General features: G+C 64.2%; 202 protein-coding genes, 6 tRNA genes, 3 rRNA genes, 1 other RNA gene and 2 pseudogenes (2 of these 214 running past the window's edge). 112 read left to right on the forward strand and 102 right to left on the reverse strand.

Going from position 1 to position 225648, the window contains the following annotated elements; all coding sequences use genetic code 11:
• Positions 1-1444: the 5' portion of a maltose alpha-D-glucosyltransferase gene (gene treS / locus AAE021_RS13665; RefSeq protein ID WP_342022880.1), read on the reverse strand. It extends 326 nt beyond the left edge of the window; 1444 of the gene's 1770 nt are visible here — the first part of the coding sequence; it begins with the start codon at positions 1442-1444; its stop codon lies off the left edge, out of view.
• Positions 1444-3477, reverse strand: a complete 2034-nt coding sequence (locus AAE021_RS13670; protein ID WP_342025416.1) for an alpha-1,4-glucan--maltose-1-phosphate maltosyltransferase — start codon at positions 3475-3477, stop codon at positions 1444-1446. The genes treS and AAE021_RS13670 overlap by 1 nt, the downstream gene beginning before the upstream one ends.
• Positions 3478-3686: 209 nt before the next feature.
• On the opposite strand from AAE021_RS13670, the gene glgP reads away from it, so the two are divergent.
• A complete protein-coding gene (gene glgP, locus AAE021_RS13675; protein ID WP_342022881.1) occupies positions 3687-6311 on the forward strand; it encodes an alpha-glucan family phosphorylase in 2625 nt (874 codons plus the stop codon).
• A gap of 38 nt (positions 6312-6349) precedes the next feature.
• Here the strand turns inward: glgP and glgX are convergent, their stop codons facing one another.
• From glgX to AAE021_RS13705, 6 genes are all read right to left on the reverse strand, one after another.
• A complete protein-coding gene (glgX, locus tag AAE021_RS13680; protein WP_342022882.1) occupies positions 6350-8461 on the reverse strand; it encodes a glycogen debranching protein GlgX in 2112 nt (703 codons plus the stop codon).
• A gap of 25 nt (positions 8462-8486) precedes the next feature.
• Entirely contained in the window at positions 8487-9482 is a 996-nt protein-coding gene (rlmB, locus tag AAE021_RS13685; protein ID WP_342022883.1) for a 23S rRNA (guanosine(2251)-2'-O)-methyltransferase RlmB, read from the reverse strand.
• A gap of 134 nt (positions 9483-9616) precedes the next feature.
• The gene (cysS, locus tag AAE021_RS13690; RefSeq protein ID WP_342022884.1) at positions 9617-11071 is read right to left on the reverse strand and encodes a cysteine--tRNA ligase; all 1455 of its coding nucleotides are present in this window, start codon (positions 11069-11071) and stop codon (positions 9617-9619) included.
• A 34-nt stretch (positions 11072-11105) separates the two neighbouring features.
• Positions 11106-11621, reverse strand: coding sequence for a 2-C-methyl-D-erythritol 2,4-cyclodiphosphate synthase (gene ispF, locus AAE021_RS13695; protein ID WP_342022885.1), 516 nt, complete (start codon positions 11619-11621; stop codon positions 11106-11108).
• Positions 11622-11624: 3 nt separating this feature from the next.
• Entirely contained in the window at positions 11625-12389 is a 765-nt protein-coding gene (ispD, locus tag AAE021_RS13700) for a 2-C-methyl-D-erythritol 4-phosphate cytidylyltransferase (RefSeq protein ID WP_342022886.1), read from the reverse strand.
• A gap of 123 nt (positions 12390-12512) precedes the next feature.
• Entirely contained in the window at positions 12513-12995 is a 483-nt protein-coding gene (locus AAE021_RS13705; protein ID WP_104055910.1) for a CarD family transcriptional regulator, read from the reverse strand.
• A 267-nt stretch (positions 12996-13262) separates the two neighbouring features.
• Between AAE021_RS13705 and AAE021_RS13710 the strand changes: the two genes are divergently transcribed.
• The 4 genes from AAE021_RS13710 to AAE021_RS13715 all read left to right on the forward strand — a co-directional run bounded on the left by AAE021_RS13710 (position 13263) and on the right by AAE021_RS13715 (position 15317).
• Positions 13263-13856, forward strand: a complete 594-nt coding sequence (locus AAE021_RS13710) for a hypothetical protein (protein ID WP_342022887.1) — start codon at positions 13263-13265, stop codon at positions 13854-13856.
• A 122-nt stretch (positions 13857-13978) separates the two neighbouring features.
• On the forward strand, positions 13979-14263 hold the full coding sequence (locus AAE021_RS18125; protein WP_425362403.1) for a helix-turn-helix domain-containing protein: 285 nt from the start codon (positions 13979-13981) through the stop codon (positions 14261-14263).
• The gene (locus AAE021_RS18130) at positions 14245-14466 is read left to right on the forward strand and encodes a helix-turn-helix domain-containing protein (protein WP_425362483.1); all 222 of its coding nucleotides are present in this window, start codon (positions 14245-14247) and stop codon (positions 14464-14466) included. Before AAE021_RS18125 ends, AAE021_RS18130 begins: the two co-directional genes overlap by 19 nt.
• A gap of 44 nt (positions 14467-14510) precedes the next feature.
• The gene (locus tag AAE021_RS13715) at positions 14511-15317 is read left to right on the forward strand and encodes an IS3 family transposase (protein WP_342025417.1); all 807 of its coding nucleotides are present in this window, start codon (positions 14511-14513) and stop codon (positions 15315-15317) included.
• A gap of 106 nt (positions 15318-15423) precedes the next feature.
• Here AAE021_RS13715 and AAE021_RS13720 read toward each other — a convergent pair whose 3' ends face one another.
• Together AAE021_RS13720 and AAE021_RS13725 are read right to left on the reverse strand one after the other, a co-directional pair.
• Positions 15424-16107 (reverse strand): response regulator transcription factor, encoded by a 684-nt coding sequence (locus AAE021_RS13720; protein ID WP_342022888.1) that lies wholly within the window; start codon positions 16105-16107, stop codon positions 15424-15426.
• The gene (locus tag AAE021_RS13725) at positions 16104-17279 is read right to left on the reverse strand and encodes a sensor histidine kinase (protein WP_342022889.1); all 1176 of its coding nucleotides are present in this window, start codon (positions 17277-17279) and stop codon (positions 16104-16106) included. Before AAE021_RS13725 ends, AAE021_RS13720 begins: the two co-directional genes overlap by 4 nt.
• A 183-nt stretch (positions 17280-17462) precedes the next feature.
• Between AAE021_RS13725 and phoU the strand changes: the two genes are divergently transcribed.
• Positions 17463-18125, forward strand: coding sequence for a phosphate signaling complex protein PhoU (phoU, locus tag AAE021_RS13730; RefSeq protein ID WP_342022890.1), 663 nt, complete (start codon positions 17463-17465; stop codon positions 18123-18125).
• 75 nt (positions 18126-18200) lie between these two features.
• On the opposite strand, the gene AAE021_RS13735 is transcribed toward phoU, so the two are convergent.
• Positions 18201-18950 carry a phosphoglyceromutase gene (locus tag AAE021_RS13735; RefSeq protein ID WP_152222462.1) on the reverse strand — a complete coding sequence of 250 codons (750 nt, stop codon included), beginning with the start codon at positions 18948-18950 and terminating at the stop codon, positions 18201-18203.
• Between the two features lie 179 nt (positions 18951-19129).
• On the opposite strand from AAE021_RS13735, the gene AAE021_RS13740 reads away from it, so the two are divergent.
• On the forward strand, positions 19130-19852 hold the full coding sequence (locus AAE021_RS13740) for a class I SAM-dependent methyltransferase (protein ID WP_342022891.1): 723 nt from the start codon (positions 19130-19132) through the stop codon (positions 19850-19852).
• A 28-nt stretch (positions 19853-19880) separates the two neighbouring features.
• Here the strand turns inward: AAE021_RS13740 and AAE021_RS13745 are convergent, their stop codons facing one another.
• Both AAE021_RS13745 and AAE021_RS13750 read right to left on the reverse strand, forming a co-directional pair.
• The gene (locus AAE021_RS13745) at positions 19881-20201 is read right to left on the reverse strand and encodes a DUF2516 family protein (protein WP_342022892.1); all 321 of its coding nucleotides are present in this window, start codon (positions 20199-20201) and stop codon (positions 19881-19883) included.
• Positions 20202-20210: 9 nt separating this feature from the next.
• Positions 20211-21395 carry a trans-sulfuration enzyme family protein gene (locus tag AAE021_RS13750; RefSeq protein ID WP_342022893.1) on the reverse strand — a complete coding sequence of 395 codons (1185 nt, stop codon included), beginning with the start codon at positions 21393-21395 and terminating at the stop codon, positions 20211-20213.
• 147 nt (positions 21396-21542) lie between these two features.
• On the opposite strand from AAE021_RS13750, the gene tmk reads away from it, so the two are divergent.
• From tmk to AAE021_RS13780, 6 genes are all read left to right on the forward strand, one after another.
• Positions 21543-22193 carry a dTMP kinase gene (tmk, locus tag AAE021_RS13755; RefSeq protein ID WP_342022894.1) on the forward strand — a complete coding sequence of 217 codons (651 nt, stop codon included), beginning with the start codon at positions 21543-21545 and terminating at the stop codon, positions 22191-22193.
• Entirely contained in the window at positions 22190-23332 is a 1143-nt protein-coding gene (locus AAE021_RS13760) for a DNA polymerase III subunit delta' (protein ID WP_342022895.1), read from the forward strand. Before tmk ends, AAE021_RS13760 begins: the two co-directional genes overlap by 4 nt.
• Before the next feature lie 61 nt (positions 23333-23393).
• Entirely contained in the window at positions 23394-24971 is a 1578-nt protein-coding gene (locus AAE021_RS13765) for an alpha/beta hydrolase (RefSeq protein ID WP_342022896.1), read from the forward strand.
• A 59-nt stretch (positions 24972-25030) separates the two neighbouring features.
• Entirely contained in the window at positions 25031-25627 is a 597-nt protein-coding gene (locus tag AAE021_RS13770) for a TetR/AcrR family transcriptional regulator (protein WP_342022897.1), read from the forward strand.
• A 14-nt stretch (positions 25628-25641) separates the two neighbouring features.
• On the forward strand, positions 25642-26340 hold the full coding sequence (locus AAE021_RS13775; protein ID WP_342022898.1) for a VC0807 family protein: 699 nt from the start codon (positions 25642-25644) through the stop codon (positions 26338-26340).
• A gap of 67 nt (positions 26341-26407) precedes the next feature.
• Positions 26408-26483 (forward strand) — tRNA-Thr (locus AAE021_RS13780).
• A 262-nt stretch (positions 26484-26745) separates the two neighbouring features.
• Here the strand turns inward: AAE021_RS13780 and AAE021_RS13785 are convergent.
• From AAE021_RS13785 to AAE021_RS13815, 7 genes are all read right to left on the reverse strand, one after another.
• Positions 26746-27582: an aldo/keto reductase gene (locus tag AAE021_RS13785; protein ID WP_342022899.1), complete on the reverse strand. Its 837-nt coding sequence runs from the start codon at positions 27580-27582 to the stop codon at positions 26746-26748.
• Positions 27583-27689: 107 nt separating this feature from the next.
• A complete protein-coding gene (locus AAE021_RS13790; protein WP_342022900.1) occupies positions 27690-28157 on the reverse strand; it encodes a hypothetical protein in 468 nt (155 codons plus the stop codon).
• 5 nt (positions 28158-28162) lie between these two features.
• Complete coding sequence (locus AAE021_RS13795; RefSeq protein WP_342022901.1) at positions 28163-28897, reverse strand: bacterial proteasome activator family protein; 735 nt, start codon at positions 28895-28897, stop codon at positions 28163-28165.
• A gap of 43 nt (positions 28898-28940) precedes the next feature.
• Positions 28941-29204: a hypothetical protein gene (locus tag AAE021_RS13800; protein ID WP_342022902.1), complete on the reverse strand. Its 264-nt coding sequence runs from the start codon at positions 29202-29204 to the stop codon at positions 28941-28943.
• Positions 29205-29369: 165 nt separating this feature from the next.
• Positions 29370-29567 carry a YbdD/YjiX family protein gene (locus AAE021_RS13805; RefSeq protein ID WP_342022903.1) on the reverse strand — a complete coding sequence of 66 codons (198 nt, stop codon included), beginning with the start codon at positions 29565-29567 and terminating at the stop codon, positions 29370-29372.
• Positions 29564-31855 (reverse strand): carbon starvation CstA family protein, encoded by a 2292-nt coding sequence (locus tag AAE021_RS13810; RefSeq protein ID WP_342022904.1) that lies wholly within the window; start codon positions 31853-31855, stop codon positions 29564-29566. Before AAE021_RS13810 ends, AAE021_RS13805 begins: the two co-directional genes overlap by 4 nt.
• A 126-nt stretch (positions 31856-31981) precedes the next feature.
• Positions 31982-32959 carry an NAD(P)H-quinone oxidoreductase gene (locus AAE021_RS13815; protein ID WP_342022905.1) on the reverse strand — a complete coding sequence of 326 codons (978 nt, stop codon included), beginning with the start codon at positions 32957-32959 and terminating at the stop codon, positions 31982-31984.
• 64 nt (positions 32960-33023) lie between these two features.
• Here AAE021_RS13815 and AAE021_RS13820 point away from each other — a divergent pair.
• A tRNA-Ser gene (locus AAE021_RS13820) sits at positions 33024-33111 on the forward strand.
• A 413-nt stretch (positions 33112-33524) separates the two neighbouring features.
• Entirely contained in the window at positions 33525-38027 is a 4503-nt protein-coding gene (locus AAE021_RS13825; protein WP_342022906.1) for an ExeM/NucH family extracellular endonuclease, read from the forward strand.
• A gap of 141 nt (positions 38028-38168) precedes the next feature.
• Here the strand turns inward: AAE021_RS13825 and AAE021_RS13830 are convergent, their stop codons facing one another.
• From AAE021_RS13830 to AAE021_RS13850, 5 genes are all read right to left on the reverse strand, one after another.
• Positions 38169-39656, reverse strand: coding sequence for an aminobutyraldehyde dehydrogenase (locus AAE021_RS13830; protein WP_342022907.1), 1488 nt, complete (start codon positions 39654-39656; stop codon positions 38169-38171).
• Positions 39656-40087, reverse strand: a complete 432-nt coding sequence (locus AAE021_RS13835; RefSeq protein WP_342022908.1) for a cupin — start codon at positions 40085-40087, stop codon at positions 39656-39658. The genes AAE021_RS13830 and AAE021_RS13835 overlap by 1 nt, the downstream gene beginning before the upstream one ends.
• Positions 40084-41517 (reverse strand): FAD-dependent oxidoreductase, encoded by a 1434-nt coding sequence (locus AAE021_RS13840; protein ID WP_342022909.1) that lies wholly within the window; start codon positions 41515-41517, stop codon positions 40084-40086. Before AAE021_RS13840 ends, AAE021_RS13835 begins: the two co-directional genes overlap by 4 nt.
• Before the next feature lie 69 nt (positions 41518-41586).
• The gene (locus AAE021_RS13845) at positions 41587-41958 is read right to left on the reverse strand and encodes a multidrug efflux SMR transporter (RefSeq protein WP_342022910.1); all 372 of its coding nucleotides are present in this window, start codon (positions 41956-41958) and stop codon (positions 41587-41589) included.
• Between the two features lie 12 nt (positions 41959-41970).
• On the reverse strand, positions 41971-43392 hold the full coding sequence (locus AAE021_RS13850; protein ID WP_342022911.1) for an APC family permease: 1422 nt from the start codon (positions 43390-43392) through the stop codon (positions 41971-41973).
• 194 nt (positions 43393-43586) lie between these two features.
• Here AAE021_RS13850 and AAE021_RS13855 point away from each other — a divergent pair, with 194 nt between their 5' ends.
• Together AAE021_RS13855 and AAE021_RS13860 are read left to right on the forward strand one after the other, a co-directional pair.
• Complete coding sequence (locus tag AAE021_RS13855; protein WP_342022912.1) at positions 43587-45044, forward strand: aldehyde dehydrogenase family protein; 1458 nt, start codon at positions 43587-43589, stop codon at positions 45042-45044.
• A gap of 135 nt (positions 45045-45179) precedes the next feature.
• Positions 45180-45677 carry an Lrp/AsnC family transcriptional regulator gene (locus tag AAE021_RS13860; RefSeq protein ID WP_342022913.1) on the forward strand — a complete coding sequence of 166 codons (498 nt, stop codon included), beginning with the start codon at positions 45180-45182 and terminating at the stop codon, positions 45675-45677.
• A 34-nt stretch (positions 45678-45711) separates the two neighbouring features.
• On the opposite strand, the gene ctaD is transcribed toward AAE021_RS13860, so the two are convergent.
• Positions 45712-47466, reverse strand: a complete 1755-nt coding sequence (gene ctaD, locus AAE021_RS13865) for a cytochrome c oxidase subunit I (RefSeq protein WP_342022914.1) — start codon at positions 47464-47466, stop codon at positions 45712-45714.
• Between the two features lie 228 nt (positions 47467-47694).
• On the opposite strand from ctaD, the gene AAE021_RS13870 reads away from it, so the two are divergent.
• The 3 genes from AAE021_RS13870 to AAE021_RS13880 all read left to right on the forward strand — a co-directional run bounded on the left by AAE021_RS13870 (position 47695) and on the right by AAE021_RS13880 (position 50552).
• Positions 47695-49188 carry an aldehyde dehydrogenase family protein gene (locus AAE021_RS13870; protein WP_342022915.1) on the forward strand — a complete coding sequence of 498 codons (1494 nt, stop codon included), beginning with the start codon at positions 47695-47697 and terminating at the stop codon, positions 49186-49188.
• Between the two features lie 201 nt (positions 49189-49389).
• On the forward strand, positions 49390-50328 hold the full coding sequence (locus AAE021_RS13875; protein WP_342022916.1) for an alpha/beta fold hydrolase: 939 nt from the start codon (positions 49390-49392) through the stop codon (positions 50326-50328).
• A 32-nt stretch (positions 50329-50360) separates the two neighbouring features.
• Positions 50361-50552, forward strand: coding sequence for a hypothetical protein (locus AAE021_RS13880; protein WP_342022917.1), 192 nt, complete (start codon positions 50361-50363; stop codon positions 50550-50552).
• Here the strand turns inward: AAE021_RS13880 and AAE021_RS13885 are convergent.
• Positions 50549-52576: an FAD/NAD(P)-binding protein gene (locus tag AAE021_RS13885; protein WP_342022918.1), complete on the reverse strand. Its 2028-nt coding sequence runs from the start codon at positions 52574-52576 to the stop codon at positions 50549-50551. The genes AAE021_RS13880 and AAE021_RS13885 overlap by 4 nt on opposite strands.
• A 186-nt stretch (positions 52577-52762) precedes the next feature.
• Between AAE021_RS13885 and AAE021_RS13890 the strand changes: the two genes are divergently transcribed.
• The 5 genes from AAE021_RS13890 to AAE021_RS13910 all read left to right on the forward strand — a co-directional run bounded on the left by AAE021_RS13890 (position 52763) and on the right by AAE021_RS13910 (position 57339).
• Complete coding sequence (locus AAE021_RS13890) at positions 52763-53113, forward strand: hypothetical protein (protein WP_342022919.1); 351 nt, start codon at positions 52763-52765, stop codon at positions 53111-53113.
• Positions 53114-53193: 80 nt separating this feature from the next.
• Positions 53194-55314 carry a prolyl oligopeptidase family serine peptidase gene (locus tag AAE021_RS13895; protein ID WP_342022920.1) on the forward strand — a complete coding sequence of 707 codons (2121 nt, stop codon included), beginning with the start codon at positions 53194-53196 and terminating at the stop codon, positions 55312-55314.
• 96 nt (positions 55315-55410) lie between these two features.
• Positions 55411-55986: a winged helix-turn-helix domain-containing protein gene (locus AAE021_RS13900; protein WP_342022921.1), complete on the forward strand. Its 576-nt coding sequence runs from the start codon at positions 55411-55413 to the stop codon at positions 55984-55986.
• Between the two features lie 98 nt (positions 55987-56084).
• Positions 56085-56172: transfer RNA gene (locus tag AAE021_RS13905), tRNA-Ser, on the forward strand.
• A 144-nt stretch (positions 56173-56316) separates the two neighbouring features.
• A complete protein-coding gene (locus AAE021_RS13910; RefSeq protein ID WP_342022922.1) occupies positions 56317-57339 on the forward strand; it encodes an aldo/keto reductase in 1023 nt (340 codons plus the stop codon).
• A gap of 42 nt (positions 57340-57381) precedes the next feature.
• On the opposite strand, the gene AAE021_RS13915 is transcribed toward AAE021_RS13910, so the two are convergent.
• The gene (locus AAE021_RS13915) at positions 57382-58143 is read right to left on the reverse strand and encodes a hypothetical protein (RefSeq protein WP_342022923.1); all 762 of its coding nucleotides are present in this window, start codon (positions 58141-58143) and stop codon (positions 57382-57384) included.
• A 138-nt stretch (positions 58144-58281) separates the two neighbouring features.
• On the opposite strand from AAE021_RS13915, the gene AAE021_RS13920 reads away from it, so the two are divergent.
• On the forward strand, positions 58282-59106 hold the full coding sequence (locus tag AAE021_RS13920; protein WP_342022924.1) for a crotonase/enoyl-CoA hydratase family protein: 825 nt from the start codon (positions 58282-58284) through the stop codon (positions 59104-59106).
• Between the two features lie 86 nt (positions 59107-59192).
• The gene (locus AAE021_RS13925) at positions 59193-60434 is read left to right on the forward strand and encodes a FadR/GntR family transcriptional regulator (RefSeq protein ID WP_342022925.1); all 1242 of its coding nucleotides are present in this window, start codon (positions 59193-59195) and stop codon (positions 60432-60434) included.
• Here AAE021_RS13925 and AAE021_RS13930 read toward each other — a convergent pair.
• Positions 60379-62505 carry a RecQ family ATP-dependent DNA helicase gene (locus AAE021_RS13930; protein WP_342025418.1) on the reverse strand — a complete coding sequence of 709 codons (2127 nt, stop codon included), beginning with the start codon at positions 62503-62505 and terminating at the stop codon, positions 60379-60381. The genes AAE021_RS13925 and AAE021_RS13930 overlap by 56 nt on opposite strands.
• Positions 62506-62757: 252 nt before the next feature.
• Here AAE021_RS13930 and AAE021_RS13935 point away from each other — a divergent pair, with 252 nt between their 5' ends.
• Entirely contained in the window at positions 62758-64164 is a 1407-nt protein-coding gene (locus tag AAE021_RS13935; RefSeq protein ID WP_342022926.1) for a phosphomannomutase/phosphoglucomutase, read from the forward strand.
• Positions 64165-64169: 5 nt separating this feature from the next.
• Entirely contained in the window at positions 64170-64640 is a 471-nt protein-coding gene (locus AAE021_RS13940) for a hypothetical protein (RefSeq protein ID WP_342022927.1), read from the forward strand.
• Between the two features lie 189 nt (positions 64641-64829).
• On the opposite strand, the gene AAE021_RS13945 is transcribed toward AAE021_RS13940, so the two are convergent.
• Entirely contained in the window at positions 64830-66722 is a 1893-nt protein-coding gene (locus AAE021_RS13945; protein ID WP_342022928.1) for a phosphoenolpyruvate carboxykinase (GTP), read from the reverse strand.
• Positions 66723-67028: 306 nt separating this feature from the next.
• On the opposite strand from AAE021_RS13945, the gene AAE021_RS13950 reads away from it, so the two are divergent.
• A tRNA-Arg gene (locus AAE021_RS13950) sits at positions 67029-67104 on the forward strand.
• A 74-nt stretch (positions 67105-67178) separates the two neighbouring features.
• Here the strand turns inward: AAE021_RS13950 and AAE021_RS13955 are convergent.
• Complete coding sequence (locus tag AAE021_RS13955) at positions 67179-68390, reverse strand: NAD(P)/FAD-dependent oxidoreductase (protein ID WP_342022929.1); 1212 nt, start codon at positions 68388-68390, stop codon at positions 67179-67181.
• A gap of 149 nt (positions 68391-68539) precedes the next feature.
• On the opposite strand from AAE021_RS13955, the gene AAE021_RS13960 reads away from it, so the two are divergent.
• Positions 68540-70012 carry an NAD(P)/FAD-dependent oxidoreductase gene (locus AAE021_RS13960; RefSeq protein ID WP_342022930.1) on the forward strand — a complete coding sequence of 491 codons (1473 nt, stop codon included), beginning with the start codon at positions 68540-68542 and terminating at the stop codon, positions 70010-70012.
• 30 nt (positions 70013-70042) lie between these two features.
• On the opposite strand, the gene AAE021_RS13965 is transcribed toward AAE021_RS13960, so the two are convergent.
• The 3 genes from AAE021_RS13965 to upp form a co-directional block, all read right to left on the reverse strand.
• Positions 70043-70567: a histidine phosphatase family protein gene (locus AAE021_RS13965; protein ID WP_342022931.1), complete on the reverse strand. Its 525-nt coding sequence runs from the start codon at positions 70565-70567 to the stop codon at positions 70043-70045.
• Positions 70568-70626: 59 nt separating this feature from the next.
• Complete coding sequence (locus AAE021_RS13970; RefSeq protein WP_342022932.1) at positions 70627-71484, reverse strand: winged helix-turn-helix domain-containing protein; 858 nt, start codon at positions 71482-71484, stop codon at positions 70627-70629.
• A gap of 503 nt (positions 71485-71987) precedes the next feature.
• Entirely contained in the window at positions 71988-72623 is a 636-nt protein-coding gene (gene upp / locus AAE021_RS13975) for a uracil phosphoribosyltransferase (RefSeq protein ID WP_342022933.1), read from the reverse strand.
• Positions 72624-72725: 102 nt separating this feature from the next.
• On the opposite strand from upp, the gene tadA reads away from it, so the two are divergent.
• From tadA to AAE021_RS13990, 3 genes are all read left to right on the forward strand, one after another.
• Positions 72726-73196, forward strand: a complete 471-nt coding sequence (tadA, locus tag AAE021_RS13980; RefSeq protein ID WP_425362404.1) for a tRNA adenosine(34) deaminase TadA — start codon at positions 72726-72728, stop codon at positions 73194-73196.
• Positions 73197-73258: 62 nt separating this feature from the next.
• The gene (locus AAE021_RS13985; protein WP_342022934.1) at positions 73259-73744 is read left to right on the forward strand and encodes a pyridoxamine 5'-phosphate oxidase family protein; all 486 of its coding nucleotides are present in this window, start codon (positions 73259-73261) and stop codon (positions 73742-73744) included.
• A gap of 81 nt (positions 73745-73825) precedes the next feature.
• Positions 73826-73913, forward strand: a tRNA-Ser gene (locus tag AAE021_RS13990).
• Between the two features lie 76 nt (positions 73914-73989).
• On the opposite strand, the gene AAE021_RS13995 is transcribed toward AAE021_RS13990, so the two are convergent.
• The 4 genes from AAE021_RS13995 to AAE021_RS14010 all read right to left on the reverse strand — a co-directional run bounded on the left by AAE021_RS13995 (position 73990) and on the right by AAE021_RS14010 (position 77373).
• Entirely contained in the window at positions 73990-74901 is a 912-nt protein-coding gene (locus tag AAE021_RS13995; protein WP_342022935.1) for a macrolide 2'-phosphotransferase, read from the reverse strand.
• 62 nt (positions 74902-74963) lie between these two features.
• On the reverse strand, positions 74964-75956 hold the full coding sequence (locus AAE021_RS14000; RefSeq protein ID WP_342022936.1) for a phosphatidate cytidylyltransferase: 993 nt from the start codon (positions 75954-75956) through the stop codon (positions 74964-74966).
• Positions 75953-76681, reverse strand: a complete 729-nt coding sequence (locus tag AAE021_RS14005) for a lysophospholipid acyltransferase family protein (protein WP_342022937.1) — start codon at positions 76679-76681, stop codon at positions 75953-75955. The genes AAE021_RS14000 and AAE021_RS14005 overlap by 4 nt, the downstream gene beginning before the upstream one ends.
• Complete coding sequence (locus tag AAE021_RS14010; RefSeq protein WP_342022938.1) at positions 76678-77373, reverse strand: CDP-alcohol phosphatidyltransferase family protein; 696 nt, start codon at positions 77371-77373, stop codon at positions 76678-76680. Before AAE021_RS14010 ends, AAE021_RS14005 begins: the two co-directional genes overlap by 4 nt.
• Before the next feature lie 123 nt (positions 77374-77496).
• On the opposite strand from AAE021_RS14010, the gene AAE021_RS14015 reads away from it, so the two are divergent.
• From AAE021_RS14015 to AAE021_RS14035, 5 genes are all read left to right on the forward strand, one after another.
• On the forward strand, positions 77497-78120 hold the full coding sequence (locus AAE021_RS14015; protein WP_342022939.1) for a hypothetical protein: 624 nt from the start codon (positions 77497-77499) through the stop codon (positions 78118-78120).
• Positions 78121-78228: 108 nt separating this feature from the next.
• Positions 78229-78684 (forward strand): DUF6507 family protein, encoded by a 456-nt coding sequence (locus tag AAE021_RS14020; protein ID WP_342022940.1) that lies wholly within the window; start codon positions 78229-78231, stop codon positions 78682-78684.
• Positions 78684-80387 carry a hypothetical protein gene (locus AAE021_RS14025; protein WP_342022941.1) on the forward strand — a complete coding sequence of 568 codons (1704 nt, stop codon included), beginning with the start codon at positions 78684-78686 and terminating at the stop codon, positions 80385-80387. The genes AAE021_RS14020 and AAE021_RS14025 overlap by 1 nt, the downstream gene beginning before the upstream one ends.
• 36 nt (positions 80388-80423) lie before the next feature.
• Entirely contained in the window at positions 80424-81170 is a 747-nt protein-coding gene (locus tag AAE021_RS14030) for a hypothetical protein (protein ID WP_342022942.1), read from the forward strand.
• A gap of 134 nt (positions 81171-81304) precedes the next feature.
• On the forward strand, positions 81305-81580 hold the full coding sequence (locus AAE021_RS14035; protein ID WP_342022943.1) for a hypothetical protein: 276 nt from the start codon (positions 81305-81307) through the stop codon (positions 81578-81580).
• A gap of 58 nt (positions 81581-81638) precedes the next feature.
• Here AAE021_RS14035 and AAE021_RS14040 read toward each other — a convergent pair whose 3' ends face one another.
• The gene (locus AAE021_RS14040; RefSeq protein WP_342022944.1) at positions 81639-82448 is read right to left on the reverse strand and encodes a GAF and ANTAR domain-containing protein; all 810 of its coding nucleotides are present in this window, start codon (positions 82446-82448) and stop codon (positions 81639-81641) included.
• Positions 82449-82607: 159 nt separating this feature from the next.
• Complete coding sequence (locus AAE021_RS14045) at positions 82608-83486, reverse strand: patatin-like phospholipase family protein (RefSeq protein ID WP_342022945.1); 879 nt, start codon at positions 83484-83486, stop codon at positions 82608-82610.
• A 78-nt stretch (positions 83487-83564) separates the two neighbouring features.
• On the opposite strand from AAE021_RS14045, the gene AAE021_RS14050 reads away from it, so the two are divergent.
• From AAE021_RS14050 to AAE021_RS14095, 10 genes are all read left to right on the forward strand, one after another.
• The gene (locus AAE021_RS14050) at positions 83565-84020 is read left to right on the forward strand and encodes a 23S rRNA (pseudouridine(1915)-N(3))-methyltransferase RlmH (protein WP_342022946.1); all 456 of its coding nucleotides are present in this window, start codon (positions 83565-83567) and stop codon (positions 84018-84020) included.
• A 156-nt stretch (positions 84021-84176) separates the two neighbouring features.
• The gene (locus AAE021_RS14055; protein WP_342022947.1) at positions 84177-84917 is read left to right on the forward strand and encodes a YcnI family protein; all 741 of its coding nucleotides are present in this window, start codon (positions 84177-84179) and stop codon (positions 84915-84917) included.
• 81 nt (positions 84918-84998) lie between these two features.
• Positions 84999-85664, forward strand: a complete 666-nt coding sequence (locus AAE021_RS14060) for a DUF4232 domain-containing protein (protein WP_342025420.1) — start codon at positions 84999-85001, stop codon at positions 85662-85664.
• A gap of 192 nt (positions 85665-85856) precedes the next feature.
• Positions 85857-87476: an HNH endonuclease signature motif containing protein gene (locus tag AAE021_RS14065; protein WP_342022948.1), complete on the forward strand. Its 1620-nt coding sequence runs from the start codon at positions 85857-85859 to the stop codon at positions 87474-87476.
• Positions 87477-87647: 171 nt separating this feature from the next.
• Positions 87648-92657 (forward strand): Lhr family ATP-dependent helicase, encoded by a 5010-nt coding sequence (locus AAE021_RS14070; RefSeq protein WP_342022949.1) that lies wholly within the window; start codon positions 87648-87650, stop codon positions 92655-92657.
• A 122-nt stretch (positions 92658-92779) separates the two neighbouring features.
• Entirely contained in the window at positions 92780-93574 is a 795-nt protein-coding gene (locus AAE021_RS14075; protein WP_342022950.1) for an Fpg/Nei family DNA glycosylase, read from the forward strand.
• A 94-nt stretch (positions 93575-93668) separates the two neighbouring features.
• Positions 93669-94205, forward strand: a complete 537-nt coding sequence (locus AAE021_RS14080) for a MarR family winged helix-turn-helix transcriptional regulator (protein ID WP_342022951.1) — start codon at positions 93669-93671, stop codon at positions 94203-94205.
• 79 nt (positions 94206-94284) lie between these two features.
• Positions 94285-95184, forward strand: a complete 900-nt coding sequence (locus AAE021_RS14085; protein ID WP_342025421.1) for an RluA family pseudouridine synthase — start codon at positions 94285-94287, stop codon at positions 95182-95184.
• 672 nt (positions 95185-95856) lie between these two features.
• The gene (locus AAE021_RS14090; protein ID WP_342022952.1) at positions 95857-96753 is read left to right on the forward strand and encodes a hypothetical protein; all 897 of its coding nucleotides are present in this window, start codon (positions 95857-95859) and stop codon (positions 96751-96753) included.
• 102 nt (positions 96754-96855) lie between these two features.
• Positions 96856-97785, forward strand: a complete 930-nt coding sequence (locus tag AAE021_RS14095) for an NADP-dependent oxidoreductase (RefSeq protein WP_342022953.1) — start codon at positions 96856-96858, stop codon at positions 97783-97785.
• Here AAE021_RS14095 and AAE021_RS14100 read toward each other — a convergent pair.
• Both AAE021_RS14100 and AAE021_RS14105 read right to left on the reverse strand, forming a co-directional pair.
• Positions 97782-98087 (reverse strand): hypothetical protein, encoded by a 306-nt coding sequence (locus AAE021_RS14100; RefSeq protein ID WP_342022954.1) that lies wholly within the window; start codon positions 98085-98087, stop codon positions 97782-97784. The genes AAE021_RS14095 and AAE021_RS14100 overlap by 4 nt on opposite strands.
• Positions 98088-98346: 259 nt before the next feature.
• On the reverse strand, positions 98347-98820 hold the full coding sequence (locus tag AAE021_RS14105; RefSeq protein WP_342022955.1) for a hypothetical protein: 474 nt from the start codon (positions 98818-98820) through the stop codon (positions 98347-98349).
• 327 nt (positions 98821-99147) lie between these two features.
• Here AAE021_RS14105 and AAE021_RS14110 point away from each other — a divergent pair, with 327 nt between their 5' ends.
• Genes AAE021_RS14110 through AAE021_RS14125 form a run of 4 tightly spaced genes read left to right on the forward strand, consistent with a single transcriptional unit; the run spans position 99148 to position 104547 of the window.
• Positions 99148-100626 carry an aspartate aminotransferase family protein gene (locus tag AAE021_RS14110; protein ID WP_342025422.1) on the forward strand — a complete coding sequence of 493 codons (1479 nt, stop codon included), beginning with the start codon at positions 99148-99150 and terminating at the stop codon, positions 100624-100626.
• On the forward strand, positions 100623-102077 hold the full coding sequence (locus AAE021_RS14115) for a lysine N(6)-hydroxylase/L-ornithine N(5)-oxygenase family protein (RefSeq protein WP_342022956.1): 1455 nt from the start codon (positions 100623-100625) through the stop codon (positions 102075-102077). Before AAE021_RS14110 ends, AAE021_RS14115 begins: the two co-directional genes overlap by 4 nt.
• A complete protein-coding gene (locus AAE021_RS14120) occupies positions 102074-102652 on the forward strand; it encodes a GNAT family N-acetyltransferase (RefSeq protein WP_342022957.1) in 579 nt (192 codons plus the stop codon). Before AAE021_RS14115 ends, AAE021_RS14120 begins: the two co-directional genes overlap by 4 nt.
• A gap of 2 nt (positions 102653-102654) precedes the next feature.
• A complete protein-coding gene (locus AAE021_RS14125; protein ID WP_425362484.1) occupies positions 102655-104547 on the forward strand; it encodes an IucA/IucC family protein in 1893 nt (630 codons plus the stop codon).
• A gap of 81 nt (positions 104548-104628) precedes the next feature.
• Here AAE021_RS14125 and AAE021_RS14130 read toward each other — a convergent pair whose 3' ends face one another.
• Both AAE021_RS14130 and AAE021_RS14135 read right to left on the reverse strand, forming a co-directional pair.
• Positions 104629-105843, reverse strand: coding sequence for an acyl-CoA dehydrogenase family protein (locus AAE021_RS14130; protein ID WP_342022958.1), 1215 nt, complete (start codon positions 105841-105843; stop codon positions 104629-104631).
• A 1-nt stretch (position 105844) separates the two neighbouring features.
• The gene (locus AAE021_RS14135; RefSeq protein WP_342022959.1) at positions 105845-106618 is read right to left on the reverse strand and encodes a 3-hydroxyacyl-CoA dehydrogenase; all 774 of its coding nucleotides are present in this window, start codon (positions 106616-106618) and stop codon (positions 105845-105847) included.
• Between the two features lie 188 nt (positions 106619-106806).
• On the opposite strand from AAE021_RS14135, the gene AAE021_RS14140 reads away from it, so the two are divergent.
• Complete coding sequence (locus AAE021_RS14140; protein WP_342022960.1) at positions 106807-107928, forward strand: glycoside hydrolase family 76 protein; 1122 nt, start codon at positions 106807-106809, stop codon at positions 107926-107928.
• Between the two features lie 73 nt (positions 107929-108001).
• Here AAE021_RS14140 and AAE021_RS14145 read toward each other — a convergent pair whose 3' ends face one another.
• Positions 108002-108883: a class II glutamine amidotransferase gene (locus AAE021_RS14145; RefSeq protein ID WP_342022961.1), complete on the reverse strand. Its 882-nt coding sequence runs from the start codon at positions 108881-108883 to the stop codon at positions 108002-108004.
• A gap of 177 nt (positions 108884-109060) precedes the next feature.
• Positions 109061-109669, reverse strand: a complete 609-nt coding sequence (locus tag AAE021_RS14150) for a YdeI/OmpD-associated family protein (RefSeq protein WP_342022962.1) — start codon at positions 109667-109669, stop codon at positions 109061-109063.
• 115 nt (positions 109670-109784) lie between these two features.
• Here AAE021_RS14150 and AAE021_RS14155 point away from each other — a divergent pair, with 115 nt between their 5' ends.
• Together AAE021_RS14155 and AAE021_RS14160 are read left to right on the forward strand one after the other, a co-directional pair.
• A complete protein-coding gene (locus AAE021_RS14155; protein ID WP_342022963.1) occupies positions 109785-110324 on the forward strand; it encodes an NUDIX hydrolase family protein in 540 nt (179 codons plus the stop codon).
• 60 nt (positions 110325-110384) lie between these two features.
• Entirely contained in the window at positions 110385-111257 is an 873-nt protein-coding gene (locus tag AAE021_RS14160; RefSeq protein WP_342022964.1) for a DUF6707 family protein, read from the forward strand.
• A gap of 150 nt (positions 111258-111407) precedes the next feature.
• Here AAE021_RS14160 and AAE021_RS14165 read toward each other — a convergent pair whose 3' ends face one another.
• On the reverse strand, positions 111408-112424 hold the full coding sequence (locus AAE021_RS14165) for an FUSC family protein (protein WP_342022965.1): 1017 nt from the start codon (positions 112422-112424) through the stop codon (positions 111408-111410).
• Positions 112425-112530: 106 nt separating this feature from the next.
• Here AAE021_RS14165 and tgt point away from each other — a divergent pair, with 106 nt between their 5' ends.
• Positions 112531-113895 (forward strand): tRNA guanosine(34) transglycosylase Tgt, encoded by a 1365-nt coding sequence (gene tgt / locus AAE021_RS14170; RefSeq protein ID WP_425362405.1) that lies wholly within the window; start codon positions 112531-112533, stop codon positions 113893-113895.
• 69 nt (positions 113896-113964) lie between these two features.
• Here tgt and AAE021_RS14175 read toward each other — a convergent pair whose 3' ends face one another.
• Positions 113965-114267 carry a hypothetical protein gene (locus AAE021_RS14175; protein ID WP_342022967.1) on the reverse strand — a complete coding sequence of 101 codons (303 nt, stop codon included), beginning with the start codon at positions 114265-114267 and terminating at the stop codon, positions 113965-113967.
• 225 nt (positions 114268-114492) lie between these two features.
• A complete protein-coding gene (locus AAE021_RS14180; protein ID WP_342022968.1) occupies positions 114493-115230 on the reverse strand; it encodes a queuosine precursor transporter in 738 nt (245 codons plus the stop codon).
• 261 nt (positions 115231-115491) lie between these two features.
• Here AAE021_RS14180 and AAE021_RS14185 point away from each other — a divergent pair, with 261 nt between their 5' ends.
• The 3 genes from AAE021_RS14185 (at position 115492) to thiD (ending at position 117614) form a co-directional block, all read left to right on the forward strand.
• On the forward strand, positions 115492-116172 hold the full coding sequence (locus tag AAE021_RS14185; RefSeq protein WP_342022969.1) for a TetR/AcrR family transcriptional regulator: 681 nt from the start codon (positions 115492-115494) through the stop codon (positions 116170-116172).
• Entirely contained in the window at positions 116165-116629 is a 465-nt protein-coding gene (locus AAE021_RS14190; RefSeq protein WP_342022970.1) for a hypothetical protein, read from the forward strand. The genes AAE021_RS14185 and AAE021_RS14190 overlap by 8 nt, the downstream gene beginning before the upstream one ends.
• Before the next feature lie 139 nt (positions 116630-116768).
• Positions 116769-117614 (forward strand): bifunctional hydroxymethylpyrimidine kinase/phosphomethylpyrimidine kinase, encoded by an 846-nt coding sequence (gene thiD, locus AAE021_RS14195; protein WP_342022971.1) that lies wholly within the window; start codon positions 116769-116771, stop codon positions 117612-117614.
• Positions 117615-117692: 78 nt separating this feature from the next.
• On the opposite strand, the gene AAE021_RS14200 is transcribed toward thiD, so the two are convergent.
• Together AAE021_RS14200 and AAE021_RS14205 are read right to left on the reverse strand one after the other, a co-directional pair.
• Positions 117693-119180 (reverse strand): polysaccharide pyruvyl transferase family protein, encoded by a 1488-nt coding sequence (locus AAE021_RS14200; RefSeq protein WP_342022972.1) that lies wholly within the window; start codon positions 119178-119180, stop codon positions 117693-117695.
• Positions 119177-120202, reverse strand: a complete 1026-nt coding sequence (locus AAE021_RS14205) for a glycosyltransferase family A protein (RefSeq protein ID WP_342022973.1) — start codon at positions 120200-120202, stop codon at positions 119177-119179. The genes AAE021_RS14200 and AAE021_RS14205 overlap by 4 nt, the downstream gene beginning before the upstream one ends.
• A 261-nt stretch (positions 120203-120463) precedes the next feature.
• Between AAE021_RS14205 and AAE021_RS14210 the strand changes: the two genes are divergently transcribed.
• Positions 120464-124357 (forward strand): S8 family serine peptidase, encoded by a 3894-nt coding sequence (locus tag AAE021_RS14210; RefSeq protein WP_342022974.1) that lies wholly within the window; start codon positions 120464-120466, stop codon positions 124355-124357.
• Positions 124358-124474: 117 nt separating this feature from the next.
• Here AAE021_RS14210 and AAE021_RS14215 read toward each other — a convergent pair whose 3' ends face one another.
• Together AAE021_RS14215 and AAE021_RS14220 are read right to left on the reverse strand one after the other, a co-directional pair.
• Entirely contained in the window at positions 124475-125374 is a 900-nt protein-coding gene (locus tag AAE021_RS14215) for a DNA-formamidopyrimidine glycosylase family protein (protein WP_342022975.1), read from the reverse strand.
• A gap of 68 nt (positions 125375-125442) precedes the next feature.
• Positions 125443-126942 carry a helix-turn-helix domain-containing protein gene (locus tag AAE021_RS14220; protein ID WP_342022976.1) on the reverse strand — a complete coding sequence of 500 codons (1500 nt, stop codon included), beginning with the start codon at positions 126940-126942 and terminating at the stop codon, positions 125443-125445.
• 147 nt (positions 126943-127089) lie between these two features.
• On the opposite strand from AAE021_RS14220, the gene aceA reads away from it, so the two are divergent.
• The 4 genes from aceA (at position 127090) to AAE021_RS14240 (ending at position 132617) form a co-directional block, all read left to right on the forward strand.
• On the forward strand, positions 127090-128388 hold the full coding sequence (aceA, locus tag AAE021_RS14225) for an isocitrate lyase (protein WP_342022977.1): 1299 nt from the start codon (positions 127090-127092) through the stop codon (positions 128386-128388).
• A 160-nt stretch (positions 128389-128548) separates the two neighbouring features.
• On the forward strand, positions 128549-130180 hold the full coding sequence (aceB, locus tag AAE021_RS14230; protein ID WP_342022978.1) for a malate synthase A: 1632 nt from the start codon (positions 128549-128551) through the stop codon (positions 130178-130180).
• A gap of 310 nt (positions 130181-130490) precedes the next feature.
• The gene (locus AAE021_RS14235) at positions 130491-131888 is read left to right on the forward strand and encodes an amino acid permease (RefSeq protein ID WP_342025424.1); all 1398 of its coding nucleotides are present in this window, start codon (positions 130491-130493) and stop codon (positions 131886-131888) included.
• A 12-nt stretch (positions 131889-131900) separates the two neighbouring features.
• Positions 131901-132617: a DsbA family oxidoreductase gene (locus AAE021_RS14240; protein WP_342022979.1), complete on the forward strand. Its 717-nt coding sequence runs from the start codon at positions 131901-131903 to the stop codon at positions 132615-132617.
• Positions 132618-132702: 85 nt separating this feature from the next.
• Here AAE021_RS14240 and AAE021_RS14245 read toward each other — a convergent pair whose 3' ends face one another.
• Entirely contained in the window at positions 132703-133935 is a 1233-nt protein-coding gene (locus AAE021_RS14245) for an ROK family protein (RefSeq protein WP_342022980.1), read from the reverse strand.
• 224 nt (positions 133936-134159) lie between these two features.
• Here AAE021_RS14245 and AAE021_RS14250 point away from each other — a divergent pair, with 224 nt between their 5' ends.
• The 3 genes from AAE021_RS14250 (at position 134160) to AAE021_RS14260 (ending at position 137288) form a co-directional block, all read left to right on the forward strand.
• Complete coding sequence (locus AAE021_RS14250) at positions 134160-134906, forward strand: sugar phosphate isomerase/epimerase (protein WP_342022981.1); 747 nt, start codon at positions 134160-134162, stop codon at positions 134904-134906.
• A complete protein-coding gene (locus tag AAE021_RS14255; RefSeq protein ID WP_342022982.1) occupies positions 134903-136012 on the forward strand; it encodes a Gfo/Idh/MocA family oxidoreductase in 1110 nt (369 codons plus the stop codon). The genes AAE021_RS14250 and AAE021_RS14255 overlap by 4 nt, the downstream gene beginning before the upstream one ends.
• Before the next feature lie 64 nt (positions 136013-136076).
• The gene (locus AAE021_RS14260; RefSeq protein ID WP_342022983.1) at positions 136077-137288 is read left to right on the forward strand and encodes a Gfo/Idh/MocA family oxidoreductase; all 1212 of its coding nucleotides are present in this window, start codon (positions 136077-136079) and stop codon (positions 137286-137288) included.
• A gap of 25 nt (positions 137289-137313) precedes the next feature.
• Here AAE021_RS14260 and AAE021_RS14265 read toward each other — a convergent pair whose 3' ends face one another.
• Together AAE021_RS14265 and AAE021_RS14270 are read right to left on the reverse strand one after the other, a co-directional pair.
• Positions 137314-138000, reverse strand: coding sequence for a LytR C-terminal domain-containing protein (locus AAE021_RS14265; protein WP_342022984.1), 687 nt, complete (start codon positions 137998-138000; stop codon positions 137314-137316).
• On the reverse strand, positions 137993-138292 hold the full coding sequence (locus AAE021_RS14270; protein WP_152222701.1) for a type II toxin-antitoxin system VapB family antitoxin: 300 nt from the start codon (positions 138290-138292) through the stop codon (positions 137993-137995). Before AAE021_RS14270 ends, AAE021_RS14265 begins: the two co-directional genes overlap by 8 nt.
• Positions 138293-138479: 187 nt before the next feature.
• Between AAE021_RS14270 and AAE021_RS14275 the strand changes: the two genes are divergently transcribed.
• Positions 138480-139373: a hypothetical protein gene (locus tag AAE021_RS14275; protein WP_342022985.1), complete on the forward strand. Its 894-nt coding sequence runs from the start codon at positions 138480-138482 to the stop codon at positions 139371-139373.
• On the opposite strand, the gene AAE021_RS14280 is transcribed toward AAE021_RS14275, so the two are convergent.
• Entirely contained in the window at positions 139370-140239 is an 870-nt protein-coding gene (locus AAE021_RS14280) for a LysR family transcriptional regulator ArgP (protein WP_342022986.1), read from the reverse strand. The genes AAE021_RS14275 and AAE021_RS14280 overlap by 4 nt on opposite strands.
• A 71-nt stretch (positions 140240-140310) precedes the next feature.
• Between AAE021_RS14280 and AAE021_RS14285 the strand changes: the two genes are divergently transcribed.
• Together AAE021_RS14285 and AAE021_RS14290 are read left to right on the forward strand one after the other, a co-directional pair.
• Entirely contained in the window at positions 140311-140907 is a 597-nt protein-coding gene (locus AAE021_RS14285) for a LysE/ArgO family amino acid transporter (RefSeq protein WP_342022987.1), read from the forward strand.
• Between the two features lie 167 nt (positions 140908-141074).
• Positions 141075-142106: an isopenicillin N synthase family dioxygenase gene (locus AAE021_RS14290; RefSeq protein WP_342022988.1), complete on the forward strand. Its 1032-nt coding sequence runs from the start codon at positions 141075-141077 to the stop codon at positions 142104-142106.
• Between the two features lie 69 nt (positions 142107-142175).
• Here the strand turns inward: AAE021_RS14290 and AAE021_RS14295 are convergent, their stop codons facing one another.
• The gene (locus AAE021_RS14295) at positions 142176-142793 is read right to left on the reverse strand and encodes a hypothetical protein (protein ID WP_342022989.1); all 618 of its coding nucleotides are present in this window, start codon (positions 142791-142793) and stop codon (positions 142176-142178) included.
• Positions 142794-142848: 55 nt separating this feature from the next.
• Positions 142849-143022, reverse strand: a complete 174-nt coding sequence (locus AAE021_RS14300) for a hypothetical protein (protein WP_342022990.1) — start codon at positions 143020-143022, stop codon at positions 142849-142851.
• Positions 143023-143278: 256 nt separating this feature from the next.
• Here AAE021_RS14300 and AAE021_RS14305 point away from each other — a divergent pair, with 256 nt between their 5' ends.
• Positions 143279-144211, forward strand: coding sequence for a nucleoside hydrolase (locus AAE021_RS14305; RefSeq protein ID WP_342022991.1), 933 nt, complete (start codon positions 143279-143281; stop codon positions 144209-144211).
• Here AAE021_RS14305 and AAE021_RS14310 read toward each other — a convergent pair.
• The gene (locus AAE021_RS14310; protein WP_342022992.1) at positions 144208-145260 is read right to left on the reverse strand and encodes a LacI family DNA-binding transcriptional regulator; all 1053 of its coding nucleotides are present in this window, start codon (positions 145258-145260) and stop codon (positions 144208-144210) included. The two genes, AAE021_RS14305 and AAE021_RS14310, sit on opposite strands and share 4 nt — an antisense overlap.
• An 87-nt stretch (positions 145261-145347) precedes the next feature.
• On the opposite strand from AAE021_RS14310, the gene AAE021_RS14315 reads away from it, so the two are divergent.
• Both AAE021_RS14315 and AAE021_RS14320 read left to right on the forward strand, forming a co-directional pair.
• Complete coding sequence (locus AAE021_RS14315) at positions 145348-146847, forward strand: MFS transporter (RefSeq protein WP_342022993.1); 1500 nt, start codon at positions 145348-145350, stop codon at positions 146845-146847.
• A gap of 112 nt (positions 146848-146959) precedes the next feature.
• Positions 146960-148015: a DNA polymerase IV gene (locus AAE021_RS14320; protein WP_342025425.1), complete on the forward strand. Its 1056-nt coding sequence runs from the start codon at positions 146960-146962 to the stop codon at positions 148013-148015.
• A 36-nt stretch (positions 148016-148051) separates the two neighbouring features.
• Here AAE021_RS14320 and AAE021_RS14325 read toward each other — a convergent pair whose 3' ends face one another.
• From AAE021_RS14325 to AAE021_RS14340, 4 genes are all read right to left on the reverse strand, one after another.
• Positions 148052-148486: a hypothetical protein gene (locus tag AAE021_RS14325; RefSeq protein ID WP_342022994.1), complete on the reverse strand. Its 435-nt coding sequence runs from the start codon at positions 148484-148486 to the stop codon at positions 148052-148054.
• On the reverse strand, positions 148479-148826 hold the full coding sequence (locus tag AAE021_RS14330; protein WP_342022995.1) for a PadR family transcriptional regulator: 348 nt from the start codon (positions 148824-148826) through the stop codon (positions 148479-148481). The genes AAE021_RS14325 and AAE021_RS14330 overlap by 8 nt, the downstream gene beginning before the upstream one ends.
• 36 nt (positions 148827-148862) lie before the next feature.
• Positions 148863-149018: a hypothetical protein gene (locus AAE021_RS14335; protein WP_342022996.1), complete on the reverse strand. Its 156-nt coding sequence runs from the start codon at positions 149016-149018 to the stop codon at positions 148863-148865.
• A 102-nt stretch (positions 149019-149120) separates the two neighbouring features.
• Entirely contained in the window at positions 149121-150140 is a 1020-nt protein-coding gene (locus AAE021_RS14340; RefSeq protein ID WP_342022997.1) for an NADPH:quinone reductase, read from the reverse strand.
• Between the two features lie 172 nt (positions 150141-150312).
• Here AAE021_RS14340 and AAE021_RS14345 point away from each other — a divergent pair, with 172 nt between their 5' ends.
• Positions 150313-150441, forward strand: a complete 129-nt coding sequence (locus AAE021_RS14345; protein ID WP_342022998.1) for a hypothetical protein — start codon at positions 150313-150315, stop codon at positions 150439-150441.
• A 110-nt stretch (positions 150442-150551) separates the two neighbouring features.
• Here the strand turns inward: AAE021_RS14345 and AAE021_RS14350 are convergent, their stop codons facing one another.
• The 4 genes from AAE021_RS14350 to AAE021_RS14365 all read right to left on the reverse strand — a co-directional run bounded on the left by AAE021_RS14350 (position 150552) and on the right by AAE021_RS14365 (position 154355).
• On the reverse strand, positions 150552-151979 hold the full coding sequence (locus AAE021_RS14350; protein ID WP_342022999.1) for a DUF2252 domain-containing protein: 1428 nt from the start codon (positions 151977-151979) through the stop codon (positions 150552-150554).
• A 163-nt stretch (positions 151980-152142) separates the two neighbouring features.
• Positions 152143-152667, reverse strand: a complete 525-nt coding sequence (locus AAE021_RS14355) for a CGNR zinc finger domain-containing protein (RefSeq protein WP_342023000.1) — start codon at positions 152665-152667, stop codon at positions 152143-152145.
• A 233-nt stretch (positions 152668-152900) separates the two neighbouring features.
• Positions 152901-153506, reverse strand: a complete 606-nt coding sequence (locus tag AAE021_RS14360) for a class I SAM-dependent methyltransferase (protein ID WP_342023001.1) — start codon at positions 153504-153506, stop codon at positions 152901-152903.
• A 69-nt stretch (positions 153507-153575) separates the two neighbouring features.
• Positions 153576-154355 (reverse strand): DUF3592 domain-containing protein, encoded by a 780-nt coding sequence (locus AAE021_RS14365; RefSeq protein ID WP_342023002.1) that lies wholly within the window; start codon positions 154353-154355, stop codon positions 153576-153578.
• A gap of 272 nt (positions 154356-154627) precedes the next feature.
• Between AAE021_RS14365 and AAE021_RS14370 the strand changes: the two genes are divergently transcribed.
• Entirely contained in the window at positions 154628-155086 is a 459-nt protein-coding gene (locus AAE021_RS14370) for a universal stress protein (protein ID WP_342023003.1), read from the forward strand.
• A gap of 4 nt (positions 155087-155090) precedes the next feature.
• Here AAE021_RS14370 and AAE021_RS14375 read toward each other — a convergent pair whose 3' ends face one another.
• Positions 155091-155615, reverse strand: a complete 525-nt coding sequence (locus AAE021_RS14375; protein ID WP_342023004.1) for a DinB family protein — start codon at positions 155613-155615, stop codon at positions 155091-155093.
• 113 nt (positions 155616-155728) lie between these two features.
• Between AAE021_RS14375 and AAE021_RS14380 the strand changes: the two genes are divergently transcribed.
• A complete protein-coding gene (locus tag AAE021_RS14380; RefSeq protein WP_342023005.1) occupies positions 155729-157114 on the forward strand; it encodes an acetamidase/formamidase family protein in 1386 nt (461 codons plus the stop codon).
• 15 nt (positions 157115-157129) lie between these two features.
• Here the strand turns inward: AAE021_RS14380 and bsh are convergent, their stop codons facing one another.
• On the reverse strand, positions 157130-158077 hold the full coding sequence (gene bsh / locus AAE021_RS14385) for a choloylglycine hydrolase (RefSeq protein WP_342023006.1): 948 nt from the start codon (positions 158075-158077) through the stop codon (positions 157130-157132).
• 160 nt (positions 158078-158237) lie between these two features.
• Positions 158238-158702 carry a VOC family protein gene (locus AAE021_RS14390; RefSeq protein WP_342023007.1) on the reverse strand — a complete coding sequence of 155 codons (465 nt, stop codon included), beginning with the start codon at positions 158700-158702 and terminating at the stop codon, positions 158238-158240.
• 104 nt (positions 158703-158806) lie between these two features.
• Between AAE021_RS14390 and AAE021_RS14395 the strand changes: the two genes are divergently transcribed.
• Entirely contained in the window at positions 158807-159769 is a 963-nt protein-coding gene (locus tag AAE021_RS14395) for a helix-turn-helix transcriptional regulator (RefSeq protein ID WP_342023008.1), read from the forward strand.
• A gap of 37 nt (positions 159770-159806) precedes the next feature.
• On the opposite strand, the gene AAE021_RS14400 is transcribed toward AAE021_RS14395, so the two are convergent.
• Together AAE021_RS14400 and AAE021_RS14405 are read right to left on the reverse strand one after the other, a co-directional pair.
• Positions 159807-160523: an EAL domain-containing protein gene (locus AAE021_RS14400; RefSeq protein WP_342023009.1), complete on the reverse strand. Its 717-nt coding sequence runs from the start codon at positions 160521-160523 to the stop codon at positions 159807-159809.
• A gap of 96 nt (positions 160524-160619) precedes the next feature.
• A complete protein-coding gene (locus tag AAE021_RS14405; RefSeq protein WP_342023010.1) occupies positions 160620-161411 on the reverse strand; it encodes an SDR family oxidoreductase in 792 nt (263 codons plus the stop codon).
• A gap of 130 nt (positions 161412-161541) precedes the next feature.
• Between AAE021_RS14405 and AAE021_RS14410 the strand changes: the two genes are divergently transcribed.
• On the forward strand, positions 161542-163422 hold the full coding sequence (locus AAE021_RS14410; RefSeq protein ID WP_342023011.1) for an AfsR/SARP family transcriptional regulator: 1881 nt from the start codon (positions 161542-161544) through the stop codon (positions 163420-163422).
• 238 nt (positions 163423-163660) lie between these two features.
• Complete coding sequence (locus AAE021_RS14415; protein ID WP_342023012.1) at positions 163661-164173, forward strand: PaaI family thioesterase; 513 nt, start codon at positions 163661-163663, stop codon at positions 164171-164173.
• 18 nt (positions 164174-164191) lie between these two features.
• On the opposite strand, the gene AAE021_RS14420 is transcribed toward AAE021_RS14415, so the two are convergent.
• Positions 164192-164767, reverse strand: coding sequence for a chloramphenicol phosphotransferase CPT family protein (locus AAE021_RS14420; protein WP_342023013.1), 576 nt, complete (start codon positions 164765-164767; stop codon positions 164192-164194).
• A gap of 107 nt (positions 164768-164874) precedes the next feature.
• Here AAE021_RS14420 and AAE021_RS14425 point away from each other — a divergent pair, with 107 nt between their 5' ends.
• Entirely contained in the window at positions 164875-166200 is a 1326-nt protein-coding gene (locus AAE021_RS14425) for an MFS transporter (protein WP_342023014.1), read from the forward strand.
• A 51-nt stretch (positions 166201-166251) separates the two neighbouring features.
• On the opposite strand, the gene AAE021_RS14430 is transcribed toward AAE021_RS14425, so the two are convergent.
• From AAE021_RS14430 to AAE021_RS14440, 3 genes are read right to left on the reverse strand one after another with little or no spacing between them, the layout of a single operon-like run.
• Positions 166252-167757, reverse strand: a complete 1506-nt coding sequence (locus tag AAE021_RS14430) for a tripartite tricarboxylate transporter permease (RefSeq protein WP_342023015.1) — start codon at positions 167755-167757, stop codon at positions 166252-166254.
• Position 167758: 1 nt separating this feature from the next.
• Positions 167759-168331, reverse strand: coding sequence for a tripartite tricarboxylate transporter TctB family protein (locus AAE021_RS14435; protein WP_342023016.1), 573 nt, complete (start codon positions 168329-168331; stop codon positions 167759-167761).
• Positions 168331-169287 carry a Bug family tripartite tricarboxylate transporter substrate binding protein gene (locus AAE021_RS14440; protein ID WP_342025426.1) on the reverse strand — a complete coding sequence of 319 codons (957 nt, stop codon included), beginning with the start codon at positions 169285-169287 and terminating at the stop codon, positions 168331-168333. The genes AAE021_RS14435 and AAE021_RS14440 overlap by 1 nt, the downstream gene beginning before the upstream one ends.
• A 302-nt stretch (positions 169288-169589) precedes the next feature.
• Between AAE021_RS14440 and AAE021_RS14445 the strand changes: the two genes are divergently transcribed.
• Entirely contained in the window at positions 169590-169949 is a 360-nt protein-coding gene (locus tag AAE021_RS14445) for a universal stress protein (protein ID WP_342025427.1), read from the forward strand.
• A 53-nt stretch (positions 169950-170002) separates the two neighbouring features.
• On the opposite strand, the gene AAE021_RS14450 is transcribed toward AAE021_RS14445, so the two are convergent.
• A complete protein-coding gene (locus AAE021_RS14450; protein ID WP_342023017.1) occupies positions 170003-170578 on the reverse strand; it encodes a GNAT family N-acetyltransferase in 576 nt (191 codons plus the stop codon).
• Between the two features lie 183 nt (positions 170579-170761).
• Here AAE021_RS14450 and AAE021_RS14455 point away from each other — a divergent pair, with 183 nt between their 5' ends.
• Entirely contained in the window at positions 170762-171181 is a 420-nt protein-coding gene (locus AAE021_RS14455) for a MarR family winged helix-turn-helix transcriptional regulator (protein ID WP_342023018.1), read from the forward strand.
• A gap of 12 nt (positions 171182-171193) precedes the next feature.
• Here the strand turns inward: AAE021_RS14455 and AAE021_RS14460 are convergent, their stop codons facing one another.
• From AAE021_RS14460 to AAE021_RS14470, 3 genes are read right to left on the reverse strand one after another with little or no spacing between them, the layout of a single operon-like run.
• A complete protein-coding gene (locus AAE021_RS14460; protein ID WP_342023019.1) occupies positions 171194-172030 on the reverse strand; it encodes a PhzF family phenazine biosynthesis protein in 837 nt (278 codons plus the stop codon).
• Positions 172031-172047: 17 nt separating this feature from the next.
• A complete protein-coding gene (locus tag AAE021_RS14465; protein ID WP_342023020.1) occupies positions 172048-172263 on the reverse strand; it encodes a hypothetical protein in 216 nt (71 codons plus the stop codon).
• A complete protein-coding gene (locus AAE021_RS14470; protein WP_342023021.1) occupies positions 172260-172877 on the reverse strand; it encodes an ArsR/SmtB family transcription factor in 618 nt (205 codons plus the stop codon). Before AAE021_RS14470 ends, AAE021_RS14465 begins: the two co-directional genes overlap by 4 nt.
• A 219-nt stretch (positions 172878-173096) precedes the next feature.
• On the opposite strand from AAE021_RS14470, the gene AAE021_RS14475 reads away from it, so the two are divergent.
• The gene (locus AAE021_RS14475) at positions 173097-173495 is read left to right on the forward strand and encodes a VOC family protein (RefSeq protein WP_342023022.1); all 399 of its coding nucleotides are present in this window, start codon (positions 173097-173099) and stop codon (positions 173493-173495) included.
• Here the strand turns inward: AAE021_RS14475 and AAE021_RS18135 are convergent.
• The 5 genes from AAE021_RS18135 to AAE021_RS14495 all read right to left on the reverse strand — a co-directional run bounded on the left by AAE021_RS18135 (position 173471) and on the right by AAE021_RS14495 (position 178636).
• A complete protein-coding gene (locus tag AAE021_RS18135; protein WP_425362485.1) occupies positions 173471-174136 on the reverse strand; it encodes a helix-turn-helix domain-containing protein in 666 nt (221 codons plus the stop codon). The two genes, AAE021_RS14475 and AAE021_RS18135, sit on opposite strands and share 25 nt — an antisense overlap.
• 334 nt (positions 174137-174470) lie before the next feature.
• Positions 174471-175154 (reverse strand): HpcH/HpaI aldolase family protein, encoded by a 684-nt coding sequence (locus AAE021_RS14480; protein ID WP_342023023.1) that lies wholly within the window; start codon positions 175152-175154, stop codon positions 174471-174473.
• A gap of 97 nt (positions 175155-175251) precedes the next feature.
• Complete coding sequence (locus tag AAE021_RS14485; protein ID WP_342023024.1) at positions 175252-176229, reverse strand: aldo/keto reductase; 978 nt, start codon at positions 176227-176229, stop codon at positions 175252-175254.
• 12 nt (positions 176230-176241) lie between these two features.
• Complete coding sequence (locus tag AAE021_RS14490; protein WP_342023025.1) at positions 176242-177192, reverse strand: phosphoglycerate dehydrogenase; 951 nt, start codon at positions 177190-177192, stop codon at positions 176242-176244.
• A gap of 25 nt (positions 177193-177217) precedes the next feature.
• The gene (locus AAE021_RS14495; RefSeq protein ID WP_342023026.1) at positions 177218-178636 is read right to left on the reverse strand and encodes an Nramp family divalent metal transporter; all 1419 of its coding nucleotides are present in this window, start codon (positions 178634-178636) and stop codon (positions 177218-177220) included.
• Between the two features lie 160 nt (positions 178637-178796).
• Between AAE021_RS14495 and AAE021_RS14500 the strand changes: the two genes are divergently transcribed.
• The 5 genes and pseudogenes from AAE021_RS14500 to AAE021_RS14515 all read left to right on the forward strand — a co-directional run bounded on the left by AAE021_RS14500 (position 178797) and on the right by AAE021_RS14515 (position 182892).
• Positions 178797-179999: a four-carbon acid sugar kinase family protein gene (locus tag AAE021_RS14500; protein WP_342023027.1), complete on the forward strand. Its 1203-nt coding sequence runs from the start codon at positions 178797-178799 to the stop codon at positions 179997-179999.
• The gene (gene pdxA, locus AAE021_RS14505; RefSeq protein WP_342023028.1) at positions 179996-180985 is read left to right on the forward strand and encodes a 4-hydroxythreonine-4-phosphate dehydrogenase PdxA; all 990 of its coding nucleotides are present in this window, start codon (positions 179996-179998) and stop codon (positions 180983-180985) included. Before AAE021_RS14500 ends, pdxA begins: the two co-directional genes overlap by 4 nt.
• A gap of 27 nt (positions 180986-181012) precedes the next feature.
• Positions 181013-181138: pseudogene (locus AAE021_RS18140) on the forward strand (DeoR family transcriptional regulator); the annotation flags it as partial.
• A gap of 48 nt (positions 181139-181186) precedes the next feature.
• A complete protein-coding gene (locus AAE021_RS14510; protein ID WP_425362486.1) occupies positions 181187-181837 on the forward strand; it encodes a DeoR/GlpR family DNA-binding transcription regulator in 651 nt (216 codons plus the stop codon).
• A 158-nt stretch (positions 181838-181995) separates the two neighbouring features.
• Positions 181996-182892: a dihydrodipicolinate synthase family protein gene (locus AAE021_RS14515; RefSeq protein WP_342023030.1), complete on the forward strand. Its 897-nt coding sequence runs from the start codon at positions 181996-181998 to the stop codon at positions 182890-182892.
• A gap of 177 nt (positions 182893-183069) precedes the next feature.
• On the opposite strand, the gene AAE021_RS14520 is transcribed toward AAE021_RS14515, so the two are convergent.
• Together AAE021_RS14520 and AAE021_RS14525 are read right to left on the reverse strand one after the other, a co-directional pair.
• Positions 183070-184401 carry an NtaA/DmoA family FMN-dependent monooxygenase gene (locus AAE021_RS14520; RefSeq protein ID WP_342023031.1) on the reverse strand — a complete coding sequence of 444 codons (1332 nt, stop codon included), beginning with the start codon at positions 184399-184401 and terminating at the stop codon, positions 183070-183072.
• A complete protein-coding gene (locus AAE021_RS14525) occupies positions 184398-184538 on the reverse strand; it encodes a hypothetical protein (RefSeq protein ID WP_342023032.1) in 141 nt (46 codons plus the stop codon). The genes AAE021_RS14520 and AAE021_RS14525 overlap by 4 nt, the downstream gene beginning before the upstream one ends.
• Before the next feature lie 54 nt (positions 184539-184592).
• On the opposite strand from AAE021_RS14525, the gene AAE021_RS14530 reads away from it, so the two are divergent.
• Positions 184593-184985, forward strand: coding sequence for a MerR family transcriptional regulator (locus tag AAE021_RS14530; RefSeq protein WP_342023033.1), 393 nt, complete (start codon positions 184593-184595; stop codon positions 184983-184985).
• A gap of 123 nt (positions 184986-185108) precedes the next feature.
• Here AAE021_RS14530 and AAE021_RS14535 read toward each other — a convergent pair whose 3' ends face one another.
• Entirely contained in the window at positions 185109-186602 is a 1494-nt protein-coding gene (locus tag AAE021_RS14535) for a DHA2 family efflux MFS transporter permease subunit (RefSeq protein WP_342023034.1), read from the reverse strand.
• A 263-nt stretch (positions 186603-186865) separates the two neighbouring features.
• On the opposite strand from AAE021_RS14535, the gene AAE021_RS14540 reads away from it, so the two are divergent.
• Genes AAE021_RS14540 through AAE021_RS14550 form a run of 3 tightly spaced genes read left to right on the forward strand, consistent with a single transcriptional unit; the run spans position 186866 to position 189248 of the window.
• A complete protein-coding gene (locus tag AAE021_RS14540) occupies positions 186866-187609 on the forward strand; it encodes an NADPH-dependent F420 reductase (protein WP_342023035.1) in 744 nt (247 codons plus the stop codon).
• Between the two features lie 51 nt (positions 187610-187660).
• A complete protein-coding gene (locus AAE021_RS14545; RefSeq protein WP_342023036.1) occupies positions 187661-188416 on the forward strand; it encodes a hypothetical protein in 756 nt (251 codons plus the stop codon).
• Between the two features lies 1 nt (position 188417).
• Entirely contained in the window at positions 188418-189248 is an 831-nt protein-coding gene (locus AAE021_RS14550) for an SDR family oxidoreductase (RefSeq protein ID WP_342023037.1), read from the forward strand.
• 114 nt (positions 189249-189362) lie between these two features.
• On the opposite strand, the gene AAE021_RS14555 is transcribed toward AAE021_RS14550, so the two are convergent.
• Positions 189363-189518 carry a hypothetical protein gene (locus AAE021_RS14555; protein WP_342025470.1) on the reverse strand — a complete coding sequence of 52 codons (156 nt, stop codon included), beginning with the start codon at positions 189516-189518 and terminating at the stop codon, positions 189363-189365.
• Here AAE021_RS14555 and AAE021_RS14560 point away from each other — a divergent pair.
• Together AAE021_RS14560 and AAE021_RS14565 are read left to right on the forward strand one after the other, a co-directional pair.
• Positions 189451-190203 (forward strand): annotated as a pseudogene (locus AAE021_RS14560) (SCO1664 family protein). The gene AAE021_RS14555 and the pseudogene AAE021_RS14560 sit on opposite strands and share 68 nt — an antisense overlap.
• A gap of 198 nt (positions 190204-190401) precedes the next feature.
• A complete protein-coding gene (locus tag AAE021_RS14565) occupies positions 190402-191718 on the forward strand; it encodes a hypothetical protein (protein ID WP_342023038.1) in 1317 nt (438 codons plus the stop codon).
• 117 nt (positions 191719-191835) lie between these two features.
• Here the strand turns inward: AAE021_RS14565 and AAE021_RS14570 are convergent, their stop codons facing one another.
• Positions 191836-192123, reverse strand: a complete 288-nt coding sequence (locus AAE021_RS14570; protein WP_425362406.1) for a thiamine pyrophosphate-binding protein — start codon at positions 192121-192123, stop codon at positions 191836-191838.
• A gap of 251 nt (positions 192124-192374) precedes the next feature.
• Here AAE021_RS14570 and AAE021_RS14575 point away from each other — a divergent pair, with 251 nt between their 5' ends.
• The 6 genes from AAE021_RS14575 to AAE021_RS14595 all read left to right on the forward strand — a co-directional run bounded on the left by AAE021_RS14575 (position 192375) and on the right by AAE021_RS14595 (position 200266).
• Positions 192375-192905: a hypothetical protein gene (locus AAE021_RS14575; RefSeq protein ID WP_342023039.1), complete on the forward strand. Its 531-nt coding sequence runs from the start codon at positions 192375-192377 to the stop codon at positions 192903-192905.
• A 151-nt stretch (positions 192906-193056) separates the two neighbouring features.
• A complete protein-coding gene (locus AAE021_RS18145; protein ID WP_425362487.1) occupies positions 193057-193434 on the forward strand; it encodes a hypothetical protein in 378 nt (125 codons plus the stop codon).
• Positions 193431-193865, forward strand: a complete 435-nt coding sequence (locus AAE021_RS14580) for a hypothetical protein (protein WP_342023040.1) — start codon at positions 193431-193433, stop codon at positions 193863-193865. The genes AAE021_RS18145 and AAE021_RS14580 overlap by 4 nt, the downstream gene beginning before the upstream one ends.
• A gap of 755 nt (positions 193866-194620) precedes the next feature.
• The gene (locus AAE021_RS14585) at positions 194621-196123 is read left to right on the forward strand and encodes a DUF3375 domain-containing protein (protein WP_342023041.1); all 1503 of its coding nucleotides are present in this window, start codon (positions 194621-194623) and stop codon (positions 196121-196123) included.
• Positions 196116-196916: a DUF4194 domain-containing protein gene (locus tag AAE021_RS14590; protein WP_342023042.1), complete on the forward strand. Its 801-nt coding sequence runs from the start codon at positions 196116-196118 to the stop codon at positions 196914-196916. Before AAE021_RS14585 ends, AAE021_RS14590 begins: the two co-directional genes overlap by 8 nt.
• Entirely contained in the window at positions 196913-200266 is a 3354-nt protein-coding gene (locus tag AAE021_RS14595) for an ATP-binding protein (RefSeq protein WP_342023043.1), read from the forward strand. Before AAE021_RS14590 ends, AAE021_RS14595 begins: the two co-directional genes overlap by 4 nt.
• A 4-nt stretch (positions 200267-200270) precedes the next feature.
• Here the strand turns inward: AAE021_RS14595 and AAE021_RS14600 are convergent, their stop codons facing one another.
• Positions 200271-201143 carry an oxidoreductase gene (locus tag AAE021_RS14600; RefSeq protein ID WP_342023044.1) on the reverse strand — a complete coding sequence of 291 codons (873 nt, stop codon included), beginning with the start codon at positions 201141-201143 and terminating at the stop codon, positions 200271-200273.
• Between the two features lie 155 nt (positions 201144-201298).
• Here AAE021_RS14600 and AAE021_RS14605 point away from each other — a divergent pair, with 155 nt between their 5' ends.
• The 4 genes from AAE021_RS14605 (at position 201299) to AAE021_RS14620 (ending at position 204220) form a co-directional block, all read left to right on the forward strand.
• Positions 201299-201724 (forward strand): helix-turn-helix domain-containing protein, encoded by a 426-nt coding sequence (locus AAE021_RS14605; RefSeq protein ID WP_342023045.1) that lies wholly within the window; start codon positions 201299-201301, stop codon positions 201722-201724.
• Positions 201725-201777: 53 nt separating this feature from the next.
• A complete protein-coding gene (locus AAE021_RS14610; protein WP_342023046.1) occupies positions 201778-202683 on the forward strand; it encodes an oxygenase MpaB family protein in 906 nt (301 codons plus the stop codon).
• Between the two features lie 174 nt (positions 202684-202857).
• The gene (locus AAE021_RS14615) at positions 202858-203535 is read left to right on the forward strand and encodes a DsbA family protein (protein ID WP_342023047.1); all 678 of its coding nucleotides are present in this window, start codon (positions 202858-202860) and stop codon (positions 203533-203535) included.
• Positions 203536-203638: 103 nt separating this feature from the next.
• Positions 203639-204220 (forward strand): GNAT family N-acetyltransferase, encoded by a 582-nt coding sequence (locus tag AAE021_RS14620; RefSeq protein ID WP_342023048.1) that lies wholly within the window; start codon positions 203639-203641, stop codon positions 204218-204220.
• A gap of 44 nt (positions 204221-204264) precedes the next feature.
• Here AAE021_RS14620 and AAE021_RS14625 read toward each other — a convergent pair whose 3' ends face one another.
• From AAE021_RS14625 to AAE021_RS14635, 3 genes are read right to left on the reverse strand one after another with little or no spacing between them, the layout of a single operon-like run.
• Positions 204265-204948, reverse strand: a complete 684-nt coding sequence (locus tag AAE021_RS14625) for a GntR family transcriptional regulator (protein ID WP_342023049.1) — start codon at positions 204946-204948, stop codon at positions 204265-204267.
• A gap of 10 nt (positions 204949-204958) precedes the next feature.
• Positions 204959-205930 carry a hydroxymethylglutaryl-CoA lyase gene (locus tag AAE021_RS14630; RefSeq protein WP_342023050.1) on the reverse strand — a complete coding sequence of 324 codons (972 nt, stop codon included), beginning with the start codon at positions 205928-205930 and terminating at the stop codon, positions 204959-204961.
• Positions 205927-207135 carry a CoA transferase gene (locus tag AAE021_RS14635; RefSeq protein ID WP_342023051.1) on the reverse strand — a complete coding sequence of 403 codons (1209 nt, stop codon included), beginning with the start codon at positions 207133-207135 and terminating at the stop codon, positions 205927-205929. Before AAE021_RS14635 ends, AAE021_RS14630 begins: the two co-directional genes overlap by 4 nt.
• Before the next feature lie 286 nt (positions 207136-207421).
• Here AAE021_RS14635 and AAE021_RS14640 point away from each other — a divergent pair, with 286 nt between their 5' ends.
• Genes AAE021_RS14640 through AAE021_RS14650 form a run of 3 tightly spaced genes read left to right on the forward strand, consistent with a single transcriptional unit; the run spans position 207422 to position 212008 of the window.
• Positions 207422-209524, forward strand: a complete 2103-nt coding sequence (locus AAE021_RS14640) for a hydantoinase/oxoprolinase family protein (RefSeq protein WP_342023052.1) — start codon at positions 207422-207424, stop codon at positions 209522-209524.
• 4 nt (positions 209525-209528) lie between these two features.
• Positions 209529-211403 carry a hydantoinase B/oxoprolinase family protein gene (locus tag AAE021_RS14645; RefSeq protein WP_342023053.1) on the forward strand — a complete coding sequence of 625 codons (1875 nt, stop codon included), beginning with the start codon at positions 209529-209531 and terminating at the stop codon, positions 211401-211403.
• Positions 211400-212008: an isochorismatase family protein gene (locus tag AAE021_RS14650; RefSeq protein ID WP_342023054.1), complete on the forward strand. Its 609-nt coding sequence runs from the start codon at positions 211400-211402 to the stop codon at positions 212006-212008. The genes AAE021_RS14645 and AAE021_RS14650 overlap by 4 nt, the downstream gene beginning before the upstream one ends.
• 71 nt (positions 212009-212079) lie before the next feature.
• Here the strand turns inward: AAE021_RS14650 and AAE021_RS14655 are convergent.
• The 5 genes from AAE021_RS14655 to AAE021_RS14675 form a co-directional block, all read right to left on the reverse strand.
• Positions 212080-212164, reverse strand: a tRNA-Ser gene (locus tag AAE021_RS14655).
• A 46-nt stretch (positions 212165-212210) separates the two neighbouring features.
• A complete protein-coding gene (locus AAE021_RS14660) occupies positions 212211-212879 on the reverse strand; it encodes a TMEM175 family protein (protein WP_342023055.1) in 669 nt (222 codons plus the stop codon).
• Between the two features lie 127 nt (positions 212880-213006).
• Positions 213007-213123: ribosomal RNA gene (gene rrf, locus AAE021_RS14665) — 5S ribosomal RNA — on the reverse strand.
• Between the two features lie 290 nt (positions 213124-213413).
• Positions 213414-216578: ribosomal RNA gene (locus tag AAE021_RS14670) — 23S ribosomal RNA — on the reverse strand.
• A gap of 539 nt (positions 216579-217117) precedes the next feature.
• A 16S ribosomal RNA gene (locus AAE021_RS14675) occupies positions 217118-218645 on the reverse strand.
• Together the 16S, 23S and 5S rRNA genes form the textbook arrangement of a ribosomal RNA operon.
• 811 nt (positions 218646-219456) lie before the next feature.
• On the opposite strand from AAE021_RS14675, the gene AAE021_RS14680 reads away from it, so the two are divergent.
• The 4 genes from AAE021_RS14680 (at position 219457) to recR (ending at position 224064) form a co-directional block, all read left to right on the forward strand.
• The gene (locus AAE021_RS14680; RefSeq protein WP_342023056.1) at positions 219457-220074 is read left to right on the forward strand and encodes a GNAT family protein; all 618 of its coding nucleotides are present in this window, start codon (positions 219457-219459) and stop codon (positions 220072-220074) included.
• Between the two features lie 7 nt (positions 220075-220081).
• An RNA gene (ffs, locus tag AAE021_RS14685) (signal recognition particle sRNA small type) lies at positions 220082-220177 on the forward strand.
• Positions 220178-220255: 78 nt separating this feature from the next.
• Positions 220256-223378, forward strand: a complete 3123-nt coding sequence (locus AAE021_RS14690) for a DNA polymerase III subunit gamma and tau (RefSeq protein ID WP_342023057.1) — start codon at positions 220256-220258, stop codon at positions 223376-223378.
• Between the two features lie 89 nt (positions 223379-223467).
• Positions 223468-224064 (forward strand): recombination mediator RecR, encoded by a 597-nt coding sequence (gene recR, locus AAE021_RS14695; protein ID WP_152220441.1) that lies wholly within the window; start codon positions 223468-223470, stop codon positions 224062-224064.
• Between the two features lie 70 nt (positions 224065-224134).
• On the opposite strand, the gene AAE021_RS14700 is transcribed toward recR, so the two are convergent.
• Entirely contained in the window at positions 224135-225220 is a 1086-nt protein-coding gene (locus AAE021_RS14700) for an ABC transporter permease (protein WP_342023058.1), read from the reverse strand.
• A protein-coding gene (locus AAE021_RS14705) for an ABC transporter ATP-binding protein (RefSeq protein ID WP_342023059.1) crosses the window boundary here: on the reverse strand, positions 225217-225648 show its 3' end. 555 nt of this gene lie beyond the right edge of the window; the window shows 432 of its 987 coding nt (coding positions 556-987); its start codon lies off the right edge, out of view — the gene reads right to left on this strand; its stop codon occupies positions 225217-225219. Before AAE021_RS14705 ends, AAE021_RS14700 begins: the two co-directional genes overlap by 4 nt.

Raw genomic sequence — 225648 nt, forward strand, 5'->3', positions numbered from 1 at the left:
CGGTGGGCACGTTCCGGTAGGAACCCAGGCCAAAGGCTGGGTGCGTCCGGCGGACCATGATCATTTGCCGGATCCAGTGCAGCAGCGAACTGGAGCTCGCCAGCTGCGCCTCAACGTTCACATGGTTGAAGTGGTAAACCAGCGACTGCACCACCGGCAGGTACAGCTTGCCGGGATCGGCGGTGGAGAAACCGGCGTTGCGGTCCGGGTTCCACTGCATGGGCGTCCGCGAGGAATCCCGGTCCTCCAGCCAGATGTTGTCGCCCATGCCCAGCTCATCACCGTAGTAGAGGAAGGGGCTTCCCGGCAGTGACAGCAGCAGCGCATGGATGAGCTCGATTTCCGAGCGCGAGTTGTCCAGCAGCGGCGCCAGCCGGCGGCGGATGCCGATGTTGGCGCGCATGCGGGAATCGGGGGCATACCAGCCGAGCATCGCCTGGCGTTCCTCGTTGGTCACCATTTCCAGCGTCAGCTCATCATGGTTGCGCAGGAAGGTTCCCCACTGGGCGCCGGACGGAATATCCGGGGTTTCCTCCATGGTCTGGATGATGGGCGCCGCCTTCTGGTCGCGCAGGGCGTAGAAGAGCCGGGGCATGATGGGGAAGTGGAAAGCCATGTGGCATTCCGCTCCGGTTTCGTCACCGAAGTACTCCACAACCTCATGCGGCATCTGGTTGGCCTCTGCCACGATCACGCGGCCGGGGTAGTTTTCATCCACCATGGTGCGCAGGTCCTTGAGGAACCGGTGCGTCGCCGGCAGGTTTTCGCAGTTGGTTCCATCCTCTTCGAAGAGGTACGGGATGGCATCCGCGCGGAAACCGTCGATGCCCTGGTCCAGCCAGAAACGGACGACGTCGAAGATGGCCTCGACAACTTTGGGGTTCTCAAAGTTGAGGTCCGGCTGGTGGCTGAAGAACCGGTGCCAGTAGAACTGGCGGCGCACCGGGTCAAAGGCCCAGTTCGACTCTTCGGTGTCCACAAAGATGATCCGCGCATCTTCGTACTTCTGATCCGTGTCGGACCATACATAGAAGTCGCCGTAGGGGCCGTCCGGATCGCTGCGGGATTCTTCGAACCACGGGTGTTTGTCGGAGGTGTGGTTCAGCGGCAGGTCAATGATGACGCGGACGCCGCGGGCATGGGCCTCGGCGACCAGACGCTTGAAGTCACTGATGGTCCCGAACTCATCCAAGACGTCGTAGTAGTCGGAAATATCGTAGCCGCCGTCGCGCAGCGGGGATTTGAAGAACGGCGGGAGCCAGAGGCAGTCCACGCCCAGCCACTGCAGGTAGTCAAGCTTGTCGATCAATCCCGTAAAGTCACCGGATCCGTCCCCGTTGGCATCGGCAAAACCGCGGACAAGCACCTCATAAAAGACGGCCTTGCGGTACCAGTGGGGATCATTGGTTAGCCCGGGAGCGTGCAGCTGAAACGGGTTGGGCACTAGGAGTTCCTCCGAACTGACAGAATGTGGGCGGGTTCGACATGGGCGTCCAGACGGACGTAGTTGTGAGCACCCCAGCGCCAGCTTTGGCCGCTGATGAGGTCATCCACCCAATAGGTCCCATCCTCGTTGAAGTCCTGCAGGTCCAGATGCAGGGCCTCGAGATCCAGGGAGACCGTGCACTCGCGCGCACTGTGCGGATCCGTATTCACCACAATGATCAGGGTGTCCCTGCTCGAGGGGTCCCCGGGCCGGACCTGCTTGTGTTTGGAGTACACGATGGTTGCTTCGTCCGTGCTCGAATGCACGGTGAGGTTCTGCAGGTCGCCCAGGGCCGGGTGGGACCGCCGGATTTCGTTCAGGCGCGTGATGTAGGGCGCCAGGCTTCGGCCTTCAGCCTCAGCTGCGGCGAAGTTCCGCTGCTTGTATTCGAATTTCTCGTTGTCGATGTATTCCTCGGCACCGGGCCGGGCCACATGCTCATACAGTTCATACCCGGAGTAAACGCCCCACAGCGGGCTGGCCGTGGAAGCCAGCGCTGCGCGGATCTTGAAGGCCCCGGGGCCGCCGTACTGCAGGAACTCAGTGAGGATGTCCGGGGTGTTAACGAAGAAGTTGGGACGGAAGAAGGCCGCCGTTTCGGACGAGACCTCGGTGAAGTACTCCTCCAGTTCCCGGCGGGTATTGCGCCAGGTGAAGTAGGTGTAGGACTGCTGGAATCCGGCCATGCCCAGGGCGTGCATCACGGCCGGACGGGTGAATGCCTCGGCCAGGAAAATCACTTCGGGGTGCTTATCGTTGACTGTTTTGATCAGCCATTCCCAGAACTTCAGCGGCTTGGTGTGCGGATTATCCACGCGGAAAATCTTCACCCCGTGCCCGATCCACATCAGGACGATGCGCAGTATCTCCTCCGACAGACCGGTGTAGTCATTGTCGAAGTTCAGCGGATATATGTCCTGGTATTTTTTGGGCGGGTTTTCGGCGTAAGCGATTGATCCGTCCACCCGGGTGGTGAACCATTCCGGATGGCTGCTCACCCAGGGGTGATCCGGCGATGCCTGCAGCGCAAGGTCAATCGCAACCTCCAGGTTCAGTTCGCGGGCGGTGTCAACGAAGGCGTCAAAGTCCTCGAACGTGCCAAGGTCCGGGTGGATGGCGTCGTGTCCGCCCTCCGCTGATCCGATTGCCCACGGCGATCCGGGATCCCCGGGTCCGGCCACGAGAGTGTTGTTGGGGCCCTTCCGGTGCGTCGTTCCAATCGGATGGACCGGCGGCAGATAGATCACGTCGAAGCCCATGCGTGCCACCCGCTCCAAGCTGCGGGCGGCCGTGCGGAACGTCCCCGAGGTCCATTCACGGGTTGTGGGATCCAGGACCGCGCCTTCGGACCGGGGAAAGAACTCGTACCAGGAACCGCGCCCGGCCAGTTCCCGCTCCACCCGGAGGGGGAACCGGGCGCTGCTGGTTACCAGGTCCCGGATCGGATCCCGGTCGATGATGTCGAGCACCGCATCGGAGCTTCCGGCCGCAAACCGGTCCTCCACGGGGAGCCCGGAATCGGCGAGCGTGTCCGCGGCCGCGGTGAATACCGCGGCGTCCTCTGCGCTGCGCCCGGCGGCGGCGGACCTGAAGAGGGCTACACCCTCAGCGAGCATGAGCTCCACATCGACACAGGCGGCGATCTTCACCTCGGCGTTGTGGTGCCAGGTTCCGTAGACGTCGGCCCAGCCCTCAACGGCGAAAGTCCAGTTTCCGGTGGCTTCAGGCCGGAGCAGCGCTCCCCAGCGGTCCAGCCCAATGCCGACGGGGTGCATGCGGACCCGCTGCACCTCAACACCCTCGGGGTCATACAGGACAGCGCTGACACCCACGAGGTCATGGCCTTCGCGGAACACCGTGGCCCCAATGACGAGGTCTTCACCGGGAATGGCTTTGGCCGGGATGCGGCCGCATTCCACCACCGGTGTCACATTGTTGATGGGAATCCGGCCGAACCGGAGTTCCTCGGCGGGCAGGTCTTTGGATGGCATCGCACTGGAACTGGTCACAGACTAGACGTTAGCGACATTCCGGGCAGAATGCTAAGGCAACGTACTTTCCGGTGTTTTCCCGCAGGTGGCAGCCTGTATTACGACATTTCCGGGGCTCCCGCCGGAGCGGACCAAAACTGGCAGTCATTTGCCGGATTCTTTGGTTCATCCATCCCCTTTGGTGCCGGGTTTGCGCTAGCGTAACCGGGGTGAAGGCAATTCGAAGGTTTACCGTCCGAACAGTCCTCCCCGACAGCATCGCCCCGCTGAGTAAGCTGGCCTCGAACCTGAGGTGGTCGTGGCACGAGCCCACCACGCGGCTTTTTGCTGACCTTGATCCGGCAGCATGGGTTGCCAGCGGCCATGACCCGGTCAAGTTCCTTGGGTCGGTCAGCCGCGCCAGCCTTGAGCGGATGGCGCAGGATGCGGGCCTTGTTGAACGTATCCAGGATCTGGGCGCCGACTTGGACACGTACCTCGACGCTCCGCGCTGGTACCAGACCCTGGGTGAGGATGCGCCCCGGTCCGTGGCGTACTTTTCCCCCGAGTACGGGATCAGTGCGGTGCTGCCGCAGTATTCCGGCGGCCTTGGCATCCTCGCCGGCGACCACCTCAAAGCAGCGTCCGATCTGGGCGTTCCGCTGATCGCCGTCGGTCTGCTGTACCAGGCCGGCTACTTTAAGCAGGCACTCTCCCGCGACGGATGGCAGCTGGAGACATACCCGGTCCTGGACCCCAACGGCCTGCCGCTGACCCTGCTGCGGGAGGACGACGGAACGCCGGCCCGCGTGAGCCTGCCGCTGCCGAACAACCGCCGGCTCTCCGCACAGATCTGGCGCGCCGACGTCGGACGCGTGCCTTTGCTGCTGCTGGATTCCGATGTCATGGGCAACGACGACGCCGCCCGCGGCATCACGGACCGGCTGTACGGCGGCGGTGGTGATCATCGCCTGCAGCAGGAGCTGTTGCTGGGTATGGGCGGCATCAAGGCGCTGCGCGTTTATGAGCGGCTGACCGGTGCTGCCGGCCCCGAGGTTTTCCACACCAACGAAGGCCACGCCGGCTTCCTGGGCGTTGAGCGGATCCGCGAGCTGATGGACACCGGCATGGGGTGGGAAGAAGCCCTCACGGTCAGCCGTTCCAATACCGTGTTCACCACGCACACGCCGGTTCCCGCCGGCATCGACCGCTTTGACCAGGCCCAGATACGGCATTTCTTTAACGCCGGACTGGCCCAGTCGGTCCCCACTGACAAGGTGCTCGGTTTGGGCGCCGAGAGCTATGAGGGCGGGGATCCCGGGAAATTCAACATGGCGGTCATGGGGCTGCGCCTGGCGCAGCGCGCCAATGGGGTGGCCAAGCTCCACGGTGAGGTTTCGCGTGAGATGTTCTCGGGCCTGTGGCCGGGGTTCGACGTCTCCGAGGTTCCGATCACCTCCGTCACCAACGGTGTGCACGTTCCGTCGTGGGTGGATCCGGAACTGACAAAGCTCGCCAGCGAGAAGTTCGGCGTAGCCACGGTCCATGACCGTGACTGGGGGCGGGCCTACGAGATCAGTGACCAGGACCTGTGGGACCTGCGGCGGCGCCTTCGCTCGAACCTGATCACCGACGTCCGGCGGCGGGTCCGTTCCGCCTGGCGCAAGCGCGGAGCCACGGATCCCGAGCTGGCCTGGACCGAGAATGTCCTGGACCCGGATGTGCTGACCATTGGATTCGCACGCCGCGTGCCTACGTACAAGCGCCTTACCCTGATGCTGCGCGACCCCGCCCGGCTCAAGGCGCTGCTGCTGCACCCCACTCATCCGATCCAGGTGGTGGTGGCCGGAAAGTCCCATCCCGCTGACGAGCAGGGCAAGCGCATGATCCAGGATCTCGTCCGCTTTACTGACGATCCCGAGGTCCGGCACCGCATCGTGTTCCTGCCCAACTACGACATTGCGATGGCCCGCACCCTGTTCCCCGGCTGCGACGTGTGGCTGAACAATCCGCTGCGTCCGCTGGAGGCCTCAGGCACCTCCGGGATGAAGTCCGCCATCAACGGCGGGCTGAACCTCTCGGTGCTGGACGGCTGGTGGGACGAGATGTTCGACGGCGACAACGGCTGGGCGATCCCCTCGGCGAATCCCACCAAGGGCGCCTACACCCGGGAGGTCTACAACCCGGACCAGCGCGATGATCTGGAAGCCGCGGCGCTTTACGATCTGCTGGAGAACGCCGTCACTCCCCTGTTCTACGGGAAGGAACCGCCCGCTGACGCCGGCGCCGCCGGCCCTTCGGATGCTCCGTCTAATGCGCTGCCGAGCGAGTGGCTGGAAATGGTCAAGCACACGCTGGCAGACCTTGGCCCCGCCGTCTCTGCGAACCGCATGCTGCGCGAATATGTGAACCGCTTGTACCGGCCCGCGGGGCAGTCCGGGCGGGCTGCGTCAGCCGACGGTTACGCAGCTGCCAAGGAGCTTGCCGCCTGGATCACCCGCATCCGTGACGGCTGGTCAGGAGTTTCGGTGGAGCATGTGGATTCCATCGGCATCAGCGATGATCCGCAGATCGGCGACCGGCTGACCGTGCAGGCGTACGTTTCGCTGGGCTCCCTGCGCCCGGAGGATGTCAGCGTGGAGGTGGCTTACGGCAAGGCCCTGGAAAACGACCAGCTCAGCGATCCCCGGACGGAGGAACTGGAGCAGGCGGAGGACCTGGGCTCCGGGCGGCACCTTTTCTCCGGCACCATCGGCATTGAGCAGGCGGGACCGTTCGGCTACACCGTGCGCGTGCTTCCGGTGCATTCCGGGCTGGCGTCCAAGGCCGAACTGGGCCTGGTCGCCAACGCCTAGGCCCTGGTCGGCAACGCCTAAACCCCGGGCGGCAACGCCTAGGCCCGGTACAGGCTGATGGAGTTGGCGGGAAGAATATCCCTCCCGCCACCGCGGTGCTGTCCGCCGATGCGTTCCCGGGCATCCGCCGCGGTGCTCAGGAGCAGCTCATAAGAATGGTCTTCGTCGCGGACGGCGCCGGAGCGGCTGAGCGCTTCAGCGTCCGGCAGGACAATCTCCGTGTCCTGGAGCGATCCGTTGAGGACAAAGAGGCCGTTCAGCTCTCCGGCGGAGGATCCCACCAGCAGCTGGACCACGCGGGTGGAGGGATCCTGCCACTTGTCCTGGGCCATTGGCTGGCCCTCGGCATCAAACCACAGCAGGGAGGATCCGCGTGCATCCGCCGGAAACCGGTATGGCTGCGAAGCCAGGAAGTACCGGCGCAGGCGCAGCAGCGTGCGGGTGAAGTCCAGCATCCGCTCTGCGTCGGCATCCAGGTCCCAGTGCGTCCAGGCCATTGGGTTGTCCTGGCAGTATGCGTTGTTGTTGCCGTGCTGGGTCCTTCCCAGCTCATCCCCTGCGGTAATCATGGGGACCCCCAGGGACATCAGCAGCGTGGCCATGACGTTTCGGGCGCTCTGGGCGCGGCGGGCATTGATCCGCTCGTCGTCCGTGGGGCCTTCGACGCCGTGGTTATAGCTGCGGTTGTCGTTGCTGCCGTCCCGGTTGTCTTCCCCGTTGGCCTCATTGTGCTTGCGTTCATACGAGGTCAGGTCCGCCAGCGTAAAGCCGTCGTGAGCCGTGACCAGGTTGATGGAGGACAGGGCCGTTCGGCCGGAGCCGGCAAACAGGTCGGCTGAGCCGGCCAGCGAACCGGCAATCCGGCCCACCGAGCCGCCGGTGCCACCGGCAGCCAGCGCGGCCTGGTCCTGCAGCCAAAAGTCGCGGACTGAGTCCCGGAACCGGTCGTTCCAGTCCGCCCAGCCGGGAGGAAAGTTTCCGGTCTGCCATCCGTCCGGTCCGATGTCCCAGGGTTCGGCAATCAGCTTGATGCCGTTGAGGACCGGATCGGCGGCCAGCGCAATGAGGAAAGGATGGCGGCGGTCAAAACGTCCGTCCGCCCCGCGGCACAGCGCCGGAGCCAGATCGAAGCGGAAGCCGTCCACCCGGTATTCCTGCACCCAGTAGCGCAGCGAATCCAGGGCCATTTGAATGACCCGCGGTTCGCTGAAGTCCAGCGTGTTTCCGCAGCCGGTGGTGTCGAAGTAGCGGCCCTCGGCGTCGTAGCGGTAATACCGTTCATCGCCGAGTCCGCGCCAGCTCAGAGCCGGCTGGTCCTTTTTCCCCTCGGCCGTGTGGTTGTACACCACGTCCAGGATGACTTCGAGGCCGCCCTCGTGCAGTGACCGGATCATTCCCTTGACCTCGTCCTGCACCGCCTTGGGCCCGGCAGCCTGGGCTGCCCGCGTGGCGTACTCCGAATGCGGGGCGAAAAAGCCAAGGGTGTTGTAGCCCCAATAATTGGTCAGGCCCAGCATCCGCAGGTGTTCTTCATCAGTGTGGAAGTGGATCGGCAGGAGCTCGACGGCGGTCACCCCCAGCTGCTTGAGGTAATCCACCATGACGGGGTGGCCGAAACCTGCGTAGGTGCCGCGGAGCTCGTCGGGGATTTCGGGGTGGAGCATGGTTTGCCCGCGTACGTGTGCTTCGTAAATGACGGTGTCCCGCCACGGGGTGTGCGGCTGGCGCGATGAGCCCCAGTCAAAAGCCGAGTCAACGTGCACGGAAAAGAACAGCGGCATGTCGTCCCGGCCCGGCTGTTGGTCGATCCCGCGCCCGTAGGGATCCAGCAGCAGCTGGAAGCTGCCCGGCTCGCCGGGCAGCTCCTGTCCCCGGGGCCAAAACCCGTAGCGGGCACCGTAGGAGAGTCCGCTGACCCGCCCGTGGTGGATGCCGGCTACGGACTCACCGAGGGGTTCAGAAACCCAGACGCCCGGAGCTTTCTCGAAGTGGATGTCCACTGCGGACAGGCCCGGGGCGTAAATGGACACGTTGGCGGTTCCCGGCACCTCTTCGATGCCGGGAACCGAGTTCTTTACACCAAGCGGGAAGGGCCTGGATACCCGCCGTGCGGCGGCCTGGCCCTGTGGATCACCAATCAGGTCTGCCATGCTGCCTCTCGGACTCCGCCGTGGATTAGGCGGAACGCTGCCGTGATATTTCGTACAGGCTAATGCCTACGGCCATGGACGCGTTCAGTGATTCCATGGCTGAATCGATGGGGATGGACACAATCTGGTCGCAGTTCTCGCGGACCAGGCGGGACAAGCCCTTGCCTTCGGAGCCCACCACGATGCAGATCGGGTCTTTGGCCAGGACAATGTTCGGCAGCGACACGTCGCCGTCGCCGTCCAGGCCCAGAACGAAGATGCCCATTTTCTTGAACGCTTTCAGGGCGCTGTTCAGGTTTCCGGCGCGGGCCACCGGCACGCGGACGGCGGCACCGGCGCTGGTCTTCCAGGCCGAGGCGGTCATGCCCACGGCGCGGCGTTCGGGCACGATGACGCCGTGCGCACTGAACGCCGAGGCGGAGCGGATGATCGCGCCGAGGTTACGCGGGTCGGTGATGCCGTCCAGCGCAACGAACAGCGGAGCGTTGCGGACGTGGCCCTTTTTCCATGCTTCGAGGGTTTCCTGGGCCAGATCCATCGGGTCCGCGTACTCGTAGGGCGGGATCTGCAGGACCAGGCCCTGGTGCACGGCCTCGTTGGTCATGCGGTCCAGCTCGGGCTTGTGCGTTTCCATGACGGGCAGGCCGCGGTCGGCCGCCATCTTCAGGGATTCGCGGACGCGGTCGTCCATGTCGATGCGGACGGCCACGTGCAGCGCCTTGGCGGGGATGCCGGCGCGCAGGGCTTCGACCACCGAGTTGCGGCCGGTCACCACTTCTTCAGCCACCTTGCCGCGGACGTTGGTGCCGCTGCGTCCACCGGCGGCGCGGGTGTCTCCGCCGCGCTTGGCTGCGGAGCGCTCAGCCAGCTGCTTGTTCTTGTACGCCTTGTGATAGGGGCGTTCTTCAGCCTTGGGCGTGGGTCCTTTACCCTCAAGAGCCTTGCGGCCCAATCCACCTGTGCCCCCGCTGGGGCCCTTTTTGGCTTTACGCATTGCGCCGGGACGTCCGTTGTTGGCCATCGATTACACCTTAAACCTAGAAGAAAGCATTACTTCTAGTTTACGCAGGCTCCCGGGCAGCCGGTGTCCATGCTGCTGGGGTGTACTCCAACAGCCAAAATCCGCGGCAGAAAGGCCCCTGTTTTCGGGCGGGTTCAGCCCTGTGCCAGGCTCCAGCGTGCGCCGTCCGGGGTGTCCTCGACCGCGATGCCCGCTGCGGCCAGGGAATCCCGAATCGCATCGGCCCTCGCCCAGTCCTTCGCGGCACGGGCGTCGAGCCGCTGCTGCAGCTGATCCTGGATCAGGGCGTCCAGGGCGTTGTGCTCCGGCCCTTCCGTGCGTGCCGGCTGCTGCACCGCATCCAGCCCCAGGGCCATGGTCATGGTCAGCACGGCGTGCAGTGCGTCCCGGACGTCATCCGTCCGTCCCGCAGCAAGGGCGGTGTTGCCTGACCGGACGGTGTCATGCAGGACCGCCAGTGCCTGCGGCACGTTGAGGTCATCGTCCATGGCTTCGGCGAAGGCCGCCGGCATGGACCTTGTGTCCAGGACAAAGCCGTGGTCTCCGGTGCTGTAGACCTTCGCCCGTGCCTTGTCGATGAATCCATCAATTCGTTCAACGGCGGCCGCAGCTTCCTGCAGCGACGTTGGCCGGTAGTCCAGCACCGAACGGTAGTGCGCCTGCCCCAGGTAATAGCGGACCACCCGGGGGGAGGCTTCGGCCAGCATCTCCGAGGGGCTCACCGTGTTGCCGATGGACTTGGACATCTTCTCGCCCTCGAAGGTGACCATGCCGTTGTGCATCCAGAAATTGGCGAAACCGTCACCGGCGGCCTGCGACTGGGCCATTTCGTTTTCGTGGTGCGGGAAGCGCAAATCCAGGCCGCCGCCGTGGATGTCGAACTGCGGGCCGAGGTACTTGGTCACCATCGCCGAGCATTCCAGGTGCCAGCCCGGCCGGCCCTTGCCCCAGGGGCTGTCCCAGGCGGCTGTTTCGGGCTCGCCGTCCTTATGGCCCTTCCACAGCGCGAAGTCCCGGGGGTCACGCTTGCCGCGCGGACCGGCGTCGGGCGCTGCCTGCATGTCGTCGATATTCTGCCGGGTCAGGGATCCGTACTTGTCCCAGGACCGGACGTCGAAGTACACGTCGCCGGAGTTATCCAGCGCCGGGTAGGCGTGGCCGGCGTCGATGAGGCGGGAAATGAGCGCGTGCATTTCCGGAATGTGCCCGGTGGCCCGCGGCTCGTAGGTGGGCCGCTGCACCCCCAGGGTGTCGTAGGCCTTGGCGAATTCCTGCTCGAAGCGGTAGGCCAGCGCCCACCAGGGCTCGTCCGGCACGACGTCGGCGGAGGGCTCGGCGCCCACCGAGTCAGCGGCCTTGGCCAGGATCTTGTCATCGATGTCGGTGACGTTGCGGACGGTGGTGACGCGGAACCCGCGGAACTGGAGCCAGCGCGTGAGCTGATCAAAAACGATGGCTGAGCGGATGTGGCCCACATGCGGTTTCCCCTGCACGGTGGCGCCGCAGTAATACAGGCTTACCTCGCCCTTTTTCAGGGGTACGAAGTCGCGGATCTGCGCGGTTGCGGTGTCATAGAATCTCAGGCTCACCGCTCTAGGCTATCGCCTGCGGGCCGCAGCGGGCTTATCTGCCGGGCAACGGTGGGTTCTGCACCTGGACGACGACGGCGGTGGCCACTGCGGCTATGCCCTCACCGCGTCCGGTAAAGCCGAGGCCGTCGGTGGTGGTGGCGGAGACGCTGACCGGGGCGCCTGCCGCACCGCTGAGGATGGCTTCGGCCTCGGCCCGGCGCGGTGCGAACTTGGGCCGGTTACCGATCAGCTGGACTGCGACATTGCCGATTTCGAATCCGGCGCCGCGCACGATCCGGGCCGCTTCCTCCAGCAGGGACAGCCCGGAGGCGCCGGCGTACTCGGGCCGGTCCGTTCCGAAATGCGTCCCAAGGTCGCCCAAGCCGGCAGCGGAGAAGAGGGCATCAGCTGCGGCGTGGGCCACCGGGTCGCCGTCGGAATGTCCGGCCAATCCGCGTTCTCCATCCCACAGGAGCCCGGCAACCCACAGCGGCCGCGGAGCGTCATCGGGCGCGAAGGCGTGCACGTCCACGCCGATTCCGGTGCGGGGAAGGTTAACGGCAGGCATGGATCAGTCCTCTTTGTCGGTAGGGGTGCGGGCCAGAACCGCTTCGGCCAGCAGCAGGTCCAGCGGGGTGGTGATTTTCAGCGACAGCTCCGAGCCCTCGACAACGTACACCGGCGTGCCCAGGGATTCCGCCAGCATTGCATCGTCGGTCACCGCGGCGGCCTGCTCCGCGGTGAAACCGCGGGCTGCTGCATGGGCACGGCGCAGCAGGCCGGCTTCGAAACCCTGGGGTGTCTGGACCGCGCGCAGCGTGGAGCGGTCGGGGGTTCCGGTGACCACCCGGGGCGCGATGCCCGCCTGCCCGGCAGCGGTGTCCGCCGTCGTCTTAACGGTGTCGGTGACCGGCACTGCCGGAATCACTGCGGCCGCCCCGGCGGCCAGCGCGTCAGCGACCCGGCCGAAGACCTCCGGCGGCGTCAGTGCGCGGGCAGCATCGTGGACCATCACTGCGTCGAGGTCAGCGGGGAGCGCCTGCAGCGCGGCCCGGACGGAGTCGGCCCGGGTGGCGCCGCCGTCAACCACGGTCAGGGACGCGCTGACCGCTGTCCCGCGGCACAGCGACCGCATGACCGTGTCACCGGCCGGGACTGCAACGCTGATGGCCGAGGCTATTCCGGACGCTTCGATCCCCCGCAGGGCATGGACGAGCAGTGCGACGCCGAACAACGGCACCTGGGCCTTGGGGATGCCGTAGCCCAGCCGCTGCCCCGAACCGCCTGCTACGACAATGACACCGATCCGCTGCTGGCGGGAAACTGTTGAAGACACCCCTTCAGCCTAGTGCCCGCCGGAGGACGCCGCTTCAGGACCGCGAGGGCGGGACCTGTCCTTAAAGACAAAATGCCGGTCCGTGAGGACCGGCAGCGTGCCGTGTGCTGTAAATCAGTGCTGCTAGCTTGCCAGAACCTTGTCCAGGACAACTGCGGCCTGATCTTCGTCTGTCTTTTCAGCCAGTGCCAGCTCTGAAATCAGAATCTGGCGGGCTTTTGCAAGCATCCGCTTTTCGCCTGCAGAGAGTCCGCGGTCGTGGTCGCGGCGCCACAGGTCGCGAACGACCTCAGCCACCTTTACCACGTCACCGGACGCAAGCTTCTCCAGGTTTGCCTTGTAACGGCGCGACCAGTTGGTGGGCTCTTCGGTAAGTTCGGCCCGCAGCACATCAAACACGTGCTCCAAGCCTTCCTTGCCCACCACATCGCGAACCCCAACGAGGTCAACGTTCTCAGCCGGTACTTCTATGGTCAGATCACCCTGTGCCACCTTAAGCTTGAGATACATCTTCTCTTCGCCCTTGATGGTTCGCATCTTGATCTCTTCGATCTTCGCGGCACCGTGGTGAGGGTAAACAACTGTTTCGCCAACCTCAAAAACCATGTGGACTTTCCCCTTTCCCAGCCTCAAGTTTACCATGGGTGCGACACGCCGAGAAGAGTTTTCGCAGGTCAGGTACCTGATCGTGACCCGCGTAGGTATTATCCGGCCTGCCTCCCGCGTTCCCACCTGCGGCGATGGCTGTGCGGAGGTCCATTTTGAGTCCCGGGCCAGGGGCCGAAAATCCAACATTTAGGCCGTTTGCCGATAGGCTAGGCACAAAAGATAGCCGCAGGTCGCAAGACCGCAATACCCCAGGAGTTTTGTGCTGTGAGATTCACACCCAAGAACCGGGCGCAGCGCGCAGCTGCCGCCGGTGTAATTGCGCTGGCAGTACTGGGAGTCTCCAGCTGCAGTGCAGTGAACGAGCAGGCAACGGTGCGCGAATACTCACCGTCGGACGGCATCGTCGAAAACGTCGGCGAAGTTGAACTGCGCAACCTCCTGGTGGTCAGCAACGGCGACGGCGAAGCCGGCCGTCTGCTGGGCACCGTGGTCAATGCGTCCCCCGACAATGTGGACTTTTCCCTGGCCATGGGCGGAACCACGCTGTCCTGGTCCATTGAGTCCGGCGACAAGATCATCTTCGAGGACGCCACCGCCTCTGACGTGACGGTACCGAATGTCGACACGCTGCCGGGCACCGGCCTCCGCGCGGATGCCAGCAACGGCACCGAAACGGTGGAGCTGAACGTCCCCGTTGTCGACGGCACCCTGGTGGATTACCGCGAGTACCTGCCGACGCCGTCCCCCACCCCGATCGAAGGTGCCACCATGGTGCCCTCCGACGAGGCCACGGATGTCCAGCAGGACACCGGAGCGGACACCGGCACCGCCACCTCGGAGCCGACTGAATCGCAGTAGGCTAGCCGCCGCGGTTCCGCCGCGGGACAGCTTAAAAGAACGAAGAAGGGACCCGGCCGGCGCTGAACTGCTCCCCGAAAGTTGGACTGAGAAATCAGTTCTAACTTTCGGGGAGCAGTTTTATGCTTGCGCAGAGTTCATTGTCCGAGGACCAACGCCAGAGCGCGGTAGCGTTGTTCGAAATCGGCTGGGGCGACAGAGCCGTGTCAACGAAGCTTGGAGTGAGACGCTCCACGATTCGCCGGTTACATGACCGATGGCTAGTTCGTGGAGGTACGACGCTGGTGGCCAAGCCAACCAAGAGGGTGTTCTCGTTTGATTTCAAGCTGACTGCGGGCAGCGTTATCTCTCCGGCGAAACGAGGGCAGACCTGGCCAAGGAACTCCAGCTGTCCTCTCCGCAGCTGATCGATAAGTGGACGCGGCAGTACCGGACAGCGGGTGAAGACGGACTGCGACCGAAGCCGAAAGGCCGGCCGAAAAATGACTCTGGTGCGGTTAGACAGCCTGAGTCGGAGCTGCAGCGGCTGCGCCGGGAAAACGAACGGCTGCGGGCAGAAGTCGCGTTCCTGGGAAAAGTACGGGCCTTGGGGGACGGGAAACGGCCGTAAAGGTACGCGCCGTTATCGCTCTCAAGGCCGAACACCGGCTGGAACTGCTGCTGAACATAGCGGGCCTGGCCCGTTCAACGTTCTTCTACCATCAGGCCCGTTTCCAGGACCCGGACCCGCAGGCGGAGCTCAAGGCCGCGGTCAGAGAAATCTTCGAGAAGAACCATGCCCGCTACGGGCACCGCCGCATCCACACTGTACTGGCCAAGCAGGGGTGGACCGTGGCGAAAAAGACCGTGTTGAAGCTGATGCGCTCACTGCGGCTGGTCTGCAAGGTGCGGCGAAAGAAGCGCTACGCCTCCTACCGCGGTGAACAGGGAGTGGTGGCACCGAACCTGTTGAACCGGGAGTTCGAAGCTGCTGCACCGAACCAAAAATGGGTGACCGACGTGACCGAGTTCAGCGTCGGTGACCGCAAGCTCTATCTCTCCCCGGTGATGGGCCTCTTCAACCGGCAAATCATCTCGTACTCGATGGGGTTATCCCCGAATCTGGAGCTCACTAACTCCTCGCTGCGCAGAGCCCTCAACATCCTTGAACCTGGGGCGCAGCCGCTCGTGCATTCGGATCAGGGATTCCAGTATCAGCACGTCTCGTGGCGGACGCTGCTGAAGAACGCCGGCGCGGTCCAATCGATGTCCCGCAAAGGCAACTGTTATGACAACGCGGTGATGGAGAACTTCTTTGGACACCTCAAGGAGGAACTCTTCCACCGGGTCCGGTTCCTGAATACCGATGCCCTGACAGCACAGCTGGATGAGTACATCCGCTGGTACAACACTGAACGCATCTCGACAAAGCTCGAGGGCCTGAGCCCGGTGCAATACCGTGCTCAGGCCCTCGCGGCCTAGACTTTTATTTGGCCAGTCCAACTTTCGGGGACCAGTTCACGGCGCCGGGTCCCTTCTGTTTATGCCCACCTGCCCGGCCGGTTTCCACTGGGCACAGGCTTCGGGATCAGGTCTCGAATTTGTATCCCAGTCCGCGTACTGTCACAAGGTGCCGCGGCAGGGACGGATCCGGCTCGATCTTGCTCCGGAGCCGCTTGACGTGCACATCCAGGGTTTTCGTGTCCCCGACGTAGTCGGCACCCCAGATCCGCTCGATCAGCTGTCCCCGGGTCAGCACCCGGCCGGAGTTCCGCAGCAGCATTTCGAGCAGCTCGAACTCTTTGAGGGGCAGCGGAATATCGGATCCGTTGACACTGACAACATGTCGGTCCAGGTCCATGCGCACCGGCCCGGCCTCCACTGTGGGACCTGACAGGTCACCGCCGTCGCCGCCCCGCCGCCGCAGGACGGCCCTGATGCGGGCCAACAGTTCCCGGGAGCTGTACGGCTTGGTGACGTAGTCGTCGGCGCCAATCTCCAGGCCCACGACCTTATCGATTTCCCCGTCCAGTGCGGTAAGCATGATGACCGGAACATCGGACCGCTGGCGAATCTGCCGGCACACTTCGGTGCCGGGCTGGCCCGGCAGCATCAGGTCCAGCAGGATCAGGTCTGCTCCGCGCCGGTCAAACTCGGTGACGGCGTCGTTGCCGTTGTCCACCACGCACACGTCGAATCCCTCCCGCCCCAGCAGGTAGGAAAGAGGATCGCTGAACGACTCCTCGTCTTCGACTATCAGGATCCTGCTCAAGCACTGACTCCTTGTTCGTGGCTGCCGCCCGCGGGCGGGGCCGATTCGGCGGATTCCATTTCCGGCAGCCGGACCGTGAAGGTCGACCCCTGTCCGGGCTGGGACCACAGACTGATTTCGCCGCCGTGGTTGGTCACCACGTGCTTGACGATGCTGAGGCCCAGGCCGGTTCCGCCCGTATGCCGCGAGCGGGCACTGTCGATGCGGTAAAACCTTTCGAACACCCGTTCCTGGTCATCGGGATGGATGCCCGGCCCCTGGTCGGTGACGGCAACCTGCGCCATGCCGTCGCGCGAACGCAGCCCCACGCCAACCCGGCTTCCGGGCGGCGCATAGCGGATCGCGTTGTCGATCAGGTTGCGGAAGGCGGTGGTCAGCATTTTCGCGTCCCCGTAGACGGAACCCTGCACTGACCCTCCGACGACGACGGTCGTGTTCCTGTTCTCCGCCGGCAGCCGGTTGGCCTCCACCGCGTCGGCGACCAGTTGGTTGATGTCCACCTCACGCGCCCGGTCCACCATGTCGGTGCTCTGCAGGCGGGACAGTTCGATGATGTCCTGCACCAGTGCGGTCAGCCGGGACGATTCCTTGCTCATTCTTGCGGCGAACCGGCGCACCGCTTCTTCGTCTCCCGCGGCGTCGTCCAGGGCTTCGGCGAGCAGCGAGATGGCCCCGACCGGGGTTTTCAGCTCATGCGATACGTTGGCGACGAAGTCGTTGCGCACCTCCTCGGTGCGGGCGATTTCCGTGTGGTCGTCCGCCAGGATGAGAATGTACTCTTCACCGACGGTCGCAACCCGGACCTGCAGAATGACGTTTCCCTGGCCCAGCGGGCCCCGCTGCAGTTCCAGCTGCCGTTCCTCGATAACCCCGTCACGGCGCACCCGCGCCGTGAGGGCCAGGAGCTCGGGCGGAACGAGCGTATGCCCGCGGACGAGGCCGAAGGCGTAGGCGCCCGGGCTGGCACGGACCACGCCGTCGACGGCGTCCACCACGATGTAGGCGCGTCCGATCGCTGCCAGCACGTCAGCGGCTCCGTCCGGGATGGCCGGCTCGTCGCCGGCGGCCAGTTCCCGGCGCTGGCGGCGGCTGGCACCATAGGCGAGCACGCCGGACACTCCCACGGCCAGGCCGAGGATTCCGGCAATCAGGCCCAGCAATACAGGATTCACTCTCCTAGCTTAGGCTGAGCGCCGGTACCCCGGAGGACCCGCGGTGGCATAAGTCCCTCCGTTAAACTAACGTTCATCTGAAGATGCCCAACGGTTAACCCCGTGCTGAAATCCTGCCAATACGGCTGTGACAAGGCAGCACGGGAACGTTGGACGAGTGCTGCACAAGTGAAAGGACCCGAAGTGCGTAAGGTTTTTCAGGCCGAGCTTCATCAGATTGGCGAAGAGCTGACCCAGATTTCCGAGCTCGTCACCGAAGCGATGCAGAAAGCCACCCTCGCCTTCGAAGGTGCGGACACGGAGTTGGCGCAGGATGTCATCGCTGCCGACGCGCGGATTGACTTCCTCCAGAATGACCTCGACGAGCGTGCCATCGACATCCTTGCCCTGCAGGGTCCGGTTGCCTCCGACCTTCGGATGATCGTGGGATCGCTGCGGATGAGCGCCTCGCTGGAGCGGATGGGGGACCTGGCCCGGCACATCGCCCAGCTCGCTCGACTGCGCTACCCGGAGCAGGTGGTTCCCGAACCGATGGTGGAAACGTTCAGCGAGATGGCCCGCCTGGACATCCGCATCTCAGAGCTGCTCACGGAGCTCCTGGAGACCCGGAACCTGGACCTGAGCACGGAGATTTACGCCTGCAACTCACGCATTAATGAGCTGCACGCCGGAGTGTTCAAGGCCGTGGCCTCCCCGGACTGGCAGGTTTCGGCGGTCAGCACAGTGGACCTGACCCTGGCGAGCCGCTACTTTGAACGCTTTGCCGACCACGGCGTGTCCGTGACCCGGAAGGTCAACTACCTCGTCACCGGTGAATGGCAGCCGCTCTCGGAGTCCGGCCGCTAAGGTCACCACAGACACCTGCAGCAAACAGTAAAGGGCGGCCCCGCGGGGCCGCCCTTTAGCGTTGCGGGACTGGTGCTACTTCTTGCCCTGATTGGCCACGGCCTTGATCGATGCCGCGGCCGCCTCCGGATCCAGGTAGGTGCCGCCGGCCTTGACCGGCTTGAGGTCCTCGTCCAGTTCGTACACCAGCGGAATACCGGTGGGGATGTTCACGGCCGCAATGTCGGCGTCGCTGATCCCGTCCAGGTGCTTCACCAGGGCGCGCAGCGAGTTGCCGTGAGCGGCGATCATGACCGTCTTGCCGGTCTTGATGTCAGCGGAGATGTCCGATTCCCAGTACGGAAGGAACCGCTCAAGAACGTCCTTGAGGCACTCAGTGCGGGGCAGTTCGTCCTGGGACAGATCGGCATACCGGGGGTCGTGCGCCTGCGAAAAGTCGCTGTCATCGGGCAGGGGCGGCGGCGGGGTGTCGTAGGAACGGCGCCACAGCATGAACTGCTCTTCGCCGTACTCGGCGAGGGTCTGCGCCTTGTCCTTGCCCTGCAGGGCTCCGTAGTGGCGCTCGTTCAGGCGCCAGCTGCGCTTCACATCAATCCAGATGCGGTCGGCGGCGCCGAGGGCAATGTTGGCGGTGTTAATGGCCCGCTGCAGGCGGGAGGTGTAAAGAATATCCGGCAGCAGATCATTCTCCACCAGCAGCTCTCCGCCGCGGAGGGCTTCGGCCCGGCCGAGGTCCGTCAGATCCACGTCCACCCAGCCGGTGAACAGGTTCTTTTCATTCCATTCGCTCTGGCCGTGGCGCAGAAGGATCAGTTTGTAAGTCATATATGTCATGGTAACGGAGGACCCGAGGCGCGGGGCAGGCCGGAAGCGCGCTAAGCACCGCGCACAACACCATGTCATGGGGCACTTCCGCTGACCAGTAACATTGTTTGGTGCAAAAGCCGCAAAAACCCGTAGGAAATGTGACCAGGGGCACTACAAATCCCAATAGATTGCGGCGGGTGGACCGCTGGCTGGCCGGGCCGCAGGGCTGGCGGCTGAGACGGGCCGCGGATCCGCTCATCGTTGACCTTGGCTACGGCGCCGCCCCCACCACCGCCGTCGAACTCCACACCCGGCTTGGCCGCATCCGCCCTGACGTCGACGTCGTGGGCATAGAGATCGATCCGGCGCGGGTGCGCTCAGCCAAATCCCTGGAACGGGATGGCCTGACGTTTCGGCAGGGCGGCTTCGAACTGCCCGTCGACGGACGGCGCCCGGTGATGGTCCGCGCCTTTAACGTCCTGCGGCAGTACTCCGAAGACGAGTACGGCGCGCACTGGGACATGGTCCAGTCCCGGCTTGCGGCCGGGGGCATCTTCGTTGATGGAACGTGCGATGAAATTGGCAGGCGCTCCACGTGGGTGGAGCTGGACTCCACCGGTCCGGTGTCGCTCAGTATTTCGCTGCGTTTCGGTGCCTTCGTGCTGCCCTCGGATGTGGCCGAGCGGCTGCCGAAGGCCTTAATCCACCGCAACGTTCCGGGCGAGAAAGTCCACGCCCTGCTGCAGGCCATGGACAAGGCATGGCTCCAGGCGGCCCCCCAGGCTTCCTACGGCAACCGCCAGCGCTGGCTGGCCATGTGCAGGGATCTCCGGGCATCGGGCTGGCCGTTGTTGACGGGCCCGGCCCGGTGGCGGCTGGGGGAAATCACCGTCGCGTGGGACGCTGTTGCACCGGCGTGAAACGAGCCGGGGTGAATCGGGCCTTCGGCTACCAGCGCCCGTAGGGACCTGAGGACCCCCGGCCGGAACCGCTGACGGACGGCTTCACATCCGCCAGATACACACAGGCGGCCACGAGCCCCGCCAGGGTAAAGGGCAGCAGGGAGCCGGGGCTCAGGGTGCCCAGGACGCCCACGGCCGTGGCCGCTCCGGTCATGCCCAGCCAGAACCCCTTGGTCCGCTTGCCGGTGGCCTCGAAAACCGCGGGCTTGCGACGCACCGCATCGGAAAACGCCCAGAGCGCAATGACCAGCGTGGCCAGGCCCAGGGCCTGGTAAAACAGCGGCTCGATGAGGAAGACGTAAATCACTGTTTCAGCCTACCGTGCCAGCGCCTGGGCGAGATCGTCCCAGAGGTCTTCGGCGTCCTCGATGCCCACCGACAGCCGCAGCAGGTTTTCGGGCACGGACTGGGGCTCGGCGGGCTGGCGGCGGCGCCGCTCGATCAGCGACTCAACTCCCCCCAGCGAGGTGGCCGGAAGCCACAGGCGCACCTTCTCGGCCACTGCTTCCGCCGCCGCGGCGCCGCCGGCCACTTCGATGCAGAGGATGGATCCAAATCCGTCCATCTGCTTGGCGGCCCGCTCGTGCCCCGCGTCCCCGGGCAGGCCCGGGTAGCGGACCGCCTCCACGCCGGGATGGTCCACCAGCCGCTGCGCCAGCAGCCCGGCGGTGGCCTGCGAGCGTTGAACCCGGAGCGCCAGCGTCCGCAGCCCCCGCAGCGCCAGCCACACCTCAAAGGGACCGCCGATGGAGCCGTGCAGCGAACGGTAGCTGTGCAGGCGTGTCCGCAGCTCCCCGCTGGAGGTGGCCAGCGCTCCCAGCACCACGTCGGAGTGCCCGGCGAGATACTTCGTCACGGAGTGGAGCACGACGTCGGCGCCCAGCTCGAGCGGACGGGTCACCAGGGGTGTGGAAAAGGTGTTGTCGGCAACCACCAGGGCACCGGCTTCGTGCGCTGCCCGCGTGAGGACCTCGATTTCCGCCACCTCGAGCATCGGGTTGGTGGGACTTTCGATCCACAGCATGCTGGCCGGTCCGAAGCCGTCCGCTGTCCACGCTGCGGAACCGCGCAGGGCCGCCACCACATCCTCAGTGTCGGCAACGTCGACCGTGCGGACGGTGAACCGGCCGTTGGCCGCTTCCTCTGCCGCCAGGAGCAGCGAACCCTGATAGCTGTGCCGCGGCATCACCAGGACACCGCCAACGGGAACCAGGGACAGGGCCGCCGCCACCGCCGCGAGGCCGGAGGCAAAGACCAGCGCCGGAAGTTCCGCTCCCTCGAGTTCGGAAAGCGCCTCTTCAAACGGATCCCAGGTGGGGTTGGAAAAGCGGCCGTAGACGCGTTCTCCGGGGACCGGTGTTCCCGTTCCGTGGAAAGTGGAGGAAAGCACGATGGGCGGATTGACCGGGGCATCCGGCTCCCGTGCCGGACGGCCCGCGGTAACGGCAACGGTCTCCCGGGACAGGTTCGCGGGGGAAGGAAAGATCGACTCGGAGCTCATCCGTTCAGCCTAGTGCGCTGCCATCCCCGGTGCGCGGCCGCAACACAGTCCCGGCGCAATGTGTCCGGCAGTTACGGGACCCGCCGGGGGCAGCACGTGCGAGTGAATTCGAACCGGGCTCCCAGCGGAACTGGGTAGGCTAGGCGGGTGAGTATTTCTAGTTCCTCCACGCGCCCGGCTGGCTTGTTCGTTGCCTTTGAGGGCGGTGACGGAGCCGGCAAGTCAACTCAGGCCGAAAAGCTCACTGCGGCGCTGGAAGCGGCGGGCCGGACGGTGGTCCGCACCCGCGAGCCCGGCGGAACCCCGGTGGGTGAGCAGCTCCGCTCGCTGGTGCTGGAGCACGGCAACGGGGAAATCGATGCGCGCACCGAGGCCCTGATCTTCGCGGCATCCCGGGCCGCCCACGTGGCCCAGGTGATCCGGCCGGCCGTGGAGCGCGGCGAAGTTGTGGTGTGTGACCGCTTTATCGACAGCTCGGTGGCGTATCAGGGCTCCGGGCGTGCCCTGGGCACCGAGGAGGTCCGCCAGCTCAACATCTGGGCAACCGAGGGCTTTTCACCGGATCTGACCGTGCTCCTCGATGTGGATCCTGAACAGGGCAGGCTGCGGCGCACGGCCAATGATGCCGAGGAGGACAGGATGGAGTCCGAGCCCGACGCTTTCCACCTGCGCATCCGCCGCACCTTCCTGGAGCAGGCCCGGAATAATCCCGAACGCTATCTGGTGCTCGACGCCGGACGGCCGGTGGACGAGTTGGCCGGCACCATCCTGGCCCGGGTCAGGGAGCTGCTGCCGTGAGCGTCTGGGATGATCTGCAGGGCCAGGCCCCTGTGGTGGAACAGCTGCGGCGGGGCGCGGCGCAGGCAACCCCCAACCACGCCTGGCTGTTCACCGGCCCGCCGGGCTCCGGACGGTCCAATGCCGCCCGGGCCTTCGCTGCCGCGTTGCTCTGTGATGCACCTGATCCCGCGCTGCGCGGCTGCGGCGAATGCAAGGCATGCCGCACTGCGTTGGCCGGCTCCCACGCCGACGTCACATCCGTCACCACGGAAAAAGTGACCATCAGCATTGTGGAGGCGCGCGAACTGGTGCGCAAAGCCCAGGACAAGCCCTCGACAGGCCGCTGGCGCGTCATCATCGTCGAAGACGCCGACCGGATGCAGGAACGCAGCACCAACGTGCTGCTCAAGGCGATTGAAGAACCGCCGCCCCGCACCATTTGGCTGCTGTGCGCCCCGAGTCCCGGCGACGTCCTGGTCACCATTCGCTCGCGCTGCCGCGCCGTCAGTCTCCGCCTGCCTCCCGTGGAGGATGTGGCCGATCTCCTGGTGTGCAGGGACGGCATCGACCCCGAGGTTGCACAAAATGCGGCACGGGCGGCTCAAAGCCACATTGGCATCGCCAAACGGCTGGCCACCGATGAGGGCGCCCGCACCAGGAGGGAGTCCATCGTCCGGCTGCCGCTGTCCCTGCGGAACGTCTCCGGTGCCATGAAGGCCGCCGCTGATCTCGTGGCGCTGGCCGAGGCCGAAGCCACCAGCTCCTTCGAGCAACGTGACGCCGCAGAACGGCAGGCGCTGCTGGCCTCGCTCGGCGCCTCGGAAACCGGGGCGGTCCCGCCGTCGATCCGCAGCCAGGTGAAGCGGTTGGAGGAGGACCAGGTCCGCCGCGCCAAACGCTCCAAGAATGACTACTTTGACCGCGCCCTCACCGATTTGCTGTCCTTTTACCGGGACGTCCTGATGCTCCAGCTTGGCAGCGGGGACAGCCTGGTCAACGAGAACCTGCGCCGGGAGCTTACCGAGTACGCATCCCACGGTTCGCCGGAGCAGACGCTGCTGCGGATGGAGGAAATTAATCTGGTCCGGCGGCGTCTGGTCTCCACCAACGTGGCCCCGCTGCTGGCCATCGAGGCGATGGCGGTTAGCCTGTTATGACAGCGTTGGACTGACCAAAGCCCGACCCTTCCCCGCCAACTCCCCGTCCCCAGGAGCATCGATGACCCCGGCCAGCCGCTATTCCCGACTCGCGCTGGCTGCAGCGTCCGCCGTCATCGTCCTCGCCGGCATGACGGCCTGCACCGGTGAGAATCAGGCGGAGGAAACCAGCACTGCCCCGCAGCCGGGCACCACGTCCTCCGCCGGCGCCGAAGTGATAGGGGACGTGCCTGAGGACCTGCTGCCCTATTACGGCCAGGAAGTCAGCTGGGGCGGGTGCGAAGCCGGTGCCGGGGACGGGCTGCGGTGCGCCACCGTCGAGGTGCCGATGAATTACGCGGATCCCGCCGGGGAGAGCATCGAACTGGCCGTCATCCTGGCCGGGTCAGAGGGCAGCGCGCGGGGAACCATCCTCGTGAATCCCGGCGGTCCGGGCGGCTCGGGTTATGACGCCGTTGGCGAGAATCTCCAGGGAATCACCACCGAGCGGCTCCGGGAGAACTTCAATTTCCTTGGCTTCGACCCCCGCGGAGTTGCCCGTTCCACTCCCGTCGAGTGCCTCACCGACGAAGAGCTGGATGAGGAGCGCGCTAAGTACTGGGATCCCTCCACTCCGTCCGGGCTGGCGGCATCCCGGGAAAGTGCCCGGGAGCTGGCGGACAAGTGCGCCACAAACTCGGGATCGGTCCTGGGTTTTGTGGATACCGTGAGCGCGGCCCGGGATATGGACATCCTGCGCGCTGTTGCCGGCGACGAGAAGCTGAATTATCTGGGCTTCTCCTACGGGACGTTCCTCGGAGCAACCTATGCCGAACTGTTTCCGGAGAACGTGGGGCGCATGGTCCTCGACGGTGGGCTGGACCCGGCAGCGAGCAACGAGGAAATCACTTTGGGGCAGGCGGAAGGCTTCGAAAAGGCCATCCGGGCGTATGTGGAGGATTGCCTGTCCTCCAGCAGCTGCCCCCTGTCCGGCACACCGGAGCAGGCCATCGAGACCATCCGCACCCTGATCGCTTCAGTGGAAGCCAGCCCGGTGACCGCGAAGGACGGCCGCACGGTAACGGTCTCCACCTTTGTCAGCGGCTTCATCCTGCCCCTGTACAACGACCAGAACTGGCCGGTGCTGACCCAGGCCCTCGATGCCGCCCTGCAGGGGGATCCGTCCCTCATGCTCCGGCTTGCCGACCTCAGCGCCGAGCGGGAGCCTGACGGAACCTACGCGTCCAACAGCACCGTGGTGTTCAGCGCCATCAACTGCCTGGATTACCCGATGACCGCCGATGATCAGCAGATGCGCCGCGACGCCGAGGAGCTGGAGCAGGCGTCCCCGACCATCGGCAAGTACCTCGCCTATGGCGGCATCACCTGCGAGGCATGGCCGTACGACGCCGTCAATGAACCGCATGAAATCAAGGCTTCCGGCGCCGATGACCTGCTGGTGATTGGCACCACCGGGGATCCGGCAACGCCTTATGAGTGGTCAGTGTCGCTGGCTGAGCAGATGGAATCAGCCACCCTCGTCACCTGGGAAGGTGAAGGACACACGGCCTACGGCCGCGGCGACGAGTGCATTGCCGACATTGTGGACGACTACTTCATTGACGGTACGGTTCCCGCCGAGGACACCGTCTGCTCCTAAGCGTTTCTTTTTTGGGGCAGCCCCTTGCCGCCCTTACTCACCCGACGTAGCTTTTACTCATGCAGGTAAAACCGGTGTCGGTCACCGGGGCCGCCCGGCGGTCCCAGATCATCGGCGCAACAGTGGCGGTAATCGCCGATCAGGGATATGACCGCGCGTCCTTTGCGCGGATTGCGGAGCGGGCCGGAATTTCCAGCACCCGGCTCATCTCCTATCACTTTGCCGGGAAGGCTGAGCTGATGGCCGCCGTGGCCGCCGAGGTCATTTCCTCCATCGGTTCCTGGACGGGACGCGCCGTGCACGCCCAGCCCTCAGCAACCGGACAGCTGCGCGCTTACATCGAAGCCACGGTGGAGTTCATAGACCACCACCGGGACGAAATGGCCGCACTGACCGGAATTCTGCTCGCCGGCGCCCTGAATTACTCAGCGGACGACGACGGCGCGGCGGGCGCTCCGCTGGAGGACATCCTGCGCCGCGGGCAGGAGGCGGGCGAATTCCGGTCCTTTGATCCCCTGGTGATGTCGGCCGCCGTCCAGCGCTGCGTCGACGGACTGCCATTCCTGCTCCAGCGCGAACCGAATCTGGACTGCACCCGGTACGCGGCCGAACTGGTCACGCTCTTCGAGCTGGGCACCGCGGCGGACCAGCGGTGAAAGGAATCCGAGCGGTGTCCCGGAGCCTAGGCGCTTCCGGCACCACTCGTGCGGGCCGGCGCCGGATGTTCGGCGCCCTGCGCCTGCTGGCAGGGTTCCTGCTGCCCCTGGCCGTATTTTACGGATTGCGGGCCGCCGGGGCAAGTGCCTACACCGCGCTGCTGGCCGGCACGGCGGCTTCCCTGGTGGACACGGCTGTCGATCTGGCACGCAAGCACAGCATGAATCCGGTGACTCTTTTTGTGATTACTTTGATGGTCTTCAGCACGGCAGTGTCCCTGCTGGCCGGCGACCTGCGTTTCCTGCTGGCGCGCGGAGCATGGGCCACGGGGCTGTCCGGTTCGTGGTTCCTGGCCAGCTCCTTCACCCGCAGGCCGCTGGCTTACCTGTTGAGCCGGCCGCTCCTGGAAGGCCGTTTTGGCTGGCCGGCGGACTGGGACACCCTCTGGGAACGGCTGCCGCGGTTCCGCCGGGTCTGGCGGGTCACGGGTGTCATGGTGGGCGTGTCGCTGCTGCTCGACTGCGGACTGCGGATCCTGATGGCTTACACCCTGCCCGTGGACAGCGTTCCGCTCCTGTCCACCGCACTGTCGGCCGCCACTAGCGCGGTGCTGATCATTGCCGTCAACATCTACTATCAGGTGACCGGCGCCGCCCGTAAATGGTCCAGCTTCTACGCCGGCGCCCAGACCGGACCCAACCCCTCGTTTTGACCAGCCGCCCTGCGGCATATAAAGTTGTTCCTTGTGGATTCTGGCCGTTAGCGGACCGATGAAGCCCGCCTCCTTAGCTCAGTTGGTAGAGCGTCTCACTCGTAATGAGAAGGTCGCCAGTTCGATTCTGGCAGGAGGCTCCACCACAGGAAACGAAAATCCCCTGAGAACCCGCAAGAGTTCTCAGGGGATTTTTTGTTGCGTGGATCAGCAGGTGGCCACCCGGGCCACTGGTATGACTCACAGCGAGACACGCGCCCAGCACGGCCAGCGCGGTAGCCCGGGTTGTTGCCTGCCGTTTCCGGCCACCTGCGGTCCTCCCAGCGTATTCCGCTGCCCTCACCACAAAAAGGTGCCCGTCCCGCATGAGCGGAACGGACACCTTATGCGCACAGACTGAAGGTCTTAGGCGAAGTCGGCCGTCGCCGGGTCCGCGCCGTAGCGGGTGCCGTTGTCGAGGGCGTTGATGGCCTCAATGTCCTCGTCGGAGAGCTTGACGTTCAGCGCCTCCCAGTTTTCCTTGATCCGGGATTCCGTGACCGACTTAGGGATCACGATGCTGCCCAGGGCCAGGTGCCAGGCGATAACGACCTGGGCCGGGGTGGCGCCGTCGTACTTGTCCGCAATCTCGGCCAGCTTCGGGTCCTCGAGCAGGCCCTTGCCGGAGCCCAGCGGGGACCAGGACTCGTGCAGGATGTTGTGCTTGGCTTCGAAGGCGCGCAGCTCGGCCTGGTTCAGGTACGGGTGCGTCTCGACCTGGTTCAGCACGGGTACAACGCCGGTGGCGTCGATGATTTCCTGCAGTGCCTCAACGGTGAAGTTGCAGACACCGATGGATTTGACCCGGCCCTGCTTCTGCAGCTCGATCAGGGCCTTCCAGGTGTCCACGTACTTGTTCTGCTTGGGCTGCAGCCAGTGGATCAGGTACAGGTCCAGGGTTTCCAGGCCCAGGCGCTCCATCGAAGCGTCGAATGCCTTGAGGGTCTCTTCGTAGCCCTGGTCCGCGTTCCAGACCTTGGTGGTGATGAACATGTCCTCGCGCGGGACGGACGTGGCGGCGATGGCACGGCCGACGCCGGCCTCGTTGCCGTAGATCTTGGCGGTGTCGATGTGGCGGTAGCCAACTTCGAAGGCCTGCCCAACAACCTTTTCGGCCACTGAGTCCTCTACCTGCCACACGCCGTAGCCAAGCTGGGGAATGGTGTTGCCATCATTAAAAGTCACAAGCGGTGATGTAGTCATTGGCCTATCCTTGCAAAGGACCGGCCCAAATCGGCTTTCCATGACGTCTCTATGCTGGACGCGAAATATCCGGTTGCCCTATTCCCGATTCGGAAAAGAATTTCGGGCTATTTGAGGGCGTCTGCAGCGGCTTTCATGGCCCGTTCGGCTTCAAGCACGTCTTCGGCCACCAGCTGGGCGCGCCGGTGGACGTTTTCCAGGCCGGCGGAAGCAAACCCCCACCGTTCACTGTCCAGCCGGGACATGGCTGCCGCCTCCGCTGTTGCCGCGAGGGAGTTGCCGCTGCGCGACAGCGCGCGGTGCACGGCAATGAGCGAGCCGGGAATGTCCTGCCCGTTGCTCGGCAGGCGCCGCTGCGCGTTGACGCACACCTCGCGGACCCGGGGCAGCAGCTCCGCCAATCCGTTGGCCACGGTCACCAGCTCGTTGTACACGGCGTCGTCCTCCACGCCCTCCAGCATCTGGTGGTAGCGGTCCAGGCCTCGGGTGAAGCGGTCATGGGCGCGCCGCCACACACCCTTCCCGAGCTGGGTGTCGTCCTTCCGCCCCTGCCGGGCGGCTGCAAAAAGTGCCATGGGTCCTACAGGTACTGGCCGGGGCCGGCGTGCGGCTCGGGCTGGGCGGAGGAACGGGATGGTCCGGAGGGATCGGCGCGCCGGGGCTCGCCGTTGTCACCGATAACGACGCCGGGTGCCAGCACTGTGCCGGGCGGCAGCTGCCGGAGCTGCAGCCGGGAGGCCATTTGCTGGTTGGCGGTCTGCTGCGCCGCTATGGCGGTTTGGATGCCGCGGAACAGCCCCTCAAGCCAGCCCACCATCTGGGCCTGGGCGATCCGCAGTTCAGCGTCAGTGGGCACGCTGTCATCCAGGAACGGAAGATTCACCCGGTGGAGTTCCTCCACCAGTTCCGGTGCGAGTCCGTCCTCCAGTTCGCGGAGCGAGCGTGCGTGGATCTCCGCCAGGCGGTTGCGGGCGGCGTCATCCAGCGGGGCGTTCCGGACTTCTTCGAGGAGCTGCTTGATCATGGTGCCGATCCGCATCACCTTGGCGGGTTCATCCACCAGGTCGCGGAGTTTCGCAGGACCGGAGCTGCCGTCGCCTCTGTGGCCGTGTTTTCCGGAGTCAGTGCCGCCGTCGTTGGGCACTGCAGGGGCGTTGGTATCCCCGGGGGCAGAGTCGCCGGCTGCCCGCGTGCTGACCGGCGGGTTGCTGGACGGCGTTTCACGTGTGCCGGGATTGGAGGAGGGTGATGCTGTGTCGGAACCGGGCGCAGGCGCTACATCCGGCCGGGCGGCGGATCCGTTCTCGTCAGTCATGCATTAATGCTCTCATGGTTGGGGTTCATAACCGGGTGCCGGGTCAGCTTTCCAGCTCCTCCGTCCGCATTTCGGCGTATTCTCCGTCCGGACTCAGTCCCGCCACCTGCTGTCCGGCGTTCAGTTGTCCGGCTGTGTAGTGCCGGTCATCGAATTCCGGTCCGCTCAGGCGTTCTTCTTCCGGCATGTTGATGTCGTCGGCCAGATGCTCGTCTTTGTTGTCCGGCTCCGGGGCCGGCAGGCTGATGTCTTCCCGCAGGTGCTCGTCCTCTGGCAGGTCACTGGAGTTTTTGTTGTGCTTTCCCATGCTTCACCGTAGGCACCGGGCCCGGCAGCGCTCAAGGCTTGGTCACGAAACAACACAAAACACCGCTGGCGGGTCCAACGACGACGACGGCGGCACCCAAGGCGGGTGCCGCCGTCGTCGTCACCGGTGGCTACTGATGCAGCGGACGCCGGCCCGGGAGCGGCCCTAGCAGCAGCGGCCCTCGGGGTTGGAGTCCTGCCGGTCCATCTTGTCCTTCCAGAACTCCCGCTCCGTCAGCGGCGCTGAAGTGCAGCCGGAGGACTGGTGAAAGGTGACGTACTTTTGGTACGCGTCCTCCCCCATGACGTCCCTGAAGAACCGCACAAATCCGCGCAGCCCGTCCTTCACGGTGCCCGTGCTCACGAGTGTGCCTTCCGGACAACCTTCCGGTCCGCGGGCAGCGCATCCCACTGGGCCTGGATGTCCTTTTCAGCCGGGGTTGCCAGGAACCCCGCAGGTGCGAACATCCGTGAAGCAACCGCCGGATCCTCGGCGCTGGGAGAACCGCCGGCACGGAACGAACGGATGCTGGCAATGACCGCGGTGATGATGACGATGATCGCCAGCGTCACAAACACAATGGACAGCGTGCCCTGGATGAAGGTGTTGCGGACCACGGCTTCCATGGCCTCCACGGTCTTGGCGGTGCCGAAGCTGGTTTCGCCGCGCTCCAGGGCGCCCTTGAAGGCGTTGTGCTGCGCCCAGTAGCCAACGGCAGGAACCGGGCTGAAGATCTTGTACATCGAGGCGGTGATGGTCACCACTGACGCGAAGGCCAGCGGGAGCGCCACGATCCAGATGTACTTGAAGACGTTCTTCTTGGCCAGGATCGCCAGGCAGATGGCAAGGGCGATGGCTGCCAGCAGCTGGTTGGCGATGCCGAAGAGCGGGAATAGGGTGTTGATCCCGCCGAGCGGGTCCGTGACCCCCATGATCAGGATCGAGCCCCAACCTCCCACCATGACGGCGGTACAGATCCAGGCTCCGGTTCGCCAGCCGGTGTCGCGGAACTTCGGAATGAAGTTGCCGATGGAGTCCTGCAGCATGAACCGGGCCACGCGGGTTCCGGCGTCGACGGCGGTGAGGATGAACAGGGCTTCGAACATGATGGCGAAGTGATACCAGAACGCCATCATCGAGGAGCCGCCAATCAGGCTCTGCATAATCTGGGCCAGGCCGACGGCGAGGGTTGGCGCGCCGCCGGTGCGCGAGACGATGGATTCCTCGCCCACGTTTGAAGCCATGTTGGTGAGCATGTCCGGAGTGAGGTTCACGCCGGCCAGGCCCAGGCTGTTCACGAAGGCGACGGCCCCTTCCACGGTGCCGCCGGTGGCGGCTGCGGAGGAGTTCATCGCGAAGTAGATGCCGCGGTCAATGGAGATGGCTGCAACCAGGGCCATGATGGCCACGAAGGACTCCATCAGCATGCCGCCGTAGCCAATGAAGCGGGTCTGGCGTTCCTTTTCGATCATCTTCGGCGTGGTGCCGGAGGCGATCAGGGCATGGAACCCGGACAGGGCGCCGCAGGCGATGGTGACAAACAGGAAGGGGAAGAGCGGGCCGGCCACCACCGGGCCATTGTCAGCGGAGGCGAATTCGCTGATGGCCGGGACGGTGATTTCGGGCCGCACGATGATGATGGCGACCGCCAGCATCACGATGGTGCCCACCTTCATGAAGGTGGAGAGGTAGTCGCGCGGTGCCAGCAGCAGCCACACCGGAAGCACAGCGGCGATGAAGCCGTAAATGATGATGCCCCAGGCGATGACGGTCTTGTCCAGGGTCAGGGCGTCGCCCAGTGCGGTGTCGGCGATCATGCCGCCGCCGATGATGGCCAGCAGCAGCAGGACAAAGCCGATGATGGACACTTCGGTGACCTTGCCCGGGCGCAGGAAGCGCAGGTAGACACCCATGAACAGGGCAATCGGAATGGTCATGCCCACGGAGAAGACGCCCCAGGGGCTTTCCGCGAGGGCGTTCACCACCACCAGCGCCAGGATGGCGACAATGATGATCATGATGGTCAGCGTGGCGATCAGGGCTGCGGTGCCGCCCACCCGGCCCAGCTCTTCGCGGGCCATCTGGCCCAGGGACCGTCCGCCGCGGCGCATGGAGAAGAACATGACCAGGTAATCCTGGACGGCGCCGGCCAGGACGACGCCGATGATGATCCAGATGGTGCCGGGAAGATAGCCCATCTGGGCGGCCAGGACCGGCCCCACCAGGGGTCCGGCTCCGGCGATGGCGGCGAAGTGGTGGCCGTACAGCACGCGGCGGTCCGTGGCGGCATAGTCCTTGCCGTCTGCCTTGTACTCCGCGGGAGTGGCCCGCCGGTCATTGGGCTGCAGCAGTTTGCGCTCAATGAACTTGGAGTAGAAGCGGTACGCGATGAAGTAGGTGCAGACAGCGGCGAAGACAAACCAGATGGCGTTGACGGTTTCGCCGCGGACCAGTGCCAGCATGTACCAGCTGACGCCGCCCAGGAGGGCGATGCCGGACCAGATGGCGATCTTCAGCGGTGTCCAGTGGCGGTCTTCGGCGTCCGCTGTTTCGGGGTCCACCGCAACCGGCGGAAGATCGGGATCCTGCACCAGGACGTCACTGTCCTCAGGCTGTCCGGGGGCGGCCCGGCGCCGGCGATTCTCACTCATGGGGGTTTCCCTTTGCTTGCGGTAATGACTCGGAGGGGCCGGCAGTGAAACCGGCCCGGGAGACGAAAAAGCCCGCCTCTTGCCACCGAGATTAGCAGTGCATCTGTGATGCACTCCACAGCATGCTCAGGTGGTCAGGAGGATCTTGCCGGTGTGCCGGCCGGAATCGAAGTACTCGTGGGCGGCAGCCGCGTCGGCCAGGGGAAACGTCCTGTCCACGAGCGGACGGATTTTGCCCGCTTCCACCAGCGGCCACACGTACTTGCGGACGGCCTGCATGATGGCGGCCTTCTCTTCCGGCGGCCTGGACCGCAGGGTGGTTCCGATGACCGCGAGCCGCTTGCGCATCACCAGGTTCAGGTCGATCTCAGCCTTGGTGCCGCCCTGCAGCCCAATGATGACCAGCCGCCCTGAGACCGCCAGTGCCTCCAGATTGCGCGGCAGATACTTGGCGCCCATGACGTCCAGGATGACGTCGGCGCCGCGGCCGTCCGTGGCTTCCCGCACCCGCTCGACGAAGTCCTCGTTTTTGTAGTTGATGAGCACCTGCGCGCCGAGGGACCGGGCCAGTTCCAGTTTTTCGTCCGAGCCTGCCGTCACCAGGGGCACGGCCCCGAACGCGGCCACCATTTGGATCGCCATGGTCCCGATGCCGCCGGCGCCGCCATGGATCAGGACGTGGTCCCCCTCAGCGACTCCGGCCGCCATGAACAGGTTGGAGAAAACCGTGGCCGCTGTTTCGGGCAGCGACGCCGCGGTGACGGGGTCGACGCCGGCGGGAACGGGAAGGACCTGGCCTGCGGGCACGTTGACCTGCTCGGCGTAGCCGCCTCCCGTCAGCAGCGCGACGACGTCGGCCCCCACGTCGAGGCCCTCCACTCCGGTGCCCACTGCGGCAATGCGGCCGGACACTTCCAGGCCCGGGTACTCCGAGGCGCCGGCGGGCACCGGGTAACGGCCCTGGCGCTGCAGGACATCCGCCCGGTTGAGGCCCGCTGCCGTCACATCGATGAGGACTTCCCCGGGTCCGGGCACCGGTGCCGGCACCTCCTGTACCTGCAGAGCTTCCGGGCCTCCGGGCGTAGTGATGACAACTGCTCTCATTCTGTCCTCCAGGGGGTTAGATCAGATTTTGGTGAATTGCACCTTTCTGCCAGACTACTAGTGGGGAAGGTTGTCCGAGCGGCCGATGGAGCTGGTCTTGAAAACCAGTGTGCGGTAACCCCGTACCAAGGGTTCGAATCCCTTACCTTCCGCACAGGAAATAATGCAGGGCGCGTTGCCACTCGAATCCGGGGGCGGCGCGCCCTTCGCTTTGCCTGCACATTCCTCCCATCTCCTGTGCCGAATCCCGTGTACCGAAACCCCGCTTTGTTCCGCAGGGGAAACAATTCACCCTTATCGGAATTTGCGGCCCAGGATGGGCGCGTCTTTGAGCCGTCGCACGAAAACGAAGTGCACGCAGCCATGGGGTTGCCGGCTCCCTTGTTCCCCGGAAGATTATTGGACCCTCGACGCCAGGCCTGCCAACCAGTCCACCTCCAGGTCACCCATTCGTAACCTTCGACACATACTATTACTCACGTCACTCGCGTTACCCCCCCCTCGCCGCCGGCTGCCCGGCGGCTTTTACCGTCGGCTGGTACCAGCTGACCAAGGAGCATGAGGCATGAGACCTTCAACCTGGAAGGCGGCCCTGGGAGCAACCCTCTCGGCCGGCTTGCTGGCGGCCCCGATGACGGCGCTTCCGGCCTACGCCCAGGACAGCACCGCAGCTGCCCCCGGCATCATCATCAACGAGGCTTATCTGAGCGGAGGCAGCGCCAACGCGCCCTTTGCCAGCAAATTTGTGGAACTGTACAACCCCACGGACGAAGAGGTGAGCTTGGACGGCTGGTCGCTGCAGTACCGGTCAGCGGGCTCGACGGCGGCACCCACCGGAATCGGAGCCCTCGCCGGCACCATTCCCGCCGGCGGTTATTACCTGGTGTCCGGAGCGTCCAACGGCGCGACGGGCGCACAGCTGCCCGACGCCGATGCGAGCATCGGAGCCAGTTTCAGCGGTTCGGGCGGCACCCTTATCCTCGCCAACCAGGCCACGCGGGTGGATCCGCTGCCCGCCGGTTCCGTCAGCGCCACCCCGGGCGTGGTGGACCTGCTCGGTTACGGAACATCCAACACCTTTGAAACCGCTGCAGCCGCTGCGCCGGCCGGAAACGCCGACCCGAAGTCCCTGAACCGGACCGGGTTCGCTGATTCGAACAACAACGCCGCGGACTTCACGCTCAGCGCCACCGTCACTCCCACCGGCACCGGCGGCTCGTCACCGGTCGAGCCCGATCCCACGCCGACCCCCACACCCACTCCCTCCCCGACCGAACCGGTCGACCCGCCTGCAGGTCCGGTAACCATTGCCGAAATCCAGGGCACAGCCGACGCCAGCCCGCTGGTTGGCCAGACGGTCACCACCCGCGGCAAGGTCACCGGCGTTTATCCCACCGGAGGCTTCAACGGGTACTACATCCAGACCCCCGGAACCGGCGGCGCACTGGACCCGGCCGGCCACACGGCGTCGGACGCCATTTTTGTCTTTTCCGCTGACACTGTCGGTTCCGTAACCGCAGGCGACTACGTGGAAGTCACCGGCACCGTCGGCGAGTACTACGGACTCACGCAGCTCACGGTCGCAGCCGGCAACATGTCCCGTCTCACCGAGCCGGCCGAGGAAATCAAGCCCGCCAGCGTGGCCTGGCCCGCCTCCGATGCGGAGCGCGAAACCCTCGAAGGCATGCTCCTGGCACCGCAGGGCAGCTTCACCGTCACTGACAACTACTCGCTCAATCAGTACGCCGAAATCGGCCTGGCCGCCGGTGACGCACCGCTGGTCCAGCCCACCGCGGTGGCGCCCGTGGGCACCCCCGAGCACGCCGCCGTCGTCGCCGACAACGCGGCACGGGCGGTAAAGCTCGACGACGGTGCGAGCACCAACTTCCTGAGCGCCGCAAACCAGGGCATCCCGCTGCCGTACCTGACCCTGGACAATCCGGTGCGGATCGGAGCCGCAGCCACCTTCTCCACCGCGGTCATCCTGGACTTCCGCAACAGCGCCTGGAAATTCCAGCCGCTGACCGCGCTCACCGCCGCCAACGCGCCGGAGGTAACTCCGGCCTCGTTCGAAGCCACCCGCACTGCGGCTCCCGCAAGTGTCGGCGGCAACCTGAAGCTGGCCTCCTTCAACGTCCTGAACTACTTCAGCACCACCGGGGATTCGATCGCCGGCTGCACCTTCTACCCCGACCGCGCCGGCGCACCCCTGACCGTGCGCGGCGGCTGCGACGCCCGCGGTGCCGCCAACGCGGAGAACTTCGAGCGCCAGCAGGCCAAGATCGTGGCCGCGATCAACGCCCTCGGCGCCGACGTCGTCTCCCTCATGGAGGTGGAAAACTCCGCGGTCTTCGGCAAGGACCGTGACGACGCGCTGGCCAACCTGACAGCTGCTCTGAACGAGCAGGCCCCCGGCACCTGGGACTACGTCCGCTCCCCCGCCGCATTGCCCGACAACGAAGACGTCATCCGTACCGCGTTCATCTTCCGCACCGCAACCGCCGAGCCCGTGGGCGACTCCGTCATCCTCAATGACGAAACGGTGTTCTCCAATGCCCGCGAGCCGCTGGCCCAGGCGTTCAAGCCCGCAGGTATCGAGGATGGCTCCACCATCCTGGCCATCAGCAACCACTTCAAGTCCAAGGGTTCGGCGCCTGCATCCGGTGAGAACGCCGATACCGGCCAGGGCGGTTGGAACGCCGACCGCGTCCGGCAGGCACAGGCGCTGGCTGCCTTCGCGGACACCGTGTCCGAATCCGCCGGCACCGAGAAGGTCTTCCTGCTGGGCGACTTCAACTCCTACGCAGCCGAGGATCCCCTGAAGGTGCTGGCAGACGCCGGCTATGTGAACCTGGGCAAGGCCACAGGCAAGCACTCCTACGCCTTCAGCGGCCTGGTTGGATCCCTCGACCACATTCTGGCCTCTCCGGAGGCGGCCGAGGCCGTCACCGGAGCCGACATCTGGAACATCAACTCCGTGGAATCGGTGGCTCTGGAATACAGCCGCTTCAACACCAACGTCACCAACTACTACGCTCCGGACGCCTACCGTTCCTCGGACCATGACCCGATCCTTATTGGACTGGATCTGAGCCCTGCCGGAGCGGAAACCGAAGAGCTGAACCTGCTGAACATCAACGACTTCCACGGCCGGATTGACGCGAACACCGTGAATTTCGCCGGCACTGTTGAACAGCTCAAAGCAGCTGCCCCCGAGGGCAGCTCGGTGTTCCTCTCAGCCGGCGATAACATCGGTGCCTCCCTGTTTGCCTCCTCAGTCCAGCAGGATGCACCCACCCTGGATGTCCTGAACGCGCTGGGTCTGCGGGCGTCAGCAGTGGGCAACCACGAATTCGACGCCGGCTTCGCGGATCTCACGGGGCGCGTTGATGCTGCTGCCGATTTCCCGTATCTCGGCGCAAACGTCTACCTCAAGGGCACCACCACACCGGCGCTGGATGAATACACCATCCTTGACGTCAACGGTGTTTCAGTGGCGGTCATTGGCGCCATCACCGAGGAGACAGCCACGCTGGTCAGCCCCGGCGGCATCGCCGAGCTGGAGTTCGGCGATCCGGTGGAAGCAGTGAACCGGGTGGCGGAGCAGCTTCAGGCTGAGGGTCTGGCGGACGTCATTATTGCCGAGTACCACGAGGGTGCCGGCGCCGGCACTCCCGACGGCGCGTCGCTGGAGCAGGAGCTCGCCGCCGGCGGCGCCTTCGCCGAAATCGTCAACGGCACCACCGCCCTGGTGGACGCCATCTACACCGGCCACACGCACAAGCAGTACGCCTGGGACGCACCCGTTCCCGGCGTCGAGGGCAAAACCCGTCCCGTGCTGCAGACCGGTTCCTACGGCGAGTTCATCGGCCAGATCAACCTGGACTACAACCCGGCCACTGACGCGGTCCTCTCCTACACGGCCACCAACGTTCCACGCACCACGGAAAGCGCCGCGTCGCTGGTTGCCGCCTACCCCGCGGTTGCCGAGGTCAAGTCCATTGTTGATGCTGCCCTGGCCTACTCCGCCGAGGTCGGCAACGAGCCCGTAGGGTCCGTCACCGCCGACATTACGACGGCGTTTACCGGAACCTCACGCGATGACCGCGGCTCGGAATCCGCCCTGGGCAACCTGGTGGCTGATTCCCTGCTCAGCACGCTGTCCTCGCCGGAGCGGGGCGGCGCCGAAATTGGCGTCACCAATCCCGGCGGGCTGCGGGCCGAGCTGTACTACGGCGACGACGGCGTGATCACGTACGCCGAAGCCAACGCAGTGCTGCCGTTCGTCAACAATCTCTGGACCACCACCCTCACCGGAGCCCAGGTGAAAATCATGCTGGAGCAGCAGTGGCAGCCGGAGGGCGGCTCGCGTCCGTTCCTGGCACTGGGTCTGTCGGACAACATCACCTACACCTACGACCCGGCGCAGGCTGCGGGGTCGCGGATCCAAACAGTCACCGTAAACGGTGAAGCCCTCGATCCGGCCCGGGCTTACCGGGTGGGTACGTTCAGCTTCCTGGCCCAGGGCGGCGACAACTTCAGTGTCTTCGCCGAGGGCACGGACACCCGAGATTCCGGGCTCGTGGACCGCGATGCCTGGATCAGCTACATCCAGGCCAACAGTCCGCTGTCACCGGACTTCGCCCGCCAGGGCGTTGTGGCGCAGGGTGCCCCGGCAACAGCGGCAGCCGGAGCAGCCGTTTCCTTCACGGTTTCCGGCCTGGACCTGACATCGCTGGGGAGCCCGGCCAACACGGCGCTGGCCGTGAACTGGGTCAATGCGGCGGGCACCGCCACCGCACTGGGCACCGCACCGGTCACTGCCGGTGCGGCCAATGTCAGCGTGACGGTTCCGGCGTCGGCGTCCGGCGCGGGAACGCTGGTGCTGACCGCAGCTCCCTCCGGGACCACGGTCACGCTTCCGGTGACCGTCGAGGCAGCACCGGTGGAGCCGCCGGCACCTGTCTGCAAGGCTCCGGTTCCGCCGAAACACTGGTGGGACGTCCGCGGCTGGCTCCGGTACACGCTGGAGTGGGCACGGTATCTGATCTGCCTCAGCGGCCGGTAACCCGGACCGCAGTGCGGATCTAATGCAAAAGACCGGCGGTGCCGGGAGTCCTGCTCCCCGCACCGCCGGTCTTTTTAGCTCCCTTTTTAGTTCCCTTTCAGTTCCCGGACCGGATCGGCTGCTGCTCCGCCGGCCGCAAGGTCACGGGCGCTGCCGAAAGACGGTGTCCTGCCAGTCTTTGTGCACCGCCGTGTCATGGGAGATCATCACGTGCTTGACGTTGGTGTATTCCTCGAAGGAGTAGGAGGACATGTCCTTGCCGAACCCCGATGCTTTGTACCCTCCGTGCGGCATCTCGGAGACGATCGGAATATGTTCGTTGATCCACACGCACCCCGCCTGGATTTCCGCCGCTGCCCGCATCGCCCGGTTGACGTCTTTCGTCCACGCCGAGGCCGCCAGCCCGAACGGTGAATCGTTGGCGAGCGCCAGCGCTTCGTCATCACTGTCAAAGGGAAGCGCCACGAGCACCGGTCCGAAAATCTCGTCCTGCACGATTTCGCTGTCCTGGGCTGCTCCGGTGATGAGAGTGGGACGGTAGAACGCCCCTGCCATGTCCGGCGCGAATCCGCCGGCCAGAATCCGTGCCCCGCTGTCGGCAGCACGGAGCACCATGGAAGCGACCTTTTCCCGGTGCGTTTCCGAGATGAGGGAACCCATGTCGGTGTCATCCTGCCGGGGATCTCCCACCACCATATTGTCCATCAGCTCTGCCACACGGGCCGTGAACGAATCGAACAGCGAGGAGTGGACGTAGGCGCGGGTTGCAGCCGTGCAGTCCTGGCCTGCGTTGATGGTTGCTCCGGCAACGGCGCCATGGGCTGCAGCTTCCACATCGGCATCATCGAACACAATCAGCGGCGCCTTGCCGCCAAGTTCCAGGTGCACGCGCTTACCGCCTTCAGCGGCCAGCTCCATGACGCGGCGTCCCACCGCGGTGGACCCGGTGAAGGAGACCATTCCCACCGAAGGGTTCCGGATCAGCGCCTCTCCCACTTCCCGTCCGTCACCCACCACCACGTTGATCACACCGGGAGAAATTCCCGCTTCGGTTGCTATCTGGGCGAACAACAGGGAAGTGCCGGGCGTCAGTTCACTGGGCTTGAGGACAATGGTGTTTCCCGCCGCTATTGCCGGAAGAATTTTCCAGGCCGCCATTTGCAGCGGGTAATTCCACGGCGAAATCGAGGCAACAACGCCGATGGCTTCACGGCGGATCATGGAGGTCGATTTTCCGGCATAGTCACCTGCGGCGAGTCCTTGCAGGTGGCGTGCGGCTCCGGCGAAAAAGTTGGTGTTATCGATGGTGCCCGGAACGTCGAACTGCGTGGACATGCGCAGGGTTTTACCGGTTTGCGCGGTTTCCAGCTCCGCCAGTTCCTGCGCCTGGGCCTCCAGACCCGAGGCGAAGGAACGCAGCAGATCCGACCGTTCGCCGGGGGTGCGGGCTGACCAGGCGGGAAACGCCGCAGCCGCCGCCTTCACCGCGTCGTCGGCGTCCCGGCTTGTTGCGTACTCGATACGCTCAGCCTCCCGGCCAGTGGCCGGATTCACCCGGGCAACGGTGGCCCCGGTCCCCCTTCGGTAGCCGCCGCCGATGTGCTGGTGTCCTGATGGAAAGGAAATCATTAGTGTGCCCCTGGGTTTTCGGTGGTGACCCGCGGTGCACGGGGAAGGACATAGAACTTGCGCAGCGCTTCGGTGATGATCCATGTTGTCCGCACCCCCTCGCTCAGACGCACGACGACGCCGGGGTACAGGTCGGTTCTTTGTTCCGGCAGATCCCCGCGCGGTTCGATGATCAGGAGGCCCCTGCCCGCCGTCACCACAAAGACTTCGTCTACTTCGACGTCGTACATGGTACCGGCGCTCAGCTCCCAAACACCAAGTTCGGAGTCCGCCAGCCGTCCGAGCGGCTGCACCCCGGTGGTGGGTGTTCCGCCTCCGTCCTGGGCCGGGGCAACCGGCTGGTGGTCCAGCAGTATCGAGGCGATATCCAGCGCTTGTCCCGCCTCCAGTCCTGTTCGTGGGTGGACCGCTGCGCTTTCTGCCGCGCTCACGAGTCGAACCCCATCCCGAGCGAGTCCATCGTCTTCAGGAAGAGTCCGCGTTTGCCCTGGTTGCGGTCAGCCCGGGCCAGTTCGTGGGTCATCAGCTTCACCCCAACCCAGGCAACAGGTTCCGGCGGGAAGGGAAGGGGCTTTTTCTTGACCATCTCCAATTCGGTGCGCTGTGTTGTGTCGCCGGAGAGCAAATCGAGCATGACGTTGGCGGCGAATCGGGTTGCTCCAACGCCCAGGCCGGTGAAGCCGGCGGTGTAGGCCACTCTGCCCTTGAAGGCTGTATCAAAGAACGCGAAGAACCTGCTGCAGGAATCGACCGGCCCTCCCCATGCGTGGGAAAACCTCACACCCTCAAGCTGGGGAAAGGTGAAGTAGAAGTGGGCTGCCAGTTTGCGGAACGTCTCGGAATTCTGGTCGTATTCCGGTTTCACCCGGCCGCCAAAGTAATACTCGGCGTCGTAACCGCCGAAGAGAATGCGCGTGGCGCCCGTGGCATCCACTGTCTTGCGGTAGTAGTGGAAGCGGTTGTTCAGATCTGCAATTCCCTGGTCATCGTTCCAACCCAGCGCCGCAAGCTGGTCTTCGGTGAGCGGTTCCGTCATCAGCGCGTAGTCATAAACCGGGATCGTGTGGAGCCGGTGGCGTTTAAGCAGGGACGGGAAAACGTTAGTCGCCAACGCGACCCGGTTGGCCACCACCCCGCCGGCCCTGGTGCTGACGAGCATTTTCCCGTCTGCGTCCTGGATCTCAGTGGCGTGGGTGTTCTCATGGATGATCACGCCCTTCTCCAGGCAAACCCGGCGCAGGCCCCACGCCAGTTTTGCCGGGTTCAGTGTTGCGGCCCCTTCCCGGTCCCACAGTCCCGCGCAGTAGACGGGCGATTGGACGCTGGCCCGCACTTGGCTCCGGTCCAGGAATTCCAGTTCGGGATGGAGCGTGACTTCGTCCCGCAGCCATTGGACCTGGTGTTCCTCGGTGGCTACCTTCAGGACACCGGAATAGATGAAGTCGCAGTCAATGCCATAGCGGTCGATGGTCTCCGCGAGCTCACGCAGGTTCTCCAGCCCGAGGGTCCGCAGCAGATCGTTTTCCTGGGGCAGGTGCTGCCGTCCGTTGGAATCACCGTGCACCAGGGTCGCTTCGCAGAACCCGCCGTTGCGCCCTGACGCGGCCCATCCCACGGTTTGGCTCTCCAGCAGCATGACCGGCCGCTCAGGATCTCTCTCCTTGGCCATCAAGGCTGTCCACAGGCCCGAGTAGCCCCCGCCCACCACCAATAGATCGGTGTCAGCAGTGCCTTCCAGCGACGGAAGCGCAGCCGGACGCTCCGGGTCGTCCAGCCAGTACGGGATGTTGCTTGCACCTTTCAGGGATGCATCGATGACCGAGGGGTCGAAGGTGTCGGACGTGCTTTCGTAAATACTCATTGATTTTCTTTCATTTTGTATCACCGCGCCGGGACCGGCATGCGAAACGTCCGGTCCCGTTTGCGCGGATTAGTGATGCAGGTGGTGCCCGACGCCGCTGCCCGCCTCAGGGGCAGCGGATCCGGAGCCTGCGCCGAGGTTGATCAGGGCCACGCCGGCAGCGGTCAGCAGGATGCCGGTCAACTGCAGGGCGGTGAGCCGTTCCTGGAACCAGACCACGCCAATCAGCGCTATGGCGATGGTGCCCGCTGCGGACCAGATCGCATACGCCATGCTGAGCGGAACGTATTTGAGAACCAGGCTGAGGAGATAAAACGAGAGCACGTATCCCAGGACCGTCCCGATACTGGCGGCAGGCTTGGAAAACCCGGCGGATACCTTCAGGAGGGTTGTGGCCGCTATCTCGGCGGCGATGGCCGCAGCCAGGAGAAACCAGTGCACGTCGTTTCCTTTCTAGCGGGTGGGGGACTCGGATTCCTGTGCTTTCCGGGCATCGCTCTTTTGCACGAAGAACCACATCACCACTCCCGTGGCCAGGACGCCCAGGGCGATGGCCAGCTCCTTGTATCCCCCGTACCCGGTGACGGAGAAGCCGGTGGCGCCTACGACAAGGATGAGGACCATGAACGCCGTGAGGAAAAGCGAGAGCGGCACGAACCACCGGGCGAGCTTGATCGGCCGGACCGCATTGGGCCTGTCCTTCCGCAGCATGAAGAAGCCCGATACCGCGAAGATGTGGGTAAGGATGTAGCCGAGGTTTCCCGTGACGATGATCGCCAGGGGCGATTGGAGCACCACCAGAACAACGATGTTGAGAACGAGCATGACGTTCAGTGCCCGGATCGGAACGCCCCTGCGGTTCAGCTTCCCCACCGAGCGGACCGTGATGCCGGTTTTGCCCATCATGAAGAGGACACGCGATGCATCTGCCACCGACGTGGTCATGATCAGCAGCAGCGATGCGATCAGGCACAGGACCATGACATCCGCGGCGCCGCCGATGAGCGAGGCGAAGCTGTCGACAAAGAACGTCGCGGGGTCTGCTTGGATGGCGGCCTCGCCGGCGTAACCGCCCAGGGTGATCGGGATCAGGAAAAAGACCCCAAGGCAGAACAGGACCGCAGCCTTGATGGCCTTGGTGGTGTCCTTGACCGAATCCCGGTATTCAGGAGCAAAGGTGGCGCAGACCTCGATGCCGAAGGTCGTCCAGGCCATGATGTAGAGCCAGACCAGGGCCTTATGCAGCCCTTCCATTCCGTGCAGGTTCCAGGTCAGCTCCGCCGGACGCCATTCGCCGCTGAAGAGCGGCAGGACGATAAAGGCAAAGAGCGGAATCATCAGGATGCCTGCCGTGATGTACACGAAGGCCATCGTGAACCGGACACCGATGACGTTCACCAGGTACATGAACAGGATGACGGCGATGCCAATGGCGATCGGCAGGTTCAGCGTGATGGGTCCTAAGTCCATCGTCCACGTGGACTCGGGAAACCACTGCGCCTGCACCAGGGCTCCAGTCACTGCACCGTAGGTTGCCAGGTTGGTGCCCCAGGGCAGCCAGTACCCCACGCTGGCCAGCGGGGCCACCCATGGGGCGCGCTTTTTCCACGCTTCGGCCGCGTAGTGGCTGATGCCCCCGGAAGACTCCGGAAACATGGTGGCGAGCTCGGTGTAAATCCAGTTGACGCCCATGGCAATGAGCATGGAAATGGCCCACAGGACCGCCGCTCCCCACCCGCCCAGGTCCGCGACGGAAGCACCCAGCGTGGCGATCAGTGCCGCCGGCATGGTCATGGACATTGCAAAGCCGTCGAACCAACGCATTTTTTTCGGTAGCTGCTCTGTCTGCTCAGGCAGCGCCACTTGTTCAGCCATCGTGCTTCTCCATCTCGGTCACCACCAGTAGGACAGGTAGAAGCATTGCAAAACTGCTGTAAAAGTCAAGAGATACCCAATTTATTGTTTTTGTAACAAGAAATTAACGTTCACTTGCTCTTGACGTTAGGGGCCTCCGGGCTAGAGTGATCTACGACACCAAGCTCCAGACCTCTCGAAAGGGCCCTGAGATCATGACCGCTGTATCTGCCCCCACCCGCACACAGTTGTTCATCGGCGGTGAATACTCCGATGGCAGCGGCGACGCGCGTTACGACGTCGTCAGCCCCTCCACCGGAGAGTTCATAGCCTCCATTCCGGTCCCCACCGAGGCGGACCTGGATCTGGCGGTCGAAAAGGCTCATGCGGCGAAGGAAGCCTGGCAGAAGATCGGCGTCTTCAAGCGCGCGGAGATTTGCCACGGGATCGGTTATGCGCTGGAACGCCGGGTGGACGAACTGGCCCGGCTGCAGACGCTGGAACAGGGCAAGCCGCTGGCTGAATCGATCGCCGACGTCAAGGAAGCCGCCCAGCTCTTCCACCTTCACGCAGAAGACGCGATCCGCCTCAACGGTGAAACGATTCCTTCCTCGGACACCAGCAAGCGCATGTTCACCTTCCGTGCTGCTGTTGGCGTGTGGGCCATCATCACGCCGTGGAACTTTCCGCTGCTGATGTTCGCCGAGTTCGTCGCTCCGGGCCTGGCCACCGGCAACGCCCATGTGGTCAAGCCGCCGCAGAACACCGCGCTCACCGTGCTTGCTGCGATGGAATGCCTCATCGAGGCCGGTGTTCCGGAGGGTCTGGTATCAATCCTTCCCGGTGACGGTGCTTTTGGCGCCCAGCTGGTGTCCCATACCGGGATCGATGCGATTGGCTTCATCGGATCCTCGGCAACGGCAGCCAAGATCCAGCAGACCGCCGGCCTGAAGCGGTCCATCATGGAATGCTCCGGAAACGGCCCCGTCGTCGTTCTCGCTGACGCCAACCTGGAGCGGGCAGCGAAGGCTGCCGTTGACGGCGCGTTCTTCTGCGCCGGACAGGTCTGCTGCGCCACGGAACGCGTAATCGTGCACCAGGATGTCCATGAAGAATTTGTGCGGGAAGTCCTCAAATACGCAAAAGCGACGGTGAAACTTGGCGATCCCCTCGCTGACGGCACAAACCTCGGCCCGCTGAACAACCAGCTCGTGGCGGAAAAGATGGACGCCCATATGGCCGATGCGCGGGAACGGGGCTTCGATATCCTCATGGGCGGTCAGCGCAGCACCGACTTCCCGACCGACCTGTACTACGAATTCACCGTCGTGGACGGAGTCAGCGAAGACAGCCTGCTCAGCAAGGAAGAGTCTTTCGGTCCGGTGCTGCCCATCATTGTTGGACAGGATGATGATGACATCCTCCGCATCGCCAACTCCGACGCACTGGGCCTGCAGTCGGCCGTGTTCACGCAGAACATGACGAGTGCCTTCCGCTTCATGGAAGAGCTGCAGACCGGCCAGGTGGTCGTGAACGATTCGAACGGCTGGTGGGACATCAACATGCCGTTCGGCGGTGCCGGCGGAAAAGGCACCGGCTGGGGCCGCATCGGCGGTGTCCACACCCTGCTGGACATGACCGACCTTCGCACCGGCGTCATCCACCTCGACTAAGGTGAAACCAGTACGGCTGTGGTGGTGCGGAGGCATCACCACAGCCGTCCCGGTTTGTCCGCCAGCTTGCAGCAGGCGGTTTTCCCCGTAAACCCGGGAGGCGCCTGCCTCCATTCATGTGCCAAAGGGAGCCTGATGACCGAACTGGACGACATTGACCGTCAGCTCATCGCCGCACTTCAACTGAACGGGCGAAAGTCCTTCAAGGAAATTGCCGAGGAAACCGGGATACCCGCTTCCTCGGTGCGGTACCGCGTGCAGCGGCTTGAAGACTCAGGCACCTTGCAGATTGTGGGAATCGCCAATCCGCTGTCCATCGGCTTCGACCGCCTTGCCCTCATCGGTGTTCGCTGCCTGCCGGGCAAGGCCCGTCAGGTGTGCCAGGAACTGGCTGGACTCACCGAGTCCAGCTACGTGGTCCTGACAACGGGCACCTACGACGTAATGGTTGAGGTTGTCTGCCGTGACCTGGAGCATTACACCGAGCTTCTGTATGACCGGCTCCAGCTCATAGACGGGGTCTCAGCAACTGAAACCTTTTTTGTCCTGGAGGCCCACAAGCTTGCCTACGGCTGGGGTGTCGGCACTCCCCCCGGCGCCCGCCCTCCGCATGTGGGAATGGCCGCGGAGTAACACTGCACCCGCTCCGGGTGTCCGTGCCGGTGACCTAGTTCCGGGGATCCGCGTCGTTAGGTGATTGGCTGCCCATGTCAGCGGCACCAAACATCTTTACGGCCGGGTTGTCGGTATCCTCATTGGGCCTGGGCTGCAGTTCCGGATGGTGCAGGTCCAAAGCCGGACGCTCGGAGCGGATCCGCGGCAGGGACGTGAAGTTGTGGCGCGGGGGCGGGCAGGAGGTTGCCCATTCCAGCGAACAGCCAAAGCCCCAGGGATCGTCCACTTCCACCTTGCGTCCGCGCCGCCAAGTGACAAACACATTCCAGAAGAACGGAATCAGGGACGCGCCCAGAAGCATCGAGGAAACAGTGGACAGCTGGTTCATCGCGGTGAAGCGGTCCTCGGGGAGGTAGTCCGCGTACCGCCGGGGCATGCCGGAGACTCCCAGCCAGTGCTGGATCATAAAGGTGCCGTGGAAGCCCAGGAACAGCATCCAGAAGTGGATCTTGCCCAGGCGTTCATTGAGCATTTTGCCCGTGAACTTGGGCCACCAGAAGTAGAAGCCCGCGAACATCGCAAACACCACGGTTCCAAAGACCACGTAGTGGAAGTGCGCCACCACGAAGTAGGTGTCGGAGACCTGGTAGTCCAGCGGCGGCGAGGCCAGGATAATGCCGGTGAGGCCGCCGAAAAGGAACGTGATCAGGAACCCGATGCTCCACAGCATGGGGGTTTCAAACGTGATGGATCCCCGCCACATGGTGCCAATCCAGTTAAAGAACTTCACCCCGGTGGGCACGGCGATCAGCATGGTCATGAGCGCGAAGAAGGACTGCATGACAGCGCCCGTGACGTACATGTGGTGTGCCCACACCGTCACCGACAGGGCCGCGATGGCCAGCGTGGCGAACACCAGTCCCTTGTACCCGAAGATGGGCTTGCGGCTGAAGACGGGCAGCACCTCGGAGATGATGCCGAAGAACGGCAGCGCAATGATGTAGACCTCCGGATGCCCGAAGAACCAGAACAGGTGCTGCCACAGGATGGACCCTCCGCGCTCGGGATCGAAGATCTGCGCGCCAAACCTTCGGTCAGCTCCCAGCGCGAACAGCGCCGCGGCGAGCGGCGGGAAGGCCATCAGGATCAGGATGGCGGTCACGAGCGTGTTCCAGGTGAAGATCGGCATCCGCCACATCGTCATTCCCGGCGCCCGCAGGCAAATGATGGTCGTGACAAAGTTGACCGCGCCAAGGATCGTTCCGAATCCGGACAGCGCCAGGCCGAAAACCCACAGGTCCCCGCCGATACCGGGCGAGAAGGTGGTGTTGGACAGCGGCGCATACGCCGTCCAGCCGAAGGACGCCGCCCCCTGGGGCGTGATGAACCCGGCGACGGCGATGCTGCTGCCAAAAAGAAAGAACCAGAAGGCCAGGGCGTTCAGCCTGGCGAACGCGACGTCAGGCGCACCGATCTGCAGCGGCATGATGACGTTGGCGAAGCCGGCGAACAGCGGGGTCGCGAACATGAGCAGCATGATGGTGCCGTGCATGGTGAACAGTTGGTTGTACTGCTCCTTGGTCTGCAGGATCTGCATTCCCGGCTCGAAGAGCTCGGCGCGGATGATCAGCGCCATGACGCCGCCCACGCAGAAGAAGACAAAGGAGGCGATCAGGTACATGTAGCCGATCGTCTTGTGGTCGGTGGAGGTGATCCAGTTGACGACAATCCGGCCCTTGGACAAGGGGACGACGCGCGGAGGTACAAACGTTCCGGAGTCATCGGTGGTGTATTTGAGCGTCGACATCGGATGCCATCCCTTGGGTACATCGGCCAGAACATCGTGCTTCAGGCGATCCCTCGGGAATCCGCCGTGGCTTGTATCGTAGGTCTCCTCTTTCCCCGCCGTCCAGAGACTCCGGGAGATGCATCCCCCAATCGTTGGCCATAGTGCGCCGCCTCTTGCGGGAATGAAACGGCGCAGCGGCCGGTTGGACCCGGGACAGACGTCGAGATTTCATCAAGGAGAAAGCTCATGACAACACAGGTTGAATCGTCCGCCCCTGCCCTTACCGGCTGGATTCCCGCGCAGCAGTTCATCGCCGGGACGTGGCGGGACGGCAGATCCGAGCGGATCCTCTCCGACACCAGCCCTTTCGACGGAAGTGAGCTGATGAGCATCCGGCAGGCTTCCCGCGAAGACCTGGACGAGGCTTACACCGCTGCAGCCAAGGCCCAGCAGGAGTGGGCAGCCCTGACCCCTTCCACCCGGCGCGAGGTCATGGAACGTGCGGCCGGGATTTTCGATGAGCGCCGTGACGAGATCATCGCCTGGCTCGCCGCAGAGGCCGGCAGCACCGTCGTCAAGGCCACCCTCGAGGTGGATTCGGCCCGCTCCATCACCAAGGAAGCGGCCACCTTCCCGCACCGTGTCTCGGGCAGGATCCTGGAGTCGGACACTCCGGGCAAGGAATCCCGGGTGTACCGCGGACCGCTGGGCGTCGTCGGGGTCATCAGTCCCTGGAACTTCCCGCTGCACCTGTCCCAGCGTTCAGTCGCACCGGCACTGGCGCTGGGCAACGCCGTCGTACTCAAGCCCGCCTCGGATACTCCGGTGACCGGCGGACTGATGCTCGCCAAGATTTTCGAAGAAGCGGGCCTGCCCGCGGGGGTTCTCAGCGTGGTCATCGGTGCCGGTTCCGAAATCGGAGACGCATTTGTTGAGCACCCGGTTCCGGGATTCATTTCCTTCACCGGATCCACACCCGTGGGCAAGAACCTCGGTGCGCTGGCGGCGAGCGGCCCCACCCTGAAGCATGTGGCACTGGAACTCGGCGGCAACAGCCCGTTTGTGGTCCTGGCCGATGCTGATGTGGACCAGGCGGTCAAGGCGGCCATCATGGGCAAGTTCCTGCACCAGGGCCAGATCTGCATGGCGGTGAACCGGATCATCGTCGAAGACGCCGTGTACGACGAATTTGTCGAAAAGTTCGCCGCTCACGCGAAGACGCTGAAGTCCGGGGATCCCCGGGACCCGCAGAACACCGTGGGTCCGATCATCAACGCCAAGCAGCTCGAAGGCCTGCAGAAGAAGATCGAGCTCGCCAAGGAGCAGGGCGCGCGGCTGGTGGTGGAGGGCGAATCCAACGGACAGGTCCTCTCCCCCTACGTTTTCGCAGACGTCACCAAGGACATGGAACTCTTCCAGGAAGAGATTTTCGGCCCCATCGCCGGCATCACCCGCGCCGCCGATGCCGAAGACGCCCTGACACTGGCCAACGCCACTGATTTGGGGCTCGCCAGCTCGGTCTTCACCTCCAACCTGGATGCGGGGGTCCTGTTTGCCCGCCGCGTCCAGGCAGGCATGACACACGTCAACGACATCCCCGTCCAGGACGAAGCCCACGTTGCTTTCGGCGGTGAGAAGAACTCCGGCCTGGGCCGTTTCAACGGCGAGTGGGCCATCGGGGAATTCACCACCGACCACACGGTCACTCTGCAGCGCGAACCCCGGCAGTACCCGTTCTAACCGTGGAAGTTCGCCCGCGGCGGCGGAGAAACCGGTAAGGCACGACGGCGGCCCGCACCTCACAGGTGCGGGCCGCCGTCGTCGTCAGTATCGTGGTGCCGGTACCGTGTTGCCGTCTCTGCCGGCGGACCCTGGCGCACCCGTTCTCATCTGCCGCCGGATCTGAGAGGATGCTGGACCAGCGCACAAGAGGAGATCCGGATGCGGGCGAACAGGCAACATACGGTGGAGAACGACGGCGCCCGGCTGGCGGTCTTCGAATACGGGCTGCCGGCGGAGCCGGGCACTCCCACGGTCCTGCTGGTCCATGGCTATCCGGATGACCACGCCATCTTCCGCAGCGTCATCGGGGACCTGGCTGCCGACCATCGGGTGATCGCCTACGACACCCGCAACGCCGGAGCTTCCCGTTTGACCGAAGGCAATGACGTGCCAGACACCGAGGTTCCGCCGGAGAACGCCGGCAGCCCGCTGGCGCCGTACCGGCTGCCGCTGCTGGTCAACGACCTGTACGCCGTGCTGGAGAGGGTTGGCGGACCGGTTCATCTGGTCGGCCATGATTGGGGATCCATTCAGTGCTGGGCCGCGGTTCGGGATGCCCGGGCTGTCGGCAGGATCCTGAGTTTCACCAGCATTTCCGGGCCGGACATCGGCCATCTAAACCGCTGGTTTTCACAGTGCCTCCGCGATCCGCGCCGGTGGCTTCTTGCCGCAGGGCAGGCGGTGCGGAGCACCTATGTCGGTTTCTTCCAGCTCCCGGTCCTGCCGGAAGCCCTGTGGCGTTTGCTGGGTCCGCGCTATGCGGAACGGACAGGGACCGCTGCCGAAACCGCCACCGACAATGCGGTCCGGGGCCTGCAGCTCTACCGCGCCAACCTGCTGGGATCGGGGATCTCCGCCCGGGCACCGCTGCCGCGCGTCGAGGTTCCCGTGCATGTGCTGGTGCCGCTACATGATCCGTTTCTCTCGCCCCGCCTGACGGATGGACTAGGTGCGGAAGTCCGGGACCTGCGGATCAGCCCGGTTGACGGCGGGCACTGGTGGCCCTCCGAAAACAGTGTGGCCTTCTGCCGGATGCTGAGGGGATTTGCCGGCAGCGGGGACGGGTCACCGGCGGCAGGCCCGGGCAGCAGCGCTTGACCCTGACGCTGCGTCAACCAGCACTGTGGGGGATGAGCGAAAACTTCAACTCCTTTGACATCGGATGCGTTGACGGTCCGCGCAACACCCCGTGGAACACCGCCGACCTCCAGATCGCGACACCGGAGAACACCTGCGTCATCTTCACGGCGGGCCGGGCCCTGGATCCCTTCGGCGGGCAGGCGGATGCCCTCCGGTCCATGGGCATAGACGTGCCGACCTAGCTCCCGGGTGCCAGGGGCAGGCTCGATGCCAGCTGCTGTTCGCCCGCCGTGCCGGCATCACTGCTGCCGCCGCCACGGGCGGCCGAAGCCAGCAGTGCAGCCGCAATGTCATCGGCATCCCGCACCGTGCGCGCCCCGGACCGGGCCGGAGATCCTGCCTCAGCAGCAATCGCCGTTCCCCACTGGACCGAAGACAGCTGCAGCCCCAGCACGTACAGGTCCTCCTGCGGCTCACCGCTGATGCCCACCGGCCGGTACGGCGGCAAGGTGACGTCCAGCCCGGGGGTGACCACCGCCGTGCCGTCTCCCGCCATCATGACCTTGGGCCGGGCGAGTCCGTCACGGAGCATTCCGCCGAGCAGCGGAGAGATGTTCCGGTCCACCCGGTTTGCCGGCATCATTGCCTCCACCAGCGTTTTTGCCGCGTATTCGGTGCCGGACCACGGGGATGTTCCCGTGAACACTCCGCGCGCTTCGTCCACGTCAAAACGCGGATCCGGACCCACAAAGTGCACGACGCCGGCACGCACCAGGGCGGCCAGCTGTTCAATCCGTTCCGGCGGCGGTCCGCTGGCCAGGCCCTCCACCAGCGGTTCGAACCAGCCCCGCAGTTCCGTGAGCCAGGATGCCTCGGCGAGTCCGCCGTCGGCCACCACCGCTTTCAGCAGGGTGCGTCCCGCGTTCAGCGCACCGATGGCCATTTTCAACGGGTCATCCTCGCCGGCGGCGGATCCCGCGGCGTCAGCCTCAAGATAGGCGAGGACTGCGTCGTCGAGATCCTGTGCGCCGCGGTACGGCCGCCTGCCCAGCGGCTGGGCCAGCGCTTCAAGGTTGGTGCGCCGGTGTTCGGGGACAAAACGGGCCAGGACTCTTTCCTTGGCCGCGTCCCATTCCGGGCCTGGCAGGTCCAGGGCTGCGCGGAGTTCATCCAGGAACACATTGGCCGGCTCCGCCAGTTCATCAGCGGCGATCCTGGCCAGTGTCGAGTAGTAGGCCCACACGGCATCCCGGTGCAGGAGCGGCCACAGGTCATGGTCAAAGCCGGGCAGGATGCCCTGGTTCCGGAAGGCAGCAGCTGCCTCTTCCGTGAAATAGCGCAGCCGGACGCTGCGCGGCACGTAGGAGTCCAGCCGGGCTTTCGCCCGGTACGGTGTTCCACGGCGGGAGGCGGCAATGAGGACCGGCTCGCGGCCGCTCGGCTCGTACCGCAGTGCGCGTCCCGCGGCTTTCCCGCTGGAAACAAAGCGTCCCCCGCGCCCCAGAGTCACCTGAATCATGATGTCGAAAAAGTTGAGTCCCAGGCCGCGCACCAGCACCGGCTCGCCCGCCGGAAGCACCGAGAAGTCCACGTCCGAGGGTACGGCGGGCGGCAGGTAGCGCAGGTTGTGGCGGTCCGCGGCGTCGCGGAGGCGGTCCTGGTCCGCACTGAGCGCAGCCGGCAGGTGTCCCAGGGCCAGGACGACGGCGTCAGCGGCCAGGATGCCTTCCCCGGCCACCTCCAGCGACCAGCCGGTCCCGCTCTCCGGGCGGGTAATGCTCAGGACTTCGGCGCGCACGTGCTCCAAGCGCACGCCGGAAGCGGCGGCAGTTTCCTCAAGACGCGCGTAGGTCCACTCGAGGTACCGTCCGTAGATCGCTCGGCTGGGGAAGGCTCCGGGAGTCAGAGCCGCAAGCTCTTCCCGGTCCCCGGCGGTCAAATCGGCGTCCGAGTCCGGGGCCGTCATCAGGATCCGCCACTGGTCAAAGGACAGGCCGGTGGGAGACGCAGCCAGCTCTGCGGCCGTGGCTCCGGCCGGAACTACCGTGGGGAAAAGCGAGGGGGTGTTCATCAGGAACAGCCGGGACTGTCCGGTGCGCCACACATGGCCGGGGCCGGGGTTGAACGGATCAAGGATGGTGATGCCCAGAGCCGGCCGCTCGTCCGGAGCCAGCGCCAGATAGCCCGCCAGCACGCGCTCCACCACAGAGATTCCACGCGGACCCGCTCCTATCACGGCCACCTGAAAGCTCTGCGTATTCGTCATGCTTCAAGAGTATCCGGCCTCTTCGGCTGCGCCGTCACGCCGCCGCATCCGGGAAACGACCGCCAGCGCAGCCGGCGCCGGCACCGCCGGAGGCGCTGTTCTCCCGCCGGTCCACGGCGTAGCATCTGAGCACCTTCGCCGTCTGAGCGCCCTGGGCCGGAAGACCCGCTGGGAGGAATTGCCCTCATGTCAGCATCACGGGAACAGCAGGACCTGCTGCAGGAGATTGCCCAGGCCCTGCAGGATGACGGGCCGGTGGCGGTTGGGACGATGTTCCGGAGTCCGGCACTGCGGACCGGAAAGAAGGTTGTCGCGTTCCTTGGTTCAGGCCCTGGGGACACCCTGATCCTCAAACTCCCCCGCGCCCGCGCGGTTGCCCTGCTGGAGGAAGGTTCCGCTGAGCCGGTCACCATCGGAAGGCGGACAATGCGGGAGTGGATCGAGGTTCCCGCGCGGAGTGACTCCGCCGCGACACGCAAAGCATGGACCGGTTTCGCCCGCGAAGCGCTCCTGTATGTCCGCAGCATTCCGGCCTGACCGCGGCTGGGCCCGACCGTGCCCGGGCCGGCATGAAAAGGTCCGGGCAAACGGTCTCACGGGAGCCCTAGGATGGGCACATGACTTCATCGACTTCCGATCTGTCCGCCGTCCCCAACGCCGATGACGAGTTCCTGTGGCTGGAGGACATCTACGGAGACAAGCAGCTGGACTGGGTGCGCGCCGAAAATAAAGTCACCGAAGACCTGCTCGCCGCGACGGGATTCGAGCAGACGGAAAAGCGCCTGTTGGAAGTCCTCGACTCCACTGACCGCATTCCGATGGCCGCCAAACGGGGCGGGCACTACTACAATTTCTGGCGCGACGCCGAGCATCCCAAGGGCCTGTGGCGGCGCACCACCTGGGACAGCTATTGCACCGAGGATCCGCAGTGGGAAATCCTGCTGGACGTGGACGAGCTCAGCCGCACCGAGGGCATGGAGTGGGTCTGGGGCGGCTCCGCGTTCCTGCGCCCGGCCGACGGAACGTCCTACCGGCGTGCCCTGGTGGTCCTCTCCCCCGACGGCGGCGACGCCGCACGCTACCGCGAGTTCGACGTCGTCGACCGCGCCTTCGTGCCGGGCGGGTTCGACATTCCGGCGGCAAAGAACCGGATCAGCTGGGCCGGACCGGACGAGCTGTACGTGGGCACCGATTTCGGCCCCGGCTCCATGACATCCTCCTCCTATCCGCGCACCAGCCGGATCCTGCGCCGCGGCATGGACCTGGCGGACGCCGAACCGTATTTCGAGATCCCCGAGGACCACATGATGGCAGTGGTGGCCCACGACCAGACGCCCGGTTTTGAGCGGGATCTCGCCATCGACATCGTCGACTTCTACAACAGTTCCACCTTCCTTCGCCGCAACGGCTCCTGGGTGCGCCTGGATGTTCCCCTGGACGTCAATGTTGAGGTGCACCGGCAGTGGCTTGTGCTGCGTCCCCGCACGGACTGGGAGCTCGACGGCGCCGTGCATCCCGCCGGGTCCCTGCTGGCCGCGGATGTGGAAGGGTTCCTGGCCGGCAACCGTCAGCTGTCCACGCTCTTCATCCCCGATCCCGCCACCTCCCTGCAGTCATGGAGCTGGACCCGGGACCACCTGCTGCTGAACCTGCTGCGCGACGTTTCCTCCGAAATCTCGGTGCTGGATCCGGCCAACAGCTGGACCTCCACGGTCCTGGACGCATGCCCGCCACTGCACACCGTGGACGCGTATGCCGTGGACGATGAAGACGAGGAAGCCGGCAACGACTACTGGCTGGTCAGCACCGGCTTCCTGACACCCTCCACCCTGTCCCGCGGAACCCTCGGAAGCGCCGGCGGGGCCGCAGCCGTGGTGAAGGAGTCGCCGTCGTTCTTTGACGCCTCTTCCTGCACGGTGGAGCAGCACTTTGCGGTTTCGGCCGACGGCACCAAGGTGCCGTACTTCCAGGTGGGACCGAAGGACCTGGTGCTTGACGGCGGAAACCCGACGCTGCTGAACGGATACGGCGGGTTCGAGCAGGCGCTGACGCCCGCTTACAGCGGCGTGGTGGGACGCGGCTGGCTGGAGCGCCGTTTCACCGACGACGACGGCGTGCAGCGGTCCGGCGTTTACGTGCTGGCCAACATCCGCGGCGGCGGTGAATACGGGCCGGACTGGCACCGTGCCGCACTGCAGGAAAACCGTCACCGCGCGTATGAGGATTTCGCCGCCGTGGCCGAAGACCTCACAGCCCGCGGCGTCACGTCGCGCGAACATCTGGGCTGCACCGGGCGCAGCAACGGCGGACTGCTGGTGGGGAACATGCTCACCACCTATCCGCACCTTTTCGGCGCCGTGTCGTGCGGTGTGCCGCTGCTGGACATGCGCCGTTACACCAAGCTGTCCGCCGGCTACTCGTGGATTGCCGAATACGGGGATCCGGAAGACCCCGCACAGTGGGAGTTCGTGAAGACCTTCTCCCCCTATCACCTGCTGAAGGAAGACGCCGATTACCCTCCAACACTGATCTGGACGGCCACCAGCGATGACCGCGTCGGTCCGGTCCAGGCACGGAAGATGGCCGCGCGCATGAAGGCGATGGGGGTGCCGAACGTGTGGTTCCATGAGGCCCTCGAGGGCGGTCACGCCGGTGCAGCGGACAACCGCCAGGCTGCCCGCATGTACGCGATGTCCTACGAGTTCCTGTGGGAGGCATTGACCGGGCGGCTGGGCTAGCCCACACCGGGACCCCTGCATGCTGACGCCCGGCGAACCGGGGCCCGGGAAACCAGGCCCCGGTGTGCCGCAGGCAGGCAGCCTATACTCGGCACGGTGAACAGTGAAGCAGCCCCAAGACGCGAAGCAACGGCGGATGAGGCCAAAGCCGTGGCCCACCCGCTGCGGATTCGTATCCTTCAGGTCCTGCGCGGTGAGACCCTGACCAACAAGGAGATCGCCGAGCGGCTGGGCTCCACGCCCGGGGCAACCCTCCATCATCTGCAGCTGCTGACCGAACACGGTTTTGCGGCAGCGGAGCCGGTGCGCTCCGGTGCCCGGAACGCGCGGGAAATTCCCTACCGGGCGACGGGCAAAACGCTGGGGCTGACCTTCAATCCGGCGTTGCCTGAATCTGCGCTGGTGGGTCCGGCGATTCTGGACTCGGCGCTGGAGAACTACCGGCTGGCGCCCGAGGCGGGGCGGATGTCCGAGACCAGTGTGACGCTGTACCTCTCGGAGACCCAGCGGTCCGGCTTCCAGGGCAGGCTCGCAGCCCTGATCAGCGAGTATGCCGAAAACCAGCCCGGCGAGGACGTCCAGAAGTACGGGTTCTTCTCCGCCATGTACCGGGCGGATGCTCCTGCCCCTGATGGTCCGTCCCCCGCCGGCGGGACTCAGGCCGACGGGTAACTGCCGAACGCTCCTTGCCGTTCGGAGACGTTTTGCTCTTACCCTCCCCTTATGGGTAGTCTTGTCAGGCTGGCAGCGGAAGCTACCAGAGAGCATTTGGAGACGTGCCAGAGCGGCCGAATGGGCTTCACTGCTAATGAAGTGTGGGCCTAAAGCCCACCGGGAGTTCAAATCTCCCCGTCTCCGCGCTAAGACCCCCGGGCAACCGGGGGTTTTTTTGTGCCTGCAGACGGCCGCGGCGCTGTCCCCCGACCCGCATTCCGGACTATGTTAGGGGCCAGTCAGCAGGCAGCTTCCTTGCTCCTGCCCCGCCTAGTTGAGGGATCTTCCATGGAAATGCGCTTAATGGGCCGCAGCGGCACCGTCGTCAGCACCTTTGCCCTCGGGACAATGACGTTCGGCAATGAATCCGACCAGCGGGTGTCCCATGACCTGTTGAACTCGTATGTGGAGGCCGGCGGCAACTTCATTGACACCGCCGATGTCTACACCTCGGGAACATCCGAAGAAATCATCGGTCATTGGCTCCAGGCGCGGCCCGAGGCTGCGCGCAACGTTGTCCTGGCCACCAAGGGACGGTTTCCGATGGGCGCCAGCCCCAACGATCTCGGGAACTCCCGCCGGCACCTGCGTCAGGCTCTGGATGCTTCGCTGAAACGATTGGGTGTGGACCACATTGACCTGTATCAGCTGCATTCCTGGGATCCGCTGACCCCCCTCGAGGAGAGCCTGGGTTTCCTACAGGACGCGGTGACCGCCGGAAAAATCAGCTATTACGGACTCTCCAACTTCACCGGGTGGCAGTTGACCAAGGCTGTGTTCACTGCTCGGGCACACGGTTGGAATGAACCGGTGACCCTGCAGCCGCAGTACAACCTGCTGGAGCGCGAGATCGAGTCCGAAGTGGTTCCGGCAGCGCTCGACGCCGGACTGGGCCTGTTGCCCTGGTCACCCCTGGCCGGCGGCTGGCTCACCGGTAAGTACCGCCGCGAATCTGTCCCGGCGGGCAAAACCCGGGTGGGAGACAACCCCACCCGCCAGTTCCAGGGCTGGGACCTGCGCAGCAACAATGACCGCACCTGGCAGATTCTCGACGAGCTCAAGGCAACCGCCTCAGCGCATAAGGTCAGCTCCGCCCAGGTCGCCCTTGCCTGGCTTGCCGCCCAGCCGGGAGTGACTTCGGTGATTCTTGGCGCCCGCACCGTGGAGCAGCTGCGCGACAATCTCGGGGCCGCATCGCTTCGGCTCTCCGGGGCTGAACTGCAGCGGCTGACCGATCTGAGCATCCCGGCTGTCGGCAACTACCCCTATGGAGCTGACGGCCGCCAGCAGCGCTCACGGCAACTGGGCTAAGAGCCGCTTTAAGGAAACCCGCCTTCAAACCGCCGGATACTGCTAGAAGTCTTCGGGCCGCAGGTTTTTGACCCACTTGCTGATCTCGTCCTCTTCCGGAGTGGCCGGTTTCGGGCCTTCGGGGCCGCCCTGCGGACCTGAAGGTGCAGCGGAGCGTTCCGGTCCGGAAGCTCCGTCCGGGCCGCCACCGGCGGCTTTCGCTGAACCGGCGGCACTGGGACCTGCCTCCCTCTTTTCCGCGGACGGGGCCGGTCCACTGCCTGCCGCTCCGGCCGGATCGGAGGTATGTCCGTCAGTGCTGCCGCGGGATGTTTCTATGCTGTCGTTTCGGGGAGTGGGGGTGCCATGCTCCGGTGCGTCCGGCCGTGGTCCGGCGGAAGCGCTCGCTGCGGTTCCGGCCGGGCGCGGCGGCTGGAACGGCTGGGGATGCATGGCCAGGTTTTCCACCGCGGCAGCGGCGGCGCGAACCCCCACCCCGGTGAACTGAGCATAGAGTTTGACGGCCCCGATGGGGTGGCCCTGGGCGATGGCTGCATACACCTGCTGGTGCTGGGCGGCGTCGAGCCGGGCATTCGCTTCCTTCGCTGCTTCAGCCGAGGTCCGCGGTCCGGCCGGAGCTGCCTTAACGCCGGCTGTCTTACGGGCAGCCTTTTGGGGCTTAGCAGCGCGCTGCTGGTCCGGCTGCGCTCCCTCTGCCTGCGCAGCGTCGGGAGAAACGGAACCCTTCCGGCGCTGGGCGCGGGTCACCACAAAATTCACGACAACGATGGCCACGACAAACAGAACAATCACCAGAAACTCCATACCTTGATCCTAGCTTCGCTCGCGGCGCCCGCACCTGCCGCCCGGTATATTGACGTGCAGCCCCGCCCCCGGGCAAGCCCGGGCCACTAAGCAGTCCCATTTACTGAACCCCACCAACCATCGAAGAATGGAGCCACCATGAGCGAGACCACTTCCCTGCGTTCGCTGCGGGTGCACATAGCCGACGGCATTGCTGAGGTTGAACTCACCGGCCCGTCCAAGGGCAACGCCATGGGTCCGGACTTCTGGAAGGAACTCCCCCAGGTTTTTGATGCCCTCAGCGAGGACGTCAGCGTGCGTGCCGTCCTGCTATACGGCTCCGGTGGAAACTTCAGCTATGGCCTCGATCTGCCGGCCATGGCCCCTGTTTTTGCTCCCATGCTTGCTGCAGGCGGCATGGACGCCCGCCTGCGTGAAGGTTTCCGGCGCCAGATCAGGACCCTGCAGGAATCTGTCACCTCCTTGTCCAGATGCTCCAAACCGGTCATCGCCGCCGTGGACGGCTGGTGCATTGGCGGCGGGATCGACGTCATCACCGCCGCGGACATCCGCATCGCATCCCCAAGCGCCACTTTCAGCGTCCGAGAAGTGAGGGTCGGAATCGTGGCGGATTTGGGTTCCCTCCAGCGCCTGCCCGGCATCATCGGTGAAGGCCCGGCGCGCCATCTCGCGCTGACCGGAGAAGACTTTGGTGCAGACCGCGCCTGCAGCTTGGGCCTTATTACCGAGGTGGCCGACGACGTCGTTGGCCGGGGCCGCGAGCTGGCCGCCGCCGTTGCCGCGAACCCTCCGCTGGTTGCCCAGGGAGTCAAGCACGTCATGAACCACGCTCTGGATGCGTCCGTCCAGTCCGGCTTGGACTACGTCCAGCTGTGGAACACGGCGTTCCTGCCCAGCCGCGACTTCCATGAAGCGGCCACCGCGTTTGCCGAACGCCGTCCGGCTGTTTTCACCGGCAACTGAAGCCTCGCAGCGGCGCCGTTCCGGCCCGGAGCGATGCGCGCCCACACGCGTCTGAGGTTAGTGCCGCTGGCGCTTAAGATAGTCGGGTGGCTGTTACCGATGAAGCGATTACCAAGATCAAGGAAATGCTCATCAGCGGGCAGCTTAAGGCCGGGGACCGGCTTCCGCCGGAGAATGAGCTGAGCGACCATCTGGGCCTGTCCCGGAGCTCGCTCCGGGAAGCGGTCAAGGCACTGGAACTGATCCGTGTCCTTGATGTCCGCCGTGGCGACGGCACTTACGTCACCAGCCTGGAACCGGGGCTGCTGACCGAAACCATGGGCTTCATGGTGGAAATCCATCAGGAATCCTCAGCCCCCGAGCTCATGGAAGTGCGCCGCATTCTCGAACCCGGTGCCGCTGCCCACGCTGCCGCGCGCATCAATGCCCGGGGCCTGGCTGCGCTGCGGACCTGTCTGGACTCGATTCCCGCCCAGGCGACGGCAGCACAGCTGGCGGCGCATGACTTCACCTTCCACTCGCAGATTGCCCGTGCCTCCGGCAACCCCTACCTCGCCGGGATGCTGGATTCCCTCACCGGCAGCGCACTGCGGTTGCGAACGTGGCAACGGATTGTCGAGGCCGGGGCGGTGTCCGCCATCCTCAGTGAACACTCCGCTATTCTCGAGGCTTTGACACTGGGTGACGCGGATCTGGCCCGTTCCCTCATGACCGTCCACGTTGCCTCAGCGGAGCGGTGGCTGCGTCGGCCGGCGGCGGAAGCTGTTCCCCCGGCAGCTGCTCCGTTCGCGCAGCCGGCCTTCCCTTCTGCGCCGGTGAGGAGACTGGAACCGGAACCTGTTCCTGAGACGGAGCGCGGGTCTGAATGGGAGCGCGTGTCTGGACGGGATCCCGTTGCTCCGCGAACGACAACACCGGCCCCGGAACCGGCTCCCGTGCGGGCATCGCCACGGGCCAAAACGCGGAAACAGCCCACCGCGCCGCTGCCGGTCTCCCCGGCAGCACGTGGTGCCGAGCGGCAGCAACCGCAGTCCACCCCTGTGATGCGGTCCGCGCCGGCGCAGTCCTCCACGCAGTCTTCACCCGAAGGGCAGTCCTCCCCCGAGGAGCAGTCCAACCCCGCGCAATCCTCCCCCGAGGAGCAGTCCAACCCCGCGCAATCCTCCCCCGAGGAGCAGTCCAGCCCCACGCAGTCCGCCTCCGCGGCGCAGTCCAGGACCGCGCCGCAAATATCCCGAATCGCCCCCGAGCCGGCCCTCTACGAGTTGTTCGCTATGCCTTCAGCGCCAGTACAAAAGGCAGCACGGAAGCCGCGCCGGCCTGCCTGAGCACCCTGCCTGCTTCGGTAAGCGTCCAGCGGCTGTCAGCGAAGTCGTCCACCAGCAGCACCGGACCGGGATTGGCGGCGAACCAGGCCGCTCCCTCTTCAGGAACCGCAAACTGGTCCCAGACCGAGGCCAGACGGAAAGCACTGTTCCCTCCGGAGCCTCCCGCCGGCCCGCCGTGCGGGATCTGCAGTGCGCCCAGATACGGGATGCGGCCGAGTGTTGAGATGCCCTGCGCAAGGGAGCCGACCAGCTGCGGACGCGACCGCGACGGAATGCTGACCACTGCCACCGGCCGTTCCTCCCAGCCCCACTGGGCGAGCACCTGCACGCAGCCCTTGAGCAGTGCTTCATCCGCTGTTGTGTCTCCGGCGTCCGGGGCGAAAATCTCCCGCAGCCGTCCGCCCCAGCCGAGGTCCGTCAGACGCGCCAGCGCCCGACCGGTGGACAGGGCCGCTTCGGGCTTAATCTTTCCCTTGACGGGTATACCCAAGCGGTCCATGCCGGAGGGGTACATGCCGCGCGGATCAACATCCACGCCAACCCGGCTCAGCGCCTGGTCCGCATGATCGGTGGCTTCGGCGGCAACCTCGCCGGAGAACCACCGGCCGGCACAGTTGTCGCAGCGTCCGCACGGAGCTGCGGCCGGATCATCGAGCTGCAGGGACAGGAATTCCATCCGGCATGCCGTGGTGCTCTCGTAGTCGAGCATGGCCTGCTGTTCCTTGACCCGCGCCGCTGAAATACGCTCGTACCGCTCCCGGTCATAGCTCCAGGGCTGGCCGGTGCCGCGCCAGCCGCCGGACACCCGTTCCACGGCGCCGTCCACTGCGAGGACCTTCAGCAGTAGTTCCAGGGGCGAGCGTTTGAGGTTCACCCGGGTTTCCAGGGCCCCGGTGGACATAACCGATCCCGACGCCAGCTCCGCCAGTACGGCGCTGGCAGGCCCCTCCGCCGGCATGGACGAGGTGGCGAAGTACTCCCAGATGTCCTTATCTTCGGTCCCCGGCAGCAGCAGTACATCGGCGCTGGGGGTGCCGCGGCCGGCACGGCCCACCTGCTGGTAGTACGCCACCGGCGAGGAGGGTGCGCCAAGGTGGACCACAAATCCCAGGTCCGGCTTGTCGAAGCCCATGCCCAGTGCGCTGGTGGCCACCAGGGCTTTCACCTCGTTGTTTTTCAGCGCCGCTTCAGCCTGCTCCCGATCTGCAGGATCCGTGCGTCCGGTGTACGCCAACACCCGGTGCCCGGCTTTCTGCAGCAGCCTGGCGGTGTCTTCGGCGGCTGACACTGTCAGGGCGTAAATGATGCCCGACCCCGGAAGCTCGTCGATGTGCGTCAGGAGCCAGCCCAGCCGTGCCTTAGGTGTGGGCAGCCGCAGCACGCCCAGGCGCAGGGAGCGGCGTGCCAGTGCTCCGCGAATCGTGAAAACGTCTTCGCCGCCGGATGCCAGCTGCTCCTCAACGTCCTTGACGACCCGCGAATTGGCAGTGGCAGTGGTGGCCAGCACCGGCACGGAGGCCGGCAGCTGTTCGATCAGGCTGCGGATGCGCCGGTAGTCCGGCCGGAAGTCATGGCCCCAGTCGGAGATGCAGTGTGCTTCGTCGATCACCAGCAGCCCGGAGCGGCGGATCAGTTCCGGCAAATGGGTTTCCCGGAAACCGGGATTATTCAGGCGCTCCGGCGAGACCAGCAGCACGTCCACTTCATCTGCCTGGAGCTTGGCTGAAATGTCCTGCCATTCCAGCTGGTTGGCGGAGTTAATCGCCACGGCACGGACTCCGGCGCGGGCCGCGGCGGCCACCTGGTCGCGCATGAGCGCCAGCAGCGGCGATACGATCAGCGTTGGTCCGGCCCCGCGGGCACGCAGCAGCAGGCTCGCCACAAAGTACACCGCCGACTTGCCCCACCCGGTGCGCTGGACCACCAGTGCCCGCCGGCCGCCCGAAACCAGCGCCTCGATGGCTTCGTACTGCCCCTCATGAAACTCAGCGGCGTCGTTGCCGACCAGCGCCCGCAGCAGTCCGGTTGCTTCGGCCCGAAGCGCCGGATCCCCGGTAGAACCTCCGTGCATGCCGCCGTCGGTGCGGGGCGCTGTTTCCTGTTCGGCGGACGGAGGATTTTGGGTGTCTTGCTGGGATTCCATACCTTCCACTATCCCAGCCATGGCTGACGATTTCCTCCAGCCCCGCACGCCCCTGTGGACGGCCGAGGACCTCGGGAGAATCACCGCCGCACCTGTGGACAGCGGAATCCGGCGGCAGCACACCGGACAGCGGCAGCGCCAAAAGCCGGATGATGGAAGGCGGGCCTATAGACTGTCGGGGTGACTAGTGCATTCGATCTTTCCGCGTCCTTTAAGGCCTACGATGTCCGCGGCGTCGTAGGAGAGACCATCACCCCGCAGATCGTCAAGGCAGTCGGCGCCGCTTTTGTGGACGTACTCGACCTTGCCGGTCAGACCGTGCTGGTGGGCGGCGACATGCGCCCCTCCTCCCCCGAATTCATTAAGGACTTCGCCGCCGGAGCCACCATGCGCGGTGCCGACGTGCTGCTGCTGGACCTCATCTCGACCGATGAGCTCTACTACGCCTGCGGGGCCCTCAATGCTGCGGGAGCCACCTTCACGGCCAGCCACAATCCCGCGCAGTACAACGGCATCAAGATGTCCAAGGCCGGAGCAGTGCCCATCTCGTCCGAAACCGGGCTCTACGAGATTCAGGCAAAAGCAGAGCAGTACCTGAACGAAGGCACCATTCCCGCCGTCGGGACACCGGGCCGGATCAGTGTCCAGGACATCCTGAAGGACTACTCCGAGTACCTCCGCAGCCTGGTGGACCTGAACGGTATCCGCCCGCTGAAGGTTGTGGTGGACGCCGGCAACGGCATGGCCGGCCTGACCACCCCTGCTGTCCTGGGCGACACCATGCTGTCCGCCCTTCCGCTGGAAATCGTCGACCTCTACTTTGAGCTGGACGGATCCTTCCCGAATCATCCGGCCAACCCGCTCGAGCCGGAAAACCTGCGCGACCTGCAGGCCGCCGTCGTCGAGCACGGCGCGGACCTGGGCCTGGCCTTCGACGGCGACGCCGACCGCTGCTTCGTGATCGACGAAAAGGGCGACCCGGTCAGCCCGTCGGCGATCACCGCGCTCGTCGCACGCCGTGAAATTGCACGGGCGCAGGCTGCCGGTGAAGCGACCCCGGTCATCATCCACAACCTCATTACCTCCCGTGCGGTTCCCGAACTGGTGGAGGCCGACGGCGGCCGTGCCGTCCGCACCCGCGTCGGCCATTCCTTCATCAAGGCGCAGATGGCCGAGGAAGGCGCCGTCTTCGGCGGCGAGCACTCCGCGCACTATTACTTCCGCGACTTCTACAATGCCGACACCGGCATGCTGGCCGCCATGCACGTGCTTGCCGCGCTGGGCGAACAGACTCTGCCGCTTTCGGATCTCGCCCGCGAATACGAGCCGTATTTCTCCTCCGGCGAGATCAACTCGGAGCTCTCGGACGTCCCGGCGGCGGTTGCGCGCGTCCGGAACGAATTCGAGCGCGACGGCGTCACCGTGGATGCCCTCGACGGATTGACTTTCACCTCAGATGACGGACAGTGGTGGTTCAACCTCCGCGCGTCGAACACCGAGCCCTTCCTTCGGCTGAACGCCGAAGCCGAAGACCTCCCCACCATGGTGCGGGTCCGCGACCGCGTACTTGAACTAGTTAGGAACTAAAACCAATGGCTGATGTTGAACTGAACGGCGAAGAGCCCTCCGCACAGGTCCAGGAGGACCTGAATTCCCTGCTCGGCACCGCGCTCGGCGTGGCCCAGGAGCAGCTCGAGGCCCAGGGTGCCTTCCTGCCCGCCGCACTGGTTGTGCAGAACGACGGCGAGCTGCGGATGATTGCCGTGGCTCCCGAGGAAAGCGACGAAGACCTCGACGCCGATGCCATGATCGATGACATCTACCAGGTGCTGACCGAGCAGAAGGCAGACAACCGAGCCGCTGCCGTCTTCTCCGACATCCACCTGCCGGACGAGGCAACGGACGCCATCCACGTAGTGGCTGAGCACTCCGAGGGCGTCTGCATCTCCGCGATCCAGACCTACTCCGAAACCGACGGCTCCTGGACCTTCAACGAACCGCAGTGGGAGTCGGGCGACCGGCTCGTCTGGGGAACCGACGGCGAAGCCCCGGCTGAGTCCTAAGCTCACCGGAGCGAACCATACGGGGAGGCCCCGCACCTGCAACTGCAGGTGCGGGGCCTCCCCTTTCTGCAGCCTCACCGGGTGTTTCCGTCGGAGGCCGTCAGGGCTGGTCCGGGCCGGCGCAACGGAGGGAGGCCCCGCACTCCGGCGTAACCGGAGCTCGGGGCCTCCCTTGGGCGTCAGCGAAGGCTAAGCAGCCGCGAAGCGCTCCTTGAGCGTCTCCAGCTCGGCAACCAGGTCCTCGGGGAGGGACTCGCCGAAGCGGGCGTACCACTCCTCGATACCGGCGAGTTCCTTCTTCCATTCCTCGGGGTCAACGCGGACGGCGGCCTCAACGTCTGCCGCGGTCATGTCCATGCCGCTCAGATCGAGCGATTCCCCGGTGGGAACGTACCCGATCGGGGTTTCCACGGCGTCGGCGGTGCCTTCGATCCGTTCGATGACCCACTTCAGGACGCGGGAGTTGTCGCCGAATCCGGGCCAGGCGAAGCCGCCGTCGGCAGTGCGACGGAACCAGTTGACCAGGAAGATCTTCGGCAGGGTTTCCTGGTTCGCCTTGCCGCTGAGGGTGATCCAGTGCCGCAGGTAGTCTCCGGCGTCGTAACCCATGAACGGCAGCATGGCCATCGGATCGCGGCGGACCACTCCGACCTGGCCTGCAGCGGCCGCAGTGGTTTCCGAGGAGAGCGTGGAACCCATGAAGATGCCGTTGGTCCAGTCGCGGGACTGCGTCACCAGGGGCACCGTGGTTTTGCGGCGGCCTCCGAAGAGGATGGCCGAAACCGGTACGCCGTTCGGGGAATGGTATTCCTCGGCCAGCATGTCGATCTGGTCGATCGGCGTGCAGAACCGGGAGTTCGGGTGCGCGGCGGGGTGGCCGGCTTCCGGCGTCCAGTCGTTTCCGAGCCAGTCGGTCAGGTGCGCAGGGGCCTCGTCCGTCATGCCCTCCCACCAGACGCCGCCGGTGTCGGTGAGCGCCACGTTGGTGAAGATGGAGTTTCCCTTGGCGATGGCGCGCATCGCGTTGGGGTTGGTGCTCCAGCCGGTGCCGGGAGCGACGCCGAACAGGCCGGCCTCCGGGTTGGTGGCGCGCAGTTCGCCGTTGTGCCCGAAACGCATCCACGTGATGTCATCGCCGAGGGTCTCGACTTTCCATCCCTCGATGGTCGGATCCAGCAGGGCGAGGTTGGTCTTGCCGCAGGCGGACGGGAACGCCGCCGCGACAAAGTAGTCCTTCTTTTCCGGGCTGGTGAGCTTCAGGATCAGCATGTGCTCGGCGAGCCAGCCCTCATCCCGGGCCATGATCGAGGCGATGCGCAGGGCATAGCATTTCTTCCCCAGCAGGGCGTTGCCGCCGTAGCCGGAGCCGTAGGACCAGATGGACCGGTCTTCGGGGAAGTGAACAATCCATTTTTCGTCGCTGCAGGGCCACGCCACGTCGGTGTCGCCCTCGGCCAGCGGAGCTCCGACGGAGTGCAGCGCCGGCACGAAGAACGCGTCCAGCTCTTCCATCTTGCGCAGGACGTCCGTGCCGATGCGGGCCATGATCCGCATCGAGGCAACCACGTAGGCGCTGTCGGTGATTTCGACGCCGAACTTGGGGTCCTCCGCCTCCAGGTGCCCCATAACGAAGGGAATGACGTACATGGTGCGTCCGCGCATGGATCCGGAGAACAGGCCGTCCAGCTTGGCCCGCATCTGTGACGGTTCCATCCAATTGTTGGTGAAGCCGGCGTCGTGCTTCTTTTCCGAGCAGATGAATGTCTGCTCCTCAACGCGTGCCACGTCCTTGGGGTCGGAGAATGCCGCGAAGGAGTTCGGGAATTCCTCCGGATTCAGCCGGACCAGGGTTCCGGCTTCCACCAGTTCGTCGGTCAGGCTCTTGTTTTCCGCCTCGGATCCGTCGACCCAGTACACGCGATCGGGCTGCGTCAGCTCGGCCACTTGCTGAACCCAGGCAAGCAGGGCCTCGTGGGTGGTGGGGGCTTCCGCGGAAGCCCCCGTGGTGTTGCTGTCCAAATGGCTCGGAGCAGCGTTTTTGCCGCTCTCATCGAGAACTAGCTGACGCGCGTCATCGCCCATGACTCTTCCCTTCGTTGGGTCAGTGGTGTGATTTTGATGCTAGTTGTCGGCGTGCCGACGGCCCCTGCGGAAAAGGTAGTACCTATAATGACGGTCATGCGGAGTTTGCCTAGAATTCAACAAACTTGTGGGGCCCAGCATACCCGGATGTGACGAAGGTCATATAGACCGGTCTAGTTGACCGACGTCACTCCCAGCGATTAGGCAGCTCTCAGAAACTGGGCTATAGTTGTTTACGGCCAAACAGCCACGGACAAACTTTGAAGGAAAAGCCCAACAGGGCCGGACATCAAAATAATCCTAAATGCGTGCGTAGCTCAACGGATAGAGCATCTGACTACGGATCAGAAGGTTGGGGGTTCGAATCCCTTCGCGCGCACCACTGAAACCCGGTCTGACCAGTAGAAATACTGCTCAGACCGGGTTTTTTTATTGCCCGGATTCCTGCCCCCGGCCTTAGCGGGCCAGCTTGCGCAGCTCAACCCCCGGGTCCGCCAGCTGGGCCGGATCCACCACAATGCGGCGGTCGATAATGCGCCGGGCGGCACGAACCGTCATTCCGCCGTCGACAGCGGCAACGCCTTCCATGCGGCCGGTGTCGTCCAACCGGAAGGAGGCCACAGGCTGGCCGTCCTTTTCCCTGGTCACGACGCGCCCATCCCCCACCATTGATCCCGCGCCCTCAACATGGACTCCATGGCGGTCGGACCAGAACCAGGGCGCTCCATGGACCGGCAGCGGCTGGCTGAGGAGGGCAGCGGCTGCGGTGCTGCCGGTGTTGCGCGCGTGTTCCCAGTGCTCGGCCCGGCGCAGCAGTGTTCCGTCGGGCAGGCGGGTGCGGGCCGCGTCGCCCACGGCGAAAACGTTCGGGTGGCTGGTCCGCTGGTGCTCGTCCACCAGGATGCCATTGTCAGTGTCCAGGCCCGCGGAGGCGGCAAGCCCCGTTTCCGGAACAACCCCAACCCCCACCAGCACCAGATCTGCGTGCACGTCCGGGTTGCCGGCGATGGTGATGCTGTGCTGCACCCCTGCCCTGGTGATGGCCGTGGGGAGCCCGGTGATGACACGGATGCCCCGCTCCTCATGCATGCGGTGCAGCCTGTGCGCCAGCTCCACACCCACGGCAGGGACGAGAGGCGGGTCGACCGGATCAATCAGGGTGACTTCGGCGCCGAGGGCCAGCGCCGAGGATGCGGTTTCGGCGCCAATCAGGCCTGCTCCGATGATGGCCAGCCGAACGCCGGGATGCAGCAGTTCCCGCAGGTTGTCGGCGTCGCCCCGGTTCCTTAGCTGAAGCACCGTGTCCAGATGCCCGCCGGGAATATCCAGCCTGCGGGCGGCGGCGCCGGTGGCCAGCACAATATTGCCGGCGGTCAGCTCCCTACCGTCTTCGAGCAGCACCACACCATCATCCGGCTTCAGGGCTGCCGCCTTGCCGGCCAGAAGCTCGATCCCCTGCTCCGTGAACCATTCCGTCCCCGCCAGCTGGATCTGTTCGCGGCTGCGGGTGCCGAGCAAATAGTCCTTACTCAGCGGCGGGCGGTCATAGGGCAGGCCTTCGGGATCGATGATGGTTACCTGCCCCCCGAAGCCCCGGGACCGCAGTTCGCGGGCCGTGGCGAATCCCGCCATGCCGCCGCCTGCAATGATGACGGATTCAAGGGCCATGTATTTTTTTCCTCGCTGAAGCGTTGAGCAGTCCTACCAGCCTAGGCGCACCCCTGCGTTTCCCCTGCGCGGCGGTTTGACTGCAACGGCCCAAACACTGCCCATGCAGGGACTTTCGCAGCACGGGGTTGGCATGCCAAGCTCTGTCCATGACTGAACAAAGCGGCCCAGACCAAACCGGCACAGCGGCACATCAGCGTGCGGAGCGCAGGGAAACCGACGTCGTCGTCCTCGGCGGTGGAGCGGTGGGGGAAAACGCGGCTGGGCGCGTGGTTCAGGGAGGACTCGATGTGGTCCTCGTGGAACCTGCCCTCATCGGCGGTGAGTGTTCCTACTGGGCCTGCATGCCGTCCAAAGCGCTGCTGCGGCCGGGAACCGCACTGCACGCCGCACGGTCCGTGGCGGGTTCCCGTGAAGCCGTCACGGGGAACCTGCAGGCGCAGGCGGTGCTGGACCGCCGCGACAGCTTCACGTCGCACTGGAATGATTCGAGCCAGGAGGAGTGGGTGGAGGGAGCCGGCATCGGCTTGGTGCGCGGCCGGGGCCGGCTGACCGGTCCGCGCGAGGTCACGGTGGAGTACGACGACGGCGGCACGCTCACGCTTTGGGCCCGCCAAGCCGTCGTCCTGGCCACCGGCTCGCATCCCGTCGAGCCGCCGGTGAAGGGATTGGACCAGGTCCAGTACTGGGGTACCCGGGAGGCAACGTCATCGCAGCATGTACCCGGCCGGCTGATCGTACTGGGCGGCGGAGTTGCGGGGACTGAACTCTCACAGGCCTGGGCCCGGCTCGGTTCCGATGTGACCATGGTGGTGCGGCACGACATCCTGGACATGTATCCGGAGCCGGCACGCGAACTGGTCCGGGCAGGGCTGGAGTCCGACGGCGTTGCCCTGCGGACGTTCACCACTCCCGACTTTGTCCGTGGCACTGCCGACGGCGGAGTGGAGATGGGGTTGGAGGACGGCACCGTCCTTGCGGCCGACCGGCTGCTCGTGGCCACCGGACGGACTCCGGCCCTGGCGCATCTGGGCCTGGAGGATCTCGGACTCGACGCCGTGCGCCTGGTTTCCGATGACACCGGGCTCGTGGACGGCACCGACTGGCTCTACGTGGTCGGTGATGCCGCGGGCAAAGTACTGCTGACGCATCAGGGCAAGTATGAAGCGCGTGCCACCGGCTCGGCCATCACGGCACGTGCCCGCGGCGACCTGTCCCCCACCGAAGCGCCGCAGGCATGGAGCCGTGAATCCTCAACGGCTAATCACGTTGCGGTGCCGCAGGTGGTGTTCACCGATCCGGAAATAGCCATGGTTGGCCGGACCGTCGAACAGGCACGGAAGGACGGCATCAACGCATCGGAAACCTCGCTGGAGCTGTCGGTCGCCGGTTCGTCTCTGTTCGCCGACGACTATCGCGGCTGGGCCCAGATGGTGGTGGATGAAGACCGCAACGTGCTCGTTGGCATGACTTTTGCCGGCCCCGGGGTCTCCGAGCTGCTCCATGCCGCCACCATCGCCATCACCGGGGAGGTGCCGTTGGAACGGTTATGGCATGCTGTCCCCTCGTACCCCACCATCAGCGAGGTATGGCTGCGGCTGCTGGAGAAGTACGGGCTGTAGGGAAGGTGCTGCCGGCGTCAGGTCCGCCTGTCAGGCCCGCCGGACAATGAAGTCGGAGATCCGGGCGTCGCGCCCGTCGAGCTCCGCCCACGGTTTGGCCGTCTGCATGACAGTCAGTCCCGAGGTGGGGTAATCGGTGGCCATTTCCATCACCGCGTCCTCGTTCGACTCCACGGACGCCAGACGCATGGCCAGATCCTGCACTCCGGGCAGGTGAGTGATGACGAGCAGGCTGGTCACCGTTTCCGGAACATTATTGATAACGCTGAGGATTTGAGCGGCTGTGGCGCTGTACAGACTGTCCTCGAGCTTGGGGGTTGGCCCCTTGTCGCCCAGTTCCTCGCAGATCCAGGTGCAGGTTTGCCGGGTGCGCAGCGCAGACGAGCACAGGATGAAATCCGGGATGAAGCCGTTTTCCACCATCCAGCGTCCGGCCAGCGGGGCGTCCCGGTGTCCGCGGCTGGACAGCGGCCGTTCATGGTCGGAAACGTCCCGGGGCCAAGCCGCCTTCGCGTGCCGCAGGAGCATCAGCTTTTTAAGGTGGTGGCCGCTCATGCGCTCAGTCTATCGGCGGTACCGGCACCGAAAATTCCGGTTCCGGCACCGCCGATCCATCAGATGCTGTATTCGGGTGCTGCCCAGACCACAACTTCAGGGTGCTCGTAGAAGCGGTAGCCCTGGCCGCGGACTGTCCGCACCGTGTTCGCCAACCGGCCGAGCTTTGAACGGAGACGGCGGATGTGCACGTCAATGGTCCGCTCGTTCGGCACTTCCTCGGCATTGCGCCACAGGCCTGCCAGGAGTTCCTCGCGGCCAACGGTCCGGGTGGCGTTCTCCACGAGGTAGTTGAGCAGTTCGAATTCCTTGAAGGTCAGGTTCAGGGTGTCGCCGTCCAAGTGCACTTCACGGCGGGAGAGATCGATCAGGACGCCGGAGGGACGCGGTGCCGTCTGCGCCTGGACCTGCGGGGCCTCCGGACGGTGCCGGCGCTGCGCCGTCGGGTCGCCCAGTGCCTGGCGCACGACGTCGATATCGGCGCCCGCCGCCTCGGCCGGGGCCAGCGCAACGGCGGCGTGGCTCTGCGCTCCGGGGCACAGCGTCTGGATGTAGGCGCGCACTTCCTGGGCAAGTTTGGTCAGGGATGTACCGTTGGCTGCTGCCGTGTCCTCGTCGAGACCCACATAGATCACGAAGCCGCGGGCCACGGTGTCATTGCTGACGGACTGGGGACCGGGGATTCCGTTGGGCGTGACGACTGGGGTCGGCGCCGTCATCGGTGATGCGTCGGAGGACCCGACTGACTGCAGGGGACGGGCGGGCTGGGGATTGAATCCCTGAACCCCATACTGGGATCCGTAGGCCGGTGCGCCGTATTGGCGGGGGAAATCCCCTGCTGCGCCCTGCCGGGCTGCACTGGCCCGGTTCTGCGCATTGCGCAGTGAAATGTGTACGTACCCTGATGCTACTGACATGTTGCAACCTCAATGTGAATGACCGTCATCACGCTCGAATGCTGGGGGTGTGCCCGGGTCGAGATGGCGCAGTTTTCGCCCGTCGTTGGGCCTGAGTGGTGCCTGAGAAATGGGGGTGGGTAACTCAGGCGTGCATTCGACAACAGCACGGCTTCTCGCCGGCGTGACCGGCGGGAAGGACTGCGACAGGTGCTGCCGTGTGGATGTTCACATTACGGATTATTGCATGTAACAAAGGAGGGTGCGCAAGTAATAATGCTCGCTTTGTCTCACGATGTGGACGGTTAGGGCATAAAAGTGACGCACTTCACAAAAAAGTCCGGCAAATCTCTCTTTTCGAGAAGGGTGCCAGTGCCCTATGCTGAGGCCGATTTTTGGCTCCGTTCCGCCTGTCCGGAACAAAAAAGCACCCACATGCAGGCAACGCCTACAAACGGATGCGAGTCAAGCACGATGAGCGGTGTCCACATACTGGACACCGCTCTTGTGTTCGTTGGAGCTTTCTAGTCGACGACGCCGTACAGGCGGTCTCCGGCATCCCCCAGGCCCGGAACAATGTAGGACTTCTCATCCAGGCGCTCGTCAATCGAGGCAAGCACGATGGTCACATTGGCGTCCGCCAGTTCGCTCTGCAGGATCTCCAGGCCTTCAGGAGCAGCCAGGAGGCAGATGCACGTGATATCAGCCGCGCCGCGCTTGAACAGGAACTTGATGGCTTCACGGAGGGTTCCGCCCGTGGCCAGCATGGGGTCCAGAACGAACACCTGGCGTCCGGTGAGGTCATCCGGAAGCCTTTCCGCGTAGGTGATCGCTTCGAGGGTCTCCTCGTTGCGGGCCATGCCCAGGAATCCGACCTCGGCGGTGGGGACCAGGCGGGTCATGCCTTCGAGCATGCCGAGGCCGGCACGCAGGATCGGAACCACCAGCGGGGTGGGCTTTACCAGTCCGGTGCCAACCGCTTTGGTGACGGGAGTCTCGATCTGGACGGGCTCAACGCGAACGTTGCGGGTGGCTTCATAGGCCAAAAGGGTGACGAGTTCTTCCGTGAGCTGACGAAACACCGGTGAAGGGGTGTTTTTATCGCGGAGAACGGTGAGTTTGTGGGCAACAAGGGGGTGATCCACTACAAGTACGCGCATGCTTCAAAACTACCATTCCGAGGGATGGGTGGACCTGCGCCGGGCTGCCCGCCGGACTGCGGTAAGCGCGGAAGAAACGCAGACCTGCGGGAAGATAGGAGCATGATGCCCCCTACAGCGCAGCATGAGGCGTGGATGGATCTTGCCCTTGCCGAGGCCCGCCGAGCGCTCTCGACCCAAGACGTGCCCATTGGCGCCGTCGTTATTGGTCCCGACGGGACCGTGATTGGCACCGGACGCAATGAGCGTGAGGCCAGCGGGGATCCCACGGCGCATGCTGAAGTGGTGGCCATACGCGAGGCCGCCGCCACCGTGGGTGAATGGCGACTGGAGGGATGCACCTTGGTGGTGACCCTTGAACCCTGCGCCATGTGTGCAGGGGCAATTGTGCTGGCCCGGATTCCCCGCGTGGTCTTCGGGGCCTGGGACGAGAAGGCCGGCGCCTCGGGATCGGTGTTCGACATCCTTCGGGAGCGGCGCCTGAATCACTGGGTGGAGGTGTTCCCGGAGGTTCGTGGGCAAGAGTGCGGCAAGCTGCTGACGGATTTTTTCGGCTCTCGGCGATCGGGCTGACAGGGGACGGTTTTCCTACGTAGGCTTACTAACTCAGAACCCGAAACCCAAGGAGTTCCTCAATGAGTGCAGATCAGGACGGACTGGATACAGTCGTCAAAATCCTCGAACACGCCAAAATTGCGCAGTTGACCACAATGAATGCCGGCGGGCACCTGGTGAGCCGGCCGCTGGAACTGCAGGAGACAGATTCCGACGGGAACCTTTGGTTCTTCACTCAGGATCCGTCCCCCAAGGCCGACGAGATCCGGACGAACCCCAATGTGAACGTCTCGGTCCATGATTCCAAGGGTTACCTCTCCATCAGCGGCACAGCTTCCATCACCAAGGACGAAGGCAAGATCGAGGAGCTGTGGAAGAACTCCGTTTCGGCCTGGTTTGATGAGGGCCGGGACGATCCATCCATTGCGCTGATCAAAGTGGATGCGGACACGGCCGAGTATTGGGCCTCCGATGAACCCCGGGTTGCCAGTATCTTCAAGATCGCCAAGAGCACGGTCACCGGGGATACGCCCGACATCGGCAAGAACGACGTCGTCGACCTCTAGGCGTGCCGCACCAGGACCGCGGTGAGCCGTGGAACCGGCCGTTTTGGGGCACAGCGTTTTAGCCGGTAAGGTTGACGCGTTGGTGACGTGTCCGAGCGGCCGAAGGTGCAACACTCGAAATGTTGTTTGGTGAAAGCCAACGTGGGTTCAAATCCCACCGTCACCGCCAGCTGAAAAAGACCCCGTTTCCCCTGTAAATCAAGGGAAACGGGGTCTTTTGCTTTGCACTGAACGAACGCGCTTCGCTATCCCCCGGGCTGGATGTCCGGGTGGAGCATGGCGGCAGCCGTGGCCCGGTCAGCCTCAGCGCCGGTCGTCAGCGCGTACAGCGCATACCCGAGAGGGGAGGCCTCCCACAGATGCCGGGCCTGGGCGGCCAGGCCCGGGTGCACGTGCCCACCGGCCTGCTCGTACGCGGCGAGGGTCGCCTGCAGCATCTCCTCCCCGCCGGCGCCGTACTGGGCGGCCAGGTCTCGGGCGGGGTCGTCCACGCGGGCCGTCGTCCAGTCCAGAACCCCGGTGATGGTGCCGTGCTCGCCGAACAGGACATGGGCAGGGTAGATCTCCCCGTGGGTCATCACGGTCTTCTGTGGCCAGCAGGTGTCGTCCTCGAGCCAGTTCTGCACCGCCTCGGACAAAGCCGGGGCCACGGTGAACTCCGCACTCACCCGCGCAACGTCGTCCCGCCATGCCTGGCGGACCTGCTCGGGGGATCGAACCTCCACCCCCGCTGCCTCGGCCTCCGCTTCGCCCAGAGAGTGCAGGCAGGCCAGCAGCCGTCCGAGACGGGCGGCGTAGTCCGGGCTGGCCGGATCCATGTGCCAGAGCACTTCCCCGGTCTCGGACAATGTCAGGCCCGGGGCACCGGGCAGAGCAGGGTATGCGATCAGGTCCGTGGTGCGGACCTGCCAATCCGGAACTGCTACCCCTTGGGCCGCGAGAACCGGTGCCACGAGGTCCAGGATGCGGACCTCGGCGGCCATGCCCTCGGACACGTCCGTACGGCGCGGAACCCGCAGCACCCAGCGGCGGCCGGTCTCGTCAGAGGCCATGATGACGCGGTAGTCCAGGCCCGCCTCATTGACGGTCGCACCCTCGGCGGAAACCTGCAGGCCGTTGGACACTGCCAGGGCGATGACGTCATCGGGCGTGTTCATGGAACCATCCTTTCATCCGTCCTCACACAACATCCGAACCAGTCCGATGGCTCCGCCCACCATCAGGTGTAGAAGAACCGCACGGCATGAAAGAAGACCGGCGCCGCAAAGCACAGCGAGTCCAGGCGGTCCATGATGCCGCCGTGACCGGGGATGGTGGAGCCGAAGTCCTTGATGCCGCGGTCGCGCTTGATGGCGGACATTACCAGCCCTCCCGCGAAACCCATCACGCAGGAGATGAACGCCAGGAGCGCGGCCATCAGCGGACTGAACGGTGTGACCCACCAAAGGGCAGCCCCCAGGGCGGTGGCCGAAAGCACTCCCCCGATGAACCCTTCCCATGTCTTGTTGGGACTCACGCTCGGTGCGATCGGGTGCTTCCCGAGCGTCTTGCCCCACACGTACTGCAGCACATCGGAGCCCTGCACCACGATCAGCAGGAACAACAGCAGATGCGCGCCGGTAGCCCCACCAGTTCCAGGCGCCGAGCCTTCGGCCGCATCCCGGCCTGCCTCCATGGCCAACGGAAGCTGCAGGAGCGCCGGGGCGTAACTGATGGCATAGACGCACACCATCAGCGCCCACTGAATGGCTGCGGTTCGCTGCAGGAACCCAGTGGTCTGCCCGGCGAGCGCATTGCGCGCCGGCAGGAAGAGGAAGGCGTACACCGGGATGAACACGCTGAACATGCCATACCAGTGCTCCCAGAGGAACCAGTAGTGCAGCGCGGGAATGATGAACACCAGCCACACGAGCACTTTGTGGTCTCCGCGGCCGGTCGGTGAGATGGTGATGAATTCCCGCAGTGCCAGAAGTGACAGCAGCAGGAACAGCAGGATCGTCACCGTCTCGCCGGCTGCCAGGACGCCGCCTATCAGTGCGACCATCAACCACCAGGCGTTGATGCGCTGCTTCAGGTTCACGATGGTGCCCGTGGTGCCCAAGCGGCGGCCCAGGAGCCACGCCACCACGGTGGCTAAAACCAGAACGACGACGACGCCGCCAAGGAGTTTCAGTGACGTTGAGTCCAACAACCCCAGTTCCCAGCCGGTCACAGGTTGTCCTGCCGGCCCTGATGACGCGGGTCCGGGCCGCCGTCGTCCTGTGTGGATTGCGCGCCTTGATGCTTAGCCAGGCCTTCCACGAGAACCTGCCGGGCGCGGGCCAGGAACGTCTCCCTGTCCTCATCGGGATCCAGGTGGAGGGGCTCGCAGAAGATGACAGTCGAGAGGTGAGGCACCGGGATCACCTCGCCTTTGGGGAGGATCCGTCCGAGGTTGGCCAGCGTCACGGGGACCACAGGCACCTCAGGGTGGAGACGGGCCAGTTTGTAGAGTCCGCCGTGGAACGCGGCGATCGTATCGCCGTCGCCGCGGGTGCCTTCCGGAAAGATGATCAGCGAATCTCCGGCGGCCAGCACCTCAGCCATGCCCTCCACCTGGCCCTTGGGGCTGACCCCCGAGTCCGACGTGCGCTGCCGGCGGCTGCTGGAGCCGTGGCGTTCGACCAAATAGGCATTGAAGATCTGTTCGGCAAAAGCCTTACGCACCCCAGAGCCCCAGTAGTCCTTGGCAGCCACCGGACGGGCGCGTTGCTGAAGCTCTGCCGGCAGTGCGGCCCAAATGGTGAGGAAGTCCAGATGGCTCGAATGGTTCGCGTAATAGATGGCCTGCCCGGGTAGATCCAGTTCAGATCCACCGGCTGCAGTCACCACTCGCGCACCGGCGAAGGCGCTGATAAGCCTCGCGAGGCTGCGCCGGGAGGCTCTGCCAACGTTCATGCTGGCAGGTCCTTACTGTGGGCACGCAGCGCAGCGCTGACACGGCGCAATCGGCGGGCACAGGTGAGCAGGGAGCCTACCGCGATGAGCGCCAGGGTACCGAACAGTGCCCACCCTTCCGGCCAGGGAAGCCATGGTTCGGCGATGGCCACCAGGACGCCGATCATCAGCAACCACATGCGGTGCGGTTTGGCCAAGGGCCCGTCGAAGAAATTTCCCGTGCCGAGGGCTGCTCCTAGGCAGCGGATGTAGGCGGTGAGTACGGCGAGTACCGCCGCAAGGAATCCCAGCGTCATCCCGACATCGACCCGGCCGGCGGTCACCAGCCCGGCGGTGGCGATGCCTGCTGCCGCCAGGAACAGCACATCGGAGATCCGGTCAGGCAGTTCATTGTAGATATCGCCCACCGGTGAGCTCATACCCTTTTCCACGGCCAGCATTCCGTCGAGCATGTTCAACAACAAACGCAGCGGAATGCAGGCAGCAGCCGCGGCCAGAAGCACGGCACGAATCATGGCGTCGCCGGTCTGTGCCGACCAGATCAGCGCAGCGGCACCTACGGCGGCGAACACCACTGAACCGACCGAGATCTGATTGGGGGTGAGGTTCGCCGCTGCAAGAATATCTGCAGATTTTGCCGCCCACCGGCTGCTGCGCTGCGGAATTTCCCGCCTGTCCGTTCCGTGGCTCATCTGTAGTTTCCGTTCATTTGGCCCTTTGCGTAGCTCATAGGCTAGTGCGGGCCGGTCGGCTGAACCGGCATCAACCCGCGGTCAATCCCGTGGTTCAACGTCACCGTTCATTACAGTGTGAGCATGAAAGCTCTGGGTACATCGCCCTTCAGGAACGCCCTGCGGGACCATGGAATCGCCGGAGCCTGGGGCTTCGCAGAAGCGACGTTCTTCTTTGTGGTCCCCGATGTGTGGACATCCTCGGTGGGGCTGCGCCGCCCGAAGCGCGCGCTTGGCACCACGGTCTCGGCCCTCGGCGGCGCAATGGCCGGAGGGGCAGCGACATATTGGTGGGGCCGCAAGGTAGCCGCCAACACCTCGCGTAGGGCGTTAGTGAAAGTTCCGGCGGTCACGGATGTCATGATCAGCGAGGTGGAGCAGGAGATCGCCGAGTCCGGGGCTGCTTCTTTGCTGCGGGGCCCCACCCGCGGAGTCCCCTACAAGCTCTACGCTCGGGCAGCCGGGCTGCAGCGGACCTCGCTCATGGCGTTTCTTGCCTGGAGTGTTCCCGGCCGGATGATCCGCTTCATAGTGGTGACAGCGGCGGTATCCGGCATTGCCGCTGTGGTTCGCAGCAGGTTCCCCGGAATCTCTGAACGGCGCATCACGGCCGTGTTCTGGATCTGCTGGGGTGCGTTCTACGCGGTCTTCATTCCGCTGAAATCCCGCCGTGGGTCGAACTCGACCCAGCAAAGCACCGGCAGCTGAATCTCCCGGCGGGTTTTCCACAGCCCCGACCAGCTCGCTTGTGGCCGGTTTCCGCTTCGCGTTGTATCTGGTCAGACACAGATACCAGCGGAGGAGAACGGGCCTGCCATGAAGTTCAACCTCACGGCGCATAGCACCCCCACAAACGGAACCGCTGCGCAGGCGGGAACGGCTGATGGAACCTTCGTCGTCATGCCCGAGGCCGTCATGGCCATCCTGAATGAGGCGCAGACAACGGCGGCTGAATTCAACCGGCTCTTTGCAGCCGCCGAGGCCAACATCATCAACCTGGCAGATGTTTGCAAGGCCCCTCCCATCACCACTGAACTCAGCACCTACTCCTCCTTCATGCTCAAGCGGACCATTCGTACCGCCGGTGGCCGGATCACCGTTGCGGTGGACGCTGTGGCCAATGCCGTCCTGGCCCTCATCCAGGGCGATGGACAAATGAGCGACACGGCGCGGGAAGCGGCGGCCCTCGCAGCCCAGGACCACGTTGATGAGGCTCCGGGCGCGGCTGGCCGGTCCAGGTACGCGGGCCGCGGTCCGGCGCAGGCTTTCTAATGGATTTCGGCTTAACCGAATTTGAACAGCGGCTCCCGGAAACCGACACGATCCGCGTCCTTTCCGCCGAGACCACGGATCTTGGCGACCGCGCCCGGGAAATCATGGACTCCGTCGCAGGAACCTGGCTCAAGCTCACGGCGCCGGAAACCTACCAAGTGCAGGGAAACGAGAAGGTGTTCACTGCCCTGGACACTTCCCGGGCCAAGATCGAGGCGCTGTCCACCTCCGCCCTTCAAATCGACACTCTGATGAAGGTATATGCGGAGTCCGTTGACTGGCTCAGAGTGCGGATGGAGGGCATCAAGGTTCGAATTTCGGACTTCAACCGTGAATACCCGGAATCGGAAAAGGACGAGTGGGACAACGACAGCGATGCTGTTGCCGCACGCAATACCCTCGCGTCCGACGTTGGGCATCTCCACTCGGACCTGGATAAAGCGCAGCGGGAAGCCGCTGCACGAATCACCCACATCACCGACTCCGACCGGACCTATGGCGAGACCGGTATCCGTCTCGATGCCGAGGCAACTGCCTACGGGTACCGCTACTCCGACTACGCCGGAGCGTTCTCCGGCGGGTACCTGTCAACGGATATGCCCTGGTGGCAGGACACCATCGACTTTGCGGCTGACACCCGTGAAGGCGTGCCGAAGGCTGCGTGGGAATTCGTCACTGACCTGGGCGTGCTCATCGGCTTCCAAGGTTGGGGGAACGCCGGTTCCGCGTGGACGGGCATGTACCGGACCGGCGAGAACATCGTCATCCTGGGAACCGGAATTGCCGCACCTCAGCGCCATCAGCAGGCGTTCGATGAAATGACCCTCCTCGGACAAGACCTGATCCGGATGGACCAGTGGCAGTCCGACCGCCCGGGCCTCGCATTGGGTGGGAACATCTTCGATGTCGGTTCCCTCTTTATCGGAGGGGCCGGTGTTGCCGGTGGCGCCGCCAAAGCCGGGGCCAAGGCAGGGGCAGGCGCGATAGCAGGGGCAGGTATCGGGGCAAAGACGGGGTCAGCGGCCAGGCACCTCGGCCCCAAATTCCTGCCTCTGGAACCTCCGCCTGCGGGTCTTCCCCACGTCCGGAAAATGGTTCCTTCCCTTATTGAAGGCGGCCCTCTCCCCGTTACTCCACAGCCGTTGCCCGAGAACACCGCCACGCGCCGGGAAGGCAAAGGATCCCCCGGAGGCAAGCCGTTTTCCAGCACCTACAGCCCCAACGGCCGGGACCCGGCACGCCAGCCTTCCGTGGGGGATGCTGACGGAGGCAATGGTTCCTTCCAGGATGTATCACCGCGCAGCATCAACGGGGCTCCGGAGCAGCAGTACATCACCGGCATTGACCGGGTGCACGATACCCAGGCCCGTGAGTACATCCTCTTGAAGAACGACGGAACCGAGGTTGCCTTCGATGGACACAGTTGGCGCGGGGACCCTCCGAAGGAGTACTTCACGGAGGTCAAAGGGCACCTCGATTTCCTGGACGCCATCAAGCCCGATCTGCTCGCCATTAGGCTGGAGGAAATGATCCACAAGGAACTGAGGGGGCAAGTCGAAGCCCTCCAACACGCGGCATCCCCGGGGTATGTCCACGAGTGGGTCTTCACGGAAAAAGTTGTCATGGACGCGTTCGAGCGGGTCATGCGCCGGTATCCGCAGTTCCACGGCAAAATCTCCGTCAGGTTTGAGTCCATGCCATGATCTCCACGACAAACCCCAACCAGATAGGTTGACGCCATGAAACAGATCGTTGCAGAGCTCTTCACCCCGGAAGACGGCTCCGTCTTTATCCCCCTCATGTGGGGCGGCCGCAAAGAGTCTCCGGCGGACGTTGCTGCCCGAGCTGCGGCGACCATGTCCGCCCTCGCCGGCGCCGTACCGGAGAATCCCGCCCAGGAGCTTTCGTGGATGCGCATTGCCGATGACGGCCTGGGCTATACCCCGGCACCGAGCACGGCGGCCGATCTCAAGAACCTGGCCGCTGAAGAAACAGACCGCTCCCCCGGGCCCACGACTCTCCAGCTTCTGCTTTTCGCCGGCAATCCGGAAACCGGCTTAATCGCTTCCTTTGGCTTGAGTGCCGGAGCCGAACAGACATACTTGGGCAACAGCTGTACCGTCACGCTCGAGCAGGCATACCCGGTGGGGACCGTGGGTGAGGCCAGAGATCTCTTCAAGGACATCGTCCGTATTTGGCAGCCGGAGTCGGCAATCCTGAGCACCGACCGGACCATCGCGGAGATCGACGGTCTCTACGACACCTACGCCGGATATACGAGTTGGATCTCGCTGGAGTCATTCGGTGTTCCTCCGCGCCTGCAATCCGCTGCCGCCGAGCGCTTCGGGGACGGCACCCTCCTCACTGCCGCCGAGTGGACCGTTGAAGGGGTCCGCCGCATGCACCAGGAGCTGCGCGCCCTGCGGGTCCCGTCCCTCACCGCGGCAGCCGAAGTCCAAGTCATCCCGCAGTTCCCGGCCCAGTAGCGCCTCTCTGCCGCAGCCGGTTCCGCCCTGTTTCGGGTCAGGGGACAAATCCTGTTCCCTGCACCGGTCAGGGGGCCTATTCTGGGCCGCAGACCGGCAACCCCGGATTGCCGGCGAAAGCGACGGAGGCCGTTATGTCGATACGTATCCTCAGAGCCGATGGACCCGCTGAAGAGCTTGAAGACACTGAGGAGCTGAAGTACTCCTACCAAGTAACCGGAGGAGGAGTCCTCGTGATCCTCGAAGCCGTGGATGAGGGACGCTGGCTGGTTCGAAAAGAAATCTCTGCTTCGCGCTGGAACGAGGTCTCCGGGCGGCGCTATATCGGCGATCCTTCAACCGTGGGCGGGGTTGAAGGCGGAAAGGCCGAGGGCCGGCCCAAAACCAAGCTTCCGCCGCAGCGGGTCTAGGACAAGGTCCAGGCCGGGGCCCGAGCCGCGGCGTTGCGCCCCGTGTTGTTCCACCGTGTTAGTCCACGAAGTGGGTTTTCGGCGCCTTCTCTCCAACGGATGCGACCACTGCAGCCGCCACATCACGCAGTTTCATGTTTCGTGCGCTGGATGCAGCTCTGAGAATTGCCACAGCAGCGTCCTGGCTGCAGCGGTTCTGCGCCATGATGATGCCCGCGGCAAGATCGATGGTGGTTCGGGAGCTCATGGCGGCCTTGAGGTTCTCGCGGCTCTCGGCCAGGTGCGCAATACGCACGGCAAGCCGAAGGGATTTCGAGGCGCCGCGGGCAAATTCCTCCGCCTCACGCACCATCTCGTCGCTGAACGCGTTCGCTTCCCGCGCATAGATATTCAGGCCGCACCGGGCATCCCCGTCGAGGGGGATCGGCACGCCAAGGATGGATTTCAGGCCAAACTCAGAAATTGCCCCGGTATATTCCTGCCACCGGGAATCCAGGCTGATGTCCGGAGTGAGAACCGTTTCGTTGGTTCGCGCCGCCTCGAGGCAGGGACCGTCGTCGAACTCATACTGGACCTCATCCATTTCCAGGGCTTCCGGACTGCTGCTGGCTACCGTGCCCATTCGTTTTGGCCGCAGCAATGTCACGCCGCAAAACACTTCTCTCCCCGACCTGGAAAGCGCATCGACAGTCAACCGGGTCAGGTCTGCCAAGAAGCTCTCAACATCGGAGGTTTCGAGGACCATGTCCTGGAGGAGGCCGGAATAGTCCCTGTCAGTGTCCCCCTTCGTGGCGGCTTGCACCTCCTCTATGTCCTCCACGTCTTCCACATCCGAAAGTTGCGCCGATTTGCTGTCGAAGTTCGTCATGACACCGTGTTCCGTTGAGGGATGGAATCGCAGGGGGTGATTACGCCCGTCCTGCGATTAAAGCACCGTAACGGGGCGTGCTGCCCAAGGTCCATAGAATGCACCAAGTACAGACCGCTCGGGCGCGGCCGCCGGGTGAACATCCGGGGCGTGAAATGGTCACTCACCCCAGAAGAGCTTCACCGCCTCCGCTGCCGCTTTCCCCTGCGCCAGTCCGGCTGCGGCCGAAGGCCGCCGCGAAGATTGGAGCAGCATGTTGGTTCCGAACGCAGCCAGGCTGGCTTCATTGGCCTCGATCAGCAACGTGTCAGCCTTCCCCGAGAGACTCGCCAACACCTGGGGCAGCGAGGGACCAAAGGGGCTCTCGGGAGCTTCCGGCCCACAGGACAGCACCAGAACCTTGTCATATCCGGCCGCCACGTCAGCGTTAGTCGCCGAACGCATACCGCCGTCCATGTAAGGCGAGCCGTTAATGGTCACCGGCGGCCATGCACCGGGAACGGTGCAGCTGGCTGCCACCGCCAGGGCGAGCTCGGCACCGGAGGCGGCGTCGAAAACCGTGAAAGCGCCGTCGTCGGCATTTACCGCCGTTACCTTCAGCGGTTTGGCGGGCCACGTCTGCGCCGGAAGCAGCGAGCGGATCGTGCTGACCCAGGCCTCCTCGGAAAGCCCCTTTCCCGCGTCCAGCGCGGCAACACCCAGCCGTGCCCTTGCCTCCTGTTCGCTGCCCGCACCCCGGGCGGCGTCGGCCATCATGCTCTGGAACCCGTCGGTGCTGAACTGCGTCAGCTCCTGTTGCTCGATCACCGTTTCGGCCGGGTCATCCGCTGTGAGCTGCGATTCCAGCACCTGGCGAACCACTCCAAACCGCAGGGCTGCGCCGACAACGGAGCCGGCGGATGTGCCCACCACCAGATCGGCGTCGTTCACGTCGATTCCGTGGTCAAGCAACGCAGCCAGGACTCCCATCTCCCAAGCGATTCCAGCCACTCCCCCGCCGCCGAGGACCACCGCGCGTTTTTGCTCCCTGTTAGTCATGCGGGCAGTCTAGACGCGGGCCGAGTGATGCCCACCACAACTTTTCCGTGTCGCGGTGCCGGGGTATTCAATGGAGGCATGGCATTGCGTGTATTGATGGTTGGCCGGAAACACGAAGACTGGGTTGTTGACGGTATCCGCCGCTACGAGAAAAGGCTGAAAAAGCCGTTTGACCTGACATGGGTCTCCATTCCGCACTCTGCGCGCGAAGGTGATGCAGCCCGTAAAGAGGAATCGGAACGCCTGCTGTCCAAGCTCGGCAGCGACTACGTCATCCTGCTCGATGAGCGGGGCAAGGCCATCACATCTCCTGCACTGGCGAAAACGCTGCAGAAACCCCTCGACAACTCCCGCAATGTCACGCTGATCATCGGCGGCGCCTACGGCGTGGATGACAGCGTTCACACCCGTGCGGATTTTGTCTGGTCCCTGTCGCCTCTGGTCTTTCCGCACCAGCTGGTGCGGCTCATTCTTGCCGAGCAGGTGTACCGCGCCCAGGAGATCGCCGGCGGCCGTCCCTACCACCACGAGTAGCCGGTCCGAACTCCGGATCCCGGTACAGTGGAAGCGCCCAAACACCACCGGCGCCCCTGCACGCCCATGCGGCCCCGTTGGCCGCACCCCGAATTACTTTGCACTGCCCCCGCACTTCCCTGCACACTTTTTGGTGCGCTTTTTGAAAGGTCATTCATGCGTTCGCTTCCTCTCCGTTCCCTGGCAGCTGCTGGAGCAACAGCTCTGCTCATGATTGCCGGAACAGGCGCTGCCTCGGCGCACGTCCATGCCCATCCGGATTCCACGGAGGCTGGAGAGTCTGCGCTGATTACCTTCGAGACCTCCCACGGCTGCTCCGGCTCGCCGACGACGGCGATCACCATCACGCTTCCGGAACAGATCACTGACGCCACTCCCACCGCGAAATCCGGGTGGACAATCAGCAAAACCACCGAGGATTTCGCTGAGCCCCGCGTACTCGACAACGGAACCTCGATCGGCTCCCGGACGAGCCAGGTCATCTTCACGGCCACCGAACCGCTGCCCGACGGCGTCCGCGACACCTTCCAGCTGAGCGCCAAGCTTCCCGATGCAGCCGGAGAGACTCTGGCGTTCCCCGTCCTGCAATCCTGTGCGGAGGGTGAAACCAATTGGGCCGAGCTCCCCGCGGATGGCCAGTCGGATGCCGACCTTGAGTCTCCCGCGCCGGCGTTCATCATCACCGACGAACCCGGTACTGGCGGCAGCGATTCCCACGGCAGCGGCTCCTCCGCCGACCGGGCAGCGGACGGCGGAGAAGCAGACGATGACCGGCATGATCCCGTGGACGAAGACGACGTGGAGGCTGCCGCCGTCGCCGGTTATGCGGGTCTTGGCGCTGGAGTGCTTGGGCTGATCCTCGGTGCCGCGGCGCTGTACCGGACGCGGAAAGCGTAACGTTTGCAGCGTCATTTACAGTGCCTCCAGCGCGCGTAATTGACGCTCCCCCGCTTCGGGGGACAGGGTAAGGCTATGAATATGCGGTTGTGGAAGTCTTCGTCGGTATCTGCTCTGGCCCTTGGTGCCGTTTTAGCCGTGGCCGGTTGTGGCGCAAGCGGAGGAGAGACTGCGTCGTCTGAGTCGCCGTCGTCGTCCTCTCCCGCGTCAGCGAGCGCGTCCGCGAGCGCTCCGTCCAGCGGGCCGGAGACTTCCGCGCCCGCCACTGCGGGTTCGACGGCGTCGCCCACTGCCGCTGCTCCGAATCCTTCCGCCGGGCCCGGCGCGTGTTCGACCGCCGATCTGGCGGGAACAGTGGAAGAGAACATTGGTGGCGGCGCTGCTGGCAGTGTGTACCGGACACTGGTCTTGACCAACATTTCTGCGGCGCCCTGCACCACTGCGGCAGGCTACCCGGGCGTTTCCTACATCAACGCCGCCGGTGATCCGCTGGGGGCTGCTGCTGTCCGTTCGGGCGGACCCGTTGTCGGAGAACCGCTTCTCCTGGAGCCAAACCAATCGGTGGTCGCTGAGCTGAGGGAAACCCGCGCGGAAAACTATGGCGCTGACTGTGTTGCCGAGACTTCGGCAAACCTGGTTGTTTACCCTCCCGACAACTTTGAGTCGCTGAACATCCCGCACGAGATGCTGGCCTGCGCCAATCCGAACGTTGAGCTGCTCAGCGTGGGTCCCGTCGAAAAACGGTAGCTGTTTCAGCGGTTCACCGCGATGGCTGTGCAGCAGCTGGGGCGATGACTGGTTTGCCTCCAGTGCATCCCGGCGTCCGCTCTCACCCTCGTGGTTCCTCCACAGGTGTTGCGCCTCAACTTGCCTTCGCGCTTTGTCCACAGAGGTAAGGTTCCTTCAGACACCGGCCCCCATTTCCTCAACAATTGATTCATGGACACAGCGGCTGGATTCTGCGGAGTTGGCGCCTTCATTGCTTCCGTCGGGGAAGTCAATGAGGCGGCGGCGCTCATTAGCGGACAAGCCCTCCACGCCACAGCGCTCATGAACCCATGGGAGGCTGCAACCCTCGCAGTGGACGTTGAAGCAATGTCACGGATCGTGGAACACCTTCAGTTGGTTTGTGCCCAGGCTTTGGAGACTCAGCGCGTTACTGAAGCCTTCGGCGCGGATGGTCCAGCATCTCCCCCGGCAGTTGCAGAAGCGCTTCAGGGGAACAACACGTGGAGCCGTTCCGTGGGCTCGGAGGGATCGGAGGATTTGCCGCCGCAGCCGGCTCAAAGAGTGCGCGCCGAATTCCGCACCACTGCTGACTACATGCGCTGCCGGCTCCGTATCAGCCGTGCCGAAGCTCAGCGTCGCCTGAGGTTAGCCGCTGTCCTGCTGCCCTCCAGCAGCACCAGCGGAGAGCCGGTCCCGGCAGGCCTGCCGGCACTCGCCGAGGCGTTCGCCGGCGCTCTGCTCTCCTCGGCGGCCGCAGCGGTAGTGGCCAATGCTGTGGATGAGATCCGGCATCGTACGGATGCCGCTACGGCTTCAACTGTTGAAGCCAACCTCACGTTCCTAGCCGTTCGCCGGGACGGAGATTTCCTGGTCCGGGCGGCCCGGCGGTGGGTGCTGTTGGTGAATCAGGACGGCGCCGAGCCCACGGAGGACGAGCTGCGCCGCTTTCAGGGAGTATTCCCAGGCCGCAAGAAGAACGGGCTGAATCATCTGAGCATCTACTGCACCGATGACCAGCACGAGACCCTGCTAACGGTGATGAACGCAGCCGCCGGACCACGGATCCAGGGAGCCACGGCAGTGGGAGAAAGCAGTGCCAATCCGGCGGTCGAGTGGAGGGACGGCACCGCGGCTGATCCGGCCACAGCTTCACGTCTGAAAAGTCGAACCCGCCCCCAGCGCCTCCTGGGAGGCCTCGTCGACGCGGCGAAAACCGCTCTGGCAACCGGCGGTGTTCCTGCTGCCGGAGGGCACCGTCCCCAGGTGCTGGTCACCATCGATTCGGCATCCCTGCTTCAGTCAATCAACTTTGGCTCCGCACTCAGGCCAATGGATGGACCGGAGAAGCCACCCGCCAGGAGCAAACCCGGCAGCTTTGCATTCTCAGGCCCCGTTGCGGCCGCGACCGTTGGGAAACTCGCCTGCGATGCCGACCTGTTGCCGGTTGTCCTCTCCGGTGAAGGTCGAGTCCTGGACGTTGGCAGGACCCAGCGGTTCTTCCCTCCCCACCTGAGAAAGGCTCTGCATGCCAGGGACGGAGGCTGCGCCTTTCCCGGGTGCACCATCCCCGGGCCATGGACTGAAGCCCACCACATTCGGTATTGGAACCAGGGCGGGCATACCTCAACCGACAACGGCGTGCTCCTGTGCTCGCACCACCACCATGAGGTGCATAAGGAAAACTGGGTCATCGAGGTGACGTCGGGTGTGCCGTGGTTCGTTCCTCCGGCATACGTCGATCCCAGCAGGATTCCCTTACGGAACACATACTTCCGCACTGATCTGGGCGACGGCTCCCGGCGTTCAACGGAAGCCGTCCACGTTTCCTGACAGTCCGCGTGACGTGGCTAGTCCGGGTGATTGACGAGTCCGCGTGACCTGGCGAGTCCACGTGTCTTCAGGAGCCCAGGGGCCTTGGGGACCGCACCCAGGATTCGGCCTCCAGCCAAACCTCACCGCCGAGGGTCAAAAGTGTCAGTGCAGTGCGGAACAATAGGTCGCATGACATCGGGAGCTTCGGTGCTGCAGAAGTTCACCCCCGCCACCAGGGACTGGTTCGAGGGTGCCTTTAATGCGCCAACACCTGCACAGACCGGAGCGTGGGAAGCCATCTCCGAAGGGTCAAACGCCTTGGTGGTTGCGCCCACCGGATCGGGTAAGACTCTGGCGGCTTTCCTTTGGGCCCTGGACAGTTTCATTGCCTCAGCCGCCGGCACGGCGCTTGAGGATTCCGCAACAGCACCGTCTCCTCCCGAAACAGCATCAACCGGACAGCCCGGCAAACCACCGGGACGCAAAAGAAACACCGAGCCCAAACGCAAAACCAAGGTTCTCTACATCTCGCCGCTGAAAGCGCTCGGCGTCGACGTCGAGCGGAACCTGCGCTCCCCTCTCATCGGTATTACCCAAACGGCCAAACGCCTGGGCCTGCCCGCGCCGAGCATCACCGTTGGCGTCCGATCCGGAGACACCCCTCAGAATGAGCGCCGGGCACTGCTGACCCGGCCGCCGGATATCCTCATCACCACGCCCGAATCACTGTTCCTGATGCTGACCTCGCGGGCACGCGAAACCCTCGCGGAGGTGGACACCGTGATCGTTGACGAGGTGCATGCCGTGGCCGGGACCAAACGGGGCGCTCATCTTGCCGTGACTCTCGCGCGCCTGGATGCAATGCTGCCCAAACCGGTCCAGCGCATTGGTTTGTCGGCGACTGTGGAACCCCATGAAACAGTCGCCCGGTTCCTGGGCGGAAATGCTCCGGTCAGGATAGTGGCACCCTCTTCCACGAAGTCCTGGAACCTCACGGTTACGGTTCCGGTCGAGGACATGTCCGATCTGGGCGGAACACCTCCGGCGGAGGACACGGTGGAGGGCGGGTATGCCCCACAAGCGAGCATTTGGCCCCACGTTGAGGAAAAAATCGTTGATCTCATCGAGGCCAACCGGTCCACCATAGTGTTCGCCAATTCCCGGCGGCTGGCCGAGCGGCTGACCGCCCGGCTGAATGAAATCCATGCCTATCGGAAAGAGGCTGCCGTCCTTTCGGAGGCCGCAGCGTCCGCCGCCACCGGAACCGACAGCATTACTGCTACGGCCGGTAACCCCGGAAATCCGTCAGTTCCCACGGCACGTCCTCCCGCGCAACTCATGGCCCAAGCCGGAGTGTCCCTCCGCTACCGGGAGCAGGAACCTCCGGCGGTTGACAGCGAGAATCCTTTGCTTGCCCGGGCACACCACGGCTCCGTCTCCAAAGACCAGCGCGCCCTGATCGAAGACGATCTCAAATCCGGAAGGCTTCGCTGTGTCGTGGCGACCAGCTCCCTCGAACTCGGCATCGACATGGGTGCGGTGGACCTGGTCATCCAGGTCGAGTCTCCGCCGTCCGTGGCCAGCGGGCTGCAGCGTGTTGGGCGGGCCGGCCACCAGGTGGGAGAGACGTCCCAGGGCGTTATGTTTCCCAAGCACCGCGGAGACCTGCTCAACTCCACGGTTGTTGCCGAGCGCATGCTCGCCGGCGAAATCGAGCCCCTGTACATCCCGGCCAATCCGTTGGACATTCTGGCCCAGCAAACAGTGGCGGCAGCAGCATTGGGTTCCATCGACGTGGAGGAATGGTTCGACGTCGTCCGCCGTTCCGCACCGTTTGCCGGGCTGCCCCGCTCAGCCTTTGACGCGACACTGGATCTTCTGGCCGGCCGCTACCCCTCCGACGAATTCGCAGAGCTGCGGCCGCGAATTGTTTGGGATCGCACGGACGGCACCATCACCGGACGCCCGGGGGCACAACGGCTTGCCGTGACCTCCGGAGGAACCATCCCCGACCGGGGCCTGTTCGGCGTCTACCTGGTGGGTGATTCCGAAGGCAAAAACAGCCGCCGCGTCGGCGAGCTTGACGAGGAAATGGTTTACGAATCCCGGGTGGGAGACGTGTTTGCCCTCGGCGCCACCAGCTGGCGGATCGAGGATATTACCCATGACCGGGTGCTGGTGTCCCCTGCCTTCGGACAGCCCGGGAAGCTGCCCTTCTGGCGCGGAGATTCCCTGGGCCGGCCGGTGGAGCTGGGCCGTGCCCTCGGAGCTTTTGTCCGGGAGATGGCCGGAAGCGACGATGTGAAGGCCCGGGAACGCCTGTCCGCCGTCGGACTCGATGAGTGGGCAGCCGGAAACCTCATCACGTATCTGCGCGACCAGCAGCAGGCAACGGAAGTGGTGCCAAACGACAAGTCGCTCGTGGTCGAACGGTTCCACGATGAACTCGGAGACTGGCGTGTTGTCCTGCACAGCCCGTACGGAATGCCGGTCCATGCCCCCTGGGCTCTGGCTGTCGGGGCGCGGCTGCACCAGCGATACGGGCTGGACGGTTCAGCGATGGCGTCCGACGACGGCATCGTGCTGCGGGTGCCGCTGATGGAGGATGAACCGCCCGGTGCCGAGCTTTTCCTTTTTGAGGAAGACGAGCTGGAGTCCATAGTTACGGCAGAGGTGGGCGGATCCGCCCTGTTCGCGTCCCGGTTCCGTGAATGTGCGGCACGGGCACTGCTTCTGCCGCGGCAAAACCCCGGAAAGCGCAGCCCGCTGTGGCAGCAGCGGCAAAGATCGGCTCAGCTGCTGGACGTCGCCAAAAAGTACCCCACCTTCCCGATTGTGCTCGAAACGGTGCGTGAGTGCCTTCAGGATGTCTACGATCTTCCGGCATTAAAGGAGATCGCAGCCGGAATTGAACGCCGTGAAATCCGTTTGGTGGAAACCACCACGCCCTCACCCTCACCCTTTGCACGGTCCCTGTTGTTCGGCTATGTCGGAGCGTTTCTGTATGAGGGCGATTCGCCCTTGGCCGAGCGCCGGGCTGCTGCCCTGTCGCTGGATCCGACGCTGCTCAATGAGCTTCTCGGCAGGGCGGAACTGCGTGAGCTCCTCGATGCACGCATCATTGCCCAGGTTGAACGTGAACTGCAGCGGCTCGCTTCGGACCGCCGGGTTCGGGGGGTTGAAGGAGTTGCTGACCTGCTCCGGCTGCTGGGCCCGCTCACAGTATCCGAAACGGCGGCACGGCTGCAGCCCGCGGACAGTTCTACAGCCCAAGATGCCGATGCTGCCCCGTCTGCGCCGGGCGCGGAGCACGCGCCGACCGCGGAGCACGCGCCGACCGCGCCGACGGCGCCGGCAGAGTCCGACCATGCATCGCAGGAGTACGCCACTGAACTCCTCGATGAGCTGGTCCGTTCAAACCGCGCACTCAAAGTCGGCGTCGCCGGGCTGACACGCTACGCGGCCATTGAAGATGCTGCCCGCCTCCGCGATGCCCTGGGCGTTCCCCTGCCCATGGGTGTGCCGCTGGCCTTCATCGAACCGGTTGCGGATCCGTTGGGCGACTTGGTTGGACGCTACGCCCGGACCCACGGACCCTTCACCGCAGCGGAAGCCGCAGCGAGGCTGGGTCTCGGTGTCGCCGTCGTTACCGGGACCCTGCAGCGGCTCGCCGGCGAGGGTCGGATTGTCGAGGGGGAATTCCGGCCCACGGAAACGGTGATGCTCGACGCCGCGGCAGGAGTCGATACGACACCCGGAGCGGTTATCACCCTTCCGGGCGCACCGGGAGGATCCGAATGGTGTGACGCCGACGTGCTGCGCCGCCTGCGCCGCCGTTCGCTGGCCGCGCTGCGGTCGGAGGTGGAGCCGGTGGATCCGGCGACCTACGCCCGGTTCCTGCCCGTTTGGCAGAACATTGGGTCCTCCCTGCGCGGACTCGACGGCGTGGTCACCGTTATTGATCAGCTGTCCGGTGTGCCCATTCCGGCGTCGGCCTGGGAACCGCTCATTTTGGGCTCCCGGGTCAGGAATTACGCTCCTTCGATGCTGGACGAATTAACTGCCACCGGAGAGGTCCTCTGGTCGGGAACCGGTTCCCTTCCCGGAAATGACGGCTGGATTTCCCTGCACCTGGCCGAAAATGCGCCTCTGACCCTGACTCCGGCGGATGATTTTGATCCCTCCGACTTGCAGGTGCAGTTGTTGGATCTGCTGTCCGGCGGAGGTGCCTACTTCTTCCGCCAACTCGTTGATGCCCTGGCGCAGGGCTCGCAGGGCCCGCAAGCCTCCGATGCCAACGTCATCACTGCGCTGTGGGACCTGGTCTGGTCCGGACGGATCAGCAACGACACCTTCACACCTGTCCGGTCGCTGCTGTCCGGCGGCAAAACAGCCCATAAGCAGCGGGCTGCAACTCCCCGTGCCCGCACCGCCCGGCTGAGCAGAGTGGGCCGCGCCCCGGGTGCGTCGCTCACCGGAGGCTCCATGCGCCTTCCCGCGGGAAACCAGCCCGCAGCCCTGCGCAACGCCCCGCAGCTGGTTGCCGGCCGATGGAGCATGCTTCCTCCGGTCGAAACCGATACCACCGTCCACGCCCATGCAACAGCAGAGCTTCTCATGGACCGATACGGAGTCCTCACCCGTGGATCCGTTGCCAGCGAGGGAACACCGGGCGGTTTTGGCCTGCTGTACCGGGTACTTGCACGGCTTGAGGAGATGGGACGGTGCCGCCGGGGGTACTTCATTGAGCAGCTTGGTGCTGCCCAGTTTGCCGTTCCCGCAACTGTTGACCGTTTACGCTCATTCTCGGAGGACGCACAGCTGCGGAAACCGGAGCCCAATGCGGTGGCGCTGGCTGCCACCGATCCGGCAAACCCTTACGGAGCTGCCCTGCCGTGGCCCGCGCTCGACGGCGGACACCGTCCCGGACGAAAGGCCGGTGCACTGGTGGTGCTGGTGGATGGCAACCTGGCGATCTATGCCGAACGCGGCGGAAAGACTCTGCTCGCCTTCACCGAAGACCCGGCAACACTCGAGCTTTCCGCCGAAGCGCTGGTGGGAATCATCCGCCGCGGTGCCGCCGAAAAAATGGCCATCGAGAAGGTCAATGGGCAGGATGTCCTGGACACCGAGGCTGCCAAAGCGCTCACACGCGCGGGTTTCTACACCACACCGAAGGGGCTGCGCTACCGTGTCTGATTCGATCCGAAGGTTTGGTATCCGGGCGGCTCTGCCTCCCCTCGTCCCCACTCCGCAGGCTCCCCCTCCCGAAAGACATGCACCTCTTGCTGGCCCCGGCGCCCGCAGCCAGGGAGGTTTCCGTGCCTGAAGGAGATACCGTCTGGCGCAGTGCGCGCGAGCTAAACGCCGCACTCGCCGGACAGACCCTCACCCGGTGCGACATCCGTGTTCCCAAATTCGCCACAACGGATTTTTCCGGCAGCACGGTTTCCGATGTTGTTTCCCGCGGCAAACACCTCCTGATCCGGCTGGGCGACGCGGACACCGGCTGGATGCTGCATTCCCATCTGAAGATGGAGGGACTTTGGCACGTTTACGGGCGGGGTGAGCGGTGGCGGAGGCCGTCGTTCAAGGCGCGGTGCGTCCTGGAAACGGCCCAAAGCCAGGTAGTGGGCTTCGACCTTGGGTTCCTGCGCGTTCTTCCACGCAGCGAAGAGGACGACGCCGTGGGGTACCTGGGCCCGGACCTGCTGGGGCCGGACTGGGATGCCGCCGAGGCGCTGCGTCGTTTACAGGCGACCCCTGAACGGCCCATTGGCTTGGCGCTTCTGGACCAGCGCAATTTGGCGGGAATCGGAAATGTTTACCGCTGTGAGATTTGTTTCCTGGCCGGGGTGCATCCGCTGACACCGGTGGGAGAAGTGCCGAACCTGCCGCGGATCATTGATCTCTCGAAGCGGCTGCTCGAAGCCAACAAGACGCGCAGCCGGCGGATCACCACCGGAAACAGAGGCCGCGATCCGCTGTGGGTGTACAACCGTGAAACACGGGGTTGCCTGCGCTGCGGAACGAAGGTTGCACATGAACTGGTCGGGGACAACGAGCTGGAACTGCGGGACTTGTATTACTGTCCGCACTGCCAACCGGCTCGATAGGTCCAGCAGAGTCCACGGCCCACAGCTAATCCGGCGGCGTCATGTCCGTGCAATTACCCGGGAGCGGTCGGGTCCACAACGTACTATGAGCGTTATGTGCCCTTCCAGCTCTGCAGGTGTGCCGGGCTTCTGGTATTCGGGAGACCCGGATCAGGAGTCGGGACGAACCGTGCTCAAAGCCCTGCGGGATTACCGCGCGGCCGAACAGGATATGCGGCGCCGCACTCGGGAAGCCCTGGGCATCAACGAAAAAGACATGCAGGCGCTGCGTCACCTCATGCGCGCCCAAGAGCAGGGAAACAGTCTCAGTCCCACTGATGTCAGCCGTCTGCTGGCCATCTCCACAGCATCCACCACTGCTTTAATCGATCGCCTCGTCAGCAGTGGACATGTCCGCAGGGAACTTCATCCGACGGACCGCCGGGCGCTGGAGCTGGTCCCGACGGAGAAGTCGAGCCGGGAAATGCGCGAGATTTTCGGGTCCATGCACCACCGGATGATGGCCGTTGCCAGGGCACTGTCGCCGGATGAAGCGGAAATCGTGGCCAGGTTCCTCCAACAGCTCACCGACATCGTTGATGAAAAACCGGCACCTGACCAAGAGCCCGGCGAAATTTCCGGACCCTCCTGACGGTTCCCGCCGACCGCCACAGCCGCGAGCCGCCGCCGTCGTCGGACGCATTTCCTGCACTCGGTAGTCTGGAAGGGTGATGCAATCTCCGCTTCCCGTGCGCAACGGTGTAAACGCCACTCGTTTGCGGCTGCCGGTTGAAGGCCCCTGGGATACTGCCATGGACTACGTGCTGTCGCGTTTCGGCCACGTCGATCCTGACGGCATTATCGACCGGTTTGCCCGTGGCGAGGTTGTCGGCCTGGGTGGAATACCCCTGACCCAGCGCACTCCCCTGAATGAGCACACCTTTATCTGGTACTACCGGGAGCTGCCTCCGGAGAAGCGGCTGCCGGTCGAAATCAGCATTCTGCACCAGGACGAGAATTTGCTGGTCGTCGACAAACCGCATTTCCTGCCCACTACGCCCGGAGGGATGTATGTGGCGGAATCTGCTCTCGTCCGGCTTCGTGTCCAGCTGGATATTCCGGACCTTATCCCCATGCACCGGCTGGACCGGATGACCGCTGGCGTCCTGCTGTTCTCCACCAATCCGGCGACCCGCGGACAATATCAGACACTGTTCGAAAAACGCCGGATCACCAAGGAATATGAGGCTGTCGCTTCCGTCCGCCCCGATCTTGACCTGCCGCGCATCGTTCGCAGCCGCATGATCAAGTCACGGACATACCTGCTGGCGCAGGAGGTGGATGGCGAACCGAATGCGGAAACGCGGGTGGAACTCCTGGAAGCGCGCGACGGCGTCGGCCGGTACCGCCTTCAGCCACACACCGGCAAGACGCATCAGCTGCGGGTGCATATGGCTTCGCTAGGAATTGGCATCCTGAACGATTCCTTCTATCCGGACCTCTTGCCGCAGGCAGCCGATGACTACACCCGCCCCCTGCAGCTGCTCGCCCGCTCGGTTGAGTTTGTCGATCCCTTGAGCGGACAACCCGTACAGTACCGAAGCGGACTCACGCTGGCCTTCGCGCCGTAAACTGTCTGGAAAAGTTTTTCTGCCCCTTCGTTTTGTCTATGGGTAGGGTGGGTGAAAACGTCCGGATCGGCAAATGCTGCCTCCGGCAGGGGAAGGATCCTGATGATTCCGCCGTCAAAGCCGACCGGACCGCAGCGCGGTCCGGGTAATCAGCACGCTCCGGAGACGCCGCGGGAGCCGAAGACGCCGCGAGATCCAAAGAACCAGCGGGAACCGGAGCGGCAGTCTTTTCCCGATCTGCAGGACGGTCCGGATCCGGCGCCACCGCGGCAGACGTCCCGGGTCGATTCGGTTCGGAAACGTGTTGTGAAGCCTTCGGCTCCAGAATATCGGCCCAACCCGCCCTCATCGACGGCCTCGTCGTCCAAGACAGCATCCCCGTCGCTGTCGAAGCCGGCTTCGCGGTTGGGCGGCCCATCCCCGGTTCGCGCTTCTCTGTCCGCTCCTGAGGTGCAGTCTCACTCGGCCTCAGCGCCGCTGCGGCAGGGGAAACCTGCCGGAATCACAACACCGGATACATCATCGCGGGACCCGGATGCTCCAGGCAGAAGTGCGGACAGCGGGCCCGGTGCCAGTACTGACGGTGGGCCCGGCGCCAGCGCTGACGGCGGACCAGGCACCAGTGCGGACAGGAAGGTGGCCGGCAGGCCGGACGCTCCAGGGCCAAGGCGCGTGGTTCCCGCAAGCGTGCCGATTGGACTCATCCGCAGGACGGCCGTTTCCGCAGCAACCGCGGTGGTTGTGGCCTGCACGGTCTACATGATCGCCACCAGGGATACCGGAACAGGATTGGCAGCGCTGGATCCGCAAGCGGTTCTTGGGTCAGCAGGATCTTTGATTGCACCCGCAGCCATGATGTGGTGGCTGTGGCTGCCAATCGCCGCCGGATGGCTGGCGTATGCGCTGTACCAGTGGCTTCCGCAGCAGCGCGAAAGCCCACGGCAGGACTGGGTCGGCTGGCTGGTTCTGGCAAGCGAAATCATGGCACTCTGCTGGCTGGTTGCCGCACAATCCGGAGCAGCAGCGGCAATGTTGACTGTGGGTGCCGTGCAAACCGCACTGGGCCTTTACTGGCTGCACCGCAGCAATGTCAGTCCCGCTGCTACGCGGGCTGAGGGATTCACCGCCGACGTTCCGCTCGGGATGTTCCTTGTGACTGGAGTCTTTTCGCTGACGACCTCGTTGGCCTTCCTCCTGACCCGTTCAGACGCGGATCTGGGTGGATGGGGCGCGGACGCCTGGGCGGTCATAGCGCTCGTCTCGGTGACCGTGGGAATCAACATCGTCTGCATGACTGACCGGGGGCACCTGTCCGTCGCGTTGGCCGCCGTGTGGGCCTTGGCATGCGTGGCCGGCGAACGGCTGGCCGGTGCACCGGAATCGACAGTGATCGGTGCAGCCGCCGCGGCAGCGGCCTTCTTGGTGCTGGTGTCCGCAGGATCCCGGAGACATCAGGTGGACCACGAAAGACGGAGAAATGAACGACGCATCCAAGCGTCAGGCAACCCCCAGATGCCCAGTAGTGCCATAGCCGCAGCGTCCGGTGATGCCCGGCTCGAGCAGGCATAGCCGTCCGGTGATGCCCGGCTCCGGCCGGCATAGCCGTCCGATGATCAGTGGGAATAGCTGCCCCGTGGAATACTCCGGCAACGGCTATGGTTGCCGCCGGACATGAAGATCATAGGTGTGGAAAAGTTCGGCGGCCCGGAGGCCATGGCCGTGATGGACGTTCCGGAACCGCATGCCGGACCCGGAGAAGTGCGGATCCGTGTGAAGGCGGCAGCAGTGAACCCGACGGATACCGTGCTTCGCTCGGGCCTGCAGGGGAAGGGCCATGTCGAGGTCCCTGCCATTCCCGGAATGGACGCCGCTGGAATTATCGACGAGGCGAATGACGCCCGCGGCTGGCAGGTTGGTGACGCGGTCATGACCATGGCCCTGCCCCTGGGCGTGCATCGCGGAGCCTACACGGAGTATCTGGTGGCGCCCGCCGATTCTCTGGCGCATATTCCCGAGGGTACTGACTTCGCTGATGCTTCTACTCTTCCCATGAATGGGCTGACTGCGGTGCAAACCCTGGAAAAGCTCAATCTGCAGCCAGGACAGTCACTTGCGGTGACGGGTGCGGCAGGAACTTTGGGTGGTTATTTGGTGCAGTTGGCAAAGCAAGCGGGCCTGGTGGTGGTGGCCGATGCCGCTGAAAAAGACCGGGCGCTGGTAGCCGGTCTGGGACCGGACTACATGGTGAGCCGGGGCGACGATGCCGCAGAGCACATCAGAGAATTCTTCCCCGACGGAGTCGATGCCGTAGCCGATGCCGCCGTCATGAACGAAAAGGCTGTCCCAGCAGTGAAGGACGGCGGCGGCTTCGCGACATTCCGATGGTGGCAGGAGGATCCAGGGCGCGGCATCACCGTGCATCCCATCGCGGTTCGGGATGAATACCATTCCGGGCAAAAGCTGGATGCCCTGCGGCGTCTCGTGGAGGACGGCATCCTTACCCTCCGGGTTGCCGACCGCCTGCCCGCCAACGACGCCGCCGAGGCACACCGCAGGCTCGAAGCGGGCGGCGTCAGGGGGCGCTTGGTGCTGCTCTTTTAGAGCGAGACCCATCGTCCCCGCTGACGCCGAAGGACGCGCAGGCGTTCCGCATCCGCGACGCCTTCCACCGCATGGCGCATGTTGGCGGCAGCCCGTTTCGCCTGAGAGTTTTCGAGGGACCATTCATTGTCCGGAACCATGAAGCGCAGGGTGATACGGGGTATGCCGCTCACGATATCGAGCTGATTGGCTTCAACATGGTGGCTGGCGGCCAGAGCGGCAACAGCAGCTTCCATGACGGCTTCCGGCGGAGTGCCGGGTTTTAGGCCGGTGATGTTCAGTTGGGCGCGGAAGGAAGGCATGAAAACAGGTTAGACGGTCACCGCGATCTTGCCGGCCGAACGCCCGCCCTTGCCGACCCCTGTTCTCCTGGAGGCATCTGCGGCCTCCGCATGCGCAAACCCAGCAGAGGGATCATGGGCCGCACAAGATGCGCTTCCCCATAATCGACCAGTGCGTCCAGAGCTGCCGCATCTGCACCCGATGCGGCAGCCGCCCGATACGCGGCACCCCCGAACCATTCAGGACCAGGACAGTGTCGTCGTCGCCGACCGCCGGCTGTTACAGCTCGCGCTCCTCCGGATTGAAATCAGCAAGCGGATCTCCGCCGAGGTGTGCCGGGTCGTCGCTGCCGTCTTCTTCGTCTGCGGAGACGGGATCGTCGAAGTCGACGTCGTTTGCCGCTTCTCCGATGGTCGGAACCTCCGGAGGAATCTGGGAGTCACCGTCTTCAAAGCGCTCTTCGGCGGTTTCATTCCTCAGGGTCTGGTCCGAGAGGACCCCGGGTTCGTTGAGCAGGGGCTCTTCATTCACCAGCGGGTCTTCCTGCCAGCGGTCAGGATTGTCCTCAGCGGCGCCGGGATAGCTCAGGTCTTCGGGGTCGATCAGCTCATCGGCGTTGCTCAGGTCATCTGCGTCCGTCAGGTCCTCCAATGGAATTTCGGCAACTTCGTCCGGAGTCACGACGTCGGCCATGTCATCGGCCAATGCGGGGTCGGTGCCCAGCTCGGGATCGGGAATGCTCTGCTCGTCCATCAACTCTGCCTTTCCGTCTGCTTTCGCCTGCCGGTTCCCTGCAAAATCAAGACCGGGATAACCGGCAGAACTTCCTTAGTAAGCCTACTGATATTCCCTTCGCTGCACCACCCGGCGGAAAAGCACCCCGCGCGGCGCGCGGAATTGTAGCGCGAATCCGCGGCATGTCGGGGCCAGACTCAATTACGTCACATAAGTTTGACGTAAAGGTAAGCCTAAGTAAGGGTTACCTGAGTTACCAATTTGAAATAAACCAAGGGAGTCGCAGTGACCTTGCTGCACCATACAGAAGAGCGGCCGGATCTGGCCTCACAAGCGGATCTCAAAATGGCTGCCGCCCGCCAATTGTTCAACACACGCACCACCAGCCGCTACCGCACGGATGTCCTGCAGGGGGTGAATCTGGTGGTCAAGACCGTTGCGGGCATCACCAAACCGTTCACGGGAATCTCCCCTGCCCAGCTGATGCCGGCAGTGGACAGCATCGACCTCGACATGCCGCTGCCGGACACTGCCGCAGCACTGCAGGAACTGGCCGGTGTTTATCTGCGTGATGCTGTGTACTTCCACGATACGAAGTACGCCGCCCATTTGAACTGCCCGGTGGTCATCCCGGCGCTGGTCGGAGAGGCAATCCTCTCAGCCGTAAATTCCTCCCTCGACACCTGGGACCAAAGCGCGGGTGCCACGCTGATCGAACGACGCCTCATCGCTTGGACCGCCGAACGCCTGGGGCTCGGGGATGACGCCGACGGTGTTTTCACCAGCGGCGGCTCCGCTTCCAACCTGCAGGGTCTGTTGATCGCCCGCAATGACGCTGTTTCAAAGCTGCAACTCGACCCACAGCATGAGGGACGGCGGCTTCCGGCGCTGCTCGACAGTCTCCGCATCTTCACCTCGGAGGCCAGCCACTTCAGCATTTCCAAGTCCGCGTCGCTTCTGGGACTGGGGTACGACGCCGTCGTGCCCATTGCCTGCGATTCCCACCGCAGGATGGATCCTGCCGCCCTTCGCGCAGCCCTTACGGCAAGCGCAGAAAGCGGCGAAACACCCATGGCCATCGTTGCCACCGCCGGGACCACCGACTTCGGGAGCATCGATCCGCTCGCCGACATAGCCGCCATGGCCCGCGAGCACGGGACGTGGCTCCACGTTGATGCCGCCTACGGCGGAGGGCTTATCACTTCGTTGCGGCACAGACATCTACTGGCGGGCATAGACACCGCTGATTCTGTCACCGTCGATTATCACAAGACCTTTTTCCAGCCGGTCTCGTCCAGCGCCCTGCTGGTCCGGAACGCAGCTTCACTCGGACACGTCACCCTGCACGCGGATTACCTCAACCCGGAAAGCGCAGTACGGGAACGGGTTCCGAACCAGGTCGACAAGAGCCTCCAGACCACCAGGCGGTTCGACGCACTCAAGCTCTGGCTCACCCTGCGGCTCATGGGTGCCGACGGCATCGGAGTCCTCCTCGACGCCGCCGTCGACCTCGCTGCCGAAGTTTCCGCCATACTCGACGACGATCCGCACTTTGACCTTGCCGCACCCGCTCAGCTCAGCACCCTGGTTTTCCGCTATCTTCCCCCAGGCGTCGAGCCCGACACATCCGACGCGCTCAACTGCCACATCCGGAAGGAAATCTTCGCGTCGGGAGAGGCAGTGATCGCGGGAACGACAGTTGCCGGCCGCCACTATCTCAAGTTCACCCTGCTCAACGCGGAAACCACTGCGGAAGATGTCCGGGAAATACTGACGCTGATCCGCACCGTCGGAGACGCCTACCTCGCAGGAGCCGCCGCATGAAGCACTCGCCCTTGAGCGGCCCCCGGCCCAAAGAAACCGGCGCCGCCAATGAGCACATTCACGACGCCGTGGGCATCGGTGTGGGGCCCTTCAATCTGGGCCTCGCCGCGCTGGCGGACCCCATCGACGAACTGGACCTGGTGTTCGTCGACCAGCGGCCCGGATTCGACTGGCACCCGGGCATGATGCTGGACACCGCACATCTTCAGGTCCCCTTCATGGCGGACTTGGTGACGCTGGCCGATCCCACGTCGCCATACTCGTTCCTGAACTTCCTGAAGGAAACCGGCCGGCTCTACCGCTTCTACATCCGGGAGAACTTCTACCCGCTGCGGGCGGAGTTCAATGCGTATTGCCAGTGGGTTGCCGACGCACTTCCGAACGTGCACTTCGGTGAGCGCGTCACGGAGGTGCGGTACGACGACGGCGTGTATTTCGTGTTTACCGATGGTCCCGGCGGCAAAGGGGTGCGATTGGGCCGCCGCTTGGTCCTGGGCACTGGAACCTCACCGCACGTGCCTGCCGCAGCCCGTGCAATCAGTGGGGCCGGCGGCCTGGTGCTGCACAACGCCGACTACTTGGGCCGCAAAGCTGAGCTGCAGTCCAGCCCCAGCATCACTGTGCTGGGCAGCGGCCAAAGCGCTGCAGAGATCTACCTGGATCTTCTGCAGGACCTGCCTTTACACGGGTATGAGCTGAACTGGGTCACGCGCTCCGGACGATTCTTTCCGCTGGAGTACACCAAGCTGACCCTCGAGATGACCTCACCGGAGTATGTGGACTACTTCCATGCCCTGCCTGAATCCACGCGGGACACTCTCGTGTCCACCCAGAAAAACCTGTACAAGGGCATCGATGCAGAGCTGATCAATGACATTTACGACACCTTGTACGCGCAGAGCCTGGACGGCGAACCCCGAACCCGATTGCTGACCCACATGGAGTTGCGGGGAGCCCGGTATGAACCGGAGACGGGCGGGCACACCCTGGAGCTGCACCATGACGAGCTGGACCGGACTCTGCTGCTGAAAACCGATGCCGTTGTCCTCGGTACCGGCTATGCCTATCGCGAGCCCGAGTTCCTGACCGGGATCCCCGGGCGCATCCGCCGCGACAGTGCTGGCCGGTTCGACGTGGATCGAAATTATGGGATTGGCACCACGCCCGGTGAGATCTTCGTCCAGAATGCAGAGCTGCACACGCACGGCTTCGTCAGCCCAGATCTGGGCATGGCTGCCTACCGCAATTCGGTGATCATTCGCGAAATGCTGGGCCACGAGCACTACCGCGTGGAACGCGCCATTGCGTTCCAAGAGTTTGGAGTTCCACAAGAATCCGCTTGGACTCCCGAGTCAACCGGGGCATCGGCGAGAACAGCTGGCCGCGGCGGGGCAAGCGCAAACGCCGTTTCGGCGTCCCGGCTGTCCAACAACGAACGGGTACCAGCATGAACTTCACCATCATTCCCGTGGATGCCGGCCGTGATGCTCCTCTGCTGCACGACTGGATGAGCCGCGACTACGCCCGTTTCTGGGGCATGCTCAACGCTTCCCCGTCCGATGTGGAGACCGAATATGCCCGCATAGCTGCCGATCCTTATCACCATGCCTGGCTCGGTTTGGAGGACGGCACACCAGCGTTCCTGGCCGAGTCCTACGCACCGCAGAATTCGCCTCTGGCGGCCCACTACGCAGTGAAGCCCTCAGACACCGGCATGCATCTGCTGGTGGGTCCTGCTGAGCAACCCCGGGCCGGGTTCACCACGGCTGTGTTCCGATCAGTCCTGGATTTCCTTTTCGCAGATGAGTACACCCAGCGGATCGTCGTGGAACCGGACGTCCGCAACACCAAAATCGCCGCGCTGAACGCCCGAATGGGTTTCGTGCCCGCCCGCATCATTTCCTTATCCGACAAAGACGCCCTGCTGAGTTTCTGCACCAGGGCGGACTTCAGGCGTACCAGCGGCATGACGGACGCTCCCGGTTCTGCGTCATCTCCCGCCACCATTTCAGGAGTAACCCCATGACCATGATTCTTACCGACGGTGCCGGCACAGGCAGTCCTCCTTCCGGCGCCCCAGCGACATCTTCAGCCGACGGTGCAATGACCGGCCATCTGACCCCCGCCCGGTGGGAAATCGCAAACCGGCATGTGATCCGCAAGGCGCTGGCGGAGTTCTCCCACGAACGCATTCTTGTTCCGGAACAGGTCAAGACTGCCACCGTTGTGCCTTTCGAGGGAACCTCCGAATACCGGCTGGTGTCCGACGACGGCGGAGCCGAGTACCGCTTCACGGCCCGGCTGTTCGAACTGGACCACTGGTCAATTCCCGCGAACAGTATTCAACGGTTTACCGCCGGATCCGAAACCCCGCTGGATGCCCTGGTGTTCATCACGGAGTTCTCTTCGACGCTGGGAATCAACGAGCAGATGCTTCCCGTCTATTTAGAGGAAATCAGCAGCACGCTGGCTTCGCATGCCTTCAAGAATGCACCCGACGCCCCGTCGTCCGCCTCCTTGGCCCGCGGCGTAACGAGCGGCATCGATCCGGCCGCAGACTTCCAGGCAGTGGAACGGTCCATGACCGAGGGGCATCCCTGCTTCGTCGCCAACAATGGACGCCTCGGATTCGGTTCGGATGATTACTTGGCCTACGCACCTGAAGCCGGAACTCCGGTACATCTGGAGTGGATCGCCGTCCGCTGCGATCGTGCCGTCTTTACCTCCCTGCCGGGACTGGATTACCGTGCCCATCTGGAAAGCGAGCTGGGTGCCGCTGTCCTCGCCGGCTTCGACACCGTGCTCGAACAGCGCGGAGCCAGCCCCGCCGCCTATCTGTACATGCCCGTGCATCCGTGGCAGTGGGCCAACAAGCTGACGGTCACATTCGCGGCGGAAATTGCGCAGGGGCATCTGATCCACCTGGGATCCGGATCTGATGCCTATCAGGCGCAGCAGTCCATCCGGACATTCTTTAACCGGGACCACATCAACCGCTGCTACGTGAAAACAGCCCTGTCCGTGGTGAATATGGGTTTCATGCGCGGCCTCTCCCCTGAGTACATGCTCGCAACCCCTGCCATCAACAACTGGCTGGACGGTCTGGTCCGCACCGACGAGACCCTGCAGGCAGCCGGGTTCAGCATCCTGCGGGAAAGCGCCGCCGTCGGTTACACGAACCGCTACTTTGAAGCTGGCGCACCCAAGGGGTCGCCGTACCGCAAGATGCTCTCGGCCCTGTGGAGGGAAAGTCCGCTCCCCCGGCTCCGCAGCGGTGAACAGCTGGCAACCATGGCGTCGCTGCTGCACACCGACGGAACCGGCCGGCCGCTGGTTTCCGCGCTCATTGAACGGTCCGGTCTCAGTGCACGGGCCTGGCTCGAACAGTATCTTCAGGCGTACCTCGTGCCGCTGCTGCACTGCTTTTACGCCTACGAGCTTGCCTACATGCCCCACGGGGAGAACCTCATTCTGGTACTCCGCGACGGAGCAGTGCAGCGGACCATCATGAAGGACATTGCCGAGGAAATAGTGGTGATGGGCGACCGCACCCCGCTGCCGGAGGATTGTGCACGGGTGCGGATTGAGATCCCGCAGAAGGACAAGGTCCTGTCCATTTTCACCGACGTGTTCGACTGCATCTTCCGGTTCCTGGCGGCTTTGCTTGAGGAAGACGGGCAGCTGGAAACCCGGCAGTTCTGGGAAACAGTGGCGGCGGTGGTGCACCGCTACCAGGGCGCGCATCCGGAACTTGCTGCCGAGTTCGCTGCCCATGACCTGTTCGCCGAGGATTTCGTCCTGTCCTGCCTGAACCGGCTGCAGCTGCGGAACAACCAGCAGATGCTGGACCTGAGCGACCCCTCAGGCGGGCTGCAGTTCTCCGGCCGCCTTGCCAACCCCCTGGCGCGGCACCGGCGTTGATCGGGTCCGGAGCCTTGCCGGTTGCGAATTGAGACCGCGGCAGCCCTCTCCGACCCGGGAGGGCTGCCGGAGGGCGCGGACCTAGCGCAGTGCCGAAATCCCGGTGATATCCCTGCCCACAATGAGGGTGTTGATCTCGTATGAACCCTCGTAGGTGTAGATGGCCTCGGCATCAGCGAAAATCTTGGCCATGCGGTAGTCAGTCACGATGCCGTTGCCGCCCAAAATGCTGCGGCCCAAAGCGACGGTTTCGCGCATTTTGCGGCTGGCGTACGACTTGGCGAGAGCGGCCTGAGCCATACCGTCCGCGGAACGCCGGCCGACCGCCGAGGGGTAACCGCCGCCTTCCAGCTCCGCCACTCTGGCCAGCATGCCGGTACTGGCCACCGTGTTGCCGAGCATCCTCACCAGCTGCTCCGTAACAAGTTGGAAGGACGCCAGCGGACGGCCAAACTGCTGCCGTTCCACGGCATATGCCCGGGCGACGTCGACGGCCGCCAGCTGGGTGCCGACAGCCTGCCAGCCCACCATGATCCGGGAGCCGCGGAGCAGATGCTTGATGTCCTCGAAACTGTCGATGCCGGCCAGCCTGTCCGTTTCCGCAACGCGGACGCCGGTCAGGGTGATGTCGGCATTCTGCACGGTGCGAAGCGCCGTCTTGTTTTCGATTTTGCTGCGGTGCACGCCTTGCAGTGATGCGTCCAGGAGGAACCCCCGGGTCTTGCCGGTGTCCGGCTCGCGGGCCCACAGCAGCATGTAGTCGCAGAATGTCCCGTTGCCGATCCACCGTTTGGTGCCGTTGAGAATCCAGGAATCCCCGTCCCGGACCGCTGTGGTTTCCATTCCTCCGGCGACGTCTGACCCATGCTCCGGTTCGGTCAGTGCGAAAGCTCCGGTAATCCGCAGCGACAGCGCATCGGACAGCAGGCGGTCCTTCTGGTCCTGCGAGCCGAACGCATGCAGGGCTTCAACAAAGAGGTCATGGTGAACCATGAAAAATGTCGCGATGGATGTGTCGGTCCGGGTCATTTCGGCAATGACCAGTCCGGCAAACAGGGGGCTGTATCCCTGTTGCACGGGGGTGGACAGCTCCAGAGCGGCGAGCTTGGGCAGAAGTTCAGCCGGGAAGTACGCATCCCGCCACCACTGCGCGGCATACGGGGCGACCTCCGCCGCAAGGAAGGCCCGAAGCTCTGCCAGCTTGTCTTGTTCGCGGGGGCTAAGCAGATCTTCAAAGGCGTAGAAGTCGGCGTCGGGCAGGTTCGAAAAAGGGACAGCAGATGGATCCGAAGTCACGTTAGCGCGGCCCCATCCGGATGGCGCCGTCAAGCCGGATGGTTTCACCGTTGAGCATCTGGTTTTCGATGATATGCGCAGCCAGGGCGGCATATTCGTCCGGCCGTCCCAGACGGGAGGGATGCGGCACCTGGCTGGCCAGCGAATCCTGCGCGTCCTGCGGAAGCCCCGCCATCATGGGCGTTTCAAAGATCCCGGGAGCGATCGTGACCACACGGATCAGATGCCGGGCCAGCTCACGGGCGAGTGGCAGCGTCATGGCAGCAACACCGCCCTTCGATGCGGCGTACGCGGGCTGTCCAATCTGCCCGTCGAAAGCGGCCACAGATGCGGTATTGATGATCACGCCGCGTTCGGATGTTCCGCCGGTTTCCACCGGTTCAGTCTCCGCCATGGCCTGCGCAGCCAGCCGGCTCACGTTGAAGGTTCCGATGAGGTTCACGTGGATAACCCGGGCGAAGTCTTCCAGCGGCAGCACACCGTTGCGCCCCAGTACCTTGCCGGGAGTGGCGATGCCGGCACAGTTCACTGCCACCCGCAGCGGGCCGGCGTTCATGGCAGCTTCAACCGCTGCAGCCATCTGCCCGGCGTCCGTGACATCTCCGGGAACGAAGTGGGCATTATCGCCAAGCTCGGCGGCGTAAGCCAGCCCGCCGGAGGACGGAAGGTCAACGAGGATTACTGATGCCCCGGCGTCGTACAGCCTGCGGGCAGTAGCCCGCCCCAGCCCGGAGGCACCCCCGGTGACGAGTGCCGATGCCCCTGAAATATCCACTGCATTCTCCTGCGAAAAGTTGCTGCCGCCCCTGCGGCGGCACTGCCGAGCCTACTGTGATCGGCCACACACTGCATCTCTACCGGCCTCCACCGGCCCTGCCGGCAGTCGAACGCTGTTCCCCGGCGCGGCCACGACTGGGGGCGCCCGGCTGTAACGACGGCGCGGACAGGTCTAGGGTGGTGCGCATGCTTCCCGAGGAACCGCTGCATGAAATCCAAGCCCGGGCCGACGACGCCGCTGCTTCCGTCACCGCAGCTTTCAGCCGCCCGCTGTTCGGCCTTCCGGGCACGACCCTGGCAGCAGTGAAGAGCCCACGAAGCCGAACCCTGCTGCCGGGGCCCTGGCATTACTGGTGGCAGGCGCACTACGTTGACGTCTTGGTGGACGCCGCACTGCGTGGTTCACCGCACGCCGTCCGGCAGGCCAGTCAATTGGTGCGCACCATTAGGCTGAGGAACTGGCTGCGGGCCACCAATTGGTATTTTGATGACATGGCGTGGCTGGCCCTGGCTGTCCGCCGGCTGGATGCCGTTATTCCTGCCCGGCCTGTGCGGAACCAGGGCCGCGACGGCGCCGTCCCCGCGGTGAACGTGCGGCCGCATCCGCGAATGCTGTCAGCGCTCGGCGACGCCCTGAAGTCCGCGCACACCCGGGACTTTGGCGGCGGGCTGTACTGGAACCGGCGGCGCACCTTCAAGAACACGCCCGCGACGGCACCTGCGGCCCTGCACTTCGCGCGCAGCGGTGACCGCGAGCGCGCCCAGTCGCTGGTTGACTGGCTCAACGACGTCCTCCTGGACAACAGCACCGGCCTGTACCTCGATGGAGTCAAGGCAGCCCAGTCAGGGGAACCGGTCTTGGAGCGTGCCGTCTTCACCTACAACCAGGGGCCAATCCTCGGTGCCCTGCTGGAGCTTGGCGGACCGGCAAACCTGACCCGGGCCGCAGACCTGGTGGGAGCCGTCCGGACCGGGCTGACCCATCCGGGAACCTCAGTACTCATCACGCACGGAACCGGAGACGCGGGGCTTTTCACCGGCATTCTTTGCCGCTACCTGGCGCTGGCCGCCGTGTCGCCGACCATTCCGCCGGCCCGCCGGGAAGAGGCGGCGGAGTTGGTGGCCTCCACCGCACAGGAACTGTGGGCTGGACGGACCAAACGGGGAGAGTGGAGCGTCTTTTCACCGCACCCCCTGGAACCGGCCGAACAGCATTATCCCGCGGGAACCGGCGTCGACCTTTCCACCCAGCTTTCAGCGTGGATGATCCTGGAAGCGGCAGCCCGCGTTCGCCGCGGGCTTGGCTGATTGCCGGCAGTCGGGGTGCCAATAATGCCGGGTGATTGGGCCCTATAAGTCCCGTACTTAAGGAGTGCTGTACCTAAGGAGTGCTGCCGGCTGTCTGCGGGCTTTGCGACGACGCGGCCTGGTCACTGAGATCAGCAAGAGTCAGGCGATGGCGGGGCGTTGAAGGCAACGGGTGGCTGCGGCGAACCTCCAGTGATGGTGCGATGTGCAGGATTTCTCCCGAATCCATCATGCGCCAGTTGGGGTTGTCATCGATCTTTTCGGTGCCCAGCAACACTGCGGGCCGCCTCTCGGCTTCCAGCTGCTCGCTCCGCATGCTGATGCGGTGGGTCTTCATGCCGCTTTTCCTGTCCTCGCCGGACAGCTCCAGGACGTAAAGCGGATGGGTGTCCGGGTACCGCACCGCCCAAACGTTGGCGGCATCGGTCAGGATGATGTTGAGGGCGAACAACCGACAGTTTTCGGCAATCCACCCCAGCGCTGAAGCGAGGGCGGCACCGACATCCCCGCCGTTGCTGCGAATTTCGGCAGTAATCAGGGCAAACACCCGCTCCGAGTCCGTGTCCCCCTTTACCAGGTCCATCACTCCCAGCTGCTGCAGCCGGGCGTCGAGCAGGTCCAGGTCCTCAACCACTCCGTTATGGGCCAGCAGGCGGTTGTCCTGCTCAAACGGGTGGGTGTTTGCCTTCACGTCGCCGCCGGTGCTGGCGTACCGTACGTGGGCAATGAACGTAAGGCTTTCCACGTCCCGGGCTTCTGCTGCGAATGCTTTGTCCTCATAGGCGGCAATGGGCGCCTTCACCACTGACGGCCTGCCCTCGCGGTCATAGACTCCGATGCCGAACCCGTCAGCTTCCCGCCGGCTCTGCTCCGCCAAGCTGTCCGGTGCGGTGAGGAGCCAGAAGGTGGCCTTCACCGGATGATCTCCCGCGTGCATACCGAAGAGCCGACACATGGTATTCCTCCCGGAACTTCCCGCAGCCCGCCGTTCCCCGGCGGATTTCGACTGACGTTGAGCTCTTCCTCCACTGACTTTGAGCTCCTCCTCCAGAGTCGCGCGGGGCTCAGGCAAAGACAAGGGCACGGCCAGGCTGCAGGCCTCGGGCAGTCTGTTCCGGGGCTGGCCCGGCAACTAAGGTGTGAGGTCCTCCGCCAGGTCCTGCACGATCGCCGCGATCCTTCGCTCCCGGGCTGCAGGCGTTTTGAGTGCATTGAGGCGGAAGTAGAGGGCGTACCGGGCCTGCGCATTGAGGCCGTCATACGCTGCCTGCGCGGCGGGCACTTCAGCGATGGCCGCCAGCAGTTCCTCAGGAACCTGTGCGGTGGCTGACCCCGCATAGGCGGCTTCCCACCGCCCGTCCGCCTTTGCTTTTTCGACGGCGGCGCGGCCGGCAGGACGCATCCTTCCCTCCGCTTCCAGCCGTTCCACAAAACCGACATTGCGCTGGCTCCAAATGCTGCGCGGGCGGCGCGGGGTAAACCGCTGGAGGTAGCTCTCGTCATCGCGGCGGTTGGCTTGTCCGTCAATCCAGCCAAAACACAGGGCTTCATGCAGCGCGTCCAGATAGATCAGCTTGGTGAGGGTTCCGCCCTTGCGGCCCAGGACCAGTAAAACCCCCGGAGACTGCGCATGGTTCGCTTCCAGCCACTTCCGCCAGGCCATGGCGTCCGGAAGCAGCAGTTCGGGCAGGGGCGCCTTGGGCTGTTTGGGTGCCGCAGTCTTCTTTTCGGTGCTGGCCATGTCCACGAGGTTATGCCGAAGCACGCACCGCTGAAAGGGGTTCATCAGTTCAGCCGAGGGCCAAAGCGCCGCGCGTCGGTTCAATGCACCCGGCGGATTGCGGTAGAACACTGCTATGAGTGTTCGTACCCCTGATCCCTATCCCGGCTGGCTCTCCGAAGAAGACCTGCATGAGGCGAGGCAGCGCCTTCCCATGGTTTACGTGGAAGCAGTACCGGTCCGATGCGACCCGCTGGGCTACGTCACCGAGGTGGGCCTGCTGCTCCAGGCCACCGAAGAGGGCAAGATGGTCCGGACCTTTGTCTCAGGACGCGTCATGTACCGCGAAACCATCCGGGCGGCGCTCCTGCGTCATCTGGAAAAGGACCTCGGCCCCATGGCCTTCCCCCAGCTGCCGCCGGCACTAACACCGTTTGCCGTTGCCGAATATTTCCCGTCGCCGTCCCAGTCCGGGCTGACGGATGAACGCCAGCACGCCGTCGCCTTGGCCTACCTCATTCCCGTCACCGGAGAGTGTGATCCCCGGCAGGATGCCCTGGAACTGTCCTGGCTGACACCCGAGGAGGCCCTGAGCCCTGAAATCTATGCCGAGTTTGCCGGCGGCCGGGGAGACCTCCTGCGGCAGGCCCTCGCCTCGGCCAGCTGGGGACGCTAAGCGTCCGTTACCGCTTCTTTATATACTGAGGGCCGATTGTCCGAAGAGAAGGAACCAGCCATGCCAGAGAGCCAACCGGAATCGTACACATTCCGGGTCAATGCCGAGCTGCTTGCACCCGGGCAGATTCCGGTGCATGAGAGCACCTCGCTGGCTCCGGTCCGGGACAGCTCAGTGGAGAACGACGACTTCGGCGTGCCCGCACTCGTCCATCTGGTGCTGGAGGATGGCATGACGCTGCGGCTGGCGCACGGTTCTTCGGTTCGGGTCCAGGCCCCCGCTCCATCCGGAGCACCGGCGGATGCCGTGCGGGTGGTTCCGGCCGAGGAGGAAAACTACGCCGCCGTGGTTGCCGCCGCGGCTGCCGCTCATCCGGACGACACCCGGGTCCAGGAGATTTCCGCCCGGCTGAGCCGTGGCTTGAACGTAAAATCGGGCAGCAACCTGCGTGATGTCCGGGATCTCGCGCACACTCTGTATGTGAACCTGGATGATGCGGAAAACGCACTGCAGGTCTGCAACATCATTACCGGGCTGCCGTTTGACGGGAACTTCGGCCGGTGGAACTGGATCCAGGCGGCACTGTCACTGGCCGCCCACATCACGCATGAATCCGGAGACGAGGAAACGTCGGCGGCATACGCGCAGGCGGTCCGGGCAGGCGACGCCGCGGAAAGCGATCCGCTGAAGGCCAAGCTTGCTGCCGAAATGCTGCAGCGCCAGCTGAATGAGCCCAATCTTTACGACCGCGAGATTCACCGTTCCGCAGAGGCCGGAGACGAGCACAGTGAACGGGACTGGCGTGTCCTGCGGCTTGACGCGCTCCTGTACCTGCGTGCCCATGGCGGGTCCCAAACGCTGTCGGAAAGTGAACTGGACCGGCGGATCCGCAACGAGCTCATAGCGGTGCGGGGCCTGAACCTGGATCTGTAGGAACCTAAACCTGCAGGAACGGGAACCCGGAACCTTCTGGAAGCCGTGGCCACCGGCCGGTTTCCGGGGCTAGTCCCCCAGAGGCAGACGGCGGGGCTACCTCCCAGCGCCGGTTTTCCGAGGCTGCTCCCCCAGCAGCGGTTTCCGGCGCTACTCCCCCAGCAGCGGACGGCGGGCGTTGCGCCGCTGGTACAGCTGGACTGTCAGCACCATGGCCATGCCCACCGCCGCTCCGATGACAGTTTCCAAGGCCCGATCCTGAATCAGCAGCAGCGGATCGCCCGGATGCGCCAGTTCGGTGCTCACCAAGGCCAGCGGGGTAACCACAACCTGCGCCAGGGCGTACTGCCGGGCAATGAGCATTTCCGCGCCAAACTGCAGCAGGGCTATGACCACCACCATTTGCCACGGCCGCAGGCCCGGCACCAGAATCAGCGCCGTGAGCAGCAGTCCGCCAAAGGTTCCCAGGATCCGCTGCAATCCGCGGTGCAGGCGGTTACGTACGGTCAGTCCGACCAGCGGCACCGTCGCGGCCACCATGGCCCAGTAGTTGTGCCCCACACCCAGGACCGTTGCTATGGATCCCGCGACTGCTGCCACCACGGCATACTGGGCGGAGTCAGCGTAGATGGCGCGCCTCTCGATGGAGGTGAACCGCCGTCGTTCCGGTTTTTCCCATGACGTGCGGTGCCGGCTCAGGAGCCACCCGGAGAGACCCAACAGCAGGGAAAAGACTACGGTCGCGGCAGCCACCAGCATCGCCTGCGGAATCGGCGGCTGGTGAGGCACTGAGGAAATGGCGGCGTAGGCAAAAATATGGAACAGGGATCCGGCTGGCCGAAGCCGCCAAAAACCGGTTGCCAGCGTTCCCAACCCGGCCACAGCCGTGGTTCCAATGACGATGTCCCACGCGCTGGGTTCCAGCCGGGATGTCAGCGTGCCGGCAAATATCACTGCCAGCATCAGGGCGCCGGCACGGAGCTGATGGCCAAAACGCTGCCGGTGAGGCTCATTGCGTCCATAGATGCCGGTGAAGGCACCGAAACTGGCGAAAATGGCAAGGTCTATCCGCCCCAGCACGAGCAGCAGGAGCAGGGGAACTCCAACACCAAGTCCGCATCGAACCGCCACATGGTGGTCATTGTGGGCGGGTCCGATCCGGAACATGTCGCGCAGGTGATTCAAGACGGTCGGCCCGGCCTTTCACATTCGATGGGAAGCGGCCATAACCGCACTTTCCACCGTACGCCCGCCCCTCACCCGCTCCGGAAAAATGTGGCGGGCGTCCCAGCCTTCCGGGAGAGTGGGCAGCCCCATCCCGCCGGCGCATCCATCACCGTGGAGGGTAAGGCAAAATGGAGGGGTGTCCTCCTCAACGTTCTCCTTTGCCCTCGGTAAGCGCCTGCGCGAAACCACTGCCCCAACAGCTGAGCAGACGCAGGCCAACGGCGGTGAGTTCCAGGGCCGCACCGGCACCATCACCACGCCGCACGGAGAAATCGCGACGCCGGCGTTCATCGCTGTAGGCACCAAAGCCACGGTCAAGGCGGTGCTGCCCGAGTCGATGGCGGATCTCGGCGCACAGGCGCTGCTCGCCAATGCCTACCACCTGTACCTGCAGCCCGGTCCCGACGTCCTGGATGCAGCCGGCGGCCTGGGCAAGTTCATGAACTGGTCCGGACCCACCTTCACCGATTCCGGCGGATTCCAGGTCATGAGTCTTGGTGCCGGCTTCAAGAAGGTCATTAACATGAACGCCGACGGCACCACGCACGCCACCGGGGCGGACGACGCCGTTGCGCCCGGCAAGGAGCGCCTGGCACACATTGACGACGACGGCGTGTGGTTCAAGTCCCACCTCAACGGCGACAAGCACCGCTTCACCCCCGAGGTCTCCATGCAGGTCCAGCACCAGATCGGCGCGGACATCATGTTCGCCTTTGATGAGCTGACAACCCTGATGAATTCCCGCGCCTACCAGGAGATGTCCCTGGAGCGGACCCGCCTGTGGGCGCAGCGCTGCATCACCGAACACGTCAGGCTCACCGAAGAACGTGCCGGCAAGCCGTACCAGGCGTTGTTCGGGGTGCTGCAGGGCGCACAGTACGAGGATCTGCGCCGCAAGGCATCCCGCGACCTGGGCGCGATGGACTTTGACGGCTTCGGCATCGGCGGAGCCCTGGAAAAGGAAAATCTCGGCACCATTGTGCGCTGGTGCACCGAGGAACTGCCCGAGGACAAGCCCCGCCACCTGCTGGGCATTTCCGAGCCCGACGACATCTTCACCGCCATTGAAAACGGTGCCGACACCTTCGACTGCGTGTCCCCCACCCGGGTGGCGCGCACCAGTGCGTTCTACACTCCGCACGGGCGGCTGAACCTGTCCAACGCCCGCTTCAAGAAGGACTTCACGCCGCTGGTGGAGGGCTGTGACTGCTATGCCTGCGCGCACTACACCAAGGCCTACATCCACCACCTGTTCCGCGCCAAGGAAATGGTGGCATCCACTTTGGTGTCGATCCACAACGAGCGCTTCACGGTAAAGCTGGTCGACGACGCGCGCCTGGCCATCGAGGACGGGTCCTTCTTTGATTTCAAGGCGGACACCCTCGGGAAGTACTACAGCGCAACACGCTAGGAAAGCACCACGCCCCGGCCCTGGCCATTAGCCCGGGGCGGGGTAACCGAACCGGCTGCCGGCAGGCCGTTAGTTCCAGGTTCGGGGCAGCGGCGGGTTCTGTTCAGGATCCTGCTCTCCGGAGGGACTCTGGTCCTCCTCGGGCGGGTCTTCCGGCCCGCCCGAAGACCCGCCCGACGATGATCCGCCGCCGGGCTCCGGCTCGTCGGACACCTGAGGACCGGAATGGAAGCCCTCGTTATCGGCGGCTTCCGATGCACCTGCCGTTTCGGTCTCCGCCGCATCGGCATCCTTATTACCGCGGGACAAACTGCCGGCGTCCCGCCCGCCACCGGGTTGTCCGTCTTCCGCTCTGCCGCTGCTCTGCACCATTATTGTTCCTCCTCAGCGTCGTTCCGCATCACCGGAACCGTCATGCCTCCGCCACCGGCGCCGTCGTGCTTAGCCACCGGCACCGTCGCAACCGTTACCGCCTTTGAACGGCGTTGGTTGCGACGCTAGAACAAAAACCCCGGGCACAAAAGAGCGCGGCGGGGATCCGCTCCATTGAATGCGGTTAGCCGCCGTGTCTACCGTGCGGTGTTTACCGTGCCGTGTTTACCGTGCGGAAGCGGAAACTGCGGCAGCGGCGTAGCTGGGCTCGCGCTTCTTGATCGCCTTGATGACGACGGCGGTCACCGGAACAAACAGGAACTCGATCAGGGTCTTATACACAAAGCCGAAGATGACGTAATTAACGAAGGCGCCGGCGTCGGTAATGCCAATGACGGGGGCGGCGATGGCGCAGAAGATCAGCGTGTCGGCAAACTCGCCCACGCCGGTGGAGGCCATGAGCCGGCCGATGAGAGCACGCTCGCGGAACCGCTCCTTCATTTTCACCAGCACCCAGGAGTTGAGGGTCTGTCCGGCCAGGAAACCCAGCAGGCTGGCGGCCACGATCTGCCAGACCGGGCCCAGTGCCACCTCCAAGGCTGCCTGCTTGGCCTGTCCGTAATCGTCATCGAACCCGGGCAGGGCAATGATGACCGCAAAACTCAGGGCAGCCGCCGCCGAAACCGCGAACCCGGTGAAGATGGCGCGGCGGGCGGCCTTGAAGCCGTAAACCTCGCTGATGACGTCGCCCAGGATGTACGCCAGCGGGAAAAGGAAAAACCCGCCGTCGGTCACGATGCTGAAGTCACCGAAAATCGGCCCCAGCACCACTCCCTTGGTGGCTCCGATGTTGGAAATGACGATGACCACGCACATGATCGTCAGGATGATGTCGTAGTGGGAGCTGCCGCGGGCTGCGAATGCCGGGGCTGGCGTCGGATCGACGCCGGTGGAGGTGGGCATGGGAGTTCCGTTTCCTAGTGGTTCGCCGAAGCTGTTTCCGGCTGTATTAGCACTGTGCCCGCTGCACCGGGCGGCCGTAGAAGGGCCGTCGTCAATTCTGCCACGTTCCCGCCGGCAACGGACGACGCCGGGAGGTGAACGGTGCGCGGCACCGGTGCTCTCGGTCCCGGCAACAGATTTTTGAACGCGTTCAATAATGTGATGTACTGGCGGGCGTGCCGGTCACCGTGCGGGCATATAACTGAACACAAGGGAGCGTTAATGGCCGCCACGGTCAAGAGTGAGCAGACCCGGCGGCAGCTGATCGATTCGGCGCTCGAGCTTTTTCAATCCCAGGGGTACGCCAAGACCACCATGCGGGGCATCGCGGAGCACGCAGGCGTGTCGGTGGGCAACGCCTACTACTACTTCCGGTCCAAGGACGAGCTCGTGGCCGAGCTGTACAGGCTCCTTCAGGATGAACACCGCAGCCGGACGCTGCCGCTGTTGCGCGAGGGACATAATCTGGGCGAACACCTGCGGCTGATCCTGCTCGCCCATCTGGACATCATGGGTCCGTACCACGACTTTGGGGCGCACTTTCTGCGGCTGGCCATGCCGCCGTCGCCCGTTCCCGCCCGCCGCGGCCGCCAGAACCCGGCGGACTCGAGCATTGGGCGGGCCAAATCGATAGCGCTGTTCCGGCAGGCCGTCACTGTGTCACGGCCCCAGCCGCCCCTTGCCATCCGTGATGACCTGCCCGAGCTGCTGTGGCTGGTGCATATGGGCGTAACCCTGTTTTGGATCTATGACCGTTCCCCCGGGCAGCGTCGCTCGCGCCGGCTTGCGGACAGCGTCGCGCCCCTGGCCGCGAAGCTCGTTATCCTCTCCCGCCTACCCGTGGTGCGCAATATCGTGGAAGATGTAGTTCACCTATTCCAGGGGGCCAGACGCGATGACTGACAAAGCCGACGACGACGTCGCGCTTCCTCCCCTGGCCGCGACCGACACCGTGTTCTCGGATTCGAAGGTGCTTCCAGGACCGCTGGCTTCTGCCCTCGGCTACGTTGTTGCGTGTTTTGTCCTGGCCTCGATCGCCACCGTGGTGGTGGGATGGGGCACTGCCCGGGATTTCTGGGGCTATGTGTGGACCGTCGTCGTCGCCGCTTTTTATGCCGCTGGCCTGGGTCTGTTCACCGCCCTGCCCGTAGCCCTGGTGCTGGGCTGGTCGCTGCGCCGCGTCTTGAACCAGGGCATCCACATTCTGGCGTTCTTCGTTGTCCCGACACTTCTTGCGTGGCTCATCATTGGCCTCAGCGTTCATTCCGTGGTGGTGCCGCTGCTGATGGCTGCGGCCATCGGGCTGTCCATGGCTGCGGGACGCGCCGTCATCTGGAGGCTTGCACGCCCCTACCCGTAGGCGGGTGTGCCGGCGTCACGCGCAAGGTTTTCAGCAGGGGGCTCATGGGGCACCCGCCTCCCGCTGTGCGGAATGCCCGGAAACGGCAGCATCGAGGGGCCGCTGGCACCGGTGAACCCTTTGGGTGGAAGATGGAGTCATGTCTGCTAACACACACTCCGCCGGAAACGCTGCTCCGGCTGTCACTCTGACCATTGCCGGTTCCGAAGCCACCGGCGGCGCCGGCGCCCAGGCCGACCTGAAAACGTTCCAGGAACTGGGAACCTACGGCATTGCCGCCCTGACGTGCATCGTCTCGTTCAACCCGAAAGACAACTGGAACCACCGTTTCGTGCCCGTTGAGGCACAGGTAATCAGCGACCAGCTCGAAGCGATCCAGACCGCTTATGACCTCGATACCGTAAAGATCGGCATGCTCGGTACGCCGGCAACGATCGACACCGTGGCCAAGGCCCTCCAGAGCCAGCAGTGGACCAACATCGTCCTGGACCCGGTCCTGATCTGCAAGGGCCAGGAACCGGGAGCTGCGCTGGACACGGACCAGGCGCTGAAGGCGCAGATCCTTCCGCTGGCAACCTTTGTCACCCCCAACCACTTCGAATCCATGTCGCTGGCCGGAATGGATGCCATCGAAAGCGTTGAGGACCTGCAGGAAGCAGCCCGCCGCATCCACGAAGCGTCGGGTGCGGTGGTCCTCGCCAAGGGCGGTGTGCGCCTCGACGGTGACGACGCCGTTGATGTCTTCTACGACGGTGAAACCATGGAGGTTCTTCGGGCACCGAAGGTTGGCGATGTCGCGGTCAGCGGCGCCGGATGCACGCTTGCGGCGGCGATTACCGCCGAGCTGGCCAAGGGCGCCACGCCCCTGGCCGCAGCGAAAACCGCCAAGGCATTCGTCACCGAAGGAATCCGAAACCGGGTCTCCTCCAACGCCCCGTTCGATGCCCTGTGGCAGGGCAACGCAGGCAACGGACCCGCGCTCTAGGTTCCTCGGATTGCCCGCCGCCGGCGGGTCAGACCGGCGGCGGGTCAGGCCGGCGCGAATGACGCCGGAGCGGGTGAGCTAGCGGCGAAAAAGCTTGGCGTAGGCGCGGTGCAGGGAAAGAGCGCCCTTAACCGTCCGCGATGACAGCAGCCGCTGGTGTTCCGCCTGCAGTTCCGCGTACTCCCGCCGCTGCTGCTCCAGATAGGACCGCATCCTGTCCTCTTCAACACCTGCCTGCGCCTCCATGCGCGACCGTCCGTAGAATTCCACCGCGATGTGCTGCGTTGGAGCCAGCCACGATCCGGTGGCGCCAAAGTACTGCGCCTCGGGAAGATCAGCAGTGTATCCGGCTGCCGGAGTACCGGCGTGGAATGCGGCGGCCACGGCGTCCCACCACGATTTGCTCCAGGCAGTCCGGGACGGAAGCGCTGCCCCCAGGTGGCGGGAAATCTCTGTACGGCGCTGCCAGGCCTCCGCGAGGGCGGGACCCAGCAGGCCTTCCCGCAGGGCGGGAACCGGAAGGACATAGTCGGCCAGTCCCCAGTTCCCCATGACTCCGGAAAGCCGGACCCCGCTGTAGTTGTCCGGTGCCAGGCCCAGGACGGGGACTCCGGCTGACAGCGCGAAGACCGCCGGATGGTACCGGGAGGTGAGCACCAGGCTGGCCCCAGCGGTTACCCCGGCCGCTTCCCGCGCCGGGAGGACGGGCAGCTGCAGGAACGGAGTGCTCATGGCATCGGTAATCCGGGCGTGCGCTTCCATGTCCCAGCCATGCTCCGCACCAACACCCATGTGGGGAATGAAAACCGCCGGCAAGCCGGTCTGTCCGTGCAGGATGTCCAGCTCAGCTCCGAGCTGGGCGAAGAAGTCCTCCGGCGCATCGCTCAGTGGAGACACCGTCACGGCGGTGTAGCCGCTCTCGGGCAGCCCTGTGGCCCCGCTTTCCGCCGATAGCCGGGGCCAGGAGAACGGCGCCGGCGCCAGGAATGAAGCATCATCCAGTCCTGCGGCGGACAGGATGCCCAGGCGGCGTGCCAGCTGCAGGGATGAAGGCTCCCGCATTGAGCACAGGTCCGCCGAGAGCAGCATGTCGGCCAGAACGATGGTGTCCGGAGCGGTCAGCTGCGGTCCGAGCGTCTGGCCGGAAACGACCAAGGGTTTGCCCAGTTCCCGCGCAATTGCCACCGCTGCGGCCCGCTCATACAGCAGCCATCCGTACCGCGAGTTCAGATTGCCGCCGCCGGCGATCAGGAGGCCGTCGCACTCCGACAGCACGTCGATCAGGGTCCGGGCCGGATCTTCCGGAGGCAGCTCCGAAGTGCCCGCCAAATGGGCACGGATGTCCCGCAGATAGGACTCCCGCTGTGCGGGGGGCCAGGGAAAAGGCAGCGTCGCGGCTGCAGGGGAACCAAACAGCCGCTCGGTCTGGGCCGGATCCCGGGACAGCAGCACCACCTGGAGTCCGCGGCTGCGGAGCTCATCCGCCGCCGCATGACCCATGGCTTCGTCGCCGGCGTGATACACGTCCTGGCCGAGGTCAGCCAGCACCGCAATGCGGGAGCTCATGGGCGGGACTTCCCCGGCAGCGCACTCCGGAGCGCGGCCACTGCCGCGCCTCCACGCCGCAGGAATCCGCTCAGGCTGGTCCTGTGCGTAACTGTTTCCTCGAGCCGGTGGATGGCCTCGTTCAGCTCCGCCTGCATCGCATCCATCCGCCGCTGGTTTTCCAGCAGCAGCTCCTTCTGATCGGCCATCAAACGGCTCACTTCAAGCAGGATGCCGAGACCGCCCTGGGTCAGATCCTTCCGCAGATACTCATCCCGGACCTGGCGGTCAAAACGCCGGTGGTCCTCCGCTTTATCGAAGATGCTGTTGGCATCAGCGCCGCTGGCGGCAGGCCGTTGACTCCAAAAAGCAAGAGGTTCCCCATCGAGGAACCCGATCGGCTGGCGCGACAGGACGCGGATGTTGAATTCCCAGTCACCGCAGACATCCATTTTCTCGTCGTAATATCCGAGTTCTTCATGCAGCGAGCGGCGGTACAGGAAGGAAATAGGCACGGCACGGTTAACCTGCAGCATCTCACCGAGGGATATCTGCTGAATATTTCCCCAGAAAGGTGCGGATCCCGTTTCTTTGATTTCGCCGCCGACGATTTCCTCATACAGTATGGTCGTCCGTACGACAACCCCTGCGTCGGAACAATTATCCAGATGGCGGACCGTCCGTTCGAGAAACTCCGGATGCCAGAGGTCATCATCATCATGAATGGCAATGTAGGTGGAGTCACAGCTGCGGATGCCGGAATTGGACGCTGCTTCCATCCCCCGGCTCGACTCGTGGTTCACCACCGCGACCAGCTCCCGGCCGGCCTCGGGAAAGCGCGCCAGCACCGCTTCGACCTGATCACGGTTGCCCCCGTCATTGACAATAACCACCCGGAATCCGCGGTATGTCTGGGAAAAAATGTTCTTGAGAGCCCGCTCCAGAAACTGTGGACGGTCCTTGGTCCTAACGATGACTGCTACGGACGACGGCACTGGCGCTGACACTTCGCTCCCGGGGTTTGGCTCCACTTCACCCTCCACGATACCGGCACCGGGCGGTGCCGCGGATATGGGTCGGCAGCCGGCCGCGGACAGCACCCCTGAAATGATCAGTCTTTACTGTTGACATCTGTTTATGGAGGAACAAAGGTACAGGTAGCGCCCCGATTTGTTCCTGACCAAAAAATCGCGGAACTACCCAGCTCGTCATTACTCAATACCTCATTGCCAAGTCTCGGTCGGTGGAATCGGAATCAAAAGTTCGGATCCCAGGCTCCGGCAGCCTCTTTTATAAGGAGAAGTATGAATAATCCAAATTATCGGAGATCGGGAAAGGCCACGCTGGCGACACTTGCCGGCCTGGCCTTGGTCTCCAGCATGTGGACCCCGGCTGCGGCCGTGGAGGGGAACACGCAGGGTGATCCGACCGCACAGGGCCTCGCCCGGGTGACGCCGGACCTCAAGGTCTCTGCCGACTTGTCCACGAAGCAGGGCCCGGTCTCAGTATTCGTTCAGTTCACGGGCAAGGGCGCTTTTGAGCAGACACAGCCGCAGGAAGTCCGTGATGGACTTGCGGCACCCCTCAATAAGGCCTCCGAGGTGCAGCAGATTCGCACGTCGATCGAGGCACAGGCTGAGGAGGTTGCCGCACAGGCTTCCTCCAGCATCATTTACACCACCACCAACACCATTCCGGGCGTCGCCATCAACGGTGACGCCGAAGCCATCAGGGCGCTGGCAGCCCGCGGCGACGTCGCCAAGATCACCGGCATCGTGCCCAAGACCCATGAGAACAAGGGCGGGGATATCGACGTCCGGGCCCTGGATTCATGGGTTCAGCGTGACCAGACCGGAGAGGGCGTCACCATAGCCGTCCTGGACACCGGACTGGATTACACCCACTCCGACTTCGGCGGCCCGGGCACAATGGAAGCCTTTGCCCAGGCGCAGGCATCCGACACACTGCCGGCTCCGGAATCAGGTCTGTACGATCCGGAGAAGTTCGCCGGCGGCTGGGACCTGGTGGGCGACGACTACAACGCCGATCCCTCCATCCCGGAGCTGTACAGCCCCGTCCCGAAGCCCGACGCGAACCCGCTGGACTGCCAGAGCCACGGCTCGCATGTAGCCGGCACCGCCGCGGGCTACGGCACCAACGCCGACGGCACCACTTTCGAGGGCGACTACTCAACCCTCACCGCCGACGATGTTAATGCCATGGGCATCGGCCCGGGCACGGCTCCCAAAGCCAAAATCGTCAGCGTCCGCGTTTTCGGCTGCGAAGGCTCCTCTGAGGTGGTCGGCCAGGCACTGGACTACGTCCTGGATCCGAACGGCGACGGGGACTTCAGCGACCGCGCCCAGGTGGTCAACATGTCCCTGGGCTCAACCTTCCCCGCGTACGACGATCCGGAAAACGACATCGTCAATGCACTGACCGCCCAGGGCATCCTGTCCGTGGTCTCCTCCGGTAACTCCGGCGACATCTACGACATCGGCGGTTCGCCGGGCAGCGCTGAAACAGCACTGACCGTAGCCAACAGCGTCGGCTCGCAGACCACGCTGGACGCGGCCAAGGTCCTTGCCCCCGAGGCAGGAACCGCAGCCGGCCAGTACACGGCGAGCTTTAACTACGCCACCGCTCCGGCGGACGCCCTCACCGGAACCGTCGTTATGGGTCCGGACGGGGACAATTCCGACGGATGTGCACCCCTTGACTCCGGCAGCAATGCCGGCAAGTGGGTATGGCTTTCCTGGGATGATGACTCCAGCACCCGCGAATGCGGATCCGCAGTCCGCTGGGACAACGCGGCCAAGGCCGGGTACGCCGGCGTCGTCGTCGACTCCACCCTCAACGGTTTTGATGCCGGAGTGGGCGGCAACGCGCTCATCCCGGGTATCCAGCTCACCGCGGATTCCTCCGAGGAACTGCGCCCCGCAGCCGAGGCCGGAACGCTGGAACTCCAGCTCGACCCCGCACTCGTGGGCTCGGTGACCGGGCAGTCCGGCGCACTGGACACCCTGAACTCCAGCTCCTCGCGCGGCGTCCACGGTTCCAACGGTGTCATCAAGCCTGACGTCGCTGCTCCGGGTACGCAGATCAAGTCCGCACAGGTGGGCACCGGAACCGGTGCCTCCATCAAGAGCGGAACATCCATGGCGGCTCCCAACGTTGCCGGCATCGCGGCCCTGGTGATTGCTGCGACCGACTACAACCCGTACGAGGTCAAGTCGATCATCATGAACACCGCCACCCATGATCTCCTGACGGCTGACGGCGTCGTCTACGCCCCGAACCGTGTTGGTTCGGGACGCGTTGACGCGCTTGACGCACTGGAGACCTCGGTTCTGGCCTACGATTCCGAGAACCCGCGCCTCACTTCGGTGAACTTCGGTGTCCTGGAACTCGGCGCCAAGCCGATCGAGCTCACCCGCTCGGTCACGGTGGAAAACAAGGGAGATTCCCCGCAGACGTTCACTGCTGAATACCTGACCGCAACGCAGGTTCCCGGCGTAGTCATCAGCACGGACACTGCAGCGTTCTCCGTGCCCGCCAACGGCAAGGCCACGGTCCCGGTCACGCTCAGCATCGCGGATCCCGCGGCGCTGGCCAAGACGATCGACCCGGCAGCCGAGAAGCTCCAGGGCGGCAACGCACGTCAGTACATTGCCGAAGCCTCCGGGCGGCTGCAGCTGACGAGTGAAACCTCCGAGACTCTGCGGGTACCGGTATATTCCGCTCCCAAGCCGACCTCCAACATGAAGGCCAGCTCCAAGATCACGTTCGCCGACGAGTCCGCGCTTTCCACGCTGACCACGTTCAGCGGCCGTGCACTGAACCAGGGCAAGGACAGCGAGGCCTACACCTCGCTGGTGACCCCGCTGGTCCTCGGTGCCGAAAGCGAGCGCAAGAGCGGCCTGGCCCTCGAGTCCCTGTACTCGCTGGACCTGCGGACCGTGGGAGCTTCCTCCAACGTTCCGGCACTTGCTGCAGCCAAGGCAGACATGAAGGATTCCTTCCTGAACATCGGTATCAGCACGTGGGAGAACTGGCCGTCGCTGAACAGCAACAGCCAGGTTGCGGTTGAACTCGACACCACCGGTGACGGGGCTGCCGATTTCCTGGCCGCCACGAGTTCAGCCTCCGGGCTGGATCAGCTGGTCTTCGCGGTGTACCCGGTCACGGGTGAAACCCTGGGCGATCCGCTGGGTGTTTTCCCGGTCAACGGCGCACTCGGAGATGTTGACACCAACAATTTCGACACCAATGTGCTGACGCTGCCGATCCCGGCTGCCGCCCTCGGCCTGGACCTGACCAAGTCCGCTCCGGTCCAGTACCGGGTGGCCACCTCCAACGCCCTGAGCGTCGATGAAAGCGGCCAGAACGTCCCGGTCGATTCCACTGACTGGATTGACTTCAACGTCACGGAACCGGCCATGTGGTTCCAGGGCGCCAAGGGCACCGAAAAGGCCAACGCCTTCGTGGAGGCCGACGCCGCCACGCTGGCGGTCAACCGGCAGGCCACCACCACCGAAGGCAAAGCACTGTTCCTGCACCACCACAACGCCGAAGGCGTCAAGGATCAGGTTGCCAAGGTGGAACTCGGTCCGCTGCGTTTCGCTGACGCTTCGGGAACAAAGTTCGAGTCCGAGATCAATTGGATGGCGGATGAGGATCTGACGACCGGTTACAGTGACGGAACCTACCGTCCGTACGGGTCCATCAACCGTGATGCCATGGCGGCCTTCCTGTACCGCCTGGCCGGATCGCCTGCGTTCGACGCACCGGATGTTTCCGCTTTCTCCGACGTAGCCACTGATAACCAGTTCTACAAGGAAATCTCCTGGCTCGCCGCAACCGGTATCTCCACCGGTTACCCGGACGGCACGTTCCGTCCGGTGGCTCCGGTCAAGCGCGACGCGATGGCCGCATTCATGAACCGGTTCGCCGGGGAACAGTGCTCTGTCGAAGGCGCGAAGGGCTACCAGGCACCCGGAACGGCATCGTTCACTGATGTTGCTCTCGACAACCAGTGGCACAGGGAAATCTCCTGGATGAAGGACTCCGGCGTTTCCACCGGGTACCCGGATTCCAGCTACCACCCGTATGAAGATGTCTCCCGTGAAGCCATGGCGGCCTTCATCCAGCGGCTGGACACCTACAACAACGACAACGGCGGCTGCAACTCCTTCTAGTTCGGCAAGAACTGGACTGCTGGCAGCCAGCTAAAAACAGGGCCGTGGGTCCGGGAGCAATCCCGGACCCACGGCTCTTTTTTCTGGCTGCCTCGAGGGGAAGACCATTTCAGACAGTTATTTCAGCAGCCTGGACAGCCTCCGGTCCGCGAGCAGCTTTCCTCCGGTTTGGCAGGTGGGACAGTACTGCAGCGAGGAATCGGCGAACGAGACCTCACGGACCGTGTCACCGCAGACCGGGCAGGGCTCCCCGGTGCGGGCATGAACACGCATGGCCCGGCGTTTGGAGTCCTTCAGCTCGGCGGCCGGACGGCCGGACGCGTTAGCGTTTGCTGACTCCAGAACCGCACGCAGGGCCTGGAACAGCCGGGACACTTCTTCGGGCTTGAGTTTGGCGGCAGTGGCAAACGGCGACAGATGGGCGGCGTGGAGGATTTCGTCGCTGTAGGCGTTGCCGACGCCGGCAATGACCGACTGATCCCGCAGCAGTCCCTTAATCTGGCCGCGGTGGCCGGCCACCAGCCCGGCGAAGGTATCGAAGTCGACGTCGAACGCCTCCGGCCCCAGCCGGGCGATACCCGGAACGTCGGCGGGATCCCGGACGAGATATACCGCCAGCGATTTTTTGGTTCCCGCCTCCGTGAGATCGAAGCCCGGCTCGGCACCGCCGTCGCTCCCTGCTCCTTCCCACGGAGCGAACCGCACCCGCAGCGCCAAACGCCCCTTGCCCGGGCGCAGGCGCCCCGGTTTCAGCGCATCGGACCAGCGCAACCAGCCCGCCTTGGCCAGGTGCATCACCAGGTGGACCCCGCCGGCGGTGAGGACAATGAACTTGCCGCGGCGCTCGACGGCGGACACCGGTGCGGCCTGCAGCGCGTCCAGCGGCACATCCGCAGTCTTCAGGACCGCGAAGGACAGCACCTCCACATCGCAGATGACAGCCGGCGGAGCACCGGACGGTAGGAGCTTTTCCCGCAGGAAGTCGACGAGACCCTGCACTTCGGGCATCTCTGGCATGGACCCACCCTAACGGTTGGCTCGGTTTCGGTCAGTCCCTCTCAGGTTCCGGCCGGTGTTCAGCCTGATCAGTCCCCTGAATGAGCCTGCAGGAACGAATACACCTCAGTCTCGTCCACGCCCGGGAAGGCGCCGGGCGGCAGGGCAGCCAGCAGGTGCGAGTGTGCCCGGGCGCTGGGCCAGGCGAACCCCGACCACTCTGACGCCAGCTCACCGGGAGGCGTGCGGCAGCAGTCCGGGTCCGGGCAGCGGGACTTGGACCGGGCGGTGGTGTCCCGGCCGCGGAACCATTTCACGTGGGCGTAGGGCACGCCGATGCTGAGCGAAAACAGGCCGCCGGAACTCCGCTCGGTGCGGGCCGTGCACCAATAGGTGCCGGCCGGAGTGTCGGTGTACTGGTTGAATGCGCTGAACTTGTCCGGCACCGCAAACACTTCCCGCGATGTCCAGTAGCGGCATATCGGCTGGCCCTCGATGGCGCCGGTGTGGTCCGCGGGGAACGTCACGCCGTCGTTCTCATAGGCCTTGTAAACGATGCCGGACTCGTGGACCTTCTGGAAATGGGTGGGAATGCTCAGGTGCCGGGTGGCGAGGTTCGTGAACCGGTGGGCCGCTGTCTCATAGGACACGGCAAAGGCGTCGCGGATGTCCTCCACAGCAATCTCCTTGGCGGACTTTGCCCGCTGCAGGAACTCGACCGTGGCGTTCTGCGGCAGCAGCAGGGCGGCGGCAAAATAGTTGGTTGCCACGCGCTGGCTCAAAAATTCTCCGTAGCTGCTCGGCGTTTGATGGCCCAGGACATAGTGGCCCAGGGCCTGCAGCAGCACCGACCGCGGATCGTGGTCCGACCGCTGGGACTGGGTCAGGTAAATGCGCCGGTTTTTCAGGTCCGTCACGGAGCGGGTGGAGTGCGGCAGATCGGCAACATGGTGCAGGGCAAACCCCAGGTGAGCGGCAATGTCGGCAATGACGTGCTGCGACAGCGGACCGGCGGTGTGGCCCACCGAGTCCAGCACCTGCTGCGCGGCCTCCTCATACTCCGGAAAGTAGTTGTCGCGCTCGCGCATCATCTTCCGCAGCTCGCCGTTGGCCCGGCGCGCTTCTTCGGGAGTGGCCACCTGCTCATTGAGCCGGCGTTCCAGCTCGGACTGCAGCCCAACCAGCGATTCCAGCACATCAGTGGGCAGGCGGGAACTGATCCGGACCTTGGGCAGCCCCAGGGCGGCATACAGCGGCCCGCGCTGTGCGCGCTCAAGCTCAATTTCCAGGGCCGCCCGCCGGCTGGGCGGTTCCGATCCCAGCAGTTGGTCAATGCTGACGTCCAGTGCGGCCGCGAGGGACTGCATCATGCCCAGCTTGGGTTCGCGCTTGCCGTTTTCGATCAGTGACAGCTGGGATGCGACCGTGCCCACTGCGGCACCGAGATCATCCAGTGTCATTCCCTTGGTTTTGCGCAGGTGCCGGATGCGGCGGCCCATGCTGATCACGTCCACGGTCCGCTCGACGTCGGAACCCGGGACGGGCTTTCGGGGTGCCGGAGCGGGCCGGTGCCATGTTGTGTCAGTCACATTTTCAGATTATGCGAAGAAGTGCGTTTCTTGCCAGAGACAACCTATGGAAAGGGGGTTGTTCTTGCCGCAGTGTTGGTTTCACAGCAAGAACCGCACCGGTAAAACGGCAGCGGTTGCAGGAAAACCTTCCAAGGAGACGTTCGAATGACTCAGGACCAGAACACCGCCCCCACGGCCGAGCAGCTCGCTTCCGATTGGGCCACCGATCCCCGCTGGGAAGGAATCCAGCGCGATTACACGGCCGACGACGTCGTTCGCCTCCGCGGGCGGGTCTCCGAGGAGCACACCCTGGCCCGCCGCGGCGCTGAAAAGCTGTGGGACCAGGTGCGCAACGCCGGCGACACCGGTTACACCAATGCGCTTGGCGCCCTCACCGGAAACCAGGCCGTGCAGCAGGTCAAGGCCGGGCTGAAGGCCATCTACCTCTCCGGCTGGCAGGTGGCAGCGGACGCCAACAACTCCGGCCACACCTACCCGGACCAGTCCCTGTACCCGGCCAACTCGGTTCCCACCGTGGTGCGCCGCATCAACAACGCGCTGATGCGCGCCGACCAGATCGAATTCGCCGAGGGCATCTCCACCGTCGATGACTACCTGGTGCCGATTGTCGCCGATGCAGAAGCAGGCTTTGGCGGTCCGCTGAACGCCTACGAACTGATGAAGTCCATGATCCAGGCCGGTGCCGCCGGTGTTCACTGGGAAGACCAGCTCGCGTCGGAGAAAAAGTGCGGGCACCTGGGCGGCAAGGTGCTCATCCCCACCGCGCAGCACGTCCGCACCCTGAATGCCGCCCGGCTCGCCGCCGACGTCGCCGGCACCCCCACCGTCGTCATTGCCCGCACCGATGCCGAAGCGGCAACGCTGATCACATCCGACGTCGACGAGCGGGACCAGGAGTTCATTACCGGCGAGCGCACAGCGGAAGGCTTCTACAAGGTCCGCAACGGCATTGAACCCTGCATCGCCCGGGCCAAGGCCTACGCACCGTACTCGGACCTGATCTGGATGGAAACCGGCACTCCGGACCTGGAGCTGGCCCGCAAGTTCTCCGAGGCGGTCCGGTCCGAATTCCCGGACCAGATGCTGGCCTACAACTGCTCGCCGTCCTTCAACTGGAAAAAGCACCTCGACGACGACACCATCGCCAAGTTCCAGCGCGAACTCGGCGCGATGGGCTTCAAATTCCAGTTCATCACCCTGGCCGGCTTCCACGCCCTGAACTACTCGATGTTCGACCTGGCCCACGGCTATGCCCGCAACGGCATGAGTGCCTACGTGGAACTGCAGGAAAAGGAATTCGGTTCCGAATCCCGCGGCTACACGGCCACCAAGCACCAGCGCGAGGTCGGCACCGGATACTTCGACGCCATTGCCACGGCACTGAATCCGAACGGCAGCACGCTGGCCCTGGCCGGTTCCACGGAATCCGCCCAGTTCCACTAAACCCCTCACCTTCCCGCCTCCCCCGCCCCCACCTAACTCCCCCCCCCGCGAGATGGCAGAAAGTGCACGTACCAGCCCTGGGAAAAGCACTTTCCGCCATCTCGGCGGATGCTCAGCAAAAGTAATTCCCCAGCCTTGAAAGACTCCGAAGGAGAACGCCATGAATGACCCCATCACCCTGAACGGTGTATCCCTCACTGCCCCCGCGGTGCGGCGGCAGGAGGAAATCCTCACCCCGCAGGCTTTGGACTTCGTCAAGGCGCTGCACCGGGCCACGGCCACGCGGCGGCAGGAACTCCTGCAGCAGCGCCAGGCCCGCCGGACGCAGATCTCCAACGGAGCCGACCCGGCGTTCCTGTCCGAAACCCGGAGCATCCGCGAAGACGATTCCTGGCGGGTGGCCCCCACGGCACCAGGGCTTGAGGACCGCCGGGTGGAAATCACCGGGCCCGTGGACCGGAAAATGACCATCAACGCCCTGAACTCCGGGGCGAAGATGTGGCTGGCCGACATGGAGGACTCCTCTACGCCGTCGTGGGCCAACGTCATTAACGGTCAGCTGAACCTGCGCGACGCGCTGGACCGCCGCATCGACTTCACCTCCCCGGAGGGCAAGGACTACAAGCTGCAGGGTTCCTCGCTCACTGACCTGCCCACCATCGTGGTCCGTCCCCGCGGGTGGCACCTGCCGGAAAAGCACATGCTGGTGGACAACACCCCGATTGCCGGCGGAATCGTGGACTTCGGTCTGTACTTCTTCCACAACGCCCAGCGCCTGATCTCGCAGGGCCGGGGCCCCTACTTCTACCTGCCGAAGATCGAAAACCACCTGGAGGCCCGGCTGTGGAATGACATCTTTGTCCTGGCGCAGGATTTGCTCGGCATCCCGCAGGGCACCATCCGTGCCACGGTGCTGATCGAGACCATCACCGCAGCCTTCGAGATGGAGGAAATCCTCTACGAACTGCGGGACCACGCCGCCGGCCTGAATGCCGGACGCTGGGACTACATCTTCTCGGTGATCAAGAACTTCCGCACCCGCGGCCCGCGGTTCGTGCTGCCGGACCGGAACATGGTGACCATGACCGCGCCGTTTATGCGCTCCTACACCGAGCAGCTGGTCCGGGCATGCCACCGCCGCGGAGCCCATGCGATTGGCGGCATGGCCGCCTTCATCCCCAACCGCAAGGATGCCCAAGCGAACGACGTCGCAATGGAGAAGGTGCGGGCCGACAAGACCAGGGAAGCCAACGACGGTTTTGACGGGTCCTGGGTGGCCCACCCGGATTTGGTGCCGGTGGCCATGGAGGTGTTCGACGGCGTACTCGGCGAGAACCCGAACCAGCTTGGCCGCAGCCGCGAAGACGTCATCCCGAATGCCAAGGCGCTGCTGGACATTGCTGCCACCCCCGGCGTCATCACCGAAAAGGGCATCCGCAGCAACATCGAGGTGGGCATCCGCTACATCGAGTCCTGGCTGCGCGGCAACGGTGCGGCCGCCATCAATAACCTGATGGAGGACGCGGCCACGGCGGAGATTTCCCGTTCGCAGATCTGGCAGTGGATCCACGCCTCGGCGGTCACGGATGACGGCGAAATCATCACGCACCAGTGGGTGGAGGAACTGGTGGACGAGGAATTCGCAGGCCTGCAGCGTTTTGACGGCGACCGTTTCGACGACGCCCGTGAGCTCTTCGAGGAGGTGGCGTGCGGCGAGCACTTTCCGACCTTCCTGACGGTGCCGGCCTACGCACGGTTCCTGCACGAAGCGCAGGAGCTGGCGGCGGTCTAACGGCTGGGACACCGCGACGACGGGGACGCGCGCACGGCAGGGCTGCCAGCATCATGAGATAACCGACGAACAACGAAACACCCAGCAGGGTCCGGAGCCGGCAGCGGCACGGGCCCTGCTGCCGTGACGACCCTGCGGCCTCTGACGCCACCTGACCGTGACCGGCGGAACGGCGGGCTGCCCCGTACCGGCGTACCATGGATAGGCCCCTAATTTGGGCTTGCCTCCCCTAGTCCCAAGGTGTGTTGTCTTGAAGTCCTCCTTTACCCAGGCCTTGGCCCGGGGCCTGAATATCCGGCACATCCGGTTCATGGCGCTCGGTTCCGCGATTGGCACCGGCCTCTTTTACGGTTCGGCTTCCGCCATCCAGTCGGCCGGTCCCGCCGTCCTGCTGGCGTACATGATCGGTGGCGCCGCTGTGTTCCTGGTCATGCGGGCGCTTGGCGAAATGGCTGTCCGGCATCCGGTTTCCGGGTCCTTCGGCCAGTACGCCAGCCGCTACCTCGGCCCGTTCGCAGGCTTCATCACCGGCTGGACCTTCGCCTTTGAAATGGCCATTGTCGCCATTGCCGACGTCACCGCGCTGGGCATCTACATGGGCTTCTGGTTCCCCGACGTTGCGCGGTGGATCTGGATCCTTGCCGCCGTCCTGCTGATCTCGGCGCTGAACCTGATGCGCGTGAAGGTCTTCGGTGAGACCGAGTTCTGGCTCTCCATCATCAAGGTCACGGCCATCCTCGCGATGATCATCGGCGGCGCCGCCATTGTGGTGTTCGGCTTCGGACTGCCGGACACGGCCAACCCGGGACTGGAGACCATGCTGGGCTCCGGCGGCTTCTTCGCCAATGGATTCTGGGGGCTGCTGGCATCCTTCTCCATTGTGATGTTCGCGTTTGGCGGCATCGAAACCGTGGGTATCACCGCCGGCGAGGCGGACAACCCCAAGAAGGCGATCCCGGCCGCGGTCAACACCGTGCCGGTGCGCATCCTGCTCTTCTACGTCTGTGCCCTGGCCGTGCTGATGATGATCTTCCCGTGGCAGGACATCGACGGCGCCACGAGCCCGTTTGTGCAGATTTTCGATTCCTTGGGCATCCCCGCGGCCGCGCACATCCTCAACGCCGTCGTCATCACCGCCGCCCTCTCGGCCATCAACGCCGACATTTTCGGTGCCGGCCGCATGCTCTACGGACTGGCCCAGCAGGGCCAGGCGCCGAACTCGTTTGCCAAGGTCTCCCGCCACGGCGTGCCGTGGATGACCGTGGCAACCATGGGCGCCGTGCTGCTTGCCGGCGTCGTCCTCAACGCCCTGCTGCCCGAGGACCTGTTCAAGATCATCGCGTCAATCGCCACCTTTGCCACCGTGTGGGTGTGGCTGATGATCCTGCTCTCGCACATCGCGATGAAGCGTGAGATCAAGCGCCGCGGCCTTCCGGCATCGGAATTCGGTGTGCCGTTTTGGCCGGCTGCTTCCTATGCGGCTCTGGCCTTCATGGCGTTCATAGTGGTGCTGCTGGGCATCATGCCGGACACCCGGGTTGCCCTGGTGGTGGGCGTCGTCTGGATCGGCCTGCTCTTCGTCGCGTATCGGCTCTGGGTGCGCGGAAACGGACGGGTCCGCGCTGAGCTGGCGGATGAAACGGGCGTGGAGCGGATCGACGCCGGGGATGGACCCCGGAGTGCCGGGAATGTCCCGGCAGCTTCCTAGGTTGCAAACGGCATGAAGGTTGAAATTTGGTCTGACATTGCCTGCCCCTGGTGCTACATCGGAAAGCGCCGCTTCGAAACAGCTCTCGCGGGGTTTGAGCACCGCGGCGATGTGGAGGTGTCCTGGCGCAGCTACCAGCTGGACCCGTCGCTGCCCGAGCACAACGACGGTACCGAGGTGCAGTACCTGAGCGAGCGCAAGGGCATTGATCCGACGCAGCTGGCCGGGATGCTGGAGCAGGTCACGGCACAGGCTGCGGGAGTGGGCCTGAACTATGACTTCGATTCCCTGGTGGTGGCCAACAGTTTTTCGGCGCACCGGCTGATCCACCTGGCCCGCACCGAAGCGGGAACGGCTGCGGCCGACGGCGTCAAGGAAGCGCTGCTGTCGGCCCACTTTGAGCAGGGCCGCGACATTGGCAGCGCTGAGGTCCTCGCCGAAATCGGCGCCCGTGCTGGACTGGATCCGGAGCGGGTGCGGACCATGCTGGCCGAGGGCGAGTTCACCGATGAAGTCAACGCGGACATCGCCGAAGCCCAGCAGCTGGGCGTCAGCGGTGTGCCGTTCTTCGTGATCGACCGCAAATACGGAATCTCCGGCGCGCAGCCGCCGGAACTGTTCACCCAGGCCCTGGAAACTGCGTGGGAGGAATCGCGTCCCCTGCAGATGGTGACGCCTCCGGCCGCAGGATCCGCGGACGGACCCGCCTGCGGCCCGGACGGCTGCTAGCAACGGCTCCGAACCCGGGCGGGCCGGACCTACCCGGCCGCCGCCGCCAGTTCCCGCTCGCTCCATACCCCCGGGCGGGCCGGACCTACCCGGCCGCTGCCGCCAGTTCCCGCTCCATACCCTCGGGCGACAGCAGGTGCTCGGTCACCATCAGGCTCGCGCCCAACAGCGCGGCGCCGTCTCCGGCAGCGGATGCAACAACCTGCAGGCTGGACGTCGCCAGTGGCAGCGACCGTGAGTAAATCACTTCCTTGACGCCGGCGAGCAACTGCTCGCCGGCGGCCGCCATGCCGCCGCCAATAACGATCACCGAGGGATTGAGCAGGTTCACGCAGGTGGCCAGCACATCCCCCACATCACGTCCGGCCTGCCGCAGCGCGCGGATGGCCTGCAGCTCCCCGTGTCTGGCCAGCGCCAGGACATCGTCGCCGGTCTGTGCCGCGAGACCGGCCTCCGCCAGGGCCAGGGCCAGGGCCGGCCCCGAAGCGATCGCTTCCAAACAGCCGGTATTACCGCATCGGCACACTACGCCGTCGCCCCGCGGCACCCGCACGTGCCCCAGATCTCCCGCCGTTCCGCTGGCTCCGCGCTGCAGCTGCCCGCTGCTGATCAGGCCGGCGCCAATGCCGGTGGCCACCTTGATGAACAGCACATCATCGTGGCCGGGCCAGTACGCCGCGCGCTCTCCCAGCGCCATGATGTTGACGTCGTTGTCCACCAGAACCGGCACCCCAAGGCTGCGCTGGATGTAGCCGACCACGTCGAACCCGTCCCAGCCGGGCATGATCGGCGGCTTCACCGGACGTCCGCTGGAATGTTCCACGGGTCCGGGCAACCCGATGCCAATGCCGGCAAGATCCGATTCCGGCCGGCCGGCAACGGTGAGCATCTCCCGTCCCGCCGCAACCACCCAGTCCAGAATGGCTTCGGGACCCGAGGACACCGGCATGGCCGTTGCGGACCGGAAAAACTCGGTGCCCACCAGGTTCGTTCCCGCCGCCCGGATATGGGTGGCGCCCACATCCACGGCAAGGACCATTTTCGCGTCGGGATTGAAGGCAAAACGCGACGGCGGCCGGCCGCCGGAGGACACCGCATCCCCGGCCGGCCCCACCAGTCCGGTGGCCAGCAGCGCGTCGATCCGCGCAGCCACGGTTGATCGGGCAAGCCCCGTAACGGACACCAATTCCGCCCGCGTCCGGGCCCGCCCGTCCCGCAGAAGCTGGAACATCTCCCCCGCCGGATAGCCTGCCGGCGGAGCCGCAGCAGCTCCTGTTCCGCTGCTGCCGGCGGCGGCCAGGGCCTGCGAATGTGTCATTACTAACCAATAGCACGGCCACTTAGGAAAGTCATCCGGACAGAAGTTCGGTTTGAGAACCGACTTTTGCTTGACTGTTGGCAAAAGTCTCCCTAGGTTGAAGGTGTCGTGCATCACACACGCAACCGTCCGGCTGGGTCCCGTCCGGCACCTGTTGCCGCGGAGGAGCCTTTCCACGAGCATGTTATCCACCAGATCCGGCCAGCACTTCCGAGGAGCGCAAAGTGAGACTTTCCCTTCAGCTGTACACCGTCCGTCGAGAGTTGGAGGCGGACCTGCCCGGAACGCTCAAGGCGCTTGCCGGTGTCGGCTTTGACCAGGTGGAACCGTACAACTTCCAGGAGAACCCCGAGGAGCTCGCCTCCGCCCTGCGGGACAACGGACTGAGCGCACCCTCCGGCCACGCCCCGCTGCTCCGCAGCGGCCAGGACCAGGACCAGATCTTCTCCGCCGCGAAGACGCTGGGAATCGGCACCGTCATTGACCCGCATGTGCCCGAGGACCGGTGGAAAACCGAGGATGACATCGCCGCCACTGCAGCAGCCCTCAACGACGCAGCCGCCAAGGGCGCTGCCTACGGAGTGCGGGTGGGATACCACAACCACTGGTGGGAACTGGAGACCCTTCCGGACGGCCGCACCGGGCTGGAGGTCCTGGCCTCACACCTGAATCCGGAAGTCATCCTGGAAGTGGACACGTACTGGGCCGCAGTGGGCGGGCAGGATGCGGCGGCGCTGCTGGGCCGCCTCGGTGACCGGGTCCGGTTCATCCACATCAAGGACGGTCCGGTGACCTCCGACCCCGCAGCCCAGCTGCCGGTCGGCGACGGCGTGATGCCCGTTTGGGACGTTATTGCCGCAGCAGCGGCGCTGGAGACCGGCGTCGTCGAACTCGACGACTATGCCGGGAACATGATGGACGCCGTTTCGGCGAGCTTTGAGTACCTCACCGCGGGAAGGCCGGAAGCATGAGCAAGCAGGGACCTGTCGGCGTCGGGATCATCGGCGCCGGCGTCATCAGCAAGGAATACCTCACGAACCTCACGTCTTTTCCGGATGTGAAGGTGCACATTGTGGCGGATCTTTTTGAGGAAGTGGCCGCCGCGCGCGCAGCCGAGTTCGGCATCAGCGAATCCGGCGGCGTTGACGCGGCCCTGAACCACCCCGACGTCGAGATCATCGTCAACCTCACCATCCCGGCGGCACACGTGGAAGTCGCCACCGCCGCGGTCAACGCAGGCAAGCATGTATGGAGCGAAAAACCGTTCTCCCTGGACCGCGAATCCGGGCTCGGCCTGCTCAAGACGGCGGCCGCCGCGGGGATACGCCTGGGCTGCGCCCCGGACACGTTCCTGGGTTCGGGCCTGCAGACCGCGCGGCGCATGATCGAAAACGGCGACATCGGCACCCCGCTGACCGCCCTCACGCTGATGCAGTCCCCCGGGCCCGAATCATGGCACCCGAACCCCGCCTTCCTCTTCCAGGAAGGTGCCGGTCCCCTCTTCGACATTGGCCCGTATTACCTGACGGCCCTGGTGCAGACCTTCGGTTCCATCCGCAAGGTCGGGGCTTTCGGGTCCCGAGCGAAGGAACTTCGCACCATCGGTTCCGGTCCGCGCGCCGGCGAGGAGTTCGCCGTCACCGTACCCACCCACGTCAGCGCCATTGCGCAGTTTGAGGGCGGTGCGTCCTCGCAAAGCATCTTCAGCTTTGAGTCGCCTTATCCGCGGCCGGGGTTCGTCGAGATCACGGGCAGCGAGGCCACCATCGCGTTCCCGGATCCCAACATGTTCGACGGCGACATCCGGATCTGTGCCACGGGCTCAACCGACTGGACCACCATACCGACGCCGTCGGTGCCCGGCACGCGCGGCACCGGTGTGCTGGAGATGGCACGGGCCATCCGTGAAGAGCGTCCGCACCGGGCGCAGGGCGAGCTGGCGTACCACGTGCTGGATGCGATGGCTTCAATCTCGGAGTCCATGGAGACCGGCAACTTCGTGACGGTGGACAGCTCCGCCGCGCGCGTGCCGGCCCTGCCCGAGGACTGGGATCCGACCGCCCTGACGCTCGCCTGATCCGCTCCTGCCACCCGGCCCTCAGACCAGACCAGCTCACCCACCAGCTCAAGGGACGTTCCCCATGCCTCTACCATCCTCCGACCGCCCCCTGGGGGTCGCCGTCATCGGTTATGCCTTCATGGGCAAGGCCCACTCTCAGGCATGGCGTAATGCACGGGCGTTTTTTGATACCCCCGCCTACGAACAGAAGCTGCTGGTCGGCCGGGACGCGGAACAGGCTGCGGCGGCAGCGGAACGGTACGGCTGGCAGGAATCCACCACTGAGTGGCGGGACGTGCTCACCCGGGATGACATCGACGTCGTCGACATCTGCTCCCCCGGCTACCTGCATGCCGAAATGGCGGTCGCGGCCCTGGACGCCGGCAAGCATGTGCTGGTGGAGAAGCCGCTGGCCAACACCGTGGCCGAGGCCGAAGCCATGGCCGATGCCGCGCGCCGAGCCGGAGCCCGGGGCATCCGGTCCATGGTGGGCTTCAACTACCGGCGCGTTCCGGCACTGGCGCTGGCCCGGGACCTCATCGCCGAAGGCCGCCTCGGCACCATCCGGTCCGTCCGCAGCGCGTATCTGCAGGATTGGCTTGCCGACCCGGGGGCGCCCATGACCTGGCGCCTGGACAAGGAAACCGCCGGATCCGGCGCCCTCGGGGACATCGCGTCCCACTTGGTGGACCAGATCCATTTCCTGCTCCAGGACCGCGTCACGGGAGTCAACGGACGGCTGCACACCTACATCAGTGAGCGGCCCGCAGCTGAGGCGGCGGGGGCGACGGGCGGACTTGCGGCGGCAAGTGTTGCTGAACCCGCCGGGGAACCGGCCCCGATGCGCCGGGTCACGGTCGACGACGCGGCCTGGGCCACGCTGGATCTGGCCGGCGGCGCCGTCGCCAGCCTCGAGGTGTCCCGGGTTGCGCTGGGCCGCAAGAACTCACTGCAGATCGAGGTGTTTGGGGATCTGGGAAGCCTGGCCTTTGACCTGGAGAACCTCAACGAGCTGCAGTTCTTCGACGGAAGCAGCCCTGTGTCCCGGCAGGGCTTCACCCGGATCCTCGCCACCGAACCGGAGCATCCCTACGTCTCGTCCTGGTGGCCGCAAGGTCACGTGCTGGGCTGGGAACACAGCTTTGTGCATGAAATTGCCGATTTTCTCGGCTGCGTCAGGGACGGACTGGCACCGTCGCCGTCCTTTGCTGACGGGTTGGCCGTGCAGCGGGTGCTGGCCGCCGTGGAACAAAGCGCGGCCGCAAAGAACATCCTGATCCCGGTGGACGCCTAGTTAGTTGGTCTGGGTGCCGCGCAGGTCAGGGTGCTGCGGCAGGCGTCGGTGTTTCCGACATCCACGGGCAGCTCATCGGTCCGGCGGCTGTGGCAAGAACGCTTTCGGGCGGCACCAGCGTGGTGTATCCGGAGCCCAGCACAACGTCCACTGAGGTGTCTTCCCGCTCATCCTGGACGTACTGGGTACCCGGAATTTGCTGCTGCAGGGTGAAGGCCCCCGCTTCGCCGTCCGGACCGGAGATGATGATGGCGGTCATGCCCACCCGGTTGACCATGCTGTTGCCGACGGTGCCGCGCAGGAATCCGCGTTCGGCAAGCGCGTCCGAGACCTGCGTGGCCAGTCCCGCCGTCGGCGTCGTATTAAAGACGTTGACGGTGACCGTTTCCGGCGGCTGGTAGGTGAACGGCCCGGCGGGGCACTCGGCCGAAGCTGTCGGTGCCACCTCCGGCTCGGACAGCTCTATCCACCCCTTCTGGAGCGCCTGCGCAAAAAGCGCAGCGAGCAGCAGCAGCACCACCAGGACAGCTATGACAATCCGGTGCCGCAGACGCCGCCGCCGCGCCAGGCGCACCCTCTCGGCCTCGTCGGCCTCCGGATCAAAAACGGCTCCGAGATCGTCTTCAGTGACAATCCGGTGGCCGTGCCATTCGGTGGGGTCGGCCTTGGCCGCCCGGTTCCGGTGCGCCGTCCCGGAGGGCCTGTCAGTCATCGATCACCAGGACACGTGCATGCAGAATGGTCCGCTGGTGAAGCGCTGTCCGCACAGCGCGGTGCAGTCCGTCTTCCAGATACATGGTGTCCCTCCATAACACGACGTGCGGGAAAAGATCTCCGAAGAAGGTGGAGTCTTCGGCCAGCAGGGCACCCAAATCCAGGGTGCTCTTAGTGGTCACCAACTCATCCAGGCGCACCTGCCGGGGAGGAACCGCTGCCCAGTCCTTGGGTGTTACGTATCCATGGTCAGGGTAGGGGCGTCCGTCGCCAACAGCTTTGAAGATCACTTATACAGACTAGAGAAGAAGTGCACCCTTTGAAACAGCGGCGCCCGGCGGTGCGGCCGCATTCCGTTACATTACGGACACGAAGGGGACCTAAATCCGGAAATGCCGCTCCCACCAGCACCAATACTCTCGGAGTGCCGGGACGCGCCGGTTTAGGGGCTGGTGCCGGCAATGGAATACTGGCACGGTGACTTCTCCCCGCTTTGGTTTGCTGCTCGACGTCGACGGCCCCGTGGCCAGCCCGGTTTCCCGGACGGTTCCGCCGGGCATCATCAGGCACCTGGTGCAGCTGGCGGCCGCCGGCTGGCCCGTCATCTTCAACACCGGCCGCTCCGATGACTTCATCCGCAAGCAGGTCATGGAACCCATGATCGCCGCCGGGCTGTCCGCGGATACCACTGTGCATGCCATCTGCGAGAAGGGCGCCGTGTGGTTCTCCTTCACCGGAGACGGCCCCGGCGAGCCGCAGGTCGATTCGGCCCTCGCGCTTCCGCAGACCTATGCCGACGCCATCCGGGAGCTGGTGGCCGCCAAATACGGCGACCACATGTTCTACGACGAGACCAAGCGCGCCATGGTGTCGGTGGAGCAGCACGTGGACGTGGTCAACGCCGATTATCTGCGGGAGCAGCAGGAGTTCGACACCGACGCCCTGGCCCTGATGCGGAAGTTCGATCTGGGCGTGTGCCGGCTGGATCACCACGCTCCGGACAGTGACGACTCGATCGACTACCGAATCGATCCCACCATCATTTCCACCGACATTGAGGCACTGGGGGTCGGCAAGGACCTCGGCGCCCGCCGTGCCCTGTCCCTGCTGGCGGACGCCGGCACCGAGGTGCCGCACATCTGGCGAACGGTCGGGGATTCCCGGACCGACTACGCCATGGCCGACGAGCTCCATGCCCTCGGTTACGACGTCGCCCATGTGGACGTGCGCCCGGCCGACGGCGTTCCGGACAAGCTTTATCCGGTGCTCACCGCCGGCGAGCGGATCCATGAGGATGCGGGCGGAGCCTACTTTGAGCGCTGGGCGGCGATGGCCGCCGGTGAGGCATCTGACGACGACGCCGTCAGCTAGCTTCTCAGCTGACGGCTGGCCCGGCGCACCGCGGCCGTGAGCCGGTTCAGCCGCTCGGACTGGAGTGTCCAGGCCTGCCAGTACAGCACGACGTCGTGGTGTGCCCGCGTGTCGAGCAGCTCCAGCCTGCCGTCGTCGAAGTCCGATCCGACTTGGAGTTCCGGCACCATGCCCCAGCCCAGGCCGGCCCGGACGGCTGCCACGAAGGCTTCCGAGGACGGAACGATGTGCGTCGGCGGTGTGCCGGCGACGCCGTGGGATGCGAGGAAGCTGCGCTGCAGGTTGTCCTTCGAGTTGAACTGCAGCACCGGCATCGCTTCCCAGTCCACCCCGTCCGTCCGGGTGAACCGTTCCCGAAGTGCCGGGGCAGCCGCTGGAACGTAGCGCATGGCTCCCAGCCGCACGGCCCGGCAGCCGTTCACCGGCGACAGATCCGAGGTCACCGCGCCCAGCACGTCGCCCTGCCGCAGCAGCTTGCTGCTGTGGTCCTGGTCCTCCACATGCAGGTCCAGCGTGGTGTCGGTCCAGCCGGCAGCCTCCTCGAGCAGCGGCAGGAACCACGTGGCGAGGGAATCAGCGTTCACGGCCACGGGTGTGGCGGTCACTGCCGACCCCGCCGAACCCAAAGCTTCGCGCGCCTCGGCTTCGAGCAGCTGCACCTGCCGGGCCAGGCGCAGCAGCGCGGACCCGGCGTCGGTCGGGGTGCAGGGCACGGCGCGCCGCACCACAACCTGTCCCGCCGACTTCTCCAGTGCCTTGATCCGCTGGCTGACCGCGGAGGGGCTGATGTGCAGACGGTCCGCGGCAGCCTCGAAGGTGCCCTCATCGATGACGGCGGCCAGTGCGCGCAGGTGTTCAAAGTTCATGAAGAAAATCTAATGCATGCGCAGAATCTTTCGTTTGCCTGTGCCCTGCTCGCGGAACTACCGTCGAATCCATGTTGAGCATTTGGGGCACCGGGTTACTGACCGGGCTGGGACTGATCGTGGCCATCGGGGCGCAGAACGCGTTTATCCTGCGGCAGGGTATTCGCCGCGAGCACATCGCCGCGGTGGTGGTGCTCTGCGCGGTGAGCGACGCGGTCCTGATCCTGGCGGGTACGGCGGGCATCGGTGCTCTGGTCGAAAGCTTCCCCCGAATCCTGGACATCCTGCGCTGGGGCGGGGCGGCGTACCTCACCTGGTTTGCGGTGAGGTCCTTCATCTCCGCCGCGAAACCCGCCGCGCTGACCGGTCAGGCGCCACGCTCCCGCGGCTCCGTCATCAGCACCACGCTGGCGCTGACGTTCCTGAACCCGCACGTCTATCTGGACACCGTGGTTTTGCTGGGCAGCCTGGCCAATCAGTTCGGCGAGTCGGCACGATGGATTTTCGCTGCCGGGGCCGTCCTGGGCAGCGTCCTGTGGTTCACCGGCCTCGGTTACGGCGCACGCGCCTTGTCCGGACCCCTGAGCAGGCCGCGGACCTGGCAGGTGCTGGACCTGCTGATCGGCGTGGTGATGCTCGCCCTGGCGGTGAAACTGGTGCTGGGCTGACGCCGCGTCACTTGCTGTACAGGCTCGGTAAACGTGTCGCAGCAAGACGTTATGTGACGCCAACGCCACGGTGCGCTCCGATAAAGCTGCAGGTCAGAAGCGGTACGGGCGTCAACCGCGTAACAATTGCTACTCACTTGACAGCGTCCGGGTGTAGCTTCGCAACCATGACTGCGATCCCCGCCTCCATCCCCGTTTTGGACCTGAGCACCGCCCGCAACTCCGACGGTTCCTTCAACGCCGACTTCATATCTGCGCTGCGTGATGCCACCCACCGCATCGGCTTTTTCCAGTTGGTTGGCTACGGCACCGGTGAATCCAAGTGGGAGGATCTCTTCGACGTCACCAAGCGCTTTTTTGACCTGCCGCTGGAGAACCGGCTGGCGCTGGACAACCGCAAGTCCCCGCATTTCCGCGGCTACACCCGCCTGGGCACCGAGTTGACCCAGGGCCGACCGGACTCACGCGAGCAGATCGATTTCGGCCCGGAACGCGAACCTGTTGCGGATTACCCGGCCGATCAGCCGTTCTGGCTGGTTCAGGGACCCAACCTCTTTCCCGACGAGGTCCTTCCCGAGCTGCGGGAGAAGTCCATGGAATGGGCAGAACTCATGTCCGAGGTGGGTGCGGAGCTGCTCAGTGCCATCGCCGTATCCCTCGAGCTGCCCGAGGACCATTTTGCCGAACCGTTCGAAGGCTCTCCGGCCTGGATGGCCAAGCTGGCCCACTATGTTGGCGGCGAGGTCCAGGAAGCCGGCACCCAGGGCGTGGGCACGCACGCAGACTATGGTTTTGTGACGCTGCTGCTGCAGGATTCCGTGGGCGGGCTGGAGGTGCGCCCGCACGAGTCGGACACCTGGATTCCGGTGGAACCGATCCCCGGGGCGCTCGTCGTCAACCTGGGTGAAATGCTCGAAGTGGCCACCCAGGGTTACCTCTCCGCCACCATCCACCGCGTCACGGCTCCGGCGCCGGGTGTGGACCGCTACGCCATTCCGTTCTTCTGGTCCCCGCGGCTGGACGCCGTCATCGACCCGGTGGAGCTGCCCGCCGAACTCGCGGCGCAGTCCCGCGGCATCTCCGATGACCCGGAAAACCCCATGCTGGCGTCCTACGGATCCAACGTCCTGAAGGGATGGCTGCGCGCGCATCCCCAGGTGGCCAAGCTGCATCACCCGGAGCTGCTCGCCTCGAAATAGGCCCGGAGCACGACGGCGCCGCCCTGGCTGGTTGCCGGGCGGCGCCGTCGTGCGTTGGGCACGAGGAGGCTAGGCCTGGCTGAGCTTCCTGCCCTTGCGGTACGCACCCGTCGATCTGAAGTACGCGTTTGACGGCTTCAGGAACAGCAGCACCGCTGCTGCCAGCGACAGGAGGACGGATGCCAGCGTCACCCACGCTGTCTCGTAGACCGTCACGAGGCTCGCGAAGAACTGCACGCGCGTGTTCAGCGTGGTGAAAATGACGACGACGACCAGGACTATCCGAGGCCACCCGAGGCCCATTCGCGACAGCATGGCGATAGCTGCGAGGATGACGGCGGTAATCACACCTGACCAGACATAACCGGAGATTTCCCCGCCCACCCAGATGGGAACGTTGTCCGGCCCCAGCCCGTTCTCGATGAAGGATTTATGCTCCTCCTTGTTCACGGCCCAGATCCCCACGGGTATCCGAATGAGCACCAAAGCTGCTGCCGCGAGCAGCAGCCAGAAGGCGGCTTCCACTGTCGTCGGGCGCGCAGGAGCTATTGCAGGCACTGCCGGCCGGTCTCCCGCATAAGGATTATTGGTGGCGTCCTGCACCATTTTCTCGGACAGGCTTCCCCATAAAGCTGGCTGATTCCGCGGCGGATTCGCCGCGGCGGTAAGTAGCCTGTCCGAAAGCATGCTTATTTTTTGTGGAAGCATCAACCCCAGGTTAGCAAGGGACCTGTCGGGGCGTTTATATGCGGTCGTTCCCCTTTGGTGCCCGCCGGACTTCGAAGCCTTTACCGCTGGTCGTCGGCGGATATTTTTCGGCGTCGGTCTTCTTGAATCTGAGCAGAAGCAATGGGACAGCCACAAGAAATACAACCGTTGCGGTCACGACAATAAACAATGCGGTTTCGGGTTCCATGGTTAGCCCTTCACTCGTGGTTTACCAGTACTCAATGCACAGTACGCGGAGGCGCTCAAGACCAACGATGCAGATCGTTCAAGGCAGCCCCCTCGCTGCAGAAGCCCCACCCCGAGGGGGAGCCTTCCCTGGGGCGTTCGCGCATCCCGTATGCTCGACGCCGTTGCGTGCTGCCACCTCACGCCATGGTTGTTGACCGGTCAGGATTTTTGTGTAATCGTTTACGCATATTCGTTGTCAAACTCAAAGGAGAGCTATGCCCACGCCAGTAATTCTCGATTGCGACCCCGGCCACGACGATGTCTTCGCGATATGGCTGGCAGCGGGCAATCCCTCAATTGACCTGTTGGCGGTCACCACCGTCAGTGGAAACGGATACATCGAGCACACAACTCACAACGCGCGCGTGGCTCTGACGGTAGCGGGAATAGACAGCGTCCCTGTAGCGGCTGGAGCGGCCGATCCACTCAAGCGGAAACTTACCCCCGGAGCGTGGATTCATGGAGACAACGCTTTGGGCGGACCCGAGCTGCCGAGCCCTACCGTCCCACAGGATCCGAGGACCGCTTTGGATCTCATGTCCGACGTCCTAGAAAGCGCAGCGGAACCAGTCACGCTGATTCCGACCGGCCCCTTGACAAACATTGCCGTGTTGCTGCAAGCACGACCCGACCTCGTCTCTCAAATCAAAGAGATCGTTTGGATGGGTGGTTCCACGGGACGCGGAAACGTCGGGGCATACCCGGAGTTCAATGCCTGGGCAGATCCGGAGGCGGCAGACATCGTTGTCCGATCTGGACTGCCTCTGACGATGGTCGGGTTGAACATCTCGCACCAAGCGTTGGTAACGGAACAAGTTATCCGCAGCATCGCTGCGGTTGGAAACCGCACCAGCGCTTTCGGCGTCGAACTGCTTCGTTACTTCTGCAGCTCGTATGAAAAGGTGGAAGGCATGCCTGCGGGCCCGCTGCACGACCCCATCACTGTGGCCCTGGTCATCGATCGGGCTGTCGCGACGATCACGAGATCCCACGTTGATATCGAGACGAAGGGGGAACACACCGCAGGGGCGACGTGCGTCGATCTTCACAACATGCTGGGCCGGGAACCTAACGTTGACATAGCCACAACCCTGGACGTGGACCGATTTTGGAACCTCATTACAAGCACTCTTTCGGAGCTGGCCTAGCTGGATGCGGCCTCGGCGTCGGCGTTCTCCGTCTCCGGGGCCGGTACGCCGCCGGTGGATGCAGCCGCCCTAAGAGACGGGGACAGCCTGCTGAACATGACCGGTGCGTCCCGATCTGCGATCCTTCGGACCAGGGCGCGCACCGTTTCCCGGGCCAAAGAAGCAAATGGCTGCTCAATAGTGGTCAGCATCGGGTCGCAGATATTTGCCAGCATGGTCCCGTCGAACCCGGTAATCAAGACATCTTCAGGTATCGATAGACCGGCCTTTTTCAGCCCAATCACCAAGCCGGTAGCGATGAGATCGTCACCGGCAATGACCGCTTCCGCCATGGACCCCCGCGTAGCCAACTGCTGCGCTGCCCGCTGGCCAAATTCGAGCGTGAACTCATCCAGGATCGGATCCTGCATCACCATCCCCATCCGTGTTGCCTCACGTTCATAGGCCTCCCGGCGTTCTCTGCCCGCTGACGTGGTGGAATCCGAAGCGACCAGCACGACTTCCCTCACTCCGTGCGAATTGAGATGCTCCATAAGCAGGCTCATTCCCCTGCTGTTATCCACACCTACATAGTCGACTGCTACGCCCTCCACCCGTCGATCGAGTTGTACAAGCGGAGTTGTACGCGCCGCATCTTGGAGAGCAGGCGCTGACTCCTCTGCATCCGAAGGGACCACAATGATCCCCTCCACCCTCCGTTCAACGAGCATCCGCAGCCGCCCCTTCTCCCGGAGGGTCTCCCCGTGCGAATCCGCTATCAACAGATCCAAACCATGATCAAGCAGCTCAGCCTCAAGGTGATGGACCAGCTGACCGAAGAAGGGATTACTGATGACCGGAACGACCACCCCGACAGTTCGTCCGGTGCCTTCCCTCAGCGCTCTGCCGAAAACATTGACCCGATAGCCCAGCCTTGAGGCAACGCGAACCACATGGGCCGTGGTCTGCTTCGAGACGCGGCTCTTCCCCGTCAGCGCCCTCGATGCGGTGGCGATGGAAACGCCTGCGGCATCGGCGACATCCTGCAGCGTAACGGGATCCTTCGCCATGTCCCCTCCTTCGTTCCGGTCCTTTGACCCTATCGATAAATGTGAAACGTCTTGCCCGATCCAGAACTCAACGGTACTTTGTGTGTAATGGATTACGCATCTTCTTGCGTTTCTCCCTCAGAGTCCTTCACCAACACAACGAAGTGGAACATGTCGAACATCGCAGATACGGTCACTACCGTTGCCCCTCCCCGCAGTGAGCGCCGGACTGTCGTCGCGCTGATGGTGGCCTTGCTTTCGGCCTGCCTGGCGTTCCAGCTCAATGCCAGCATGCTCAGTCCAGCTCTTGTAACCATGGAGCGGGCGCTTGATGCCACGGGTGCACAGATTGCATCCACCCAGACCGCATTTTTTACGGCGGCAGCACTATTTACTCTTTTCCTCCCGCGTTTGGGAGACCTCGTTGGACGGCGACGCGTAATGGTCGGCATGTTGCTGACCATGGCAGCGGGTTGTGTGATCGCAGCGTGCGCCACAACGGTGCCCATGCTCTATGTGGGGCGTTTGGTGCAGGGAGCATCCGGACCAGTCGTTCCGCTCTGCCTCCTGATGCTCCGTTCTGTAGTCAAGGACCCCAAAACCTATGGAACCCTTATGGGTGTGGTTGCAGCGGTAAATGGTGGAATTGCCGGAGTGGATGCCCTTCTCGGGGGCTACCTAGCCACGAACCATGGCTTCGAGTCGATCTTTTGGACCATGGCGGGCGTCGCGCTCATATCGTCTCTTCTGGTAAAGCTGCTTGCCCCCGAGTCCAAGGCCGGCACCCCCGGCCGGATGGACTGGACTGGGTCCGCGTTCCTTGTTATTGCTATAGGTTCGATGCTCATTGCGCTGAATGAGCTCGGCAAGCTCAAGGCCGCGAATTCCGCACTTGTCCTGATGCTGGCCGTTTTGGCTGTGGTGTCTTTCGTTTTCTTCCTGAGGACTGAGTCCCGATCTCCCCATGCACTGGTCCCCACCCACCAGCTCAAACAACGTTCGACATGGGCACTTTTCACCACATCGTTACTGACATTGTCAGGGGTCTTCGCCGTGATGAACGGTATTGTTCCCGCCATTGCGCAGAACACCGAAGTCGGCCTCGGCATGAGTGCTGAAGAAGTGTCTTGGTGGGTCCTCATGCCTTACGCCCTCGCCGGACTCCTGGTGGGTCCATTCGCGGGCCGGTTGGCAGCCTCAATTGGATATCGAACCATGCTGCGTATCGGGCTCGCGGGAACAATTATCGGCATTCTCATGTTTGTCGCCACGCTTGGCTCCAATTCGAGAATCGTTCTGCTGCTGCTTTCCGTTGCAGTGGGAATCACTTATGCCGGAATTGCCAACATTATGCTGAATGGATTGGGGATCGTCCTCTCTCCCACGGAAAATCCGGGTTCCCTTCCCGGACTCAACACCGGAGGTATCAACCTTGGTGCCGGTCTGAGTTTTGTGGCTATCTACACTGCACAGACCCTCTTCACTCCGGACGACGGTGCCGTGGCACCGGGGTTCATCGCCGGGCTCGCTACTGGGGCACTCATCCTCATCGGTGCGTTGGTTATGTCTTTCCTGATTCCTCGCCCGTCAGCAGCGGAAGTGCGCTGAGCAATACCATAAAGACAGGTCGACCGCCTCCGGAAATCCTCGCTGCCAGGGAAAATCCGGTGCGCGGCCGCGGCGTTTGCGGCACACTGGTCCCGTGGACGTAAACCCCTGGGTGCTGCACGTTGACCTCGACCAGTTCATTGCGGCGGTCGAGGTGCTCCGGCGCCCGGAACTTGCAGGCAAGCCGGTCATTGTCGGCGGCCGCGGAGACCCCACGGAACGGGCCGTCGTCTCCACCGCTTCCTATGAAGCGCGGGCCTTCGGGGTCGGGTCCGGCATGCCGCTGCGGATCGCGGCCCGGAAAGTGCCCGACGCCGTGATCCTCCCAGTCGACGCTGAAGCCTACCTCGCGGCGTCGGACGCGGTGATGGCTGCGCTGCGCAGCCAGCCCGGCGCCGTCGTGCAGGTTCTGGGGTGGGACGAAGCCTTCGTGGGAGCCGAGACCGAGGATCCGGAAACCTACGCCCGCCAGATCCAGGCGGATGTCCTGGAGCAGACCCAGCTGCACTGCAGCGTGGGCATCGGCGACACCCTGATCCGGGCCAAGAACGCCACCGATTTCGGCAAACCGGCCGGCGTTTTTCGCCTGACCACCGAAAACTGGCTCGAGGTGATGGGAGAGCGGCCGACTAAGGACCTGTGGGGCGTCGGCAACAAAATCTCCGGCCGGCTGGCCAAGCTCGGCATCACCACCGTCGAGGAACTCGCTGCGTCGGATCCCTCGACGCTGGTTCCCGAGTTCGGACCCAAGATGGGGCCCTGGTACGCACAGCTCGGCCGTGGCGACGGCACCAGCACCGTGGATGACACCCCCTGGGTTGCGCGCGGGCACAGCCGCGAAACCACCTTCCAGCAAAACCTCACCGAGCCGGATCAGGTGCACAGTGCCGTGCGGGAGTTGGCGGCGCAGGTGCTGAAGGACGTGGAAGCCGAGGGCCGGCCGGTGATCGGGCTGACGCTCAAGGTCCGGTATTCGCCATTCACCACCAAGACGCACGCCCGGAAGATTCCGGAGACGTTCGACCGGGAGGATGTCTTCGCGCGGGCCCTGGATCTGTCCGGCGCGATCGAACCCGGCCGCCCCATCCGGCTTCTGGGCCTGCGGGCTGAAATGGCGATGCCCGACGACGCCCGCAAGGGACACACGCCCACGCGCGGCGGCTGGTGAACCCGCTCAGGCAGGGCTAATCCAGCAAGAGGACCATCAGCCCTCGCCCGCGGGAATCCGCCACGACGACGCGCTGCGTTTTGAGCGCGCGCCCGCCACGAGCAGAAGCGCAAAGAACGCTGCGATCCCGGCTGCCCCCAGAACGATCCGGAACCAGGGAGGCAGGCCCCAAAGGGTGGCGGAAGGTGAGAGCAGGCCAAAGACACCCGAAATCAGGACATACGCCCCTCCGCCGGCCAGAACCACGGATGAAATGACCAGTGCCCAAAACCGGGCCAGCCGTGACCGCGGCGCGAAATTGTCTGCATACTCGCCGGGCTGGCCGAACGCGACAGCGGGGTCCTCCCCCGACTCCGTCACATGGCTTTCAACTTCACGGACTATTTGCGTGACCGCCTCGTCGGGAACACCCCGGAATTCGAGTGCGTCGCGCAGGTCTTCGAAGTATTCCGCATGGGGCTGCTCAGCCATTGCCTGCCTTCTTTCCAGAAATGATCGACGTCGCGTTAGCGGAAAAGATTCCCCAATCCGCCCGCAGGGAATGAAGCCGTTCCTGTCCTGCAGGCGTGATTGCGTAGTATTTCCGGCCCGGACCGCCGTCGCCGTCGCGCCATGCCGCCGTGAGGTCCCCGTCCTGCTCAAGGCGGGCCAGCAGCGGGTAGAGAGTGCCTCCCTTGACCACTCCCAGCCCGCCTTCTGCCAGCCGCTGCCCGATGAAGTAACCATAGGTTTCTTCCTCGCTGACGATGGACAGGACCGCTGCGGCAAGGACACCCCTCAGCCACTCGGACGGCCACTGCGAAATTTCCATGACTAGATGATGAACCCATCTAGTTGGTAAGGCAACCTAGTTGGAGGTTTTTGTTCCACGGCTGCGGCGGAACTGGGCAAGGAGCGAGCCGGTGAGCTGGCTGAGTTCGGTGGCCCGGAGCAGCCTCAGCATCCCCGCGTAGACGGCGGCCATCACAACACCGCCCACGGCCAGGACGACGACGGCGGCCACGTTCCCGAGCGAGAAGGCGGCACCGAGGGATCGCTGATGGATCCTTCGGCGCCGCGCAATGGAACCGGGGCTGACTTCATGTCAGCCATCGTTCCAGAACAATCAGGCGGTCTCGTCCGCCACGCGGATCAGCACCTTGCCCGTGGTGCCGTTCTCCACGGCGTCGTGTGCGGCAGCAGTGTCCTCCAGCGGGAACCAGGTGAGGGGAAGCCCGGCCGATTCCCCCACCGGCAGGGCGCCGTCGCGCAGTGCGGCGGTGATGTCCTCAGCGGCTGCCTGGTGCGCCTGCGAGCCCACGGTGTAGACGAGAACGCCCTGCCAGCGGACGTTCTTCGCGAAGCTGGGGATGACCGGCACGGTGAATTCGTCGCCGTTGTTGTTGGCGTAGTAGGCGACGCTGCCGTGGTTGGCGATTACCTCGACGTCGAGGGCCGCGTTCTGCGCCGGGGACACCTCAACGATGTGGTCGACGCCGTCCGGAGCGATTTCGCGGATGCGGTCAGCTTCCGCGTCGTCGGGATAGCGGACGATGTGGTGCGCGCCGGCGGCACGGGCGAGCTCGGCCTTGGCATCGCTGCTGACCGTGGCTATGACTGTGGCGCCCGCCCAGACGGCGAGTTGGATGGCGGCGTGCCCGACGGCGCCGGCTCCGCCCTGCACCAGGACCATGCGTCCGTTGAGGGCGTCCGGAGCAAGCCGGGACGGCCCAAACTCGTGGACGGTCAGGGCCCGGTGTGCGGTCATTGCGGGCACGCCAAGGCTGGCAGCGACGTCGAAACCAATACTTTCAGGCAGCGGCACCACCCGGTCGGCCGGCAGAACCGCGAACTCCTGGGCGGTTCCGGTGGGACGGCCGTGTGCGGCGAGGTACACCCACACCCGATCTCCCACCCGCGGCTGCGTGACGCCGTCACCGACGGCGTCGACAACCCCGGCACCGTCCTGGTTCGGCACCACTTCGGGGAAGGGCACGCCACCGGCGCGGGCCTTCCAGTCGGTGGGGTTCACCCCGGAGGCGAGAACGCGGACCCGCACTTCACCGGGACCGGGTGCGGCGACATCGCGGTCGACGAGAGTGAGGACGGAGGAATCGCCAGCGGCGGAGTACACGATTGCTTTCATGAGCACTAAAAGAAGCAGAATCCGCGTTCTATTCCCGGGGTCCCTGCCCGTGTCATGAAAAAGGTGGCCGCAGGAGGGGTCACAAAACGCTGGAGGTGACGGAGGATGGGTGTACCAAAACCGGGGCCGATGGCATTGTGCCGGAGGCCGCAAAGATGGAAGGCAGAAGCACATGGCAGATCTGGGCGGTATGGCAGACAAGGCAAAGGACGCCGCGAAGGACAACCCGGAAAAGGTTGACCAGCTCAAGGACAAGGCGAAAGACGCCGTCGACGGCAACAAGGATGACGACAAGAAGTAAACGCTGCTAAACCACACGCCGGGCCACCCAAGCGGGATGGCCCGGCGTCTGGCTGCCCGTTGCCGTTCAATCAGCAGGCACCGATCCGCGCCGTTATGTCTCCTCGGTGGTTATGTCTCCTCGGTGGCTTCGAGGCGGCCCGAACCGACTGCGGCGGCGAACGCCTGGTAGTCCCTGTCATTCTGATCGGCATACCGCTGGGCAAAGTCGGTGATGGATGCATCGAATTTGTCGCTTTTCCCGAGGTACGCGGTGATCGCGATCGGGTCACCTGACCGGGCGTGGTCCCGGGCCAGGGTCCAGCCGCAGGCCCGGGCATAAAACTCCATCCCGGCCGGGCGCATCGCCTCCACCACGGCAGAGCCCTTCATGTCCCGCAGCTGCCGCCAGTACAGAAACCTGTTGTCCTGCACGCCCTTGGTCCAGCCCAGGAAGATGTCGCTGGCGGCCTGCAGCATCCGCTGGCCCTGGACCACCCGCTCGCCGGGCTGCCTGAACCTGCTCTTGGGCAGGTGGTCCTCCAGGACTGATCTCGTGGCTTCCTTGACCTGAAGGAACAGGGGGTCCTGCTGGTCGCGGCCCTGCAGCAACACTATGAAGGCCCGGGTGCCCACACTGCCCACTCCCACAACCTTGCGGGCGGCATCGATGATTTCGTACCGCTCCAGCAGGGTTCGCCGGTCCGCCTGCAGCGATGACCGGTAGGACCGGAGCTGTTCGTGCAGAGCCTGCTGAACCTCATCCCCGGACATGCCGTATCTGTCTTCCAGCTCCCGCAGGGGGATCACAAGGGGTGGTTGGCTGACAATCCGGTACTGCCCGTCCACCCGTTCCCCCAGTTTGGAGAGTGCCTGCAGGCTGTCCCGGGTACGGGCCTTGGCCGCGGTCTTTTGCACCGTTTTTTCCACCCGGCGGGACTGCTTGGAACCCTTGCCCTTGCGGGCCCCCTCCCCCGACAACATGCGTTGCAGCATGTCTTCGGACAGCCGCGCATACCAAATCTCCAGCGTGCTCAGCTGCGCGAACTCGGCCATCGCTTCGCGGTAGGCCGTCACCGCAGCCAGGGCCGCCTCCCGGGCTTGGCTGTCGGTAAATTCGTTGTTGCGCGCCGCGATGACAAAGCTTGCCGCCAACCGCTCGACGTCGTACTCGAAGGGCCCCGGCAGGGTTTCATCAAAATCGTTCAGGCCAAACAGCAGGTTCCGCTCCGGCGAGGCGAAAAGGCCGAAGTTGGAGAGGTGGGCGTCTCCGCATAACTGCACGCGCAGACCGGCCCGCGGGGTGTCCTTCAGATCGGCGGCCATAATCTTGGCCGCGCCCCGAAAGAAAGTGAAGGGGGAAGCAAGCATGCGGCTGTGCCGCACCGGCACGAGATCCGCCTCCCTGGTGAGGTCCTGTTCCTCCAGCAGGGCAACCGGGTCAGGTCTGTCGGGCGCCGGCGTCCACCCCGCGTGGCTGGAAACTGGAGTTGTCTCCCGGCACGCCTTGCCGGCTGCCGCCCGCTCCTTGACGGTCAGGTGCTCGGTTTTCTCGGCCATGATCGGGTGCTCTCCCTTGGTCGCCAGGACCCGGACAGGGGCAACAGCACACTGCCTGCGGACATTGTCCGGTTGATTAAGCGTGGCAGGATCCCGCCCGTTTAGACAGGGTTTTTCGAGCATCGGGGCGCCGGGCCGCAAGACTCGATGCCTGGAGGAAGAATCAGCCGGCAGCACCCCGGGACCGGTGCCGCCGGACGGCCGCCCGGTTGGCGCAGCGCACGGAACAGTACTGCTGCCGCCCGTTGCGGGTGACGTCGACAATCACGTTCCGGCAGGGCTCGGCCGCGCATACCCCGAGCCGGTGCATGCCGCGGGTGACCAGATGCAGGGAAGTGCCCACACTGATCACGGCCCGCAGCACCGCCGGCAGCGCCTGGTCATCATCACGGTAGTGCAGGTGCCAGCCTTCACCGTCGTGGTCAGTGAGCCGGGGATACGCCGCCGCCCCCGCCATGTGGGTATTGAGCAGTGCTGCCCGCTTGCCCGGCTCAGGCGCGTGGACCACCGCCAGCCAGTCCTCGATCACCCCGCGGGTCCGCGAATGATCGTCCGGGCATACGGGGAACTCCATCGTCATCCCGAACTCCCGGGTACGCTCCACAATCCCCGCCCTGGAGTCCGGCCAGTCGTTGGCCAGCGACGCCGCCAGCAGCACGGCGTATTCGCCGTAAGGGTTGAGATGCATAAGGGCATTACATCATGCTGGAGTCCATGCCTGACACCCCAGTCTCAACCCAGAATTTCCGCCGGTCCCGAAACCCCGACCATGAGCACTCCTGGATGACGGAGTCCAGCCACCGGGTGTCCCGCGGATTCATCCTGTACGTCAGGTGTTCCCAGTGCGCGGCGAGACGCGTGGACTTCCAGACGCCCGCACAGCCGGTCCCGTCCGGGATCAGCAGAACTGTTTAGCGTGGGCTAGGCCCGGCCGAAAACGGCCACCAGGAAGTCGGAATCAGGAGCGAACGGACGCAGGTCCCAAGTGGAGAACTTCTGCTGGTTCTTGAGACCCGCCACGGAGGCGTCTTCCAGGAACTGGCCGAAATCGTAGCCGCGGCCCGCCCCGAACCCGGTGACCAGACGGCCGTCGTCAGCCAGGTGGTTCCGCATCCGGGCCAGCACTTCCCGCTGGGTTCCGGGGGCGACAAACGTCATCACGTTCCCTGCGCAGACAATAACGTCAAACGGGTCTGCAATGCCTTCGGCGGGCAGATCCAGTTCCGCCAGGTCGCCGACAAACCACTGCACCTCCGGGAAGTCCTGCTTTGCCGCCTCGATCAGTTCAGGATCGACGTCGACCCCGACGACGTCGTGTCCGTGGGCGGCGAGCTCGCCGCCCACGCGTCCGGGACCACAGCCCGCGTCGAGGATGCGCGCCCCGCGCGGCACCAGTGCGTCGATCAGGCGGGCCTCACCGTGCAGGTCGGCCCCCTCCTCGCGCATCTGCTGGAACCGCGAGATGTACCAGGCGGAATGGCCGGGATTCTGCCGCTTTTTTGCTTCCCAGAGAGTTTCGTTTCGCATCTCTCCAGCCTACGCGTCACGCCGGCAGCGGCAGGCCCACGACCGAGGACGAGGACGCGTCCGGGCGGATCAGAGCCTGCGGGCTTCCCTGACGTTTCGTCGTCCCGCGAGGTAGAGAAAGAGGGGAAGGATCAGCAGAACGGCGGTAACAACGAGGGCGATCTTCACCTCCAGCGGAGTTCCCCCGGAAAGGTCCCGCTCGCGGGTCTCGTCAAAAAGCACAAAGTGCGCTGCATCCTGCGGATCCACGTACAGCCGCACCGATTCTCCGCTGCTCCATTCCGGATCGGGGAATGACTTCTTCTGCGTCCGGGTCTCCTTAATGGTTCCCTCGGCCTCGCCGCCCTGGGCGGGGTAGCTGATCTTCGCCGTCGTGGTGGTGATGTAATCCCAGCCGGAACTGCTGTTGCGGTAGTGGTACCGGTCGGTTTCATGCTCAACGGTTACATCGCCAACGACTGCCGTGGTGGCCACCCCCTTGGCCTCGAGCCAGGCGTAGTCATCCTGCGTGTCATAGGCGTGCTGAATCCAGAAGGCACTTCCCGCAACGATCAGCGCTGCCAGAACCAGCGCAATGTGACGGAATATCCCGGTTTTGCGGGCCAGCCTTTCCGCGTTCCACCCCGGCGCAAAGTACCCCGTGCCCCGGCCGTCATTGATGTAATACCGGGTGGTGTTGCTCATTTCAAAGGCAAAGCGGCTGGTGCTGCGGTTCGCGGAGCGGGTCCATCCTTCCGGCGGCAGAAACGGTGCGTTATCCCCGGGTGCCTTGCCGGATGAACCCGTTTCTCCGTCCCGGTCAGTTTCCTGTTCCGGAGCCGGACCGACACCGGAGGGTTTTTGCTGCACGTGCTGCCTTTCTTTGCGGTCAATCATTTTTTGCGCACTCATCCGTTCAAAAGGCGCGGGCCGTTTTGGTGGGGGGAGTTCAAAAGGCCCAGGTTGTTTTGACCCACGGAGGCAGACTAGCGCGGAGTGACAGGCCGGTTCACTCTGTGACGGCAGCGGCAACCGTTGGTGCCGGCAGGAAACGGGTGTCCCGGCCACTTGTGGCACCGCGGACCCTGCCGCGGCGGTGCCCGTCGACGTTAGAGTTCAGTGAACCGGGGAAAGGCAGAAAAATGAGCAACAGCAGCTCGTTCACCGTCGTGGTTGGTTTTGACGGATCAAGGGATTCTCAAGCAGCACTGGACTGGGCCGTGGAGGAGGCCCGGCAGCGCAGCGGGCAGCTCCATCTGATCACCGCGTGGACCAAACAGCCCATGTCCTGGTACCCGGCGGTAATGGAAACGGCGGTGGGTGGAATCGCCGTTGCCGATTCTCCGCAAGAGGATGCCTCGGCAATCCAGGCCAAGGCGCTGAGGTCCCTCGAGGAGAAGGGCGTTCACGCCACCGGACAGGTTGTTCACACCCATTCAGCTGCGGCTGCCATCCTGGATGCCGCCGCTGACGCGGATCTTGTGGTGGTGGGCTCCCGGGGCCATGGCGGGTTCATCGGACTCCACGTCGGGTCGGTAACAACGCACGTCGTCAACCATGCACCGGCCCCGGTCCTGGTTGTCCGCCCGAAGGCTTCCTGAGCCGTCAGCTCCGGGGCCGGACATCCCAGAGATGATGCAGCGCGTCGTGAAGGAAATAGCGGGCCAGTGAATCCACGGTGAAACCGCTGCCGTCCGAACGAAGGCCGCGCTGGCCCAGCTGGACGGGTTCGACGGCGGCAAAGGCTGCCGCTGTCTGCTCCGCCTCCGCGGTTAGCTCATCGGCCACCACCGCCGGGTCCTGTTCCGCGTACCGCTCGGCAACGGCGGTTGCGTCCTGATCCCAGTCCGCGAACCCGGCGCCGTCATCCTCGAGCATCAGATTCAGGCGCATCCGGTAGACCCGGCACAGGTCCCGGACATGGGCGCCATATTCCAAGGGCGACCAGGTGCCGTCGTCGGGCCGCTGGTCCGCGGCCGGTGCGGCGAGAACGCCCCGCCAGTCCTCGCCGCTGCGGCGAAGCAAGACCGGCACATCGCGGAAATCCGTTGCAGCGGCGTCGAAGCCGCACTCCGGGCAGGGACGTTCCAGGACCCAGGTCCAGTTCTTGGTGTCGGGAGTTATGGCCATTGGCACATCCTAGGGGAACGTCCCCGGCAGTGCTAAGTCTTCCGTTCATCCGCCTGAAACAGCGCTGAAACTCCGGCTGGCTAGCTTGATGGCACAAGCTACAGGAGGACACCATGAACAGAATGCTGATTGGCCGTGAGGCCGCCGAAGTGCTGACCAAAGGGCTGGGCCGCAGGGGTTTCCTCGGAGCCGCGGCCGGTCTTGGCGCCCTGGCTGTCACCACCGGATGCACAGGCCCGGCCCGGGCGGGGTCCACCGCTGGTTCGACGGCGGGGCCTTCCACTGCGGGCACGGCCGGCCCGGGCCCTCAGCCAGGGCAGGTCCTGCAGCCGCACACCGGAGACATGCCCGGCGACCATTACCTCGCCTCCACACCTGAGGATGTGCTGTGGGGCTACGTTCCCACAGTGCATGCAACGCCGGTTGCCCGGATGAAGTCAGGCCAGACCATCACCATTGATGCCCTCTCGCATGAGGGAATCCTGGAAGACCAGGGACGGGATCCGCTCTCCTTCTTCGGCAGCCACGGGGTGGACGGGGACGGGGTGCTGCAGGACGCCGTCGACATCGCTGCGGACTACAACCGCACCCCGCGCAACTTTGATACCGACGGACCGCACGTGGTGACCGGCCCCGTCGCGGTGGAAGGGGCGGAACCCGGCGACGTGCTGAAAATCGAGACCCTCGCCGCAGTACCCCGGGTTCCGTACGGCGTCGTGTCCAGCCGGCACGGCAAGGGTTCCCTGGCCGTGCAGAAGGGCCCGGCCGCACCGGACGGCATCACGCTGGAGGAAGTCATGCCGCCGGCAGCCCTGGACAACCGCGCCTCCGGCATCCCCACGGATTATCACAATGTCTCAGTCTTCACCGCGGTCGAGGACGGCAAGGGCGTGATGACCAGCGGAGATATGAAGGTGCGCTTTCCACTGCGTCCGTTCATGGGCATGATGGGCGTGGCCTTCGCCGAAAGCAGCGGACTGACCGATCCGGAGGCCAACTCGGTGCCGCCCACCCTCGGCGGCGGCAACATCGACATCCGCCACTTGGGTCCGGGGTCCACCTTCTACCTGCCGGTGAAGGCCGACGGCGCACTCTTCTATGTGGGTGATCCGCACATGGGAATGGGCGACGGCGAGGTGGCCCTGACCGCGATGGAGGGGTCCCTGCGCGGCACCTTCCGGCTAACCGTCTGCAAACCCGGTGCCGGTGACGCCCCGGAACTGGCACACCGGTATCCGTTCGGGGAAACGGCGGAGGCCTGGATTCCCATCGGCCTGTCTGATCCCGACGGCCTGGGCGGCGGAGGAGTCAGCAGTGACCTGAACGTGGCCATGCGCCGCGCCGTCGTCAACGCCCTGGACTTCCTGGAGCAGGAGAAAGGCATGGACCGGGCCGTCGCCTACGCCTACCTCTCCGCGGCCGCCGATTTCGCCGTCTCACAGGTAGTGGACCGGACCGTGGGTGTGCACGGGCTGATCCGCAAGGCGGACTTCAGCTGACAGTCCGGCGAGGGGCTAGACGACCACAAGCTCCGTTCCGTCGGCCGCATGGTCGGCCATCGCCACGCTGCGGACAGCGGGGTCCTCGTAGGTGTTCCAGTAATAGGTCATGGTCCGGGAGGAAAAGAGCCCGGTGTAGGTGGTCTTCTCAAACTCGCCCGAGCCCATGGCCGCGCTGCCGTCCACCATGGCAACCTGCTGCAGGGTATGGAAGGCGCGGCTGACGTTCTCTTCCTCGGTGCTCTTGCCGGGATAGTGCGCGTGGACGTAGGCCGCCCGCACAAACCGCGACGGCGAGTAGTAGTCACCGGGGATCCCCCGCATCAGTGACCCGGAGCCAAACGGCACCAGATCCGCCCGGTTGAGCACAATTTTCTCCGGGAAATCGGGTGATGCGTTGAGGTAGTTGCGCAGGTTTTCGTGGTGCCAGCCGAAGCCGGGCTGGTTGGCGAGGACGTCGACGTCGTCATCAAAAACGTGCAAACCGTCGCTGGTGTACTCCACCACGATGGCACGTTTCGAGTCGCCGATGATCCAGTGCAGCAGAGAGCTGGGGTACTTATCATTGATCGGCCGGTCGACGATGACGACGTCGGCGAGCGCCGCCTCAACCTCGTCAACGCTGGCGAACTGGGAGGCCACCCAGAGCGGAAACTCGAAGGCGGCAACGTTGGTTGCTCCATCAACCGCCTCCGTCGCGTACTGCGCGTAGCCCGGGAAGTTGAGGCCGGCAACGGCCAGGCCGGCGTCGTTGCCGCAGTCGAAATAGAGCGGGGTGTCCTCCTGCACGATGCCCATCCCGATGACGGCATGCCGGATGGCCGGCACCGCACCGAACGGCGATTTAGTCGTATATCCGGTGGGCGTCACCACCACCCGCTCCCCAAAGTCAGAGGTCCAGTCGAGGTTGCGTGCGAGATAGAGGTTGCCGCTGCCGTCCGAGTATCTGATACCTGTGCACATAGTGGTGCTCCCCTTAGTGACTAAGCCCAACGAAGGCTGCCTCGGTGTCCGGCGGACCCTGTTAAAAGGCTAGGTCCGGAGCCCGGGGGCGTCGATGGTACGCCCGCCAAACCCGGCCTCCTGACCCGCATTCACGCTGGGTGGCCTTTGGCCCAGGGGATCAGCGTTCGGAAGGTTCGACGTCGATCACCCACGTCACGCCAAAGCGGTCGGTGAGCATGCCGAAGCCGGGGCTCCATGCGGACGCGGCGAGAGGCTCGATGATCTCCGCACCGTCAGCCAGGCTGTTCCAGATCTTGGCGACTTCCTCGAGGGTTTCGCCGCGGAGGGACTGGAAGAAGGTGCGGTCGGTGACCGTAACCCCGTTTTCGCGGCGGGTGGCACCGGCGGTCTCGGTGATGTCGGCGTTGTCCCGGCCGGGAATGTCATAGGCCATGAGACGGAAGCCGTCCGCGGTCTCGACCTGGCCGAACACGATCTTGTCAGCACCCGGGGCTTCCTTCGGCATCCCAAAGTCGCCGTAGGTGGCCATGCTGAGGCTGCCGCCAAAGACCGACTGGTAAAACTCCAGTGCCTGGCCGGCGGTGCCGCGGAAGTTGAGGTGGGTGGTGGTGGCGATACCCATGGGATCTGTCCTTTGACTCGACGATGAACACGATTTGTGTCCTGAAAACAGCCTGAACCCAGTAGCGGACAGGTTATGTCCTCTTTTTCGGAGATACTCGATCCATGCCAGGAACCTCATCGCGCATGCTCGCCCTGCTGTCGCTGCTGCAGTCCCGCCGGGACTGGCCGGGACAGGTCCTCGCGGAGCGCCTGGCCGTGACCCCACGGACCGTGCGGCGCGACGTCGACCGGCTCCGCGAACTCGGCTATTCCATCACTGCGGCCAAGGGGCCGGACGGCGGCTACCGGCTGGCTGCAGGCTCGGAGCTGCCGCCCCTGCTTTTCGACGACGAGCAGGCGGTGGCCATCGCCGTCGCACTGCAAAGCGTCCCGTCCACCGGCGTCGACCTGGACGACGCCGCGGCCCGCGCGCTGACCACGGTTCGCCAGGTGATGCCCTCGCGGTTGCGGCACCGCATCGACGGCATCAGGTTCACCGACTCAGGCGCGTCCGCACGGGTGGACCCCACAGTCCTTGAAGCCCTCAGTACCGCCACCCGGGACCAGCGGATAGTCAGGTTCGATTACGGCGAGGAGCCGACCGGTCCGGCCCGGCGCGCGGAACCGCACGCCGTCGTCGCTCGCCATGGCCGCTGGTACCTGATCGCCTGGGATCTGGACAAGGCCGGCTGGCGCCTCTACCGGCTGGACAGGATGACGCCGAAATTTCCGCCCGGCGGGCCGTTCACCCGGCGGCCGATCCCGACCGGCGACGCGGGCACGTTCCTCTCCGCGCGGTTGAAGGGGTCCGACGGCGGCAATGTCTGGCCCTGCTACGGGGAACTCCTGATCGAACTCCCTGCCGTGGAGATTGCACCGTGGCTGGGCGACGGCGAACTGGAGCAGGTATCCGATGCTGCCTGCCGCGTCCGTGTCGGTTCCTGGTCCTGGGCCGGGCTGATGTCCTGGGCCCTGCGCTTCGACGCTCCATTCACCGTGCTTGGCCCCGACGCGTTTCAGAACTCGATCTCCGGCCTCGCCGCCCGGGTCGCCGCAGCCGACCCCGGTCCGGGGGCCACCGCCTGATACCGATGCCGCCCCGGATCCGGGCTGAGACGGCTAACTACACTCGTGCCGCGGCGTCGGGAACTGAGCCGAAACGCACTGGCGGGAGCTCCTCAAAGGCCGGCATCGCAAACCAATATCCCTGGAACAACCGGATGCCGGCTTCCTTGAGCACCAGGAACTCTTCCTCGGTTTCAATGCCTTCGGCCAGCAGCGTGATGTCGAGTTCGCTGGCGATCCCGACGATTCCCGCCACGACGGCCTGGCGGGCCGGGCTGGTGTCGATGCCGCGGATGAGCTTCATGTCGATCTTGATCAGGTCGGGCTGGAAATCGACCAGAAGGCCCAGCCCCGCGTGCCCGGCACCAAAATCGTCGACGGCGGTGGTGAACCCATGCTTGCGGTACTCGGTGATGATGTTCGTCAGGTGCGCGGGGTCGGCAACTTCCTCGTTCTCCGTGAACTCGAACATGATGGACGAGGTTGGAAAGCTGGTGCGCTTGGCCGCCAGCAGCGTCGCCCGGAGGCAGGCGGCCGGTTCGTAGACCGCCTTCGGCATGAAGTTAATGGAGAGCATCAGGTCCTCGCCGGCGGGGAACAGCCGCGATGCCAGCTCGATGGCCTTGACGCGGCAGTCCTGGTCGAAACGGTACTTCTGCTCCGGCGATACCTTGGACAGGACCTCGAAGGCACCCTCGCCCGACTTTCCGCGAACCAGCGCCTCGTAGCCCCACACACGGCCGGCGGCGGCGTCGTAAATCGGCTGGAAGGCCATGCTGAAATCAAACCCCAGTTGTGTACCTGTTGTGCAACCCTCGCAGGCCATGCGGCGCCCCCCTCGCTGAATAAGTCCACCGTAGTGCATGTCCTGCTAGACCACGCTGGTCAGCACGCCGCCGTCCACGCGCACCGCGGCTCCGTTCGTTGCGGATGCCCGGGGACTGACTAGGAAGGTCACCATTGCGGCGATCTCGTCGGGTTCAATAAAGCGCTCCAGCAGCGACGTCTGGTTGGTCCCGATGATCGCCTGCTTCATGTCTACAACGGACTGCCCGGTGGCGGCGGCGATGCCCTCCACAGTGGCGGCGACGCCGTCGGAATACGTGGGTCCGCCCAGCACGGAGTTCACGGTGACGCCGGTGCCGCGGGTGAGCTTCGCCAGACCGTTGCCCACGGCCATCATGGCGGCCTTGGACGCGCCGTAGTGGATCATGTCCGCAGGCACGTTGACGCCGGATTCACTGCTGATAAAGACGATCCGGCCCCAGCCCCGTGCCAGCATGGCCGGCAGCATTCGTTGGGCGAGCAGCGCCCCGCTGAGGGTATTCACCTCAAAGTACCGGCGCCACTCGTCCGCGGAAATCTCCGCAAACGGCTTCAGCTCAAACAGACCGGCATTGTTGATCAGGATGTCGACGTCGGCCAGTTCCGCGCACAGCCGCTCCATCTGCTCCGGCACGGCGAAGTCTGCGGCGATGCCGTCCACCGATGCTCCGGGCACCTCACCCCGCAGCGTCTCGACGGCGGTGGCGAGCTTCGCGGCGTCCCGGCCATGAAGCGTTACGGCGACGCCCTCGCGGGCCAGCATCCGGGCCACGGCGTAGCCGATTCCCTGTGTGGAACCGCTGATGAACGCGGTTTTTTCTGCGAGCTGCAAATCCATGGTGTTTCCTATCCCGCCGCGTGGAAAGCGGCCGTTGCCGGCGTCGGGCCTTCCGGCGCGGCTTCACCTGACGATTCCACGCCCGGATCAGCGCCCGATCAGCGCAGTGCCCGCGCACTAGAATCAGCAGGTGAATAACCTGCGGATCCGTGTTCTTGGCCCTGTTGACGCCGAGCACGCGGGCACCCCGCTTCGCCTGTCCAAGGGACGGCACCGCGAGATCCTGGGCATCCTGGTTGCTGCCCGCGGCGGGACGGTGTCCACGCAGAGGCTGATCGATGACCTGTGGGAGGACACCCCGGCAGGGGCGGTGGGCGCCGTCCGCACCTTCATCGGCGAACTGCGCCGCATCCTCGAACCGGACCGCCCGCCCCGCACTCCCCCGGAGGTTCTGCTGACCGCCGGCGGCGGCTATGCGCTTCGGCTCCCGGACGACGGCGTCGACCTCTGGCGGGTTGAACATCGTCTCCAGCGCGCGGCCGGGATGGGGCTGGAAGCCCGTGAGCGCGCCCTGACCGCGGCACTGGATGAGTGGCACGGCAGTCCGTTCGAGGAATTCAGCACCCGCCTCTGGGCCACGGCCGAACGGGCGCGGCTGGCGGGACTCCGGGCGGCAACGGTTGAGCAGCTGGCTTCAGCCCGGCTGGACCTCGGCCGCCCGCAGGATGTCCTGACGCTGCTCGATGCCCATATCGGCGAGCACCCGTGGCGGGAGGAAGGCTGGCGGCTGCTGGCCCTGGCCCTCTACCGCTGCGCCCGCCAGGCCGACGCGCTCGCTCTGCTGTCCCGCGCCCGTTCCACCCTGCGGCACCATCTGGGCCTCGATCCCGGCACCCGGCTGGCCGGGCTCGAACAGCGGATCCTGCGCCACGATCCAACGCTGGACTTCACGCCCGACGACGGCGCCTCCCTCCTTGCGCGGACCGCCGCCGCCGCCGGGCGAACCGGCGAGCGGGCGCAGCTGGAGGGGGTGGCGCAGCTGCTTCCGGTGCTGGCCGTGTCCGGATCGGTGCAACTGGCGGCCGAGCAGCGGCTGGCGGCCATAACTGCGGCGGAGCAGTTCGGTGATCCGGAACTGGCGGCCCGGGTCATTGGCGGGTTTGAGGTGCCGGGGAGCTGGACCCGTTCGGATGATCCGGTTCAATCGGCGGCGGTCGTGGCGGCTGCGGTCCGGACGCTGGAGGTTCTGCCGCCCCAGACATCGGACCGGGTGCTGGCGCGGTTGCTGGCCACTATTGCCATGGAGTCCCGGGGCACTGCGGGCAGGATGGCGGAGGCTGCCGAGGCCGAGCGGATTGCCCGGAAGTTGAACGATCCGGCGCTGCTGTGTTTTGCGCTCAGCGCCCGGTACCAGCAGACCTTCGCGGCGGCCGGGCTGGCCAGCGTCCGGGAAGTTCTTGGCACCGAGATCATCGCGCTGGCCGTGGACGCGGAGCTGCCCACCTTCGAGATCCAGGGCCGGCTGATCCGGATGCAGGCACTGTGTGCGCTCGATGACCTTGGTGCTGCCTCCCGGGAGGCGGATCAGATCGATGCTCTTGCTGTCCGCTTCGACCGGGCGCTGGCAATGGCCTTCACCGGCTGGTTCCGCTGGACCTTCCTGCAGGGCCCTCTTCCGCCGGGTGGAGACGAGATGCCCGGGTTCAGGACCGGCCTGCCCGCCCTGGCGGGATTGACCATTGCTGTTCGGAACGGCACCGCACTGCCGGACGGGGACTTCGGTCCCTACGAACCGTGGGTGCGGCCGCTGCTGCTGGCACGCGGAGGCCGGCCGGTGGAGGCCCGTGCGGCGCTCGGTAGAGTTCCGGAACCGCCTCGGGACCTGTTGTGTGAAGTGTTGTGGTCCCTCATCGGACTGGCTGCCATTGAAAGCGGCGATCGGGCCGCTGCCCAACGGACCTATGCCAACCTGCTGCCGGCAGGAGGCGAACGCGCAGCCGGCAGCGGCGCCGTCGATCTGGGCCCCGTTTCCGAGTTGTTGGCTGCTCTCCGGCCGTTGCGCGATTGTTGACGCGGCCGGAGCAGCGTCTCCCGCTGCCTACCCGAGGCTCTCGAACACCATGGTCGCCTGGATACGGTCGCCTCCCCCAAACCCCTTGCTGCCGCACTTGCGTTCAATTCCTTAGGTTTGCGGCTAATTCTGCGCAATACTACTCGATGCAGTTGATGCTCTTTCCGCGGAACAGGGGGCAGTTTTGCGGGCTCGGAAACCTATGTCCCCTCACAGACCAGTCACTGACGGAGGCACCATGCCCGATTCTGAAATGCGTTCCAAGACCCTCGAATACGCACCGGCGGAACGGAATACCGCGCGCGTCTTCGGACGGACCGGCCTTGAGCATCTGCAGGCCATGGCCGCCGGAGAGGTTCCCGGACCGCCGATCAGCAGCCACGTGGGACTTCGCCTCGTCAGTGTGAGTGAGGGCGACGTGGTGATGACAGCGGAGCCCGACGAATCGCATTACAACCCGATCGGCTCCATCCACGGCGGTTTTTTCGCCACTGTTCTCGATTCGGTCTGCGGCTGCGCAGTGCACTCGACGTTGCCGGCCGGCGTCGGCTACACCAGCCTCGAACTCAAGGTGTCCTTCCTGCGGCCCGCCACGGCAGACACGGGCACCGTCACAGCCCACGGGTGGGTGACCAAGGCCGGGCGCAACGCTGCGTTTGTCGAAGCCGACCTGCGCGACGCCGCCGGCCGGGTCCTCGCCACCGCCTCAAGCACCTGCCTGGTGGTGGGCCCCGAGCCGTCCGGAAGGTAAATTTCCTGCCAGCCGATCTCACACTTGATCCGGTTGGGACCTTCCCCAGGCTGCGATCCAGCGTGTGATGTCGAGGGCGCAGTCTTCGGCGGAGCGGTGCGTGGTGTCGACCTCGACGTCGTATCTCATGCCGCCGTGCACGCTCAGCGCCTGCTGCCGTGCCATCCCCGGCACCCGATCGGTGCGTTGTGACTCGCGTGCCGCGGCCACCTCGGGCTCGCAGCGCACACCGACCCACACAACGGGCAGATCGTGGAACATCTTGCCCAGATGTTCCTGCCCGGTGCCCCCGGCAAGAAGAACCTCATCGAGGATGAGGTGCGCCCCGGACATCGCCATCCCGGCCAGCGCGGCGTACCAGATGTCTTCCAAGGCCCGGTAGCCAGGGCTGACGCTGATGGTTCCGGCAGGCCGGTAGACGATTCCCGCCCTTGGACTGTCGCCGCGGCCGGGAAGCGCATCGATGAAAGCGTCCACGCCGAAGGTCAGCCAGGTTCCCGGAAGGGATTCCTGCAGAGTGCGCGTGATCGATGACTTTCCTGAGCTTGAGCCACCGTTGAGCACCACGACGCGGGGACTTGGGTTCGACGACATTCCGCGATTCTAGTCTGGCCCCTGCGGGATACAGTAGGCGTGGCTTGGCCTCCCCGCCGGCGGCCGAGCGCTTGGCCCCGCCCGTACCCACGCAACGAAGGACTCCAGTGCCAGACCCGCAACAGCCCGCCCGGGACCCGCTTCCCGCTGCGGCACCGGAGCCGCTGGCGCTGGTGCAGCGGCGCACCATGCGCGTGCTCGTCATCATGCAGATCATCGGCACCGTCGGTGTTGGCGTCGCACCCTCGATTGGCGTGCTGCTGGCCGGGGAAGTCACCCAGAATGAAGCGTGGGCCGGTTTGGCGCGCACGGCTAGCACGCTTGGAGCGGCGCTGCTCGGCCTGCCGCTGGGGAATCTGGCCGCACGCCGTGGACGCCGGGTCGCGCTGGCCTCCGGGTGGTGGACCGCCGCCGCGGGTGCGGCGATCCTGGTGGCGGCTGCCCAGTGGAGCCTCGTGGTGCCGTTGTTTATCGGCCTGCTGCTGATCGGTGCCGGGTCCGCCGTCAGCCTTCAAGCCCGGTTTGCCGCGACCGACCTGGCCGAACCGCATCACAAGGGCCGGTCGCTGGCCCTGGTGGTGTGGGTGGGCACCATCGGTTCCGTGCTCGGCCCTAATCTGGGGGTTCCGGGCGAGATCCTGCACCGCGCCACCGGTCTCAGCGTTTTCGCCGGGGCGTTCCTTGTTGCCGCTGTTTGTCTGGGCCTGGCCGGCGTCGTCGTCTTCCTCCGGCTCAGGCCCGACCCGCTGCTGATCCTGCAGGCCACCACCGCCTCCACCCCTGCGCTCTCCCCCATGGAACCCGGCGGAAAGAAGCGGGCCCCCGTCCACCGCATCCTCGCCGAACTGCGCACCAACCCGCCGGCCCGCTTCGCCATGATCGCGATCCTGTCCGCCCAGGTGGTGATGGTGTCGATCATGACGATGACCCCGGTGCATATCGCCCATCAGGGCGGATCAATCTCGATCATCGGCATCACCATCAGCCTCCACATCGCCGGCATGTACGCGCTGGCGCCCCTGGTGGGATTCATCGTTGACCGCTACGGACACCGGCCCAGTATCGGAGCAGGCCTGCTGATTTTTCTGGCCTCCGCCTCGATCGGCGCTTCCCGGCCTTCGGACACCGGCTGGATCATGGTGTCGCTGTTCCTGCTGGGGGTCGGCTGGTCATTCATCAACCTTGCCGGGTCCGCCCTGTTCAGCAGGGTTGTCTCAGCCGAGACCCGCGCGTCATCGCAGGGCGGCGTCGATGCCCTCGCCAACCTGTGCGGAGCCGTAGCGGCGTTCGCCGCCGGTCCGCTGCTGGCCGCCAGCAGCTTCCCGGTGCTTTCCGTTCTCGCCACCGCGGTCCTGCTTCCGCTCGCCGTGCTCACCGTTCGCGCCGGTCTTCGGCCGCGGCCTGAGCCTGGACGCCGCGAAGGGCCCCGCTGATCTGAACTGGTCAGATCGGCGAGGCCCTTCGCTGTTGTCTGCGCGTTGGACCTAGACGTCCTTGCGGGTCCGGTTCACAACTTTGGACCGCACAGTGGCCGCCAGCACGAGGAACAGCAGCCCGTAGAGCACCAGCGGGATCGGCCCGGTCACGAATACGGAGTAGTCACCGTTGGAGGACAGCAGCGCGTCGCGCATGCTCGTTTCCGCCAACGGACCCAACACCACACCAATCATCAACGGGGCCAGGGGCATCCCGTGGCGGCGCATGATGAAGCCAACCAGGCCGAGCCCAAGCAGCATCAGCAGATCGAAGACCGCTCCGGAGGTGGCGTAGACGCCCAGCCCGCAGAAGACGGTAATCCCGGCGTACAGGTAAGGGGCCGGGATGAGGAGCAGCTTCGCCCAAAGCCCCGCGAAGGGCAGGTTGATGATGAGCAGCACCACCATCGCGATGAAGAAGCTCGCCAGCAGGGCCCAGACCAGGTCGGGGGACCGGTCGAACAGCAGGGGGCCCGGCTGCAGGCCGTACTGCTGGAACGCGGCGAGCATGATCGCGGCCGTGGCCGAGACCGGCAGGCCCAGGGCCAGCAGCGCTCCCATGGCGGTGCCGGTGGTGGCGTTGCCGGCGGCTTCGGGAGCTGCCAGGCCACGGATCGCGCCCTTGCCGAACTTCGGGTTCTTGCGGCGGCGGTCAATGCGCCGTTCCACGTCGTAGGAGATGAACGTCGGAATCTCGGACCCGCCGGCCGGGATGACGCCGAAAGGCAAGCCGATGGCGGTACCCCGGGCCCAGGCCGGAGCTGCCTCTTTGAGCTCCGCGCGGGAGAGGAAGGGACGGCCTGCGGAGCTGATTTGCTTGCCGGCCGGATCCCGGCGTATCCGGGAGGCGATATGGAAGACTTCGCCCAGCGCCAGGATCGCCACGGTCACGGTAATCAGGGAAATGCCGTCGAACATCTGGGGCGCACCGAAACTGAAACGTTCGGCGCCCGAGAACGGGTCGATGCCCACTGTGGCGATACCCAGACCGATCACGAGGGCCGCGAGGCCCTTTACCGCGGAGTCCGAGACCACGGAGGACGTGGCAACAAAAGCGAACAGGGCCAGCGCAAAGAACTCAGCCGGACCGAAATTGGCCGAGAAATCAGCCAGGGCGGGAGCGAGGAACACGACGAGAACGGAGGCCACCATGCCGCCGATAAACGCGCCGATGGCAGCGGTGGCCAGGGCCTGCGGGGCCCTGCCGTCCTTGGCCATTTTGTGCCCCTCGAACGTGGACGCGATGGCCGAAGCCTGGCCCGGGGTGTTCATGAGGATCGCCATGGTGGAGTCACCGAACATGCCGCCGAAATAAACGCCGGCGAACATGATGAAGGCGGCAGTGGGATCGAGGGCAAACGTGACGGGCAGCAGCAAAGCCACCGCCATCGAGGAACCCAGTCCCGGCAGCACGCCGACGGCGGTGCCCAACAGGCAGCCGACGAGCACCCACAGCATGTTCATCGGCGTCAGGGCCGAGGAGAAGCCCTCCATCAACAGATTGAGTGAATCCATGCTAGAAACCTCCTCCAAGGATGCCGGACGGGAGGCTGAGTCCCAGACCGATTGAGAATGCCAGATAAACTGCGCTGCTCATCAGCAGGGCAAGTGAGATGTCGAAGATGGGCCGGCGGCTGCCGAAGCCCTTCGCCACAAACCAGAACAGCAGGGCACCGGCAATGATCCAGCCCAGTGTTTCCAAGGTCAGGGCGAAGAGCAGGAAGCCTCCTGCAGCCCAGAGGACTGCTGACCAGTCAGTGAAGGTGCGGTAACGCCGGGAGGACGTCTCCGTGGGGTGCTCCGGGGAACGCACGTAGTGCAGTGCCAGCAGGGCAGCCAGGACGTAACCGGCGACCATCAGGATTCCGGGGAAGAACTTCGGACCGGGAAAGTCCGTGCCCTCGCCCACGTCCATGGTGAGGATTCCGATCAGGAGATACGTGCTGAAGGCCACCATAACGAGCGAGAGGAGCAGCCCGCTGCGGCCGTCCCACCAGGAGGTGCGGACGGGAGGCTGCCCATCCGCGTTGCCGGTGTGTTCGATCGGATGCACCGCCGTACCTGCGGACGAGGGCTCTGAAGTGCTCATCAGCCGATCTCCTTCACTAGTTCACCAATGCGCTGCTGCTCCGAGGTCATGAACTCATCGAACTCATCCCCGGTGAGGTACACATCGGCCCATTTGTTGCGTTCCACGGCGTCCTGCCACTCGGGCGTCGCGATGGTTTCCTCGATCAGGGTCCTCAGCTCCGCGAATTCCTCATCCGTGATCCCCGGAGGTGCCACAAGTGCCCGCCAATTGGCCAAATCCACTTCGTAGCCCTGCTCGGTCAAAGTGGGGATGTCGACGCCGTCGAGCCGCTGCGGGGCAGCCAACCCCAGGGCGCGCAGGCGCCCCGACTTAACCTGGTCTTCAACATCCTTGTACCCGGATGTGGCAGCTTTGGCCGTATCCGTGATGAGGGCCTGAGCCGCTTCTCCTCCGCCGGATTTGGGAATGTACGTGGTGTCGGAGGGATCCACTCCGGCCGCGAGGGCAAGCTCGGTCATGACCAGCTGGTCAAAGGTGCCACCGCCGGTCCAGGCAATCGCCGCCGGATCAGCCTTCCAGGCCTGCACCAGGTCGTCGAGCGTCTTGTAGGGGGAACTGGCCGGGACCACAACGACGTCGTACTCCTCCACCAGACGGGCGATGGGCCGCACGTCGTCGTGCGTCACGGCCGAGTCCAGCTGCGCTACTCCGGCAACCAGCCCGGCGCCCGTGACCATGAGGTTGTTTGCCTGCCCGGACATGGTGGAGAGCTTGCCGAGGCCAATGGTGCCGGCAGCCCCGGGGATATTGACCACCTGGGTGTTATTCACCAAACCGTTGGCGCGCATGGCCTGTTGCTGCTCGCGCATGAAGGTATCCCAGCCCCCGCCGGCGCCTGCCGGAGCAATCAGGGTGAGATTTGCGCGGATGTCCGAACCGCCGGAAGCGGACTGGATGGAAAAGAAGCTGGCCAAACCGATCGTGGCGACAGCCACGATGCCATAGGCGGCCAAAAAGATCGGGTGTTTGCGGCGTGGGCCGGACCCGGATCGATCTGGTGAAGAACTCACAAAATCAACTGTCCTTAGTGGGGGGAGAAGGGACATCAAAGCTGGTCAGTACTCAACGGTGTATTAACCACCCAAAGAGCCTAGGTGATCCGCATCATATTGGCGGGATCGGCTCGGCTGCCGCTCTTAACAAACTGCACCTGTTTTGCTTTTTCTCCTCACTGCGGGAGAACCTGAAGAACAAAATCGCCCGCAGGATGAACTTTCCATCGTTCCTCTTCACCCCCACCCACCTTGGAGATTTCATGACCGTCATCGTTGCCCGCACCAGCACTCCCGAGGGCGAGGCTGCGCTTACGGCCTCCATCGAAGAAGCCCGGCGCCGCCAGGAAGACCTGGTGGTTTTCAATCTGGAAGGCACCCAGCTTGACCCCGAAGGCGCCGAACTCAACGGCGTGCCGGTCACCTATCGTTTGCCGGATCCCCGCAATCACGACGCCGTGGGCGATCTCCTCGACGCCGCTGAAGAGGTCGACGCCTCCGCTGTGGTGATCGGCGTCAAGCACCGCAGCCCGGTGGGCAAGTTCCTGCTCGGCAGCGCTGCGCAGCAGATCCTGCTCGAGGCCAATGCCCCGGTGATCTCGGTCAAGGCCCGGCGCCTCTAGGGCGATATAGAGGACGACACTAAGGGCGACCCGTTTGGCCCGCGTCTAGTGCCCTATCTTTCTTCCTTTGTGGGGAGATCGCGGCGCATGGAGTAGACGGCGGGGCCACCTGGAATACGCGTCGTCGCAGTGATGGTGAATCCGTGGCGTTCATATAGTTGTACGTTTCGCTCGTCGGAGGTCTCCAGACCCACGGAACCAGTGCCGTGGATCTGTCGAAGGCCTTCAGAGATGATGGCGGATCCAAGGCCTTTTCCTGCACTGCCAGGATGCACGCCGAGAGTCGCCAGGTTCCAGGCGTCCGAGGGGAGACTTGGAAGCTGCAGTCCCATGAGGATCTTTAGCCGGTCACCCAGCAGTTCCGCGATGCGCGCCTGCGTAGCGCCTTCGGGCTCAGGAGTACCAGGCGGAAGGAAAGCCCCCACCCCTCGCACCTCCTCGTCGACTAAGACGAGTCCATGGCATAGGGCGTGCTTCAAATAGAGGGTCTGGAGTTCCTCAAGACGCGCCTCGTAGTGATCCGCCGGGATAGACCACCGGGTCCAGGGGTAGCGATCGAAGGCGAGGGCAAGTGTGCGTGCCGCTTGGGGAAGATCGGCTGCGGTCGCAGGACGAAGGATGTGGTTCACACCACCGACCCTATCCCCGGCAGGTTATCGGGCGAAAACCAGCCCGTCCGGCCCGCTAGGCTGGCTTGTACACCGACAGACACCGGCCTCGCGGCAGGTCCTGTCCGGTTGCCGCTACTGTTCCGGTCGCAGGTCTTCCTGGTTTGGAACAGAGGATGGTGGTCAAAGGAAGAGAGTACGTACGTGAATACAGCACATTGGACGAGCAGTCGCTTGTTGAGTACGGCCGCACGTCTGAACGACCACTACCAGAGCCAACGCTTGACGGGCCTGGACGTCACCCATGCCGGCGCGACCACGCTTGAGGCGCTTGCCAACAGCGGCCCGATCAGCCAGACGCGCCTGGCCGATCTGATCCATATCCAGGCTCAGACCATGGGAAGAGTCCTCGAAAAGCTCGAGGTTAAGGGGTTGGTCTCCAGGGTTCGCGACACGCTGGACACGCGTTCGATACGGACCCGCATCACAGCTCGAGGCCAGGCGGTAGTCGAGAGTATTGATCAACTGCGTGAGTTGCCGGTGGAATCAGCCGGATTCTCGGACCAGATTCTCCGCGGCCAGCTGATCGCCCTCATCAATCGGCTCGAGCCCACGCCGGCCTGACGCACCGGGCCGCTAAAGGCGGACCGTTCCCTCGATGCAGCTCGTGACGTGGCCGCCAATCCAAATGCCTCCGCCGCGAAGGCTGACGTGCACCCGGCCCTGCCGTCCGAGCGCTGTTCCCTGCGACGCGGTGTAGGGCGCCGTCGCCAGCTTTGTGTCGATCAGCCACCGTGCCAGGCCCGCGTTCAAACTGCCGGTCACGGCGTCTTCCCAGACGGGGTCCCCGCCGACAAAGGCACGCACCTCAAACTGGGTTTCCTCGGTGGAATCGTGTGGACCCACCACGCCGATTTCCAGATCACCGGCCTTGGCCGGATCAGGTTCCAGGCTCAGGACTTCCTGCGCCGAGGAAAGCCGGATACCGATCCATTGCGGGCCGTTGACCAGCCATGACGCAGCAAGGATGTCCTCTCTCGGGATCCCCAGGACCGCCGCTATCGTGCGGATGAGCGGTTCACCAACGGGTTCATAGCGTGTCAGCAGCGGTGCTTCGAAGGCCAGCAAGTCCCCCTCGACCCGGACCGGAATGAGCCCTGCCGCGCATTCCTGCAGGAGTGTCCCGCCGGATTTGGGGGATCCGCCGGCGTCCAGCCATGCTTTGGCTGAACCCAGCGTGGGATGGCCGGCGAAGGGCAGTTCTTCCTTGGCGGAGAAGATCCTCACCCGGTAGTCGGCTTCCGGACTGCTGGGGGCCAGGAGGAATGTTGTTTCCGAGAGGTTGGTCCAGGTGGCGAACCGCTGCATCTCCTCCGCACTCAAGCCGTCGGCGTCGTGTACCACCGCCAATGGATTGCCTAGATATGGGTCGCGGGAGAAAACATCAACTGCACTGTAGGGACGCGCTTTCATAGCGCTACTCTAGTGTTTTACAGCAGCAGGTGGAGTCCGCTGTGTGCGATGGCGGATGCATCGGTTCGCCGCTCAGCATGCTGTTTGAGGAGCACAGTTTCGGGACCCTCCTCAGCGAGCCGGGACCCGGCTGCGATGAAAGCAGTGCCCAGACGGATCAGGGCGCGGGAGGTGAAACCTGCGTGGGCGCTGGTGGGGGCGGGTTGGTAATACCCGAGGGCGGCAGAACTCATGTCGGCTCCTGTGTATCGATGAGTGGAAACGCGTTGAAATGCAGTTGAACGGGGCGGGCCCCGGGTGTCTTTGGATCGCTTCGGTAGGTCTCGAGCTTCTCGCGCAGGACTGTTTCCATGTCCCGGGTGAACGCCTCCAGCTGATCCGCGGTGAAGTGGGCGTTGAAGGTGCTGATCATCGGCGCTTCAGTCCACTCCGGCGGCATGGCGGACAGGTCGCTCTCCATGAAGGTGGCCAGCAGTTCCGCGCGTCCGCGTTCGAACGTCCGGCTGACCTGGCGGACTGCTTCCCGGACGGCGGGGTCCTGCTTTGTGGGTGCGTTGATGGTCAGGGCTCCCCGTGTGCGTTCCCACCACCGCTCGCGTCCCGAACCCCGGTCCGTGATTTCATGGACAAGGCCGTGCCGGGCCAGTTGCCGGAGGTGGTAGCTCGTCGCACCGCTCGACTCCCCCACCCGCTTGCCGATGCTGCTCGCCGTTTGGGGTCCGTACTGAGAGAGGACCTGAAGCAGCTGCACACGGAGGGGGTGGGCGAGGGCCTTGAGGACGGGGCCCTCGAGAATGCGGTCGCCGTCCTGGATTGGACTCGGCTCAGGCTGCGAATCTGTGGTCATGGTGACAGCATGCCAGTGCAAAGGTTTATTTGCAAACACTTCTTTGCATACTCAACACTGCGCTTCGTTCCACCTGATGATCGATAAGGGGAGCCGGAAACCGTTAGCGTGGGGTCGCAACGCCGGAGTGGCAGCGCGAGCAACGGGCGCAGCACCACACCTGAGGACGATGGCCGTTCTGTTCAAGACACGCCAGCAGCGTCCTTCTAGGCTGGTTGTATGACATTGAAACTGGGATTCATCGGCATCATCACCAACGACATGGCCCAATCACTTGCCTTTTACCGCAGCCTGGGTGTGAGCATAGAAAGCGGTCAGGACGAGGCACCCCATGTGGACGCGCAACTCGGAGACGGCACCACGTTGGCTTGGGACACAGTCAAGACCATTCAAGAGTTCGACCCAGGCTACGCCTTCCCTGCCGGCGGACATCGGATTGCACTGGCTTTCAACAAAGAGTCGGCTGCTGCAGTGGACAGTGCCTACGCTGCGCTCGTCGCCGCGGGCTACACCGGACACGTAGCCCCCTGGGACGCACACTGGGGTCAACGGTACGCAACGCTGCTGGATCCGGACGGAAACTCCGTGGATCTCTATGCTGAGCTTGCCAAGAACTGACCGGGGGTTGCACCGACCAGCCGCTTGAACTCTCTCGTTAGGTGCGGCTGGTCGGAGTATCCTGCCTGGGCTGCCGCGTCCCCCAGGGTTTGGCCACTGGTCAGGAGTGCCTGCGCCCGCTTCACGCGTTGTATCCGTGCGAGCGTCGAGTAGGGATACCCGAACCGCTCCAACATGCCACGCCTAAAAGTACGATCGGACCAACCCAGCAAAACAGCCACCTCCGACGCGGCAGTCCCGCGCCGTGAATGTTCGCGAATCAACGCGACCCACGGGCTTGATGGCCGGTCCGCCACTTCAGACAAGCCAGCGATCGGGCCTGACTCAGACCATGACTCGCGAGCACGACGAAGTGTCTTCCGCATTCGCCTAGCGACAGCACCGTCCAGAAGATCTTCGGCCAACACCACTTGATCCGTCACTTCGGCGAGGTTTATTCGCAGCAACTCCGTGGCGTCCCCGGGTGGAAACCGCAGTCCCAGAGACCCGGAGCTGCCATCAGAACGAGTACGAATCCACGTCGTCGACGGACCCGCCACCCACACATCATCCTCCCGAAGAATCAAATCGACGCAGCCGTCAGCGGCGATAATCGACGCTGGACTACCTGACGATCGCCAAAGCGCGGATCCCATATCCATAACTGCTTCCTGATACACACGCCCATCCTCCCACCGCTCTCCCACCGCGTAGAGCACTGCCCGCAACCCTGTCCGCCTCCACGCACGTTAGCGCCACCCCGTGTGCCAGCGATACTCGTGGCATTTGCACAGCCCTACCTGGGACACGCTTCTCTAGCTACCGCCGTCTCACCACACCACCATCCGTTAAGAAAGATCCGGGGGTCCTGGGGTGCGGTCTTCAAAAGGTTTGCCTTGTCGCGGACTCGTCGCAGGCGCCCCCGCCTCAGGGTGCAAGGGCTGTCACCGCGGGAGGTGGAGCACGGGCCCGAGGCAAACGACCAACCGCGCGGGTCTAGCTCTTTGCCTCTTGGAGCTGTTGGCGGGCTGCGGCTTCGAGATGCGTGAGGTCTGAGGCGATGGTGATGAAGGTGAAGCCCTGCGAGATACGCTCCTTGGCAATTGACCCCGCGGCGGTGTGTATGGCCGGGATTTTGCCGGCTGCTTGAGCCGCGGACAGTACTCGTGTAATCGCGCCTTCGAATTCTTCTTTGACTTCGGGATCGTTCGGGTATCTTCCTCCTACTGCCAGGCAAAGGTCCGAGGGGCCGATGTACACGCCATCAATACCTTCAGTTGCACAGATTTCCTCCACGTTGGCGAGGCCCTCGGGCGTTTCGATCATGACGAGAAGCAGTACGGCAGCGTCAGCTTCCGCAGGTGTTGGGCCTATTCGAAGTCCTGAGCGCATAGGCCCGTAGGAGCGGATGCCCGTGCCGGGGTATCTAGCCGAGCGGACGGCTGCTTCTGCTTCCTCCCGGTTATTGATGAGCGGAACGATAATTCCACGTGCTCCGGCATCTAGCGCTTGACCAATGACGGCGGCGTTGTTGGCTTCGACGCGGACAATGCCGGCAGGGCCGTGAGCTGCATCTATGGCCATGAGGTTGCTGAGGATACCGGCATAACCCATGAGTCCATGCTGTCCGTCAAGGGCGATGTAGTCATAACCGGTCATGGCAAGCCGCTCAGTTGACACTGGGCTGTCCAAGACGCACCAGTACCCTACAGTCAGTTCCTTGTTCTTGGCGCGGGTGATTCTGTCTGCACCGGGGTGAGTCATATCTGTCCTTAGATTAGCGGTTGTAGGTGGGCATAGGCCCGCGGAGGGTAGCACCGATGGCGTCACACTCATCGACAATGTCTTGGCCCAGCGGTCCGTTCCCAAGTAGCTCAAGATTCAAGAGCAGTTGTGCCGGTTTCGACCCGCCGAGCAGGACTGATCCAGTGACGGGACGGGAGAGAAGCCATCGGAAAGAGAGTTCAACTAATGACATTTCGGCCGTAGCTGCGATCTTCGCCAGCTCTGCGACCGCTGCGAAGAGTTGCTGGTCCCAGTACCGTTGCCGGTACATGTCAGCGAGTCGTGAGTCGGCGAACCGGCCGCTGTCTGCTGCCGCTTCGTAAGAGTGCCGTCCGGTGAGCAGACCCCCGCCTAGCGGGTTGTAGACCATGGTGTGCAGATCGGTGGCCTGCGCAAACTCACTGTATTCTTCCTCAATGCGACGTGCGATGAGATTGTAGAGTTGTTGTCCGATGATAGGGCGGGGCGCCCCGACCTGGTCGGCGACGACATTGACCTCGCTGATCTGCCAAGCAGCGTAATTCGACACTCCAATCGTTTTAATTTTTCCTTCATCGACAAGCTCGGCGATCGTGGTCATTGTCTCCGTGAGGGATACTGCACGGTCAGGTTGATGTAGGTAAAAAAGGTCCACGCTCTCTCTCCCGAGACGCCGCAGACTGCCGTCCAATGATGCACGGAGCCCAGCAGCGGACAGAGGCGAGTGGTTTCCCGCGTCTTCGTGAGGCATGCCCGCTTTGGTTGCGAGGATCACCTCAGCCTGCCGATTACGCAGCAGTCGCCCGAGGATTTCCTCGCTTGCACCGCCTGCATATCCGTTGGCTGTGTCGATGACGGTGACGCCGGCAGCCAGGGCGGCATCGAGCATGGCTGCCGACGCTGCTTCGTCTGCCGTGTCCCCGAAGGTCATCGTGCCTAGCACGGCCTTTGACACGGGGACTTCAAGGCCCAACAAATGCTGCTTGTCCATGGTTAGAACTTCCTATACGACTGGGTTGAGGGGATTTTCGCCCCGTAGGACGCAAGCCACATCTTTGATGATCATGACGCCCATAGCGGCGTTTGCACGGTCAGTAAAGGCGCCGATGTGCGGGGTGAGAATTACGTTCGGCGTCGTCAAGATCCCGCTGTCCCGCGGCATCGGCTCTGTGCTGAAGGCATCGAGGGCGGCCCCGGCGATGTGACCGCTCCGAATCAGGGCCACGAGGGCGTCCTCGTCTATGAGCCCGCCGCGCGCAGCGTTAATGATGAATGCTCCCTTTTTCGTAGTGCCGAGGGCATCGGCATCAAGCAGGGGGGCGTCCCCTGCGTTTCCTGGCATATGCAGGCTGAGGAAGTCCGCGCCGGCGATGGCTTCTTTCAGGGTTACCTGCTGAGCGGCTGAGGCGGTGAAAACGTCTGCAGGAAGGTAAGGATCATAAGCAATCACTGTCATTCCAAATGCTTTCGCCCGTTGTGAGACTGCCTGACCGATTCGACCGAAACCGATGAGCCCGAGAGTTCTGCCCGACAGTTCAATGCCCGGGAACCGTTCCCAGCGGCCTGCTTGGGTTGACTGATGAGCGGGCAGGATCTGTCGGGCGAGAGCCAGCATCAATCCGAGAGTCAGATCAGCGACAGCCCCAGAATTGGATCCTGGAGCGTTGACCACCGTCACACCTGCCCGCCTGGCAGCCTCGCAGTCGATGTTGTCCACCCCTACGCCGTGTTTGGCCACAACCTTTAGGTTGGTCGCCGCTGCGAACACAGACGCATCGACCGTATCGAGTCCAACTATGACGGCATCCGCTCCCCCGATCTCCTGCGCCAGCTGGTCGGCGGAAAGCGGATGTTGCCCTTCGGGTCGTCGAATCGTGAGATTTTCCGCTTCCACTGCCCTCCACGGCTCCTGAGACTGTTGCCCGAAGCTGGGTGTGGTGATCAAGATTTCCATGAATTACTGCTCCATTATCTGTCTGTCAGCCAATTCCGACGCCGAATACCTTCAGCACGGAGTACACGCCGATGAAAAGGACTGACAGGCTGCTGAAGACCAACGCTATCGTCCAGAAGTTGTTCGAGCGGAAGCGCCGGTCGACCTGCCGGCGGAGGTGCCACACCGCGATAACGACCGCTACCAAGAAAATTCCTGACGCGACTCCGCCGATTTGCACCATGATGACTGGGGACTGTACGACCAGGAAGCTAGCAGCCCAGATCAGGGGCATAACAACCGTCAGGACGGAAATGATGCGCTTGCGCTTAATAACGTCCTTCCAGTCGAAGATCCCCAGGATCCCGAGCGTGTTGGCCCAAAGACGAGGAACGGAAGCGGTAGAGGCAACGAGGGTGGAAAACAGGACGGCGAAAGCACCGATCAGGAACACCCACTGTGCCCAGCCGCCCATGGTGTCTGTATACATCCGGGAGAGCGTGAGAATCATGTCGTTGCCCTCCGGAACGAGGTTTTGCGGGTGCAGGACGGCCGCGCCGATGATGTAGAAGGACAGCGTGCAAAGGGTGCAGATGACCCAGGAAACCAATGCGTCCAGGCGCATGACTTTAATCCAGCCCTGGGCCCGCTCGGCCCGTTCGACAGTCCCGTCATCGGGCCCGGTCCACCGCGCGTAGCCCTTCTCAAGGCACCAATAGGTGTAGGTGGTCATCTCATCCGAGCCAACGCCCGTAAGTCCGAACATTGCGATCGCGAAACCGATGGCTCCCGCAGGTAGCGCGAAGCTGAGTCCGGTCGCCAAGTCGCTTCCGGTGTAGCCAAAGTCAGTGAGCGGCAGACCGAAGGCGAGTCCGGCTGTGACCAGGGTGAATATGACCACGGACACGAAGGCTGCACGCTCTACCACCGAATATTTCCCGCTAACCATCATGGCAATGACAGACGCCATGACGATCACGGTCCAGAAGGTCAGGGACGGAGTCTCGAGGGGACCGCTCATGACCGGGAACATGATGGAGATTGCGGCTACCGCACCGCCGATGATCCCTCCGCGCTGAAGGATCTTGGCGAAGTCCATCAGGACCCACAGGAAATTGATCCAACTTCCCCTGCGGGTTTTCGGACCCACCTGGCTGTAGCCCTCGAGAGCGGTCTTGCCGGTAAGGATTGACCATTGTGCAAGTTCCATCTGAACCCACACTTTGACTGCAGTCGAGATGATGACAAGCCATAAAAGAATAAAGCCCGCCTGCGCGCCAAGGGCAGTGGTGGTAATGAGTTCGCCGGATCCGACGACAGCCGCGGACAGGATCAGCCCTGGACCGAGGTAGCGGAACCTGCCGCGGAAGGTTGTTGGTGGTGCGACGGCGTCCTCGGGACGTAGTTCGTATGGATCCGCGACATCATCAGTGCGGGCCTTCGAAGCTGTCGATTGGGTGGCCACAGCAGTCTCCTTTGACTATGGATAGAGCAGCGAGTGAGCTGGGCTCGGAGCATTGATTTCAAGGCGGAGCCTGTAACTGTGATCACAGTTCCATAGTTGCGCGAATCGCGCAAGCTCTATAGCGTGAACCGGACAATGGTCTTCAACGAGAGGTTTCAGCATGTCGGTGTTTGCTATCGCTGATGACCTTTCTGGTGCAGCGGAGACAGCCGCGGCCCTTCTGCGCCTTGGTTCATTGCCTGCGCAGAATGCGCATTTTTCTGGATCCAGTGGTGGCGTGCTCGATCTATATGACGATGAGCTGATGTTCAACTCGACCTGCCACGATATAAAGGTCATCGACTCAAACAGCCGCCATGTCCCTTCAAGCACGGCAGCGGCAAGAATGCGGAGCCTGCTGGGCAGCGAAATGGCACAGCGAGCGAACGTATACCTAAAGTTCGACTCCCTGTTGCGCGGAAATATCAGCTCGGCACTCGCTGCGGCGATGGACACACATCCCGTTGTGTTTTGTCCCGCCCTGCCCGTACTCGGACGAACGGTGAGGAACGGCACTCTTCAGGTCGAAGGTGTGCCTCTGCATAAGACCAATCTATGGCAGGCCGAGCCGGGAGCACCGCAACAGTCGATCCCGGAGCAACTCGCCTTGCAATCCACAGTGGTGCCTCTTGAGGTGGTGCGAAGCTCCCGATTGCCCCGGGTCCTGAGAAGCATCGCGGACTCCAACAGACTGTCGGTTTGTGACGCGGAGAGCCCGGCCGATCTGGACCTCATCGCATCGAGTGCGGTCTCAGAGGGCATCTCCCTTGCCGGAGCAGCAGGACTGGCCCAGGCCTTAGCACGGCACCTCCAGCCGGCCCGCTCTCTTGAGGATCAAGGGAATGCAGGGGTGAGAACAGCCAATGTCCTTTTCATCCTCGGTACAGCGAGTCCGACGGCCGCCAACCAGCTAGCCGAACTGCACTCAACGGGCGTACCCATCCACCATGTTCAGCCTGCCGACCTCACCGAGTTCAACCTGCCGGACAGCGGAACAGCTGCTATCGCTGTCGACGGAGCTCTTGATCCGACGCTGTCGGGCTGGATCGTAAAGGCACTGGCCAATCTGGCGTTGCGTCTGCATGCGAACCGGCATTTGGTTCTCAGCGGTGGCGAAACGGCTCGCGCAGTGCTCGATGCGCTGCAAATTAGTCGTCTGTACCCGCTTGCTGAGGCTCATCCGGGTGCGGTCGTAAGTGCCACCTGTGAGGGGCGGCTAATTGCCACGCGCCCGGGCAGCCACGGCGATGTCCGCTCGCTTACCCAGATCCTTATGACTATGAATGCACTTCAGATCAACAACCCTAGGAAGGCCCTGCTATGAGCACCCCTTTTATCGCTGTCACCATGGGCGACGGCGCGGGCATCGGTCCCGAAGTCATTATTCCAGCAGTTCTGAATGAAGGAATTCGGGCGGAATGCCGGCCGGTGGTCATCGGAGATGCACACCGCCTGCGTCAGGCCAGAGACATCGTCGGGATCGACGCCGTCATCAGAAGCATCGATTCTGTTGACGAGGCCGTGTTCGATGAGCAAACAGTCAATGTAATCGACCTAGCTCTTTTGCCGGAGGACCTCGCCTGGGGGGAACTTTCCCCCATAGCCGGCGACGCGGCGTTCCAGTACATCAAGGTTGCCTCCAAACTGGCAATGCAGGGGAAAGTCCAGGCCATCTGCACGGCGCCTCTGAACAAGGAAGCACTCCATGCAGGAGGGCACATCTACCCCGGCCACACCGAGCTCCTTGCTGCCCTGACGAACACGCCCGAAGTGTCCATGATGCTCTCGACGCCAAAGATCAAGGTCATTCACGTCACTACCCACATTGGGCTTGTTGACGCTGTCTCGATGATCGAGCCAGGGCTCGTGCACCGCACCATCCAGCGCGGCCATGAAGCCCTCGTCCGAGCCGGTGTGCCAAACCCCAAGATTGGGGTCTGCGCGATTAACCCGCATGCCGGGGAAAACGGCTTGTTCGGGTATGGAGAAGAAGCTACCAAGATCGCCCCAGGTATCGAAAAAGCAATTTCCGACGGCATCAATGCTGTGGGGCCATTACCGGCCGACACCCTCTTCTTCCTCGCTGGCCGCGGTGACTATGACCTAGTGGTGGCTATGTATCACGACCAAGGACATGGACCCGTAAAAGTGCTCGGGATTGAAGCCGGCGTGAATATTACCGTCGGGTTGCCAGTTATACGTACGTCCGTGGATCATGGCACCGCGTTCGATATCGCGGGCAAACATATTGCAGATCCCCGTAGCATGGTGGAAGCACTGCATCAGGCAGCGGAAATGGCTACTCGGTGATCTAGCGAGCATTTAGATAAGGAAGCAATGGCGCGGACAGCAAAAGCTCGGCGAGAAGAGATATATCACCTCGCACTTACCCGGGGGCTCGCGTCCGTAGAGGAACTTTCGGACCGCTTCGACGTGACTCCGTCCACTATCCGCAGGGATTTGGCGCTGTTGGACGATGAGGGCAAACTCGCTCGAACATACGGGGGAGCCGTGGCCATCAGCGCCAACCCGGAAGCATCGCTGCGCCAGAGAGTCGGCGTTAACTTCGAACAAAAGACTGCCATAGCCCGGCATGCCGCCTCGCTTGTGTGCCCGGGAGAGACGATCCTACTCGACGGCGGTTCTACCGTCGGAGCATTAGCTCATTTGCTGCACGAGCTCTCCCCTCTACACATAGTGACCCCGGCGATCAACATCCTCCTCGAATTCACCGAGGGCACCAAAGTGGAGATCGACTGCCTTGGAGGTCGTCTTCGTCCCCTTAGTAACAGCTTTGTCGGTCCTATCGCCGAAGCAGCCCTTGAACGCATGACCTTCGACAGAGCTTTCCTCGGCGCCGATGCAGTGACCGCCAAACTGGGGATCTGCGAGGCGGACCACGATCAGATCCGGCTGAAGGAGCTGATTAGCCGCCGTGCAAAAGAAGTCTATGTTCTTGCCGATGCGACCAAACTCGGACAAATGCCCTTTCACTCCTGGGGCAGGCTACCCCTGCCATGGACCCTCATCACTGATAACGGCGTGTCGGAGAAGACCCGTGAGGAATTCGAGAATGAAGGCATAGCCGTCCACGTCGTCGACGGCAGTTGCCTCCCCAACGGTGCCATCGGTGCTGCTGGCCATTCAGAAAGACTTGAATAAAGCCGCTCAGCGCCCAGCAGAAACCGGAATAAGCGCGACTGCAAAACGCCGCTGCGGGGAATGGCTAGGAGAATACAGCGTCGTCATGTCTGAGGTGCAATCCGTCTATGGAAGTCCCTCCCTCGGCCTCGAAGACAGACCATTGAAGGAGTAACCATATGTTCACAGGGCTCAGCGCCTTTCCCCTGACCCCTTTGGCGAACGATGCCGTGGACGAACCATCGTTCATCCGGATTATGGAACGGCTTGCCGCATCGGGCACCGACTCGATCACGGCACTTGGATCCACGGGTTCTTACACGTACCTCACAGGTGCGGAGCGGGCAAAGGTAGCGCATTTGGCCGTTGAGCATGCCGGCGGCACACCGGTGTTCATCGGCGTCGGTGCGCTGCGCACTTCCCACGTGTTGGCAAACGTGAGAGAGGCCGAGCGGGCCGGTGCTTCCGCCGTGTTGCTAGCCCCCGTGACCTACCAGGCCCTCACCGCAGATGACGTGTTTGAGCTGTATCGGGCGGTCTCAGAAAACACGGATCTTCCGGTCATCGTCTACGACAATCCCGGTACCACGCATTTCACGTTCACCCACGAGCTGTACGGGCGAATCGCCGGGCTTCCGGGGATTGCCTCGATCAAGATCCCCGGCGTTCCAACGGACCCCGTCAAAGCCGAAGAACACATTCAGGCGATCCGCGCGGTGGTTCCCGGACATGTCACCATCGGGGTGTCGGGTGACGCTTTCGCCGCAACCGGGCTGAATGCGGGGTGCGACGCCTGGTACTCGGTGATCGGCGGCACTCTACCCCGCCTCGCCCTGGGCATTAGCCATCTTGCCCAGGGAGGGCGCACAGATGAAGCAACCGCCGAGTCCGAGCGGATCGCTCCCCTGTGGAATTTGTTCAACGAGTTCGGAGGTAGCCTGCGTGTCATTGCCGCAATCGCGGAACACCTCGGCCTCGCGCAGCACAGGAGCCTGCCGTTGCCCATCCAAGGGCTGAATAAGAACCAGCGAGCTCGTGTTGCCGAAGTCGTCAATGAACTTGGCCTTGGCGACTAACGACAGAAGCCCGATACATTCCCGTGGATCGGCGTCCTCGCGGGAATGCTTATTGTTGCAGCCAGTCCAGAACTTGTTGAGGGACGCGGGTGTGGAGAATGTTTTCGGCATGTCCAGCCAGGGTTCCCCGGGAACGCCAAGTGCAGCACTTGGCAACGATGTCGGCGGATGATCGCATCAGAGGGGATCCGTGAGGCGCATGTCGAGCCCGTATTGGGCGGGTGCACCGAGGTGGTCGCGGAGTGTGCTGCCTTCGTAGTCCCGGTGGTAGATGCCGCGGGCCTGCAGAAGGGGGACGACTTCGTCGACGAAGGTGTCGATGCCGTCCTCGTTGACGTCAATAGAGACCCAGAATCCATCGCAGGCACCGGCGTCAAACCACTCCTGCATGTGATCCGCGGTGACCGACGCATCGCCAACAGGGGTGGGGTGGTAATCGATGACGCCATGGGCCAGGATGTCGCGGATGGTCCACCCTTCCCGCGCTACCTGCAATGCTCGCGCGGAGCGGGGATCGAAAGGACTCGGTGAGGCGGCCTGCAGTTGGGCGGCTGTCAGGGATTCATCGAGTTGACCGGCGTCGAGTTGCAGGTTCAGCATCGAGCCGAGGTAGGGCACGCGGGATGCTGCGGTGAGCTCACCCAATTGGACGCGCCGGTCGAGTGCGGCGCGTTTGTTCTTGCCGATGGCAGGCATGACTCCTGCGAAGAACTTGATCTCGTCCGGGTTCCGGCCTGCCCTCTGAGCGGCGTCACGGTAGGCCTGGCGCTGGTTGCGGGCATCTTCTATGGTGAACACTGCTGCGATGACGCCGTTGGCGTAGCGTCCGGCCAGTTCGAGCCCGTTCTCGCCTCCGCCGGCGGAGAAGATGACGGGTTGGCCCTGCTCCGAGGGTGGAATGGGAAGCGGCCCGCGTGAGGCGACGTACTCGCCCTGCAGGTTGATGGGCTGGATCTTATCGGGGTCGGCGAAGTGACCGGTTTCCTGATCTTTGATCCACGCGTCCTGCTGCCAACTTCCCCAGAGAGCCTGGGCGATCTGGATCGTTTCGTGGGCTCGCTGGTAACGCTGCTGCCGGGGCGCGATAGCCTGCCCGAAGTTCGCTGCAGCGGCAGGGTCGCTTGTCGTCACGGCGTTCCACCCGGCACGGCCGTGGCTCATCACATCGAGGGCCTTGAACTGGCGGGCGAGATTGAAGGGCTCATTGAAGGTTGTGGAGCCGGTGGCGACAAGACCGATGCGCTCCGTGGCGCGGGCGATGGCCGCCAGAGTCATCATGGGCTCGAGGGTGATCTGGGGCGCTTCGCTGTTCAGGCCGGACTGCAGACCGGGGAAATCCGGGAGGAACAGGAAGGCGAACTTCCCGCGCTCGGCTGCCTGAGCGTAGCGGACCTGAGCGTCGAAGCTGGCGTAGTTTGCCGGGTCCACGCCGGGTGCACGCCAGGCCGAGCCCTGCGATCCGTATCCGTTGCCCAGATGCATACCCAGAATCATGTGTGGCTTGGTCATTGGTTCTCCTCGTACAGCTGGTTCATGTGCTTCTTGTGATGGTGCTTGACGTGTGGCTTGGGCGTGGTGTCCGGATATTGCCGGGAATGAGGTCCGCGGGTTGCGGTGGGGCTGTCCGCTTTGTCCAGTGTCAACATTGCCATTAGTGTTAAGGTCAAATCGTGCTGGGCTTGGAGATTCAGGGAGGGTTTATGCGTATCGGTGAGCTGGCCAAGGAGACCGGTGTTCCTGCCCGGATGCTGCGGTATTACGAGGAGCAGGGCCTCATTTCGCCGCGCCGCTTGGCTAATGGGTACCGGACTTACGACGAATATCTGGTTGATCGGGTAAGGAAAATCCGGGGGCTGGTGGATACCGGGATTCCGACGCGGATCATTTCGGACATCCTGCCGTGCCTGGACCAGCCCCAAACGATCGTCGTGAAAAACGCCGAACCCGGGCTGCGGGAGCTCCTTGCCACGGAGCGGGACCGCATGACGGAAAAGATCGATTTCCTCATGCACAACCGTGACTCAATTACCCGATACATCGAAGCGATCGACCGCGCTGCTCTTTCTCCGCGCCAGGCAGCGCAAGCCGGATAGCCCGGGCACAGATATCCCAAGGCAAGTGAGCTGGAAGCGTCACAGGCGACGCTTCCAGCATCTGCTTGTTCGGCCGCTACACGCCCGTTGAGGGCGGCGGTGGCCATGCCGTCGCCTCCGTGTTCAGGATTCGTCTGTTGCGGGGCGGGCCTTGCTAACGAACAACGTGCCGACGACGGCGCCCAGGGCCAGGATCGCGGCGACAGTGAACGCGGCCCGTCCGGCGGCGATGCTCTGAGCCAGGTCGAGCACCCCGGCGTGGGATGCGTTCGCTCCGATGGTGAAGGCGGAGATGAGGATAGCGCCGCCGGCGGCGCCGGCCAGTTGCTGGACAGTGGAGAAGGCGGCAGTGCCGTGGGAGTACAGCTCGGACGGCAGTGAACCAAGAGCTGATGTGGTCATTGGCGCCCACATCAGTGCCTGAGTTCCGGTGATCACCAGATACGTGCCCAGAGCCAGCCAGACGCTGGTGTTCTCATCGATGGTGGTCAGGAACCAGATGGAGGCCGCCCAGATGATCGAGCCGGGAATTGCCAGGGGCTTCGGGCCCACCTTGTCGTAGACACGTCCGCCCAGTGCGGAGACGATCGCGATCATGGCCCCGCCGGGGAAGAGGAACAGGCCCATCTGCAGGGTGTTCAGCCCGAGGACGGCGGTCAGGATCAGCGGCAGAACGAGGACAACCCCGAAGCCATTCATCGCGACGAAGGTCATCACGATCGTCGGCAGGACGAAGGCGCGCGTCTTGAAGATTCGCATGTCGAGGAATGCTTCCCTGTGCCTCTGCAGCCAGACCTGTCGGCAGACGAATGCACCGACGCCAATCAATCCGACGAGGATCGGTATATACGGGGCAACAGGCGCATGGCCGGAAACTGACTCGCCGATGGACGCCAGCCCGAAGACCAGCCCGCCGAAACCGATGATGGACAGCAGCAGGGATACCACATCCAGGGTGACCCGCTCAGGTACGGTGACATTCCGCAGCTTCACGGCAGCGAGGACCAGCGTCGCGACGATGATCGGCAGCATGAGGATGAACAGCCACCGCCAGCTCAGCTGGGACAGAATCAGCCCGGAGACCGCGGGGCCGACGGCCGGTGCGATGGCGGGAACCGCTGTCACGAGTGCCATCATTCTGCCCCGGCGTGAAACGGGGACCAGGCGCATGGTGGTCGTAATGAGCAGGGGCACGAACACGGCGGTGCCCACCGCCTGGATGATGCGCCCGGCGAACAGCACACCGAACCCCGGAGCGATAACGGCGATGACCGTACCGATCAGGAACAGCGTCATGGAACCAAGGAAGATCGCACGGGTAGTGAACCTTCGCATCACGAACCCGGTAGCAGGGATGAGCACTGCCAATGTCAGCAAGTACCCCGTCGTCAGCCACTGACCGGTCGTTGGAGTGATGTCCAGGTCGGCAATCAGCGTCGGCAGGGCTACGCCCAGCATCATTTCGTTCAACAGGACAACGAAGGTTGAGACCATCAATAGCCCGATGATCATCGCGCTTCCCGGCGCCATCCGGTCATCGATCCCATCGGTGCGGGTGCCATCAGGTGCCTCTGGGCGCATGGCTAAGGTGGATTCATTGGGGCTAGGTGCCGACATCGGGCTCTCCTGGTTGTGAAAGGGTCCCGGAAACGGGAGCCAGCCGTAAGACTTTGCATCCGCGCTCAACGGCCGCTTCCGGCGTTGAGGGGTGCCCACCCATCGTGCAACCTTCCCATTAGTGAGAAGGTCAAGTCGGCCAGCACCAATGTGACGAAGCGCACCGAGTGACGCCCCCTCCTCTGGCACCCCTGCTTGACCTTGACACTGCTGGAAGGTTGGACACTTGATGTGCTCGGCTTACTCCACGAAAGGACTTTCATATGAAAATCGGCATTCTCGGCGCAGGTTCAATCGGTTCGACGCTCGCACACAAGCTCGCCGCTGCAGGGCATGAGGTTAAGGTCGCCAATTCACGCGGACCGGAAACGATTGCGGCCGATGCCCTCACCACAGGTGCGGCGGCGGTCAAGGCCGCAGACGTGGTGCAGGACGTGGAAGTCCTCATCACGTCGATCCCTCTCCGTGGGATGCCTGGGATCAAACCCCTCATCGCCGATCTCTCCAGGGACGCGATCATCATCGACCCGTCCAACTACTACCCGGCCAGGGACGGGCACGTGCAGGCACTCGAGGAGGGACAGGTCGAGAGCTTGTGGGTCACCGAACAGCTTGGTCGACCCGTAGTGAAGGCTTGGAATGCCATCACGTCAGGGACGTTTGAAGCCAAAGGCACGCCGGCAGGAGACCCCAATCGCTTGGCGATCCCCGTCGCGGCCGACGATGACTCCTCCCGGGAAACCGCGATGACGCTGGTGGAGGAAACGGGGTTCGATGCCCTCGACGCCGGGTCGCTCGCCGATTCCTGGCGCCAACAGCCCGGAGCCCCTGCATACTGCACGGAGCTCACACTCGAGGAAATGCCCGCTGCCCTGGCCGCAGCTGACAAGGACGTGCTCCCCGGACGTCGGGACAAAGCCATGGCAGTCATCGGCAAGCGGATGGAGGCCGGAGATTCGTTGACCGTTGCTGACCTTGTGGCAATTAATCGGGCCATCTACGCGTAGGAGAAGCGCACAGGTTTCCGTGTTTCGCGCCTAGGTCGCACCCGCAACCACGTGCTCTGTCTTGCGAGCACATCCTTTGCGGGTGCCGCCCCGGAATGGCTCGGGTGCACTTCCGTCTTCGGCAAGCCCTACGACGAGATCGCCGGGAACGAGAAGATCCCGTCCTGGGTCCGCTGGCCGGTCGCCCGACTGCTCATGCGCGCGGCCACGGGCCCGATGTCGCGCTACGGCCTCCAGGAACCGGACCACAAGTTCGCCCAGGCTCATCCGACCATGTCCAGCCGGGTGCTCGACCGGCTGGCCCACGGCGCCGTGGTCCCCAAACCCACCATCCAGCGGTTCGACGGCGATGCCGTGGTCTTCGCCGACGGCGGCCGCGTCGCGGCCGACCTGGTGGTTTACTGCACCGGATACAAGATCTCCTTCCCCTTCTTCGACCGTGACTTCCTCGACCCCGGCGCAGACAACGAGGTCAGGCTCTACAAGCGGATGTTCCATCCGACGGTGCCCGGGCTGTACTTCATCGGACTGGTTCAGCCGCTCGGCGCGATCATGCCGATCTCCGAGCGGCAGTCCGAGCTCGCTGCCGCCCATCTCCAGGGCCGCTACGCCCTGCCGGAACCGGCGGAGATGGATGCGGAGATCGACCGGCATCGGAAGGCGGTCGCCAAGAGATACGTCGCCAGCAAGCGGCACACCATCCAGGTGGATTTCGACGATTACATGCGGGTCCTGCGCGTCGAGCGCGACGCCGGGGCGCGGCGCATCACCACTGCGCGGGCCGCATCCCACAGTGTGGCGGCCTGACATGGCCGGGACCGATGAGCAGCACTTCCGCCGCGTCGCCGTGGTCATCGGCGCCGCCCGCGGCATCGGGCACGCAACCGCCGCCCTTCTGCTGCGCAACGGATGGCGGGTCGGCGCCTTCGACATCGACACTCACGGCCTCGCCGACCTCAAGGACATCGCTGCCGCGCACGGCACGACGGTCGTCACCGGACCGCTCGATGTCCGGGACGCACAGCAGTGGCGCGACGCCCTGGCCTCCGTCTGCGAGGACCACTTGGACCTGCTGGTCAACAACGCCGGGCTGCTGGCTGCCGGGCCGTTCGTCGATACGGATCTTGACCGGCACCGGGCGCTCGTGGACGTCAACGTTCTCGGCACCATCAACGGCGCCCATACCGCGTTCCCGTACCTGAAGAACGCTGACAGGCCGGTGCTGCTCAACCTGGGATCCGCCTCAGCCATTTACGGGCAGCCCGATCTTGCCACCTACTCGGCCACGAAGTTCGCGGTCCGCGGCCTGACCGAGGCACTGGAGCTGGAGTGGGCGGAGCATGACATAGCCGTGCTCGATCTGTGGCCGCTGTTCGTCAACACTGGGATGGTCAAGGGCGTCAGCATCGGAGCCATCCAGTCGTTCGGCGTGCGGCTGAACGAGACCGACGTGGCCGCAGCCGCTGTCGCCGCCGTGGAACGCAGCACCAAGGCCCGCAACCGGAGGTGGCCCCGCAACGTCCACCGCGCCGTCGGAGTTCAGGCCCGTGTCCTGGCTGCGACGGCCCAGATATCTCCGAACTGGGCCAACCGGCTCCTCACCGAGCGCTTCACCCGCCGTCCGGATGCCCACATCTAGGTTCCGGCGAGATGGAAGCCTGGCAGAAGCTATGAACGTCTGATCCCATAACCGTTCGGCCAACTCAGCAAAAGCCGACAGCACCACGCCTGACCACTTTGGGTTTCGTATCCCCTAACGGTCGTTCTCTTCGTCCTGCCCTGAGGCGCGCCCGGACCGCCGCACAGCACCTTCCCGAGAACTGATGCCGGTGCCCGATCCGGTGAGCGCCGAGCTGACGCTCACCGGCCGCATCACGACGGCGTCCAACGCCACCTTCCTGGCCAGCATCGGCGACAACGGCCGTCGTGTACAAACCGATCGCGGGCGAGCAGCCGCTGTGGGACTTTCCCGACGGCTTCCTGGCCCACCGCGAGGTGGCCGCCTACCTGGTCTCGGAGGTCCTGGGCTGGAATATCGTGCCGCGCACCTGGCTGCGGGACGACCCGTTCGATGACGACATGGTCCAGCTCTGGCAGGAGACCGACCCGGAGCAGACCGCGGTGGATCTGGTAACAGTGGACGAGGCGCCGGAGACCGGCTGGAAGCAGGTCCTCGAGGGCTAAGATGAAAACGGGCGGACCGTCGCCCTCATTCACGAGGACACCCCGGCGCTGCGCCGGATGGCGGTGTTCGACGTCCTGGTCAACAATGCCGACCGCAAGGGCGACCACATCCTCGCCATGGGCGACGGGCACCGGTACGGCGTGGACCACGGGCTCACCTTCTGCACAGCGACCACAAGCTGCGGACGGTCCTGTGGGGCTGGATCGGCGAGGCGCTGAGTGCCGAGGAACTCGGCGGCGTCATCGTGTTCTCTCCGGGCTGGAGGGTGAGCTGGGCCAGCAGCTGGCGGAGCTGCTCACCGCCGAGGAAATTTGCCTGGCTAGCTACGCGCTGCGCCCGGTTGCGCCGGGCCGGGGAGTTCCCCGCTCCGAGCGGCGGAATGCCCGCGATGCCCTGGTCGCTGTTTTGAGTCAACTCCAGTCAGCTCTGGGGCCGGATGTCCCAAAGGTGAAGGGAGGTTTCCCGCGGAAATGAAACACAATCAATGGATTGAATGTCCTCAGGGACGCCAAGCTACCCCTCCATCAGCTCTGGAAGCCTATTCTTGTTCATCGGACAAATGGTCAACATGTCCACTTGGATGCACCGTGAACGATAACGTGAGGACGTGACCGTATATAACCAACAACCTCGCCCACGTGTACTGTTCGAAGCTTTGCCGGAAGAACTTGCTCGCGAGATGGCTGAATTAGTCCCCACTTCACGCATAGTTGCTGCCGGCGAAGAGGTGGCCGACTCGGAGTTCGATCTTGTGGTCACTCAATCCAAATCAGCAGCGAATCGCAGAACGCACATGCACGTTTTAGCGTTTGGCTCGTCGCTACTAGATCCGGTGCCGTTCCCTGCGGGACTTCCTGGTGGCCCACTCGTTCCGAAAAGGCAAGCTAGGACTCTGGCTACGGAATCTTCAATTGCACCTAGCATCGACGCTGATCTTCAAGGGCTGCTCGAGCGCACAGTAATCGCGAATATTCCGGCCGGCGAGAAGATGGGGTGGCGTTTCTCCTCGTTAGCCGAGGGCCGATACAAACCACTTGTTCATTTGGGTACGGAGAAGATTCCCTATGCACTTATGTGGAATAGAAGCGGAGGACTAAAGACTGCATGTTCACTTGTCCTTCCCCAAGAGACAACTGATCATCGTGCCTGGTTGGCTTGGTTTCTTCGAGAGCTCACCAACGTGGATCCCGACACCTTCCCTCACGATATTGATTGGCGGTCGGCAAGGACGTGGGCGACAGCACGGACGCTGGAGTTGCATTCGAACCTCGCTGAATTACGACAGGAGCGCACCGTCATCCTGGCAAAAATGGATCAGGGAATTCTCGAGGCGGAGACGTCGCTGGAACATGCCCTGGCCGAAGACGCCCTTGAATCTCATCGACTCTTGACTGCAGACGGTATCGAACTGGAAAACGCAGTTGAGGCCGCGCTGAAGGAACTGGGCTTTACTGTGGCGAACATGGACGATCACCACGATGCAACGACGAAAGCCAAGCTAGAGGATCTTCGGGTTACCGATGACCTGGACCCTGGATGGCTCAGCCTCGTTGAGATAAAGGGATATGCAAAGGGAGCCAAAGCCAATGACGTCACTCAGATCATCGGCAGGCCGATGCGCTCGTTTCTTCTTGAAGCAGGTAGGGAACCTTCATCTGTGTGGCACATCGTAAATCCTCAACGGAATATTGACCCGTCTTCCCGAAACGACGCCATACCTAACGATCTTGATTTGCAGGCTCTGACAGATGCCGACGGAGCCCTGATCGAGACCAGACAACTTTTCCTAGCGCTGCGTGACGTCCAATCAGGACAAGTTAAGGCACCTGAAGTCAGGGACTCCATGAAGGCAGCTCGGACCAGATGGAACTATAGGAAGGTCGATACCAAAGCGACCGTCCGGTGCAGTACGGCGAAAAACTAAAAGCTCTCAATGCCCGCGAAACGAATATACTCGGGACCGCCGATCAGCTCCGCGGTCGTCACGTCCGCCTGGCGCGGTTTTCGCTTTTTGCTCACGGAGCATCCTCTCAGGCCTGCATCACGGGCGGGCGCCGCAGGACCTCATCAGCCGGGCAAGCCCGTTGATGAGGTGCAGGTTGCCGGGATCGCAGCTGCCCGCGCACACCGCGAGCTCGCCCGTCAGCGCCGCCTCGCCGACGGCGGCAAACGCGGCCTCCTCCTCGTGCCGGGTGAGCATCCATTCGAGGTCCTTCTCCCGCCGGCTGGCCTCAGTCACCGCGTTCAGGGAGTCGCCTGGAAGACCACAGATGCGGCAGGTCCCGTTAGCGGCGAGGTTTCGGACAACGGCCTCGGCGATCGTGGGCATGCTGCTCCTCAAGTCGGCCTGCTCGGACGGCCCGGTACATCTAGGCACCAGGATCGGGCAGTGCCAGAGGTGTGAGGGGTGCGCTGGTTTGGCGTGGGGAGTCCGTGTTGGGGTACGACGCCGCTGCCGATCAGCGAAGACGTGTTCAGACTACCCAAAGTGTCCATGATGTGAGTCACCCCACGTATACTCACCTGACATGACCAGCTGGTAGGGGGCTTCTAACAACATGCGGTTTAGGATAGTCTAAAGTGGAACGTACAGTCGTAGCAGACGGGGCTCTCCATGAGATAGCTTGCGCGGTCATAAAAGATGGCACCTCACCGGCCACAGAGGTTTTGGAACAGTTCTCCGCAGGTCGGTGGGAGGATGACCCGGACACGGAAAGTATGCCCGATGACGCGCAGATAAAGGACTACGATCTGTTCTTGGCTGCAATGGAATACTTCGCCGAGAACGGGATACCTCACAGTTCACAAGTTCAGTTAAATTCCCTCCGACAGGGAATTTGGGAGTTCAAGATTCACCGCAAGAGATTTTCGTTCTTCGACACGGACGGTTTAGGCCGCAAGCTCGAACCGGTAAAATTCAAAAATCGGGAACAATGCTCGTACCCGGAAGACGAAGATTTTTGGCATGTTCCCGACTTCGAGCACCGCATCAGACTGGGACATTGTTTTCCAAAATTGTCGGAAAAGACAACTGAAAAAGATATACGGCGCACCCTACAAGTGAGGGCGGAGGATTTGGAACATGACAAAAAAGAAGCCAACACTCGTTGAGCAACGGGCATCCACCCAGTCCGGGGGACTTGGTCTGGCTGCAGCACGCCTGGCAGTGGAAACCGCCCAACTATTAAAGGCAGCCTTCGCCGCCCGAAAAGACATCGATCAGCAAGCGCTGGCCGAGATAATCGGCGTATCCGAGGGACGCGTGTCCCAAGTCCTGCATGGTGATGGCAACGTCCACATCGCTACTCTCGCCCGTTATCTAACAGCTTTGGGCTATGAAGCGGAGTTGACGGCCAGACCATTGGCTCCAGAGGCGCCGGTTTTGAAATCACCACGTCGGAGAGGGCGCGGAGCGCCCCAGCGACCAAACAGAGTCACTCTCACGTACACAGCCACGGCTTCCAGGGGGCTCGAAGTGGGTCGCGAGAACATCGAGGTAACTATTCCCCTCGGAGAACCCGCACCTGAGTTCCTCTCGACCCCGGTTAGAGTGACTTCCACGAGCGGTCAGTTGGAACCCCATTCGGTCACCTCAGACAAGATTCGTGAACGCTTGTTGGCCACGGCGGGTCGACCATGACATTCAGCATGGATGACCTCCAGTTTCGGAGCGTAGCTCTCTACGAAAGCACAGCTATACGCTACGACAACGTAAGTTTTGGCGAAACAATGACCCTGGACATGAGCATTCAAAATGAATCTGGCCAAGTTCAGCAGGATGGAAGCATAGAATGCCAGAGTGTCTGCTCCCTAACTATCAAGAATGGAGATAAGGATTTTGCTCTCTTTATTTCTCAGTACCGAGCCCATTTTGATAGTCCACAAGAAATCACAGAAGCAAACCTCGCAAGCGGCACACCTCTAGGTGATGAGATTAACAGCTGGCTGCTGAGCTATATCTACCCCTATCACCGTCAACTAATCACAGACATGAATTCCAGAATGGGGCTTGCACCCATCCCCCTTCCGTGGCTAGTCACCCAACTCCTAAACGCGGAGTCTGCCGCGTAGGAAAAGGAAAACCTCACATTTCCTCAGTTTGGATTCACGTGACACAACGCTTTTCACGCAAAGCTGCACGTCCCCGTGCTGCGAACCCCGCGTTCCCTGGAACTCCATGATGAGCTCTTTAAATTGCTCTTGGAAGCAATGGTCTCGCCGACCGGGAAGTCGCTACAATCGAATCTCGCGCTGGCGTCAACAGACACGGGGGTAGGGTGCCGCGCATCGCGTAGGGATTTCCCGGCCGTTGCAGATCTGCACACGCGTCGTTATCCAAGCGATGCAGGCACTGACTTCAGGCCACCCCAAATCCAAGTGCTGCCCGCTCAAACGTCAGGGGTACAAGTGGCCTCATGTCAGAGTATCGTTGTAAAGCTGGCAGAAAATCCAAATTACCCCACGAAATCGGCACTCTAAATCACAAACGGCTGCCAGAGTTGTCGGACGAGTTCAGAACACACCGGACATAACGGGTCAGATCTGGACGACCCTGAGGTGTTTTGCATATTTTCCGGTTGGAATTGTCAAATTTACGTCTCAAACCTCCGAAAGACGCGAACCGTCAAAGCGCACAGCCACTGCGAGGTCATTCCTAAACGTCGTCGACCAGCTGGGACGCTTTCAGTACGCCATTGCCCAGGTCCTGGAACGGGGCTGCATCCACCGCCGAACGGCATCACCGCACCCCAATGCACGCTTCCGCACCGCCGACAGCTAAAATCGTCAAGGCCCGTTTGTCCTGTTCCCGGTCCGGAAAGCGCAGAATGTCCTTCATCGAAAACGCGGTTGCCCACTGGGCGGAACTGCAGCGGCTCCAAGCCACACCGGGCTGGAAACTCACCACCGCAAACCCCTGGGTGCTGGCCCTGTTCCGGGAAGCCTTCAGCCGCACCCGGCCGCGGATTCCGCTCGAGGAATTCCACAACATGATCGACGGGTTCCTGCGCCAGCTGCGCATCTCGGGAGTGAGCCTGCGCGAGGACTGGACCGGAAAGAACTACGCCGATGACTGGGTGGCCCGCCGCTTCCTGGCCCGCCCCCGCGTTGACGGCCGCTTCGTCTACGAACTCACCGAATCCTCCGTGCGCTACCTCTCCTATCTGGACGGCTTCACCAGCGACAAGACCAGCCTGAACTCCTCCCGGCTGGCCACGCTGCTGGACCGCGTGGAGAACCTGGCCCACGAAACCAACCCGGACCCCGCAGCCCGGATCGCAGTGCTGAAAGAGGAAGTCGCCCGCCGCGAGGAGATGATCCGCGCCCTGGAATCCGGCGATGCACCGGCCCCGGTGGACGGGGAGACCGCCGTCGAAGCAGCACAGGACATCCTGGACCTCGCCGCAGCACTGCCCGCGGACTTCAAGCGGATGCGCGACGGCCTGGAGAAGATGCTGCACGCCCTGCGCCAGGAAATGGTGGAATCCAACGCCGCCAAGGGCCTGACCATGGGAGAAATCCTCGAGGCGGACCGCAAGCTGCGCAACACGAGCGAAGGCCGCACCTACGAGGGCTTCACCGCCTTCCTGAACGACGCCGAACAGCAGGACCGCTTCCGCGCCGCCATCGCCGAGGTGCTGGAACGGGACTTCGCCGAGGACATGAGCCCCGAGGACAGGCAGAGCCTGCACCGGCTGATCAGCGACATGCGCGGCCAGGCCACCGAAATCCACCGCATCTACGGCCGGCTCTCCGAATCCATGCACACCTACGTGCAGAGCGACGAGTACCGCGAATCGGTCCAACTGCGCCAGCTGATCCGCACCGCGGAGACCGCCATCCACAAGGCACCGCGCAGCCGCCGCCGCACCGCCGCTGTTCCGGCACCCCAGCTGTTCGGCGCGGCCTTCGAATCCCTGGGCATGGTGCACCTCTTTAACCCCGAAGACCACGCCCCGCCGCCCAAGCTGCCGGCACCGCCGTCGTTCAGCGAAGCCGACATCCACCGCTCCGCACGCACGCCCAAGGCCAACCGCCGGGCACTGCGCGACGCCGTCACCCGGGCCGCCGGAAAACGCGGCACCGCCACCGTGGGAGAGATCTTCGCCGAACTCGCCCCCGAGGACCGGCACCTGAACAGCATCCGCGCCCTGCTCTCGGCGGCGCTGGAAGCCGGTTCCGCTGGCTTCTCCCCCGGCTCCCGCGGCGGCAGCACCCCCGCCGGGCTGGCCGCACAACCCGAATCCGTCACCTTCACCCAAATCGACGGCAGCGAGCGCACCGCGCTGCTGCCCGCCGTCGCCGTCGCGAAAGCCCCCACCCATGAGTGAAACCAGCCTCGATCCGACCAGCACCGCCGGCACCACCAACCAGGCCGACGACGATCCCTACGCGGACGACTTCACCGAGACAGCCCCGGCGGAACGGGACATCCTGGTCGACGGACCCGAGCTGTTCCCCGGCGACACCGGAACCCTGCCGCTGAAGCTGCGCCAGGCCCTGATCCGGCTGCTGCGCGGCCCGTACCTGGACGCCACCAGCTCGGACAACGTCTACAACACCGTGGTGGACAACCAGGCCGAACTGCGGACCCGGCTCAGCGAACTGTTCCTGACCCTGGTCATCGACGAGGACCGCAAGGTTGCCCTGCTGCGCCCGGTGGACATGCCCGAACCGCACACCGCGGTGCTGCAGCGGCAGCGCGAAATGACACGCGAGGAAACGCTGCTGCTGCTGCGCATGCGCCTGCTGCTGGACCGGCACGCCGGCACCGGCAACGACGCCGTGATTGCACGCAGCGACATCCTGGAAATCATCGAGGGCTACGTCGATCCGGGCCAGCGCGACGCCAAGTCCGTGGAGGACGTGGCCGACGCCGCCATCCGCAAGCTCGTGCAGGAACGCCGGCTGCTGCTGCCCACCGAGGTGGAGAACGTGTGGGTCATTTCCGGTGCCCTGCCGCTGGCGCTGCCTTATGAACACATCGGTGACATTGTCACCTTCATGCAGGCCCTGACGGACGCCTCCGGCGAACTGCCCGACCCGGCGCTTCCCGAGCCCGCACCGGCCGAACCCACACTGCCCGAAAAGGCCACAGCCAACGACGGCGAGGACATCGCGTGAGCATCGAAACCACCCTTCCCATGGGCGACCTGATCAACCCCGGCCAGAACCGGCTCTCCTCCGTGCAGATCGTGAACTGGGGAACGTTCGACGGCGCGCACACCATCTACGTGGACCGCGCCGGCACGCTGCTCACCGGCGACTCCGGCGTGGGCAAGTCCACCATCTTCGACGCGATGCTCCAGGTCATGGATGCGCGGCCGAAAATGAACGAAGCCGCGCAGAACAACGGCGGCAGCCTGGCCGAGGAAAAGCGCACCGCGTTCTCCTACATGCGCGGACGCCTGGGCACCCAGGGCTCGGGCAACGGCACCGGGCCCGACGACGTCGGCACGGCCGGCGCGGACGGCACCGCCTACCAGCGCCCCGGCGCCACCTGGTCCGCCGTCTGCCTGACCTTCGACAACGGGCTCGGGCAGATCACCTCCCTCTCCGTCCTCATGGACCTGCCCGCCAACGGCACCGAACACCACGTGGGCCGCTTCTACGCCGTGCACAACAAGCCGCTGGACATCCGCACCCTGGAAACCGAAATGCGCGGCCGCTTCACCAAGGGCAGCCTCGAAGCGCTGCTGCCCGGCGCCGCCATCTTCGATTCGCACAAGATGTTCGCCGAACGCTTCCGCACCGCCCTGGGTGTGGAGGACGAGAAGGCCTTCGGGCTGCTGCGCATCCTGCAGACCGGCAAGGGCCTGGGCGGAACGGTCAACGACTTCTTCCGCACCAACGTGCTGGACACCCCCAAAACCCTCGCCGCCGCCGATGAAGCGGTGGAGGACTTCAGCCACCTGCGCAGCATCCGCCGGCAGCTCGAACGCGCCCGCCAGCAGCGCGACCACCTCGCCGACGTCCCGGAACTGCACGCCCTGTTCCAAAAGACGGACACCGCGCTGCGGCACAACCGCGCCCTCACCAAGGACGGGCTGCCCGCGTACCGGCAGCGCCTGACCCTGGCCAGCCACGAGCGCGACGTCGCCCGGCTCACCGCGCAGGAGGAAACCGGCGCCCGGGAACTGGCCGCCGCGGAAAGCCGCCGGAACGAGCTGAAGAAGAAGCTCAACGCCCTCACCGCCCGGTACAGCGAAGAAGGCGGCGGCACCATCGCCACGCTCGAGCGCGAGCTGGCAGCCGCCGTCGTGCAGCTGAACTCCCGCGTGGCGCTGGAGGAAACCGCCCGCGGTGAACTAGCCGCCGCCGGCATCGAGGTGGACTTCTCCCCCGCCGGCCTGGTCACCGCACGCAGCCGCGCCGTCGAGCTGGTGAAGTCCCTGACCCTGGAGGTGGAGGCAGCCCGCGAGCGCAGTTCCGATGCGCACGGGCAGGCCTGGCAGCTCAAGGGGCAGATTGCCAAGCTGGAAAACGACATTGGCTCCTTCCGCCGCCGCACCTCCAACATCCGGCAGGAATCCCTGGACCAGCGGGCGAAGATCTGCGCCGCCACCGGTCTGGACGAGGCGGATCTGCCGTTCGCCGCCGAGCTGATCGACCTGGAGCCGGAGCAGCAGCAGTGGCGCCCGGCCGCCGAGCGCACGCTGCGCTCCCTCGCCACCGCGCTGCTGGTGCCGGGTGAGCACATGCGCGCCGTCACCCGCTACCTCTCCGAAACCAACCTCAACGGGTTCCTGCGCTGCATCGACGTCAGCGTTCCGGTGGAGGGGCCGTCCGAGCCCGGCCCGCGGGACCTGATCACCAAACTGGTCACGCAGGACTCCGAAATGGGCCGCTGGGTGGCCCGCAAGATCACCGCGCACTACGACTTTGTGTGCGTGGAGGATCCGGACGAGCTCGCCGGGCTCTCCCGCGGCGTGAGCCTGGGCGGCGCGGTCAAGCGCAACTCCTCCACCACGGAAAAGGATGACCGGCACGCCAAGGCATCGGACAACGTCCTGGGCTTTGACAACAAGGACACCGTGGCCGCCCTCGGCAACGAACTGCTGGCCCTGCGGGACCGGTTCACCGAAGCCGACACCCGCTCCCAGGCCCAGGCGCAGACCCAGGCCGAGCTGGTCAGCCGGCTCGCCGCGGTCCGCCGCGTCGCCGCCGACACCCGCACCTGGGAGGAGCTCTCCGCGTCCTCGCAGCGCGACGCCGTTGCTGCCGCCACCGATGCGCTCGATTCCGCCCGGGATGCCAACACGGATCTGGACCAGATCCGCTTCGAGCTGGACACCGCAGAGCTGGACCACACCGCGGCGATCGAGAAGATTGGTGTGCTCAAGGGCGACCTGGCCCGCACCCGGGAACAGCTGGCCGCCGCCACCGCCCGCCGGGACACCCTGGCCGCCAAGGCGCTGGGCGCCCTGGACGCGGGACTGCAGGAGGCGCTGGAGGAACTCTTCGCCCCCTTCGGCGAGATCACCGACGTCGTACGCCTGCAGGAAGCCGCCTCCGAAGTGGAGCGGACCCTGATCACCGAGGGCGCCCGACTCGAAAAGACACTGCTGGAAACGAAGAACCGGCTCGAGCGGACCTTCGAAACGTTCACGGACAAGTGGGGCTCGGACTTCGGCACCTCGGTGGACGCGGCCGGCGCCTACGCGGAGCGGTTCGAGAGCATCGTCTCCGAAGGCCTGCCGCAGCACGAAACCGAGTTCCGCGAATACTTCAACAACCGCACCTATGAGCGGTTCAGCGACCTGCTCGCCCTGCTCGATGAGGAACGGCGCAGCATTTCCTCGCGTCTGTTGCCGCTGAACTCGGTGCTGCAGCGGGTGGAATACCATGTGGACAGCCATCTGGAGATCGAGGTCAAAACCACGGTTCCCGACGCCGCGCACAAGTTCCGCACCGAACTGAAAAACGCGCTGCCGATGATGGGGATGCGGCAGAACAAGGCGGACATGGACGCCCGGTACACCGCGCTGGAGAACCTGGTGGACCGGCTGAAGGATCCGGAGGAGCGCCGCTGGCGGGCCGAGGTCCTGGATGTGCGCTCCCACGTGACCATCACCTGCACGCACCGCCTCGCCAACGGCCAGGCCTACACCAACCTGCAGGCGTCGCTGATGTCCGGCGGCGAGGGCCAGCGCTTCACGGCGTTCATCATGGCGTCCGCGCTGGCCTACCAGCTGGGCATCGTGAGCCAGGGCTTCAGCACCTACGGCACGGTGATGATGGATGAGGCGTTTGTGAAGTCGTCGCTGTCCTTCGCGGAGGCGTCCATCAATGCGCTGCATGAGTTCGGCTTCCAGCTGCTGCTCGCCGCGCCCGAGGACAAGGTGGACCTGTCCCGGTTCCTGGGCTCGGTTACCGAGATCCTGCGCGACGACGCCGCCAACCGTTCCGGGGTGCTGGAACGGGACATCCGGCGCGGCTCCGGTTCGGTGCCGGTGAACATCCTGCTGCGGTAGGCGGCTACCCGCCGATCCGGTCCAGCTCGGCGAGATCTTCGGCGGACAGCACCAGGGCGGCGCCGGCAACGTTTTCGCGCAGGTGCTCCGCTGAGGAGGTGCCCGGGATCAGCAGGATGTTCGGGGAACGCTGCAGCAGCCAAGCTAGGGCCACGGCCATGGGCGTGGAGTCCCGGCGGGTGGCCACGGCCAGGAGTGCCTCGGACTGCAGCGGGGTGAAGCCGCCCAGCGGGAAGAACGGAACGTAGGCGATGCCGTCCCGCGCCAGGGCGTCGATCAGTGCGTCGTCGGAGCGGAACGCGAGGTTGTACATGTTCTGCACTGACACAATCGGCGCGATGGCCCGCGCCTCCGCCACCTGCTCCGGCAACACGTTGCTGAGGCCCAGGTGCCGGATCATCCCCTGCGCCTGCAGCTCCACGAGCGTTTCGAAGGCCGCCGCGAGGGGCTCCGCCACCGGCCCGCCGCTGTCGCCCATCCGCAGGTTCACAACGTCGAGCGCCTGTAGCCCCAGCGTCTCCAGGTTCTCCTCCACGGCACGGCGCAGCTGCTCCGGGGTCCGTGCCTGCGGCCAGCCGCCCTGCCCGTCGCGGACGGCTCCCACCTTGGTCACTATGTGCAGCGCTTCCGGGTAGGGGTGCAGCGCCTCCCGGATGAGCTGGTTGGTGATGCGGGGTCCGTAGGCCTCGGCGGTGTCGATGTGGGTAATGCCCAGGTCCACTGCCGCGCGGAGGACGGCCAGGGCGCCGTCGACGTCGGCGGGCGGGCCCATGACCCCGGGACCCGCCAGCTGCATGGCGCCGTAGCCGAACCGGGACACGTTGAGGTCGCCGAGGGTCCAGGTTCCGCCCGGGAGGGAGGTTGTAAAAGTGTTCATTTGCTGCCTTACCTTCGTGAAAAGCGGGAGAGTTCGGGGTGGTGCTCCGAGGAGCGTTACTCCACTATGGTTGGGTAACTTCCCAGGGGGAAGTAGGCACTTTGAAGTGCCTTAGTCACCCCCCGACAGCTACCCCGGACAGATCAGGAGATGCCATGGCCACCCTTACGGCAGCGGAAAAACGTGCGCAGGAGAAGACCGCCTACAACGCTTTCCTGGCGGCATGCCCCAGCCGGAAACTGCTGGATAGGATCTCCGACAAATGGGTCACGCTGGTAATTGCCGCACTGGGGAGCGGACCGGACTGCGCCGGCGAGCCGCGGCCGATGCGTTTTTCCGAACTGTCCCGCGTCCTCTCCGGCGTCAGCCAGAAAATGCTCACGCAGACCCTGCGCTCCCTGGAACGGGACGGGCTCATCACCCGGACCGCCACCGCCACGGTGCCGGTGACGGTGTCCTATGAGCTCACCGATCTGGGGATGTCCCTGCATGAACTGGTGCGCAGCATCAAGTCCTGGGCCGAACTGCACATGGATGACGTCCTTGCCCAGCGTGCCGCGCACGACGACGGCGCGGAGTAATCCGGCTGTGGCAACGGTAGCGGCGAACGGCCTCCGGGCTGGAGACTGGTGAAGTGCTAAAAATCCTTGAGACCTGGCGCCGGCAGCTGATCGGCACCTTCAGCAACAACGCCACCGAAATTCCGCAGTGGGAACTGGAACTGGCGAAGGGCGACGACACCGGCTATTTCGGCACGGAATCGGCAGTGTGGGCGGTGCACGGGTCCATGACGCCCATCATCGCCGGCATCCGCGCCCTGCTGCTGCAGGCGCTGCACCCCGGCGCCATGGCCGGCGTGCACGACTTCTCCGACTACAAGGAGGATCCGCTGGGCCGGCTCGCGGGCACCATCCGCTGGATCTTCACGGTCACCTACGGGGACACCAAGGCGGCCCGCTCCGGATCCGAGTGGGTCCTGCGCCTGCATGAACGCGTGCACGGCATGTACGAGGACGCCGCCGGCGTCGAGCGCCCCTACTCGGCGAATGATCCGGAGATCGCCCGCTGGGTGCACCTGGCCTTCACCGACGCGTTCCTCAGTTCCCATCAGCGCTTCGGCGGTCCGATTCCCGGCGGGCCGGACGCCTATGTCTCCGAGTGGGCGGTCGCCGGGGAACTGATGCGCATCGACAATCCGCCGCGCTCCGAGGCCGAACTGCGGGCCCAGATGGCAGCGTACGACGGCGAACTGCGGCACAGCGCCTACGTTCAGGAGGCGCTGGGGTTCCTGCGCCGGCCGCCGCTGCCGCGCTCCCAGCTGATGGGCTACCGGGTGCTTTTTGCCGGCGCCGTCTCATCGCTGGAGCCGCGGCACCGGGAGCTGCTGGGCCTGAAAGAACCGCGGATCGGTCCGTTCCGGATTCCCATGCGGCTGCCGGTGAAGGCAGTGCTCGGCGTGATCCGGCTGGGCCTGGGGCCGCAGGGCCCCAGCGAACGGTCGGCCCGCGAGCGCATTGCGCGGCTGTCGGCCCGGCAGTAGCCGGGCCGTTGCGCCGGGCACAGGTCTGCCGGACGAAAATCACGCGGCGCCCCGCTTCCAGTCCCCCGGAACCGGATGAAACCATTAAAGGGAAAGCCAACTGCACCCGGTACCCGAAGCGTGCCTCCGCGCGCGCTTCACTTCAGAAGCTTCACGACTTCAGGAAAGGGGACTATGCGCAGGGTTTTACCCTCACTGCTCATCGCCGGCCTGCTTGTCAGCGGAGGGGTGGTGTCCTGCGGGACATCGTCGGACACCCCGGCACCGGAAACCTCAACCAGCGCTCCGGCAGCAACCGCCGTCGCGACTGACCACGTTGATCAGGTGGCACCCGCGGACGCTCGAACCATCACCGACCCGGACGATCCGCAGGCCACCCTGGTGCTCTTCACCGATTACCAGTGCCCGTACTGCGCCATGATGGACGACCTGATCCAGCAGGCCAAGACCGACTACGGAGACCAGGTCCGCATCGTGGTGCGCAATTACCCGCTGCCCAAGCACCAGAACGCCGAAACCTCAGCCAGGGCGGTGGAAGCCGCGGCCGAGCAGGGCAAGCTGGAGGAGATGGCCGCCGTCGTCTTCGAACACCAGCAGGACTGGAAGAACCAGGAAGACGTGGAAGACCTTTTTGTCTCCTACGCGGAGGATCTCGGGCTGGATACGCAGAAGTTCCGTGCCGACTACAACTCCGACGCGATCAAGGAACGGGTAGCCAGGGACCTGCAGGACGCCCAAGACCTGGACTTGCCGGGCACTCCCTCGCTGGTGCTCAACAACGAGGTGCTGATGCTGGATTCCGTGGACTACAGCGCCATCTCCGAACCGCTGGACTCCGCACTAAACAAGTAGTGAAGCGCCGCACCGGCTGATTCTCCTTGAAGGTGGGCACGGCATCGGATGTACTGTCCGCACACGCGGGCTGCCTGTACCCGCGGCAACCCTGGAGGCGGGCATGGCACCGGAACACGTCATCAAACCACTCACCCCGGAGACCTTTCCGGCATGGCTTGCCCTCGCACAGAAGCACAACGGGGTCTGGGGCGGCTGTTACTGCTCGTACTTTCACGGCGACACCAAGGACACCGTCAAAAACGAGTACGACCGGCCCACCTTCAAGCAGCGGCTTGTCGCGGAAGGCGCAGCACACGCCGCCCTCGTTTTCGACGGCGACACAGCGATCGCATGGTGCCAGTACGGCAGCCCGGCCGAGCTGCCGGGGATCTACCACCGCAAGCAGTACGACGCCGGCGAAACCAAGCCGGCACCATGGCGCATCACGTGCTTCTTCGTGGATCGCGACCACCGGCGTTCGGGGGTGGCCCGGGAGGCCCTGGACGGTGCACTTGAACTGATCGCCCGGTCCGGCGGAGGCGAAGTGGTCTCGTTCCCCAACGAACTTACTCCCGGGAAGAGAACCTCATCCTCGTTCCTTCACAACGGCACGCGGGCCATGTTCGAGAAAGCCGGGTTCACCTTCGAGCGGCACATCGGCAAGAGCAAGACCGTGATGCGCATCAGCGTCCCATCCCGGTAGCTGGCGTCCTCTTTAGAGGCACCTTCGGCGGTTCACCGTCGCCGTCACGGCAGAGACGAAGACACCGCCGGCTGCCTGGCCCCCGCCGCATTCCGGGCCGCCAGAATGTGGGTGCGCATCACCGCTTCGGCCCATTCGCCGTCGCCCGCCCGGGCCGCAGCCACCAGCTCGGCATGATGGGACATGCTGCGCTGCAGCGCCTCCGGACTGTACCGGTTGAAGGTGTGGGCCACGACGGCGGGGCGCATCAGCGTCTGCAGCGCGGCGGCGAAGTGCCGGTTGCCGCAGCGCTGAACAAACATGCCGTGAAACTCGTTGTTCAGGGTGCTCAGCACCTCCAGGGATCCGGCGGCGGCAGCCTCCTCCATTTCGCCGGCCAACACGGCAAGCCGCTCAACGTCGGCGCCGCTGAGCCGGGGCACGGCCAACAGCGCCGCATGCGGTTCAAACCCGGCGCGGACGTCATACAGATCCGCCACATCCTTGCCGCTGAAGCTCACCACCTGGGCGCCCTTGTTCCGGCTCATCTCCACAATGCCCTCGGCGGCCAGCCGGTTCAGGGCCTCCCGGATGGGGGTGCGGCTGACGCCAAGCCGTTCGGCCAGAGCAGTCTCCCGCAGCCAGGACCCCTGTTCGAGGTCACCGGAGGCAATCAGGCCGCGGATCCTGGCGTAGGCACTGTCATCAACGGGCTCAGCCGGCTGCACGGGGTGTTCGGGATGTTCCATGCCCACCACGTTAGCCCCGGTCGGAGGCGGGTTCCGACTGCTCGGGCCAGGACGCAGCCGCCAGGTCGGCCCGGGTGCCACCCCGGGATACAAAGGACGCGGACGGCCGGCCGGTCAGCTTCACAATCCGGTCCACAGCCCGCAGATACTTCGGCAGGTCTATTCCGGTGGCAACACCCAGCCCGTCACACAAATGCACCAGGTCCTCCAACGGTGCGTTGCCCAGCACCGACGGATCACCGGGAAACCACAGATCCCCGCCGAGCCCGGCGAAGGAACCCTCCAGCCAGTCCGCTCCGGCCTGCATCGCCGCGATGGCGTTTGCCGGCGCAAACCCGTTGCGGTTGTGCAGATGGACGCCGACCTCCAGCTCCGGATACAGGCTGCGCACCTCGGCAACCCCGTTATGGAATTCACCGGGTTCCTCCTGGCCGGACGTGCCGGCCAGATAAACGCCCGCCGAACCGGCGTCGACGGCCGCATGCACCACCCGCAGCCGCTCCGCGTCGGGAACAGGGCCCCGCGCCGGCGCAAAAAAGGAGCAGGCGACGGCGGTGACGAGGCGGAGCCCGGCCTGGTCGGCGAGGTGCCCAATCCGGGAAAGACCGGCCAGGGCTTCGGACACGGAGAGCCGCTGGTTACGCTGGCTGACTTCCTCGTCCGCGGAGACCACCACCACCAGCTCATCGAGCCCGCAGTCGACGGCCCGCTCAGCACCCCGGTAGTTCGGCGCCAGGCCACGGTAACGGACGCCCGGAACCCGCGGAACGGCAGCCATCACCTCCGCCGCGTCGGCAAGCTGCGGCAGGACCTTCGGATGCGCGAAGGAAACCGCCTCAATTTCCCGCACACCGGCGTCGATCAGCAGCTGGACGAGTTCCACTTTCTCCGCCGTCGACAGCGGTTCCGGCACCGACTGCAGGCCGTCCCGCAGCCCCACCTCCACCAGCCGGATTGACGCCGGCAGTCCGGGCAGGCTCATGCCACACCCCGGGTCCGGAGGTCCTCCAGGGAGGCCTGGTCCACCCCGACGCCGGCAAGGACCTCCGCGGTGTGGGCACCGAGTTCGGGGCCGGGCCAGCGGATGGTGCCGCGGGTGCGGCTCAGGCGGGGGAAAACGTTCTGCATGGCCAGGGAGCCAAGCGCCGGGTGCTCCACTTCGGTGATGGACCCGCGTGCCTGGAACTGCGGATCGGTGAACATGTCCACGGGGCGGAAGATCCGGCCGGACGGGACCCCGTGCTCTTCCAGCACAGCCTCCAGCGCTTCGGCCTCCAGCGAGGAGGTAAAGGCGGCAATCCGCTCATCAAGTTCCTCCTGGCGTTCACCGCGCGCGCCGTGCGTGGCATAGCGGCCGTCCTCAGCCAGCTCGGGTTCCTGCATGGCCTTGGCCAGCCGGGCAAAAACGGTGTCCTGGTTCGCCGCAATCAGCAGCCATTGCCCGTCCTTCGTGGGGTAGACATTGCTGGGGGCAATGTTGGGCAGCACCGCCCCGGTCCGCTCCCGTTGATAACCCGTTATCTGCCACTCCGGCACCAGCGATTCCATCACCCCGAGCACCGCCTCGTAGATGGCCGAATCCACCATTTGGCCGCGGCCGCTCACCTGCCGCTCCTGCAGCGCGGCCAGGGCGCCGATGGTGGCGAACATGGCCGCGAGGGTGTCGCCGATGGAGATGCCCACCCGCGACGGCGGCGTGGACGGGTCCCCCACCACGTAGCGCAGTCCGCCCATGGCTTCACCGATGGCACCGTATCCCGCGCGCTGCGAGTAGGGGCCGTCCTGCCCGAATCCGGAGACGCGGACCATCACCAGGCGCGGGTTGATTTCCTGCAAATCCTCGAACCCCATCCCCCAGCGCTCCATGGTTCCGGGGCGGAAATTTTCCACCAGGATGTCCGCGTCGGCAATCAGTTTCCGGGCCAGTTCCTGCCCCTCGGTTTCGCGCAGGTTCAGGGTGACGGAGCGCTTGTTGCGTCCGACGACGGACCACCAGAGCGACTGGCCCTCGGGCAGCTGCCGGCCCCATTGGCGCAGCGGGTCCCCCTTGGCGGGATCCTCGATTTTTACGACGTCGGCGCCCAGGTCGCCCAGAAGCTGTCCGCAGAACGGGCCGGCCAGCAGCTGTCCCATTTCCACCACCCGCACTCCGGCCAAGGGGCCCGCAGGCTGTCCGGAACCTGTCATCCTGATCCTCCTGGGGCTGCCGTGAACACTTCCAAGTGATGGTGCTGCGCAGCGAAGGCGGCGCGTAGTGCATACAACTTTGCAGGTAGTTAGGAGCAATGTCAAGGAACACCGCGGCCGTAAAAGTTGGGTTGTATGCAATCTCTTGACAGTGGTCAGCAGCCAACCTAGCCTGATGCCACCGAATGCGACGCAGGCACCATCCGCGGCATTCCAGCCCGATTCCCACGCTGCACCCACCCGGCAGGACCCGCGGGTTGGAGCAGCGCCACCCCAAGGAGAAGTGATGGCGTTTCGGTTAGGCGTGGATGTGGGCGGCACATTCACCGACATTTTGCTGGTCAACGAGGACACCGGGGAAACCCATCGGTACAAGACCTCCTCCACGCCGGAAGACCAGTCCCTGGGCGTGCTGCACGGCATCCGACAGGTGTGCGCGGCAGCAGGAATTGAACCGTCGGCGGTCCGCGACGTCCTGCACGGCACCACGGTTGCCACCAACGCGATCCTGGAAAAGAAGGGATCGCGGGTGGGTCTGGTGACCACGCGCGGATTCCGGCAGGTCCTGCAGATTGCCCGGTCCTTTGTCCCCGGCGGCCTGGCCGGCTGGATCATCTGGCCCAAGCCCGAGCCGCTGGCGGATCTGGAAGACACCGTGGAAGTGACCGAACGGGTGACCACCACCGGATCGGTGCTGACACCGCTGGACGAGGACGATGTCAGACGCCAGCTCGGCAAGCTGCGGAACAACGGCATCGAAGCCCTAAGCATCTGCCTGATCAATGCCTATGCCAACGGTGCCCACGAAACCCGGATCGCGGAAATTGCCGCGGAGGAACTGCCGGGGATTCCGGTGTCCCGCTCCTCTGTGGTGCTGCCGGAACTGCGCGAATATGAACGGGCCATCACCACCGTGGCCAACGCCTACGTCCAGGGACAGGTCTCCGGCTACGTCCGGAACCTCGACGCCCAGATGGCCGACGCCGGCATGGACGCCCGGCTGTCCATCCTGCGCAGCGACGGAGGCCTGGTCTCCGGAACGGTGGCCGCCGAGAACCCGGTGTCACTGCTGCTCTCCGGACCCGCCGGCGGTGTTACCGGAGCGGCCTGGGCGGCAGAGCAGGCCGGATACCGGGACTTTCTCACCTTCGACATGGGCGGCACCTCCACCGACGTCGCCCTGGTGCAGAACCTCCAGCCCCGGATCGGCCGCGAAACGCGGGTCGGGGACCTGACGGTCCGCGCAACCTCCGTGGATGTCAGGACCATCGGCGCCGGCGGCGGATCCATTGCGCACGTTCCACCGCTGACCCAGGCGCTGCGCGTCGGCCCGCAGTCCGCCGGAGCCGCCCCCGGGCCGGCGTCGTACGGCCGCGGCGGAACCGAACCCACAGTGACGGACGCCAATGTGGTCCTGGGCTATCTCCCGTCGCAGCTCGCCGGCGGCGAAATCGGACTGGACGCCGAAGCCGCCGCCGCGGCGGTGAAAACCATCGCGGACGCCACGGGACTGAACGAGGTGGAACGCGCCGCCGAAGGCATTGTGCACATCGTCAACGAGAACATGTTCGGTGCGCTGAAGCTCGTCTCCACCCAGCAGGGTTTTGATCCGCGGGATTTCGCTCTGGTGGCCTTTGGCGGCGCCGGGCCCCTGCACGCCAACGCACTGGGAAAACTGACCGGTGCCTGGCCCGTCATCATCCCGCCGTCGCCCGGGGTGCTCTCCGCCTACGGCGATGCCACCACGAGCCTGCGCGATGAAGCCGGCCGCACCCTCGTACGCCCGTTCAGCGACTTCGCCGATGCCGATCTGGTGGTCCTGCTGGAAGAACTCGCGGCCACGGCGCGGGAAACACTGCTGGCTGCCGGGCTTGCGGAGGATGAGCTGACCGTCAGCTACTCCGCTGACGTGCGCTACCACGGGCAGGGTTTCGAGATTCCCGTGCCCATAGATTTCTCAGCGTTCGCAGCCGACGACGGCGGCGACGGCGGCGGTTTTGCCGGCCTCCGTTCGGCCTTTGACGCCGAGCACGAGAGGCTGTTCTCCTTCCTGCTCAATAACGAACATGAACTGGTCACCGTCCGGGCCACCGTCAACGGGCCCCACCCGGAGGTCGCGTCGATCACGCTGGAAACCGGCGGCCCGGACCCGTCCGCCGCCGAACGCACCGTGACCAGCATTTACGTGGACGGAACCACGGTTGACGCCATGGTTTATGACCGGGACCGGCTCCTGGCCGGAAACGTGGTGCCCGGTCCGGCGGTCATCGCCGAGATGGATTCCACCACCCTGGTTTTGCCGGGTCACACCGCCACGGTGCATGAGCACGGCAGCCTGCTGATCCGCCCCGCCGAAGGTGCCCGCCCCGCCGAAGATTCGAAGGAGTAGCCCCATGGCACAGCTTGTGGAGACCGCCACCGAGGCGCTGCGCCCGGTGGACGTGGACGTTGTCACGCTCGACCTGATTGAAAACGCCCTGCGCAGCGCCCGCTACGAAATGGACGAAACCCTGTTTCGGACAGCGCTGAGTCCCGGCATCCGCGAACAGCACGACGAGTTCCCGCTCATTGCCGACCCGTCCGGGAAGATGATCGTGGGCCAGTTTGGCCTGTCCATCCCGGATTTCCTGGAGAACTTCCACGGGACCATTGAGGAGGGCGATGTCCTCTTGACCTCGGACCCCTACTCCTGCGGTGCGGCCATCAGCCATGCCAATGACTGGCTGGTGGTGATGCCCATCTTCTACGAGGGCAGGATTGTGGGCTGGTCCTCCCAGTTTGGCCACATGACCGACGTCGGCGGTAAAACTCCGGCGTCCATGCCCACCGATGCGCGCACTATCTTCGAAGAAGGCGTGGTGATTCCGCCGTTCAAGCTGTACCGGCGGGGCGAACGCGATGAAACGTCGCTGGGCATCATCCTGAACCAGGTCCGCAAGCCGGACTGGAACCGGGCGGACCTCAACGGGCTCGTTGCCGCCTGCAGCACCGCGGCCCGGCGGGTGCAGGAAATGTGCGCCCGTTTCGGCGTCGACACCTACACCTCGGCGCTGAACGCCCTGCTGGACCGCAATTACCGGGCCATGAAAACGCTCCTCGCCGTGGTCTTCGAGGAAGGCAAGCCGCTGTCCTTCACCGATTTTATCGACGACGACGGCCGGGGCTTCGGACCCTACGAACTGAAGATGACCATCACCCGGACCGGCGACAAGGTGCTGATCGACCTGACCGGCAGCAGTCCGCAGGCGCAGGGGCCAATCAACTACTACATCAACGAAAACCTCATCCGGATGTTCTTCGGCATCTACATGATCACCGTTGCGGACCCGCAGATCCTGTGGAATGACGGCTTCTACCCGCTGGTGGACGTGGAAATCCCCGAAGACACCTTCTGGAAACCGCGGTACCCGGCGGCGTTGAACGGCCGGAACCACGGAATCGGCCGGCTGTTCGATCTCTTTGGCGGACTCCTGGGCCAGGCCAACCCGGACCTGCTCAACGGCGCCGGTTTCTCCTCCTCGCCCCACTTCATGTACTCCGGAAACTACAGCTCCGGCGACCACAAGGGTGAGTGGTTCCAGCTGTATTCCATTGGTTTCGGCGGGATTCCCGGCCGCCCGGTGGGTGACGGACCGGACGGCCACTCGCTGTGGCCGTCGTTCACGAACATCCCGTGCGAGTACCTGGAGTCTTACTACCCGCTGATCATCGAACGCTGGGAGACCATCGCGGACACCGGCGGAGCGGGACTGCACCGCGGCGGCAACGGCGTCGACGTCGCCTACCGGTTCCTGGAGCCGGGAACCATAGCCATCCACGACGACCGCTGGCTGACCTACCCCTGGGGTGTCCGCGGCGGCGATCCGGGTGCGCGCGGCCGCAAATGGCTCGACAAGGCCGACGGCACCACCACCGTCCTGCCGTCGAAGGTCCACGACGTTTCAGTGGCACCCGGTGACGTGCTGCATTTTGTCACCTGGGGCGGCGGCGGATGGGGGGATCCGCTGGAACGGGACCCGGAGCTCGTGGCCAAGGAGGTGCGGCGAGGACTGGTCACCGGCGACGGCGCCCGGCGCTACGGCGTGGTGTGCACCGCGGACGGAGTGCTCGACGCCGGGGCCACCGAGGATCTGCGCGCCCGGCTGCGCGGGGACCGGAAGGAACCGCTGCCGCTGTTCAACCGGGGCGGTGAGCTGGCGGATCTGCTGGCCAACAGCCTCGCGGAAACGGGGCTGGAGGCACCAACTCCCCCGGTGGCCATGCTGTGACCGGTTTCGCCGACGGGTTTGACGGAAGCCTGACCCCGGGCCACTCGCCGGCCGTGGTGTCCGTTGACCTCATGCGGGCTTACTTTGAGCCGGAAAGTCCGCTGTGCCTGCCGGAGACCAAGTTCCTGGCCACGGCGGCGGCGGTTATTGGTGCGGCACGGGCCAGTGGGATTCCGGTGCTGCATACCCGGGTCAGCTACGGCCCCGACGGCGCCGACGGCGGGATGTTCATCCTGAAGGTCCCTGCGCTGCGGCTGCTGATCGGCGACTCGGAGCTGGGCTCGATCATGCCCGAGGTGGCCCCCGAGGAAGGCGAGACCGTGCTGGTGAAACAGTATGCCAGCGCCTTCTTCGGCACCAACCTCGCCCGGGACCTGCAGGCCCAGGGGGTGGACACCCTGGTGATCGTGGGCACCAGCACCAGCGGCTGCATCCGTGCGACCGCCGTTGATGCGGTGCAGCACGGGTTCATCCCCATTGTGGTGAGCGACGCCGTCGGGGACCGGGATGAAACCGTGCACAATGCCTCGCTCTATGATCTGCAGGCTAAATACGCCGAGATCTGGGACAGTGCAAATGTGCTGGAGTACTTCCGCCCCCTGTAGTGCTTCTGTGCGGCAGGCGCCCCAGACAAAGAGAAACACCCCGGTCCGAAGACCGGGGTGTTTCTCTTTTGCGGAGGATGGGGGATTTGAACCCCCGAGGGCGTTAACCCAACACGCGTTCCAGGCGTGCGCCATAGGCCGCTAGGCGAATCCTCCAGGCATTGCTCCGTAAGAAGCAGATATAAGACTACCCGATACAGGGCTAATCCAACGAATCGTCAGGCGGGGCACCTATTTCGGCCGGTGCGGGGGCCCTGCTTCCGAGCACCCGGAACAGCAGGTTTACGACGACGATGGCAGTCCACGAATAGGTTGCGGCTGCAGGATTCAGAAGGGCAATCGGGATGGACAGCAGGAACACCGCAGGCGTTACCGCCACCCGGGTCCGGGCATAGGCCAGGAGCCGGGGATGAACATCATCCTGGAACAGCCCGCGATGGCCGGCGTAGAGCCACATCGCCGTGTTGACCACTCCAATGAGCCCCAGTATCGCCGCATAAACCACAACCCCCAGCACCTGGTCACCATGAAAGGCAATCATGTCCGCGGCGTAGCCGATGAGCGCGACCAACAGCAGCAGGGCCAGGTTCAGGCGCTGCAGCACCACGGTGAATCCGGAGAGCAGGCGGAAGAGGCGGTGGTGGCTGAGCCAATAGGCAGCGGTCACCACAAAGGACAGCAGGTAGGCTCCGAATTCGGGAGACTGCTCAACGACTGCACGGCCCAGCTCATCGCCGGGCACCTGGGGAACCTTGATGTCCACGGCGAGCAGGGTCATGGCAATGGCAAATACGGCATCACTGAAGAAAGCGGTGCGCTCAACGTCCGGGCCGGAATTGAACCGCCGGGCGAAGGCCTGGTTCATGCTCATGCGGGACACACAGTCCAGTGTGGCCGGGCGTGCCTTCCGCGTCATCAGCTCCGGCCCAAACCCGGTGGTTAAACAGTTGAGGTCCGCACCATAAATGGTGCGGACCTCAACCTCTCTGCCAGAATTTGTCCGGCGGTGACCTACTCTCCCACATCCTCCCGGATGCAGTACCATCGGCGCTGTGGGTCTTAGCTTCCGGGTTCGGAATGGGACCGGGCGTTTCCCCCACGCTATGACCGCCGTAACCCTTCCACCCACACCACCCCAACAAACAAACCTCGGGGTGAGGGGAAAACAATGGTCACAACAAAACACACAAAACCAATAACGACATTGAGTGTTTCAAAGCGAAGTTATAACTGTAATTATACGGCACACCAGAACCCGCAAGGGTGTGGTGGTGCCGGTTCCAGGAGTGACAAACCACACGGGTTTGTTATCCGGGAACCACATAGTGGACGCAAGCAGCACATGATCTAGCACAACCCTTATTTGGCGGGAACGTTTGAAGTCGTTTCCTGCCCAGATTGTGGTGTGGTGTAAGTTATCGGCCTATTAGTACCGGTCAGCTTCACGGGTCTTTAGTCCCCGCTTCCACATCCGGCCTATCAACCCAGTGGTCTGGCTGGGGGCCTCTCACACACAAGGTGTATGGAAATCTCATCTCGAAGCGGGCTTCCCGCTTAGATGCTTTCAGCGGTTATCCCATCCGAACGTAGCTAATCAGCGGTGCACTTGGCAGTACAACTGACACACCAGAGGTTCGTCCGTCCCGGTCCTCTCGTACTAAGGACAGCCCTTCTCAAATTTCCTGCGCGCGCAGCGGATAGGGACCGAACTGTCTCACGACGTTCTAAACCCAGCTCGCGTACCGCTTTAATGGGCGAACAGCCCAACCCTTGGGACCTACTCCAGCCCCAGGATGCGACGAGCCGACATCGAGGTGCCAAACCATGCCGTCGATATGGACTCTTGGGCAAGATCAGCCTGTTATCCCCGAGGTACCTTTTATCCGTTGAGCGACGGCCATTCCACAATGTACCGCCGGATCACTAGTCCCGACTTTCGTCCCTGCTCGAGATGTCTCTCTCACAGTCAAGCTCCCTTGTGCACTTACACTCGCCACCTGATTGCCAACCAGGCTGAGGGAACCTTTGGGCGCCTCCGTTACTCTTTAGGAGGCAACCGCCCCAGTTAAACTACCCATCAGGCACTGTCCCTGACCCGGATTACGGGCCGAAGTTAGATATCCAGTATGACCAGAGTGGTATTTCAACGATGACTCCACCCGAACTGGCGTCCGGGTCTCACAGTCTCCCACCTATCCTACACAAGCCACACCGAATATCAATACCAAACTATAGTAAAGGTCTCGGGGTCTTTCCGTCCTGCTGCGCGTAACGAGCATCTTTACTCGTACTGCAATTTCGCCGAGTTTATGGTTGAGACAGCGGGGAAGTCGTTACTCCATTCGTGCAGGTCGGAACTTACCCGACAAGGAATTTCGCTACCTTAGGATGGTTATAGTTACCACCGCCGTTTACTGGGGCTTAAATTCCCAGCTTCGCCCCAAAGGGCTAACCGGTCCTCTTAACCTTCCAGCACCGGGCAGGAGTCAGTCCGTATACATCGTCTTGCGACTTCGCACGGACCTGTGTTTTTAGTAAACAGTCGCTTCCCCCTGGTCTCTGCGGCCCCGATCCCCTCCGGACAGCTTGTGTCCATCAAGGTTGGGGCCCCCCTTCTCCCGAAGTTACGGGGGCATTTTGCCGAGTTCCTTAACCATAATTCTCTCGATCGCCTTAGTATTCTCTACCTGATCACCTGTGTCGGTTTGGGGTACGGGCGGCTAAAACCTCGCGCCGATGCTTTTCTAGGCAGCATAGGATCACCGGATTCCCACCAAAGTGGGTCCCGTCAGATCTCAGGATCGTCATCAAAGACACAGCAACGGATTTACCTATCGCTGACCCTACATCCTTAGACCAGGACAACCATCGCCCGGCCCGGCTACCTTCCTGCGTCACACCTGTTAATACGCTTACCTCCCGGGATCAGGTCCCGCGCTCCACCAAAAACCGGGTCACCACAAGGGCGGCCGGTCAGGTATTGGGCGGTTAGTGTCCCCCGATCAGTATTGGCGGTTTTTCGCCGGTACGGGAATATCAACCCGTTGTCCATCGACTACGCCTGTCGGCCTCGCCTTAGGTCCCGACTTACCCAGGGCAGATTAGCTTGACCCTGGAACCCTTGATCATTCGGCGGACGGGTTTCTCACCCGTCTTTCGCTACTCATGCCTGCATTCTCACTCGTGTAGGCTCCACCGCTGGTTTACACCGCGACTTCACTGCCCACACGACGCTCCCCTACCCATCCAAACGCTTGAACGAAAATGGATAAACCATCCGCTTGGCTAATATTTGAATGCCACAACTTCGGCGGTGTACTTGAGCCCCGCTACATTGTCGGCGCGGAATCACTTGACCAGTGAGCTATTACGCACTCTTTCAAGGATGGCTGCTTCTAAGCCAACCTCCTGGTTGTCTTCGCAACTCCACATCCTTTCCCACTTAGCACACGCTTAGGGGCCTTAGTTGGTGGTCTGGGCTGTTTCCCTCTCGACTATGAAGCTTATCCCCCACAGTCTCACTGCTGCGCTCTCACTTACCGGCATTCGGAGTTTGGCTGACGTCAGTAACCTTGTAGGGCCCATTAGCCATCCAGTAGCTCTACCTCCGGTAAGAAACACGCAACGCTGCACCTAAATGCATTTCGGGGAGAACCAGCTATCACGGAGTTTGATTGGCCTTTCACCCCTACCCACAGCTCATCCCCTCCATTTTCAACTGAAGTGGGTTCGGTCCTCCACGCGCTCTTACACGCGCTTCAACCTGGCCATGGGTAGATCACTCCGCTTCGGGTCTAGATCACGCCACTGCATCGCCCTGTTCAGACTCGCTTTCGCTACGGCTTCCCCTCACGGGTTAACCTCGCGACGTAACACTAACTCGCAGGCTCATTCTTCAAAAGGCACGCTGTCACAAGCACAACACCACAAGTGGCATCGCCCTGCTCCAACGGATTGTAGGCACACGGTTTCAGGTACTGTTTCACTCCCCTCCCGGGGTACTTTTCACCTTTCCCTCACGGTACTTGTCCGCTATCGGTCATCAGGGAGTATTTAGGCTTACCAGGTGGTCCTGGCAGATTCGCACGGGATTTCTCGGGCCCCGTGCTACTTGGGATCCTCTCCAAGCGGCAGCATACATTCCGGTTACGGGGCTAACACCCTCTACGGCCCGGCTTTCAAACCGGTTCACCTATGCACCTGCACTCACTTCACCAATCCGGCAGAACTGGTACGGAAAGTCCCGCAACCCCAGTGATGCAACGCCCGCCGGCTATCACACACCACTGGTTTAGCCTCTTCCGCGTTCGCTCGCCACTACTAACGGAATCACTGTTGTTTTCTCTTCCTGTGGGTACTGAGATGTTTCACTTCCCCACGTTCCCTCCACGCACCCTATGTGTTCAGATGCGGGTCACCCGGTCACTCGCGCGCCGGGCGGGGTTTCCCCATTCGGACATCCTGGGATCAACGCTCGGTTATCAACTCCCCCAGGCTTATCGCAGATTCCTACGTCCTTCTTCGGCTCCTGATGCCAAGGCATCCACCGTGTGCCCTTAAAAACTTGACCACAAAGATCAATAAATATTATCGCTATCGAGAAAACCATGACAACACCGGAAACACACCCATCAAGGGCACATCCCCGGATCACCAGGTTTATCTGAAATTGCACTTAATAATTTTAAGATGCTCGCGTCCACTATGTAGTTCTCAAACAACAACCCCGTCACACCCCGCCACCACCACGTATTCACCGTGGAAGTCTTAGGTCTGCGCAGGAACAATCAGAAACAACACGGTACCCGTGCCACCTCCAACCAAACGGCTGTCAGTTCATACGGTCCTGTTGTCTCAGGACCCAACAGTGTGCCAAACGGTAAAACCCGGTACTCGAGGCACCGGCAGCTCTTTCCAACCACAACCATCCCCACAAGTGGGAACGTACACGGCGTACTCATGCTGCCAGGCTCAACGCCGGGCACCTGCTCATTGATATTCCACCCTTGAGCACCCACCGAAGAACAAATGTCTTACGATATGGGCATCTCCTGCAAAGACCGCATCCAACACTGTGGAAGGACACAAAATCTTTGAGGTGCTCCTTAGAAAGGAGGTGATCCAGCCGCACCTTCCGGTACGGCTACCTTGTTACGACTTAGTCCCAATCGCCGGTCCCACCTTCGACGGCTCCCTCCCACAAGGGGTTAGGCCACCGGCTTCGGGTGTTACCAACTTTCGTGACTTGACGGGCGGTGTGTACAAGGCCCGGGAACGTATTCACCGCAGCGTTGCTGATCTGCGATTACTAGCGACTCCAACTTCATGAGGTCGAGTTGCAGACCTCAATCCGAACTGAGACCGGCTTTTTGGGATTAGCTCCACCTCACAGTATCGCAACCCTTTGTACCGGCCATTGTAGCATGCGTGAAGCCCAAGACATAAGGGGCATGATGATTTGACGTCGTCCCCACCTTCCTCCGAGTTGACCCCGGCAGTCTCCTATGAGTCCCCGCCATCACGCGCTGGCAACATAGAACGAGGGTTGCGCTCGTTGCGGGACTTAACCCAACATCTCACGACACGAGCTGACGACAACCATGCACCACCTGTAAACCGGCCACAAGTGGGGGACCTGTTTCCAGGCCTTTCCGGTTCATGTCAAGCCTTGGTAAGGTTCTTCGCGTTGCATCGAATTAATCCGCATGCTCCGCCGCTTGTGCGGGCCCCCGTCAATTCCTTTGAGTTTTAGCCTTGCGGCCGTACTCCCCAGGCGGGGCACTTAATGCGTTAGCTACGGCGCGGAAAACGTGGAATGTCCCCCACACCTAGTGCCCAACGTTTACGGCATGGACTACCAGGGTATCTAATCCTGTTCGCTCCCCATGCTTTCGCTCCTCAGCGTCAGTTACAGCCCAGAGACCTGCCTTCGCCATCGGTGTTCCTCCTGATATCTGCGCATTTCACCGCTACACCAGGAATTCCAGTCTCCCCTACTGCACTCTAGTCTGCCCGTACCCACTGCAGACCCGGGGTTGAGCCCCGGGCTTTCACAGCAGACGCGACAAACCGCCTACGAGCTCTTTACGCCCAATAATTCCGGATAACGCTTGCGCCCTACGTATTACCGCGGCTGCTGGCACGTAGTTAGCCGGCGCTTCTTCTGCAGGTACCGTCACTTTCGCTTCTTCCCTGCTGAAAGAGGTTTACAACCCGAAGGCCTTCGTCCCTCACGCGGCGTCGCTGCATCAGGCTTTCGCCCATTGTGCAATATTCCCCACTGCTGCCTCCCGTAGGAGTCTGGGCCGTGTCTCAGTCCCAGTGTGGCCGGTCACCCTCTCAGGCCGGCTACCCGTCGTCGCCTTGGTGGGCCATTACCCCAACCAACTAGCTGATAGGCCGCGAGTCCATCCAAAACCGCATCAAGCTTTCCACGGACCGCCATGCGGTGGTCCGTCGTATCCGGTATTAGACCCGGTTTCCCAGGCTTATCCCGAAGTTAAGGGCAGGTTACTCACGTGTTACTCACCCGTTCGCCACTAATCATTTTGTGCAAGCACAAAAGTCATCGTTCGACTTGCATGTGTTAAGCACGCCGCCAGCGTTCATCCTGAGCCAGGATCAAACTCTCCGTAAATGTGTTACAGACACAGGACCGGAGCCAAGGAAAATTGGCTGCACGGTCCTGCACTAAATTCGAAACCAGCTAAAAAAGCCGTCCCATACCCACGGGGTGGGCGGTAACAGCCAGTTCAACCAATTAAAATAATTGGTATCAATAAACTTGGCACACTATTGAGTTCTCAAACAACAGATGCATCCGAAATACTCGGAAAAACAATGTAATGTTTTTCTTTTCTCTTCGCTGCAGTGTTTCTTTATTCTATTTCATCCGGCCGGTTTTAGCAATTCGGGATAATTCCCGGTTAGTGCTGCATTCGGCTGGATGCACCCGCGCAAAAGCCCCGGTTTTCCGTGTCCCGGGCGGTAAGGCGCAGGATGGATCACCAGGATGTTTTTGGTGGGGTTTGGCCGCCCTGCCGGGGATGTTTTTCAACTCCCTGCCGCGGCGACTTAGAAGACTTTACACAGGTTTGCACCCCGCCGCAAATCGGCCGTTCCCGCCCCGGAAACCACCGCCAACACTGCCCACCGCGGGCGCGCTCTCCCCAGAAGAGGGGCACTTCTTATAGAGAGGGGCACTCCTTATAGGCCAGCCCGCCAGTACCCATATAGGAAGCCGGCTCCTCACCCCTCCGGCCGCTCCTATAGATAGGGGGCCGGTTCTTCGTACTCCGTCACTCCTTCTCTATAGGTGTGTCTGAGGACAACCTCGGTTGCGTGCCACAACAGCGCAGGACGGGCAGGATGGAGACAGGTCCTGCACCGACTAGCCTTCTGCCCTTCGCCTTCTACCCGGTTCCGTCTAATCCCTGAAAGGAGACTCCATGCCCGCGGCATCACCGGCTCCCCGGGGAACGCCCCTCGTGCTCCCTGATCTCCGCACCTCCAGGGTGACGCTCCGCGCCTTCACGTCCGCCGACGTCGTCCTTATACAGTCGGCATCGCAGGATCCGCTGATTCCGCTGATCACCTCAGTGCCCTCCACCTCCGGAGAGAGTGAGGCGCTTGCCTTCATCGAGCGGCAGCACCACCGGCTGACCAGTGGCGCGGGCTGGTCCTTCGCCGTTGCGGATGCTGGCACCGGCGTCGCCGTCGGGCAGATTGGGCTGTGGCCGGGGCAGTCGTCGCGCCGCACAGGAAATCCGGACACCATCGGCTACTGGATCGGTCCCGGGCACCGAAAGCAGGGGTATGCCGGCGAGGCCCTGAAACTGCTCACGGAGTGGGGCATGACGGTCCGGCAGATGAAGCGGATTGAACTGTATATAGAGCCGTGGAACGAAGGTTCCTGGCGCACTGCCGAAAGAGCCGGCTACCGAAGGGACAGGCTGCTGCCCTCCTGGCAGAAAATAGGGACGCAGTGGCGGGACATGTACCGCTATCTCAGGACGGCGGAACCGCCCGGAATCGACCCCCGCAAACCCGGCCCAAAAATCGGGTAGACTGTTTCCCGGCCCCTCATGTGGTGTCATCCTGTGAACTCCCCCAGGACCGGAAGGTAGCAAGGGTAAGCGGGCTCTGGCAGGTGCATGAGGGGTCTTTAATTTTTTCAGGATCAACAGGTTTTCCCCGCGCCAGGTGCCGGGATGCAAACCGTCAGTGCCAACCGATAGGGTTCTATCTGTGAGTACAGCCCTTTACCGCCGCTACCGTCCCGAGAGCTTCGCGGATGTGATCGGGCAGGAGCATGTAACGGAGCCGCTGATGGCGGCCCTCTCCAAAAACCGCGTCAATCACGCCTACCTCTTCTCGGGCCCGCGCGGCTGCGGCAAAACCACGTCCGCCCGCATCCTGGCCCGCTGCCTGAACTGCGCCGAAGGCCCCACACCGGTCCCCTGCGGAAAGTGCGACAGCTGCGTTGAACTGGCCCGCAACGGATCCGGCAGCCTGGACGTCATCGAGATCGACGCAGCCAGCCACGGCGGCGTCGACGACGCCCGCGACCTGCGCGAACGCGCCACCTTCGCCCCGGTGCGCGACCGCTATAAGATCTTCATCATTGACGAAGCCCACATGGTGACCTCCGCAGGCTTTAACGCGCTGCTCAAGATCGTCGAAGAGCCGCCGGAGCACATCAAGTTCATCTTCGCCACCACGGAGCCGGACAAGGTCATTGGCACCATCCGCTCCCGCACCCACCACTATCCGTTCCGCCTGGTTCCGCCCGAACCGCTGCTGGCGTACCTGGACCGGCTGTGCCAGCAGGAAAACGTTCCGGTGGCGCCCGGGGTCTTGTCCCTCGTCATCCGCGCCGGCGGCGGTTCCGTCCGTGACTCGCTTTCCGTCCTGGATCAGCTGATGGCCGGAGCCGGCCCCGCAGGCCTCGACTACGAGCTGGCCGTCAACCTCCTGGGCTACACCCCCATCTCACTGCTCGACGACGTCGTCGACGCGTTTGCGGCCGGCGACTCAGCCACCGTTTTCCGTGCGGTGGACCGGGTTATCCAGACCGGCCAAGATCCCCGGCGTTTCGTCGAGGACCTGCTGGAACGCTTCCGCGACCTGATCATCGTGCACGCGATGCCGGACAGTGCGGCAGCGGTGCTGCGCGGCATGCCCGAAGACCAGATCAGCCGGATGAGCACCCAGGCCACCCAGCTTGGCGGCGCCGAGCTTTCCCGCGCAGCGGACATCACCAACACGGCGCTGACCGAAATGACCGGCGCCACATCCCCTCGGCTGCACCTGGAACTGCTCTGCGCACGCATCCTGCTGCCCGCCTCGGATCAGACCGAACGGGGCACGGCGGCACGGGTGGACCGCATTGAACGGCGCCTGAGCTACGCCGGCGACAGCACGGAGGCCGTTGGCCGTGCAGCTGCGGCATCCTCCCCCGTCGAGTCCATCCCGGCGGCGCGCCCGACGACGGCGGCGGAGACACCCGCCGTTGTGGCCGACGCACCCGCTGCCCGGCCTGAGCCTGCCCCCGTAGCTGCTGCCACTCCGGCCGGCAACGCCGACAGCTCACCGCTGGACTGGGGCGGCACCTGGGCCACGGCCCCCGAACCGAAGGCTCCGGCGAATGGTTCCGCTGCACCGAAGGCTCCGGATGCTGCGGCGTCGGCTCCGGCGCGCACCGCCCCCAACGCTCCTGCTCCTGCTCCTGCTCCCGAACAGGACCGACGGCCCGCGGCCTCAGCTCCGGACCGTTCACAGGGCGCTCCGGCTGAGCCCTCCGGCCAGCCCGCGTCCCAGCCCGCGTCCCGCCAGGCACCGCCCTCCCAGTGGGACCAGCAAGCTGCTCCTTCCGCTGCTGCCGCACCGGCAACAGCGCCGGCGGCAAGCTCCGCTCCGGGCACTGCTCCCAGCGGCGGGCAAGTTGAGATGATCCGCCGGGCATGGCCGGAGATCATGGATGCCCTCACGGGAATCCGGCGTGCCACCTGGCTCAACGTGAGCAAGAACGCCAGCCCCAAGGCGTTCGACGGGCGGATCCTGGAACTGGCGTTCAGCAATCAGGGCGCTGCCACCAACTTCAACCGCCCTGACCATCTGGAGAACCTCCGCAAGGCGGTCAGCCAGGTGCTCGGCGTGGACTGCCAGGTCAATGTTGTGCACGACAGCGCAGCCGCGGCAGCGGGTGAGTCGGGCCCAAAAGCAGGTAGCCGGTTAACCCCGGCGCCGGCTTCCGCGCAGGTCCAGGCTCCGTCCCAGCAACAATCCGCCCCGCAGCAGTCCGCCCCGTCGGGTTCACAGCCGTCCGCGCCGCAGCATGCGGATGCTCAGCCGTCGGCACAGCCGGGCCACGGTGCGGCATCCGCTGAATCACCGGTGCCAGCTCCTTCGGCGCCTGCTGCGCCCGCACCCCGCACCGCCCCGGTGCAGGCAGCGGCGGCATCTGCCCCGAACGTTCCGAACGTGCCTGCAGCCGGCGGCAAGGCCCCGGCCTGGCCAAACGCCGTTACCCCGGCGCCCGCTGCGGAGGCGGCACCTGCCCCGAACGTTCCGGCAGAAGCTGCACCGGATGCCCCTGCTGCCCCTGCTGCACCCTCCGCACACGGAGCTTCGCCCGTGGCATCGGGCCCCGCAGCAGCAGCGGCCCTGAACCGGCGCCGCAGCCAGGGTTCCCAGAACGATTCCTCCAACACGGCACGGCACGGCGGGCAGCCGTCCGAAGCGCCTCAGCCTGCCAGCCGGAGCCGCAGAGCCGCGGGCGGGCCGCTTCCGGAAGACTGGCAGCAGGAACCGCCCGAGGATCCGTATGCGGGCGGACCGGAAAGCAATGCCTGGGAACAGGCAGAGCCGCCGGCAGACGTGTACTCGGCCGGACACTTGTCGGACACCGAATGGGCCGCGACCAACTGGGCCGGCACCGGTTCGTCTCCGGCACGCCGGGAAGACCGGGCCAACCAGCCTGCCCGGCCCCAGGGGTCCGCCCCTGCGGCACAGGCTTCGTCCGCTCCGGCAGCACCCCAGGTGCGGCAGCAGCAGGCACCTGCGCCGTCGTCGTCCGCCCCGTCGAACCCTGCCCAGCCTGCGTCCGCTCCGCCCGCGTCCGGTCCTGCAGCAACCGGCAACGGCAACGGCAACCGCCCGCTGAGCCGCTACCAAAAGCTGTTGAACGAAGCCGCCCAGCGCGGCGGCCCGGTGAACACCTCGGCCGGGCGCAGCAACGTAAACTTGGTCGAAGACATCCCCAGCGCCGACGACATCAGACTTGAGGATTCAGGACTGGTGGGTCGAAAAGCCATTGAACGGATCCTGGGCGGCCGGCTGATTGAGGAACGCAGCCTCGACGGCCGCTGACCCCTGCCGCTCCGGCACACCGCATCTGCAGGTCTCCCCACGAGTGGCCGCACAGACACAGCGCACATCTATCCAGCAGAGAAGGTCACGTGTACGAAGGTGCCGTTCAGGAACTCATTGATGAGCTCGGCAGGCTCCCGGGCATCGGGCCCAAGTCTGCCCAGCGCATTGCCTTTCACATCCTGGAAGCCGATCCGGATGATATGCGGAAGCTCGCTTCATCCATCGTCACGGTGAAGGACAAGGTCAAGTTCTGCAGTATCTGCGGCAACGTGACCGAGCAGGAAACCTGCGCCATCTGCCGCGACACCCGCCGGGATCCGACCATGATCTGCGTGGTGGAGGAGTCCAAGGACGTTATTGCGGTGGAACGCACCCGTTCCTTCCGCGGCCGCTACCACGTGCTCGGCGGCGCCATTAACCCCATTGCCGGAATTGGCCCGGACCAGCTGCGCATCCGGGAACTGCTCAGCCGGCTGTCCGATGAACAGATCTCCGAGATCATCATTGCCACCGACCCGAACCTCGAGGGTGAAGCAACCGCCACGTACCTGTCCCGGATGCTGAAGACCCTGGGCATCAACGTCACCCGTCTGGCGTCGGGCCTGCCCGTGGGCGGAGACCTGGAGTACGCCGACGAAATCACGCTGGGCCGCGCCTTCGAGGGCCGCCGCAGCATGTCCTAGCCGGGCCACCCGGCCCAGCCGGCCCAACCACCCCCGCCGGGCCACGGGATGCCCTCCGGCCGCCGGAACGCTAGGCGATCCGGGTCCCCGCTGCCAGCCGGCGGACGGGCGTGACCAGGCGGCGCCGGCCGAAGGCCAGGAGTACGGCGGCCAGCGCGAGCTGGACCACCAAACCCAGCGGCCAGATGGGGAACGTGTCCGGAGTGGCAGGCTGGACCTCTCCGTTCACGCACGGCTGGGTGTATTCCGGTCCGGCCTGGGCCAGCCGCACCGTACTGCTGATGCCCTGCATAACCCCGGTTGGCGTGTAGTTGTACGGGTCCGGATCCGCTTCCTCGTGCGGAATGGCATCGGCCACAATGACAAAGGGATTGGCCGCCAGGAACCAGGCCACCCGTTCGGTGTGCACCACCGGGGTGTCCACCATCGGCCCCTCACAGGTGTACCCGGGGCCGGGGTCCGGATCCGAGGTCAGCGGCGCGTCGGCCTGGTAGGTCGGGTAGTTGGCCTTCACTGTGCCCTGGACCAGGGTCAGGCTCAGCCCGAAACCGATCAGCGTCCCCGGCCCCAGCAGGGCCACCAGCATGTACGTGACCACAATGGAAAACAGCGGGCGGTTGGCAATGGCGGACACGCCCAGTCCAATGGCGCAGACGATCCCCAGTTCCACGGCCAGCATGACGACGGCGACGACGGCGGACAGCGGCCGTACTCCGCCCAGTGCCAGTCCCCAGATCAAAAACGGAAGACTCGCCACCAGGAAACCCAGCGAAGCCACCCATGAGGCCAGCCATTTTCCGGCCAGAATCTGCCCCGGAGTCAGGAGGGTGACCTGCAGGATTGCCAGGGTCCCGGCGGCGCGGTCACCATTGACCGCATTGGCGGACAGTGCGGGAGCCAGCAGCAGCCCGAAAAACAGGACAAAGCCCACGATCAGCTCGTAGAGCACCGGCCCCGTGGGCCCGTCGGACGCCGAGGCGTTTGCCGCGGTCAGCGCTGCCACCAGCCCAATGACCACAAACCATACGGTCAGGAGGATGTACCAGCCGCGGGACCTGACGCGTTGTTTGATTTCCAGGGCAAAGACGGATCTGATGCCGCTCAGGGGCCGCAGTTGTGCCGGGCCCGGGGCCGCGGCGGTGCTTTGGGTGCTCATCGGCGATCGGTGTCCAAGCTCATGTAGGTCTCTTCCAGGGCACCGCCGGCAGGAGCAAAGGCGATGACCGGTATATCGGCCAGGACCAGGGAGCGCAGCAGCTCTGAAGCGGCGTTCTCTCCGGTGAGCCGAACCTGCACCGCAGGCCTGCGGTCATCCCCCTGCATCCGGTGCGGAACCTGCAGCGCTTCCAGTTGCCGCAGCAGGGAACCCTCGTCGAGCGCGCGGACCGTGTACCAGCGGGGCTGCGCTCCGGCGTCGGCCAGTGACTGGGTGGTGACGGTCTCGCCCCGCGCCACAAACACGGCACGGTCCGCCATCTCATCCAGTTCCGAGAGCACGTGCGAGGAGACCACCACGGTTTTCCCCTCACCGGCGAGCCTGCGCAGCAGCACCCGCAGATCCACCCGGGATCCGGGGTCCAGCCC

It is taken from the genome of Arthrobacter citreus, assembly GCF_038405225.1.
Classification (GTDB): domain Bacteria; phylum Actinomycetota; class Actinomycetes; order Actinomycetales; family Micrococcaceae; genus Arthrobacter_B; species Arthrobacter_B citreus_A.

What these genes read in the sequence shown, in the direction of transcription:
- AAE021_RS13670 (WP_342025416.1), bottom strand. Translation starts at nt 3,477, where the DNA reads ATGCCATCCAAAGACCTGCCCGCCGAGGAACTCCGGTTCGGCCGGATT.
- glgX (WP_342022882.1), bottom strand. Translation starts at nt 8,461, where the DNA reads ATGGCAGACCTGATTGGTGATCCACAGGGCCAGGCCGCCGCACGGCGG.
- rlmB (WP_342022883.1), bottom strand. Translation starts at nt 9,482, where the DNA reads ATGGCCAACAACGGACGTCCCGGCGCAATGCGTAAAGCCAAAAAGGGC.
- ispF (WP_342022885.1), bottom strand. Translation starts at nt 11,621, where the DNA reads ATGCCTGCCGTTAACCTTCCCCGCACCGGAATCGGCGTGGACGTGCAC.
- AAE021_RS13705 (WP_104055910.1), bottom strand. Translation starts at nt 12,995, where the DNA reads ATGGTTTTTGAGGTTGGCGAAACAGTTGTTTACCCTCACCACGGTGCC.
- AAE021_RS18125 (WP_425362403.1), top strand. Translation starts at nt 13,979, where the DNA reads ATGCTTGCGCAGAGTTCATTGTCCGAGGACCAACGCCAGAGCGCGGTA.
- AAE021_RS13735 (WP_152222462.1), bottom strand. Translation starts at nt 18,950, where the DNA reads ATGACTTACAAACTGATCCTTCTGCGCCACGGCCAGAGCGAATGGAAT.
- AAE021_RS13750 (WP_342022893.1), bottom strand. Translation starts at nt 21,395, where the DNA reads ATGAGCTCCGAGTCGATCTTTCCTTCCCCCGCGAACCTGTCCCGGGAG.
- AAE021_RS13765 (WP_342022896.1), top strand. Translation starts at nt 23,394, where the DNA reads ATGACCCCGGCCAGCCGCTATTCCCGACTCGCGCTGGCTGCAGCGTCC.
- AAE021_RS13770 (WP_342022897.1), top strand. Translation starts at nt 25,031, where the DNA reads ATGCAGGTAAAACCGGTGTCGGTCACCGGGGCCGCCCGGCGGTCCCAG.
- AAE021_RS13785 (WP_342022899.1), bottom strand. Translation starts at nt 27,582, where the DNA reads ATGACTACATCACCGCTTGTGACTTTTAATGATGGCAACACCATTCCC.
- AAE021_RS13790 (WP_342022900.1), bottom strand. Translation starts at nt 28,157, where the DNA reads ATGGCACTTTTTGCAGCCGCCCGGCAGGGGCGGAAGGACGACACCCAG.
- AAE021_RS13795 (WP_342022901.1), bottom strand. Translation starts at nt 28,897, where the DNA reads ATGACTGACGAGAACGGATCCGCCGCCCGGCCGGATGTAGCGCCTGCG.
- AAE021_RS13800 (WP_342022902.1), bottom strand. Translation starts at nt 29,204, where the DNA reads ATGGGAAAGCACAACAAAAACTCCAGTGACCTGCCAGAGGACGAGCAC.
- AAE021_RS13810 (WP_342022904.1), bottom strand. Translation starts at nt 31,855, where the DNA reads ATGAGTGAGAATCGCCGGCGCCGGGCCGCCCCCGGACAGCCTGAGGAC.
- AAE021_RS13815 (WP_342022905.1), bottom strand. Translation starts at nt 32,959, where the DNA reads ATGAGAGCAGTTGTCATCACTACGCCCGGAGGCCCGGAAGCTCTGCAG.
- AAE021_RS13825 (WP_342022906.1), top strand. Translation starts at nt 33,525, where the DNA reads ATGAGACCTTCAACCTGGAAGGCGGCCCTGGGAGCAACCCTCTCGGCC.
- AAE021_RS13830 (WP_342022907.1), bottom strand. Translation starts at nt 39,656, where the DNA reads ATGATTTCCTTTCCATCAGGACACCAGCACATCGGCGGCGGCTACCGA.
- AAE021_RS13840 (WP_342022909.1), bottom strand. Translation starts at nt 41,517, where the DNA reads ATGAGTATTTACGAAAGCACGTCCGACACCTTCGACCCCTCGGTCATC.
- AAE021_RS13850 (WP_342022911.1), bottom strand. Translation starts at nt 43,392, where the DNA reads ATGGCTGAACAAGTGGCGCTGCCTGAGCAGACAGAGCAGCTACCGAAA.
- AAE021_RS13855 (WP_342022912.1), top strand. Translation starts at nt 43,587, where the DNA reads ATGACCGCTGTATCTGCCCCCACCCGCACACAGTTGTTCATCGGCGGT.
- AAE021_RS13860 (WP_342022913.1), top strand. Translation starts at nt 45,180, where the DNA reads ATGACCGAACTGGACGACATTGACCGTCAGCTCATCGCCGCACTTCAA.
- ctaD (WP_342022914.1), bottom strand. Translation starts at nt 47,466, where the DNA reads ATGTCGACGCTCAAATACACCACCGATGACTCCGGAACGTTTGTACCT.
- AAE021_RS13870 (WP_342022915.1), top strand. Translation starts at nt 47,695, where the DNA reads ATGACAACACAGGTTGAATCGTCCGCCCCTGCCCTTACCGGCTGGATT.
- AAE021_RS13875 (WP_342022916.1), top strand. Translation starts at nt 49,390, where the DNA reads ATGCGGGCGAACAGGCAACATACGGTGGAGAACGACGGCGCCCGGCTG.
- AAE021_RS13880 (WP_342022917.1), top strand. Translation starts at nt 50,361, where the DNA reads ATGAGCGAAAACTTCAACTCCTTTGACATCGGATGCGTTGACGGTCCG.
- AAE021_RS13885 (WP_342022918.1), bottom strand. Translation starts at nt 52,576, where the DNA reads ATGACGAATACGCAGAGCTTTCAGGTGGCCGTGATAGGAGCGGGTCCG.
- AAE021_RS13890 (WP_342022919.1), top strand. Translation starts at nt 52,763, where the DNA reads ATGTCAGCATCACGGGAACAGCAGGACCTGCTGCAGGAGATTGCCCAG.
- AAE021_RS13895 (WP_342022920.1), top strand. Translation starts at nt 53,194, where the DNA reads ATGACTTCATCGACTTCCGATCTGTCCGCCGTCCCCAACGCCGATGAC.
- AAE021_RS13910 (WP_342022922.1), top strand. Translation starts at nt 56,317, where the DNA reads ATGGAAATGCGCTTAATGGGCCGCAGCGGCACCGTCGTCAGCACCTTT.
- AAE021_RS13915 (WP_342022923.1), bottom strand. Translation starts at nt 58,143, where the DNA reads ATGGAGTTTCTGGTGATTGTTCTGTTTGTCGTGGCCATCGTTGTCGTG.
- AAE021_RS13920 (WP_342022924.1), top strand. Translation starts at nt 58,282, where the DNA reads ATGAGCGAGACCACTTCCCTGCGTTCGCTGCGGGTGCACATAGCCGAC.
- AAE021_RS13930 (WP_342025418.1), bottom strand. Translation starts at nt 62,505, where the DNA reads ATGCACGGAGGTTCTACCGGGGATCCGGCGCTTCGGGCCGAAGCAACC.
- AAE021_RS13940 (WP_342022927.1), top strand. Translation starts at nt 64,170, where the DNA reads ATGGCTGATGTTGAACTGAACGGCGAAGAGCCCTCCGCACAGGTCCAG.
- AAE021_RS13945 (WP_342022928.1), bottom strand. Translation starts at nt 66,722, where the DNA reads ATGGGCGATGACGCGCGTCAGCTAGTTCTCGATGAGAGCGGCAAAAAC.
- AAE021_RS13955 (WP_342022929.1), bottom strand. Translation starts at nt 68,390, where the DNA reads ATGGCCCTTGAATCCGTCATCATTGCAGGCGGCGGCATGGCGGGATTC.
- AAE021_RS13960 (WP_342022930.1), top strand. Translation starts at nt 68,540, where the DNA reads ATGACTGAACAAAGCGGCCCAGACCAAACCGGCACAGCGGCACATCAG.
- AAE021_RS13965 (WP_342022931.1), bottom strand. Translation starts at nt 70,567, where the DNA reads ATGAGCGGCCACCACCTTAAAAAGCTGATGCTCCTGCGGCACGCGAAG.
- AAE021_RS13970 (WP_342022932.1), bottom strand. Translation starts at nt 71,484, where the DNA reads ATGTCAGTAGCATCAGGGTACGTACACATTTCACTGCGCAATGCGCAG.
- upp (WP_342022933.1), bottom strand. Translation starts at nt 72,623, where the DNA reads ATGCGCGTACTTGTAGTGGATCACCCCCTTGTTGCCCACAAACTCACC.
- tadA (WP_425362404.1), top strand. Translation starts at nt 72,726, where the DNA reads ATGATGCCCCCTACAGCGCAGCATGAGGCGTGGATGGATCTTGCCCTT.
- AAE021_RS13985 (WP_342022934.1), top strand. Translation starts at nt 73,259, where the DNA reads ATGAGTGCAGATCAGGACGGACTGGATACAGTCGTCAAAATCCTCGAA.
- AAE021_RS13995 (WP_342022935.1), bottom strand. Translation starts at nt 74,901, where the DNA reads ATGAACACGCCCGATGACGTCATCGCCCTGGCAGTGTCCAACGGCCTG.
- AAE021_RS14005 (WP_342022937.1), bottom strand. Translation starts at nt 76,681, where the DNA reads ATGAACGTTGGCAGAGCCTCCCGGCGCAGCCTCGCGAGGCTTATCAGC.
- AAE021_RS14010 (WP_342022938.1), bottom strand. Translation starts at nt 77,373, where the DNA reads ATGAGCCACGGAACGGACAGGCGGGAAATTCCGCAGCGCAGCAGCCGG.
- AAE021_RS14015 (WP_342022939.1), top strand. Translation starts at nt 77,497, where the DNA reads ATGAAAGCTCTGGGTACATCGCCCTTCAGGAACGCCCTGCGGGACCAT.
- AAE021_RS14020 (WP_342022940.1), top strand. Translation starts at nt 78,229, where the DNA reads ATGAAGTTCAACCTCACGGCGCATAGCACCCCCACAAACGGAACCGCT.
- AAE021_RS14025 (WP_342022941.1), top strand. Translation starts at nt 78,684, where the DNA reads ATGGATTTCGGCTTAACCGAATTTGAACAGCGGCTCCCGGAAACCGAC.
- AAE021_RS14030 (WP_342022942.1), top strand. Translation starts at nt 80,424, where the DNA reads ATGAAACAGATCGTTGCAGAGCTCTTCACCCCGGAAGACGGCTCCGTC.
- AAE021_RS14035 (WP_342022943.1), top strand. Translation starts at nt 81,305, where the DNA reads ATGTCGATACGTATCCTCAGAGCCGATGGACCCGCTGAAGAGCTTGAA.
- AAE021_RS14040 (WP_342022944.1), bottom strand. Translation starts at nt 82,448, where the DNA reads ATGACGAACTTCGACAGCAAATCGGCGCAACTTTCGGATGTGGAAGAC.
- AAE021_RS14045 (WP_342022945.1), bottom strand. Translation starts at nt 83,486, where the DNA reads ATGACTAACAGGGAGCAAAAACGCGCGGTGGTCCTCGGCGGCGGGGGA.
- AAE021_RS14050 (WP_342022946.1), top strand. Translation starts at nt 83,565, where the DNA reads ATGGCATTGCGTGTATTGATGGTTGGCCGGAAACACGAAGACTGGGTT.
- AAE021_RS14055 (WP_342022947.1), top strand. Translation starts at nt 84,177, where the DNA reads ATGCGTTCGCTTCCTCTCCGTTCCCTGGCAGCTGCTGGAGCAACAGCT.
- AAE021_RS14060 (WP_342025420.1), top strand. Translation starts at nt 84,999, where the DNA reads ATGCGGTTGTGGAAGTCTTCGTCGGTATCTGCTCTGGCCCTTGGTGCC.
- AAE021_RS14065 (WP_342022948.1), top strand. Translation starts at nt 85,857, where the DNA reads ATGGACACAGCGGCTGGATTCTGCGGAGTTGGCGCCTTCATTGCTTCC.
- AAE021_RS14070 (WP_342022949.1), top strand. Translation starts at nt 87,648, where the DNA reads ATGACATCGGGAGCTTCGGTGCTGCAGAAGTTCACCCCCGCCACCAGG.
- AAE021_RS14080 (WP_342022951.1), top strand. Translation starts at nt 93,669, where the DNA reads ATGTGCCCTTCCAGCTCTGCAGGTGTGCCGGGCTTCTGGTATTCGGGA.
- AAE021_RS14085 (WP_342025421.1), top strand. Translation starts at nt 94,285, where the DNA reads ATGCAATCTCCGCTTCCCGTGCGCAACGGTGTAAACGCCACTCGTTTG.
- AAE021_RS14095 (WP_342022953.1), top strand. Translation starts at nt 96,856, where the DNA reads ATGAAGATCATAGGTGTGGAAAAGTTCGGCGGCCCGGAGGCCATGGCC.
- AAE021_RS14100 (WP_342022954.1), bottom strand. Translation starts at nt 98,087, where the DNA reads ATGCCTTCCTTCCGCGCCCAACTGAACATCACCGGCCTAAAACCCGGC.
- AAE021_RS14105 (WP_342022955.1), bottom strand. Translation starts at nt 98,820, where the DNA reads ATGGACGAGCAGAGCATTCCCGATCCCGAGCTGGGCACCGACCCCGCA.
- AAE021_RS14110 (WP_342025422.1), top strand. Translation starts at nt 99,148, where the DNA reads ATGGCTGCCGCCCGCCAATTGTTCAACACACGCACCACCAGCCGCTAC.
- AAE021_RS14115 (WP_342022956.1), top strand. Translation starts at nt 100,623, where the DNA reads ATGAAGCACTCGCCCTTGAGCGGCCCCCGGCCCAAAGAAACCGGCGCC.
- AAE021_RS14120 (WP_342022957.1), top strand. Translation starts at nt 102,074, where the DNA reads ATGAACTTCACCATCATTCCCGTGGATGCCGGCCGTGATGCTCCTCTG.
- AAE021_RS14125 (WP_425362484.1), top strand. Translation starts at nt 102,655, where the DNA reads ATGATTCTTACCGACGGTGCCGGCACAGGCAGTCCTCCTTCCGGCGCC.
- AAE021_RS14140 (WP_342022960.1), top strand. Translation starts at nt 106,807, where the DNA reads ATGCTTCCCGAGGAACCGCTGCATGAAATCCAAGCCCGGGCCGACGAC.
- AAE021_RS14145 (WP_342022961.1), bottom strand. Translation starts at nt 108,883, where the DNA reads ATGTGTCGGCTCTTCGGTATGCACGCGGGAGATCATCCGGTGAAGGCC.
- AAE021_RS14150 (WP_342022962.1), bottom strand. Translation starts at nt 109,669, where the DNA reads ATGGCCAGCACCGAAAAGAAGACTGCGGCACCCAAACAGCCCAAGGCG.
- AAE021_RS14155 (WP_342022963.1), top strand. Translation starts at nt 109,785, where the DNA reads ATGAGTGTTCGTACCCCTGATCCCTATCCCGGCTGGCTCTCCGAAGAA.
- AAE021_RS14160 (WP_342022964.1), top strand. Translation starts at nt 110,385, where the DNA reads ATGCCAGAGAGCCAACCGGAATCGTACACATTCCGGGTCAATGCCGAG.
- AAE021_RS14165 (WP_342022965.1), bottom strand. Translation starts at nt 112,424, where the DNA reads ATGTTCCGGATCGGACCCGCCCACAATGACCACCATGTGGCGGTTCGA.
- tgt (WP_425362405.1), top strand. Translation starts at nt 112,531, where the DNA reads ATGTGGCGGGCGTCCCAGCCTTCCGGGAGAGTGGGCAGCCCCATCCCG.
- AAE021_RS14175 (WP_342022967.1), bottom strand. Translation starts at nt 114,267, where the DNA reads ATGGTGCAGAGCAGCGGCAGAGCGGAAGACGGACAACCCGGTGGCGGG.
- AAE021_RS14180 (WP_342022968.1), bottom strand. Translation starts at nt 115,230, where the DNA reads ATGCCCACCTCCACCGGCGTCGATCCGACGCCAGCCCCGGCATTCGCA.
- AAE021_RS14185 (WP_342022969.1), top strand. Translation starts at nt 115,492, where the DNA reads ATGGCCGCCACGGTCAAGAGTGAGCAGACCCGGCGGCAGCTGATCGAT.
- AAE021_RS14190 (WP_342022970.1), top strand. Translation starts at nt 116,165, where the DNA reads ATGACTGACAAAGCCGACGACGACGTCGCGCTTCCTCCCCTGGCCGCG.
- thiD (WP_342022971.1), top strand. Translation starts at nt 116,769, where the DNA reads ATGTCTGCTAACACACACTCCGCCGGAAACGCTGCTCCGGCTGTCACT.
- AAE021_RS14200 (WP_342022972.1), bottom strand. Translation starts at nt 119,180, where the DNA reads ATGAGCTCCCGCATTGCGGTGCTGGCTGACCTCGGCCAGGACGTGTAT.
- AAE021_RS14210 (WP_342022974.1), top strand. Translation starts at nt 120,464, where the DNA reads ATGAATAATCCAAATTATCGGAGATCGGGAAAGGCCACGCTGGCGACA.
- AAE021_RS14215 (WP_342022975.1), bottom strand. Translation starts at nt 125,374, where the DNA reads ATGCCAGAGATGCCCGAAGTGCAGGGTCTCGTCGACTTCCTGCGGGAA.
- aceA (WP_342022977.1), top strand. Translation starts at nt 127,090, where the DNA reads ATGACTCAGGACCAGAACACCGCCCCCACGGCCGAGCAGCTCGCTTCC.
- aceB (WP_342022978.1), top strand. Translation starts at nt 128,549, where the DNA reads ATGAATGACCCCATCACCCTGAACGGTGTATCCCTCACTGCCCCCGCG.
- AAE021_RS14235 (WP_342025424.1), top strand. Translation starts at nt 130,491, where the DNA reads ATGGCGCTCGGTTCCGCGATTGGCACCGGCCTCTTTTACGGTTCGGCT.
- AAE021_RS14240 (WP_342022979.1), top strand. Translation starts at nt 131,901, where the DNA reads ATGAAGGTTGAAATTTGGTCTGACATTGCCTGCCCCTGGTGCTACATC.
- AAE021_RS14245 (WP_342022980.1), bottom strand. Translation starts at nt 133,935, where the DNA reads ATGACACATTCGCAGGCCCTGGCCGCCGCCGGCAGCAGCGGAACAGGA.
- AAE021_RS14255 (WP_342022982.1), top strand. Translation starts at nt 134,903, where the DNA reads ATGAGCAAGCAGGGACCTGTCGGCGTCGGGATCATCGGCGCCGGCGTC.
- AAE021_RS14260 (WP_342022983.1), top strand. Translation starts at nt 136,077, where the DNA reads ATGCCTCTACCATCCTCCGACCGCCCCCTGGGGGTCGCCGTCATCGGT.
- AAE021_RS14265 (WP_342022984.1), bottom strand. Translation starts at nt 138,000, where the DNA reads ATGACTGACAGGCCCTCCGGGACGGCGCACCGGAACCGGGCGGCCAAG.
- AAE021_RS14280 (WP_342022986.1), bottom strand. Translation starts at nt 140,239, where the DNA reads ATGAACTTTGAACACCTGCGCGCACTGGCCGCCGTCATCGATGAGGGC.
- AAE021_RS14285 (WP_342022987.1), top strand. Translation starts at nt 140,311, where the DNA reads ATGTTGAGCATTTGGGGCACCGGGTTACTGACCGGGCTGGGACTGATC.
- AAE021_RS14290 (WP_342022988.1), top strand. Translation starts at nt 141,075, where the DNA reads ATGACTGCGATCCCCGCCTCCATCCCCGTTTTGGACCTGAGCACCGCC.
- AAE021_RS14295 (WP_342022989.1), bottom strand. Translation starts at nt 142,793, where the DNA reads ATGCTTTCGGACAGGCTACTTACCGCCGCGGCGAATCCGCCGCGGAAT.
- AAE021_RS14300 (WP_342022990.1), bottom strand. Translation starts at nt 143,022, where the DNA reads ATGGAACCCGAAACCGCATTGTTTATTGTCGTGACCGCAACGGTTGTA.
- AAE021_RS14305 (WP_342022991.1), top strand. Translation starts at nt 143,279, where the DNA reads ATGCCCACGCCAGTAATTCTCGATTGCGACCCCGGCCACGACGATGTC.
- AAE021_RS14310 (WP_342022992.1), bottom strand. Translation starts at nt 145,260, where the DNA reads ATGGCGAAGGATCCCGTTACGCTGCAGGATGTCGCCGATGCCGCAGGC.
- AAE021_RS14315 (WP_342022993.1), top strand. Translation starts at nt 145,348, where the DNA reads ATGGATTACGCATCTTCTTGCGTTTCTCCCTCAGAGTCCTTCACCAAC.
- AAE021_RS14325 (WP_342022994.1), bottom strand. Translation starts at nt 148,486, where the DNA reads ATGGCTGAGCAGCCCCATGCGGAATACTTCGAAGACCTGCGCGACGCA.
- AAE021_RS14330 (WP_342022995.1), bottom strand. Translation starts at nt 148,826, where the DNA reads ATGGAAATTTCGCAGTGGCCGTCCGAGTGGCTGAGGGGTGTCCTTGCC.
- AAE021_RS14340 (WP_342022997.1), bottom strand. Translation starts at nt 150,140, where the DNA reads ATGAAAGCAATCGTGTACTCCGCCGCTGGCGATTCCTCCGTCCTCACT.
- AAE021_RS14345 (WP_342022998.1), top strand. Translation starts at nt 150,313, where the DNA reads ATGGCAGATCTGGGCGGTATGGCAGACAAGGCAAAGGACGCCGCGAAG.
- AAE021_RS14350 (WP_342022999.1), bottom strand. Translation starts at nt 151,979, where the DNA reads ATGGCCGAGAAAACCGAGCACCTGACCGTCAAGGAGCGGGCGGCAGCC.
- AAE021_RS14355 (WP_342023000.1), bottom strand. Translation starts at nt 152,667, where the DNA reads ATGCATCTCAACCCTTACGGCGAATACGCCGTGCTGCTGGCGGCGTCG.
- AAE021_RS14360 (WP_342023001.1), bottom strand. Translation starts at nt 153,506, where the DNA reads ATGCGAAACGAAACTCTCTGGGAAGCAAAAAAGCGGCAGAATCCCGGC.
- AAE021_RS14370 (WP_342023003.1), top strand. Translation starts at nt 154,628, where the DNA reads ATGAGCAACAGCAGCTCGTTCACCGTCGTGGTTGGTTTTGACGGATCA.
- AAE021_RS14375 (WP_342023004.1), bottom strand. Translation starts at nt 155,615, where the DNA reads ATGGCCATAACTCCCGACACCAAGAACTGGACCTGGGTCCTGGAACGT.
- AAE021_RS14380 (WP_342023005.1), top strand. Translation starts at nt 155,729, where the DNA reads ATGAACAGAATGCTGATTGGCCGTGAGGCCGCCGAAGTGCTGACCAAA.
- bsh (WP_342023006.1), bottom strand. Translation starts at nt 158,077, where the DNA reads ATGTGCACAGGTATCAGATACTCGGACGGCAGCGGCAACCTCTATCTC.
- AAE021_RS14390 (WP_342023007.1), bottom strand. Translation starts at nt 158,702, where the DNA reads ATGGGTATCGCCACCACCACCCACCTCAACTTCCGCGGCACCGCCGGC.
- AAE021_RS14395 (WP_342023008.1), top strand. Translation starts at nt 158,807, where the DNA reads ATGCCAGGAACCTCATCGCGCATGCTCGCCCTGCTGTCGCTGCTGCAG.
- AAE021_RS14400 (WP_342023009.1), bottom strand. Translation starts at nt 160,523, where the DNA reads ATGGCCTTCCAGCCGATTTACGACGCCGCCGCCGGCCGTGTGTGGGGC.
- AAE021_RS14405 (WP_342023010.1), bottom strand. Translation starts at nt 161,411, where the DNA reads ATGGATTTGCAGCTCGCAGAAAAAACCGCGTTCATCAGCGGTTCCACA.
- AAE021_RS14415 (WP_342023012.1), top strand. Translation starts at nt 163,661, where the DNA reads ATGCCCGATTCTGAAATGCGTTCCAAGACCCTCGAATACGCACCGGCG.
- AAE021_RS14420 (WP_342023013.1), bottom strand. Translation starts at nt 164,767, where the DNA reads ATGTCGTCGAACCCAAGTCCCCGCGTCGTGGTGCTCAACGGTGGCTCA.
- AAE021_RS14430 (WP_342023015.1), bottom strand. Translation starts at nt 167,757, where the DNA reads ATGGATTCACTCAATCTGTTGATGGAGGGCTTCTCCTCGGCCCTGACG.
- AAE021_RS14435 (WP_342023016.1), bottom strand. Translation starts at nt 168,331, where the DNA reads ATGAGCACTTCAGAGCCCTCGTCCGCAGGTACGGCGGTGCATCCGATC.
- AAE021_RS14445 (WP_342025427.1), top strand. Translation starts at nt 169,590, where the DNA reads ATGACCGTCATCGTTGCCCGCACCAGCACTCCCGAGGGCGAGGCTGCG.
- AAE021_RS14460 (WP_342023019.1), bottom strand. Translation starts at nt 172,030, where the DNA reads ATGAAAGCGCGTCCCTACAGTGCAGTTGATGTTTTCTCCCGCGACCCA.
- AAE021_RS14465 (WP_342023020.1), bottom strand. Translation starts at nt 172,263, where the DNA reads ATGAGTTCTGCCGCCCTCGGGTATTACCAACCCGCCCCCACCAGCGCC.
- AAE021_RS14470 (WP_342023021.1), bottom strand. Translation starts at nt 172,877, where the DNA reads ATGACCACAGATTCGCAGCCTGAGCCGAGTCCAATCCAGGACGGCGAC.
- AAE021_RS14475 (WP_342023022.1), top strand. Translation starts at nt 173,097, where the DNA reads ATGACATTGAAACTGGGATTCATCGGCATCATCACCAACGACATGGCC.
- AAE021_RS18135 (WP_425362485.1), bottom strand. Translation starts at nt 174,136, where the DNA reads ATGGATATGGGATCCGCGCTTTGGCGATCGTCAGGTAGTCCAGCGTCG.
- AAE021_RS14485 (WP_342023024.1), bottom strand. Translation starts at nt 176,229, where the DNA reads ATGGACAAGCAGCATTTGTTGGGCCTTGAAGTCCCCGTGTCAAAGGCC.
- AAE021_RS14490 (WP_342023025.1), bottom strand. Translation starts at nt 177,192, where the DNA reads ATGGAAATCTTGATCACCACACCCAGCTTCGGGCAACAGTCTCAGGAG.
- AAE021_RS14500 (WP_342023027.1), top strand. Translation starts at nt 178,797, where the DNA reads ATGTCGGTGTTTGCTATCGCTGATGACCTTTCTGGTGCAGCGGAGACA.
- pdxA (WP_342023028.1), top strand. Translation starts at nt 179,996, where the DNA reads ATGAGCACCCCTTTTATCGCTGTCACCATGGGCGACGGCGCGGGCATC.
- AAE021_RS14515 (WP_342023030.1), top strand. Translation starts at nt 181,996, where the DNA reads ATGTTCACAGGGCTCAGCGCCTTTCCCCTGACCCCTTTGGCGAACGAT.
- AAE021_RS14520 (WP_342023031.1), bottom strand. Translation starts at nt 184,401, where the DNA reads ATGACCAAGCCACACATGATTCTGGGTATGCATCTGGGCAACGGATAC.
- AAE021_RS14525 (WP_342023032.1), bottom strand. Translation starts at nt 184,538, where the DNA reads ATGTTGACACTGGACAAAGCGGACAGCCCCACCGCAACCCGCGGACCT.
- AAE021_RS14530 (WP_342023033.1), top strand. Translation starts at nt 184,593, where the DNA reads ATGCGTATCGGTGAGCTGGCCAAGGAGACCGGTGTTCCTGCCCGGATG.
- AAE021_RS14535 (WP_342023034.1), bottom strand. Translation starts at nt 186,602, where the DNA reads ATGTCGGCACCTAGCCCCAATGAATCCACCTTAGCCATGCGCCCAGAG.
- AAE021_RS14540 (WP_342023035.1), top strand. Translation starts at nt 186,866, where the DNA reads ATGAAAATCGGCATTCTCGGCGCAGGTTCAATCGGTTCGACGCTCGCA.
- AAE021_RS14550 (WP_342023037.1), top strand. Translation starts at nt 188,418, where the DNA reads ATGGCCGGGACCGATGAGCAGCACTTCCGCCGCGTCGCCGTGGTCATC.
- AAE021_RS14555 (WP_342025470.1), bottom strand. Translation starts at nt 189,518, where the DNA reads ATGCTGGCCAGGAAGGTGGCGTTGGACGCCGTCGTGATGCGGCCGGTG.
- AAE021_RS14570 (WP_425362406.1), bottom strand. Translation starts at nt 192,123, where the DNA reads ATGCCCACGATCGCCGAGGCCGTTGTCCGAAACCTCGCCGCTAACGGG.
- AAE021_RS14580 (WP_342023040.1), top strand. Translation starts at nt 193,431, where the DNA reads ATGACATTCAGCATGGATGACCTCCAGTTTCGGAGCGTAGCTCTCTAC.
- AAE021_RS14585 (WP_342023041.1), top strand. Translation starts at nt 194,621, where the DNA reads ATGTCCTTCATCGAAAACGCGGTTGCCCACTGGGCGGAACTGCAGCGG.
- AAE021_RS14590 (WP_342023042.1), top strand. Translation starts at nt 196,116, where the DNA reads ATGAGTGAAACCAGCCTCGATCCGACCAGCACCGCCGGCACCACCAAC.
- AAE021_RS14600 (WP_342023044.1), bottom strand. Translation starts at nt 201,143, where the DNA reads ATGAACACTTTTACAACCTCCCTCCCGGGCGGAACCTGGACCCTCGGC.
- AAE021_RS14605 (WP_342023045.1), top strand. Translation starts at nt 201,299, where the DNA reads ATGGCCACCCTTACGGCAGCGGAAAAACGTGCGCAGGAGAAGACCGCC.
- AAE021_RS14615 (WP_342023047.1), top strand. Translation starts at nt 202,858, where the DNA reads ATGCGCAGGGTTTTACCCTCACTGCTCATCGCCGGCCTGCTTGTCAGC.
- AAE021_RS14620 (WP_342023048.1), top strand. Translation starts at nt 203,639, where the DNA reads ATGGCACCGGAACACGTCATCAAACCACTCACCCCGGAGACCTTTCCG.
- AAE021_RS14625 (WP_342023049.1), bottom strand. Translation starts at nt 204,948, where the DNA reads ATGGAACATCCCGAACACCCCGTGCAGCCGGCTGAGCCCGTTGATGAC.
- AAE021_RS14630 (WP_342023050.1), bottom strand. Translation starts at nt 205,930, where the DNA reads ATGAGCCTGCCCGGACTGCCGGCGTCAATCCGGCTGGTGGAGGTGGGG.
- AAE021_RS14635 (WP_342023051.1), bottom strand. Translation starts at nt 207,135, where the DNA reads ATGACAGGTTCCGGACAGCCTGCGGGCCCCTTGGCCGGAGTGCGGGTG.
- AAE021_RS14640 (WP_342023052.1), top strand. Translation starts at nt 207,422, where the DNA reads ATGGCGTTTCGGTTAGGCGTGGATGTGGGCGGCACATTCACCGACATT.
- AAE021_RS14645 (WP_342023053.1), top strand. Translation starts at nt 209,529, where the DNA reads ATGGCACAGCTTGTGGAGACCGCCACCGAGGCGCTGCGCCCGGTGGAC.
- AAE021_RS14660 (WP_342023055.1), bottom strand. Translation starts at nt 212,879, where the DNA reads ATGAGCATGAACCAGGCCTTCGCCCGGCGGTTCAATTCCGGCCCGGAC.
- AAE021_RS14680 (WP_342023056.1), top strand. Translation starts at nt 219,457, where the DNA reads ATGCCCGCGGCATCACCGGCTCCCCGGGGAACGCCCCTCGTGCTCCCT.
- AAE021_RS14700 (WP_342023058.1), bottom strand. Translation starts at nt 225,220, where the DNA reads ATGAGCACCCAAAGCACCGCCGCGGCCCCGGGCCCGGCACAACTGCGG.